At 72.4% G+C, this 228725-nt stretch carries 206 protein-coding genes, 5 pseudogenes and 1 riboswitch (1 of these 212 running past the window's edge); of the genes and pseudogenes, 100 read left to right on the top strand and 111 right to left on the bottom strand.

Features of this window, described 5'->3' with window-relative positions; all coding sequences use genetic code 11:
• Positions 1-231: 231 nt before the first annotated feature.
• Positions 232-882, bottom strand: a complete 651-nt coding sequence (locus tag HCJ93_RS04410; protein ID WP_167991238.1) for a DNA-3-methyladenine glycosylase — start codon at positions 880-882, stop codon at positions 232-234.
• A gap of 141 nt (positions 883-1023) precedes the next feature.
• Here HCJ93_RS04410 and HCJ93_RS04415 point away from each other — a divergent pair, with 141 nt between their 5' ends.
• The 3 genes from HCJ93_RS04415 (at position 1024) to HCJ93_RS04425 (ending at position 3059) form a co-directional block, all read left to right on the top strand.
• The gene (locus HCJ93_RS04415) at positions 1024-1806 is read left to right on the top strand and encodes a sporulation protein (RefSeq protein WP_167991240.1); all 783 of its coding nucleotides are present in this window, start codon (positions 1024-1026) and stop codon (positions 1804-1806) included.
• Between the two features lie 42 nt (positions 1807-1848).
• Complete coding sequence (locus HCJ93_RS04420; RefSeq protein ID WP_167991241.1) at positions 1849-2388, top strand: YbhB/YbcL family Raf kinase inhibitor-like protein; 540 nt, start codon at positions 1849-1851, stop codon at positions 2386-2388.
• Between the two features lie 164 nt (positions 2389-2552).
• Positions 2553-3059, top strand: coding sequence for an HNH endonuclease (locus HCJ93_RS04425; RefSeq protein WP_167991243.1), 507 nt, complete (start codon positions 2553-2555; stop codon positions 3057-3059).
• 90 nt (positions 3060-3149) lie between these two features.
• On the opposite strand, the gene HCJ93_RS04430 is transcribed toward HCJ93_RS04425, so the two are convergent.
• From HCJ93_RS04430 to HCJ93_RS04440, 3 genes are all read right to left on the bottom strand, one after another.
• Positions 3150-4097 carry an SPFH domain-containing protein gene (locus HCJ93_RS04430; RefSeq protein ID WP_167991245.1) on the bottom strand — a complete coding sequence of 316 codons (948 nt, stop codon included), beginning with the start codon at positions 4095-4097 and terminating at the stop codon, positions 3150-3152.
• A gap of 132 nt (positions 4098-4229) precedes the next feature.
• Positions 4230-4661, bottom strand: a complete 432-nt coding sequence (locus HCJ93_RS04435; RefSeq protein WP_167991246.1) for an NfeD family protein — start codon at positions 4659-4661, stop codon at positions 4230-4232.
• Between the two features lie 95 nt (positions 4662-4756).
• A complete protein-coding gene (locus HCJ93_RS04440) occupies positions 4757-5548 on the bottom strand; it encodes an ABC transporter ATP-binding protein (protein ID WP_167991247.1) in 792 nt (263 codons plus the stop codon).
• A gap of 162 nt (positions 5549-5710) precedes the next feature.
• On the opposite strand from HCJ93_RS04440, the gene HCJ93_RS04445 reads away from it, so the two are divergent.
• The gene (locus tag HCJ93_RS04445; RefSeq protein ID WP_167991248.1) at positions 5711-6499 is read left to right on the top strand and encodes an Rv1486c family protein; all 789 of its coding nucleotides are present in this window, start codon (positions 5711-5713) and stop codon (positions 6497-6499) included.
• Positions 6500-6625: 126 nt separating this feature from the next.
• On the opposite strand, the gene HCJ93_RS04450 is transcribed toward HCJ93_RS04445, so the two are convergent.
• The 3 genes from HCJ93_RS04450 to HCJ93_RS04460 form a co-directional block, all read right to left on the bottom strand.
• A complete protein-coding gene (locus HCJ93_RS04450; protein ID WP_167991249.1) occupies positions 6626-6871 on the bottom strand; it encodes a chaplin in 246 nt (81 codons plus the stop codon).
• A 158-nt stretch (positions 6872-7029) separates the two neighbouring features.
• Positions 7030-7671 carry a response regulator gene (locus HCJ93_RS04455; RefSeq protein WP_167991251.1) on the bottom strand — a complete coding sequence of 214 codons (642 nt, stop codon included), beginning with the start codon at positions 7669-7671 and terminating at the stop codon, positions 7030-7032.
• Complete coding sequence (locus HCJ93_RS04460; protein ID WP_167991253.1) at positions 7664-8809, bottom strand: GAF domain-containing sensor histidine kinase; 1146 nt, start codon at positions 8807-8809, stop codon at positions 7664-7666. The genes HCJ93_RS04455 and HCJ93_RS04460 overlap by 8 nt, the downstream gene beginning before the upstream one ends.
• A 254-nt stretch (positions 8810-9063) precedes the next feature.
• Between HCJ93_RS04460 and HCJ93_RS04465 the strand changes: the two genes are divergently transcribed.
• From HCJ93_RS04465 to HCJ93_RS04475, 3 genes are all read left to right on the top strand, one after another.
• Positions 9064-9762 (top strand): SDR family NAD(P)-dependent oxidoreductase, encoded by a 699-nt coding sequence (locus HCJ93_RS04465; protein WP_167991254.1) that lies wholly within the window; start codon positions 9064-9066, stop codon positions 9760-9762.
• Positions 9759-10823: an S-adenosylmethionine:tRNA ribosyltransferase-isomerase gene (locus HCJ93_RS04470; protein WP_167991256.1), complete on the top strand. Its 1065-nt coding sequence runs from the start codon at positions 9759-9761 to the stop codon at positions 10821-10823. Before HCJ93_RS04465 ends, HCJ93_RS04470 begins: the two co-directional genes overlap by 4 nt.
• A 400-nt stretch (positions 10824-11223) precedes the next feature.
• Positions 11224-11946 carry a transglycosylase SLT domain-containing protein gene (locus HCJ93_RS04475; protein WP_167991258.1) on the top strand — a complete coding sequence of 241 codons (723 nt, stop codon included), beginning with the start codon at positions 11224-11226 and terminating at the stop codon, positions 11944-11946.
• A gap of 132 nt (positions 11947-12078) precedes the next feature.
• On the opposite strand, the gene HCJ93_RS04480 is transcribed toward HCJ93_RS04475, so the two are convergent.
• Positions 12079-14640: an ABC transporter ATP-binding protein/permease gene (locus HCJ93_RS04480; RefSeq protein WP_309141304.1), complete on the bottom strand. Its 2562-nt coding sequence runs from the start codon at positions 14638-14640 to the stop codon at positions 12079-12081.
• A gap of 241 nt (positions 14641-14881) precedes the next feature.
• Here HCJ93_RS04480 and HCJ93_RS04485 point away from each other — a divergent pair, with 241 nt between their 5' ends.
• Together HCJ93_RS04485 and serB are read left to right on the top strand one after the other, a co-directional pair.
• A complete protein-coding gene (locus HCJ93_RS04485) occupies positions 14882-16975 on the top strand; it encodes a streptophobe family protein (RefSeq protein ID WP_167991262.1) in 2094 nt (697 codons plus the stop codon).
• A 154-nt stretch (positions 16976-17129) separates the two neighbouring features.
• Complete coding sequence (serB, locus tag HCJ93_RS04490) at positions 17130-18338, top strand: phosphoserine phosphatase SerB (RefSeq protein WP_167991264.1); 1209 nt, start codon at positions 17130-17132, stop codon at positions 18336-18338.
• A 155-nt stretch (positions 18339-18493) separates the two neighbouring features.
• On the opposite strand, the gene HCJ93_RS04495 is transcribed toward serB, so the two are convergent.
• The 4 genes from HCJ93_RS04495 to HCJ93_RS04505 form a co-directional block, all read right to left on the bottom strand.
• Positions 18494-19012 (bottom strand): SixA phosphatase family protein, encoded by a 519-nt coding sequence (locus tag HCJ93_RS04495; protein ID WP_167991266.1) that lies wholly within the window; start codon positions 19010-19012, stop codon positions 18494-18496.
• Between the two features lie 76 nt (positions 19013-19088).
• The gene (locus HCJ93_RS04500) at positions 19089-19295 is read right to left on the bottom strand and encodes a hypothetical protein (protein WP_167991268.1); all 207 of its coding nucleotides are present in this window, start codon (positions 19293-19295) and stop codon (positions 19089-19091) included.
• Between the two features lie 179 nt (positions 19296-19474).
• Positions 19475-19591: an SGM_5486 family transporter-associated protein gene (locus HCJ93_RS29820; protein WP_277350678.1), complete on the bottom strand. Its 117-nt coding sequence runs from the start codon at positions 19589-19591 to the stop codon at positions 19475-19477.
• A 93-nt stretch (positions 19592-19684) separates the two neighbouring features.
• Positions 19685-21034 carry a CynX/NimT family MFS transporter gene (locus HCJ93_RS04505; RefSeq protein WP_167991270.1) on the bottom strand — a complete coding sequence of 450 codons (1350 nt, stop codon included), beginning with the start codon at positions 21032-21034 and terminating at the stop codon, positions 19685-19687.
• 73 nt (positions 21035-21107) lie between these two features.
• On the opposite strand from HCJ93_RS04505, the gene HCJ93_RS04510 reads away from it, so the two are divergent.
• A complete protein-coding gene (locus HCJ93_RS04510) occupies positions 21108-21800 on the top strand; it encodes a FadR/GntR family transcriptional regulator (protein WP_167991272.1) in 693 nt (230 codons plus the stop codon).
• On the opposite strand, the gene HCJ93_RS04515 is transcribed toward HCJ93_RS04510, so the two are convergent.
• From HCJ93_RS04515 to fabG, 3 genes are all read right to left on the bottom strand, one after another.
• Positions 21778-22167 carry a hypothetical protein gene (locus HCJ93_RS04515; protein WP_167991273.1) on the bottom strand — a complete coding sequence of 130 codons (390 nt, stop codon included), beginning with the start codon at positions 22165-22167 and terminating at the stop codon, positions 21778-21780. The genes HCJ93_RS04510 and HCJ93_RS04515 overlap by 23 nt on opposite strands.
• A gap of 204 nt (positions 22168-22371) precedes the next feature.
• Positions 22372-23139 (bottom strand): enoyl-ACP reductase FabI, encoded by a 768-nt coding sequence (gene fabI, locus HCJ93_RS04520; RefSeq protein ID WP_167991275.1) that lies wholly within the window; start codon positions 23137-23139, stop codon positions 22372-22374.
• A 5-nt stretch (positions 23140-23144) separates the two neighbouring features.
• Positions 23145-23864, bottom strand: coding sequence for a 3-oxoacyl-[acyl-carrier-protein] reductase (fabG, locus tag HCJ93_RS04525; protein WP_167991277.1), 720 nt, complete (start codon positions 23862-23864; stop codon positions 23145-23147).
• Between the two features lie 315 nt (positions 23865-24179).
• On the opposite strand from fabG, the gene HCJ93_RS04530 reads away from it, so the two are divergent.
• The 3 genes from HCJ93_RS04530 (at position 24180) to tyrS (ending at position 28425) form a co-directional block, all read left to right on the top strand.
• Complete coding sequence (locus HCJ93_RS04530) at positions 24180-25703, top strand: TldD/PmbA family protein (protein WP_167991278.1); 1524 nt, start codon at positions 24180-24182, stop codon at positions 25701-25703.
• Positions 25700-27091, top strand: coding sequence for a metallopeptidase TldD-related protein (locus HCJ93_RS04535; protein ID WP_167991280.1), 1392 nt, complete (start codon positions 25700-25702; stop codon positions 27089-27091). The genes HCJ93_RS04530 and HCJ93_RS04535 overlap by 4 nt, the downstream gene beginning before the upstream one ends.
• A gap of 65 nt (positions 27092-27156) precedes the next feature.
• Positions 27157-28425 carry a tyrosine--tRNA ligase gene (gene tyrS / locus HCJ93_RS04540; protein ID WP_167991281.1) on the top strand — a complete coding sequence of 423 codons (1269 nt, stop codon included), beginning with the start codon at positions 27157-27159 and terminating at the stop codon, positions 28423-28425.
• Between the two features lie 108 nt (positions 28426-28533).
• On the opposite strand, the gene HCJ93_RS04545 is transcribed toward tyrS, so the two are convergent.
• On the bottom strand, positions 28534-28812 hold the full coding sequence (locus HCJ93_RS04545) for a GlsB/YeaQ/YmgE family stress response membrane protein (protein WP_167991283.1): 279 nt from the start codon (positions 28810-28812) through the stop codon (positions 28534-28536).
• Between the two features lie 188 nt (positions 28813-29000).
• On the opposite strand from HCJ93_RS04545, the gene HCJ93_RS04550 reads away from it, so the two are divergent.
• Together HCJ93_RS04550 and HCJ93_RS04555 are read left to right on the top strand one after the other, a co-directional pair.
• Positions 29001-29393, top strand: a complete 393-nt coding sequence (locus tag HCJ93_RS04550) for a DUF3099 domain-containing protein (protein ID WP_167991285.1) — start codon at positions 29001-29003, stop codon at positions 29391-29393.
• A gap of 274 nt (positions 29394-29667) precedes the next feature.
• Complete coding sequence (locus HCJ93_RS04555; protein ID WP_167991286.1) at positions 29668-29922, top strand: hypothetical protein; 255 nt, start codon at positions 29668-29670, stop codon at positions 29920-29922.
• A 23-nt stretch (positions 29923-29945) separates the two neighbouring features.
• Here the strand turns inward: HCJ93_RS04555 and moaA are convergent, their stop codons facing one another.
• From moaA to HCJ93_RS04570, 3 genes are all read right to left on the bottom strand, one after another.
• Positions 29946-30935, bottom strand: coding sequence for a GTP 3',8-cyclase MoaA (gene moaA / locus HCJ93_RS04560; protein WP_167991288.1), 990 nt, complete (start codon positions 30933-30935; stop codon positions 29946-29948).
• A gap of 226 nt (positions 30936-31161) precedes the next feature.
• Complete coding sequence (locus HCJ93_RS04565; protein ID WP_167991290.1) at positions 31162-32790, bottom strand: monocarboxylic acid transporter; 1629 nt, start codon at positions 32788-32790, stop codon at positions 31162-31164.
• Positions 32787-33143 (bottom strand): DUF485 domain-containing protein, encoded by a 357-nt coding sequence (locus HCJ93_RS04570; protein WP_167991292.1) that lies wholly within the window; start codon positions 33141-33143, stop codon positions 32787-32789. Before HCJ93_RS04570 ends, HCJ93_RS04565 begins: the two co-directional genes overlap by 4 nt.
• A gap of 309 nt (positions 33144-33452) precedes the next feature.
• Between HCJ93_RS04570 and HCJ93_RS04575 the strand changes: the two genes are divergently transcribed.
• The 12 genes from HCJ93_RS04575 (at position 33453) to HCJ93_RS04630 (ending at position 47029) form a co-directional block, all read left to right on the top strand.
• Complete coding sequence (locus HCJ93_RS04575; protein ID WP_167991293.1) at positions 33453-34982, top strand: S8 family serine peptidase; 1530 nt, start codon at positions 33453-33455, stop codon at positions 34980-34982.
• 77 nt (positions 34983-35059) lie between these two features.
• Complete coding sequence (locus HCJ93_RS04580) at positions 35060-36592, top strand: S8 family peptidase (RefSeq protein WP_167991295.1); 1533 nt, start codon at positions 35060-35062, stop codon at positions 36590-36592.
• A 160-nt stretch (positions 36593-36752) separates the two neighbouring features.
• Positions 36753-38129, top strand: a complete 1377-nt coding sequence (locus HCJ93_RS04585; protein ID WP_167991296.1) for a CoA transferase — start codon at positions 36753-36755, stop codon at positions 38127-38129.
• Positions 38130-38304: 175 nt separating this feature from the next.
• The gene (locus HCJ93_RS04590; RefSeq protein ID WP_167991298.1) at positions 38305-39312 is read left to right on the top strand and encodes a CopD family protein; all 1008 of its coding nucleotides are present in this window, start codon (positions 38305-38307) and stop codon (positions 39310-39312) included.
• Between the two features lie 94 nt (positions 39313-39406).
• Positions 39407-40390, top strand: a complete 984-nt coding sequence (locus HCJ93_RS04595; RefSeq protein WP_167991300.1) for a DEDDh family exonuclease — start codon at positions 39407-39409, stop codon at positions 40388-40390.
• A gap of 134 nt (positions 40391-40524) precedes the next feature.
• The gene (locus HCJ93_RS04600; protein WP_167991302.1) at positions 40525-40758 is read left to right on the top strand and encodes a metallothionein; all 234 of its coding nucleotides are present in this window, start codon (positions 40525-40527) and stop codon (positions 40756-40758) included.
• A 75-nt stretch (positions 40759-40833) separates the two neighbouring features.
• On the top strand, positions 40834-41634 hold the full coding sequence (locus HCJ93_RS04605; RefSeq protein ID WP_167991303.1) for an SURF1 family cytochrome oxidase biogenesis protein: 801 nt from the start codon (positions 40834-40836) through the stop codon (positions 41632-41634).
• A 262-nt stretch (positions 41635-41896) separates the two neighbouring features.
• Positions 41897-43459: a sodium:solute symporter family protein gene (locus HCJ93_RS04610; protein ID WP_167991305.1), complete on the top strand. Its 1563-nt coding sequence runs from the start codon at positions 41897-41899 to the stop codon at positions 43457-43459.
• Positions 43456-44100, top strand: a complete 645-nt coding sequence (locus tag HCJ93_RS04615; RefSeq protein WP_167991306.1) for a sigma-70 family RNA polymerase sigma factor — start codon at positions 43456-43458, stop codon at positions 44098-44100. The genes HCJ93_RS04610 and HCJ93_RS04615 overlap by 4 nt, the downstream gene beginning before the upstream one ends.
• A complete protein-coding gene (locus tag HCJ93_RS04620) occupies positions 44097-44453 on the top strand; it encodes a hypothetical protein (RefSeq protein WP_206316886.1) in 357 nt (118 codons plus the stop codon). The genes HCJ93_RS04615 and HCJ93_RS04620 overlap by 4 nt, the downstream gene beginning before the upstream one ends.
• A 33-nt stretch (positions 44454-44486) precedes the next feature.
• A complete protein-coding gene (locus HCJ93_RS04625; RefSeq protein WP_167991308.1) occupies positions 44487-46268 on the top strand; it encodes a glycoside hydrolase family 15 protein in 1782 nt (593 codons plus the stop codon).
• Between the two features lie 5 nt (positions 46269-46273).
• Positions 46274-47029, top strand: a complete 756-nt coding sequence (locus tag HCJ93_RS04630; RefSeq protein ID WP_167991310.1) for an SDR family oxidoreductase — start codon at positions 46274-46276, stop codon at positions 47027-47029.
• A gap of 58 nt (positions 47030-47087) precedes the next feature.
• Here the strand turns inward: HCJ93_RS04630 and amaP are convergent, their stop codons facing one another.
• The 5 genes from amaP to HCJ93_RS04655 are packed head-to-tail and all read right to left on the bottom strand — an operon-like array spanning position 47088 to position 49367.
• The gene (gene amaP / locus HCJ93_RS04635; RefSeq protein ID WP_167991312.1) at positions 47088-47675 is read right to left on the bottom strand and encodes an alkaline shock response membrane anchor protein AmaP; all 588 of its coding nucleotides are present in this window, start codon (positions 47673-47675) and stop codon (positions 47088-47090) included.
• Positions 47672-48286 carry a DUF6286 domain-containing protein gene (locus tag HCJ93_RS04640; RefSeq protein WP_240967444.1) on the bottom strand — a complete coding sequence of 205 codons (615 nt, stop codon included), beginning with the start codon at positions 48284-48286 and terminating at the stop codon, positions 47672-47674. Before HCJ93_RS04640 ends, amaP begins: the two co-directional genes overlap by 4 nt.
• Positions 48283-48666 (bottom strand): Asp23/Gls24 family envelope stress response protein, encoded by a 384-nt coding sequence (locus HCJ93_RS04645; RefSeq protein ID WP_373563551.1) that lies wholly within the window; start codon positions 48664-48666, stop codon positions 48283-48285. Before HCJ93_RS04645 ends, HCJ93_RS04640 begins: the two co-directional genes overlap by 4 nt.
• On the bottom strand, positions 48663-48848 hold the full coding sequence (locus tag HCJ93_RS04650) for a hypothetical protein (RefSeq protein ID WP_167991315.1): 186 nt from the start codon (positions 48846-48848) through the stop codon (positions 48663-48665). Before HCJ93_RS04650 ends, HCJ93_RS04645 begins: the two co-directional genes overlap by 4 nt.
• Positions 48849-48881: 33 nt before the next feature.
• The gene (locus tag HCJ93_RS04655; protein WP_167991317.1) at positions 48882-49367 is read right to left on the bottom strand and encodes an Asp23/Gls24 family envelope stress response protein; all 486 of its coding nucleotides are present in this window, start codon (positions 49365-49367) and stop codon (positions 48882-48884) included.
• Between the two features lie 85 nt (positions 49368-49452).
• Between HCJ93_RS04655 and HCJ93_RS04660 the strand changes: the two genes are divergently transcribed.
• Positions 49453-50319 carry a hypothetical protein gene (locus tag HCJ93_RS04660; protein ID WP_167991319.1) on the top strand — a complete coding sequence of 289 codons (867 nt, stop codon included), beginning with the start codon at positions 49453-49455 and terminating at the stop codon, positions 50317-50319.
• A 12-nt stretch (positions 50320-50331) separates the two neighbouring features.
• Here the strand turns inward: HCJ93_RS04660 and HCJ93_RS04665 are convergent, their stop codons facing one another.
• The 3 genes from HCJ93_RS04665 to HCJ93_RS04675 all read right to left on the bottom strand — a co-directional run bounded on the left by HCJ93_RS04665 (position 50332) and on the right by HCJ93_RS04675 (position 53512).
• A complete protein-coding gene (locus HCJ93_RS04665; RefSeq protein ID WP_167991321.1) occupies positions 50332-51144 on the bottom strand; it encodes an enoyl-CoA hydratase/isomerase family protein in 813 nt (270 codons plus the stop codon).
• A 156-nt stretch (positions 51145-51300) separates the two neighbouring features.
• The gene (locus HCJ93_RS04670) at positions 51301-51519 is read right to left on the bottom strand and encodes a helix-turn-helix domain-containing protein (protein WP_309141305.1); all 219 of its coding nucleotides are present in this window, start codon (positions 51517-51519) and stop codon (positions 51301-51303) included.
• Between the two features lie 394 nt (positions 51520-51913).
• Positions 51914-53512 (bottom strand): ABC-F family ATP-binding cassette domain-containing protein, encoded by a 1599-nt coding sequence (locus HCJ93_RS04675; protein WP_167991324.1) that lies wholly within the window; start codon positions 53510-53512, stop codon positions 51914-51916.
• A gap of 255 nt (positions 53513-53767) precedes the next feature.
• Between HCJ93_RS04675 and HCJ93_RS04680 the strand changes: the two genes are divergently transcribed.
• Complete coding sequence (locus tag HCJ93_RS04680) at positions 53768-54172, top strand: VOC family protein (RefSeq protein WP_167991325.1); 405 nt, start codon at positions 53768-53770, stop codon at positions 54170-54172.
• Positions 54173-54260: 88 nt separating this feature from the next.
• Here the strand turns inward: HCJ93_RS04680 and HCJ93_RS04685 are convergent, their stop codons facing one another.
• From HCJ93_RS04685 to HCJ93_RS04695, 3 genes are all read right to left on the bottom strand, one after another.
• The gene (locus HCJ93_RS04685; protein WP_309141306.1) at positions 54261-55649 is read right to left on the bottom strand and encodes a hypothetical protein; all 1389 of its coding nucleotides are present in this window, start codon (positions 55647-55649) and stop codon (positions 54261-54263) included.
• A gap of 167 nt (positions 55650-55816) precedes the next feature.
• Positions 55817-56929 carry an alpha/beta hydrolase gene (locus HCJ93_RS04690; protein WP_373563552.1) on the bottom strand — a complete coding sequence of 371 codons (1113 nt, stop codon included), beginning with the start codon at positions 56927-56929 and terminating at the stop codon, positions 55817-55819.
• A gap of 159 nt (positions 56930-57088) precedes the next feature.
• Positions 57089-57838, bottom strand: a complete 750-nt coding sequence (locus HCJ93_RS04695; RefSeq protein ID WP_167991330.1) for a class II aldolase/adducin family protein — start codon at positions 57836-57838, stop codon at positions 57089-57091.
• A gap of 346 nt (positions 57839-58184) precedes the next feature.
• Here HCJ93_RS04695 and HCJ93_RS04700 point away from each other — a divergent pair.
• From HCJ93_RS04700 to cobI, 10 genes and pseudogenes are all read left to right on the top strand, one after another.
• A pseudogene (locus HCJ93_RS04700) lies at positions 58185-58936 on the top strand (GH25 family lysozyme).
• Positions 58937-58958: 22 nt separating this feature from the next.
• A complete protein-coding gene (locus HCJ93_RS04705) occupies positions 58959-60248 on the top strand; it encodes an inorganic phosphate transporter (protein WP_167991332.1) in 1290 nt (429 codons plus the stop codon).
• A 45-nt stretch (positions 60249-60293) separates the two neighbouring features.
• Complete coding sequence (locus tag HCJ93_RS04710) at positions 60294-60515, top strand: hypothetical protein (protein WP_167991334.1); 222 nt, start codon at positions 60294-60296, stop codon at positions 60513-60515.
• Between the two features lie 128 nt (positions 60516-60643).
• A riboswitch (cobalamin riboswitch) is annotated at positions 60644-60786 on the top strand.
• A gap of 130 nt (positions 60787-60916) precedes the next feature.
• Positions 60917-61858, top strand: a complete 942-nt coding sequence (locus HCJ93_RS04715; RefSeq protein ID WP_167991335.1) for a cobalamin biosynthesis protein — start codon at positions 60917-60919, stop codon at positions 61856-61858.
• Complete coding sequence (locus HCJ93_RS04720) at positions 61855-63390, top strand: cobyric acid synthase (RefSeq protein WP_167991337.1); 1536 nt, start codon at positions 61855-61857, stop codon at positions 63388-63390. The genes HCJ93_RS04715 and HCJ93_RS04720 overlap by 4 nt, the downstream gene beginning before the upstream one ends.
• Complete coding sequence (gene cobN / locus HCJ93_RS04725; protein WP_167991339.1) at positions 63387-67040, top strand: cobaltochelatase subunit CobN; 3654 nt, start codon at positions 63387-63389, stop codon at positions 67038-67040. Before HCJ93_RS04720 ends, cobN begins: the two co-directional genes overlap by 4 nt.
• Positions 67037-69025, top strand: a complete 1989-nt coding sequence (locus HCJ93_RS04730) for a putative cobaltochelatase (protein WP_167991341.1) — start codon at positions 67037-67039, stop codon at positions 69023-69025. The genes cobN and HCJ93_RS04730 overlap by 4 nt, the downstream gene beginning before the upstream one ends.
• The gene (gene cobO, locus HCJ93_RS04735) at positions 69025-69624 is read left to right on the top strand and encodes a cob(I)yrinic acid a,c-diamide adenosyltransferase (RefSeq protein WP_167991342.1); all 600 of its coding nucleotides are present in this window, start codon (positions 69025-69027) and stop codon (positions 69622-69624) included. Before HCJ93_RS04730 ends, cobO begins: the two co-directional genes overlap by 1 nt.
• Positions 69618-71033, top strand: a complete 1416-nt coding sequence (locus HCJ93_RS04740) for a cobyrinic acid a,c-diamide synthase CobB (RefSeq protein ID WP_167991343.1) — start codon at positions 69618-69620, stop codon at positions 71031-71033. The genes cobO and HCJ93_RS04740 overlap by 7 nt, the downstream gene beginning before the upstream one ends.
• On the top strand, positions 71030-71761 hold the full coding sequence (gene cobI / locus HCJ93_RS04745; RefSeq protein WP_206316890.1) for a precorrin-2 C(20)-methyltransferase: 732 nt from the start codon (positions 71030-71032) through the stop codon (positions 71759-71761). The genes HCJ93_RS04740 and cobI overlap by 4 nt, the downstream gene beginning before the upstream one ends.
• A gap of 17 nt (positions 71762-71778) precedes the next feature.
• Here cobI and HCJ93_RS04750 read toward each other — a convergent pair whose 3' ends face one another.
• Complete coding sequence (locus HCJ93_RS04750; protein ID WP_167991346.1) at positions 71779-72507, bottom strand: ZIP family metal transporter; 729 nt, start codon at positions 72505-72507, stop codon at positions 71779-71781.
• A gap of 110 nt (positions 72508-72617) precedes the next feature.
• Between HCJ93_RS04750 and cobM the strand changes: the two genes are divergently transcribed.
• From cobM to cobC, 6 genes are read left to right on the top strand one after another with little or no spacing between them, the layout of a single operon-like run.
• Positions 72618-73436, top strand: coding sequence for a precorrin-4 C(11)-methyltransferase (gene cobM / locus HCJ93_RS04755; protein ID WP_167991347.1), 819 nt, complete (start codon positions 72618-72620; stop codon positions 73434-73436).
• Positions 73433-74683 (top strand): precorrin-6y C5,15-methyltransferase (decarboxylating) subunit CbiE, encoded by a 1251-nt coding sequence (gene cbiE / locus HCJ93_RS04760; protein ID WP_167991348.1) that lies wholly within the window; start codon positions 73433-73435, stop codon positions 74681-74683. Before cobM ends, cbiE begins: the two co-directional genes overlap by 4 nt.
• Positions 74680-76362, top strand: coding sequence for a precorrin-3B C(17)-methyltransferase (gene cobJ / locus HCJ93_RS04765; RefSeq protein WP_167991350.1), 1683 nt, complete (start codon positions 74680-74682; stop codon positions 76360-76362). The genes cbiE and cobJ overlap by 4 nt, the downstream gene beginning before the upstream one ends.
• On the top strand, positions 76359-76955 hold the full coding sequence (locus tag HCJ93_RS04770) for a precorrin-8X methylmutase (RefSeq protein WP_167991352.1): 597 nt from the start codon (positions 76359-76361) through the stop codon (positions 76953-76955). The genes cobJ and HCJ93_RS04770 overlap by 4 nt, the downstream gene beginning before the upstream one ends.
• The gene (locus HCJ93_RS04775) at positions 76952-77866 is read left to right on the top strand and encodes a sirohydrochlorin chelatase (protein ID WP_167991354.1); all 915 of its coding nucleotides are present in this window, start codon (positions 76952-76954) and stop codon (positions 77864-77866) included. The genes HCJ93_RS04770 and HCJ93_RS04775 overlap by 4 nt, the downstream gene beginning before the upstream one ends.
• The gene (gene cobC, locus HCJ93_RS04780) at positions 77838-78920 is read left to right on the top strand and encodes an Rv2231c family histidinol phosphate aminotransferase CobC (RefSeq protein ID WP_167991356.1); all 1083 of its coding nucleotides are present in this window, start codon (positions 77838-77840) and stop codon (positions 78918-78920) included. The genes HCJ93_RS04775 and cobC overlap by 29 nt, the downstream gene beginning before the upstream one ends.
• Positions 78921-79125: 205 nt before the next feature.
• Here cobC and HCJ93_RS04785 read toward each other — a convergent pair whose 3' ends face one another.
• The 3 genes and pseudogenes from HCJ93_RS04785 to HCJ93_RS04795 form a co-directional block, all read right to left on the bottom strand.
• The gene (locus tag HCJ93_RS04785; protein ID WP_167991358.1) at positions 79126-80073 is read right to left on the bottom strand and encodes an SCO1860 family LAETG-anchored protein; all 948 of its coding nucleotides are present in this window, start codon (positions 80071-80073) and stop codon (positions 79126-79128) included.
• A gap of 257 nt (positions 80074-80330) precedes the next feature.
• Positions 80331-81422, bottom strand: a complete 1092-nt coding sequence (locus tag HCJ93_RS04790) for an amidohydrolase family protein (RefSeq protein ID WP_167991364.1) — start codon at positions 81420-81422, stop codon at positions 80331-80333.
• 110 nt (positions 81423-81532) lie between these two features.
• Positions 81533-81912, bottom strand: a pseudogene (locus HCJ93_RS04795) (ATP-binding cassette domain-containing protein); the annotation flags it as partial.
• 145 nt (positions 81913-82057) lie between these two features.
• On the opposite strand from HCJ93_RS04795, the gene HCJ93_RS04800 reads away from it, so the two are divergent.
• From HCJ93_RS04800 to thpD, 6 genes are all read left to right on the top strand, one after another.
• A complete protein-coding gene (locus HCJ93_RS04800; RefSeq protein WP_167991366.1) occupies positions 82058-83158 on the top strand; it encodes a pyridoxal-phosphate-dependent aminotransferase family protein in 1101 nt (366 codons plus the stop codon).
• 97 nt (positions 83159-83255) lie between these two features.
• Positions 83256-83810 carry a DinB family protein gene (locus tag HCJ93_RS04805; protein WP_206316891.1) on the top strand — a complete coding sequence of 185 codons (555 nt, stop codon included), beginning with the start codon at positions 83256-83258 and terminating at the stop codon, positions 83808-83810.
• A gap of 366 nt (positions 83811-84176) precedes the next feature.
• Positions 84177-84683, top strand: a complete 507-nt coding sequence (ectA, locus tag HCJ93_RS04810; protein ID WP_167991368.1) for a diaminobutyrate acetyltransferase — start codon at positions 84177-84179, stop codon at positions 84681-84683.
• Between the two features lie 255 nt (positions 84684-84938).
• Positions 84939-86210, top strand: coding sequence for a diaminobutyrate--2-oxoglutarate transaminase (gene ectB, locus HCJ93_RS04815; protein ID WP_167991369.1), 1272 nt, complete (start codon positions 84939-84941; stop codon positions 86208-86210).
• Positions 86211-86274: 64 nt separating this feature from the next.
• A complete protein-coding gene (locus HCJ93_RS04820; RefSeq protein WP_167991371.1) occupies positions 86275-86673 on the top strand; it encodes an ectoine synthase in 399 nt (132 codons plus the stop codon).
• 6 nt (positions 86674-86679) lie between these two features.
• Positions 86680-87591 (top strand): ectoine hydroxylase, encoded by a 912-nt coding sequence (gene thpD, locus HCJ93_RS04825; RefSeq protein WP_167991373.1) that lies wholly within the window; start codon positions 86680-86682, stop codon positions 87589-87591.
• Between the two features lie 158 nt (positions 87592-87749).
• On the opposite strand, the gene HCJ93_RS04830 is transcribed toward thpD, so the two are convergent.
• The 4 genes from HCJ93_RS04830 to HCJ93_RS04845 form a co-directional block, all read right to left on the bottom strand.
• Positions 87750-88802 (bottom strand): aminotransferase class V-fold PLP-dependent enzyme, encoded by a 1053-nt coding sequence (locus HCJ93_RS04830; protein ID WP_167991375.1) that lies wholly within the window; start codon positions 88800-88802, stop codon positions 87750-87752.
• 136 nt (positions 88803-88938) lie between these two features.
• Complete coding sequence (locus HCJ93_RS04835; RefSeq protein ID WP_167991376.1) at positions 88939-89667, bottom strand: DsbA family oxidoreductase; 729 nt, start codon at positions 89665-89667, stop codon at positions 88939-88941.
• A gap of 96 nt (positions 89668-89763) precedes the next feature.
• Positions 89764-90168 carry a GNAT family N-acetyltransferase gene (locus HCJ93_RS04840; RefSeq protein ID WP_167991378.1) on the bottom strand — a complete coding sequence of 135 codons (405 nt, stop codon included), beginning with the start codon at positions 90166-90168 and terminating at the stop codon, positions 89764-89766.
• A 75-nt stretch (positions 90169-90243) separates the two neighbouring features.
• The gene (locus tag HCJ93_RS04845) at positions 90244-91773 is read right to left on the bottom strand and encodes an aldehyde dehydrogenase (NADP(+)) (RefSeq protein WP_167991380.1); all 1530 of its coding nucleotides are present in this window, start codon (positions 91771-91773) and stop codon (positions 90244-90246) included.
• 110 nt (positions 91774-91883) lie between these two features.
• On the opposite strand from HCJ93_RS04845, the gene HCJ93_RS04850 reads away from it, so the two are divergent.
• The 6 genes from HCJ93_RS04850 to HCJ93_RS04875 all read left to right on the top strand — a co-directional run bounded on the left by HCJ93_RS04850 (position 91884) and on the right by HCJ93_RS04875 (position 97816).
• A complete protein-coding gene (locus tag HCJ93_RS04850; RefSeq protein WP_167991382.1) occupies positions 91884-92657 on the top strand; it encodes an IclR family transcriptional regulator in 774 nt (257 codons plus the stop codon).
• A gap of 3 nt (positions 92658-92660) precedes the next feature.
• Positions 92661-93134 carry a GNAT family N-acetyltransferase gene (locus HCJ93_RS04855; protein ID WP_167991384.1) on the top strand — a complete coding sequence of 158 codons (474 nt, stop codon included), beginning with the start codon at positions 92661-92663 and terminating at the stop codon, positions 93132-93134.
• 83 nt (positions 93135-93217) lie between these two features.
• Positions 93218-94246: a hypothetical protein gene (locus HCJ93_RS04860; RefSeq protein ID WP_167991386.1), complete on the top strand. Its 1029-nt coding sequence runs from the start codon at positions 93218-93220 to the stop codon at positions 94244-94246.
• Complete coding sequence (locus tag HCJ93_RS04865; protein ID WP_167991387.1) at positions 94243-95622, top strand: sensor histidine kinase; 1380 nt, start codon at positions 94243-94245, stop codon at positions 95620-95622. Before HCJ93_RS04860 ends, HCJ93_RS04865 begins: the two co-directional genes overlap by 4 nt.
• Positions 95619-96293, top strand: coding sequence for a response regulator transcription factor (locus tag HCJ93_RS04870; protein WP_167991389.1), 675 nt, complete (start codon positions 95619-95621; stop codon positions 96291-96293). The genes HCJ93_RS04865 and HCJ93_RS04870 overlap by 4 nt, the downstream gene beginning before the upstream one ends.
• Positions 96294-96358: 65 nt before the next feature.
• Positions 96359-97816 carry a peptidoglycan D,D-transpeptidase FtsI family protein gene (locus tag HCJ93_RS04875; protein WP_167991609.1) on the top strand — a complete coding sequence of 486 codons (1458 nt, stop codon included), beginning with the start codon at positions 96359-96361 and terminating at the stop codon, positions 97814-97816.
• Positions 97817-98006: 190 nt separating this feature from the next.
• On the opposite strand, the gene HCJ93_RS04880 is transcribed toward HCJ93_RS04875, so the two are convergent.
• Positions 98007-99497 carry an NCS2 family permease gene (locus tag HCJ93_RS04880; RefSeq protein WP_167991391.1) on the bottom strand — a complete coding sequence of 497 codons (1491 nt, stop codon included), beginning with the start codon at positions 99495-99497 and terminating at the stop codon, positions 98007-98009.
• 327 nt (positions 99498-99824) lie between these two features.
• On the opposite strand from HCJ93_RS04880, the gene HCJ93_RS04885 reads away from it, so the two are divergent.
• The 7 genes from HCJ93_RS04885 to HCJ93_RS04915 all read left to right on the top strand — a co-directional run bounded on the left by HCJ93_RS04885 (position 99825) and on the right by HCJ93_RS04915 (position 108290).
• On the top strand, positions 99825-101060 hold the full coding sequence (locus HCJ93_RS04885; RefSeq protein ID WP_373563553.1) for an MFS transporter: 1236 nt from the start codon (positions 99825-99827) through the stop codon (positions 101058-101060).
• A gap of 404 nt (positions 101061-101464) precedes the next feature.
• Complete coding sequence (locus HCJ93_RS04890; RefSeq protein WP_167991392.1) at positions 101465-102232, top strand: DeoR/GlpR family DNA-binding transcription regulator; 768 nt, start codon at positions 101465-101467, stop codon at positions 102230-102232.
• Positions 102233-102341: 109 nt separating this feature from the next.
• Complete coding sequence (locus HCJ93_RS04895) at positions 102342-103709, top strand: ABC transporter substrate-binding protein (protein ID WP_167991394.1); 1368 nt, start codon at positions 102342-102344, stop codon at positions 103707-103709.
• Entirely contained in the window at positions 103706-104650 is a 945-nt protein-coding gene (locus tag HCJ93_RS04900) for a carbohydrate ABC transporter permease (protein ID WP_167991396.1), read from the top strand. The genes HCJ93_RS04895 and HCJ93_RS04900 overlap by 4 nt, the downstream gene beginning before the upstream one ends.
• Complete coding sequence (locus HCJ93_RS04905; protein ID WP_167991398.1) at positions 104650-105531, top strand: carbohydrate ABC transporter permease; 882 nt, start codon at positions 104650-104652, stop codon at positions 105529-105531. The genes HCJ93_RS04900 and HCJ93_RS04905 overlap by 1 nt, the downstream gene beginning before the upstream one ends.
• A complete protein-coding gene (locus tag HCJ93_RS04910) occupies positions 105528-106517 on the top strand; it encodes a zinc-dependent alcohol dehydrogenase family protein (protein ID WP_167991400.1) in 990 nt (329 codons plus the stop codon). Before HCJ93_RS04905 ends, HCJ93_RS04910 begins: the two co-directional genes overlap by 4 nt.
• 531 nt (positions 106518-107048) lie before the next feature.
• The gene (locus HCJ93_RS04915) at positions 107049-108290 is read left to right on the top strand and encodes a TerD family protein (RefSeq protein ID WP_167991612.1); all 1242 of its coding nucleotides are present in this window, start codon (positions 107049-107051) and stop codon (positions 108288-108290) included.
• Between the two features lie 88 nt (positions 108291-108378).
• Here HCJ93_RS04915 and HCJ93_RS04920 read toward each other — a convergent pair whose 3' ends face one another.
• The 5 genes from HCJ93_RS04920 to HCJ93_RS04940 form a co-directional block, all read right to left on the bottom strand.
• The gene (locus HCJ93_RS04920) at positions 108379-109047 is read right to left on the bottom strand and encodes a TetR/AcrR family transcriptional regulator (RefSeq protein WP_167991402.1); all 669 of its coding nucleotides are present in this window, start codon (positions 109045-109047) and stop codon (positions 108379-108381) included.
• Positions 109048-109189: 142 nt separating this feature from the next.
• Positions 109190-110206 carry a 1-aminocyclopropane-1-carboxylate deaminase gene (locus HCJ93_RS04925; RefSeq protein WP_167991404.1) on the bottom strand — a complete coding sequence of 339 codons (1017 nt, stop codon included), beginning with the start codon at positions 110204-110206 and terminating at the stop codon, positions 109190-109192.
• A 23-nt stretch (positions 110207-110229) separates the two neighbouring features.
• Positions 110230-110871, bottom strand: a complete 642-nt coding sequence (locus HCJ93_RS04930; protein WP_167991406.1) for a GntR family transcriptional regulator — start codon at positions 110869-110871, stop codon at positions 110230-110232.
• 121 nt (positions 110872-110992) lie between these two features.
• Positions 110993-112576: a TROVE domain-containing protein gene (locus HCJ93_RS04935; RefSeq protein ID WP_167991407.1), complete on the bottom strand. Its 1584-nt coding sequence runs from the start codon at positions 112574-112576 to the stop codon at positions 110993-110995.
• A 555-nt stretch (positions 112577-113131) separates the two neighbouring features.
• Positions 113132-114556, bottom strand: coding sequence for a hypothetical protein (locus tag HCJ93_RS04940; RefSeq protein WP_167991409.1), 1425 nt, complete (start codon positions 114554-114556; stop codon positions 113132-113134).
• A gap of 229 nt (positions 114557-114785) precedes the next feature.
• On the opposite strand from HCJ93_RS04940, the gene HCJ93_RS04945 reads away from it, so the two are divergent.
• Positions 114786-116585, top strand: a complete 1800-nt coding sequence (locus HCJ93_RS04945; protein WP_167991411.1) for a DUF8508 domain-containing protein — start codon at positions 114786-114788, stop codon at positions 116583-116585.
• 159 nt (positions 116586-116744) lie between these two features.
• Here the strand turns inward: HCJ93_RS04945 and HCJ93_RS04950 are convergent, their stop codons facing one another.
• The 13 genes and pseudogenes from HCJ93_RS04950 to HCJ93_RS05010 all read right to left on the bottom strand — a co-directional run bounded on the left by HCJ93_RS04950 (position 116745) and on the right by HCJ93_RS05010 (position 126538).
• Positions 116745-117080 (bottom strand): DUF3618 domain-containing protein, encoded by a 336-nt coding sequence (locus tag HCJ93_RS04950; RefSeq protein WP_167991412.1) that lies wholly within the window; start codon positions 117078-117080, stop codon positions 116745-116747.
• Positions 117077-117493 (bottom strand): phage holin family protein, encoded by a 417-nt coding sequence (locus HCJ93_RS04955; RefSeq protein ID WP_167991414.1) that lies wholly within the window; start codon positions 117491-117493, stop codon positions 117077-117079. The genes HCJ93_RS04950 and HCJ93_RS04955 overlap by 4 nt, the downstream gene beginning before the upstream one ends.
• A 314-nt stretch (positions 117494-117807) precedes the next feature.
• The gene (dapD, locus tag HCJ93_RS04960; protein WP_167991416.1) at positions 117808-118797 is read right to left on the bottom strand and encodes a 2,3,4,5-tetrahydropyridine-2,6-dicarboxylate N-succinyltransferase; all 990 of its coding nucleotides are present in this window, start codon (positions 118795-118797) and stop codon (positions 117808-117810) included.
• A 188-nt stretch (positions 118798-118985) separates the two neighbouring features.
• A pseudogene (locus HCJ93_RS04965) lies at positions 118986-119537 on the bottom strand (TetR/AcrR family transcriptional regulator); the annotation flags it as partial.
• Entirely contained in the window at positions 119537-119857 is a 321-nt protein-coding gene (locus tag HCJ93_RS04970) for a DMT family transporter (protein ID WP_167991419.1), read from the bottom strand. The pseudogene HCJ93_RS04965 and the gene HCJ93_RS04970, both read right to left, overlap by 1 nt.
• A gap of 115 nt (positions 119858-119972) precedes the next feature.
• The gene (locus tag HCJ93_RS04975; RefSeq protein ID WP_167991421.1) at positions 119973-120305 is read right to left on the bottom strand and encodes a metal-sulfur cluster assembly factor; all 333 of its coding nucleotides are present in this window, start codon (positions 120303-120305) and stop codon (positions 119973-119975) included.
• Positions 120302-120766, bottom strand: a complete 465-nt coding sequence (gene sufU, locus HCJ93_RS04980; RefSeq protein ID WP_167991422.1) for a Fe-S cluster assembly sulfur transfer protein SufU — start codon at positions 120764-120766, stop codon at positions 120302-120304. The genes HCJ93_RS04975 and sufU overlap by 4 nt, the downstream gene beginning before the upstream one ends.
• Before the next feature lie 11 nt (positions 120767-120777).
• The gene (locus HCJ93_RS04985; RefSeq protein WP_167991424.1) at positions 120778-122034 is read right to left on the bottom strand and encodes a cysteine desulfurase; all 1257 of its coding nucleotides are present in this window, start codon (positions 122032-122034) and stop codon (positions 120778-120780) included.
• Positions 122031-122795 carry a Fe-S cluster assembly ATPase SufC gene (gene sufC / locus HCJ93_RS04990; protein WP_167991426.1) on the bottom strand — a complete coding sequence of 255 codons (765 nt, stop codon included), beginning with the start codon at positions 122793-122795 and terminating at the stop codon, positions 122031-122033. Before sufC ends, HCJ93_RS04985 begins: the two co-directional genes overlap by 4 nt.
• A 7-nt stretch (positions 122796-122802) precedes the next feature.
• Positions 122803-123120 (bottom strand): non-heme iron oxygenase ferredoxin subunit, encoded by a 318-nt coding sequence (locus tag HCJ93_RS04995; RefSeq protein WP_167991427.1) that lies wholly within the window; start codon positions 123118-123120, stop codon positions 122803-122805.
• The gene (gene sufD, locus HCJ93_RS05000; RefSeq protein ID WP_167991429.1) at positions 123117-124301 is read right to left on the bottom strand and encodes a Fe-S cluster assembly protein SufD; all 1185 of its coding nucleotides are present in this window, start codon (positions 124299-124301) and stop codon (positions 123117-123119) included. The genes HCJ93_RS04995 and sufD overlap by 4 nt, the downstream gene beginning before the upstream one ends.
• 87 nt (positions 124302-124388) lie before the next feature.
• On the bottom strand, positions 124389-125810 hold the full coding sequence (gene sufB / locus HCJ93_RS05005) for a Fe-S cluster assembly protein SufB (protein WP_167991431.1): 1422 nt from the start codon (positions 125808-125810) through the stop codon (positions 124389-124391).
• Positions 125807-126538 carry an ArsR family transcriptional regulator gene (locus tag HCJ93_RS05010; RefSeq protein WP_167991432.1) on the bottom strand — a complete coding sequence of 244 codons (732 nt, stop codon included), beginning with the start codon at positions 126536-126538 and terminating at the stop codon, positions 125807-125809. The genes sufB and HCJ93_RS05010 overlap by 4 nt, the downstream gene beginning before the upstream one ends.
• A 401-nt stretch (positions 126539-126939) precedes the next feature.
• Here HCJ93_RS05010 and HCJ93_RS05015 point away from each other — a divergent pair, with 401 nt between their 5' ends.
• The 3 genes from HCJ93_RS05015 to HCJ93_RS05025 are packed head-to-tail and all read left to right on the top strand — an operon-like array spanning position 126940 to position 129701.
• Positions 126940-127863 carry an ABC transporter ATP-binding protein gene (locus tag HCJ93_RS05015; protein WP_167991434.1) on the top strand — a complete coding sequence of 308 codons (924 nt, stop codon included), beginning with the start codon at positions 126940-126942 and terminating at the stop codon, positions 127861-127863.
• 56 nt (positions 127864-127919) lie between these two features.
• Complete coding sequence (locus HCJ93_RS05020; RefSeq protein WP_167991614.1) at positions 127920-128636, top strand: ABC transporter permease; 717 nt, start codon at positions 127920-127922, stop codon at positions 128634-128636.
• Between the two features lie 54 nt (positions 128637-128690).
• Positions 128691-129701, top strand: coding sequence for a COX15/CtaA family protein (locus HCJ93_RS05025; RefSeq protein WP_167991435.1), 1011 nt, complete (start codon positions 128691-128693; stop codon positions 129699-129701).
• 113 nt (positions 129702-129814) lie between these two features.
• Here the strand turns inward: HCJ93_RS05025 and HCJ93_RS05030 are convergent, their stop codons facing one another.
• The 3 genes from HCJ93_RS05030 to HCJ93_RS05040 all read right to left on the bottom strand — a co-directional run bounded on the left by HCJ93_RS05030 (position 129815) and on the right by HCJ93_RS05040 (position 132452).
• Positions 129815-130930 (bottom strand): amidohydrolase family protein, encoded by a 1116-nt coding sequence (locus HCJ93_RS05030; RefSeq protein ID WP_167991437.1) that lies wholly within the window; start codon positions 130928-130930, stop codon positions 129815-129817.
• 154 nt (positions 130931-131084) lie between these two features.
• A complete protein-coding gene (locus tag HCJ93_RS05035; RefSeq protein WP_167991438.1) occupies positions 131085-131405 on the bottom strand; it encodes a hypothetical protein in 321 nt (106 codons plus the stop codon).
• Positions 131406-131498: 93 nt separating this feature from the next.
• Positions 131499-132452 carry a heme o synthase gene (locus HCJ93_RS05040; protein WP_167991439.1) on the bottom strand — a complete coding sequence of 318 codons (954 nt, stop codon included), beginning with the start codon at positions 132450-132452 and terminating at the stop codon, positions 131499-131501.
• A gap of 339 nt (positions 132453-132791) precedes the next feature.
• Here HCJ93_RS05040 and tkt point away from each other — a divergent pair, with 339 nt between their 5' ends.
• The 5 genes from tkt to pgl are packed head-to-tail and all read left to right on the top strand — an operon-like array spanning position 132792 to position 139454.
• On the top strand, positions 132792-134879 hold the full coding sequence (tkt, locus tag HCJ93_RS05045) for a transketolase (protein ID WP_167991440.1): 2088 nt from the start codon (positions 132792-132794) through the stop codon (positions 134877-134879).
• 34 nt (positions 134880-134913) lie between these two features.
• Complete coding sequence (gene tal, locus HCJ93_RS05050; RefSeq protein ID WP_167991442.1) at positions 134914-136032, top strand: transaldolase; 1119 nt, start codon at positions 134914-134916, stop codon at positions 136030-136032.
• 4 nt (positions 136033-136036) lie between these two features.
• Positions 136037-137575: a glucose-6-phosphate dehydrogenase gene (gene zwf, locus HCJ93_RS05055; protein WP_167991443.1), complete on the top strand. Its 1539-nt coding sequence runs from the start codon at positions 136037-136039 to the stop codon at positions 137573-137575.
• The gene (opcA, locus tag HCJ93_RS05060) at positions 137572-138672 is read left to right on the top strand and encodes a glucose-6-phosphate dehydrogenase assembly protein OpcA (protein ID WP_167991445.1); all 1101 of its coding nucleotides are present in this window, start codon (positions 137572-137574) and stop codon (positions 138670-138672) included. The genes zwf and opcA overlap by 4 nt, the downstream gene beginning before the upstream one ends.
• A complete protein-coding gene (pgl, locus tag HCJ93_RS05065; protein WP_167991447.1) occupies positions 138669-139454 on the top strand; it encodes a 6-phosphogluconolactonase in 786 nt (261 codons plus the stop codon). Before opcA ends, pgl begins: the two co-directional genes overlap by 4 nt.
• A 730-nt stretch (positions 139455-140184) precedes the next feature.
• Here pgl and HCJ93_RS05070 read toward each other — a convergent pair.
• The 5 genes from HCJ93_RS05070 to HCJ93_RS05090 all read right to left on the bottom strand — a co-directional run bounded on the left by HCJ93_RS05070 (position 140185) and on the right by HCJ93_RS05090 (position 146867).
• Entirely contained in the window at positions 140185-141024 is an 840-nt protein-coding gene (locus tag HCJ93_RS05070; protein WP_167991448.1) for a carbohydrate ABC transporter permease, read from the bottom strand.
• Positions 141021-142385, bottom strand: a complete 1365-nt coding sequence (locus tag HCJ93_RS05075; protein WP_167991450.1) for an ABC transporter permease — start codon at positions 142383-142385, stop codon at positions 141021-141023. Before HCJ93_RS05075 ends, HCJ93_RS05070 begins: the two co-directional genes overlap by 4 nt.
• A gap of 2 nt (positions 142386-142387) precedes the next feature.
• On the bottom strand, positions 142388-143719 hold the full coding sequence (locus tag HCJ93_RS05080; protein WP_167991452.1) for an ABC transporter substrate-binding protein: 1332 nt from the start codon (positions 143717-143719) through the stop codon (positions 142388-142390).
• A gap of 40 nt (positions 143720-143759) precedes the next feature.
• Positions 143760-145352, bottom strand: coding sequence for a glycoside hydrolase family 13 protein (locus HCJ93_RS05085; protein ID WP_373563555.1), 1593 nt, complete (start codon positions 145350-145352; stop codon positions 143760-143762).
• 243 nt (positions 145353-145595) lie between these two features.
• Positions 145596-146867 (bottom strand): ABC transporter substrate-binding protein, encoded by a 1272-nt coding sequence (locus HCJ93_RS05090; RefSeq protein ID WP_167991453.1) that lies wholly within the window; start codon positions 146865-146867, stop codon positions 145596-145598.
• Positions 146868-146993: 126 nt separating this feature from the next.
• Between HCJ93_RS05090 and HCJ93_RS05095 the strand changes: the two genes are divergently transcribed.
• From HCJ93_RS05095 to HCJ93_RS05105, 3 genes are all read left to right on the top strand, one after another.
• A complete protein-coding gene (locus HCJ93_RS05095; protein ID WP_167991455.1) occupies positions 146994-147509 on the top strand; it encodes a PadR family transcriptional regulator in 516 nt (171 codons plus the stop codon).
• Positions 147506-148255: an ABC transporter ATP-binding protein gene (locus HCJ93_RS05100; RefSeq protein ID WP_167991457.1), complete on the top strand. Its 750-nt coding sequence runs from the start codon at positions 147506-147508 to the stop codon at positions 148253-148255. Before HCJ93_RS05095 ends, HCJ93_RS05100 begins: the two co-directional genes overlap by 4 nt.
• A gap of 69 nt (positions 148256-148324) precedes the next feature.
• Positions 148325-150607: an ABC transporter permease gene (locus HCJ93_RS05105; protein WP_167991459.1), complete on the top strand. Its 2283-nt coding sequence runs from the start codon at positions 148325-148327 to the stop codon at positions 150605-150607.
• Between the two features lie 392 nt (positions 150608-150999).
• On the opposite strand, the gene HCJ93_RS05110 is transcribed toward HCJ93_RS05105, so the two are convergent.
• From HCJ93_RS05110 to uvrC, 13 genes are all read right to left on the bottom strand, one after another.
• The gene (locus HCJ93_RS05110) at positions 151000-151971 is read right to left on the bottom strand and encodes a hypothetical protein (RefSeq protein WP_167991460.1); all 972 of its coding nucleotides are present in this window, start codon (positions 151969-151971) and stop codon (positions 151000-151002) included.
• A gap of 102 nt (positions 151972-152073) precedes the next feature.
• On the bottom strand, positions 152074-153729 hold the full coding sequence (pgi, locus tag HCJ93_RS05115; protein ID WP_167991462.1) for a glucose-6-phosphate isomerase: 1656 nt from the start codon (positions 153727-153729) through the stop codon (positions 152074-152076).
• A 70-nt stretch (positions 153730-153799) separates the two neighbouring features.
• The gene (locus tag HCJ93_RS05120) at positions 153800-155068 is read right to left on the bottom strand and encodes an MFS transporter (protein WP_167991464.1); all 1269 of its coding nucleotides are present in this window, start codon (positions 155066-155068) and stop codon (positions 153800-153802) included.
• 129 nt (positions 155069-155197) lie between these two features.
• On the bottom strand, positions 155198-155533 hold the full coding sequence (locus HCJ93_RS05125) for an RNA polymerase-binding protein RbpA (RefSeq protein ID WP_119105043.1): 336 nt from the start codon (positions 155531-155533) through the stop codon (positions 155198-155200).
• 236 nt (positions 155534-155769) lie between these two features.
• Positions 155770-156003, bottom strand: coding sequence for a preprotein translocase subunit SecG (secG, locus tag HCJ93_RS05130; RefSeq protein WP_167991465.1), 234 nt, complete (start codon positions 156001-156003; stop codon positions 155770-155772).
• A gap of 95 nt (positions 156004-156098) precedes the next feature.
• Positions 156099-156875, bottom strand: coding sequence for a triose-phosphate isomerase (gene tpiA, locus HCJ93_RS05135; RefSeq protein WP_167991467.1), 777 nt, complete (start codon positions 156873-156875; stop codon positions 156099-156101).
• Between the two features lie 6 nt (positions 156876-156881).
• Complete coding sequence (locus tag HCJ93_RS05140; protein WP_167991469.1) at positions 156882-158093, bottom strand: phosphoglycerate kinase; 1212 nt, start codon at positions 158091-158093, stop codon at positions 156882-156884.
• Positions 158094-158241: 148 nt separating this feature from the next.
• Complete coding sequence (gene gap, locus HCJ93_RS05145) at positions 158242-159249, bottom strand: type I glyceraldehyde-3-phosphate dehydrogenase (RefSeq protein WP_167991477.1); 1008 nt, start codon at positions 159247-159249, stop codon at positions 158242-158244.
• 362 nt (positions 159250-159611) lie between these two features.
• Complete coding sequence (locus HCJ93_RS05150; protein ID WP_167991479.1) at positions 159612-162566, bottom strand: M14 family metallopeptidase; 2955 nt, start codon at positions 162564-162566, stop codon at positions 159612-159614.
• Positions 162567-162803: 237 nt separating this feature from the next.
• Complete coding sequence (gene whiA, locus HCJ93_RS05155) at positions 162804-163793, bottom strand: DNA-binding protein WhiA (protein WP_167991480.1); 990 nt, start codon at positions 163791-163793, stop codon at positions 162804-162806.
• The gene (locus tag HCJ93_RS05160) at positions 163784-164851 is read right to left on the bottom strand and encodes a gluconeogenesis factor YvcK family protein (RefSeq protein WP_167991482.1); all 1068 of its coding nucleotides are present in this window, start codon (positions 164849-164851) and stop codon (positions 163784-163786) included. The genes whiA and HCJ93_RS05160 overlap by 10 nt, the downstream gene beginning before the upstream one ends.
• Positions 164848-165849, bottom strand: a complete 1002-nt coding sequence (gene rapZ, locus HCJ93_RS05165) for an RNase adapter RapZ (RefSeq protein WP_167991484.1) — start codon at positions 165847-165849, stop codon at positions 164848-164850. Before rapZ ends, HCJ93_RS05160 begins: the two co-directional genes overlap by 4 nt.
• Positions 165846-167939: an excinuclease ABC subunit UvrC gene (gene uvrC / locus HCJ93_RS05170; protein WP_167991485.1), complete on the bottom strand. Its 2094-nt coding sequence runs from the start codon at positions 167937-167939 to the stop codon at positions 165846-165848. The genes rapZ and uvrC overlap by 4 nt, the downstream gene beginning before the upstream one ends.
• A 264-nt stretch (positions 167940-168203) precedes the next feature.
• Here uvrC and HCJ93_RS05175 point away from each other — a divergent pair, with 264 nt between their 5' ends.
• Together HCJ93_RS05175 and HCJ93_RS05180 are read left to right on the top strand one after the other, a co-directional pair.
• The gene (locus HCJ93_RS05175; protein ID WP_167991487.1) at positions 168204-168401 is read left to right on the top strand and encodes a hypothetical protein; all 198 of its coding nucleotides are present in this window, start codon (positions 168204-168206) and stop codon (positions 168399-168401) included.
• 240 nt (positions 168402-168641) lie between these two features.
• Positions 168642-169589 carry a hypothetical protein gene (locus tag HCJ93_RS05180; protein ID WP_167991488.1) on the top strand — a complete coding sequence of 316 codons (948 nt, stop codon included), beginning with the start codon at positions 168642-168644 and terminating at the stop codon, positions 169587-169589.
• Positions 169590-169724: 135 nt separating this feature from the next.
• Here HCJ93_RS05180 and HCJ93_RS05185 read toward each other — a convergent pair whose 3' ends face one another.
• Positions 169725-170144: a Rieske (2Fe-2S) protein gene (locus tag HCJ93_RS05185; RefSeq protein ID WP_167991490.1), complete on the bottom strand. Its 420-nt coding sequence runs from the start codon at positions 170142-170144 to the stop codon at positions 169725-169727.
• 134 nt (positions 170145-170278) lie between these two features.
• Here HCJ93_RS05185 and HCJ93_RS05190 point away from each other — a divergent pair, with 134 nt between their 5' ends.
• Positions 170279-171190 (top strand): carbohydrate kinase family protein, encoded by a 912-nt coding sequence (locus HCJ93_RS05190; RefSeq protein ID WP_167991492.1) that lies wholly within the window; start codon positions 170279-170281, stop codon positions 171188-171190.
• 84 nt (positions 171191-171274) lie between these two features.
• Here the strand turns inward: HCJ93_RS05190 and uvrA are convergent, their stop codons facing one another.
• Positions 171275-174313, bottom strand: a complete 3039-nt coding sequence (gene uvrA / locus HCJ93_RS05195) for an excinuclease ABC subunit UvrA (RefSeq protein WP_167991493.1) — start codon at positions 174311-174313, stop codon at positions 171275-171277.
• Between the two features lie 223 nt (positions 174314-174536).
• On the opposite strand from uvrA, the gene HCJ93_RS05200 reads away from it, so the two are divergent.
• Together HCJ93_RS05200 and HCJ93_RS05205 are read left to right on the top strand one after the other, a co-directional pair.
• Positions 174537-175226 carry a maleylpyruvate isomerase family mycothiol-dependent enzyme gene (locus HCJ93_RS05200; RefSeq protein WP_167991495.1) on the top strand — a complete coding sequence of 230 codons (690 nt, stop codon included), beginning with the start codon at positions 174537-174539 and terminating at the stop codon, positions 175224-175226.
• A 122-nt stretch (positions 175227-175348) separates the two neighbouring features.
• A complete protein-coding gene (locus HCJ93_RS05205; RefSeq protein WP_167991497.1) occupies positions 175349-176005 on the top strand; it encodes an MBL fold metallo-hydrolase in 657 nt (218 codons plus the stop codon).
• Positions 176006-176119: 114 nt separating this feature from the next.
• On the opposite strand, the gene aroQ is transcribed toward HCJ93_RS05205, so the two are convergent.
• From aroQ to HCJ93_RS05240, 7 genes and pseudogenes are all read right to left on the bottom strand, one after another.
• Positions 176120-176593, bottom strand: coding sequence for a type II 3-dehydroquinate dehydratase (aroQ, locus tag HCJ93_RS05210; protein WP_167991498.1), 474 nt, complete (start codon positions 176591-176593; stop codon positions 176120-176122).
• A gap of 169 nt (positions 176594-176762) precedes the next feature.
• Positions 176763-177863, bottom strand: a complete 1101-nt coding sequence (locus HCJ93_RS05215) for a calcium:cation antiporter (protein ID WP_167991500.1) — start codon at positions 177861-177863, stop codon at positions 176763-176765.
• A gap of 78 nt (positions 177864-177941) precedes the next feature.
• Positions 177942-178943, bottom strand: coding sequence for a TerC family protein (locus tag HCJ93_RS05220; protein ID WP_167991502.1), 1002 nt, complete (start codon positions 178941-178943; stop codon positions 177942-177944).
• A gap of 317 nt (positions 178944-179260) precedes the next feature.
• A pseudogene (locus HCJ93_RS05225) lies at positions 179261-181286 on the bottom strand (TerD family protein).
• A 231-nt stretch (positions 181287-181517) separates the two neighbouring features.
• Positions 181518-182096 (bottom strand): TerD family protein, encoded by a 579-nt coding sequence (locus HCJ93_RS05230; protein ID WP_167991504.1) that lies wholly within the window; start codon positions 182094-182096, stop codon positions 181518-181520.
• A gap of 164 nt (positions 182097-182260) precedes the next feature.
• Positions 182261-184435, bottom strand: coding sequence for an excinuclease ABC subunit UvrB (gene uvrB, locus HCJ93_RS05235; RefSeq protein WP_167991505.1), 2175 nt, complete (start codon positions 184433-184435; stop codon positions 182261-182263).
• Positions 184436-184551: 116 nt separating this feature from the next.
• On the bottom strand, positions 184552-185427 hold the full coding sequence (locus HCJ93_RS05240; protein ID WP_167991507.1) for an MHYT domain-containing protein: 876 nt from the start codon (positions 185425-185427) through the stop codon (positions 184552-184554).
• A gap of 288 nt (positions 185428-185715) precedes the next feature.
• On the opposite strand from HCJ93_RS05240, the gene HCJ93_RS05245 reads away from it, so the two are divergent.
• Together HCJ93_RS05245 and HCJ93_RS05250 are read left to right on the top strand one after the other, a co-directional pair.
• The gene (locus HCJ93_RS05245; protein ID WP_167991508.1) at positions 185716-186591 is read left to right on the top strand and encodes a glycerophosphodiester phosphodiesterase; all 876 of its coding nucleotides are present in this window, start codon (positions 185716-185718) and stop codon (positions 186589-186591) included.
• A gap of 143 nt (positions 186592-186734) precedes the next feature.
• Positions 186735-187289 carry a methylated-DNA--[protein]-cysteine S-methyltransferase gene (locus tag HCJ93_RS05250; protein WP_167991510.1) on the top strand — a complete coding sequence of 185 codons (555 nt, stop codon included), beginning with the start codon at positions 186735-186737 and terminating at the stop codon, positions 187287-187289.
• Between the two features lie 86 nt (positions 187290-187375).
• On the opposite strand, the gene HCJ93_RS05255 is transcribed toward HCJ93_RS05250, so the two are convergent.
• The gene (locus tag HCJ93_RS05255) at positions 187376-187837 is read right to left on the bottom strand and encodes a VOC family protein (RefSeq protein ID WP_167991512.1); all 462 of its coding nucleotides are present in this window, start codon (positions 187835-187837) and stop codon (positions 187376-187378) included.
• A gap of 100 nt (positions 187838-187937) precedes the next feature.
• Here HCJ93_RS05255 and HCJ93_RS05260 point away from each other — a divergent pair, with 100 nt between their 5' ends.
• Positions 187938-188849, top strand: coding sequence for a pseudouridine-5'-phosphate glycosidase (locus HCJ93_RS05260; protein WP_167991514.1), 912 nt, complete (start codon positions 187938-187940; stop codon positions 188847-188849).
• The gene (locus HCJ93_RS05265; protein WP_373563554.1) at positions 188846-189760 is read left to right on the top strand and encodes a carbohydrate kinase family protein; all 915 of its coding nucleotides are present in this window, start codon (positions 188846-188848) and stop codon (positions 189758-189760) included. The genes HCJ93_RS05260 and HCJ93_RS05265 overlap by 4 nt, the downstream gene beginning before the upstream one ends.
• A 357-nt stretch (positions 189761-190117) precedes the next feature.
• On the opposite strand, the gene HCJ93_RS05270 is transcribed toward HCJ93_RS05265, so the two are convergent.
• Positions 190118-190936, bottom strand: a complete 819-nt coding sequence (locus tag HCJ93_RS05270; RefSeq protein WP_167991516.1) for a methyltransferase domain-containing protein — start codon at positions 190934-190936, stop codon at positions 190118-190120.
• Between the two features lie 202 nt (positions 190937-191138).
• Here HCJ93_RS05270 and HCJ93_RS05275 point away from each other — a divergent pair, with 202 nt between their 5' ends.
• Positions 191139-192266, top strand: coding sequence for a magnesium and cobalt transport protein CorA (locus HCJ93_RS05275; protein ID WP_167991517.1), 1128 nt, complete (start codon positions 191139-191141; stop codon positions 192264-192266).
• A gap of 79 nt (positions 192267-192345) precedes the next feature.
• On the opposite strand, the gene HCJ93_RS05280 is transcribed toward HCJ93_RS05275, so the two are convergent.
• Entirely contained in the window at positions 192346-192771 is a 426-nt protein-coding gene (locus tag HCJ93_RS05280; RefSeq protein WP_167991519.1) for a CBS domain-containing protein, read from the bottom strand.
• Positions 192772-192918: 147 nt separating this feature from the next.
• Complete coding sequence (locus HCJ93_RS05285; protein ID WP_167991521.1) at positions 192919-193551, bottom strand: nucleoside/nucleotide kinase family protein; 633 nt, start codon at positions 193549-193551, stop codon at positions 192919-192921.
• A gap of 121 nt (positions 193552-193672) precedes the next feature.
• On the opposite strand from HCJ93_RS05285, the gene HCJ93_RS05290 reads away from it, so the two are divergent.
• The 3 genes from HCJ93_RS05290 (at position 193673) to HCJ93_RS05300 (ending at position 196714) form a co-directional block, all read left to right on the top strand.
• On the top strand, positions 193673-194371 hold the full coding sequence (locus HCJ93_RS05290; RefSeq protein WP_167991522.1) for a DUF2293 domain-containing protein: 699 nt from the start codon (positions 193673-193675) through the stop codon (positions 194369-194371).
• A gap of 143 nt (positions 194372-194514) precedes the next feature.
• Positions 194515-194994 (top strand): anthrone oxygenase family protein, encoded by a 480-nt coding sequence (locus tag HCJ93_RS05295; RefSeq protein ID WP_167991524.1) that lies wholly within the window; start codon positions 194515-194517, stop codon positions 194992-194994.
• A gap of 229 nt (positions 194995-195223) precedes the next feature.
• Entirely contained in the window at positions 195224-196714 is a 1491-nt protein-coding gene (locus tag HCJ93_RS05300) for a glutamate synthase subunit beta (protein WP_167991526.1), read from the top strand.
• A 556-nt stretch (positions 196715-197270) separates the two neighbouring features.
• Here HCJ93_RS05300 and HCJ93_RS05305 read toward each other — a convergent pair.
• The 3 genes from HCJ93_RS05305 to HCJ93_RS05315 all read right to left on the bottom strand — a co-directional run bounded on the left by HCJ93_RS05305 (position 197271) and on the right by HCJ93_RS05315 (position 199373).
• Complete coding sequence (locus HCJ93_RS05305) at positions 197271-198074, bottom strand: SAM-dependent methyltransferase (protein WP_167991528.1); 804 nt, start codon at positions 198072-198074, stop codon at positions 197271-197273.
• 162 nt (positions 198075-198236) lie between these two features.
• On the bottom strand, positions 198237-198512 hold the full coding sequence (locus tag HCJ93_RS05310) for a DUF397 domain-containing protein (protein ID WP_167991529.1): 276 nt from the start codon (positions 198510-198512) through the stop codon (positions 198237-198239).
• Positions 198513-199373, bottom strand: a complete 861-nt coding sequence (locus HCJ93_RS05315) for a Sco1979 family transcriptional regulator (protein WP_167991531.1) — start codon at positions 199371-199373, stop codon at positions 198513-198515.
• Positions 199374-199593: 220 nt separating this feature from the next.
• Between HCJ93_RS05315 and HCJ93_RS05320 the strand changes: the two genes are divergently transcribed.
• Positions 199594-200253, top strand: a complete 660-nt coding sequence (locus tag HCJ93_RS05320; RefSeq protein ID WP_167991533.1) for an ATP-binding protein — start codon at positions 199594-199596, stop codon at positions 200251-200253.
• Positions 200250-200696, top strand: coding sequence for a hypothetical protein (locus HCJ93_RS05325; RefSeq protein WP_167991535.1), 447 nt, complete (start codon positions 200250-200252; stop codon positions 200694-200696). Before HCJ93_RS05320 ends, HCJ93_RS05325 begins: the two co-directional genes overlap by 4 nt.
• A gap of 76 nt (positions 200697-200772) precedes the next feature.
• Here HCJ93_RS05325 and HCJ93_RS05330 read toward each other — a convergent pair whose 3' ends face one another.
• The 8 genes and pseudogenes from HCJ93_RS05330 to HCJ93_RS05365 form a co-directional block, all read right to left on the bottom strand.
• The gene (locus HCJ93_RS05330) at positions 200773-200961 is read right to left on the bottom strand and encodes a DUF8839 family protein (protein ID WP_167991536.1); all 189 of its coding nucleotides are present in this window, start codon (positions 200959-200961) and stop codon (positions 200773-200775) included.
• Between the two features lie 156 nt (positions 200962-201117).
• Entirely contained in the window at positions 201118-201807 is a 690-nt protein-coding gene (locus HCJ93_RS05335; RefSeq protein ID WP_167991538.1) for a DUF899 domain-containing protein, read from the bottom strand.
• Positions 201808-201894: 87 nt separating this feature from the next.
• Positions 201895-203274 (bottom strand): amidohydrolase, encoded by a 1380-nt coding sequence (locus tag HCJ93_RS05340; RefSeq protein WP_167991540.1) that lies wholly within the window; start codon positions 203272-203274, stop codon positions 201895-201897.
• Entirely contained in the window at positions 203261-203428 is a 168-nt protein-coding gene (locus tag HCJ93_RS30090; protein ID WP_373563556.1) for a hypothetical protein, read from the bottom strand. The genes HCJ93_RS05340 and HCJ93_RS30090 overlap by 14 nt, the downstream gene beginning before the upstream one ends.
• 115 nt (positions 203429-203543) lie before the next feature.
• Positions 203544-204044 (bottom strand): annotated as a pseudogene (locus tag HCJ93_RS29275) (nucleotidyltransferase domain-containing protein); the annotation flags it as partial.
• Between the two features lie 32 nt (positions 204045-204076).
• On the bottom strand, positions 204077-204877 hold the full coding sequence (locus tag HCJ93_RS05355; RefSeq protein ID WP_167991541.1) for a uracil-DNA glycosylase: 801 nt from the start codon (positions 204875-204877) through the stop codon (positions 204077-204079).
• Between the two features lie 39 nt (positions 204878-204916).
• A complete protein-coding gene (locus tag HCJ93_RS05360; RefSeq protein ID WP_309141308.1) occupies positions 204917-205975 on the bottom strand; it encodes an MFS transporter in 1059 nt (352 codons plus the stop codon).
• Between the two features lie 291 nt (positions 205976-206266).
• Positions 206267-206887: an ArsR/SmtB family transcription factor gene (locus HCJ93_RS05365; RefSeq protein WP_167991543.1), complete on the bottom strand. Its 621-nt coding sequence runs from the start codon at positions 206885-206887 to the stop codon at positions 206267-206269.
• A 93-nt stretch (positions 206888-206980) separates the two neighbouring features.
• Here HCJ93_RS05365 and HCJ93_RS05370 point away from each other — a divergent pair, with 93 nt between their 5' ends.
• Entirely contained in the window at positions 206981-207484 is a 504-nt protein-coding gene (locus HCJ93_RS05370) for an RNA-binding S4 domain-containing protein (RefSeq protein ID WP_167991562.1), read from the top strand.
• Between the two features lie 162 nt (positions 207485-207646).
• Here HCJ93_RS05370 and HCJ93_RS05375 read toward each other — a convergent pair whose 3' ends face one another.
• Positions 207647-208096, bottom strand: coding sequence for a DoxX family protein (locus tag HCJ93_RS05375; RefSeq protein ID WP_167991563.1), 450 nt, complete (start codon positions 208094-208096; stop codon positions 207647-207649).
• Positions 208097-208260: 164 nt separating this feature from the next.
• Between HCJ93_RS05375 and HCJ93_RS05380 the strand changes: the two genes are divergently transcribed.
• Positions 208261-208524: a DUF6343 family protein gene (locus HCJ93_RS05380; RefSeq protein WP_167991565.1), complete on the top strand. Its 264-nt coding sequence runs from the start codon at positions 208261-208263 to the stop codon at positions 208522-208524.
• 15 nt (positions 208525-208539) lie between these two features.
• Here HCJ93_RS05380 and HCJ93_RS05385 read toward each other — a convergent pair whose 3' ends face one another.
• The 4 genes from HCJ93_RS05385 to rpsA all read right to left on the bottom strand — a co-directional run bounded on the left by HCJ93_RS05385 (position 208540) and on the right by rpsA (position 212389).
• Complete coding sequence (locus tag HCJ93_RS05385) at positions 208540-208920, bottom strand: tetratricopeptide repeat protein (RefSeq protein WP_167991567.1); 381 nt, start codon at positions 208918-208920, stop codon at positions 208540-208542.
• 49 nt (positions 208921-208969) lie between these two features.
• Positions 208970-209593 (bottom strand): dephospho-CoA kinase, encoded by a 624-nt coding sequence (gene coaE, locus HCJ93_RS05390; RefSeq protein ID WP_167991569.1) that lies wholly within the window; start codon positions 209591-209593, stop codon positions 208970-208972.
• A gap of 139 nt (positions 209594-209732) precedes the next feature.
• Positions 209733-210671, bottom strand: a complete 939-nt coding sequence (locus HCJ93_RS05395; protein ID WP_167991570.1) for a PAC2 family protein — start codon at positions 210669-210671, stop codon at positions 209733-209735.
• Between the two features lie 224 nt (positions 210672-210895).
• Complete coding sequence (gene rpsA, locus HCJ93_RS05400) at positions 210896-212389, bottom strand: 30S ribosomal protein S1 (RefSeq protein ID WP_167991572.1); 1494 nt, start codon at positions 212387-212389, stop codon at positions 210896-210898.
• Positions 212390-212721: 332 nt separating this feature from the next.
• On the opposite strand from rpsA, the gene HCJ93_RS05405 reads away from it, so the two are divergent.
• Complete coding sequence (locus HCJ93_RS05405; RefSeq protein ID WP_309141309.1) at positions 212722-213594, top strand: class I SAM-dependent methyltransferase; 873 nt, start codon at positions 212722-212724, stop codon at positions 213592-213594.
• Between the two features lie 4 nt (positions 213595-213598).
• Positions 213599-216121 carry an ATP-dependent helicase HrpB gene (hrpB, locus tag HCJ93_RS05410; RefSeq protein WP_167991573.1) on the top strand — a complete coding sequence of 841 codons (2523 nt, stop codon included), beginning with the start codon at positions 213599-213601 and terminating at the stop codon, positions 216119-216121.
• A 129-nt stretch (positions 216122-216250) separates the two neighbouring features.
• Here the strand turns inward: hrpB and HCJ93_RS05415 are convergent, their stop codons facing one another.
• The gene (locus tag HCJ93_RS05415) at positions 216251-216382 is read right to left on the bottom strand and encodes an SPW_0924 family protein (protein WP_167991575.1); all 132 of its coding nucleotides are present in this window, start codon (positions 216380-216382) and stop codon (positions 216251-216253) included.
• Between the two features lie 184 nt (positions 216383-216566).
• On the bottom strand, positions 216567-218339 hold the full coding sequence (locus HCJ93_RS05420) for a lytic transglycosylase domain-containing protein (protein WP_167991577.1): 1773 nt from the start codon (positions 218337-218339) through the stop codon (positions 216567-216569).
• A gap of 244 nt (positions 218340-218583) precedes the next feature.
• Between HCJ93_RS05420 and HCJ93_RS05425 the strand changes: the two genes are divergently transcribed.
• Positions 218584-219447, top strand: a complete 864-nt coding sequence (locus HCJ93_RS05425) for a DUF4184 family protein (protein WP_167991579.1) — start codon at positions 218584-218586, stop codon at positions 219445-219447.
• Here HCJ93_RS05425 and HCJ93_RS05430 read toward each other — a convergent pair.
• Positions 219359-219778 carry a hypothetical protein gene (locus tag HCJ93_RS05430; RefSeq protein WP_206316922.1) on the bottom strand — a complete coding sequence of 140 codons (420 nt, stop codon included), beginning with the start codon at positions 219776-219778 and terminating at the stop codon, positions 219359-219361. The genes HCJ93_RS05425 and HCJ93_RS05430 overlap by 89 nt on opposite strands.
• 643 nt (positions 219779-220421) lie before the next feature.
• Positions 220422-223148 (bottom strand): DNA polymerase I, encoded by a 2727-nt coding sequence (gene polA / locus HCJ93_RS05435; RefSeq protein WP_167991580.1) that lies wholly within the window; start codon positions 223146-223148, stop codon positions 220422-220424.
• A 157-nt stretch (positions 223149-223305) separates the two neighbouring features.
• On the opposite strand from polA, the gene HCJ93_RS05440 reads away from it, so the two are divergent.
• The 4 genes from HCJ93_RS05440 to HCJ93_RS05460 all read left to right on the top strand — a co-directional run.
• Entirely contained in the window at positions 223306-225585 is a 2280-nt protein-coding gene (locus HCJ93_RS05440; RefSeq protein WP_167991582.1) for an FdhF/YdeP family oxidoreductase, read from the top strand.
• Between the two features lie 77 nt (positions 225586-225662).
• Positions 225663-226151: a PaaI family thioesterase gene (locus HCJ93_RS05445; RefSeq protein ID WP_167991584.1), complete on the top strand. Its 489-nt coding sequence runs from the start codon at positions 225663-225665 to the stop codon at positions 226149-226151.
• 302 nt (positions 226152-226453) lie between these two features.
• Positions 226454-226879, top strand: a complete 426-nt coding sequence (locus HCJ93_RS05450) for a hypothetical protein (protein ID WP_309141310.1) — start codon at positions 226454-226456, stop codon at positions 226877-226879.
• A gap of 895 nt (positions 226880-227774) precedes the next feature.
• A protein-coding gene (locus HCJ93_RS05460; RefSeq protein WP_167991588.1) for a branched-chain amino acid ABC transporter substrate-binding protein crosses the window boundary here: on the top strand, positions 227775-228725 show its 5' portion. The gene runs 279 nt beyond the window's last position; 951 of the gene's 1230 nt are visible here — the first part of the coding sequence; the start codon lies at positions 227775-227777; the stop codon falls past the right edge of the window.

Here is a 228725-nt window from a genome sequence, read left to right on the forward strand (position 1 = left end):
CTTTCGGACCTGATTCCCTGTCGGCGGGGCCTTTCGGCATTCACTACGTTAACCGATCTCCCCGCCCGATTCATAATCGGGCCCCGCGGTTCTGAATTCAGGCATGCGGGCACGCCGAATTCGTCCCCGCTGAGGGGAAGTCGTAGGTAGTGGGTTGGCCGCTCCGGCTGCAGGCGATCGCCGTACCCGGTTCAGCGGCTCGGGCTACATTACGCGGCTCGCCAAGACGCGTCAACTTCGGCGGCGCCTGGGGACATGCGCCCGATACGGACTCACCGTGGGGTCGTCGGCGATCCAGTACCGCCACGGGTGGATGTCGCCGTCGCCGCCCTCCCCGGCCACACCGGTGCGCGGACCGTTCCGTACCTGGTCGGAGGGGACGGGGACGCCCGTCAGCATCCGCAGCGGGGTGTCGCCGGAGGCGCATGCGTCGGTGCCGTTCAGGGAGCGGTCGACACCCAGGGCGGTGGCGAGGCGGGCCGGGCCTTTGGCCAATTCCTTGTCATTGCGGGCCGAGAGGCGCCGGGTCCGGGCGAGTTCCGCTCCCTCGATGATCTCGCCGGCGCGCAGCAGCACCGCACTGGCCCGTCCCTCCGGTCCGCAGACCAGGTTCATGCAGAACCACATGCCGTAGGTGAAGTAGACGTACACATGGCCGGGCGGACCGAACATCACGCTGTTGCGGGCCGTGCGGCCGCGATAGGCGTGGGAGCCGGGGTCGTTCGGACCGTCGTACGCCTCCACCTCGGTCAGGCGGAGGGCGATCGGACCGTCCGGGGTGGTGCGTACCAGGACGCGGCCCAGCAGGTCGGGGGCGACCTCGAGCACGGGCCGGTCGAAGAAGCTCCTGGGCAGGGGCGTACGGTCGGGGGTCGCGATCATCGGTTCGAGGGTACTGGAGTCGCCTCGCGCCGCGGGGTGGTGCGCGGATGCGGTGCTTGCCGCGGTGTGGGTTGCGCGGAACCGGCCACGGCTGGATCGCGTTTCTAGGGATCGAAACCACAGGGCGACAAAGGGAGAGACATGGCGTTCAAGAAGCTGCTCGCGAGCCTGGGTGCCGGCGGGGCCTCGGTCGAGACGGTGCTGAACGAGGTCAACGTGGTGCCGGGCGGTGTCGTCCAGGGCGAGGTGCGGATCCAGGGCGGCAGCGTCGACCAGCAGATCGAGGGGCTGTCGGTCGGGCTCCAGGCCAAGGTCGAGGTGGAGAGCGGCGACCACGAGTACAAGCAGGACATCGAGTTCATCAAGTCGCGTCTCGGCGGTGCCTTCGAGCTGAAGGCGGGCGCGGTGCACGCGGTGCCGTTCGGTCTCGAGATCCCGTGGGAGACGCCGATCACGATGATCGACGGCCAGGCGCTGCGCGGGATGAACATCGGCGTCGTGACCGAGCTGGCGATCGCTCGTGCCGTGGACTCCGGTGACCTGGACCCGATCTATGTGCACCCGCTGCCGGCGCAGAAGGCGATCCTGGACGCCTTCATCCAGCTGGGCTTCCGCTTCAAGAACGCGGACATGGAGCGCGGCCACATCCGGGGTACGCGGCAGAAGCTGCCGTTCTACCAGGAGATCGAGTTCTACCCGCCGCAGCAGTACCGCGGGCTGAACCAGGTGGAGCTGAGCTTCGTGGCCGACTCGCAGGCCATGGACGTGGTGCTGGAGATGGACAAGAAGCCGGGCCTGTTCAGCGAGGGCAGCGACACCTACCGCTCGTTCCAGGTGGGGCTGAACGACTACCAGGGGACCGACTGGGCGGCGTACCTCAACCACTGGCTGTCGGAGGTCGGCAGCAAGCGCAACTGGTTCTAGGCTCGGGTACGGACCGACGAATCCGATTCAGGAGGTACCGAGGTGACCGAGCTCAAGCGGCGGCCACTCCCGCACGACTTCCATCCGCCCGTGCCGTCGTTCACGGTGAAGAGCGAGGACGTCGAGCACGGTGGCACGCTCAGGGACGCTCAGGTCCACGCGGCCGGCAACACCTCGCCGCACCTGCGGTGGGAGGGGTTCCCGCCCGAGACCAAGAGTTTCGCGGTGACCTGCTACGACCCGGACGCCCCGACGGGCAGCGGGTTCTGGCACTGGGTGCTGTTCGACATCCCGGCCTCGGTGACGGAGCTGCCTGCGGGTGCGGGCAACGCCCCGTTCGAGGGACTGCCCCAGGGCGCGGTGCACGCGCGCAACGACTACGGCACCAAGGACTTCGGCGGTGCCGCTCCGCCGCCCGGGGACGGGCCGCACCGGTATGTGTTCACGGTGTACGCCGTGGACAAGGAGAAGCTCGGCCTCGACTCGGACGCGACGCCCGCCGTGGTGGGCTTCAACCTGCGGTTCCACACGCTGGCGCGGGCTCATGTGATCGCCGAGTACGAGGTGCCGGCAGAGGGCTGAGCCGCGGTCGGTGAAGCCGGGCGTTCACGGAACGTTTGCCCGCCCCTGGTCATGGAATTGACCAGGGGCGGGCATTTTTATTGCGTTGTCCATCCCGGCGCGCCCGGCCAGAGTTGATCCCAGTCCGCCAGGGGGTGGGCCGATGCACATGGGAGGTGGGCTGGATGCGTGACACGCTGGTGCTGAATGCGAGCTTCGAGCCGCTGTCGACGGTGACGTTGAACCGGGCCGTCGTTCTGGTGCTGCAGGACAAGGCGGTCGTCGAGCAGGCCCACCCCGAACTGCGCATGCGCGGAGCCGAGGTGGACATACCGGCGCCCCGGGTGATCAGGCTGTGCAGATATGTACGGGTGCCGTTCCGAAGACGAGCGCCGTGGTCGCGGCGGGGTGTCCTGGTGCGGGACCGGCACCGGTGCGCGTACTGCGGCCGGCGGGCCACCACGGTGGACCATGTGGTGCCGCGGTCGCAGGGTGGCCAGGACACCTGGCTGAACACGGTGGCCTCGTGCGCGGAGGACAACCACCGCAAGGCGAACCGGACGCCGGAGCAGGCGGGGATGCCGCTGCTGCGGCAGCCGTTCGAGCCCACGCCCGCCGACGCGATGCTGCTGGCGCTGGGGGCGGAGGAGTTCGCGGCGCTGCCCGACTGGCTGGTGGGCGAGGCCGCGTAGGGACCCTCGCTTCTCCGGTACGCGGACGGACGCACGGTTTTCCGCGCCCCTCGGGGTGCGGGGAACCGTGCGTCCGTGCCGGGGTGCCGCTCAGTCGACGGTGGGCTTCTCGCGGCGCTCCTGCGGGGGGACGCTGGGGGCCGTGGAGCCGGAGTTGCCGTTGGACGGGCCGAAGTTGCCGATGGCGCCGGAGAGGCCCTTGAGGGCGTCGCCGATCTCGCTGGGGACGATCCAGAGCTTGTTGGCGTCGCCCTCGGCGATCTTCGGGAGCATCTGCAGGTACTGGTAGCTGAGGAGCTTCTGGTCGGGGTCGCCGGCGTGGATGGACTCGAAGACGGTGCGGATGGCCTGGGCCTCGCCCTCGGCGCGCAGCGCGGCGGCCTTGGCCTCGCCCTCGGCGCGCAGGATCTGGGACTGCTTCTCGCCCTCGGCGCGCAGGATCTCGGACTGGCGGACACCCTCGGCCTGGAGGATGGCGGCGCGCTTGTCGCGGTCGGCGCGCATCTGCTTCTCCATCGAGTCCTGGATGGAGGTGGGCGGTTCGATCGCCTTGAGCTCGACGCGGTTGACGCGGATGCCCCACTTGCCGGTGGCCTCGTCGAGGACGCCGCGCAGGGCCGCGTTGATCTCCTCGCGAGAGGTGAGGGTGCGCTCCAGGTCCATGCCGCCGATGATGTTGCGGAGCGTGGTGACGGTGAGCTGCTCGATGGCCTGGATGTAGCTGGCGACCTCGTAGGTGGCGGCGCGGGCGTCGGTGACCTGGTAGTAGATGACGGTGTCGATGTTGACGACCAGGTTGTCCTGGGTGATCACCGGCTGGGGCGGGAACGGGACGACCTGCTCACGCAGGTCGATCCGGTTGCGGATGGTGTCGATGAACGGGACGACGATGTTGAGGCCCGCGTTGAGCGTCCGCGTGTAGCGGCCGAAGCGCTCGACGATGGCCGCGCTGGCCTGCGGGATGACTTGGATCGTCTTGATCAGGGCGATGAAGACCAACACCACCAGGATGATCAGGACGATGATGATCGGTTCCATCGTCGGTTCCCCGTACCCTTCTTCGCCTCGGCGCCTTCGACAGATCTTAGGGGTCGTGAAGATCTTGCTGGTCGAGTCTGACAGACCGTCGTACGACTCGGGGGCAGTTCGGTCCAGTTGCGTCGTGCGAGGTCACATGACGATCGCTGTGGCTCCCTCGATGTCCACGACGTCGACTTCCTCGCCTTCTTCGTAGGTGCGGGCGGCGTCGAGGGCGCGGGCGGACCAGACCTCGCCGGCGAGCTTGATCCGGCCGCCGGAGGCATCGACGCGTTCCAGGACGACGGCCTGTTTGCCCTTCAGGGCATCGACTCCGGTGGCGAGTTGGGGTTGCTGGGCCCGGTGTCTGCTGGCGATGGGCCGGACGACGGCGATCAGGGCGGTCGAGACGACGGCGAAGACCACGACCTGGGCGACGGCACCACCGCCGAAGAAGCCGGAGGTCACCGCCGCGGCGACGGCGCCCACCGCGAGCATGCCCAGTTCGGGCATCGCGGTGATCACCAGAGCGATGCCGAGCGCTGCCGCGCCGATCAGCCACCACAGCCATGCGTCGATGTCCACAAGGGCATGGTAGGTCCGCGCACCCGGTCGCGGACAGTGCGCCGATCGGTTTGAACGGCCTCCGGCCGCAGGGAATTGAGAGATCGTCGGGCGGTTCAGCCCATCGGCAGTCCCTGGGCGGTCCAGCGGTCGCCGACCTGTTCCACGACGAGCGGGAGGCCGAAGCAGAGGGAGAGGTTGCGGGAGGTGAGTTCCAGCTCCAGCGGGCCGGCGGCGAGGACCTTGCCCTGGCGGATCATCAGGACGTGGGTGAAGCCGGGGGCGATCTCCTCGACATGATGCGTGACCATGATCATGGAGGGGGCGATCGGGTCCCGGGCGAGGCGGCCGAGGCGGCGCACCAGGTCCTCGCGGCCGCCGAGGTCGAGGCCGGCGGCGGGCTCGTCGAGGAGCAGCAGCTCGGGGTCGGTCATCAGGGCGCGGGCGATGAGGGTGCGCTTGCGCTCGCCCTCGGAGAGGGTGCCGAACTTGCGGTCGAGGTAGGCGCTCATGCCGAGGCGGTCGAGGAAGGCGCGGGCGCGCTGCTCGTCGATGTCCTCGTAGTCCTCCTGCCAGCCGGCGGTCATGCCGTAGGCGGCGGTGAGCACGGTCTGCAGGACCGTCTGGCTCTTGGGGAGCTTCTCGGCCATGGCGATGCCGGCCATGCCGATGCGGGGGCGGAGCTCGAAGACGTCGACCTTGCCGAGGGTCTCGCCGAGGATGGTGGCGGTGCCCTTGCTGGGGAAGAGGTAGCTGGAGGCGATGTTGAGCAGGGTGGTCTTGCCGGCTCCGTTGGGGCCGAGGATGACCCAGCGCTCGCCCTCCTTGACCGACCAGGAGACCTGGTCCACCAGAGCCCGGCCCTCGCGGACCACGGATACGTCCTGAAGCTCCAGAACATCGCTCATGAGCGCGTTGTCTCCCCTTGCAGTGTGGCCGGTCTCGGCTGTCGCGTTCGCCTGTGGGCTCGGTCCGCCGCGCCGGTGGGCGCAGCCCTCCATGAAATCTACGCCACCGGCCGGCCCGGGCATTCCCTCGGTCCGGTCCTTGGCGCTGTCTAGGGTGGGTGCATGCTGTGGGAACCGCGCTCTGGACGCCTTGCCGCTTGGGGAAATGCCCTTCTTGCCGGACTTGTCTCGCCGGACGACGCCGTGATCGCCATTGTGGGCGAGGACACGGTGCACCGGGTCGAAGAGCTGCCGGGCGAGCAGGCCCCGGTGGGGCTCACCCTGGCGCTGGGGCGGCTGCGGGCGCTGGGGGTGACCGGGCTGCGGGTGGCGCTGCCCGCGCCGGGGCATCCGCTGGGGCTGAGCGGGCCGCCGGAGTTCAATGCGCGGGCGCTTCAGGCCGAGGAGGCGGTGATCTGCCACGGAGCCGCGTTCGGTCTGGTGCCGGAGGTGCACGAGGCCGGGCCGGAGGGCGATGTGCACGCCGAGGTGGTGTGGCACTGCCTGCCGGTGCGGGACGCGCCGCCGGCCGATGTGCCGTCCCTGGGTGAGGCGGAGCGCGAGCTGGCGGAGGCGCTGCGGGAGGCGACGGAGGCGCTGACGCGGCTGGACGTGGCGGCGTCGGGGCCGGTGGCCGAGGCGGCGATCGACGCCTACCGGGCGCGGGCGGAGCAGGGCGGCGAGGTGCTGGCGCCGGGGTATCCGCCGCGGGCGGCGCGGGTGCTGCAGCTGGCGCAGCGGGTGGGGGCGCTGATCTCGCTGGCGGGGGCGAACGGGCACGGGGGTGCGGTGAGCGCCTCCGAGATGGCGGCGCGCCATGCCGCGCTGCGCCCGGTGGAGCGGACGGCGCGGCGGGCGCAGGTCGCGGCGTACAACTCGATGGTGGAGGAGCGGGAGCGGGGGAAGCGGTGAGCGCTCCTCGGCAGTCCTCAGCACTGCTCGGGGAGGCACGCGCTCGCGTTCGAGGGTGCCGGGAACGTGACCGCCCGGCCTCCCGGTGTGGGGCCGGGAGGCCGGGCGAAGGGTCCGGTGCGTGCGTCAGCCGTTGACGGCCACGTTGCCGAAGGCCGGGTTGAGCAGGCCGATGACGTTGACGCTGTTGCCGGAGACGTTGACCGGTACGTCGACCGGGACCTGGATGACGTTGCCCGAGACGACGCCCGGGGAGCCCACGGCCTTGCCGTCGGCGTGGGCGCCTTCGGTCGCCGAGGCCATGCCCGTACCGGCGGCGAGCAGGCCACCGGCCACCATCGTCACGGCCGCTGCCTTCTTCAGGTTCTTCACTTTCCAAGCCCTCCTTGCGGTGACCGCGGCAAGGCGCCGCGGTCTGCACTGGGAACGGCTCGGGGCGCGCGGAGGGTGCGCCGTTCGGGGGACATTCCCACGACGGTATGAATCTCGGACCGGACGGGAACCTTCCGGCCGGTCGCGGACGTCCGGGGTCAGCCCGACAGGCCGTGCCGCACGGCCCACAGCGCGGCCTGGGTGCGGTCCGCCAGGTCGAGCTTCATCAGGATGTTCGACACATGGGTCTTCACGGTCTTCTCGGAGAGCACCAGGGCGCGGGCGATCTCCCGGTTGGAGCGGCCGTCCGCGATCAGGCCCAGCACCTCGCGCTCCCGTTCGGTGAGCGAGCCCGCGCGGCCCTGCCCCGGGGTGCTCTCCTCCTGGGCGAGCAGGGCGCCTGCCACCTCGGGCTGGAGCAGCACATGGCCGGCGTGCACGGAGCGGATGGCGCCGGCCAGCGCATCGGGGTCGACGTCCTTGTAGACGTAGCCCGCGGCGCCCGCGCGCAGGGCGGGCACCACGGTGCGCTGCTCGGTGAAGCTGGTGACGATCAGAACCCGGGCGGGGTGGCCCAGTTCGCGCAGCCGCCGCAGCGCGTCCACGCCGTCCATGACCGGCATCTTCACGTCCATGAGGATGACGTCCGGCCGCAGGCGCTCGGCGAGGTCGACCCCCTCGGCGCCGTCCGCGGCCTCGCCGACGACCTCGATGTCGTCCTGCACCTCGAGGAAGGTGCGCAGTCCCCGCCGCACCACCTGGTGGTCGTCGACCAGCAGCACTTTGATCGGGTCAGCCACCGGGGACCTCCATCTCGATCGCGGTGCCCTTGCCGGGCGCCGACTCCACGGTGAGGGTGCCGCCGACGCCGTTCGCCCGGTCCCGCATGGAGACCAGGCCGAGATGGCGTCCGGCGCGGCGGATGGTCCGCGGCTCGAAGCCGCGGCCGTCGTCGGTGATCCGCAGGACGGCTCCGCCGCCGCGCCGGTCCAGGGTGACCTCGACATGCTCCGCGCCCGAGTGGCGCAGCGCGTTGTGCAGGGCCTCCTGGGCGACGCGGAGCATCGCCTCCTCCTGCGCCGCGGGCAGGGCGCGCACGCCGTGGCAGGCGAAGGTCACGCGTGCGCTGTGCGCCCGGTCGAGGACCTGGACCTGGGTGCGCAGGGTGGCGACCAGGCCGTCCTCGTCGAGGGCGGCGGGGCGCAGTTCGACCACCGCGGCACGCAGTTCGTCGGCGGCCTCGGCGGCGAGGGCGGCCACCTGCCGCAGTTCGCCCTTGGCCCGGGCCGGGTCGCGGTCCACCAGACGGGCGGCGGCCTGGGCGGTCAGGCGCAGGGAGAACAGCTTCTGGCTGACCGCGTCGTGCAGTTCGTGGGCCAGGCGGGAGCGTTCCTCGACGATGGTCAGTTCGCGGCTGCGCTCGTAGAGCCGGGCGTTGGTGAGGGCGATCGCGGCGTGCTGGGCGAGGATGCCGAGGAGTTCCTCGTCGTCCTCGGTGAAGCCGCAGGTGCCCTCCGGCCTGGGGCAGTTCTTGTTGGCGAGGAAGAGCGCACCGATGACCTCGTCGCCGTCGCGGATGGGCAGGCCGAGGAAGTCGACGAGGTCCGGGTGGGCGCTCGGCCAGCCCTCGAAGCGGGGGTCCTTGCGGACGTCGGCGAGGCGCTCGGACCTGGCCTCGTGCAGCATCGAGGCGAGGATGCCGTGCTGGCGCGGCAGCGGGCCGATGGCCTTCCACTGCTCGTCGCTGACGCCGTCGACCACGAACTGGGCGAAGCCGCCGTGGTCGTCGGGGACGCCGAGGGCGGCGTACTGCGCGTCGAGCAGCTCGCGGGCCGAGGCGACGATCGTCTTGAGGACGTCGCGCACCTCGAGGTGCCTGCTCATGGCCAGCAGCGCGGAGCTCACCGCGGCGAGGCCGGACCGGGGGCCGTGGCTCATGTGCTCACCGTACCGGCGGCCGGGGGCGGGCGGATCGGACGGGCGGGGCGCTGAACTGCGACGGAGGTCCTAGGTCCGCGGACCGGGGGCCGGTGGGCGTAGGCCGAAGGGCCCTGGGTGATCACTCCTCCGGCCCGAGGCCGGTGTCAGGGGCCGCTCCTAGGTTGAGGGCACGCCGGTACCCGGTCGCCGATCCGGTGGCACGGTCCGGCGGGGTGCTGGACGACGAGCGTTTCCTCACAAGGGGGCAGGTCATGCCGGTTGCGATCATCACGGGTGCGTCGAAGGGGCTGGGCCTCGCGCTCGCCGAGGCGCTGGCGGTGCGGGGCTGGGACCTGGTGCTGGACGCGCGGGATCCGGTGCCGCTGGCGGAGGCCGCCGGGCTGCTGTCGTCGCACGGCGCGCGGGTGACGGCGCTGCCCGGGGACGTCACGGACGCCGGGCACCGCACCGGCCTCGTGGCGGCGGCCCGGGAGTACGGCGGGGTCGATCTGCTGGTGCACAACGCCAGCGCGCTGGGCGCCGAGCCGCTGGTGCGGCTGGCGGAGCTGGAGCTCGACGGGCTGCGGCGGGCGCTCGAGGTGAACCTGGTGGCGGCGCTCGGGCTGCTGCAGGAGGCGCTGCCGCTGCTGCGGGCCGCCGAGGCGGGCACGGTGATCACCGTGAGCTCCGACGCCGCCTGTGAGGCGTACCCCACCTGGGGCGGCTACGGGGCGTCCAAGGCGGCCCTGGACCAGCTGGCCGCGGTGCTCGCGGCGGAGGAGCCCGGGCTGCGGGTGTGGGCGGTGGACCCCGGGGACATGGCCACGGACCTGTATGCGGCCGCGGTGCCGGACGACGACGATCCGCGGCCGGATCCGGCCACCGTGGCGCCGGCCTTCCTGCGGCTCCTCGACGAGCGTCCGGCGAGCGGGCGCTATGCGGCGCCGGCGCTGCTGCAGGAGCGGGTGTGACCGCGGCGGTGCGGGTGCCGGAGGGGGCGGCGGCCCGGCTGCCGGTGGAGCAGCGGGGGCCTGGCCTGGACCGGGACGCGGTGCGGCTGCTGGTCTCCCGTGGTCCCGCGGTGTCGCATCACGCCTTCCGGGAGCTGCCGGGGCTGCTGCGGGCCGGTGATCTGCTGGTGGTGAACACCTCACCGACGCTGCCCGCGGCCGTGGACGGCCGGCTGGGGCGGGCCGCGGTGGTGGTGCACTTCTCCACGCGGGGCGACGACGGCCGGTGGGCGGTGGAGCTGCGCGAGCCGGACGGGCGGGGCACCACCCGCGCGCGTGCGGGCGCGCGTGCGGAAGAGGAGGTGCGGCTGCCCGGCGGGGCGCGGCTGGTGCTGCAGGAGCCACTGGACGCACGGGCTGAGCGGCTGTGGTGGGCCTCGGTGACGGGGGCGGGGGTCCTCGAGGTGCTGCGCCGGCACGGGCGGCCCGTCCGGTACGCGTACACCGAGCGGGACCAGCCCCTGTCGGCGTACCAGACGGTGTTCGCGGTGCCGTCGCCGGACGGGGCGGGCAGCGCCGAGATGCCGAGCGCGGGGCGTCCCTTCACCGGGCGGCTGGTGGCGGAGCTGGTCAGTCGCGGGGTGCAGTTCGCGCCGGTGACCCTGCACACGGGGGTGGCCTCGGCGGAGGCGCACGAGCCGCCGTATCCGGAGCGCTTCGAGGTGCCGGAGGCCTCCGCGCGGCTGGTCAACGCCGTCCGGGCGGGGCGGCGGGGCTCCGCTCGGGGCGGGGGCCGGGTGATCGCGGTGGGGACGACCGCGGTACGGGCGATCGAGGCGGCGGCGGGTCCCGACGCAGTGGTGCGGGCCCGTGCGGGGTGGACGGATCTGGTGGTGACCCCCGAGCGGGGTGTGCGGGTGGTGGACGGGCTGCTGACCGGTCTGCACGAGCCGGCGGCCTCGCATCTGCTGATGCTGGAGGCGGTCGCCGGCCGGGAGGCGCTGGAGCGGGGATACCGGGCCGCGGTGGACGGCGGCTATCTGTGGCACGAGTTCGGGGACCTGCACCTGCTGCTGCCGTGACCGGGGTCCGCGCCGGGCCGGCGTACAGCCCCCGCACGGCTCGCGCACAGGCCCCGCACAGCCCCTCACACAGCGCATTGCTGCCGCAACCGCCAGTGAGAGCGAGGGGCGGCCGGTGTGAGGCCGCGCATAGGGCGCACATCACGTACGAAGGGGAGTAGGAGACACATATCGCCCATGTGAGCGGCCCGTACTGCCCCGTCTGCCCTGTTTCGTTCCTCCCTGATCCACTACCCGGCTTCGTACGTCACACCTTTGCCTGCCGATTTTGCGGCCGCTAAGAATGGCTGCCGTCGCTCAGCGCCGTGGGTTCCCGCCCACGGCGTTCCTGTGCCGGAAGCACCACTGTCCCCACCGGACGCCGAGCGACCTCCGCGCTATTCGAAGAGGTCCATCTCGTATGTCGAAGCACATCCTCACCCGTGGCCATAGTCGTGCCCTGACCCGTCACCACAAGATCGCCGCCGCCGGTGTCGCCGCCCTGGGCGCCGCCGCCATCGGTTTCTCGGCGGTGCCGAGCACGGCGTCGACGAACACCACGAGCGAGGCCGCCGCGCCCACCGCGAAGGTGGCGTACAGCACCGAGCAGATCAAGGACGTCAAGGGCACCGTCACCGACCAGCTCGCAGCCTCCACCGTGAAGGCCGAGCAGATCGCGGCGAAGAAGCAGGCCGAGGCGAAGGCCAAGGCCGCCGCGAAGAAGGCCGCCGCCGAGAAGGCCGCGAAGGCCCGCGAGGCCAAGGAGGCCGCGAGCCGCGCCGCCAAGCGCGCCGAGGTGAAGAAGGACGCCCCGAAGTCCTACCCGAACAACCTGGACGGCTGGATCCGCGAGTCCCTCGCGATCATGAAGAAGCACGGCATCCCGGGCTCCTACGAGGGCATCAAGCGCAACATCATGCGCGAGTCCTCCGGCAACCCGAAGGCGATCAACCTCTGGGACATCAACGCCCAGAACGGCATCCCGTCCAAGGGCCTGCTGCAGGTGATCCCGCCGACGTTCAAGGCGTACCACGTGCCGGGCACGTCCTGGAACATCTACGACCCGGTCGCCAACATCACCGCCGCCTGCAACTACGCGGCGGACCGCTACGGCACCATGGACAACGTCGACAGCGCGTACTGAGGTCGGCGCGGACCTCTTCTGCACGCTCGGCCTGTCCCCCGATACGCCGAAGGGCGGCACCCTCCTGACGGGTGCCGCCCTTCGGGGCGTTCGCGGCCGTCCGCCGCGCGGCGCCGCTGTGTGCGCATGCCGCTACTTGCGCATGACCTCGGGCTCGTGGCGGCGCAGGAAGCGGGCCACGAAGAAGCCGCAGACCACGCCGATGGCGATCAGCGCGCCCATGTCCATCGCCCAGGCCCCGACCGTGTGCTCCCACAGCGGGTCGGTGTCGCCGGGCGTCTCCGGCGGGCTGATCTTGTTGAAGTCCAGCGTGGCACCGGCAGCGGCCACCGCCCAGCGCGAGGGCATCAGGAACGAGAACTGGTTGACGCCGATCGAGCCGTGCAGGGTGAACAGGCAGCCGGTGAAGACGACCTGGACGATCGCGAACATCACCAGCAGCGGCATCGTCTTCTCGGCGGTCTTCACCAGCGACGAGATGATCAGGCCGAACATCATCGAGGTGAAGCCGAGCGCCATGATCGGCAACGACAGCTCGAGCAGGGTGGCGCCGCCCAGGATCAGGCCCTCCTCCGGGATCTCCCGGCTGGTGAAGCCGATCACACCGACCATCAGGCCCTGCAGCACGGTGATCATGCCGAGCACGAACACCTTGGACATCAGGTACGCCGAGCGGGACAGGCCGGTGGCCCGTTCCCGTTCGTAGATGACCCGTTCCTTGATCAGCTCTCGCACCGAGTTCGCGGCGCCGGCGAAGCAGGCGCCGACCGCGAGGATCAGCAGCACCGTGGTCGCCGTGCCGTTCGGGATGATCCGGCCGGTCTTCGGGTTCGGCGGGTTGGGCAGCAGGCCCTTGTCCGCGTCGATCAGCAGGCTGACCGCGCCGAGCACCGCGGGCAGGATCACCATCAGGGCGAGGAAGCCCTTGTCGGAGGCGATCACCGCCAGATAGCGGCGCACCAGGGTGGCGAACTGCGACATCCAGCCCTGCGGCTTGGGCGGCTTCATCGCCTGCATCGCCGGGACCTGTACGGACTGCGGCGCCACCGCGTCGATGTCCGCGGCGTACATCTGGTAGTGCTGCGAGCCCTTCCAGCGGCCCGCCCAGTCGTAGTCGCGGTAGTTCTCGAAGGCGGAGAAGACGTCGGCCCAGCTGTCGTAGCCGAAGAAGTTCAGCGCCTCCTCGGGCGGGCCGAAGTAGGCCACCGAGCCGCCGGGCGCCATCACCAGGAGCTTGTCGCACAGGGCGAGCTCGGCCACCGAGTGGGTGACCACCAGCACCGTGCGGCCGTCGTCGGCGAGCCCGCGCAGCAGCTGCATCACATCGCGGTCCATGCCCGGGTCGAGGCCGGAGGTCGGCTCGTCCAGGAAGATCAGCGACGGCTTGGTGAGCAGCTCCAGGGCCACCGAGACGCGCTTGCGCTGGCCGCCGGAGAGGGAGGTGACCTTCTTCTCCTTGTGGATGTCCAGCTTCAGCTCGCGCAGCACCTCGTCTATGCGGGCCTCGCGCTCGGCGGCCGTGGTGTCGGCCGGGAAGCGCAGCTTGGCCGCGTACTTGAGGGCCTTCTTGACAGTCAGCTCCTTGTGCAGGATGTCGTCCTGCGGGACCAGACCGATGCGCTGGCGCAGCTCGGCGAACTGCTTGTAGAGGTTGCGGTTGTCGTACAGCACCTCGCCCTGGTTGGCGGGCCGGTAGCCGGTGAGCGCCTTCAGCAGCGTCGACTTGCCGGAGCCGGACGGGCCGATCACCGCGATCAGCGACTTCTCGGGGACGCCGAAGGAGACGTCCTTGAGGATCTGCTTGCCGCCGTCGACGGTGACCGTCAGGTGCCGTGCGGAGAAGGACACCTCACCGGTGTCGACGAACTCCTCGAGCCGGTCGCCGACGATGCGGAACGTCGAGTGGCCGACGCCGACGATGTCGGTCGGGCCGAGCAGCTGGGAGCCGCCCTTGGGGATCGGCTGGCCGTTGACGTAGGTGCCGTTGTGCGAGCCCAGGTCGCGGATCTCCATGCGGCCGTCGGGCGTCGAGTGGAACTCGGCGTGGTGCCGCGAGACCTGGAGGTCGGAGACGACCAGGTCGTTCTCCAGGGCACGACCGATGCGCATCACGCGGCCGAGGGAGAACTGGTGGAACGTCGTCGGGCTGCGGTCGCCGTAGACCGGCGGCGCCCCCGCGCCACCACCGGGCCCCTGCTGCGGAATGTGCGGTGCCGACTGCTGCGGCACCGGCGGCTGCTGAGCCTGCTGCTGCCAGCCGGCGTGCTGGGCCGGCGGCTGCTGCACCGGGGCCTGCTGCGCGGGCGGCTGCTGCTGGGCGGGCGCCTGCTGGGCCCAGCCCGCGCCCTGAGCCGCGTACGGCTGCTGCTGCGGCCGGCCCTGCGGCGCGCCCGCCTGTGCGCCGACCCCGACGAGCTTCACGCGCGGCCCGTCGGTGGCGTTGCCCAGGTTCAGCTCCGTGTCGGAGCTGAGCTCCAGGTGGTGGATCCGCTGGCCCTGCACGAACGTGCCGTTGGTGCTGCCATGGTCCTCGACGACCCAACTGCGGCCGTTGAAGCTGATCGTGGCGTGACGCCAGGAGACCCTGGCGTCGTCCAGCACGACGTCGCCCTGCGGATCGCGTCCGAGGGTGTAGGCCCTGGACGGATCGAGCGTCCAGGTCCGTCCATTCGATTCCAGTACGAGTTCCGGCACTCCATGCCCCACTGAGTTGTCCCCCGAGTTTCCCCCATCGCAGGGAGTCTAGGGATGTCGAACATCGGGGGGAACTATTCCAGGCCCGGCCCCATGACCGAAAGTCGGGCCTTGTGAAGAGCCTGCCCGGGTGCCTCCACCACGTGTCGTTGACGGGGTGGAAACCGGCCCGGAGAGTGGTAAACCACGCGAGGGGGACATGCGCGGCCGCCTCGCCGCGCTGCGGATCGGGGGGTCTGCCATGAGTGGTGTCACGGGCACGTCGAGCCCCGGGCGAGCAGAGGGCGGCACGCGAGTGCCGTGGGGCGACGTGCTGATGACCGCGGTGGCCGGAGTGAGCTGGGCGCTCATCGGCATGGCGGCGACCGCGGCGGCCGGACTGCACCTGCTCCAGGCGGACTCGGCGGGGTCGCTGGGAACGATGACCGCGGCGGTGGTCGCCCTGGCGGTGGGCGGCTCGGTCACCCCGTCCGGGGACGTGTCGGCCTTCGGTCTTTCCGGGGCGGAGGCGGAGACGGCCGTCGAGATCACGCCACTCGGGGTGAGCCTGGTCGGGGCACTGCTGCTGGCGTTCTTCTTCCTGCGCTCGCTGCGGGCCGCGGGCGCCGTGGTGTCCCCGGCCGAACTCCTGGCGCGTGCGGGGGCGACGACCGGTCTGTCCGTGATGATGACGGGCGGTCTCGTGTGGGCCGGGCAGGACGTCGTCACGCTCGACGGGAACGCGCTGGGCCTGGACGGACTGCCGGGCGGCGGCGACGGGGGCGGCATCGGGATCCCGGGCCTCGGGGACCTGGGCGACGGTCTGGAGAGCGTGCTGCCGGACCGGATCGGGGATCTGGTGGAGGCGCAGACGGCGGTCGGGTACACCGTGGACGCGGTGCCGACGCTGCTGGGCGGGCTCGGCTGGTCGGTGCTGGTACTGGCGATCGCGCTCCTGGCGTCCCGCCGTACGCCCCTGCCGCCCGGCTGGGACGTGGTGCACCGGGCGATCCGCCCGGCGGTGTCGGCCCTGGTGACGGCGCTCCTCGTGGCGGTGGCGGCCGGGCTGGCGGCCGCCGCCTACGCGGCGATCGGCGACGACCATCCGCGGCGGATCGCCGGCGCGGCGCTGCTGGGCGCGCCCAACGGGGTGTGGCTGGGCGTGCCGCTCGGCCTGTTCGTGCCGGCCGACGGGCGGGCCTCGGGCGCGCTGCTGGGGGTTCTGCCGGACCCGCTGGACGACCTGCTCCGCGTCGGCTCCGGGCAGCGGATCACAGTGGCACGGCTGGCCGAACTGGACGGCCGGGTGTGGCTGCTGGCGGTGGCGGCGGCGGTGCTGATGCTGCTGGCCGGCGTACTGACGGGGGCGCGCACACCGGTGGGGGGCGCACAGGTGGGCATGGGTGCATTCGTGGGGCGCTGCGCGCTGCGTCTGGGGGTCTGCACGGCACTGGCCCTGCCCCTGCTGGTGTGGCTCACCGAGGTGTCCGCGAACGCCTCGCTGTCCGTGCTGGGCGTCGACGCGTTCGGCGCCGGCCTCGAACTGCACGGACGCCCGGCCGTGGCCCTGCTCCTGGGCGCCGCCTGGGGCACGCTGGCCGGTGCGGCGGGCTCCTGGCTGGCCTGGGTGTGCGGCGCGGCGGGGCGCCGGGCGATGTCGTGGAGTGCGGCAGGCGGCGGCGCCCTGGCGACCGCTCCAGGCGGGGCCGGCGGGGCCCCGGACGTGGCCCGGCTGTCCGGGGCCGGGCAGGCGGAGTGGGGTGCGGGCGGCACGGCGGCCGGCGGTGACCGGCGTGAGGGCGCGGGCGAGCCGCGGTCGGCGGCGCAGGCCGGCGAGGGCGGACCGCGGCGGCCCGCACCGGGTGAGGGCGAGCGCCCGGCTCGGCCGGGCGGGCCGGGCCGTACGGAGCTCGACGCGGGCGGTGCGGGGTCCGGGGCCGCCGGACGGGGCGGTGCGGCGGGCGGTGAGCCTCAGGACCGGGTGCCGTCGGGGCCGTACACGCCCAGGGCGTCGTACCGGCCGCCCGATCCGGACACCAACCCGTACCTGCGGATGCCGGGGGACATGGCGGGACGGGGGCGCCCCGACGAGACGCCGGCGGACGGCGACGGCGAGGAGGTGCCCGGCGACGAGCCGCCCGGCGGCGGCTCCGGTGACGACGACGGGGACGTGTACGGTGCGCCCACGGTGATCGCGCCGGTCGAACCGCCCCGGCGCGGAAGCCGGCCCCCGCGCCGCCCGGGCGGGAAGCGGCGCGGCCCGCTCTGGCCGGACGACGGGCCTCCCCCGCCGCCTCCGCCACCACCGGCCCCTCCCCCGCGGCCCCGCGAACCGAAGTCCGACGGGGACCGGTGAGCGCGGCGTCCGCCAGGGGCGGACGTGGTGAACGCGGCGCCCGCCAGGGCGGGTACACCCCGCGCCGTGCACCCGCCCGACACCGCATGTGCACTGTCCGCCAGGCGGACCGCGGGGGCGGTCGGCACCGGGCGCCGGATACGGTGGGAACACCATGAGCGCATCGCAGACCTCTGACGTCCCCACTCTCCTGGTCAAGATCTTCGGCAAGGACAGGCCGGGCATCACGGCAGGCCTCTTCGACACCCTGGCCGCCTACTCCGTCGACGTGGTCGACATCGAGCAGGTCGTCACCCGTGGCCGCATCGTGCTGTGCGCGCTGGTGACCGAGCCGGCGCGGGGACTGGAAGGGGATCTGCGGGCGACCGTCCACAGCTGGGCGGAGTCGATGAAGATGCAGGCGGAGATCATCTCCGGCATCGGTGACAACCTGCCGCGCGGCGTGGGCCGCTCCCTGGTCACCGTGCTCGGTCACCCGCTCACCTCACAGGCCACCGCGGCGATCGCCGCGCGGATCACGGCCACCGGAGCCAACATCGACCGCATCTTCCGGCTGGCCAAGTACCCGGTGACCGCGGTGGAGTTCGCGGTGTCCGGCGCGGAGACGGAGCCGCTGCGCACCGCTCTGGTGACGGATGCGGCGAAGCTCGGTGTGGACGTGGCGGTGGTCGCCGCGGGACTGTACCGGCGGGCGCAGCGCCTGGTGGTGATGGACGTGGACTCCACACTCATCCAGGACGAGGTCATCGAGCTGTTCGCGGCGCACGCCGGCTGCGAGGACAAGGTCGCCGAGGTGACGGCGGCCGCGATGCGCGGCGAGCTGGACTTCGAGCAGTCGCTGCACGCACGGGTGGCACTGCTCGAGGGGCTGGACGCCTCGGTGGTGGACAAGGTGCGAAGCGAGGTGCGGCTGACGCCGGGCGCCCGCACCCTGATCCGTACGCTCAAGCGCCTCGGCTACCAGGTCGGTGTGGTCTCCGGAGGCTTCACCCAGGTCACGGACGATCTGAAGGAGCGGCTCGGTCTCGACTTCGCCCAGGCCAACACCCTGGAGATCGTCGACGGGAAGCTGACCGGCCGGGTCACCGGCGAGATCGTGGACCGTGCGGGCAAGGCGCGGCTGCTGCGCCGCTTCGCGGCCGAGGCGGGGGTTCCGCTGTCGCAGACGGTGGCGATCGGCGACGGCGCCAACGATCTGGACATGCTCAACGCGGCCGGTCTCGGCGTCGCCTTCAACGCCAAGCCGGTGGTGCGCGAGGCCGCGCACACGGCGGTGAACTTCCCCTTCCTGGACACGGTGCTGTACCTGCTGGGCATCACCCGTGAGGAGGTCGAGGCGGCGGACACCCTCGAGGTGGGCTGACCGCTCCTCGTGTCGTTCGCAGCCGGCCGAGCGCGCCGCCCGGCCTCAGGGGCGGGCGGGGCCTGTGCCGGCCCGTCGTGCCGGGGCCCGGCACCGCGGGTGCGGAGACCGCGTCGCGGTGCCGGGCCCAGGGGTGCCGCATGCGGCACCGTGGGTCACTCGGTGGGCGCCCAGTAGTCGAGCAGGGTGGCGACGCCGGGCTCCAGGGACTTCCAGGAGCCGGTGAAGGACAGCAGGGCGAAGGCGGCGGCCGGGAAGCCGCGGCGGTTCATCCGCTCCCGGGCGTCGCCCTCGGTGGAGCCGGCCAGGACGTCGGCGAGACCCTGGATGCCGGGGTTGTGGCCGATCAGGATGACGTTCTGAACGTCGTCGGGGGTCTCGTTGAGCAGGGCGACGAGCTCGCCGGGCGAGGCCTCGTAGATCCGCTCCTCGTAGACGGTCTTCGGGCGCCGCGGGAACTCCTGGACGGCGAGCTTCCAGGTCTCGCGGGTGCGGGTGGCGGTGGAGCAGAGAGCCAGGTCGAAGGCGATGGCGGTGTCGGCGAGCTTGCGTCCGGCGGCGGCGGCGTCCATCCGGCCGCGCTCGGCGAGCGGGCGCTCGTGGTCGTCAACGGGGGGCCAGTCGGCTTTCGCATGCCGGAAGAGGGCGATCCTGCGGGGTTCTGCGACGCTCATGCGTTCAAGCTTCGCATGAAACAGACCACAGGGCGCAGGGAGTTGACGAGCACTTCCGGGGGCGTTCGGCCACCGCTCAGCGGGCCATGAGCTGGTGTGCTCGCTCCAGGATGAGGCTGAGGGCCGGTTCGCCGGTGGCCGCCTGGGCATCGGCGGGATGCGATATCAGCACCAGCAGCGTGACGAAGGCGAGCGCGGGGAGGGCGAGCGCCCACCACGGCAGCCGGTTGCCGACGCCGCCCCGGGGGGCCGGGTGCGGCCGGGTCCGCGTACGCGCCGACATGGGGCCTCCGCTCTTCGAGTGCCGGGTCCTGCTGTGACTCCGCTGTTCGCGGGTACGACTCGAAGGTACGGAGCGCGGGGACGCGGGCCCATCCGGTGATCCACCCACTTGTCCCTGACCTTGCCCCCCTAGGGGATGCGGGGGCTGTCCCCACCCCTGACGGGGACGGTGTCACGGGTTCACGGCGCGAGCAGCGCCGCGATCACACCGATGACGACGAAGATGGCGAAGAACGCGCCGAAGACCAGCAACAGCTTCTTCTGGCCGTTCTGCGGGTTCGGATCGAGCACGGGCATGCCTCAAGTCTCCCACCCGCGGACCGCCCCCCGCGCCCCGGGGTACGCCGGGGACGCGAGGGATGCGGCGGGACGGGCGCCGGCGAGCCGCGCTCAGCTCACCGTCGCCTCGTCCTCGACCGTGCGGTCGCGGCCCGCGAGGACGCCCATGAGCATCTGGGGGATCATCAGGCCGGCCATGAGGGCGATCGGCAGGCCCCATCCGCCGCTGTGCTGGTAGAGGACGCCGACCAGCAGCGGGCCCGGGATGGAGATCAGGTAGCCGGTGCTCTGGGCGAAGGCCGACAGCTGGGCCACCCCCGCGCCGCTCCTGGCCCGCATGCCGACCATGGTGAGCGCGAGCGGGAAGGCGCAGTTGGAGATGCCGAGCAGGAGAGCCCAGGCCCAGGCGCCGGCCGCCGGGGCGAGGTAGAGGCCGGCGTATCCGGCGAGGCCGCAGGCGCCGAGGGCGACCACGATGGGCCCCTGCCTGGGCAGCCGGGCAGCGAGGCGGGGGATGACGAAGGCGAGCGGGACACCCATCACCATGGTCACGGCGAGCAGCAGTCCGGCGGTGCTCGCGGGCACGCCCGCGTCCCGGAAGATCTGCGCCATCCAGCCCATGGTGATGTAGGCGGCGGTCGCCTGGAGCCCGAAGAAGACGGCGAGCGCCCAAGCGGTGGTGCTGCGGGTGATGCGCAGCCTCGGGGCCCCCTGCCGGTCCCCCGCCCGCTGCCGCGGTGCCTCCTGGCGCGGCAGCCGCGTGCCCGCCCCGGGTGCCCGGCCGGCCGCGGAGCCCGGTTCGCGGTCCCGTACGAACGGGATCCAGGGCAGGACGGCCGCGGCGGCGAGGGCCGCCCAGAGGGCGAGGCCGTACTGCCAGTCGCCGCCCACCGCACCGGTGAGCGGCACGGTCACCGCCGCCGCCAGGGAGGTGCCGAGGGCGAGGGCCATGGAGTACAGGCCGGTCATGGACCCGACCCGGTCGGGGAACCATCGCTTGACGATGACCGGCATCAGGACGTTGCTGACGGCGATGCCCATGAGTGCGAGCGCGGTGGCCGCGAGGAAGCCGGCCGTGCCGCCAGCGAAGGGCCGGATGAGCAGGCCGGAGGCGATGGCGGCCATGCCGGCGCACACCACCGCGCCCGGCCCGAAGCGGCGGGCGAGACGCGGCGCGGTGACGCCGAAGACGGCGAAGCACAGGGAGGGCACCGAGGTGAGCAGTCCGGCGACGCTGCCGCTCATGCCGAGCCCGTCGCGGACCTCCTCGAGCAGCGCCCCGAGGCTGGTGATGGCCGGGCGCAGGTTCAGCGCGGCGAGGACGATGCCGGCGATCAGCAGCGGTTTCGTCCAGGCGGGCGCGGTGGTGCCGCTCGTGCCGGGGACCCCCTTTTCGGCCGGGGTGGCTGCCGTGGTGAACCGAAGTGCTCGCGTTCTGTTTCCAGCCATGCGCCCCATCATAGAATCATGGGATGATTGGTTGTCCACTGGGAGCTTGCCGTCAGGCACCCCCGACCGTGCGAAGGTATGTGCCATGCCCCTGACCCACCCCCGCCGTTCGGCACTGTCCGAGCAGGTCATCGCCGCGCTGCGGAGCCAGATCACCTCGGGCGAGTGGCCCATCGGCTCCCGCATCCCCACCGAGCCGGAGCTGGTCGAGCAGCTCGGGGTGGCCCGCAACACGGTGCGCGAGGCGGTGCGGGCGCTGGCGCACAACGGGCTGCTGGACATCCGCCAGGGCTCGGGGACGTACGTCGTGGCCACCAGCGAGCTGGCGGGCGTGATGCACCGCCGCTTCGCCGACGCCGACCCCCGGCACATCGCCGAGCTGCGCTCCACGCTGGAGTCGGCCGGGGCGCGGCTGGCCGCCGAGCGGCGCACGGAGAAGGACCTCAAGCAGCTCGACACCCTGCTGCAGCGCCGCGAGGCGGCCTGGGAGTCGGGCGACGCGGAGGCGTTCGTGGCGGCCGACGCGACCTTCCACCTCGCCGTAGTGGCCGCCTCCCACAACGACGTGATGACCACGATGTACGCGGACCTGAGCGAGGTGCTGCGGGACTGGCTGCGCGAGGACGTGGGCCAGGAGCTGAACCCGGAGGCCCACATGGACCACGGCCGGCTGGTGGAGGCGATCCGGGCGCAGGACGCGGCGGCCGCCGCCGAGGAGGCCGCCTCCTACGCCTTCGGCTGCCGCCCGGCGCCGCTCAGCTCGCCCGCTGGTGGCTGATCCACGCGGAGCGCACCTTCTGCCAGCAGCGTCCGGTCAGCTTCACGGTCTGCGCCGGTCCGGCGGCGACGGCGCGGGAGTCGCTGTCCAGGTCCCACCAATGGGCGCACTCGACGTGCAGCCGCACCAGGTCGATGTCCGGATAGGGATTGTGGCAGTAGGCGGTCACCCAGGAGTCCTCGACGCGGATGAAGCACGACGCCCCGAACAAGTCGTCGGCGTCCTCGTCGTCCCCGGTGCCCAGGGCCGTCGGGTGGCCGGCCGGGACCCGGTCGGCCTTCACACGCGGGTGGGCCGCCGCCTCGTACGGAAGGGCGAGCGCGACGGCGACGGCGACGGTCGCTGAGGCCAGGCGGAAAAAGCGCACAAGGGACCTCCTCGGCCGTACTGGTGAGGGGGATCACGCGGTGGACGCGCACCTCCACGATGCCCCGGCGCCGTTCCGCCCCGCCCGCCCGGCTGAGCCGAACGGGTGACACGACGGGCACCCCACCGGCACGTACCGGCCGAGGCCGGCAGACCCGGGGCCCGCGTCCGTGCACGGACGCGGGCCCCGGGCGGAGACGTGCGGTCAGGCGCCGATGGCGTGCAGCCCGCCGTCCACGTGGATGATCTCGCCGGTGGTCTTCGGGAACCAGTCGCTCAGCAGCGCGACGATGCCGCGGCCGGCCGGCTCCGGGTCCTTCAGGTCCCACTCCAGCGGGGAGCGGCTGTCCCACACCGAGGCCAGCTCGCTGAAGCCCGGGATGGACTTGGCCGCCATGGAACCGATGGGGCCCGCGGAGATGAGGTTGCAGCGGATGTTCTGCTTGCCCAGGTCACGCGCCATGTAGCGGTTGGTGGCCTCCAGGGCGGCCTTGGCGGGGCCCATCCAGTCGTACTGCGGCCAGGCGTACTGCGCGTCGAAGGTGAGGCCGACGACCGAGCCGCCGTTCTGCATCAGCGGCAGGCAGGCCATGGTCAGCGACTTCAGGGAGAAGGCGGAGACGTGCATGGCCGTGGCGACCGACTCGAACGGCGTGTTGAGGAAGTTGCCGCCGAGCGCGTCCTGCGGGGCGAAGCCGATGGAGTGGACGACGCCGTCGAGGCCGCCCAGCTCCTCTCCGACCAGGTCGGCGAGCCGGCCGAGGTGCTCGTCGTTGGTGACGTCGAGCTCGATCACCTTGGTGGGCTTGGGCAGCTTCTTGGCGATGCGCTCGGTCAGCGTGGGCCGCGGGAACGCGGTCAGGATGATCTCGGCGCCCTGCTCCTGGGCCAGCTTGGCGGCGTGGAAGGCGATGGACGACTCCATCAGCACACCGGTGATGAGGACGCGCTTGCCCTCGAGAATTCCGCTCATGGTGTTCAGTGACCCATTCCCAGTCCGCCGTCAACGGGGATGACGGCTCCAGTGATGTACGAGGCGTCGTCCGAGGCGAGGAACCGCACCGTCGCGGCGACCTCCTCCGGCTGCGCGTAGCGGCCGAGCGGCACCTGCGACAGGATGCTCGAGCGCTGCTCCTCGTTGAGCGCCCTGGTCATGTCGGTCTCGACGAAGCCGGGCGCGACGACGTTGAAGGTGATGTTGCGCGAGCCCAGCTCACGGGCGAGGGAGCGCGCGAAGCCGACCAGGGCGGCCTTGGAGGCGGCGTAGTTCGCCTGGCCCGCGGAGCCGAGCAGCCCGACGACCGAGGAGATCAGCACCACGCGGCCCTTCTTGGCGCGCAGCATGCCGCGGTTGGCGCGCTTGACCACGCGGAAGGTGCCGGTGAGGTTGGTGTCGACGACCGAGGTGAAGTCCTCCTCGGACATGCGCATCAGGAGCTGGTCCTTGGTGATGCCGGCGTTGGCCACCAGGACCTCGACGGGGCCGTGCGCCTCCTCGACCTCCTTGTAGGCCTGCTCCACCTGCTCGGCGTCGGTGATGTCGCACTTGACGGCGAGGCAGCCCGCCTCCTCAAGGGCGGCCGGCGGCTCACCCGAGCGGTAGGTGTACGCGACCTTGTCGCCGGCGTCGGCGAAAGCGCGGGCGATGGCGAGGCCGATGCCCCGGTTGCCTCCGGTGACGAGAACCGAGCGGCTCAACGGATCACCCTTTCGGTAGCGGTCTGTGGACATCCGCCCGGGCACCTGGAGGACAGGCTGCGACGACAGGCGGCTTCACCGAAAACCTATCGGTCGTGGTGTGCCCGGGAACATTCGGGCACCGACAGTGGGCGGTGGATCGCACTGTCGGGTCCCTACAGAAGGCCCCGGCCGCGCGGGGAAACCTGTGGTCCCTCCCCCGGCGACACGACATGATGCGCAGCGACGGCCGTGCCGATGACACCGGCAGCACGAAAACACACCGCAACACCAAGACACTCAGAACGCCGAGAACACCGACAGGAAGAGACGTAGGTGCCTCATAGCATTGACGAAGCCTTCACGGCCCTGCCCCTGCGCGCCCTCGCCGACGCCGCGCTGGCCCGTGCGCGGTCGCTCGGCGCGGAGCACGCGGACTTCCGGCTGGAGCGGGTGCGGGACGCGTCCTGGCGGTTCCGGGACGCCAGGCCCGCGGGATCGTCGGACACCACCGACCTCGGGTACGCGGTGCGGGTGGTGCACGGCGGGACCTGGGGATTCGCCTCAGGTGTCGATCTGACCCCGGACGCCGCCGCCAAGGTGGCCTCCCAGGCGGTGGCCATGGCGAAGCTGTCCGCGCAGGTGATCGAGGCCGCGGGTTCCGATGAGCGCGTGGAGCTGGCCGACGAGCCGGTGCACGCCGACAGGACGTGGGTGTCCTCGTACGAGATCGACCCGTTCACCGTGCCGGACGAGGAGAAGGCCGGGCTGCTGGCCGAGTGGAGCGCCCGGCTGCTCGCGGCGCCCGGCGTGGACCATGTGGACGCCTCGCTGCTCACCGTGCACGAGAACAAGTTCTACGCCGACACGGCCGGCACGGTGACCACCCAGCAGCGGGTGCGGCTGCATCCGGTGTTCACGGCGGTGTCGGTGGACGAGTCGAGCGGCGAGTTCGACTCCATGCGCACCCTGGCGCCGCCGGCCGGCCGCGGCTGGGAGTATCTGCGGGGCACCGGCTGGGACTGGGACGACGAGCTGGCACGGATCCCCGAGCTGCTCGCGGAGAAGATGCGCGCGCCGAGCGTGGAGCCCGGCCTGTACGACCTGGTGATCGACCCGTCCAACCTGTGGCTGACCATCCACGAGTCCATCGGGCACGCCACCGAGCTGGACCGCGCCCTCGGCTACGAGGCCGCCTACGCGGGGACCTCGTTCGCCACCTTCGACCAGCTGGGCAAGCTGCGCTACGGCTCGGAACTGATGAACGTCACCGGCGACCGCACCGCCGAGCACGGCCTGGCCACCATCGGCTACGACGACGAGGGCGTCGAGGCGCAGTCCTGGGACCTGGTCAGGGACGGCGTGCTGGTCGGCTACCAGCTGGACCGGCGGATCGCGCGGCTGACCGGCTTCGAGCGCTCCAACGGGTGCGCCTACGCCGACTCGCCCTCCCATGTGCCGGTGCAGCGGATGGCCAATGTGTCCCTCCGGCCGGACCCGGCCGGGATGTCGACGGAGGACCTGATCGGGTCGGTCGACCGCGGCATCTATGTGGTCGGCGACCGGTCGTGGTCCATCGACATGCAGCGCTACAACTTCCAGTTCACCGGGCAGCGCTTCTACCGCATCGAGAACGGCCGGCTGGCCGGCCAGCTCAAGGACGTCGCCTACCAGGCCACCACCACCGACTTCTGGGGTTCCATGGCTGCCGTCGGCGGGCCGCAGACCTACGTCCTCGGGGGCGCCTTCAACTGCGGGAAGGCGCAGCCGGGGCAGGTGGCGGCGGTCTCGCACGGCTGCCCGTCCGCGCTCTTCACGTCAGTCAACGTTCTGAACACCACGCAGGAGGCAGGCCGATGAGCGCGCGTGTCAGCAAGCCGCACGAGATCGTCGAGCGGGCCCTGGAGCTGTCCAGGGCCGACGGCTGTGTCGTGATCGCCGACGAGCAGTCGACCGCCAATCTGCGCTGGGCGGGCAATGCGCTGACCACCAACGGGGTCACCCGCGGGCGCACCCTCACCGTGATCGCCACGGTGGACGGCGCGGAGGGCACCGCCTCCGGGGTGGTGTCCCGCTCGGCGGTGACCATGGACGAGCTGGAGCCGCTGGTGCGGGCCGCCGAGGCCGCCGCGCGCGGCGCAGGACCCGCCGAGGACGCGCAGCCCCTGGTCACCGGGGTGCCGGAATCCCCCGAGTTCACCGAGGCGCCCGCGGAGACCTCCTCGGCCGTGTTCGCCGACTTCGCGCCGGCCCTGGGCGAGGCCTTCGCCCGGGCGCGGGCGGGCGGCCGTGAACTGTACGGCTTCGCCCACCACGAGGTGGTCTCCACCTACCTGGGCACGTCCACGGGGCTGCGGCTGCGCCACGACCAGCCCAACGGGACGCTCGAGGTCAACGCCAAGTCGCCGGACCGCACCCGCTCCGCGTGGGCGGGCCGCTCGACGCGGGACTTCACGGACGTCGACCCGGCGGCCCTCGACGCCGAGCTGGCGGTGCGTCTCGGCTGGGCCGAGCGGCGGCTCGAGCTGCCCGCGGGCCGTTACGAGACGCTGCTGCCGCCGAGCGCGGTGGCGGATCTGCTGATCTACCAGATGTGGTCGGCCTCCGGGCGGGACGCGGCCGAGGGCCGCACGGTGTTCTCCAAGCCGGGCGGCACCCGGGTGGGCGAGAAGCTGTCCGGGCTGCCGCTGACGCTGCGCAGCGACCCGAACGAGCCGGGCCTGGAGTCGGCGCCGTTCGTGATCGCGCACTCCTCGGGCGGCGACCAGTCGGTGTTCGACAACGGGCTGCCGCTGGCGGCCACGGACTGGATCCGCGGGGGCGAGCTGCACCGGCTGACCACCACCCGGCACAGCGCCCGCCTGACCGGGCTGCCGGTGGCCCCGGCGATCGACAACCTGATCCTGGAGGGCGGCGAGGACCGGTCGCTTCAGGAGATGGTCACGGCCACCGAGCGGGGCCTGCTGCTGACCTGCCTGTGGTACATCCGCGAGGTCGACCCGGCGACGCTGCTGCTGACCGGGCTCACCAGGGACGGGGTGTACCTGGTGGAGAACGGCGAGGTCACCGGCGAGGTGAACAACTTCCGGTTCAACGAGTCCCCGGTGGACCTGCTGGGCCGGGCCACCGAGGCGGGGCGCACCGTGAAGACGCTGCCCAGGGAGTGGAGCGACTGGTTCACCAGGGCGGCGATGCCCCCGCTGCGCGTGCCGGATTTCAATATGAGCTCGGTCAGCCGGGGCGTATAACCTCGTAGGCGTCGCAATCGGCCGTCACCCGGCCGGCCGAAGATCATCAAGGAGACACGAGAGACGTGACGGACATCGTCGACGAGCTGAAGTGGCGTGGCGTGATCGCCCTGTCCACTGACGAGGACGCATTGCGCAAGGCGCTCGCGGACGGTCCCGTCACGTTCTATTGCGGTTTCGACCCGACCGCGGCCAGCCTCCACGTCGGCCACCTGGTGCAGGTCCTGACCATGCGCCGCCTGCAGCAGGCGGGCCTGCGCCCGCTGGCGCTGGTGGGTGGCGCGACCGGCCAGATCGGCGACCCGCGCCCCACCGCGGAGCGCACGCTGAACGACCCGGAGACGGTCGCGGCCTGGGTGGAGCGGCTGCGCGCGCAGATCGAGCCGTTCCTGTCCTTCGAGGGCGAGAACGCCGCGAGGATGGTGAACAACCTGGACTGGACGGCCAACCTGACGGCCATCGAGTTCCTGCGCGACATCGGCAAGCACTTCCGCGTCAACAAGATGCTGACGAAGGACTCGGTCGCGCGGCGGCTGGAGTCCGCCGAGGGCATCAGCTACACGGAGTTCAGCTACCAGCTGCTGCAGGGCATGGACTTCCTGGAGCTGTACCGGCGCTACAACTGCACCCTCCAGCAGGGCGGCAGCGACCAGTGGGGCAACCTCACGGCGGGCCTGGACCTGATCCACAAGCTGGAGCCGCAGGCCGAGGTGCATGCGCTGGCGACGCCGCTGCTGACCAAGGCGGACGGCACCAAGTTCGGCAAGACCGAGGGCGGCGCCGTCTGGCTCGACCCGGAGATGACCACGCCGTACGCCTTCTACCAGTTCTGGCTGAACGCGGACGACCGGGACATCTCCACCTACATGCGGATCCTGTCCTTCAAGTCCCGTGAGGAGCTGGAGGAGCTGGAGCGGCAGACGCAGGAGCGCCCGCAGGCGCGGGCGGCCCAGCGGGCGCTGGCGGAGGAGCTGACCACGCTGGTGCACGGTGCCGAGCAGACGCAGGCCGTGATCGACGCCTCCCGGGCGCTGTTCGGGCAGGGCGAGCTGGCCCGGCTGGACGAGCGGACGCTGGCCGCGGCGCTGTCGGAGGTGCCGCACGTCCAGGTGTCCCAGCTCGGTCCTGTGGTGGACCTGTTCGCCGAGGTGGGCCTGGTGCCGAGCAAGTCGGCCGCGCGGCGCACCGTCCGGGAGGGCGGCGCCTACGTGAACAACGTCAAGGTCGCGAGCGAGGACGCGGTCCCGGCGAAGGAGGATCTGCTGCACGGGCGGTGGCTGGTGCTGCGCCGGGGCAAGAAGAACCTGGCGGCGGTGGAGGTCACCGGCGCCTGAGCCGCCGCGGCGGCCGCGTACTCAGCTGGGGCGGTTCCGGGCTGTGGTCCGGGACCGCCCCTTCGTCGTGCCCGGCGTGCCGACCGGCCCCTGGGCGGCCGGCGCCGGCTAAGCGCGTTGTCTCTTGTTCCCGCGGACCTGCATGTACAGCGCGTCGATCAGACCGACGATGATCACGGCGGCCACCACCTGGAAGATGTGACGGCTCCAGTCGATGCCGGGAGTCTCCTCCACGCCGAAGCCCCGCGCCACCGCGTTGCCCACGATGGCACCGAGGATGCCGCCGATGGTGGTCAGCCACAGGGGGCTGTGCTGCTTGCCGGGAATGATCGCCTTGGCGATCAGACCGAGCACGAATCCCACGATGATGGCCCACAACCAGCCCATGACCGCCTCCTCGTACCGCTGGACATACCACTGGACATGCCGCTTGACGCGAGCAGTACAGCCAGTGTCGGCCCACTCCCCCGGCCCCGCACGTCGGGAGTGCGGGGCCGGGGACCCGGTCTCGTGAGCGCCGCGCACACGGCGTAACGTGGTGATGTTCTCCGAGGCGCGGGCGGATGGTGAGTGTGATGCGGAAACAGCACGGCGACGCCCAGGTCTTCCGGATCACCGGTGCGCGGGCGAGCCTCCAGGAGGACGTACGGGGGCGGCAGCGACGGTACGTGATCTCGATGACCATCCGTACGATCTCGGTCATCCTCGCGGCCTGCCTGTGGAACGTGGAGCGGTATGTCGCGGTCGTCGCGCTGGTCCTCGGACTGGTGCTGCCGTACATCGCGGTGGTGATCGCCAACGCGGGCCGTGAGAACGCGCCGACGACCCCCTCGACCTTCATCACACCGCCGCTGCGGCCCATGATCACGCCGCCCCGGAGGAATGACGGCGCCGCCGGGGAGGGCGCGGAAGAAGTGGCGCCGGAGCCGACTCCGGGCGCAGGAACGCAGCGGCCCGAGGCTTCGTGAGTTCCGGGACCCGGGAGCACGGCGGGCCGGAGCGGAAGCCGATTCCCCGCCAAGCTCAAGAAAAGCTCAGATCAATCATGCTCTTTCGGTGCCAGCGGCGGGGTGACCCGTGACATACTTCGTACGCGCTCCGCATCCCCCGTCGGAGCGACGGACCGACGCCGGGCAGCTCCCCCCGTGGCTGCTCGGCGTCGCCCCTTTCCCGGGCCTTTCGCCGAGCCCTTTCCCGGGCCTTCCCGGGCCTTCCGCGGGCCGAACGGGTTAGGGTCGGACGGTGATCAACCCTGACCCCGAGACGCCGATCTGCTCCGCCAAGGGCTGCCGCGCCCCCGCCGCATGGGTGCTCGCCTGGAACAACCCGAAGATCCACACGCCAGACCGCCGCAAGACCTGGCTGGCCTGCGAGGAGCACCGCGAGCATCTGTCCCGGTTCCTGGGCGTACGGGGGTTCCTCAAGGACGTGGTGCCGTTCGACGAGTGGCAGAACCGGCAGGAGCAGGGGGAAGGACGGGACCGGCCCGAGGGCTGAGCCGGCGACCGGTCGCGGGCGGGTCAGCCGCCGATGGCGGACATCGGGCGGTCCGGCTGGACGAAGGACGGGTCGTCGAGTCCGGCGCCCGCCTTCTTGCCCCACATGGCCCGCTTCCAGATGCGGGCGATCTCCTCGTCGTCAGCCCCGGAGCGCAGGGCACCGCGCAGATCGGTCTCCTCGGTGGCGAAGAGGCAGGTGCGGATCTGGCCGTCGGCGGTCAGGCGGGTGCGGTCGCAGGCGGAGCAGAAGGGGCGGGTGACCGAGGCGATCACGCCGACCACATGGGGACCGCCGTCGACCAGCCAGCGCTCCGCCGGGGCCGAGCCGCGCTTCTCCTCGCCCTCGGGAGTGAGCTCGAAGCGCGTGCGCAGAGAGGCCAGGATGTCCCCGGCGGTGATCATGCCGTCGCGCTTCCAGCCGTGCTGGGCGTCCAGCGGCATCTGCTCGATGAAACGCAGCTCGTAGTCGTGCTCCACGGCCCAGGCGAGCAGGTCGGGAGCCTCGTCGTCGTTGAGCCCCGGCATCAGGACCGAGTTGACCTTGACCGGGGTGAGGCCGGCCTCGCGGGCCGCGTACAGGCCGTCGAGGACGTCCCGGTGGCGATCGCGGCGGGTGAGGGCCTTGAAGACCTCGGGGCGCAGGGTGTCCAGGGAGACGTTGACCCGGTCCAGACCCGCCTCCTTCAGGGCGGGGGCGATGCGCCGGAGACCTATGCCGTTGGTGGTGAGGGACATCTGCGGGCGGGGCTCCAGGGCGGCCACCCGCTCGACGATGCCGGTCAGGCCGGGGCGCAGCAGCGGCTCACCGCCGGTGAAGCGGACCTCCTCGATGCCGAGGGAGGTGACCGCGATGCGGATGAGGCGGACGATCTCGTCGTCGGTGAGCAGGTCGGGCTTGGCCAGCCACTGCAGGCCCTCCTCGGGCATGCAGTAGGTGCAGCGCAGATTGCAGCGGTCGGTCAGGGAGACCCGCAGGTCCGTCGCCACTCGGCCGTAGGTGTCGATGAGCACGGGGCCCCCTCCCTCGACGTGGATCGTGCGCATCCGCCCGGTGCACGTGTCCGCCCGGATCACGTGCCCGCACACCAGCGAGCCTACGTGACGCCACCGACAACCCACGACGACCCGATGTGACGAGATGCGGAACGGCCGCGTCGTAGGGATCTACGGATCCCGGTGACGCGGCCGTCCGTACGGGCGTCGGCGGGCGCCGGCCGTCAGCCGGTGCCGGTGGCCGTCAGTGGGCGCCGGTGCCGGTCAGCGACCGGACCTCCAGCTCCGCGTACTTCTTGGTGTCGGGCTCCTCCTTGGACAGCACGGTGCCGAGCCAGCCCATCAGGAAGCCGAACGGGATGGAGATGATGCCGGGGTTCTTCAGCGGGAACCAGGCGAAGTCCACGTCCGGGAACATCGCCTTGGGGTCGCCGGAGACCACGGGCGAGAACAGCACCAGGCCGACGGCGACGATCAGGCCGCCGTAGATCGACCACAGCGCGCCCTGGGTGGTGAACCGCTTCCAGAACAGGCTGTAGAGGATGGTCGGCAGGTTGGCCGAGGCGGCGACCGCGAAGGCCAGGGCGACCAGTCCCGCCACGTTGAGGTCGCGGGCGAGGGCGCCCAGCGCGATGGAGACCACGCCGATGAGGACGGTCGCCCAGCGGGCCGCCTTCATCTCCTCCTTCTCGGTGGCCTTCCCCCTGCGGATGACGTTGGCGTAGATGTCGTGCGCGAAGGAGGAGGACGAGGCCAGGGTGAGTCCGGCGACCACGGCGAGGATGGTGGCGAAGGCGACCGCCGAGATGGTGGCGAGCAGGATCGCGCCCCAGGCCGAGTCGACGCCGCCGATGTGCAGGGCGAGCAGCGGGGCGGCGGTGTTGCCGGACGGGTTGGAGGCGATGATCTCCTCCTGGGAGATCAGTGCGGCGGCCCCGAAGCCCAGCGCAAGGGTCATCAGGTAGAAGCCGCCGATGATGCCGATGGCCCAGTTCACGGACTTACGGGCGGCCTGGGCGCTGGGCACCGTGTAGAAGCGGATCAGGATGTGCGGCAGGCCGGCGGTGCCGAGCACCAGGGCGACGCCCAGGGAGATGAAGTCCAGCTTGGTGAGGTTGTCGGCGCCGTACTGCAGGCCGGGCTCCAGGAAGGCGTCGCCCTTGCCGCTGTTCTCGGCGGCCTTGCCCAGCAGGTCGGAGATGTTGAAGTTGAACTTCAGCAGCACCAGGAAGGTGATGAGCACCGTGCCGCCGATGAGCAGCACGGCCTTGACCATCTGGACCCAGGTGGTGCCCTTCATGCCGCCGATGGAGACGTACACGATCACCAGGACGCCGACCAGGGCCACGATGAGGATCTTGCCGGCGTCGGAGGTGATGCCCAGCAGCAGCGAGACCAGGACGCCCGCGCCGGCCATCTGGGCGAGCAGGTAGAAGATCGACACCACGATGGTGGAGGTGCCTGCCGCGGTGCGCACGGGGCGCTGGCGCATGCGGTAGGCGAGGACGTCGCCCATGGTGTAGCGGCCGGAGTTGCGCAGCGGCTCGGCGACCAGCAGCAGGGCGACCAGCCAGGCGACCAGGAATCCGATGGAGTAGAGGAAGCCGTCGTAGCCGTAGAGGGCGATGGCGCCCGCGATGCCGAGGAAGGACGCGGCGGACATGTAGTCGCCGGAGACGGCCAGTCCGTTCTGGAAGGCGCTGAACTGGCGTCCGCCGGCGTAGAAGTCCGCGGCGTCCTTGGTCTGCCGGCCGGCCCAGACGGTGATGCCGAGGGTGGCGACCACGAAGAGCGCGAACAGGGTGATGATCAGGCCGCGGTGCTCGCTGGCTTCGTTGGCGGCCAGGGTGACATGGGTGATCGCGGGGCTCATGCGCCGCCCTCCATACGGGTCTTGATGGCCTCGGCCTTGGGGTCGAGCTTGGCTGCCGCGTGCCGTGAGTACCACCAGGCGATGAGGAACGTGGAGGCGAACTGCAGCACGCCGAAGACGAAGGCGACGTTGATGTTGCCGAACAGCTTGGTGCCCATGAAGCCGCCCGCGTAGTTGGACAGCAGCACGTACAGCAGGTACCAGACGATGAAGCCGACGGTCAGCGGGAAGGCGAAGGAGCGGTAGGAGCGGCGCAGTTCACCGAACTCCGCGCTCTCCTGGACCTCGGTGAACTCCTCTGCTCCGGGGAGTCGGTGTTGTTCTGTCGAGGGGGGCGGTGCATCGGCGGCCACGGAGTCTCCTCGCGTTGCGGGTGGGGTTGTCTCTCGGTTCTTTCAAGGGGGAGAGCGAGGGTCCTCGCTCTGCCCGCACAGGGGGGCACGGCGCGACACGAGGACCGGTTCAACGGAATTCGCTTCTTTCCGCAAGACGTAACGCGACACTTCACCGAGAGGTTCGGGCCGCCGGTGTGAAGTCCTGCGGGCAAAACGTTGTGGGACGGCAACATCGCTGGATAGCTTCACCCTGCACCACCCGTCATGTACCTGCCCGAAGCATCACCTGCCTCGGGCCGGTCCCGTTCCGGATGATGTGGAGACCCCATGGCTCATCTGCGTTCCAGACGCCGCCTCGCCCTTGCCGTGCCCGTCGCGCTGTCCCTGACCGCCTCGCTGGGCTTCCTGCCCGCGACGGCGTCGGCGGCGCCGCAGCCGGCCTCGGCGGAGCAGGCGACGGACGCGACCGCCTTGGCGTATGTCGTCAACACCAAGGCGGACCGCCGCACCATCGCGTCGGTGCGGAAGGCGATCGCGGCGGCGGGCGGGACCGTCGTGGTCACCCATGACCGGATCGGCGTGATCGTCGCCCACTCGGCGAACCCGGACTTCGCGAAGAAGATGCGGGGCGTGAAGGGGGTTCAGTCGGCGGGCGCCACCCGGACCGCGCCGCTGAAGGCCGCCGGCACCACGGACCTGGGCGCGGCCGACTTCGTGACCGCCGACGAGGCGGCACGCATCGAGGCCGCCTCCGCCAGGACGCCGGACAGCGAGCCGCTCGAGGCCGACCAGTGGGATCTGCGGGCCATCGGCGCCGACAAGGCCGCCCGCATCAACCCGGGCAGCAGCAAGGTGACGGTCGCCGTCATCGACACCGGCGTGGACGACACCCACCCGGATCTCGCCCCCAACTTCTCCAAGTCGCAGTCGGCCAACTGCGTCGGCGGCAAGGCCGACACCAGCGAGGGCGCCTGGCGGCCGTACACGGACGAGGACTACCACGGCACCCATGTGGCCGGTGAGATCGCCGCGGCGCGCAACGGCATCGGCGTCGCCGGTGTCGCCCCCGGGGTGAAGGTCTCCGGCATCAAGGTCAGCGACCCGGACAACGGGCTGTTCTACCCGGAGAACGTGGTCTGCGCCTTCATGTTCGCCGCCGACCACGGCGTGGAAATCACCAACAACAGCTACTACGTCGACCCGTGGCTGTACAACTGCAAGGACGACCCGGACCAGCGGGCCATCCTCGACGCGGTCAACCGCGCCCAGCTGTACGCTCAGCGCAAGGGCACCCTGCACGTCGCCTCGGCCGGCAACTCCAACCACGACCTCGCCTCGGACGCGATCGTCGACGAGTCCAGCCCCAACGACACCACGCCGGTGACCCGGACCATCGACCCGGGCGAGTGCCTCGACCTGCCCACGCAGCTGCCGGGTGTGGTCACGGTCAGCGCCACGGGCGTGAACAACCTCAAGTCGTACTACTCCACCTACGGCAAGGGCGTGGTCGACGTGGCCGCCCCCGGTGGCGACGGCCGCTACCAGACGCCGGACACCCCGTCGAAGGACGGGCGCATCCTGTCCACCATGCCGAACGGCCAGTACGCCTTCCTGCAGGGCACCTCGATGGCCTCGCCGCACGCGGCCGGTGTGGCGGCGCTGCTGAAGTCCAAGCACCCGTGGGCTCCCCCGGCCGCGCTCCAGGCCCTGCTGAAGGCGCAGGCGAACAACCCGGGCTGCCCCGAGTCGTACGACCTGGACGGTGACGGCACGCAGGACGCGACGTGCGAGGGCGGCAGCCGGGTCAACGGCTTCTACGGCTTCGGCATCGTCGACGCGCTGCGCGCGGTCAGGTGAACGCCCGCGCCTCCCGATCCCGTGCAGCCAGGACGTCCTGGCACCTCAGCTCGTTCCGTGACCGAACTGGAGACTCCATGACAGCGTCTCACCCGCGCCACCGCCGCGCCCTGGTGATCCCGGCCGGGATGGCCATGGCGACCGCGCTGGCGTTCCTGCCGAACACCGCGGCCACCGCCGCCCCCACCGCGGACACGCCCGCCGCGGCGGCCACCGACGGCACTCCGCTCAGCTATGTCGTCAACATCAAGGGCGGGAACGCCACGTCGGCCAAGGTGAAGAAGGCGATCGCGAAGGCCGGCGGCACGGTCGTCGCCTCGTACGACAAGATCGGCGTGATCGTCGCGCACTCCTCGAACGCCGACTTCGCCAGGACCATGCGCACGGTGCACGGGGTCCAGTCGGCGGGTGCCACCCGCAACGCACCGCTGCCGTCGGCCGCCACCACCGACCTGGGCGCCCCGAAGGTGCTCAGCGAGCGGGAGGTCGCCGAGGCCGCGTCCGAGGCCGCCGCCGGCCAGGACCCGCTGCAGGAGCTGCAGTGGGACCTGAAGGCCATCAAGGCGGACAAGGCGCACGAGAAGTCGCTGGGCAGCCCGAAGGTGACCGTCGGCGTCATCGACACCGGCGTCGACGACACCCACCCGGACATCGCGCCCAACTTCGACCGGGCCGCGTCCGTCAACTGCGTGACGGGCAAGCCGGACACCAGCGAGGGCGCCTGGCGTCCCGGCCCGACGGAGAGCCCGCACGGCACCCATGTGGCCGGTGAGATCGCCGCCGCCAAGAACGGCGTCGGCATGACCGGTGTGGCACCGGGCGTGAAGGTCTCGGGCATCAAGGTGTCCAACCCGGACGGCTACTTCTACGCCGAGGCCGTGGTGTGCGGCTTCATGTGGGCCGCCGAGCACGGGGTCGATGTGACCAACAACAGCTATTACACCGACCCCTGGTACTTCAACTGCAAGAACGACCCGGACCAGAAGGCGCTCCTCGAGGCCGTCTCCCGGGCGACGCGGTACGCCGAGCGCAAGGGCGCGGTCAATGTGGCCGCGGCCGGCAACGAGAACTACGACCTCGCGGCCGACGAGATCACCGATCCGGTCTCCCCGAACGACGCCACCCCGGCCGAGCGGGTCATCGACCCGACCGAGTGCCTCGACATACCGACTCAGCTGCCGGGGGTCGTCACCGTCGCGTCGACCGGCGCCAAGGGTCTGAAGTCGTCGTTCTCCAACCACGGTCTGGGCGTCATCGACATCGCCGCGCCCGGCGGCGACTCGACGGCGTACCAGACGCCGGAGCCGCCCGCGACCAGCGGTCTGATCCTGGGTCCGCTGCCCGGCGGCCAGTGGGGCTACATGGCGGGCACGTCGATGGCGGCCCCGCATGTCGCGGGCGTCGCCGCGCTCATCAAGTCGACGCATCCGTACGCCTCGCCCGCGCTGGTGAAGGCCCTGCTGTACGCGCAGGCCGACGCCACGCCGTGCACGGACCCGTACGACATCGACGGCGACGGCAAGGTCGACGCGGTGTGCGAGGGGCCGAAGAACCGCAACGGTTTCTACGGCTGGGGCGTGGCCGACGCGCTGGACGCCGTCAAGCGGTGACGTACTGACGCGCTAGCCGGCTCTCCGGCCGGCGACAGCGGGGGCCGGGCTGACGTCCGGCCCCCGCTTCGTGGGTACCGGGCACCGCGTCGGTACCGGGTGCCGCGTCGGTACCGAGCGCCGCGTTCTCCCGGATCACGTCGTGCTGCATAGTGCGGTCATGACTCTGCTTCCCGATCTCTCCTCCGCCTGGGCGGCGGTGGGCGGCGATCCCGCCCTGGTCGACCGCGTGTCGTCGGTCGAACGGCCCGGCGTCCTGCCGGCGCGGCTCCCGGTGCGGCAGCTGGCGCGCGCCTGCGTGGGCGCGTGTGCGCTGGCCGCCGCCGAGCTGGCGGCCCGCCGGGCCGGGACGGAGGAGGTGCCGGAGGTGCGGGTGGACGACGGCGCCGTGGCGTCCGCGTTCGTCAGCGAGCGGCATCTGCTGGTCGACGGGCGGGCCCCGGAGACGTTCGCGCCGCTGTCGCGCTTCTGGCGGACGGCCGACGGCTGGGTGCGCACCCACGCCAACTACCCGCACCACCGGGCGCGGCTGCTGGACACCCTGGGCACCGGCGAGGATCCGGCACAGGTCGCGGCGGCCCTCGCCGAGCGCCCGGCTCTCGAGGTGGAGGAGGCCGTGTACGCGCACGGTGGTCTGGCCGTGGCGCTGCGCGCGCCCGGGGAGTGGGCGGCGCTCGAGCAGGCGCGGGCGGTGGCGAGGCTCCCTCTGGTGGAGCGTGAGCGCCTGGACGCGGCTCAGGCGCGCACGTTCGCTCCGGTGCGCCGGGATCCGCTGCTGCCCGCCGCGGGGATCCGGGTGCTGGACCTCACCCGGGTCCTCGCCGGGCCGGTCGCGAGCCGCACGCTCGCCCTGCTCGGCGCCGACGTGCTGCGCCTGGACACGCCGCAGCTGCCCGAACTCCCCGACCAGCACGCGGACACGGGCTTCGGCAAGCGGTCGGCCCTGCTGGATCTGCGGGCCGGCAGGGCCGTCTTCGAGGAGCTGCTCGCCTCGGCGGACGTCGTCCTCACCGGGTACCGGCCGGGCGCGCTGGAGCGCTTCGGGCTGACGCCCGAGGAGCTCGCCGGGCGCCGGCCCGGGGTGGTGGTGGCCCAGCTGTCCGCCTGGGGCAGGAGCGGACCGTGGCGGGGGCGGCGGGGCTTCGACAGTCTGGTGCAGGTGGCCACGGGCATCGCGGCCCTGGAGGGCTCGGCGGAGCAGCCGGGCGCGCTTCCGGCGCAGGCCCTGGACCACGGCTCGGGGTATCTGCTGGCGGCGGGGGTGCTGCGGGCGCTGACCGAGCAGGCGGAGGAGGGCGGCAGCCGTCTGGTGCGGGTGGCGCTGGCCCGGACGGCCGGCTGGCTGCTGCAGAGTGCGGGGAGCACGGGCTCACGGACGGCTGAGCCCGCACCGCCCGCCGGCCCCTGGCTGGCCGAGCGGGACAGCGGCCTGGGGCGGCTGCGGTACGCGCTGTCGCCGGTGTCGTTCGTCGGCGGGCCGCGCGACTGGGAGCGGCCGCCGGTCCCCTGGGGCACGGACCCGGCGCGGTGGTGGTGAGCAGACGGGCACCCGGGCCACCCGGACGGCCAGCACCCGGGCCCGGGGAGTCGTGCTCGCGGGCGTCCGGACACACGGGGCCGAAAACGTCCAAAGCATGGCCAACTGTGCCATTCATGTCACCGTTCCGGGCCCGGACTTGCCCGGCTCTTGACGTGCTTGTGAAGATCCTGGGGTGACAGTGACGAGATCCAGATCCGGGGCGACCGGTGCCCACCGGGGCACCGGGCGTTCCGGCACCGGCCGGGCCGTCGCCGTGATCGTGCTGGTGACGCTGGCCGCGCTGATACCGCTGCTCGGCCCTTCGCCCGCACTGCACGGCACCGGCGAGGCCGACGCGCCCGGCACGGGCGGCATCGGGCTGCTGCGCACGGTGCTGTTCGCGGCGCTGGCGATACCCGTGGGCGAGCTGTTCGCCGACCGGCTCGCCCGTTCCGTACCCGGCGCTCCCGCGGCCCGGCCGCGCAGCTGGTCCGCTGCGGCCGGCTGGGTCGGCTTCGTGGCGGCGCTCGGACTCGCCTCCGTGGTCGCCACCGGCAATCTCATCCCGGACAGCCCGGCCGACATCGACATCGGCGGGCTGTACGCCACCCGCGACGGCAAGTTGGCCCTGCTGGAGGTCAACGGCTTCCTCGCGGCCGCTCTGTGCGCCTCCTCCGCCCGCCCGGCCACCCAGGCCCTGCCGCTGGCCGCGGTCATCGTCGCGGAGGCGCTGCGCGCCCACCCCACCACCGAGTACAGCCCGCTGATCGGGTCCGGGCTCACCCTCGTCCATCTCACCGCCTCGTCCCTGTGGGTCGGGGGCCTGCTGCATGTGCTGCGCACCCTGCGTGGGTGGCGTGACGCGCCGCAAGGCAGCGCGCTGCTGGGCCTCTACGCACGGGTGGCGGCGTTCCTGCTGGCCGCCCTCACCGCGACCGGCGTGTGCAGTTCGCTGCGCCGGATGCCGCCCGGCACGATCCTCGAACAGCTGACGGACACCGCGTACGGGCGGGTGCTGCTGGCGAAGGTGATTCTGATGGTGGGGGTGTGCGCGCTGGCGCTGTGGGCGCGGATCCGGCTGGCCCGTGCGAGCGATCCGCTGACCGCCTGCTCCCCCGCCCGCGGCGAGGTGTATCTGCTGGCCCTGGTGGTCGCGGTGTCGGGTCTGCTCACCGCACTGCCGGTGCCGATCCGCTGGTGAGGGCGGACGGGCCGGGCACGCCGGGCGAACGGCCGCCCGGCGCACGGCACCTGACGGACCGGGGTGTCGGTCACGGCCCGTATCCTCATGAACCATGCTCGACGACCTGACCACCGCAGCGTCATCCCCCACCGCGTGGCCGGCCGCGTACCCCCAGGGATACGCGGTCGTCGACGTGGAGACCACGGGACTGGCCCGGGACGACCGCATCATCTCGGCGGCGGTCTACCGGCTGGACGCGCGCGGCGAGGTCGAGGACCACTGGTACACGGTGGTCAATCCGGAGCGCGACCCGGGCCCGGTGTGGATCCACGGACTGACGAGCGAGGTGCTGGAAGGCGCGCCCCTCTTCCGGGACATCGCCGAGGAGTTCGCCTCCCGGCTCGCGGGCCGGGTGCTGGTCGCGCACAACGCCGTCTTCGACTGGCAGATGATCGCCCGCGAGTACGCCCGTGCCCGGATCGAGGCGCCGGTGCGGCAGCGCCTGTGCACCATCGCGCTCGCCAAGGCGCTCGGGCTGCCGCTGCCCAACCACAGACTGGAGTCGCTCGCCGCGCACTTCGGGGTGGTCCAGCGCCGGGCGCACCACGCCCTGGACGATGCGCGGGTGCTGGCGGAGGCGTTCCGTCCGAGTCTGCGGGCCGCGGCGGCGAGCGGGATGCGGCTGCCGCTGCACGAGTGCCGGCCGCTGACGGAGTGGAAGGAGCGTCCGCTGATCGGCCGTCAGCAGGGCACCGGCGGCTACCGTCCCTCCCACTGGCGCCCTTCCCGCAAGCGGCCCGCCTGCCCCTACCCCAACCCCGGGCGGTACGAACCGGGCAAGCGACTCAAACAGGGCATGCGGGTGGCGTTCTCCGGTGACACCGCGGTGGAGCGGGAGCTGCTGGAGGACCGTGCGACGGAAGCCGGGCTGCATGTGGCGACCAGCCTGTCCCGGCTGACCAGCCTGCTGGTCACCAACGACCCGGACTCGGGCACGTCCAAGGTGGTCAAGGCCCGGCAGTACGGCACGCCGATCGTGGACGAGGCGGCGTTCGGCCAGCTGCTCGCCGATGTGGAGCCCGCTTCGGAGAGCTGACGGCTCCCGGCCGGCGGGCGGACCGTACGGGGGCGTGCCGCGGGGACGGTGAGTGCCGGACGGACGGGTGATTGGCGGGCGACTCGCCCGCCGCCCGCTCGCCCGCACCGGGCGGACGGCTCACGCTGTGGCGCATGGCGACATGTGAAGTGTGCGGCAACAGCTACGGAATGACCTTCGAGGTGCACGCCCAGGGCGCGGTCCATGTCTTCGACTGCTTCTCCTGCGCGATCCACCGCATGGCCCCCATCTGCGAGCACTGCAGGGTGCAGATCATCGGCCAGGGCGTGGAGGCCGACGGTCACTGGTACTGCGGGGCGCACTGCGCCCGCGCCGAGGGAAAGGCGGGCATCGTCGACCACGTGTGACGGACCCGGCCGGGCGCCCGCCACGAGGGCGCACCCGGCTGACCGCACCCCACGACCGAGTTGTACCGTCGTGGGGTGTACCGCTTCCTGTTGTCCCGCCAGTGGGTGATCATCACGCTGGTCGCCCTGCTCCTCGTACCCACGATGATCAGGCTGGGCATCTGGCAGATGGACCGCTACCACGAGCGGTCGGCCCGTAACCAGCTGGTGGAGGACGCGCTGGCGGCGAAGCCGGTCCCCGTCGAGGAGCTGGCCGCACCGGGACACGCCGTGACCCGCGCCGAGCGGTACCGCACCGTGACCGCCACCGGGCGCTTCGACACCGAGGCGGAGGTCGTCGTCCGCCGCCGCACCAACGCCGACGACCGGGTCGGCTTCCATGTGCTGACCCCGTTCGTGCTCGAGGACGGCCGGATCGTGCTGGTGAACCGCGGCTGGGTGCCCGGCGCGAGCCAGACCGAGTACCCCGAGGTCCCCGCACCGCCGCGCGGTGAGATCACCATCAAGGGCCGGCTGATGCCCGACGAGACCACCGAGGCCAGCGGCATCAAGAACCTCAAGGGCCTGCCGGAGCGGCAGATCATGCTGATCAACAGCGAGCAGCAGGCCAGGCGCCTGGACGCCCCCGTGCTCGGCGGCTACATCGCCCAGACCGCGCCCGAGCCCGAGGGCGGCAGCCCGGAGCTGCTGGGGGACCCCGGCAAGGAGAACGCGCCGCTGAACTTCGCCTACGCCCTGCAGTGGTGGCTCTTCGCCGCGGCGGTGCCGGTCGGCTGGTTCATGCTGGTCCGCCGGGAGGCCCGGCAGCGGGCGGCGTCGGCGGCCGGGGCGGAGAACGCCGCCGACCGCGGGGACACACGGCCCGCGGCGGTCTAGCCGCGCCCTGCAGCCGCCGTGACCTGCGGCGGCGCAGAGCGGGCCGGCCACGTCCGGTGACCGGCGGCGACCGCACGGTGGTGCCGCCCGCTCCCCCTCTCCCGATGGCCGCGGGTCTGTGCGAGGCTTGCGCCCGGCCGGAGATGGTTGACGCGGCAATCACCGGCGGAGGAGCACCGGTTTCCGGCCGGATCCTGTCCTCCGTACGGGCGCTCCGCGCAACTCTCCTCCGAGGGCACAGGCACACCAAGGACGGAGACCCATGGCCGACGGCGCCATGACCGCGACATTCCTCGCCGTGATCGGCGGGGCGTCGCTGCTCGCGGTCACCGCGCGGCGGCTCCGGCCGAGCGACCGGCTCCCCTCGCTGGACGGCTGGGCGCTCGCCGACCGCAGCCTCGGCCCCGGGTGGACCTGGCTGCTGCTCGGCGGCACGATCTACACCGCCTACACCTTCACCGCCGTCCCCGGTCTTGCCTACGGCAACGGCGCGCCCGCCTTCTTCGCCGTCCCGTACACCGTGATCGTCTGCCCGCTCGCCTTCGTGCTGCTGAGCCGTCTGTGGAGCGTGGCCCGGCGGCACGGCTATGTCACCGCGGCCGATTTCGTGCGCGGCCGGTACGGGTCGCCGCCGCTGGCGCTGGTGGTGGCGCTGACCGGCATCCTCGCCACGATGCCGTACCTGGCGCTGCAGCTGCTCGGGATCCGTGCGGTGCTCGCGGCGGGTGGCCTCTACCCGCACGGGGCGACCGGCGACCTGCTGATGGTGGCCCTGTTCGCCGGGCTGGCCGTGGCCACCTACCGGCACGGGCTGCGGGCACCCGCCGTGATCGCCGCGCTCAAGGCGGTGGCCGTGTTCGTCTCGCTGACCGCCGTGTGCTGGCTGGTGCTGCGCCGCTTCGGCGGGCCGGGCGCGGTCTTCGACGGCGCCGGCCGGGCCCTCGGCGGCACCGACGCCGCCCACTCCCCGCTGCTGCTCACCGCCGGGCAGCAGCCCGCCTATGCGACGCTCGCGCTCGGCTCCGCGCTGGCGCTGCTGATGTACCCGCATGTGCTCACCGCCGGTTTCGCCGCCGACACCTCCCGCACCCTTCGCAAGGTCTCCGTCGGGCTGCCCGCCTGGACGGCGCTGCTCGCGCTGTTCGGCTTCCTCGGCATCGCCGCCCTGGCGGCCGGGGTGCGGGCGCCGGAGGGCGGGGCCGAGGCGGCCGTGCCGATGCTGGTGGAGCGCCTGATGCCGGGGCCGGTGGCAGGACTGGTGTTCGGCGCGATCGTGGTGGGCGCGCTGGTGCCGGCCGCGGTGATGTCGATCGCCGCCGCGACCAGCTTCGTACGGAACGTGTACGTCGAGTACGTCCATCCCACCGCCACCCCGAAGCGGCAGGTGCGCATCGCCAAGGCCGTGTCGCTCACCGCGAAGGTCGGCGCGGTCGCCTTCGTGTTCGGGCTGCGCGACCAGGACGCCATCAACCTCCAGCTGCTCGGCGGGGTGTGGATCCTGCAGATCTTCCCGGCCGTCGCCGTCGGCCTGTACACCCGGTGGCTGCATCCGCGGGCGCTGCTCGCCGGGTGGGCCGTCGGCATGGCGACCGGGACGTATCTGGTGGTGCGGGAGGGCTTCTCCTCGATCGTGCCCCTCGACCTGGGCGCCGGACCGCTCGAGGTCTACGCCGGGGTCGCCGCCCTGCTGCTCAATCTGACCGTGGCCGTCACCGGCACCGGGGTGCTGCGCCTCCTCGGTGTCACCCGCGGCCGCGACGCCACCGACCTGCCGTCCCGCCTGCTGCCCAGGCGACACCCGGAGACGGGAGCCAACACACCGTGAGACGCAGACACGCCCCTCGGACCACCACCCTGCCGCCGGCCGCCTCCCCGGCCGCTCCCCCGCCCGAGCCGGCGGCCCCGCCCGAGAAGACGGCGCCGCCGGAGCCGGTGACGCCGCCGGCCGCACGGGTGCCGGTCACCGACCCGGACGAGCTGGAGCGCGAGGCCGGTGTGGCCCGGCTGTTCGAGCTGCACTACTCCTCGATGCTGCGGCTGGCCGTGCTGCTCGGCGCCGACGACCCGGAGAACGTGGTGGCCGAGGCCTACTACCAGATCTACCGCCGGTGGCGGAAGCTGAAGGACGTGGCCGCGGCCGAGGCCTACCTGCGCTCCACCGTCTGCAATCTGACCCGGATGCGCATACGCCACCTCCAGGTCGCCCGGCGGCTGAGCGAGACCCCGCCGGACGAGACGGTCGCCTCCGCGGAGAACACCGCCCTGCTCCGCGACGACCAGCGGGTGCTCATCGACGCACTCCAGCAGCTGCCGACCCGGCAGCGCGAGGCGCTGGTGCTGCGGCACTGGCTCGGCCTGAAGGAGTCCGAGATCGCCGCCGCCATGGGCATCACCTGCGGCTCGGTCAAGACCCACACCTCCCGCGGCATCGCCGCGCTCACCCAGGCGATGGAGGCCCGGCGATGACGCATCGAGACGCGACCGGGTCGCGAGACACCCCGGACCACACCCCCGGCGGCGCCGAACCCGCCCTGACGGACACCGAACGCACCGAACGGGAGCTCGCCGACGCCCTGGCGGCCCTGGCCGGCGGGGTGCTGCCCGACCCCGACGCCTACCGCACCGCCCGCGGCGAGTGGCTGCGCCGGGAGCGCCGGCGCCGGCTCGTGCTGACCGTGCTGGTGGCCGTGGTGTTCACGCTGGCCACGCTGATCGGCCTGTGGGTGCTCAACCAGGCCCCCTCGGACCCCGGTGTGATCTTCTCCGGCGAGGGCTCCCCCGCCGCCTCGGGACCGTCACTCCCCCGGCCGCAGCCCTGATTGCCCCCGCCGGTCGGCGGGCATCCGCACCACGTGCATCGCATCGAGGACTACGCGCTCATCGGCGACGAACAGACCGCCGCCCTGATCGGCACGGACGGCTCCGTGGACTGGCTGTGCCTGCCACGCTTCGACTCGGGGGCCTGCTTCGCCCGGCTGCTCGGTGACGAGAACAACGGCCACTGGCGCATCGCCCCGGTCGGCGCCGACCGCTGCACCCGCCGCGCCTACCGCCCCGACACCCTCGTCCTGGACACGGTGTGGGAGACGGACGAGGGCACGGTCATGGTCACCGACCTGATGCCGCAGCGCGACCGGGCACCCGACCTGGTCCGCATCGTGCAGGGCCTGAGCGGCGAGGTCACCGTCCACAGCACGCTGCGGCTGCGCTTCGACTACGGCTCGGCGGTGCCCTGGGTGCGCCGGGAGGACGGCCACCGGGTGGCGGTCGCCGGGCCGGACTCGGTGTGGCTGCGCAGCGAGCCGGAGGTGCACACCTGGGGCGAGGAGCTGGGCACCCACTCGCAGTTCACGGTGCGCGAGGGCGAGCAGGTCGCGTTCGTGCTCACCTGGCACCCCTCCCACGAACCCCGCCCGCCGCTGGTCGACCCGTACACCTCGCTGGGGCACAGCGTCACCGACTGGCGCGCCTGGGCTGCGCGCTGCCGCTACCGCGGCCCGCACCGGGACGCCGTGGTCCGCTCGCTGATCACGCTCAAGGCGCTCACCTACGCGCCCACCGGCGGCATCGTCGCCGCGCCCACCACCTCGCTGCCGGAGGAGCCGGGCGGGGTGCGCAACTGGGACTACCGCTTCTGCTGGCTGCGCGACTCCACCCTCACCCTCAACGCGCTGCTGGCCGCCGGGTACAAGGAGGAGGCCGAGGCGTGGCGCAACTGGCTGCTGCGCGCGGTCGCCGGCGACCCCGCGGACCTGCAGATCATGTACGGCGTGGCGGGCGAGCGGCGGCTGCCCGAGCTGGAACTGCCCTGGCTGGCCGGGTTCGACGGGGCCCGGCCGGTGCGGGTCGGCAACGACGCGGTCAACCAGCTCCAGCTGGACGTCTACGGCGAGGTGATGGACTCGCTGGCGCTGGCGAGGCGTTCCGGGCTGCCCCCGAAGCCGGACATATGGGCGCTGCAGACGGTCCTGATGGACTTCCTGCGCACGGCCTGGCGGCAGCCGGACGAGGGGCTGTGGGAGGTGCGCGGCGGCCGGCGTCACTTCGTACACTCCAAGGTGATGGTGTGGGTGGCCGCCGACCGCGCGGTGCGCACCCTCGAGGAGCACCCCGAGCTCGAGGGCGACCTCGAGGGCTGGCGGCAACTGCGCGAGGAGGTGCACCGGGAGGTCTGCGAGAAGGGCTACGACCCCGAGCGGAACACCTTCACCCAGTCCTACGGCTCACGGGAACTGGACGCCGCCCTGCTGCTCATCCCGAGGGTGGGGTTCCTGCCGCCGGACGACCCCCGGGTGACCGGCACCATCGACGCCGTCCGCAAGGAGCTGGGGCAGGGCGGCCTGCTGCGCCGCTACTCCTCCCAGGCGCGCACCGTCGACGGGCTGCCCGGCGAGGAGGGCACCTTCATCGCCTGCACCTTCTGGCTGGCGGACGCCCTGCATCTGACGGGCCGCACCGAGGAGGCCAGGGAGCTGTTCGAGCGGCTGCTGGGGCTCGCCAACGACGTCGGGCTGCTGGCGGAGGAGTACGACCCGGTGCAGGGCCGGCTGCTGGGCAACTTCCCCCAGGCGTTCAGCCACATCGGCCTGGTGAACACGGCCCTCGCCCTGTACGGGGACCAGCAGGCAGGATAGGGCGCATGGATCTTGGACTGAAGGACCGGGTGTACGTCGTCACCGGGGCGACCCGCGGGCTGGGCCACGCCTCGGCACGGGAACTGGTCGCCGACGGGGCGAAGGTGGTCGTCTCGGGGCGGGAGGAGAAGAGCACCGCCGAGGCGGCGGTCGCGTTGGGGCCGAACGCGGTGGGCGTGGCCGCGGACAACGCCGACCCCGAGGCGCCGGCCCGGCTGATCGGGACCGCGCGGGAGCGCTTCGGCCGCTTCGACGGCATCCTCATCAGCGTGGGCGGGCCACCGCCGGGCTTCGTCGCGGACAACACGGACGAGCAGTGGCGGGCGGCGTTCGAGTCGGTGTTCCTGGGCGCGGTGCGGCTGGCCCGGGCCGCGGCCACCGAGCTGAACGAGGGCGGCGTCATCGGCTTCGTGCTCTCCGGTTCGGTGCACGAGCCGATCCCCGGCCTGACCATCTCCAACGGGCTGCGCCCTGGCCTGGCCGGCTTCGCCAAGTCCCTGGCGGACGAGCTGGGTCCGCGCGGCATCCGCGTCGTCGGCCTGCTGCCGGGCCGGATCGACACCGACCGGGTGCGCGAGCTGGACGCCGGCTCCGCCGACCCGGAGGCCACCCGCCGGGCCGCCGAGTCCCGCATTCCGCTCCGCCGCTACGGCACCCCCGAGGAGTTCGGCCGGACCGCGGCCTTCCTCCTCTCCCCTGCGGCGTCCTATGTCTCCGGCGTCATGCTGCCGGTGGACGGCGGCTACCGGCACGGGTTCTGAGAGCGGGACCGGGCGGCCCCCGGCACGGCGTCCGAGCCGCGCCGGCCGGGCCGTCGGGTCAGCTCACCCGTTCGGCCCGGTGGCGGACGCCGCGCAGGCGGACCTCGGCCGGGAGGCCGGCCAGGCCTGCCGAGTCGCGGGCGTGGGCCAGGGTGCGGTGGGTCAGGTCGTCCAGGGCCGTGCCGGGGTCGATGTGGGGGGCCAGAGACATGCGTACCCGGACCGCGGGGGCCTGGCGGCGGCCGGTGAGATGGACCTGGGCCTGTTCGACGCCCGACAGGTGCGCGGCGTCCTCGGTGAGCGCGTGTTCGAGGGCCCGGCCGTGCACCACCGCCTCCTCGCCGTCGCCGGTGTCCACCAGGACGTGGGCGAGGCGGCGCCGGCGCAGCACCGCGACCAGCCACCACAGGGCGAGCAGCAGCAGGGCGGCGAGAACCGCGACGACCACCGGCCACCACCAGCCCTCCTCCCGCCAGCGGGTGCGCTCCGCCTCGCTCAGCAGCACGTCGTCCTTGCCGTCGTGCAGCCACCAGGACGGGGCCGGCGCTCCCAGCCCGATCGCCAGCACCGAGCCGCCGAGGGCGACGAGCACCAGCCCGGCCAGGCCGAGCAGGACACGGTTGACGACCCTGAGCACCGCCCTCACCCCTTCCTGCCGGAGCGCCGCACCCGCACCGACAGGGCGGGCGGCCGGGCGAGACCGAGCCCGCGCACCGCGTCGGTGAGGACGGCGTCCAGGTCGTCGTGCACCTCGTCCAGTTCCCGGAAGTGCGACACCGCGCGGACGTCGGCCCGGCGGCGCCGCACCCGCACCCGCACCGACTGCACACCCGCCACCTCCATGGCCCGGTCCCGCAGCACCAACGCGGCCGCGTCCCGGTGCAGTCCGGCGCGGACGTCGGGGTGGGTGCGGCGCATGGTGAGCAGCGGCCGCAGTCCAGGGGTCAGTGCCAGCAGGAGCAGCCACAGGCCCAGCGCTGCGGCGACGCCGGCGCCGACCAGCACCCAGATGTCGTCCAGGGGCCGTCGGGCCAGCTGCCGCGCCAGCTCGCGGCGCCACTTCATCGCGGGCCGGTCGGCGCGCACGGCGGCGATGTCGTAGAGGAACGCGCCCGCGATCACCAGGGTCACCAGCGCGAGCAGCGCCGCAGGGACGCGGCGGGCCGACCAGAAGCGCCGGCGCTGCTTCCGTCCGGGCCCGGCCGACGCCGGCGGCGGCGGGGTCTTGTCGAGGACCGTGCCGGTGTATTCGCTCATCGGATCCTCCCCTGGGCCGCGCCCGGCGCCGTCGCCAGGTGGAGCCGCTCCACGTGCACGACCACCTCCGGCACATGCATGCCGGCCAGCGTGCCCACCCGTTCGGTGACCTGGCTGCGCACCTGCCCGCACCGGCCGCCGATGTCGCACGGGTAGTCGAGCTCGACGTGGACGCGGACCCGGGCGGTGTCGTCGTGCACCACGACGGTGGCGTGCGGCGGTGCGGCGTCCGGGTGCAGCGCGCCGACGGCCTCTCGGGCGGCCCGGGAGGCGATCTTGGCGACCACCCGGTCGGCGATCTTCGTCGCTCCGCGCTCGCCGGGCGCGACGGCGGCCGGCGCCGGCGCGGACTCACCGGCCTGTGTGCTCACCCGTGTCACCGTCGCCGTTCACCGCGCGGGCGGAAGAAGTCCCCGAGCTCGTAGTCCCCCTCGAGGAACCGCCCGACCCCGAAGCCGACGGCCCCGAGGGCCGCCACCAGCAGGAAGGCCCCGAATCCGCCGAAGTACCCGGCGAAGCCCAGCGCCATCCCGGCGATCATGCCGACCACGGCCATGCTCATGTGCGCTCCTCAGTTCCTCGCGCCGGGGGTGCGTCACTGCAGCCGGGACTCCGGCTCCTCGTCCTCCTCGTCGGGCAGCTTCACATCGCTCACCGCGATGTTGACCTCGACGACCTCCAGGCCGGTCATCCGCTCCACGGCCGCGATGACGTTCTCCCGCACGTCCCTGGCGACATCCGCGATGGGGACGCCGTAGTCGACGACGATCTCCAGGTCGAGCGCGGTCTGCACCTCGCCGACCTCGGCCTTGACACCGCGGGTCACCGACTTCGAGCCGGGCACCCGGTCGCGCACGGCGCCGAAGGTGCGGGACGCTCCGCTGCCCATGGCGTGCACGCCGACCACGTCGCGGGCGGCCAGTGCGGCGATCTTCTCCACGACACCGTCGGCGATGGTGGTACGGCCGCGGGTCGCGGGGTCGCCGCCGCCTCGCCGGGTGCCCTGGCGTGCGGAGCTCTCCGGAAGGGTCTTCTCCGTGTCGGGGCCTCGGGTCGAGGCTCCTTCGGTCATGTCGGTCATCGCCGTTACGTCCCTTCGGTCGTCCTCCTGACCACCGTAAGCGCGCTGGCGTGGTCGCGCGCCAGGTATGCGGCAAGCTGGAGGAATGGCGGCGGAGCGATGGACGCAGGCGGTGCGGCGGCAGCTGGGCCTCGGCAGGCTGCTGCCCCTGGGCGGGGCGCGGGACGGGGCGTGGATCGCGGAGCGTGCCGTCGAACCGGTGCTGCGCGATGCGGTGACGCAGGGGGTGCCCGAGGTGCGCCTCGGCGCGGTACGGATCGGGCTCGCGGGCTCCGGGGAGGCGGCCGAGCCGGCGGTGCCGTCCCCGCCGAGCGCGCTGCCGCCGGCCCCGCTGCGGCTGACGGCGCGGTTCGCGGCGGTCGCGTCGGAGCTGGAGTCGGAGTCGCTGCCGGCCACGGCGGACCGCCTGCGGGCGGCACTGGCGCAGGCCGCGGCGGAGCACATCGGGCTGGCGGTGACGGAGATCGACCTGACGGTGACGGACTTGCTGGAGGGCCCTCCGGAGACGGAGGGGGCGGGCGGGGGCGGGGCGGAGTGCCGGGAGCCTGGGGAGTCCGGGGAGTCCGGGGAGTCCGGGAAGGACAAAGGGTCCGGGGGGTCCGGGGGGTCCGGGGAATCCGGAGGATCCGGGGCCGCTGACGAGGGCGACGGCTCCGGTTCCGGTTCCGAGGAGGATCAGGCGCCCCCACCCGGTTCCGAGGAGAGCCGGGTCGCCGCGGCGGCGCTCGCCGTCCCCGGGGTGAGCAGGCTGACGCGCGTGCTGGGACGCGCGGTGCACGTCACGGAGCCGGGGGCCGCCGCGTCCGCGCTTCCCCGGCGTCATGTGCGCGTGGACCTGGCGGTGCGCGCGGACCACCGCCCCGTGGAGGTGGCCCGCGCGGTCCGCACGGCCGTGTCGCAGACGCTCCCGGACCGGCCGACGGCGGCGGTCCTGGTCACCGCCCTCGACTGAGGGGAGTGCCGGTCATTCGCCGAGTCCGGCGAGGTCGCGCAGGCGGCGGGCCTGGGCGGCGCGTTCGGCGGCGCGCTGCTCCTCGTAGGTGCGGTCCTGGGCGCCGCGCAGCAGCGCCTTGGTCTCGATGACCGCGTCGCGGGGAGCCGCGAGCAGGGCGGAGGCGAGGTCGCCGACCGCCGCGTCGAGGTCGGCCGCGGGCACCGCCACATTGGCCAGGCCGATGCTCACGGACTCCTCGGCCCCGACGAAGCGGCCGGTCGCGCAGATCTCCAGCGCGCGGGCGTAACCGACCAGCCCGACCAGCGGGTGGGTGCCGGTCAGGTCGGGGACCAGGCCCAGGCTGGTCTCGCGCATGGCGAACTGCACGTCGTCGGCGACCACGCGCAGATCACAGGCGAGGGCCAGCTGGAAGCCGGCGCCGATCGCATGGCCCTGCACGGCCGCGATGGACACGATGTCGCTGCGCCGCCACCAGGTGAACGCCTCCTGGTACTCGGCGATGGTCGCGTCCAGCGTCGCGTCGTCGCCGCGCGCGAGATCGGTGAACGACGGCTCGCCGTCGAAGCCCTCCGGCGTGAACGCCTGCCGGTCGAGCCCCGCGGAGAAGGACTTGCCCTCCCCGCGCAGCACCACGACCCGGACGGAGCCCGGCAGCAGCCGGCCGGCCTCGGTCAGCGCGCGCCAGAGAGCGGGGCTCTGCGCATTGCGCTTGGCCGGGTTGGTCAGCGTCACCGTGGCGATCGCGTCGTCGACGGTGAGCCGTACGCCGTCCTTGTCGAGTACGGGACTGGCGGGACCGAGGTCCTGGGCGGACGAAGCCATGGGGCGCCTCCGAAGGGTGCGGTCGTCTTCCGTACCGCACGACAGGCTCGCACCCGTCCCGCGGCACAGCTAAGTGACTGCACAGTAACCACCCAGCCGGTCGGTCGGCCGACCGGGTGGCCACTTATCGGGGCGCTCCGGTTTCGACGCTCCGGGTCAGCTCGCGGACTTCTTGCCGCGGGTTGCCCCGCCACGCCCGCGGAGCGTGACGCCCGACTCGCTCAGCATCCGGTGCACAAAGCCATACGAGCGGCCGGTCTCCTCGGCCAACGCCCGGATGCTCGCACCGGCGTCGTACTTCTTCTTCAGGTCTGCCGCGAGCTTGTCGCGCGCGGCGCCGGTAACCCGGCTGCCCTTCTTCAGAGTCTCGGCCACCCGTGCCTCCTCATGGGAAGTGCGCTCTGGTCTTCTCATGATCACCCCTACCGGGCCCGATGGCCACCCATTCGGCAAGGTCCGTGAGACAAGGTTGTGACGACAGGAGTCCGTCCCCACAAGCGGAATGCGGAATTCCATCCGGTCTCCTTGATACCGCCGAACGGGTTCCTTCGTGAAGTGCCAGGTCAGAAAGGCGGGGCGGCCGGACCCCCGCTTCTCGGGGGTCCGGCCGCGAAATCCGTGTAGGACACACCCCGGTACGAGGAGATCTCACACAGATGACGGATCACCGATGGGCCGAATGATCCATACGCCGTTGATCACGCCGGGGTGGGCAGCCGGAACACGGTCGGTGCCGGGGCCCCGCGCACCCGGATCGGGCGTCTCGGGATCAGGCGAGGGCGACCAGGTCCGCGTAGTCCGCACCCCACAGGTCCTCGACGCCGTCCGGCAGCAGAATGATCCGCTCCGGCTGCAGCGCCTCCACCGCGCCCTCGTCGTGGGTGACCAGGACGACCGCGCCCTTGTAGGTGCGCAGGGCGCCGAGGATCTCCTCGCGGCTGGCCGGGTCGAGGTTGTTGGTCGGCTCGTCGAGCAGCAGCACGTTCGCCGAGGAGACGACCAGGGTGGCGAGGGCGAGGCGCGTCTTCTCGCCGCCGGAGAGCACCCCGGCCGGCTTGTCGACGTCGTCGCCGGAGAACAGGAACGAGCCGAGCACCTTGCGGACCTCGACGAGATCCATGTCGGGTGCGGCGGAGCGCATGTTCTCCAGCACCGTGCGGTCCGGGTCGAGGGTCTCGTGCTCCTGCGCGTAGTAGCCGAGCTTGAGCCCGTGACCGGGGACGACGGCACCGGTGTCGGGCTGCTCGACGCCCGCGAGCAGCCGCAGCAGGGTGGTCTTGCCCGCGCCGTTGAGCCCGAGGATGACGACCCGGGAACCCCGGTCGATGGCCAGGCTGACGTCGGTGAAGATCTCCAGCGAGCCGTACGACTTGGACAGGCCCTCGGCCATCAGCGGGGTCTTGCCGCAGGGCGCCGGCTCCGGGAAGCGCAGCTTGGCGACCTTGTCGGACTGGCGGACCTCCTCGAGACCGGCCAGCAGCCGCTCCGCACGGCGGGCCATGTTCTGCGCGGCGACCGTCTTGGTGGCCTTGGCGCGCATCTTGTCCGCCTGGGCGTTGAGCGCGGCGGCCTTCTTCTCGGCGTTCTGCCGCTCGCGCCTGCGGCGCTTCTCGTCGGCCTCGCGCTGCTGCTGGTAGAGCTTCCAGCCCATGTTGTAGATGTCGATCGTGGCGCGGTTGGCGTCCAGGTAGAACACCTTGTTGACGACGGTCTCGACCAGGTCGACGTCGTGGGAGATCACGATGAAGCCGCCGCGGTACGTCTTGAGGTAGTCGCGCAGCCAGATGATCGAGTCGGCGTCGAGGTGGTTGGTCGGCTCGTCGAGCAGCAGGGTGTCCGCGTCGGAGAACAGGATCCGGGCCAGCTCGATGCGGCGGCGCTGACCGCCGGAGAGGGTGTGCAGGGGCTGGTTGAGCACCCGGTCGGGCAGCTTGAGCGCGGCGGCGATGGTGGCCGCCTCGGCCTCGGCGGCGTAACCGCCCTTGGTGAGGAACTCGGTCTCCTGGCGCTCGTACTGCTTGAGCGCCTTCTCCCGGGTGGCGCCCTTGCCGTTGGCGATGCGCTCCTCGTTCTCGCGCATCTTGCGGATCAGGACGTCCAGGCCGCGCGCGGAGAGGATGCGGTCGCGGGCCAGCATGTCGAGGTCGCCGGTGCGGGGGTCCTGGGGGAGGTAGCCCACCTCACCGGAGCGGGTGACGGTACCGGCGGCCGGGATGCCCTCGCCTGCGAGGACCTTGGTGAGGGTGGTCTTGCCTGCGCCGTTGCGGCCGACGAGGCCGATGCGGTCGCCCTTGGCGACGCGGAAGGTGGCGTTCTCGACGAGGACGCGGGCACCGGCACGCAGCTCGATACCGGAAGCGGAGATCACTGGTCAGACTCCTGAGCGGGTGGGTGGCGGGTGGGCGGCTGAGGTCGTTCCCGCCGTCTAATGCGCAAGGAGAATGGCCATGCGGGCCATTCTAACGGTGCGGTGCAAGCGGATTTCCGGCGCCGGGGGCGCCGAGCTGCCGTGCCGGGTCGTTGTCAGTGGCAGGTGTCACACTGACCGCGAGTGGTGACAAGCGGACGGGCACCACGGGCGGTACGACGAACGGCACAACGGACGACTCGAGGAGTGATCGTCATGGCAGGCGGACGTCCCAGCATCTGTCCCACGCTGCTGTACACCGACGCGAAGGCGGCGGTCCGCCAGCTCACGGAGGCCTTCGGCTTCACGGAGCTGGCCGTGTACGAGGGCGAGGACGGCTCGGTGGAGCACGCGGAGCTGGCGCAGGGCAACGGCGTGGTGATGCTCGGCACGAAGGGGCGGGGCGGCGCCTTCGACACGGCGATGAAGGACGCGGGACCGGCCGGCATCTACGTGGTCGTGGACGACGTGGACGGCCATCACCAGCGCGCCGTGGAGCACGGCGCGGAGATCCTCATGCCCCCGACGGACCAGGACTACGGCTCCCGCGACTACATGGCCCGCGACCTCGAGGGCAACATCTGGAGCTTCGGTACGTACGCACCCGAGATCAAGGCGTGAGGTCTCGATCTCCCCGCGGGTGAGCGGCGGCTGAGCCGGCCGTGCCTGCGGCGCCGCCGCAGATGCCTGCGGCGCCCCAGGGCCGCGGTCAGCCGCCGGTGTGGACCTGGAACGCGGCTCGCCGGACCGCTCGGGCCAGCGCGGGGTCGGGGTGTGCGGCGGCAAGGGCGACCAGCACCTGCACCGTGCGCGGATGCCCGACGGCGCGAACCTCCTTCAGCAGCTCCGGAACGGTGGGCTGAACCGCCGACTCGAGGTGCCGCACCAGCATCGGCGCCTCCCCGTGGTCCGCCACGGCAGCCGCGGTGTCGACCCACAGCCAGGTGGCTTCCTCACGGGTCAGGACCTCGTGCGCGTCCTCGGGATCGGCCCCGTCGTGCTCAGCGAGCCACAGCAGCGCGTAGGGCCGCAGCGCCGGTTCGCCGAGCACGGCCCGCACCTCGGGCTCGGCCGGCGCCCCCACCACCCGCAGCGCCTCGAAGGCAAGCCCCCGCAGCAGCGCATCCTCACCCCGCGCCGCATCGATCAGCTCGGTGACCGCGCTGCCCACAGGACGGGCGGCGAGCCAGGCCCGGTACTCGGCCCGGGCCGCATTCGGCCGCAGCTGCGCGCAGCCGCGCAGCATGTCCTCGGCGCTCTGCTCGATGTTCCCCGCGGGGCTCTGCGCGGCCACACAGATCTGCTCCAGCTTGACCCACACCGCCCAGCTGCCCAGCGGGGTGAGCGTGGCCTGCCCGTCCCCGTAGGTGAGCGCGCCCACGGAGGCGAGCGCGCGCAGCGCCCAGTCGAGGAGCGGCTCGAGCGGTGCGTCGGTGCTCTCCGGTACGACGGGCGCGGGCCGGGGCGCGTAGTCGATCTCGCAGCGCTCGGTGCGCAGTTCGGTGACCCGCTGGCGCAGCAGATCCAGCAGCTGGGACACCGGGACGGGCCCGGCGGAGAGCTGGAGGAAGGACAGCACCTGCGGCATGGCCGAGACGACCTCGGCGACGGCGCCGGGCTCCTGGCCTCCCGGTTCGGGATGCGCCAGCGACCAGGCGTCGAAGAGGGCGACCCAGCCGCGCAGCACCGCGCTGTCGTCGCGGTCCCAGGCACGCAGCCGCCAGCCGGGGCGGGCCCTGTCGCCGTGCACCTCGATCAGACCGGCGAGGCGGGCGGTGTCCCAGTCGGCGCGCACCTGAGCCGGGGTCAGTCCGAGGTCCTCGGCGGCGCGCTCCGCGGTCGCCTCGGAGAGGGTCGCCTTGCCGTCGCCCGCGGTCCGGCCGGGGCCGAGGGCGACGTCCGCCCAGCGGGCCACCCGGACCGCACCGGCCAGTTGGGAACGGGCCATTCCGGCCAGTGCCGCCGGTGCCGGCGTGCCCTCGGGAGGGCGCGGCGCGGGGCGGCGCGGGCGCCGCTGGTTCATCGCTCTGGGTGCGGCGGCCAGGGGTCGCGGGCGGACGAGTCGGAGCCTGGAGTCGCGCGGGATACGGGACGTCACGGGTGCAGTCTTCCGGTTGACGGTCCGAAAACCCAAACGGAATGTCACGGGCGGCTACGGACGAGGCCAATGCACGGCCTGACAAGGCGGTGAGGAGCGTGATCAGGCCACGGCGCGAGCGCGGACCGGAATCTCGGTGGAGATCCGGCGAGAGCTCACGTCACGGGTCACATCAAGGGGGTGAGGAAGCGGCGGAGGGCCTCCTCGTAGTCGTCGGGGCGGGCGTTCCACATGGCGCCGTGCGGGGCGTCCGTGACCGGGTGCAGGGTGACCGTGTTCGGGTGGGCGTCGGCGAGGCGGCGGGAGTGGTGCCAGGGGGCCACGGTGTCGCCGGGGCCGTGGAAGATGTGGGTCGGAACGGCGATGCGGTCCAGGTGGAGCGCGCCGGGGTCGCGGTCGCCGTAGAGACCGGTGCGGCCCTTGGCGGCGCGGACCGCGAGCGGCAGCAGCGGGCCGGGGGTGTGGCGGGCGGCGGCCAGGGCGCGCAGGGTCGCCTCCCAGCTGAGCACCGGCGAGTCCAGTACGAGCCCGGCGATCCGCTCCCGCAGCGGAGAGCGGGCGGCGGCGCGCAGCGCCATGGTCGCGCCGGTGGACCAGCCGAGCAGCACCACCTGCCGGGCGCCCGAGTCCACGGCGTGCCGGATCGCGGCGTCCAGGTCGCGCCACTCGGTCTCACCGAAGTGGTGCAGACCGTCCGGTGAGCGCGGTGCGCCCTGGTCGCCCCGGTAGGCGAGGGCGAGAACGGGGAAGCGGTGGCCGTGCAGGAACTCCAGCAGGTTCAGAGCGTGTTCCCGGGTGGCGGCGAGTCCGTGCACCGCGATCACCCAGGTGCCCCGGGCGCCCGGCACGAACCAGGCGGGCAGCGGGCCGAGTTCGCCGGGGATGCTCAGGTCGGTGTGCTCCAGGCCGAGGGCTGTGCCGGGGTCGCCGACGTGGAGGTTGGGAACCAGCCAGGCGCGGTCGCCGGGCTCCAGCGTGCCGTGCGTGACGCGTTCCAGGCGGCGCACGACGGTGTCGGCGGACTGCGAGGCGCCCTCCAGGACGGGCCCGACCACCGCATGGACTCCGTCGCCGGCCAGCCCGTAGCGGCCGGGGCGCAGCGCTGCGAGGTGCCGGGTGAGAGTGACCTGCCCGGCGGCCGTGCCGTGCACGGTGAGCCGGGGCTCGGTGGGCAGCGGCCTGCCCGGCGGCGCCTTCAGGGCGCTCTCACTGGCGAACCGGCCGGCGGCCACAGCAGCGGCACCGGCCCCTATCACGGCGGAGACGGCAGCAGCACTCACTCTGACAGGACGCACCCCACCAGTCTCCCGGCCCGCCAGGTACCGGGCCAGTGGGCGACGCGAGAGGGGTGACGCCCCGCCCCCGGCCGCGGGGCAGTCCGGTGTCCCCGGCTGCGGACGGTCGTGCCGGGAGCCGCTCCCGGACGCACCCACCGCGGCTCAGCCCCCGCCCCCGTCACCCCCGCGCTGCCCGTACCCCCGCAGGCGCTCAGCCACCTCGTCCAGCTGCGCCAGGGACAGCAGACTCGGCGCACGCCCCGGCACGGAGGACGCCGCCAGCCACACCCGGCACATCCACTCCAGCTGCGCCGTCCGGTCGTACGCCTGGGCCAGTGACGAGCCGTACGTCAGCGTCCCGTGGTTCTGCAACAGGCACCCCGTGCGATCGCTGAGCGCATCCAGCATGTTCTCGGCCAACTCCTCCGTCCCGTACGTCGCATAGCGGGCAACCCGGACCGGCCCGCCCAGCGCCGCGGCCATGTAGTGGATCAGAGGAAGCTCGTGCACGAGCGTGGAGACGGCCGTCGCGTGTACCGCGTGCGTATGGACGACGGCCCGCGCATCGGTCGCCCGGTACACCGCCAGATGCATCGGCAGCTCGCTCGTCGGCACCAGCGTGCCGAGCACCTGCCGCCCGGCGAGATCGACGCCGGTCACATCGTCCGGCGTGAGCCGGTCATAGGGCACGCCGGACGGCGTGACCAGCACCGTTTCCCCGACACGCACCGAGACGTTGCCGGAGGTGCCGACGACGAGCCCCTCGGCGGTGGTCCGCCGCGCGGTGTCCACCAGGCCGGCCCAGGCGCGCGCCTCCTCCTCGCTCACACGCCGCCTTCGTGCTTCCCCCACGCCCCCCGCACCGTTCCCGACGCCACTGGCGCCACGCCGGTCGTCTCGCTGCTCAGCCATGCCGTGATCCTGTCAGGAGTCCTCCAGTGCCCTTGTGAGCCGGGGCGCTTTAGGCCGGAATGCGACCCTCCGTAAGGGTGCATATCCCCCGACACCGGTCGCCGGAATCACCTTGGCCGGAGGCTGTCCTGCATTCAACGATCTTCCGGTGGCGTCGCGGCGTTCCCGCGCACATCGCCGCATCCGGGGAAGCACGGCCCGTGAGCGCACACCGGTGTCCCGTCGCCGCCGCAGGCTCCTCAGCCTCCGTGGCCGCGCTCGCGCTCGGCGGGACCGTCCGGCCGAGGCGCCCGCCGCATCGGCGAGCCGCCCGAAGGGGTACGACGTCTCGTCGCACCAGAAGAGCGTGAACCGGGCGAAGGCCAGGGCCAGGGGCGCCCGGTTCGTCCACGTCAAGGCGACGGAGTCCACCACCTACCGCAATCCGCACATCCGGCAGCAGTACGACGGCTCCCGCAGGGCGGGGCTGATCCGCGGGGCCTCTCGCTTCGCCTGCCCGACCGCTTCCCGGGCCGGGCGCAGGCGGCGTACCTCGTACGCAACGGGGGCGCCTGGAGAGCCGACGGGCGCACACTGCCGCCCGCTCTCGGCATCGCATACGACCCGCACGACCGCAAGAAGAAGTGCCACGGGCCCAGCAAGACCCGGACGGCCGCCTGCATCCGCTCGTTCAGCGACGAGGCCCACCGGTGCGCGGGCCGCCGGCCTGTGATCCACACCACCACCCACTGGCGGCGCGCCTGCACCGGGAACACCGCCGCCTTCGGCCGGGACCACCCGCTGTGGCGCGCCCGTTTCAGCAGGTCGGGGCCGGGCGCACGGCCGGCGGGCCGGTCGTGGACGTTCCGGCGGTACGACGGCGGCGGCACCGGAACTCCTCCGGGAGACCAGAACTGCTTCAACGGTCTCCCGGCCGGTCGCAGGCGCTGGCGCGGGTGCGCCGAGCGGCCGGTCCGCCGCGCCCCCGCGGGGCCGGGCCCACCGCACGGTCCGGCCCCGCCGACCGGCGGAACAGCAGCCGCCTCTTCCGGTCACCACCGTGCCCCTCCCAGTTCATCTTCCGTTCACCCTGGTTACCTACGTTCGACCAGCCAATGACCTCGAACGATTGCCTGGGTAAATGGAAAGCTTCTCGCTGATCCTCGCGATTGTGGTGGTGACCGCACTCGCGTTCGATTTCACGAACGGTTTCCACGACACCGCGAACGCGATGGCAACGACCATTTCGACCGGTGCGATGAGGCCCAAGGCGGCCGTGGCCATGTCCGCCGTCCTCAACCTTGTCGGTGCGTTTCTCTCGGTGGAGGTCGCCAACACGATCTCCAAGGGTCTCGTCGACGAGACCGGCATCCGTCCCGAGGTCATCTTCGCCGCCCTGGTCGGCGCGATCCTCTGGAACCTCCTCACCTGGCTGGTCGGTCTGCCGTCCAGCTCCTCGCACGCCCTGATGGGCGGCCTGATCGGCGCCACCGTCGCCACCGCCGGCATCGGCGCGGTGCACGGTGGCGTTCTGGTGACCAAGGTGCTGATCCCGGCGCTCGCCGCCCCGCTGGTGGCCGGCATCGCCGCGATGCTCGCCGCCCGGCTGACCTACCGCCTCGGCCGGAAGGCCGACGGCAAGGCCGCCGAGAAGGGCTACCGGGCCGGGCAGATCGCCTCCGCCGGCCTGGTCTCGCTGGCCCACGGCACCAACGACGCCCAGAAGACGATGGGCATCATCACCCTCGCCCTGATCGCCGGCGGTGCGCTCGCCCCGGACTCCGATCCGCCGCTGTGGGTCATCCTCTCCGCGGGCGTCGCCATCGCGCTCGGCACCTACCTCGGCGGCTGGCGCATCATCCGCACCATGGGCAAGGGCCTGACCGACCTTCAGCCGCAGCAGGGCTTCGCCGCCCAGACCAGCGCCGCCACGGTCATCCTGGCCTCCTCCCACCTCGGCTTCTCGCTGTCCACCACGCACTCGGTCTCCGGCTCGGTCATGGGCGCGGGTCTCGGCCGCAAGGGCGGTGTGGTCCGCTGGTCGACCGCCACCCGGATGTTCGTCGCCTGGGGCCTGACGCTGCCGGCCGCCGCGGTGGTCGCCGCGCTCGCCGAGTGGGTCTGCGGCTTCGGCGACTGGGGCACCGCCCTGGTGGCCCTCTTCCTGGTCGCCTCCAGCGCCGCGATCTGGAAGATCTCCCGGCGCGAGGTGGTCGACCACACCAACGTCAACGACCCCGGCACCCCGGCCGAGGAGCCGGCCGGCGTGGTGACCCAGGCCATCGCCGCCGTCACCCCGCCTCCCACGAGCACCCTCGAGGAGGAGCTGACGGCCACCGTCCCGGCCCCCTCGGTTCCGGCGCCCACCGCCCCGGCATCCGCCGCTGCGGGTGCCGACCCGGCGAACCCGCCGGCGAAGACCACCGTCTGACCGCCCCGTCACGCATCCGGGCACACGAAGGAAAGCAGCAGAGCAATGAAGATCGACTGGGCGGCCCTCGGTTCCGTCTTCGGTGTCAGCCTCGTGGTCACGGTGGCGCTGGTGGCGCTGTTCACGCTCGGCATCACCGGCCTGTCCCGCCGCGAACGGGCCGCCGAGCAGGGCCGGTCCGCGGCCCTGGCGCTCACCGGTGCGTACGCCTGCTTCGCCGCCTGCGCGGCGGCGGTGGGCTACGGGATCTACCTGATCATGGCCTGATCCCGCGAGCGTTTCCGGAAAGGGTGGTGCGAGGCGATGCCTCGCACCACCCTTTCGCGCTCCCCCACCCGAACCCCTCTGTGGGCCTGAGCACACTTCAGCCCCGCAGGTCAACTGCAAGTTGACGGCCGTTCCGGGAGCGTGGTGGACTGCCGGAGCCAAGTGCGGCGGCACGAGAGGAAGCCGGTGGAAGTCCGGCGCGGTCCCGCCACTGTCACCGGGGTGAGCCACCCCGGGAGCCAGGAACTCTCACCGCCGGTCTCGTCGAACCAGGGCGCGGACACCCTGAGTGAGGACATACATCGCCATGCGCGGCTGCCTGTTGAGGTCGATCAGCGACGCACGGCCCCGAAGCGGGGCACCCCGGAGCATTCCCACCGGATCCGTCACCGGCTGAACCCATGGGTGCCGATCGCGTGTTCGCGTACGGCGCCGCCGCCGGCCTCCTCGGCGACCTGCTGCTCGGCGATCCCCGCCGCGGGCACCCGGTCGCCGCTTTCGGGCGGGCCGCGGCTGCCGTGGAACGTGTGCTGTGGCGTGACCATCGCGGCTGGGGCGCCGTGCACACCGCCGTCTGTGTCGGCGGGGCGGTCGCCCTCGGCGGCCTGGCCGCCCGCTGTGCACGCCGCTCCCCCGCCGCCTCCGTCGCCCTGACCGGCGTCGCCACCTGGGCCGTCGTCGGCGGCACCTCGCTGGCCCGGGAGGCCCGCACCATCGCCCGCGCCCTGCGGGACGGTGATGCGGATGCGGCCCGGGCACGGCTGCCGCATCTGTGCGGGCGGGACCCGCAGGCGCTGGACGCGGACGGCATCGCCCGCGCGGTGGTGGAGTCCGTCGCCGAGAACACCTCCGACGCGGTGGTCGGAGCCCTGGTGTGGGGAGCCGTCGGCGGGGTGCCGGGGCTGCTCGGCTTCCGCGCCGTCAACACCCTGGACGCCATGGTCGGCCACAAGTCGCCGCGCTACCGCCGCTACGGCTGGGCGTCCGCCCGTCTCGACGACCTGGCGGGCTGGCCCGGGGCACGGCTGACCGCCGCCCTGGCCGCGCTCGCCGGACCGGACCCGAAGGGCGCGCTGCGGGCCTGGCGGGCGGACGCCGCCAAGCATCCGAGCCCCAACGCGGGCCCCGTGGAGGCCTCGTTCGCGGGCGCGCTGGGGGTGCGGCTCGGCGGCACGCTGTCCTACGGCGGGCGGGTCGAGCACCGGCCGGTGCTCAACGGGCAGGGGCGCGCGGTGACCGTGCCCGACATCGAACGGGCGGTGCGGCTCTCCCGGAGGGTCGGCTGGCTCGCACTCGGCGCCGGCGCCGTGGCGCGCGGGCTTCTGAAGGGGCGGGGCGCATGAACGGTGGGGGTCTGCTGGTCGCCGGGACCACCTCGGACGCCGGCAAGAGCGTGGTGACCGCCGGGATCTGCCGCTGGCTGGTCCGTCAGGGCGTCAAGGTGGCGCCGTTCAAGGCGCAGAACATGTCGCTGAACTCGTTCGTGACCCGGGAGGGCGCCGAGATCGGCCGGGCGCAGGCCATGCAGGCGCAGGCCTGCCGCCTCGAGCCCACCGCGCTGATGAACCCGGTGCTGCTCAAGCCCGGCGGGGAGCGCAGCAGCCAGGTGGTGCTGCTCGGCAAGCCGGTCGGCGAACTGAGCGCCCGCGGCTACCACGGCGGACGCCGGCAGCGGCTGCTGGGCACGGTCCTGGACTGCCTTGCGCAGCTGCGGGGCACGTATGACGCGGTGATCTGCGAGGGGGCGGGCAGCCCGGCGGAGATCAATCTGCGCCGGACCGACATCGTGAACATGGGGATCGCACGGGGCGCGCGGCTCCCCGTGCTGGTCGTCGGCGACATCGACCGCGGCGGTGTCTTCGCCTCCTTCTTCGGCACCGTCGCCCTGCTCTCCCGCGAGGACCAGGAGCTGGTCGCCGGCTTCCTGGTGAACAAGTTCCGCGGCGACGTGTCGCTGCTCGAGCCCGGCCTGGAGATGCTGCACGGCCTCACCGGGCGGCGCACCTACGGGGTACTGCCGTTCCGGCACGGGCTCGGCATCGACGAGGAGGACGGTCTGCGGGTCTCGCTGCGCGGCGCGGTGCGCGAGTCCCAGGTCGCCGCGCCGGTCGGCGAGGACGTGCTGCGGGTCGCGGTGTGCGCCGTGCCGCTGATGTCCAACTTCACCGACGTGGACGCGCTCGCCGCCGAACCGGGCGTCGTGGTGCGGTTCGTGGACCGGCCCGAGGAGCTGGCGGACGCCGACCTGGTGGTGGTCCCCGGAACCCGCGGCACCGTGCGGGCCCTCGAGTGGCTGCGCGAACGGGGCCTGGCGGAGGCGCTCGTCCGCCGCGCGGCCGAGGGGCGTCCCGTGCTGGGCATCTGCGGCGGCTTCCAGGTCCTCGGCGAGCACATCGAGGACGAGGTGGAGAGCCGCCGAGGCCGGGTGCCCGGGCTCGGGATCCTGCCGGTCCGGGTGCGGTTCGCCCGCGAGAAGACCCTCACCCGGCCGTCCGGCAGGGCCCTCGGCGAGCACGTCGAGGGCTACGAGATCCACCACGGCGTCGCCGAGGTGCTCGGCGGGGAGACGTTCCTCTCCGACGACCGTGGACACAGCCTCGACGGCTGCCGGGTCGGGCAGACCTGGGGCACCCACTGGCACGGCTCACTGGAGTCGGACGGCTTCCGGCGGGCGTTCCTGCGCGAGGTGGCCGCCGCCGCGGGCCGCCGCTTCACCCCCGCCCCCGACACCTCCTTCGCCGGACTGCGCGAACAGCAGCTGGACCGGCTCGGCGACCTGATCGAACAGCACGCGGACACGGACGCGCTGTGGCGGCTCATCGAGTCCGGCGCGCCGCAAGGACTGCCCTTCATCCCACCGGGAGCGCCCGCATGAGCACTGTGTTGTTGTTGTCGACCGCCGACACCGATCTGCTGGCGGCGCGGGCCAGCGACGCCGCGTACCGGATCGGCAACCCGACCCGCGTGGACGTGACCGAGGAGCTGCCCGCGCTGCTGGACGGGGCGGACATCGCCGTGGTGCGGCTGCTCGGCGGCAAGCGGGCCTGGGAGGACGGGCTGGCCGCGGTGCGGGCCTCCGGCGTCCCGGCCGTGCTGCTCGGCGGGGAGGCGGTGCCCGACGCCGAGCTGATGACCGAGTCGACGGTGCCCGCCGGTGTGGTGGCCGAGGCGCTGCGCTATCTGGTCGAGGGCGGGCCGGAGAACCTCACCCAGCTGGCCCGCTTCCTGTCGGACACCGTGCTGCTGACCGGCGAGGGCTTCGACGGGCCGCGGCAGATGCCCGCCTTCGGCGTGCACGGCGAGCGCCCCCTGCTCGACGGCCGCCCCACCGTCGGCGTGCTCTTCTACCGGGCGCACGAGCTCAGCGGCAACACCGCCTTCGTCGACACCCTCTGCGACGCGATCGAGGCCCGCGGCGCCAACGCCCTCCCCGTGTACTGCGGTTCGCTGCGCGGCGCGGACCCGGAGCTGTACACGCTGCTGTCCAAGGCCGACGCGCTGGTCACCACCGTGCTCGCCGCCGGCGGCACCCACGCCTCACAGGCGTCGGCCGGCGGCGACGAGGAGACCTGGGACATCGGCGCCCTCGCCGACCTGAACGTCCCCGTGCTGCAAGGGCTGTGCCTGACCGCCCCGCGGGCCGCCTGGGAGGAGTCGGACGCCGCCCTGTCCCCCATGGACGCCGCGATGCAGGTCGCCATCCCGGAGTTCGACGGGCGGCTGATCACCGTGCCGTTCTCCTTCAAGGAGCAGGGCCCGGACGGGGTACCGGTGTACGTCGCCGACCCGGAGCGGGCCGCGCGGGTCGCCGGGATCGCCGTGCGCCACGCGGCGCTCCGGCACAAGCCGAACGCCGAGAAGAAGCTGGCGCTGGTCTTCACCGCCTACCCGACCAAGCACTCCCGGGTCGGCAACGCGGTCGGCCTGGACACCCCCGCCTCGGCCGTACGCGTCCTGGACGCGCTCCGCGAGGCCGGCTACTCGCTCACCGACTACCCGTCCGGCGGCGACGAGCTGATCCACCGGCTGATCGAGGCCGGCGGGCACGACGTGGAGTGGCTCACCGAGGAGCAGCTGGCCGCCGCGCCCGCACGGGTGCCGCTGGCCGACTACCGGGCCTGGTTCGACAAGCTCGACCCGGAACTGCGGGAGGCGATGACCGAGGCATGGGGCGAACCGCCGGGCTCGCTCTATGTCGACGGCGACGACATCGTGCTGGCGTCCCTGCAGTTCGGGAACGTGGTGGTGATGATCCAGCCGCCGCGCGGCTTCGGGGAGAACCCCGTCGCGATCTACCACGACCCCGACATGCCGCCCTCCCACCACTATCTGGCCGCCTACCGCTGGCTGGAGCACACCTTCGGCGTCGACGCCGTCGTGCACATGGGCAAGCACGGCACCATGGAGTGGCTGCCCGGCAAGGGCCTCGGCCTCGGCGCGGGCTGCGCCCCGGACGCGGTGCTCGGCGACCTGCCGCTGGTCTACCCGTTCATCGTCAACGACCCCGGCGAGGGCACCCAGGCCAAGCGCCGCGGGCACGCCACCGTGGTGGACCACCTGGTCCCGCCGATGGCCCGCGCCGACACCTACGGCGACCTGGCCAAGCTGGAGCAGCTGCTCGACGAGTACGCGCTGGTCTGCGACCTGGACCCGGCGAAGGCACCGGCGGTGCGGGCGCAGATCTGGACCCTGGTCAAGGCCGCCGAGCTCCACCACGACCTGCGGGTGGACGAACAGCCGGACGACGACGCGTTCGACGAGTTCGTCATGCACATCGACGGCTACCTCTGCGAGATCAAGGACGTGCAGATCAGGGACGGCCTGCACGTCCTGGGCGGCGGCCCGGTCGGTGAGCCGCGCGTCAACCTGGTCCTCGCCGTGCTGCGCGCCTCCCAGGTGTGGGGCGGGCGGGCCGGCGCTCTGCCCGGCCTGCGGGCCGCGCTCGCCGAGCACTTCGGGCTCGTGGAGAAGGAGCTGCTGGCCGAGCCGGGCGCCCCGCTGAAGGTGCCGGCGGAGCTGACGGATCTGGTCGAGGGCCCGTCCCGCACGGCCGCCGACGCGATCGACCTGCTGGAGCAGCTGTGTCGCAGGATCGCCGGGGGCATGGAGGAGCGCGGCTGGGCGGCCGAGCGGGCGCCGGGCCTGGTGCGCGAGGTGCTGGGCACGGAACTGCCGGACGCGGTGGCCGTGCTGGAGTTCGCGTGCACGGAGGTCGTACCGAGGCTGGCGCGCACCACGGACGAGATCGGCCACATCCTGCGGGCGCTGGACGGCGGCTACGTCCCGGCGGGACCCTCCGGCTCCCCCACCCGCGGTCTGGTGAACGTCCTTCCGACCGGCCGCAACTTCTACTCCGTCGACCCCAAGGCCATCCCCTCCCGGCTGAGCTGGGAGGTCGGGCAGTCGCTCGCCGACTCGCTGGTCCAGCGCTATCTGCGGGACACCGGTGCGTACCCGAGGTCCGTCGGCCTCACGGTGTGGGGCACCTCCGCGATGCGCACCCAGGGCGACGACATCGCCGAGATCCTGGCGCTCCTCGGCTGCCGCCCGGTGTGGGACGACGCCTCGAGACGGGTCACCGGCTTCGAGATCGTGCCGCTCGAGGAGCTGGGCCGGCCGCGCATCGACGTCACGGTCCGCATCTCCGGCTTCTTCCGGGACGCCTTCCCGCACGTGGTCGGGCTGATCGACGACGCGGTGCGCGCGGTGGCCGAGCTGGACGAGCCCGCCGAGTCCAACTACGTGCGGGCGCACGTGGAGGAGGACACCGCCGCCCACGGCGACCGGCGGCGCGCGACGTCCCGCATCTTCGGCTCCAAGCCGGGCGCCTACGGGGCGGGCCTGCTGCCGCTGATCGACGCCCGCAACTGGCGCAGCGACGCGGACCTCGCCGAGGTGTACGCGGTGTGGGGCGGCTACGCCTACGGCCGCGGGCTCGACGGGCGGGCGGCACGCGGCGACATGGAGACGGCGTTCCGGCGGATCGCGGTGGCCGCGAAGAACGTCGACACGCGTGAGCACGACCTCGTCGACGCGGACGACTACTTCCAGTACCACGGCGGGATGGTCGCCATGGTGCGCCATCTGACCGGGGCCGGCCCGGAGGCGTACGTCGGCGACTCGGCCACGCCGGACCAGGTGAGGACCCGGACGCTGGGCGAGGAGACGCACCGCGTGTTCCGGGCGCGGGTGGTCAACCCGCGCTGGATGGCGGCGATGAGGCGGCACGGCTACAAGGGCGCCTTCGAGATGGCGGCCACCGTGGACTACCTCTTCGGCTACGACGCCACGGCCGGGGTCGTGGACGACTGGATGTACGAGCGGCTCGCGTCCGAGTACGTCTTCGCCCCGGAGAACCGGGACTTCATGAAGAAGTCCAACCCGTGGGCGCTCAGGGGCATCACCGAGCGGCTGCTGGAGGCCGCCGACCGGGGGCTGTGGGCGGAGCCGGACGCGGAGACGCTTCAGCGGCTGCGCGCCACCTATCTGGAGCTGGAAGGCGATCTGGAGGGCGACGACAAGTGACCACTCCCTTTCCGTTCACGGCCGTCGTCGGCCAGGACGATCTGCGGCTCGCACTGCTGCTGAACGCCGTCTCCCCGGCGGTCGGCGGTGTGCTGGTGCGCGGCGAGAAGGGCACCGCCAAGTCGACGGCGGTGCGGGCCCTTTCGGCGCTGCTGCCCGAGGTCGCCGTGGTGCCGGGCTGCCGGTTCTCCTGCGATCCCGCCGCACCCGACCCCGGGTGCCCGGACGGGCCGCACGAGACCGGCGGCGGCACGACGCGGCCCGCGCGCATGGTGGAGCTGCCGGTGGGCGCCTCCGAGGACCGGCTGGTCGGCGCGCTGGACATCGAGCGGGCGCTGGCGGAGGGCGTGAAGGCCTTCGAGCCGGGTCTGCTGGCCGAGGCACATCGCGGGATCCTCTACGTCGACGAGGTCAATCTCCTCCACGACCACCTGGTGGACCTGCTGCTCGACGCCGCCGCGATGGGTGCCTCGTACGTCGAGCGCGAGGGTGTCTCCGTACGGCATGCGGCGCGGTTCCTGCTGGTCGGGACCATGAACCCGGAGGAGGGCGAGCTCAGGCCACAGCTCCTCGACCGTTTCGGGCTGACCGTGGAGGTCGCGGCCTCACGGGAGCCGGAGACCAGGGTGGAGGTCGTGCGGCGGCGCCTCGCCTACGACGCCGACCCGGCGGGCTTCGCCGCGCGATGGGCCGACGAGGAGGCCGCCGTGCGGCAACGCGTCGTCGCCGCACGGCAGTTGCTGCCACGGGTGCGGCTCGGTGACGGGGCGCTGCGGCAGATCGCGGCGACCTGCGCGGCCTTCGAGGTGGACGGCATGCGCGCCGACATCGTGATGGCGCGGACGGCGACCGCGCTGGCGGCGTGGGCCGGGCGGACGGACGTGCTGGCGGAGGACGTGCGGCAGGCGGCGCTGCTGGCGCTGCCGCACCGCCGGCGGCGCAATCCGTTCGACGCGCCGGGCCTGGACGAGGACAAGCTCGACCGGACGCTGGAGGAGTTCTCCGGCGACGACGATCCCGGCCCCGACGGGGACGGGGACGGTCCGGGTGGCGGCGGGCAGCCGGAGCCGGACGAGGGTCCTGCCGCCGGGGGCGGCGGGGCCAGGCCAGAGGAGCCCGGCGAGGACGGGGAGCCGCAGGCCTCGGGTGCCCGGGAGCAGTCCCCGGTACGGGCCGCGGAGCCGTTCCGCACCAAGGTGTTCAGCGTGCCCGGTATCGGTCGGGGTGCCGCGGGGCGGCGTTCCCGGGCGCGGACCGAGCACGGGCGGACCATGGGCGCCCAGCGGCCGCGGGGCGCACTGACCAGGCTGCATCTGGCCGCCACCGTGCAGGCCGCCGCACCGCACCAGCGGGCGCGGGGCCGGTCGGGGCGGGGTCTGGTGGTGCGCCGGGACGATCTGCGGCAGGCGCGGCGCGAGGGGCGCGAATCCAACCTGGTGCTGTTCGTGGTGGACGCCTCCGGGTCGATGGCGGCGCGGCAGCGGATGAGCGCCGTGAAGGGTGCCGTGCTGTCGCTGCTGCTCGACGCCTACCAGCGGCGGGACAAGGTGGGGCTGGTGACCTTCCGGGGGACGGGTGCCGAGGTGGCGCTGCCGCCCACCTCGTCCGTGGACGCGGCGGCGGCCCGCCTCGAGTCGCTGCCCACGGGCGGGCGCACCCCGCTGGCGGCCGGGCTGCTGCGTGCGCACGAGGTGCTGCGGGTGGAGCGGCTGCGGGACCCGGCGCGCCGCCCGCTCCTCGTGGTGGTGACCGACGGGCGCGCCACCGGTGGTCCGGAGCCGGTCGCGCTGGCCGGCCGGGCCGCGCGGCTGTTCGCGGCGGACCAGGTCGCCTCCGTGGTCGTGGACTGCGAGTCGGGCCCGGTGCGGCTGGGGCTCGCCGGGCAGCTGGCCGGTGAGCTGGGCGGCAGCGCGGTGACGCTGGACGAGCTGCGCGCCGACTCGATCGCCGGGCTGGTCGAGGACGTACGAAGGAGGGCCGCGTAGTGCCGCAGGGACAGCCGAGTGTGGTGCCGGACGACGGGCTGACGACCCGTCAGCGGCGGCACCGTCCGCTGGTGATCGTGCACACGGGCATCGGGAAGGGCAAGTCCACCGCCGCCTTCGGGCTGGCGCTGCGCGCCTGGAACCAGGGGTGGCCGATCGGGGTGTTCCAGTTCGTCAAGTCGGCGAAGTGGAAGGTCGGCGAGGAGCGGGCGCTGCGGGTGCTCGGGGACTCCGGCGAGGGCGGGACCGTCGCCTGGCACAAGATGGGCGAGGGCTGGTCCTGGGTGCAGCGCGACGCGCAGCTGGACAACGCGGGGAAGGCCCGCGAGGGCTGGGAGCAGGTCAAGCGGGACCTGGCCGCCGAGACGTACCGGCTGTACGTGCTCGACGAGTTCGCCTACCCGATGCACTGGGGGTGGGTGGACACCGACGAGGTCGTGGAGGTGCTCCGCAGCCGTCCGGGCACGCAGCATGTCGTGATCACGGGGCGGAACGCGCCGGAGAAGCTGGTCGCCTGCGCGGATCTGGTGACGGACATGTCGAAGGTCAAGCACCCCATGGACGCCGGGCAGAAGGGGCAGAGGGGCATCGAGTGGTGACGTCCCCCGCCCGTGTCCCCCGGCTGGTGATCGCCGCGCCGTCGTCCGGCAGCGGCAAGACGACCGTGGCCACCGGGCTGATGGCCGCGCTCACCGCGCGGGGGCTGACCGTGTCCCCGCACAAGGTGGGGCCGGACTACATCGACCCCGGGTACCACGCGCTCGCCACCGGGCGGGCGGGGCGGAATCTCGACGCGTACCTGTGCGGTGCTGAGCTGATCGCGCCGCTGTTCCTGCACGGGGCGCGGGGGTGCGACATCGCGGTGGTCGAGGGCGTGATGGGGCTGTACGACGGTGCGGCCGGGGAGGGTGAGCTGGCGTCCACGGCACAGGTGGCGAAGCTGCTGGGGGCGCCGGTGGTGCTGGTGGTCGACGCGTCGGCGCAGTCGCGGTCGGTGGCGGCGCTGGTGCACGGGTTCGTGAGCTGGGATCCAGAGGTGCGGGTCGGGGGCGTGATCCTGAACAAGGTGGCCTCGGACCGGCACGAGGCGTTGCTGCGGGAGGCGCTGGAGCCGGTGGGGGTACCGGTGCTGGGTGCCGTGCGGCGGGCTGAGCGGGTGAGTGCGCCGTCGAGGCATCTGGGGCTGGTTCCGGTCGCCGAGCGGGGGCGACTGGCGGTCGAGGCGGTGGCGGCGATGGCTTCGCAGGTGGCCGAGGGGTGTGACCTGGCCGCGTTGGAGTCGCTCGCCCGGAGTGCCGGTGCCGTACCGGGGGGCGCCGCCCCCTGGACGCCCGCCGTGTCCGCCCGCCACCCGGATCGGTCGGCTGACGAGGGTGACCCGTCCCGCTCGGAGGCCGCTTCCGGGCGGCCCGTCGTTGCCGTGGCCGGCGGGGCGGCGTTCACGTTCTCGTATGCGGAGCACGCGGAGCTGCTGGCCGCGGCCGGGGCCGAGGTGGTGACGTTCGATCCGCTGCGGGACGAGGAACTGCCCGCCGGGACGCGCGGGCTGGTGATCGGGGGCGGGTTTCCCGAGGTGTACGCCGCCGAGCTGTCGGCGAACGAGCGGCTGCGCGCGGCCGTCGCCGGGCTGGCGGAGAGCGGCGCGCCCGTCGCCGCCGAGTGCGCGGGGCTGCTGTATCTGTGCCGGGAGCTGGACGGGTTGCCGCTGTGCGGGGTGCTGGACGCCTCGGCGCGGATGAGCGAGCGGCTCACCCTGGGCTACCGGGACGCGGTGGCCGTCGCGGACAGTTGTCTCGCCGCCGCCGGGACGCGGATGCGCGGGCACGAGTTCCACCGGACGGTGGTGGAGCCGGGGGCCGGGGGCGTGCCGGCCTGGGGTGTGCGGGCCCCGAAGCCACACGTCGAGGGGTTCGTACGGCGCGGGGTGCACGCGAGCTATCTGCACACGCACTGGGCGTCCGAGCCCGGTGTGGCCCGTCGGTTCGTCGAGAGGTGCCGGACGTCATGAGCAGCCGTCTGATCGGAGTCGGGGTCGGTCCCGGCGACCCGGAACTGGTGACCGTCAAGGGTGTGAACGCCCTGCGGGCCGCCGATGTGGTGGTGGTGCCGGTGATGGACACCGGCGAGCGGGGGCGGGCCGAGGCGACGGTGCTGCACTACGTGCCCGTGGAGAAGGTCGTCCGGGTGGTGTTCGCGCTGAACGAGCGGACCGACCGGGCACGGCGCGAGGCCGCCTGGGACGCGGCCGGTGAGCGGGTCGCCGGTCTGCTGCGCGAGCACCGCCGGGTGGCGTTCGCGACCATCGGGGACCCCAATGTGTACTCGACGTTCACCTATCTCGCGCAGACCGTCGCCGGCCTGGTGCCGGGCACGGTGGTGGAGACGGTGCCGGGGATCACCGCGATGCAGGACCTGGCCGCGCGGTCGGGTGCGGTGCTGACGGAGGGCACCGAGCCGCTGACGCTGGTGCCGGTGACCGCGGGGGCCGCGGTGCTCAAGGAGGCGCTGGCCGGGCCCGGGACGGTCGTGGCGTACAAGTTCGGGCGGCAGGCGGGCGAGGTCGCCGGGGCGCTGCGGGAGGCGGGGCGGCTGGCCGGTGCCGTGTGGGGTTCGGCGCTGGGGCTGCCGGAGGAGTCGGTGCGGCCGGCCGCCGAGCTGGACGGGTCGCCGCTGCCGTATCTGTCGACGCTGATCGCGCCGCCGCGGCGCGACGGCGGGCGGGGCGGGAAACTGTGAGCCGCCGCTGCCGCCGGTCAGTGGACCGTGCCCACCACCAGCCAGATGAACAGCACCCCGGCGACGGTGCACAGCAGCGTGGAACGGGCCGGGTGCGCGTGATGCGCCTCGGGGAGGATCTCGGCCGCCGCGAGGTAGAGCAGTGCGCCGCCGAACAGGCCGAGGTAGCCGCCGAGCAGCGGCTCGGGAATGGTGAAGAGCAGCGTGGAGGCGGCGCCGGCGACCGGTGCCACGGCGTCGGCGCCGAGCATCGCCAGGACCCGGCGGCGGGTGTTCCCGTACACGCTGGTGAGGGTGTACGTGTTGAAGCCGTCGGCGAAGTCGTGGGCGATCACGGCGACGGCGACGGCCGCGCCCATGCCTCCGCCCACCTGGAAGGCGGCGCCGATGGCCACGCCGTCCATGGCGCTGTGGCCCACCATCGCGGCGGCTGCCGTGAGGCCGACCTCGGGGCTGCGGCCGAGGGCCTCCTCGCCCCCGTGCGCGGCCTGACGCGGCACCAGCAGATGTTCCATCAGGTGGGCCAGCAGGAAGCCCGCGACGAAGAGGGCGAGCGCCGCCGGTACGCCGTACACCTCGGTGCCGGCGGCTTCCAGCGACTCGGGCAGGAGTTCCAGGCCCACCACGCCGAGCATCAGGCCGCCGGCCAGGCCCAGCACCAGGTGACGGCGGTCGGTGACACGGTGTGCCGCCCACCCGCCGGCCAGCGTCATCAGGAACGCGCCGAGCGCGACGAAGACCGCCATGTGCTCTTCGTATCCGATCGGCACCGGCTCGCGCACGTGTGACAGCCGCTGCCCCGCCCACTGTGTGAACCGCCTTGTCCCGCTCGTCCCTCAGGAGAGGACCGATATCCATGGCCGATGCCCCCACCGGCAAGGTGACCTTCGTCGGTGCAGGACCGGGTGCCGCCGATCTGCTGACGTTCCGGGCCGCGCGCGCCATCGCCGAGGCCGACGTGGTGATCTGGGCGGCCAGCCTGGTGCAGGCCGAGGTGCTCGAGCACGCGCGTCAGGGCGCGGAGATCCTCGACTCCGCGGCCATGTCGCTGGAGGACGTCGTCGCCGTGTACGAGCGGGCGCACGCCCAGGGGCTGAGGGTGGCCCGGATCCACTCCGGTGATCCCGCGCTGTGGGGCGGCACCCAGGAGCAGCTGGACCAGTGCCGCCGGATCGGCATCGCGACGGAGGTCGTGCCGGGCGTGTCGTCGTTCTCCGCGGTCGCCGCGCTCGCGCAGCGGGAGCTGACGATCCCGGAGATCGCGCAGTCGGTGGTGCTGACCCGGCTGGGCGGCGGCAAGACGCCGATGCCGCCCGGTGAGGAGGTCCGCGAGTTCGCCCGGCACGGCACCACCATGGCGGTCTTCCTGTCGGCGGCGCGCAGCGGCCAGCTGGTGCGGGAGCTGCTGGAGGGCGGCTATCCGACGACCACGCCGGTGGTGGTGGCGTATCAGGCGACCTGGCCGGAGGAGCTGCTCGTCAAGTGCACGATCGGCACGCTGGAGGAGACGGTCAAGCGGCACAGGCTGTGGAAGCACACCCTGTTCCTGGTGGGCCCGGCGCTCGACGCGCACGGCACGCGCTCGCATCTGTACCACCCGGGTCACTTCCACGGGTACCGCAAGGCCGACCCGGAGGCGCGGCGGGCGCTGCGGGCGCGGGGTGCCGGCACATGATCACCGTGGTGGGAATGGGGACGGAGGCGTCGGGATCGCACGTCCCCCAGGAGTTGCTCGCCGGTACCGCACTTGCCGTGGGCGGGCGGCGGCATCTGGAGGCGGTGGCGCTGCCGGAGACCGCCGAGCGGGTCGTGCTGGGCCCGTTGGCGCCGGCGCTGGAGAGGATCGCCGGGTGCGTGGCCGAGGGGCGCCCCGTGGTGGTGCTGGCGTCGGGGGATCCGGGGTTCTTCGGGATCGTGCGGGCGCTGGCCGAGCGGTTCGGGCCTCAGGCGCTGCGGGTGCGGCCCGGGGTGTCGTCGGTGGCCGCGGCGTTCGCGCGGCTCGGGCTGCCCTGGGACGACGCGGTGGTGGTCAGCGCGCACGGGCGGGACGCCCGAACGGCGGTCCAGCTGTGCCGGGCGCACCCGAAGGTGGCCGTGCTGACCGGTCCGGGCGCCGGTCCTGCGGAGCTGGGGGCGGCGCTGGCCGGGCACTGCCCCGGCCGGGTGCTGGTGGTGGCGTCGTCGCTGGGCGATCCGGTGCGCGAGCGGGTGGAGCGGGTCACGCCCGCCGAGGCCGCGGCGCGGGACTGGGGCACGGCGGTGAACGTGGTGCTGTGCCTGGACGAGTCGCGGGCCCTCGGCCCGGTGCGGACGGTGGCGGGCGGGCTCGGGCGGCCCGCCGGGTGGGCGCTGGACGAGGCGGAGTTCACCCACCGGGACTCGATGATCACCAAGTTCGAGGTGCGTGCGCTGGCGCTGGCCCGGCTCGGTCCGCGCCCGGGTGAGCTGGTGTGGGACGTGGGCGCCGGATCGGGTTCGGTGGCCGTGGAGTGCGCGCGGCTGGGCGCCGCCGCCGTCGCGGTGGAGCAGGCCGCGGACGGGGTGGAGCGGATCCGCGCCAACGCGGCCGCGCACGGCGTCGATGTGCGCGTGGTGCACGGCACGGCGCCGGCCGCGCTGGCGGAACTGGACGATCCGGACGCCGTGTTCGTCGGCGGGGGCGGGCGCGACCTGCCCGGCGTCGTCACCGCCTGCGCGCGGCGCGCCCGGCGGGCCGTGGTGGTCGCCCTGGCCGCACTGGACCGGGTGCCGGCCGCCCGCGCGGCGCTCGCCTCGGCCGGACTCGCCTGCGACGGGGTGCTGTTGCAGTCGTCGCGGCTGGCGCCGCTGCCGGGCGGGGTGACCCGGCTGGCGGCGGCCAATCCCGTTTTCCTGCTGTGGGGCGTGCGCCCCGCGGCACACAGCGAAGGAGTTGCCCAGTGATCGGCCTGATCTCCGCCACGGCGGCGGGAGCGGCGGCGCGGGACCGGCTGGCCGCGGCGTGGCCGGACCGGACGCGGGTGTACGGCGGTCCGGTACGGGACGCGGTGCGGGCCGCGTTCGCCGAGTGCGAGCAGCTGGTGTGCTTCCTGGCCACGGGGGCCGTGGTGCGGCTGGTCGCGCCGCTGCTGGAGGACAAGCGCAGCGACCCGGGTGTGGTGTGCGTCGACGAGGGCGGGCGGTTCGCCGTGTCGCTGCTCGGCGGGCACGCCGGCGGGGCGAACGGACTGGCCCGTGAGGTCGGTGAGGTGCTGGGCGCCGAGCCGGTGGTGACGACGGCCACCGATGCCGTGGACCTGGCGGGTCTGGACACCCTGGGCCTGCCGGCGGAGGGTGACGTCGCCGCCGTGTCGCGGGCGCTGCTCGACGGCGAGGAGGTGGCGCTGGACGCCGAGGTGGCCTGGCCGCTGCCGCCGCTTCCGGCCGGCGAACGGGGCGCGTACACCGTCCGCGTCACCGACCGGCTCGTCACGCCCGGCCGGGGTGAGGTCGTGCTGCGTCCGCCGTCCCTGGTCGTCGGCGTGGGCGCCTCGCGGGGCGTCCCGGCCGAGGAGGTGCTGGCGCTGGTCGGGGAGGCGCTGCGGGAGGCCGGAGTGTCGGCCGCGTCGCTCGGGGAGCTGGCCACGGTGGACGCCAAGGCCGGGGAGCCCGGCATCGTGGCGGCAGCCCGGCACTTCGGTGTGCCGCTGGTGACGTATCCGGCCGAGGAGCTGGCCCGCGTGGAGGTGCCCAACCCGTCCGACGCGCCGCTCGCCGCGGTCGGCACCCCGTCGGTGGCGGAGGCCTCGGCGCTCGCGCGCGGCGGTGAACTCCTCGTCCCCAAGCGCAAGTCGGCGATGGCGACCTGCGCGGTGGTACGGCGCCCGGGGCGCGGCCGGCTCGCGGTGGTGGGCCTCGGACCCGGCGCCCGGGACCTGCTGACCCCGCGCGCGAAGGCGGAGCTGCGGCGCGCCGCGGTGCTGGTGGGCCTTGACCAGTACGTCGAGCAGATCCGTGATCTGCTGCGGCCCGGAACCCGGATCATCGAGTCCGGCCTGGGGGCCGAGGAGGAGCGGGCGCGCACCGCGGTGGCCGAGGCCCGGCGCGGGCAGTCGGTGGCGCTGATCGGCAGCGGGGACGCGGGGGTCTACGCCATGGCCTCGCCGGCGCTCGCGGAGGCCTCCGACGACATCGACGTGGTCGGGGTGCCCGGTGTGACGGCGGCGCTGGCGGCCGGGGCGATCCTGGGCGCCCCGCTGGGCCACGACCACGTCTCCATCTCGCTGTCCGATCTGCACACCCCGTGGGAGGTCATCGAACGGCGGGTGCGGGCGGCGGCCGAGGCGGACCTGGTGGTGACCTTCTACAACCCCCGCAGCCGGGGCCGTGACTGGCAGCTGCCGAAGGCGCTGGCCATCCTCGCCGGGCACCGGGCGCCCACCACGCCGGTCGGCGTCGTGCGCAACGCCTCCCGCCCGGACGAGACCAGCCGGATCACCACGCTGGCCGGGATCGACCCGGCCACGGTCGACATGATGACGGTCGTGACGGTGGGCAACACCGCGACCCGGACCGTCGCGGGGCGCATGGTGACGCCGCGCGGCTACCGCTGGCAGACGGATGCGAAGCAGGAGGCCCGGTGAAGCGCGTCGTCCACCCCATCGAGCAGGAGTCCTTCCGCAGGCTGCGCGCCCGCCTGGACACCTCGCACTTCCCGCCGCTGACCCGCGCGGTCGTGGAGCGGGTGATCCACTCCTCCGCCGACCTGGAGTACGCCTCCGATCTCGTGATGGACGAGGACGAGCTGACGAAGGCTCATGCGGCACTGCACGCCGGGGCGCCGGTCGTGGTGGACGTGGAGATGGTCGCGGCCGGCATCACCCGCCGCGAGACCGTGTGCCGGCTGAGGGACGCCGAGGCCGGGCCCGGCCTGACACGGTCGGCGCACGCCGTGCGGCTCGCCTTCGAGGAGGTCGGGCCGGGCGCCCTGTGGGTGATCGGCTGCGCACCGACCGCGCTGGAGGAGCTGCTGGCCCTGGACGCCTCCCCCGCCCTGGTCATCGGCCTGCCCGTCGGCTTCGTCGGCGCGGCCGAGTCCAAGGCGGCGCTGCGCGCCAGCGGGCTGCCCGCCGTGAGCAACGTGTCCGAGAAGGGCGGTTCGGCGGTGGCGGCCGCCGCGCTCAACGCCCTGCTGTACCACCCCGTTTCCCCCGACCCTTCCGAGGAGAACCTGTGACCACCCCGCCCGCTCTGCTCATCGCCGGCCACGGCACCCGCGACGCCGCCGGGGCCGAGGCGTTCCGCGCCTTCGTGCGGGAGCTGGGCCGCCGCCATCCCGGACTGCACGTCGCGGGCGGCTTCATCGAACTGTCCCCGCCGCCGCTGGGCGAGGCCGTCACCGAGCTGGTCGGCCAGGGGGTGCGCCGGTTCGCGGCCGTGCCGCTGATGCTGGTGTCGGCAGGGCACGCCAAGGGCGACATCCCGGCCGCGCTTGCCCGCGAGAAGGAACGGCACCCGGGCATCTCGTACACCTACGGCCGGCCGCTGGGCCCGCACCCCGCGCTGCTGAGCGTGCTGGAGCGCAGGCTGGCGGAGGTGCTCGGCGACTGGGACCCGGCCGAGGTGACGGTGCTGCTGGTGGGGCGCGGCTCCACGGACCCGGACGCCAACGCCGAGGTCTTCAAGGCGGCCCGGCTTCTGTGGGAGGGGCGCGGCTACGCGGCCGTGGAGACGGCCTTCGTCTCACTCGCGGCGCCCGACGTGCCGAGCGGCCTCGACCGCTGCGCCCGCCTCGGCGCCCGCCGCGTCGTCGTCCTCCCGTACTTCCTCTTCACCGGCATCCTCCCCGAGCGCGTGAAGCACCAGGCCGAGGAATGGGCGGCAAGCCGTCCGGACGTCGAGGTGCGCTCCGCGGAGGTCATCGGCCCGGAGCGGGAACTCCTCGACCTGGTCTGGGAACGCTACGAGGAGGCCGTGCGCGGCGATCTGCGCATGAACTGCGACAGCTGCGTCTACCGGATCGCGCTGCCCGGCTTCGAGGACAAGGTCGGCATGCCCCAGCAGCCCCACTTCCACCCCGACGACGACGGCCACCACCATCACGGACACGGACACGGTCATGCCCACTCGCACTCCCACGCCCACTGAGCCGGTGGACGCGCACGATCTGCGGCACCACGGGGACGCCGAGGTGCGCGACGACGGCGCCGCGCTGACCGACCTGGCGGTCAACGTCCGCGCGGACACCCCGCCGGACTGGCTGCGCGACCGCATCGCCGCGTCCCTGTCCGGCCTGGCCGCCTACCCCGACGGCCGTGCCGCCCGCGCGGCGGTGGCGGCCCGGCACCGCCTGCCCGCCGAACGGGTCCTGCTCACCGCGGGCGCGGCCGAGGCATTCGTCCTCCTCGCCCGCGCCCTGAAGGTCCGCCGACCGGTGATCGTGCACCCGCAGTTCACCGAACCCGAGGCGGCCCTGCGCGACGCCGGCCACACGGTGGACCGCGTCCTGCTCCGCGAACCGGACGGCTTCCGCCTCGACCCGGAGCTGGTCCCCGACGACGCCGACCTGGTCGTGATCGGCAACCCGACCAACCCCACCTCCGTCCTGCACCCGGCCGCGGCACTGGCCCGGCTGGCCCGCCCCGGCCGCACCCTGGTGGTCGACGAGGCCTTCATGGACGCGGTCCCCGGCGAACGCGAGTCCCTGGCCGGCCGTACGGACCTGCCCGGCCTGGTGGTCCTGCGCAGCCTCACCAAGACGTGGGGCCTGGCCGGCCTGCGCATCGGCTACGTCCTGGCCTCCCCCGGCACCATCGCCGACCTCGAACGCGCCCAGCCGCTCTGGCCCGTCTCCACCCCGGCCCTCGCGGCGGCGCAGGCCTGCATGGAGCCCCGTGCCCTGGCCGAGGCGGACCGCGCGGCCCACCGCATCGCAGCGGACCGCGCCCATCTCATCGCCGGCCTGCGCCGTTTCACCCCCCACGGTCTCCGCCTGGCGGAACCCCCCGAGGCCCCCTTCGTCCTCATCCGCCTCCCCGGCGCGGCCCGGATCCGGACCCGCCTCCGCGCTCTCGGCTACGCGGCCCGCCGTGCCGACACCTTCCCCGGCCTCGGCACCGACTGGCTCCGCCTGGCGGTGCGGGACACAGCGACGACGGACGGCTTCCTGGCCGCTTTGGACAAGGCCCTGTCGGCCGGCTGACACGAGGGGGCTCCGCCCGGGACCTTCAGCTCACCGGCCCGGGTCTCGGGCCGCCCCCTCGCCCGGCGCCCGGCCCCTCCGGCCCGGCGAGCCGGACGGCGCGGAGGGGCTCACCTCCCGGCCCGCCGAGACGGGCGGTGGGCCGGCACGGGTCCGGCGACCCGGCCCGCGTGCGGAACCCCCGGCCGGGTCGCCGAACCCGGGGTCAGCTCTTCCGGCGACGGGACAGCAGCACCGCCCCCGCACCGACCCCCAGCAGTGCAACGGCCCCGGCCGCGACATACGGCGTCATCGCGTCACCGCCCGTCTCCGCGAGGCTGGCGCCCGCCTCCTTCTCCTCCGGCTTCCCCCGCTCCCCCTGCGGCTCGGCCCCGGCCCCGGAGTCCTGCTCAGGAACGACAGCCTCCTGCTGCTGCTCCCCCTGCCGCTTCTCGATCGCCGGCGCCTCACACCTCGCCTCCACCAGGGTCACCGCCCCCTCCACCTCGGCGACATTCAGCTTGAGCGGGTTCACCGAGACCGACAGCTTCAGCGCCGTGGCCACCGCCGTCCGCGAGGACGTCTCCGTCTTCGACAGATCCAGCCGCACCTCGCCGACCCCCGGCACCTTCACCTCGGTCGGCCCGTTCGACGTCAGCCGCACCCGCTTGCCCAGCACCGTCACCGCTCCCGGCAGCGTCGCCGACGCCAGCGGCGTGCTCCCCGCCTCGCACACCGCCTTGGAGCTGACCTTCTCCACTTCGATCAGTCCCAGCCGCGGCAGCCCGGGCACATGCACCCGCGCCTTCGCCAGCGTGGCCGACGACTCCGCCTTGCCGCCCTCCACGGCGGCCGCCGCATCGGCGGCCTCAGCGCTCAGCACGGTGAACGCACGCCCCCGGTCGACGCCGTCCAGGCTCGCCGTGAGCGCCGTCCTGCGTGCACTCTGCGGCGCACTGACCTCGTTGAGGCTGAGCGACAGCGGAACGTGCACGGACTTGTCGGCCAGAGCCACATCGAGGTCGGTCCGCAGGACGACGGCCCCGGCCGCGCCCTTCTCCCCGTTCTCCCCCGGCCGGCCGGTGGCGTACGCGGAACCCGCCGAGGCCAGCGCAGCTGACCCTGCGGCGAGCACGGTGGCCGTGGCGACGGCGGCCCAACGGCGCGCGGACATACGGAACTTGGTGCTGTTCAAGGTGGTGGAACCCCCCATGAGACGTGTGGGACCCGGCAAGAATGTCCGGGGCGCACACCGCCCGTCAGCGATCCGCCGACACTTCACCCCATCGGGGTGATCCCGCCGAGGTGTTCGATTCGAGAGGCACGCCCGTTCCCCCGTGACACGCCGGCCACCCCCTCCCGGGTGAGCGCACCGGCACGCACCCCACTCCTCGCGCCCCCGGTCCGCACACCTTGGCGACGCCTCGGTGGCTAGGCGACCACCCGTCCGTTCAGCACCACCCGGCGCGGCCCCTTCAGCACCCGCACGTCCGCACGCGGATCGGCCTCGTACACCACCAGATCCGCCGGAGCCCCCTCCTCGAGACCGGGCCGTCCGAGCCACTTCCGGGCCGCCCACGTCCCCGCCGCCAGCGCGTCCAGCGGCGGAATGCCGGCCGTGACCAGCTCACCCACCTCCTCCGCCGCCAGCCCGTGCGGCAGGCTGCCCCCGGCGTCGGTGCCGACGAAGACGGGGATGCCCGCGTCGTGGGCGGAGCGGACGGTCTCGTAGCGGCGGGCGTGCAGCCGGCGCATATGGGCCGACCAGTCGGGGAACTTCTTCTCGCCGCCCGCGGCGAGATCCGGGAACGTGGCGATGTTGACCAGGGTGGGCACGATCGCCACCCCCCGCTCGGCGAACAGCGGAATGGTCTCGTCCGTCAGCCCCGTGGCGTGTTCGATGCAGTCGATGCCGGCCTCGACCAGGTCCCGCAGGGAGTCCTCGGCGAAGCAGTGGGCGGTGACCCGGGCGCCGAGCCGGTGCGCCTCGGCGATCGCCGCCTCGAGCGCCTCGCGCGGCCAGCAGGCGGACAGATCGCCCAGGTCGCGGTCGATCCAGTCGCCGACCAGCTTCACCCAGCCGTCGCCGCGCCGCGCCTCCTGGGCGACATGGGCGACGAGGTCCTCCGGCTCGATCTCCCAGGCGTAGTTGCGGATGTAGCGGCGGGTGCGGGCGATGTGCCGCCCGGCCCGGATGATCTTCGGCAGGTCCTCGCGGTCGTCGATCCAGCGGGTGTCGGAGGGCGAGCCGGCGTCGCGCAGCAGCAGCGCGCCGCCGTCGCGGTCGGTGAGGGCCTGCTTCTCCGCCACGTCCCCGGGGACCGCGCCGTGCCGGTCGAGGCCGACGTGACAGTGGGCGTCGACGAGTCCGGGCAGGACCCAGCCCTCGACGGTCCGGATGTCACGGGCACCGGCGGGGCGCTCGTAGGTGATCCGACCGCCGACCACCCAGAGCTCGTCGCGGACCTCCTCGGGCCCGACGAGCACCCTCCCCTTGACGTGCAGCACCGCGCGTTCGCTCATACCCGGCACCCTAGTCAGGGCTCACCCGGCGCCCCAGCCAGGGGTCGGCCGGCACCCGGCGGGGTCACCGGGCACCCGGCCGGGGAGAGCGTCCGGGGCCCTGCCACGGCTCACGGCGACTTGCTCACCTGGTCCCCGGTCCCTTCCTCCACCTCGGCCATCGCCGGATCCAGCAGGCGGGACAGGAAGTGGCGGGTGCGCTCGTGCCGGGGCGGCCGATCACCTCGTCCGGGGTGCCGTCCTCGACGATCACCCCGCCGTCCATGAAGACGACCCGGTCGGCGACCTCGCGGGCGAAGCTCATCTCGTGGGTGACGACCATCATCGTCATCCCCTCCTCGGCGAGCATCCGCATGACGGCGAGGACGTCGCCGACCAGTTCCGGGTCGAGGGCCGAGGCCGGCTCGTCGAACAGCATCACCTCGGGACCCATCGCCGGCGCGCGGGCGATGGCGGCCCGCTGCTGCTGTCCGCCGGACAATGAGGAGGGTTCCGTTCATAAGACGATGTTTGAGGGCCCGAGACAAACGTAGGGCCTGGCCGCCGGTCGACCTGAGAACCGGGCGCACGGGCGGTGGCCGGCGGGTGGATACCCTCGGTGGCGTCGACCGACCCGCGAGCGAGAGAGAACCCCCGTGACCCACCCCCTCCTCGACCTGGCCCCGCTGAGCGCCGCGCACTTCGCCTCGATCGAGGACCGGGTGGCACGGCTGCTGCGCACCGGGCAGGACGTCGTGATCATGCAGGGCGAGGCGCTGCTGCCGCTGGAAGGCGCGATCCGGGGGTGCGCGGGTCCCGGCACGACCGCGCTGAACGTCGTCACCGGCCCCTACGGGCAGACCTTCGGCGACTGGCTGCGGGACTGCGGGGCCACGGTGATCGATCTCACCGTGCCCTTCCACACGGCGGTGACCGCGGCGCAGATCCGGGAGGCGTTCGCCGAGCACCCGGAGATCGACTTCGTCTCCCTGGTGCACGCCGAGGCGGCCACCGGGAACACCAACCCGGTCGCGGAGATCGGCGAGGTCGTGCGGGCGCACGGCGCGCTGCTCTACCTGGACGCGGTCGCCTCGGTCGGCGCCGAGCCGGTGCTGCCGGACGCCTGGGGCGTCGACCTGTGCGTGATCGGGGCGCAGAAGGCGATGGGCGGCCCGGCCGGGGTGTCGGCGGTGTCGGTGAGCGAGCGGGCCTGGGCCCGGATGGCCGCCAACCCGAGGGCGCCGCGCCGCTCGTATCTGTCGCTCCTGGACTGGAAGGAGCGCTGGATCGACGGCGGCCGCAAGGCCCTGCTGTTCGCACCGGCCCAGCTGGAGATGCTGGCCCTCGAGGCCTGCCTGGACCGCATCGAGTCGGACGGCCTGGACGCGGTCATGGCCCGCCACGCCTTTGCCGCGGCGGCCACCCGCGCCGGCGCTCTCGCCCTGGGCGGCGGCCTCCAGCCGTACGTGCACGACCCCCGCGAGGCCGCCCCCGTCGCCACGACCCTCCGCTCCCCCGACGGCACCGTGGCCGCGGACCTGGTCTCCCGCGCACTCGCCGCGGACCCGTCCCTCCCCCTCTCCGCGGGCGGCGGCCCCCTCTCCCGCGAGATGATCCGCGTCAATCACTACGGCCCGGACGCGACCCGCGCGGCCGTCCGGGCAAGCCTGGTCGCCCTGGGCACCGCCCTCGCCGAACAGGGCCTCGGCGTGGACGTACCGGCCGCCCTGCGCGCCGCGGAGGAAGCCTGGCGCTGACGCGGACCCCGGGCCCCTGAATGGGCCGGAAGCCTTCCCGCCGGCTGCCGTGGCCTGATCGGCACGCCCGGCGTGGGCGGCGCGCCATGCTGCCTCCATGGCTGACGGTGCTTCCGAATCCGCGCAGACCCCGCAGGGCCCGGGGACCTTGCCCGACGGGCGGGCGATTCCGCCGTTGACCGGGGACGAGCGGGCGATGCTCGAGGGGTGGCTGGAGTTTCACCGGGGCACGTTGCTGCTGAAGTGTTCGGGCCTGGACGACGCCCAGGTGCGGCTCGCGGCCGTGGAGCCGTCCGTGCTGACGCTGCTGGGGCTGGTGCAGCATCTCGCCGAGGTGGAGCGGAACTGGTTCCAGCGGGTGGTCGCGGGTCTTGAGGTGCCGCCGGTGTTCGAGGACCCGACGGGCTACGCGCTCGATCCCGCGCGCGGACTCGGCGAGGCGGTCGCCATCTGGCGCCGTGAGGTGGAACGCGGACGCGAGCTGTGCGCCGGGCGGTCGCTGGAGGACACCGGCCGGATGGTGGACGGCCCGGTGGCCGGTGCCGAGGTCAGCCTGCGGTGGGTGTACATCCATCTCATCGAGGAGTACGCGCGGCACAACGGGCACGCCGATCTTCTGCGGGAACGCATCGACGGAGTGACCGGCGCATGAAATCGCGCAGGACAGCGGTATTGTCCGGCACCCACACCCGCGCATATTCTCCGGCGATATTCTCGGCTTATCTCGCCATTACCTCGGAGAGCAGCTTCCCATTCTCTTCTGCCCGCTTCTCGCGGACCTAAACGCCCCAATTTCAAGAACGAAATCCCGCGCATTCCGGACATCGCTCCGTGCTGTTATCCAGTTGTGACCGGTTCCACAGCCTGCCCGGTCCGTCCGGTATTTCCGCAGGAAAACGGGGCATTCCGCTGCGCCTCTCACGCGGGCACGCACGCACGCGCGATAACACATACCAGGCTCTTACGTAACCCCGTCAGGCGATGCAATTTTGAATTTACCTGGGTAAGTTCAAATTCCATGACTGCCGCACAAGCAGACCTGCAAATCGACCGCCCGACCGTGGCGGACGGAGCCGTGCTGTGGCGGATAGCCAGGGACTCGAAGGTCCTCGACCTGAACTCGTCGTACAGCTATCTGCTGTGGTGCCGGGACTTCGCCGCCACATCGGCCGTGGTCCGTGACGAGGACGGTGAACCGATCGGCTTCGTCACCGGCTACGTCCGGCCCGACAGCCCGGGCACCCTGCTGGTCTGGCAGGTGGCGGTGGACGAGACCCACCGCGGCCGCGGTCTGGCCGCCGCTCTGCTGGACGGGCTGGTCGCCCGGACCGCCGCGGAGCACGGGGTGACCACGGTGGAGACCACCATCACCCCCGGCAACACCGCCTCGGAGCGCCTGTTCACCACGTTCGCCGAGCGTCACGGCGCCCGGCTGGAGCGCGAGGTGCTCTTCGAGACCGCTCACTTCCCGGACGGGCCGCACGACCCCGAGGTGCTGTACCGCATCGGACCCCTCACGGCCTGACCGGGCGGCCGTCGCGCGACCACCGGCGGCCGGCCGCCGGGCCGCCGCGTGACCGGCCACCGACCGAACAGCGCGAACGACCGGCACGGACGCACAGCGCGCCGCCCGCCCCGACGCCGACCGACGACCAGCGACCGACCGCCGGCCGACGCCCGCCGACCAGCGGCGCCGACCGGCACCGAGCGCACACCCGCACGACTTCCCGACCGCCCGACTTCCTCTTGACCTCCCACGCCACCTGAGGAGCGATTCGTCGTGACCATCACCCAGCCCGACCTCAGCGTCTTCGAGACCCTCGAGTCCGAGGTGCGCAGCTACTGCCGCGGCTGGCCCACCGTCTTCGACCGTGCGCACGGCAGCCGCATGTACGACGAGGACGGCCACGAGTACCTCGACTTCTTCGCCGGAGCAGGCTCACTCAACTACGGGCACAACAACCCCGTCCTGAAACGGGCCCTGATCGACTACCTGGAGCGTGACGGTGTCACGCACGGGCTCGACATGTCGACCACCGCCAAGCGGGCCTTCCTGGAGTCCTTCCAGAACTGGATCCTGCGCCCGCGCGACCTGCCGTACAAGGTCATGTTCCCGGGCCCGACGGGTACCAACGCCGTGGAGTCCGCGCTGAAGCTGGCCAGGAAGGTGAAGGGGCGCGAGGCGATCGTCTCGTTCACCAACGCCTTCCACGGCATGTCGCTCGGCTCCCTCGCCGTGACCGGCAACGCCTTCAAGCGGGCCGGCGCCGGCGTCCCCCTGGTGCACGGCACGCCGATGCCGTTCGACAACTACTTCGACGGCCAGGTCCCGGACTTCCTGTGGTTCGAGCGCATCCTCGAGGACCAGGGCTCCGGCCTGAACAAGCCGGCCGCCGTGATCGTCGAGACGGTGCAGGGCGAGGGCGGCATCAACGTGGCCCGGCCCGAATGGCTGCGGGCGCTCGCCGACCTGTGCGAGCGGCAGGACATGCTGCTGATCGTCGACGACATCCAGATGGGCTGCGGCCGCACCGGGGCCTTCTTCTCCTTCGAGGAGGCGGGCATCACGCCGGACATCGTCACCGTGTCCAAGTCCATCAGCGGCTACGGCCTGCCCATGGCGCTGACCCTGTTCAAGCCCGAGCTGGACGTCTGGGAGCCGGGCGAGCACAACGGCACCTTCCGGGGGAACAACCCGGCCTTCGTCACGGCGACCGCCACCCTGGAGGCCTACTGGGCCGACGGTGCGGCGATGGAGAAGCAGACCCGCAAGCGCGGTGAGCAGGTCGAGCAGGCGCTCGCCGCCATCGCCGAGGAGAACGCCGACGAGGTCAAGGAGTACCGGGGCCGCGGCCTGGTGTGGGGCATGGAGTTCCACGACAAGTCCCGCGCCGAGCGGGTCGCCCGGCGCGCCTTCGAACTCGGCCTGCTGATCGAGACCTCCGGTCCCGAGAGCGAGGTCGTCAAGCTCCTGCCGGCCCTGACCATCACCCCGGACGAGCTGGACGAGGGCCTGACCACGCTGGCCAGGTCCGTCCGCGAGACCGCCTGACGGCCGGTCGCACATCCGCCGTCACCGACGGCCACCACCACCATCTAGGAGGCATCGCAGCACCGTGATTGTCCGTTCCTTCAAGGAGATCGAAGGCACCGACCGGCATGTGAAGTCCGCGTCCGGCACCTGGGAGAGCAAGCGCATCGTCCTCGCCAAGGAGAAGGTCGGCTTCTCCCTGCACGAGACGATCCTGTACGCGGGTACGGAGACGTCGATGTGGTACGCGAACCACATCGAGGCCGTCGTCTGCATCGAGGGCGAGGCGGAGCTGACCGACAAGGAGACCGGACGGACGTACACGATCACGCCCGGCACCATGTACCTCCTGGACGGGCATGAGCGGCACACGCTGCGCGTCAAGGAGGACTTCCGCTGCATCTGTGTGTTCAACCCGCCCGTCACCGGGCGGGAGGACCACGACGAGAACGGCGTCTACCCGCTGCTCACCGAGGAGGTGTGAGGTTTCATGACCACCGCGACCACCACCACCGGCACCCAGGTCCCCGACCTGTACCCGACGCGCGGCACCACCGAGGTGCTCACCCCGCGCCAGGACCCGGTCGTCTGGGGCGCGCCCGACGCCCCCGGCCCGATCACGCCGGCCGACCTGGGGGCCTACGAGCGTGACGGCTTCCTCGCCATCGACCAGCTGATCGACGAGGACGAGGTCGCCGTCTACCGGAACGAGCTGAACCGGCTCGTCTCCGACCCGGAGATCCGGGCCGACGAGCGCTCCATCGTCGAGCCGAAGTCCAAGGAGATCCGCTCGGTCTTCGAGGTCCACAAGATCAGCGACGTGTTCGCGCGTCTGGTGCGCGACGAGCGCGTCGTGGGCCGCGCCCGGCAGATCCTCGGCTCGGACGTCTACGTCCACCAGTCGCGGATCAACGTCAAGCCGGGCTTCGGGGCCAGCGGCTTCTACTGGCACTCGGACTTCGAGACCTGGCACGCCGAGGACGGTCTGCCCCGGATGCGCACGGTCTCGGTCTCGATCGCGCTGACCGAGAACTACGAGACCAACGGCGGACTGATGATCATGCCGGGGTCGCACAAGACGTTCCTCGGCTGCGCGGGTGCCACGCCGAAGGACAACTACAAGAAGTCGCTGCAGATGCAGGACGCGGGCACGCCCTCGGACGAGGCGCTGACCGCGATGGCCTCCGAGCACGGCATCAAGCTGTTCACCGGCAAGGCCGGCTCGGCGACCTGGTTCGACTGCAACTGCATGCACGGCTCCGGGGACAACATCACCCCGTTCCCGCGCAGCAACGTCTTCATCGTGTTCAACAGCGTCGAGAACGCTGCGGTGGAGCCGTTCGCCGCGCCCGTCCGGCGCCCCGAGTTCATCGGGGCTCGGGACTTCACACCGGTGAAGTGACCGCACAGCCGTACAAGGGCACATCGGCGCCGGTGACATGACGGCGCGTTCGTCGCCGCCGTAGTCGCTGCGGCGCATCAGGACCGCGGGCCGGGCCTCCTCGTGTGGGACAGGGAGGCACCGGCCCGCTGCCGTGCCGCTGGACGGACGCCCGCCGCTCAGCCGGACAGCGCGTCCAGCAGCCGGTCCACGTCGGCGGCCGTGTTGTAGAGGTGGAAGGACGCCCGCAGGTTGCCGGCCCGGTCGGAGACCGCGATGCCCTTCTCGGCCAGCTCCGGCTGGAGACGGCCGAGTCCGGGCACGGACACGATGGGCGACCCCGGTGAGGGCACCGGCTCGTGGCCCAGCTCGGCCAGTCCCGCCCGGAAGCGGTCGGCGAGCGCCAGGTCGTGGGCGCGGACGGTGTCGATGCCGATCTCCTCGACCAGGGTGAGCGAGGCACGCAGCCCCGCGTAGGTGAACAGGGCCGGGCTGGAGTCGAACCGCCGTGCGGAGCGGGCGAGGTCGGCGACCGGACCGTAGCAGCTCTCCCACGGCCGTTCCCCGGCCACCCAGCCGGCCTGCACCGGCATCAGGTCGCCGAAGTCCTTTGGCACCACCAGGAAGGCGGCCCCGTGCGGGCCGAGCAGCCACTTGAACGTGATGGTGACGGAGTAGTCGAAGGCGTCACCGTCCACCGGCAGCCACCCGGCGGCCTGCGAGAAGTCGACATAGGTGCGGGCCCCGTGCTGCCGTGCCGCCTCGCGCAGCGCGTCGAGGTCGGCGATCCTGCCGTCGGCGGACTGCGCGGCGCTGACCGCGACCAGCGCGGTGCCGGGCCGCACGGCCTCCGCGATCTGCTCCAGCGGCACGGCCCGCACCTTGAGGTCGCCGCGGGCGTGGAACGGGTTGAGGACGGAGGTGAAGTCGTCCTCGGCGGTGAGCACTTCGGCGCCGGGCGGCAGCGAGGCCGCGACCAGCGAGGTGAACAGCGCGACCGAGGCCCCGGCCGCCACCCGCTCGACGGGAACACCGGCCAGCCGTGCGTACGCGGCCCGGCACGCCTCCACGTCGGCGTAGAGCGGATCGAGCGCCCCGCCCTCGGCCCGCAGCCGGGCGGCGCGGTCGAGGGCGGCCACGGTACGGGCCGGCAGCAGCGCGTTGCTGGCGGTGTTCAGGAATGTGGTCTTCGGGGTGAACTCGGCACGGACGAGGCTCTCGAAGGTCTCCATGAGACCACTCTGCGGCCCGCCGCACTCCCCGTCCATTGCTCAGATCTGCGCAGTATCCCTAAGCACTGCTTATGCATGGCTTCTGACCTGCGCCTGTGACACCCCTTCAGGGATGCTGCGGCCGCCGGTTCCGGCCCTATGGCTGCGGTACGGCGCACCCGTCCGGACCGCAGGCCTCGGCCTCGGTCCCGGAGCCGCCGCCGTCGTCGATCAGGCGCACCGGGGTCCGCTCGTCCCAGGCCCGGCCCAGTGCCCGGGTGAACACCTCGACGGGCTGGGCGCCGGAGACGCCGTAGGTGCGGTCGATGACGAAGAACGGCACCCCGCGGGCGCCGAGCCGTGCGGCCTCCCGCTCGTCCTCGCGGACCGCGGCGGCGTAGGCGTCCGGGTCGGCGAGCACGGCGCGTGCGGCCCCGGACTCCAGCCCGGCCTCGGCGGCGAGTTCCACGAGCCGTTCGTCGTCGCCGAAGACGGAGCGCTCCTCGGCGAAGTTGGCCCGGTACAGCCGGTCCAGCAGCTCGCCCTGGCGTCCCTGCTCGCGGGCGAAGTGCAGCAGCCGGTGCATGTCGAAGGTGCTGCCGTGGTCGCGTCCGCGGGTCCGGTAGGGCAGCCCCTCGGCGGCGGCCTGCGCCCCGAGGCTGTCCTCGCCGGCCTCGGCCTGCTCCCTGCTCATGCCGTACTTGCGGGTGAGCATGGTGATCACGGGCTCGATGTCGCCCTTGGCCCGCCCCGGGTCCAGCTCGAAGGACCGGTGCACCACCTCGACCTCGTCCCGGTGCGGGAAGTCCCGCAGCGCCTTCTCGAATCTGGCCTTGCCCACGTAGCACCAGGGGCAGGCGATGTCGGACCAGATCTCCACACGCATCGCGGCGGCACTCTCCCACTCGTTCTCGGCACACGGAGACCCACCCTCCGCAACTGCGTGAACATTCAAGCAGTGAGCTCTCATTCCCGGGCGCCCTCACCGCCGGTTGCCGGTGTGCACCTCGAGCACCGCCTCGGCGTGGCCGCTGGTCCGCCACAGCGCCACGCAGGCGGCGTGCAGGGCGGCGCCGATGCCGGTGCGCCGGCGGCCGCTGCCGGCCTGGAACCGGAACCCTGTCACCGTGCGGAGACCTGCGCCGCCGGGCGGGCGGAAGGAGTCGATGCCGGCCCGGCTCGCGCCCCGCGCCGCGCACGGCACCTGCCCGTCCGGCCGCTCGATCGCCTCCCGCCGGCGGGCGGGCCAGTCCAGGCCGTCGTCCGGGAGGCGCTCCGGGTAGTACGTGGCGCGGGCACGCCGGTGCAGGGCCGCCACGCCGGGGGCGTCGGCGGGCGGGGCGGTTCGGGCCTCCGGGGAGCCGGCGGTCCGCCGGCTTCCGATCATGACGTCTCGGGCGCCGCCCGCCGGGCGGCGGCGCCGGGCCGGACCGGATCGGTGCCGCCGGGCCGCGGCTCCCGGCTAGCGCTCCAGCCGCCCGTCGATCCTGCGGGGCAGGCCCAGGGGGTTGTCGTCCCGCAGTTCCGGGGGCAGCAGGGCCTCGGGCGTGTTCTGGTACGCCACCGGGCGCAGCCAGCGCTCGATGGCCGTGCCGCCCACCGAGGTGGAGGTGGAGGTGGTGGCCGGGTAGGGGCCGCCGTGGTGCTGGGCATGGGCGACGGCGACTCCGGTGGGCCAGCCGTTGACCAGGACCCGCCCGGCCAGCGGGGTCAGCTCGGCGAGGAGTTCCGCTCCGCGCCCCTGCCCCTGGGCCTCCTCGGCGGACAGCTGGAGCGTGGCCGTCAGGTTGCCGGGCAGGCGGGAGAGCACCGCCCGCACCTCGGTCTCGTCGGTGTAGCGAGCCACCACGGTGACCGGTCCGAAACACTCCTCGAGCAGCAGGTCGTGCTCGCCCTCGCGGGTCAGCTTCCCGGCCGGCACCGTCAGGATGCCCGCGCTGACCGTGTGCTCGCCGCCGGCGCCCGGGGTCAGCGGGGACTCCACGCCGTCCAGCCGGGTGCGTTCGGCGACTCCGGCGACGAAGTTGTCCCGCATCCGGTGGTCGAGCATCACCCCGGACTCCACATTGCTGACCGCGTCGGTCAGCGACTTGACCAGCCGGTCGCCGCCCGGGCCGGACGGCACCAGCACCAGTCCCGGCTTCACACAGAACTGGCCGACGCCCAGCGTCATCGATCCGGCCAGTCCCGCACCGATCTCCTCGGGCCGTTCGGCGGCCGCGGCCTCGGTGACGACGACCGGGTTGAGGGAGCCGAGTTCACCGTGGAACGGGATCGGCACCGGGCGGGCCGCCGCCGCGTCGAACAGGGCGCGCCCGCCGCGCACCGAGCCGGTGAACCCGGCTGCGGCGACCAGCGGGTGCCGGATCAGCTCGAGACCGGCGTCGAAGCCGTGCACCAGGCCCAGCACGCCGTCCGGCAGCCCGTGCCGGGCGGCGGCCCGGCGCAGCACCTTGGCGGCCAGTTCGGACAGCGCCGGGTGGTCGGGGTGGGCCTTGACCACGACGGGGCAGCCGGCCGCGAGGGCGCTGGCGGTGTCGCCGCCGGGGACGGAGAAGGCGAAGGGGAAGTTGGAGGCCGAGTAGACGGCCACCACGCCGAGCGGCACCTTGAAGCGGCGCAGGTCGGGCACGGGCGGGGTGGCGGAGTCGTCCGGGTGGTCGATGATCACGTCGAGGAAGGCGCCCTCCTCGACGATGCCCGCGAAGGCGCGCAACTGGTAGCAGGTGCGGGCGAGTTCTCCGTTCAGCCGGACCGGGCCCAGCGCGGTCTCGGCGTCCGCGGTCTCGACCAGCCCCTCCCTGGCCGCCTCCAGCTCGTCGGCGCAGGAGCGCAGGAAGGCGGCGCGCACCCCCCGGTCGGCCAGGGCGTCCCGCGCCTCGTGGGCGGCGCGGACGGCAGCGTCCACCTCCTGGGCTGTGGCCTCGACCGCGACCTGTTCGCGCTGCTTCCCGGTTCGGGGGTCGACACTCCAGACTGATGCTGCTGCCACCGCGGTCCCTCCAGACCTGGGGACGTTCGATATGCTGAACGCTGTCTCCATGTGTGAACTCGCCTGGAGACTATATCCATAGTTCCTCGGCGGACGAAGGGGCAGGGGCGATGCCGGCAGGCCAGGCGAGCGGCGGGGGTCAGGTCAAGTCGGCCGTACGGACCGTCGAGCTGCTGGAGTACTTCGCCGGACGCCCCGGGATGCACTCGCTCGCCTCGGTGCAGGAGGCCACCGGCTACCCCAAGTCCAGCCTCTACATGCTGCTGCGCACGCTGGTCGACCTGGGCTGGGTGGAGACCGACGCCACCGGCACGCGCTACGGCATCGGCGTGCGCGCGCTGCTCGTGGGCACCTCCTACATCGACGGCGACGAGGTCGTCGCGGCCGCCCGCCCCACCCTGGACCGGCTCTCCGACGACACCGCCGAGACCATCCACCTGGCCCGTCTCGACGGCACCAACGTGGTCTATCTGGCCATCCGTCAGTCCCGGCACCATCTGCGGCCGTTCACCCGCGTCGGCCGCCGGCTGCCCGCCCACTCGACCTCGCTGGGCAAGGCCATCCTGGCCACCTACGGCGACGAGCAGGTGCGCCGGATGCTCCCCGAGACGCTGCCCGCGCTCACCGAGAACACCATCACCGACCGGGAGAAACTCATCGAGGAGCTGCACCAGGTGCGCCGGACGGGGTACGCGGTGGACCGCGAGGAGAACACCCTCGGGCTGCGCTGCTTCGGCGTGGCGATCCCGTACCGCACCCCCGCGCGGGACGCGATCAGCTGCTCGGTGCCCGTCGCCCGGCTCACCCCCGCACACGAGCAGACCGTGAAGGAAGCCCTGTTCGACGCACGCGACCGGCTCACCCTGGCCACCCGGAGGCTGTGACCCATGAACATCGCCCTGCGCGAGGTGCACGACAGCGATCTGCCGGTCTTCTACCGGCTGCTGAACGATCCCGAGGCCCTGCGCATGGCGGCCTTCACCCCCGAGGACCCGGCCGACCGGGACGCCTTCGACGCCCACTGGGCGAAGATCCTCGCCTCGCCCGGCACCGTCAACCGCACCGTGCTGCTCGACGGGGACGTGGTCGGCCACGCCTCGGTGTACGGGGAGGTGGGCGAGCGCGAGGTGACGTACTGGATCGACCGCGCCCACTGGGGCAGGGGCATCGCCACGGCGGCGTTGCGGGCGCTGCTGGCCGAGGTGCCGGAACGCCCGCTGCTCGCCCGGGTCGCCGCGGACAACGCCCGGTCGCGGCGGGTGCTGGAGAAGTGCGGCTTCGAGGTGTCCGGCAGCGTCATGTCGTACGCGCCGGCCCGGGGCACCGAGATCGAGGAACTCGTGCTCACGCTGGAGGACTGAGCCCGCGCCTCTCCGCCGTGCGGGGGATGCGGATCGTCGTACGGCAGGACGCGCGCGGGACGGCGGTACGGCAGCGTGGACGCATGACCGAAGCCGACGCCGTGCCCGCGCGGACCGGCCGCTCCCCCGCCGGGCGCACCCGGGGCGTCCTGCGGGCGATCGCCGTCGCCGCATGCCTGCCGTACCTGGCCCTGAAGGCGGCCTGGCTGGCCGGCAGCACGGTGGGGGTCCCGGACGGCAGCGTGCTGCTCGAGCACCGCACGGCCCTGACCGTGGCGAACGGCGTCACCTTCCTGATGGACGCCTGTGTGATCGTGCTGGCGCTGGCGTTCACCCGGCCCTGGGGCGCCCGGCTGCCCGCGTGGCTCCTGGCGGTCCCGGCGTGGGTGGCGACCGGGCTGCTGACGCCGATCATGACCGGCTTGCCGGTGCAACTGCTGCTCGGTGCGCTCGGCGGCTCCTCGAACGGGTCCGGCGCGTCGGACGACGGAAGCGAACCCTTCCTGCACGCCTGGGTGTATCTCGTCGTCTACGGCGGCTTCCTCGTGCAGGGCCTCGCCCTCGGGGCACTGTTCGCGCTCTACGCCCGCGACCGCTGGGGCCGGTCGTGGCGGGGCCGGATGCGGGACCTGCCGCGCACACTGCCGGGCAGGACAGGCCGGCGGACGGCCGTGGCCGCCGCCGTGCTCGCCCTGCCGCCGCTGACCCTGCGCCTGCTGTGGGCCTGCGGCGCCACGACCGGCCTGGCCGCCGGCCGGCTCGCGGACCGGACCAGTTCCTTCCGTCTGGTGGAGGCCCAGCACGCCGTCTTCCTGGCCTGCGCCGCCGCGGCCGGCCTGCTGCTGGCCTTCCCCCGGGCGGGCGCGCTGCCGGTGAAGGTGCCCCTGTTCCTGGCCTGGGTCTCCTCCGCGGCGGCGGTCTGCTGGGCGGGCTGGCAGTCGGTCGCCTGGCTCGCCCTCACCGACGCCGCCGACCGGCCCACCACGGCCATGCAGCTCACCTACGCCGCTCAGATGATGACCGGTCTCCTGGTGACGGCCCTGGCCGTGCGCCTGATCGCACGACGCGCGGGCGGCGAGCGGACGGGCTCCTACCTGCGGCCGTCCCCATGAGCGCGGCACTCCGGGCGCTGTTCGGGCGGCGGGCGCGACTGCGCTGGGTCCATCTGGTCCTGGGCGGGGCGCTCGCCATGCCGTATGTGCTGGTCGGAGAGGTGATCGTGGGACCGGCCGTGCGTGAGGAGCTGCTCGGTCCGCTGGCCGGGCAGCTCCTCGCGTTCCTCGTCGGGCTGCCGATCGCCGCCGTCACCTCGCTCTTCCCGCTGACCCGGCCGCTGGAGGCCGCGGCGGTGCGCATGCTGTGCGGGATCGACGCGGACCGGCTCGCCCACGAGCCCGCTCGCAGCTGGGCGGCCCGCCGGCGCACCGCGCTGTGGTTCACGCTGCACGTGGCGGTCGGCGGGATCGTCGCCGGGATGTCGCTGGTGCTGCCGCCGTTCGCGGTGACGCTGATCGTGCTGCCGTTTCTGACGGGGCTGACGGACATGGCGCCCTGGTTCCCCGCGTTCATGGACCGGCCCTGGGCGTTGGCGCTCGCGCCGGCCGTCGGCCTGGTGTCGCTGCCGGCGCTGGCGGCCTGTTCCGCGGGGGCCGGCGCGCTGCTGGCCCGGTGGGCGCCGGCCCTGCTCGGGCCCACGCCCGAGGACCGGCTGGCCACCGCCGAGCGGCGCGCCGCAGATCTGGCCGTGCGCAACCGGCTGGCCCGCGAGCTGCACGACTCCGTGGGGCACGCGCTCAGCGCGGTCACCCTCCAGGCGAGCGCCGCCCGCCGGGTACTGGACACCGACCCGGAGTTCGTCCGGGAGGCCCTGGCGGCGATCGAGGCGACCTCCCGGCGCACGGTGGGCGAACTGGACGCGGTGCTCGGCGTGCTGCGCGACGGCGACGGCCCCGGCACCGCGCCGGCGCCGACCCTCGCCGCCGACCTGGACGGCCTGCTGGAGCGGACCCGGGCGGGCGGGGTGAGGGTGACCGCCACGCTCGCCACCGACCCGCACCGGCTGCCGCAGGTGCTGTCCCGCGAGGCCTACCGGATCGTGCAGGAAGGGCTGACCAATGCGCTCCGGCACGGCGCCGAGCGGGCACCGGTGAGCGTGTCGGTCGGGGTGCGCGACGGCGGCCTGGAGATCACCGTGACGAACCCGCTCCGCGACACCGCCGTCCCCCGCCCGGAGGGCGGCCGCGGTCTGACCGGCATCGAGGAACGCACCCGCCTGCTGGGCGGCACCCTGCACGCCGGCCCCCGGGCCGGCGACTGGCGGCTGCGAGTGCGGCTGCCGATGCGCGAGACCGGTCAGGCTCCGGACGTGATGCGCGAGACCGGTCAGGCTCCGCACGGCGGGCCGGACGGCGAGACGGGCGACCGGACGGGCGACGGGACGCGCCGCGCGGAAAGCGGTGACGAAGACCGTGACGGAAGGACCCCATGACCTCCACGACCAGCAGCAGCCCGCGGCCGATCCGGGTCGTCGTCGCCGACGACGAGCGCATGGTGCGCACCGCCCTGCGGGCCATCCTGTCCGCCGAGCCGGACCTCGAGGTGACCGGCGAGGCGGCCACCGGCGCCGAGGCCGTCTCGGTGGGGCGCGCCCAGCGGCCCGACGTGGTGCTCATGGACGTACGGATGCCGCAGACCGACGGCATCCGGGCCACCGAGCAGATCCTCGCCTTCCTCGACCGGCCGCCCCGGGTCCTGGTCGTCACCACGTTCGAGAACGACGCGTACGTCTACGACGCGCTGCGCGCGGGGGCCGCCGGGTTCCTCCTGAAGCGGGCGGAACCGGACACGCTGGTGCAGGCCGTCCGGCTGGTGGCGCGCAGCGACACCCTGCTGTTCCCGGCGGCGGTGCGCAGGCTCGCCACCGAACACGCGCACCCCACCGCCGCACCTCCCGCCTGGGTGGCGCGGCTCACGGCGCGAGAGGCCGAGGTGCTGCGGCACATGGCGGGCGGGCTGACCAACGCGGAGATCGCCCGGCGGATGGAGGTGGGCCCGGCCACGGTGAAGACCCATGTGGCGTCGGTGCTGGCGAAGACCGGCACCCGGGACCGCACCCAGGCCGTCGTCGCGGCCTACGAGGCGGGCTTGCTGCACACATGAACAATCGATGAGAAACCGGCCGGACAGGAACGATCCGCTCCGTGCCGCTCGTCTGTCTCCACGGCATGAACAAGACGATCAGGCGCGCCTCGGTCTTCGTGCTGCTCCTGGTGCTCGCCCTGCTGTTCCGGGCGACCTGGGTGCAGTTCTACGAAGGCCGGGCCCTCGCGGACGACAAGAACAACCGGCGGAACGTGATCGAGACCTACGCGGCCCCGCTCGGGAACATCATCGTGGCCGGTGAGCCGGTCACCGGCTCGGCGCGCACGAAGGGCGGCGACCTGGCGTACAAGCGCACCTACCGCGACGGCCCCCTGTACGCCGCGGTGACCGGATACGCCTCGCAGGCCTATGCGCCGACGCAGCTCGAGGGCATCTACGAGGACGTGCTGAACGGCACCGACAACCGGCTGAAGACGGTGACGGACACCGTCACCGGCAAGCGGGCCGACCCGGGCAATGTGGTCACCACCATCGACCCGGCGGTGCAGAAGGCGGCGTACGAGGCGCTCGGCGACAAGAAGGGCGGGGCGGTCGCCATCGACCCGAGGACCGGCCGCATCCTCGCGGCGGTCTCGACCCCGTCGTACGACCCGACGTCGCTGACCGACGCCAACACCGCGGGCCAGGCGTGGAAGAAGCTCACCGAGGACCCGGACAAGCCGCTCACCAACCGGGCGCTGCGCCAGCCGCTGCCGCCGGGCTCGACGTTCAAGCTGGTGGTCGCCGCGGCGGCGCTGGAGGAGGGGCTGTACGAGTCGGTGGACGAGAAGACCGACAGCCCCGACCCCTATCCGCTGCCGGGCACCAGCCGGAACCTGACCAACGAGAACCCGGACGCCCCGTGCGAGGACGCCTCGATCCGGGTGGGTCTGCAGTACTCCTGCAACAACGTCTTCGCCAAGATGGCCGTCGACCTCGGTGAGGACACGGTGCGGGCGATGGCCGAGAAGTTCGGCTTCAACGACGAGGAGCAGGACGTGCCGGTGCGCGCCTACCCGAGCGTGTACCCCTCGGACATGTACCCCTCGCAGACCGCGCTGACCGGCATCGGCCAGTTCGACGTGACCGCGACCCCGCTGCAGATGGCGATGGTGTCGGCGGCGCTCGCCAACGGCGGTGAGCTGGTCTCGCCGCACATGGTCTCGCGGGTCACCGACGGCGGCGGCGACGTACTGCGCGACTACGGGGACGAGGCGCGGACCGAGCGGATCGTCAGCTCCGGCACCGCGCAGCAGCTCCAGTCGGCGATGCGGACGGTCGTCGAGGAGGGCACCGGCGGCAACGCGCGGATCCCCGGCGCGACCGTGGGCGGCAAGACCGGCACCGCGCAGCACGGCGAGAACAACAGCAAGACCCCGTACGCCTGGTTCACCTCGTACGCGAAGTCCGACTCGACCGGCAAGGAGGTCGCCGTGGCGGTGATGGTGGAGCAGTCCGACGCGGCCCGCTCGGAGGTCAGCGGCAACGGCCTGGCGGCCCCGGTCGCCAGGGCGGCCATGGAGGCGGCGCTGAGGGACTGAGGACCGGGGGGAGCCGCTGACGGACCGGGCTCGGCCACCCGCTGTCCCGCGGAAGAGAGAAAAGTGCGGGAGGCGAGTGAACCCGACCGCACCGAGCGGCGTCTGAACGGACGGGCCGCCCCCTTCCCCCCGGGGGCGGCCCGTCGCCGTACTCCCTCGCTGTGCGCGCCGCTCGTGGTCCGCCCGGCCGCTACTTGACGCCGAGCAGCTGCTCGATCGGGTCGATCGCGAAGTACACCAGGAACAGCGCCGAGGTGCCCCACAGCAGCCAGTGGACCTCCTTGGCCCGGCCCAGGACCGTCTTGATGACGACGTAGGCGATGAAGCCGGCGCCGATGCCGTTGGTGATGGAGTAGGTGAACGGCATCACGGCGATGGTGAGGAAGGCCGGGACGGCGATCTCGAAGCGGTCCCACTCGATGTGCTTGACCTGGACCATCATCAGGAAGCCGACGGCGACCAGCGCGGGGGCTGCGGCCTGGAGGGGGACGATGGTCAGCAGCGGCGTCAGGAACAGCGCGAGGGCGAACAGACCGCCGGTGACCAGATTGGCGAAGCCGGTGCGGGCGCCCTCGCCGACACCGGCCGCGGACTCGATGTAGGAGGTCGCCGAGGAGGCGGAGGAGGCACCGCCCGCGACGGCCGCGGCGCCGTCGATCAGCAGCACCCGGCCGAGATTGGGCACCCTGCCCTCCTCGTCCAGCAGCCCGGCCTCGGCGCTGACGCCGACCACGGTGCCCATGGTGTCGAAGAAGTCGGACAGGATCAGCGTGAACACCAGCAGGACGACGGTGACCGCACCGGCCTGGCCGAAGGCACCGAACAGGCTGAAGTGTCCGAGCAGTCCGAAGTCGGGGGCGCCGACCACCTTCTCCGGCCACTCGGGCGTGGTCAGGCCCCAGGTCCGCACCTCGGCGAGGGAGTTGACGACCAGGGCGACCACCGTCATCACCACGATGCTGATCAGGATGGCGCCCTTCACCTTGCGGGCGAGCAGCGCGATGGTGAGCAGCACACCGAGGCAGAACACCAGCATGGGCCAGCCGGTGAGGGTGCCGCTCCCGCCGAGCTGCACCGGGACGGTGGTGTTCGCGGCGTCGGGGATGCGGGTGACGAAACCGGCGTCGACGAAACCGATCAGGGTGATGAACAGGCCGATGCCGACGCTGATCGCCTGTTTGAGGGGGCGCGGGATGGCGTGCATGACGGCCTCGCGCAGCCCGGTCACCACCAGGGCACAGATCAGCAGGCCCTCCAGCACGATCAGGCCCATCGCGTCGTCCCAGCTCATCAGCGGGGCCACCTGGAAGGCGACGACGGCGTTCAGGCCGAGCCCGGCGGCCAGCGCGAGGGGCAGATTGCCGGCGACGCCCATGATGACCGTCATCACCGCGGCCACCAGGGCGGTGGCGGTGGTGAGCTGGACGGGGTCGAGCTGCTCGCCGAACTTGTCCTTGGCGCTGCCCAGGATGAGGGGGTTGAGCACCAGGATGTAGGCCATGGTGAAGAACGTGGCGAAACCGCCGCGTATCTCCCGGGCGAAGGTGGATCCCCGGGCGGTGATCCGGAAGAACCGGTCGAGGGCGTTGCCGCCGTCCGGCCGCTTGTCCGGGTCGGGCGAGGCGACGGGGGCTGCGGGTGACGGGGCACCGGGGGTGGCGTCGGACGGCGCATCGGACATGGCGGGCTGCTCCTCGGTCCTGAGTGATCGTGCACGGACAACGCTGGCTGGATTGTGCCCGTGCCGCATCGAGTTCAGGTGTTGCTCGTGTTACGGAATCGCAGTCGTACCGGGGAGCCCGGGAGGGACGCCCCGGGGAGCCCGGGGGTCCCGTGCCGGGGAGCAGCCCGGGGAGCCCGGGGTCCCGTGCCGGGGAGCCGGGAGGAACGTGGCGCGAGACCTGGGAGGAACACCGATCCCGGCACCGGGACCCGCCCTGGTGCACCGCCGCGGCTAAGGCACCTTCCCGATCCGCACGGCGGGTCCTTAGCCGCACGATGACCAGGCATGACGACGATGACGACCTGGACCGCGGTGCGGGTGCTGCGCGACCGCAACGCCGGTCTCTACCTCGCCGGAGTCGTGATCTCCGGCTTCGGCACCTCCGCGCTCTGGCTGGCCTCCGGAGTGTGGGTGAAGGACCTCACCGGCTCGGACGGACTCGCCGCCCTGTGCATGCTCGCGATGTGGGCCCCCACCCTGGCAGGACCGCTGCTCGGCACACTCGCCGACCGGATGCGCCGCAAGCCGCTGCTGATGGGCACGAACCTGCTGCTGACCGTGCTGCTGCTCAGCCTGTTCACGGTGGACTCGCCGGGGGATCTGTGGCTGCTGTTCACGGTGCTGTTCGTGTACGGGGCGGCGGGCGTGGTGCATGACGCCGCCGAGTCGGCGCTGGTGGCGTCCGCCGTGGACCACTCGCTGCTCGGCGACTTCAACGGAATGCGCATGACCGCCACCGAGGGCATGAAGCTGCTGGCCCCGCTGGCCGGCGCGGGCGTCTACGCGGCGTACGGCGGGGCGAGCGTGGCCCTGCTGGACGCGCTCACGTTCGTCCTGGCCACCGCGGTGTACGCCGCTCTGCGGGTGCGCGAGGAGCGTCCGGCGCCGCCGGCCGGGGGCAGGCGGGGGCAGATCACCGAGGGCGTCCGCCATCTGCGGGCACATCCCCTGCTGCGTGCGCTGGCCCTGGGGGGCGGCGTGACCATGCTGTGCGCGGGTTTCAGCGGCGCGCTGGTCTACGCGGTCGTCGAGGACCTCGGCCACTCCCCCGAGTACGCGGGCGTGCTCTACGCGGTGCAGGGCGCCGGTTCGGTGGCGACCGGGCTGTGCTCGGGTCCCGCCCTGCGGCATCTCGGCGCCCGCCGATTCGCGGCGTACGGCATCGCCCTGCTGGCCGTGGCGGTGGCGCTGCGCGCGGTGCCGAGCGACCCGCTGGCGCTGATCTGCAGCGCGGCGATCGGCGCCGGGCTGCCCGCGGTGCTGATCGCCACCCTGACCTCGGTCCAGCGCGAGACGCCGGACGCGCTGCTCGGCAGGGTCACCGCGACGGCCGGCACCGTGGTGTTCACGCCCAACGTAGTGGGACTCGCGGCGGGCGCGGCACTGGTCGAGCTGACCGGCCACCGGTTGCTGCTGATGGCCACCGGAGCGGCCCTGGCGGTCACCGCGGCGGCCCTGGGCGGCGGACACACCGGGAGGACCACGCCGGAGGCGCGCCGGCCGTCGGCGGAACGCGAATGACCCCGGGTGGGCAGGCGCACCGGCCGCATCAGCCGTACCGAGCGCATTGATCGCCCTGACCGAAAGCGCATCCCCCCGCCCGAGCGGGCGGGCACGGAACGGGCCCGTTCACGGCGCATTCGGTCACCTCACCTGACCGCGATCACCCCGCACCGCTCCGGCACGCCGCCCCGTCGGCACCGGCCCCGCGCCCCGCCCCACCAGCGAGAACGCCGCCGCCGCCACGTATCGGGCACGGCCCTCGCGGCCCGTGTCCGAGTCGGGCAGCGGCCGGTCCGAACGGGCACAATCGGGCAGGACCGTACGGGCAACAGGCCTGGTCACCCGCTGGCACCCGCTGTACAAATTCCCACAAGGAAATCCAGGGCCCGAACGGGCAGCGCGACGGAGAGGCAGGTGACGCCATGACCAGGACCGCGGAGGAACGCCAGCGGGAGATCGTCCGCCTGGCCCGCGCCACCGGCTCCGTGGACGTCACCGCGCTGGCCGCCGACCTCGGTGTGGCGAAGGAGACCGTCCGCCGTGATCTGCGTGCCCTGGAGGACCACGGGCTGATCCGCCGCACCCACGGCGGTGCCTACCCGGTGGAGAGCGCCGGCTTCGAGACGACGCTCGCGTTCCGCTCCACCAGCCATGTCCCCGAGAAGCGCCGTATCGCCGCCGCCGCGGCCGATCTGCTCGGCGACGCCGAGACCGTCTTCGTCGACGAGGGCTTCACCCCGCAGCTCATCGCCGAGGCGCTGCCCAGGGACCGCCCGCTGACCGTGGTCACCGCGTCCCTGCCGGTCGCGGGAGCACTGGCGGAGACCGGCACGATCTCCGTCCTGCTGCTCGGCGGCCGGGTCCGCTCCGGGACGCTCGCCACGGTCGACCACTGGACCACCAAGATGCTCGCCGGCTTCGTCATCGACCTGGCCTACATCGGCGCCAACGGCATCTCCCGCGAGCACGGCCTGACCACGCCCGACCCCGCGGTCAGCGAGGTCAAGGCACAGGCCATCCGCTCCGCACGACGGGTCGTCTTCGCGGGCGTCCATACCAAGTTCGGAGCGGTCAGCTTCTGCAAATTCGCCGAGATCGGCACGCTCGAGGCGATCGTCACCAGCACCCTCCTGCCGGCCGCCGAGGCCCACCGCTACTCCCTGCTGGGGCCCCAGATGATCCGCGTCTGACGGTCCCGGCACAACCGGAAGCACCCTTCGAGAACCACCGCCTGTGACCCTCCACGGTCCCGTACGTCCCCGTACATCACATTTGCACTGAAATCCCCTGGAGCATCCCATGCGAACCCAGAGCCGACGCTCGCCACGCACCCTGATCGCCGTGGCGGCGATAGGGACGCTGATCACTCCGCTCGCCGCCTGCTCGGGCGCAGGCGGGTCCGGCTCCTCCGGCGGCGAGTCCATCAACGTCCTGATGGTGAACAACCCGCAGATGGTGGATCTGCAGAAGCTGACCGCCGCCAACTTCACCAAGGAGACCGGCATCAAGGTCAACTTCACGGTGCTGCCGGAGAACGACGTCCGGGACAAGATCAGCCAGGACTTCGCCAACCAGGCCGGGCAGTACGACGTGGCCACCCTCAGCAACTACGAGATCCCGATCTACGCCAAGAACGGGTGGCTGCACTCCCTGGACGAGTACGTCGAGAAGGACACCGCCTTCGACCAGGACGACATTCTCCCGCCCATGACCAAGGCGCTCACCGCCGAGGACGGAAAGCTCTACGGCGAGCCCTTCTACGGCGAGTCCTCCTTCCTGATGTACCGCAAGGACGTCCTGGAGAAGGAAGGCCTGAAGATGCCGGACAAGCCCACCTGGAAGCAGGTGGCCGAGCTGGCCGCGAAGGTGGACGGGGCCGAGCCCGGCATGAAGGGCATCTGCCTGCGCGGCCTGCCCGGCTGGGGCGAGGTGATGGCACCGCTGACCACCGTGGTCAACACCTTCGGCGGCACCTGGTTCGACAAGGACTGGAAGGCCCGGCTCGACTCCGAGGAGTTCAAGGAGGCCACCCGGTTCTACGTCGACCTGGTCCGCGAGCACGGTGAGGCCGGCGCCGCCCAGTCCGGCTACGCCGAGTGCCTGAACAACATGACGCAGGGCAAGACGGCCATGTGGTACGACGCCACCGCCGGCGCCGGCTCCCTGGAGGCCAAGGGCTCCCCGGTCAAGGGCAAGATCGGCTACGTGCCGGCCCCGGTGGAGAAGACCGAGAGCTCCGGCTGGCTCTACACCTGGGCGTGGGGCATCCAGAAGGCGTCCAAGAACCCGGAGAACGCCTGGAAGTTCATCGCCTGGGCCTCCGGCAAGGAGTACGAGAAGCTCGTCGGCGAGAAGGTCGGCTGGTCCAACGTCCCGGCCGGCAAGCGCTCCTCGACCTACGACATCCCCGAGTACCGCAAGGAGGCGGCCGCGTTCGCGGACGTCACCCGCGACGCCATCGCCGCCGCCAAGCCCGAGGACCCGGGCGTGCAGCCCCGGCCCGCGCCCGGCATCCAGTTCGTCGGCATCCCCGAGTTCACCGACCTGGGCACCAAGGTCTCCCAGGAGATCAGCTCCGCCATCGCCGGACGGCAGTCGGTGGACAGCGCCCTGAAGAAGTCGCAGAAGCTCGCCGAGGCCGTCGCCGAGAAGTACGAGGCATCATGACCCTCACGACTGAGGCCCGGGTCGCCGCCGTCCCCGGACGGCCGGCGGCCCGCCGCCCCGACCGACTCCGCGCCTGGGCCACCCGGGCCCCGCTGCTGCCCGCGCTCATCTTCATGATCGTGGTCACGCAGCTGCCCTTCGTGGCCACCCTGGTGATCTCGTTCTTCGACTGGAACGCGCTGTATCCGGAGGACCGCAGCTTCGCCGGATTCGCCAACTACGGCGAGGTGCTCAGCGACCCCGATCTGCGCAAGTCGGTGTGGACGACGATCCTGCTGACCGTCACCGTGGTGCTGGTCAGCCTGCTGCTCGGGCTGCTGCTCGCGCTGCTGCTCGACCGCCGCTTCCGCGGCCGGGCCGCCGTGCGCACCATGCTCATCGCACCGTTCCTGCTGGTGCCGATCGCCGCCGCGCTGCTGTGGAAGCACGTGCTGTTCAACCCCGAGTACGGGCTCTTCAACGGCATCCTCACCGCCATCGGCGGGGAGGGCGCCGCGCAGCCGGACTGGATCTCCGAGATGCCGCTGATGGCGGTGGAGGCCGCGCTGATCTGGCAGTGGACCCCGTTCATGATGCTGATCCTGCTCGCCGGACTGCAGAGCCGCGACCCGCAGCTGGTGGAGGCGGCCCGGATGGACGGCGCCGGCGACTGGCAGGTGTTCGTCCACATCACGCTGCCGCATCTGCGCCGCTACCTGGAACTCGGCGTGCTGCTCGGCTCGATCTACATCGTGCAGAACTTCGACGCCGTGTTCACCATCACCTCCGGCGGCCTGGGCACCGCCAACCTGCCGTACACGATCTACCAGACCTTCTACCAGGCACACGAGAACGGTCTCGCCTCCGCGGCCGGCGTCATCGTCGTGATCGGCTCGATCATCCTGGCGACCTTCGCGCTGCGCGTGGTGTCGTCGCTGTTCCGTGAGGAGGTGTCCCGCTGATGGCCACCGTCACTGCCGCGCGGCCGGCCCCGGCACCCCGGCGGGCCGGCGGCCCCCGCGGCCGCTTCCGCGGCGCCGCCCTGGGCATCGTCGCCTGGCTGGCCGGGATCGTGTTCGTGCTGCCCATCCTCTGGATGGTGCTGACGTCCTTCCACTCCGAGGCGGACGCCGCGACCAACCCGCCGTCCGTGACGGCCGCGCTGACCCTGGACGGCTACCGCGAGTTCTTCGGACTCGCCGGGGGCGCCAGCCCCTGGCCCTCGCTGATCAACTCCATGACGGCATCGGTGATGTCCACGCTGCTCACCCTGGCACTGGCGCTGCCGGCCGCCTACGCGCTGTCCATCCGGCCGGTGAAGAAGTGGACCGACGTCCTGTTCTTCTTCCTCTCCACCAAGATGCTGCCGCTGGTGGCCGGCCTGCTGCCGATCTACCTGTTCGCCAAGAACACCGGTCTGCTGGACAACATCTGGGCCCTGGTCATCCTCTACACCGCGATGAATCTGCCGATCGCGGTCTGGATGATGCAGTCGTTCCTGTCCGAGGTCCCGGTCGCGATCATCGAGGCGGCGCAGATCGACGGGGCCCGGCTGCCGACCGTGCTGACCCGGGTGGTCGCCCCGATCGCCCTGCCCGGCATCGCGGCCACCGCGCTGATCTGCTTCATCTTCAGCTGGAACGAGCTGCTGTTCGCCCGGGTGCTGACCGGCGTGGTCGCCGAGACCGCCCCCGTCTTCCTCACCAGCTTCATCACCAGCCAGGGCCTGTTCCTGGCCAAGGTGTGCGCCGCATCGTTCGTCATCTCCCTGCCGGTGCTCGCCGCGGGGTTCGCCGCCCAGGACAAACTCGTCCAGGGCCTGTCGTTGGGAGCCGTCAAATGAAGGCCGCCGTCATCGAGTCCGTGGGCAAGGCTGTCGTCACCGAGGTCCCGGACCCGACGCCGGGACCGCGGGAAGTCGTCGTCGAGGTCGCCGCGTGCGGCCTGTGCGGCACCGATCTGCACATACTCCAGGGCGAGTTCGCCCCGAAACTGCCGATCGTGCCGGGCCACGAGTTCGCGGGCGAGGTGGTGGGCGTCGGCTCCCAGGTCACCGAGGTCTCGGTGGGCGACCAGGTGGCGGTGGACCCCTCCCTCTACTGCTACGAGTGCCGCTACTGCCGCAACGGCCACAACAACATGTGCGAGCGCTGGGCCGCGATCGGCGTGACCACCGCGGGCGGCGCGGCCCAGTACGCCGTGGCTCCCGTCGCCAACTGCGTCAGGCTCCCCGAGCACATCCGCACCCAGGACGCGGCCCTGATCGAGCCCCTGTCCTGCGCGGTCCGCGGCTACGACGTCCTGCAGTCCCGCATCGGCGCCCATGTGCTGATCTACGGCTCGGGGACGATGGGCCTGATGATGCTGGAGCTCGCCAAGCGCACCGGCGCGGCCAGCGTGGACATGGTGGACATCAACCCCGACCGCCTGCGCACCGCCGTCCAGCTGGGTGTGTCCTCCGCCGCCGCCGGCGCCGACGAACTGGACCGCCCCCAGGGCTGGGACCTGGTCATCGACGCGACGGGCAACGCGGCGGCGATCCAGGACGGCCTGGACCGGGTGGCCAAGGCCGGCACCTTCCTCCAGTTCGGCGTGGCCGACTACGCGACCCGGGTCACCATCGACCCGTACCGCATCTACAACCAGGAGATCACCATCACCGGCTCCATGGCGGTGCTGCACAGCTTCGAACGGGCGGCGGAACTCTTCGCCACCGGCGTCCTCGACCCCGACGTCTTCATCAGCGACCGCCTCCCCCTCACCCAGTACCCCCAGGCCCTCGACCAGTTCGCCTCCGGCGTGGGCCGCAAGATCGTGGTCGTCCCCTGACCAGCCCCTGCTCCCCACCCGAGCCCGGGCCACTCCCCACCCACCCCTCCGGCCCGGGCTCGGCCGCGCCTCCCCCTGGGCCCCCTCCACCGCGGCCAACACCTGCCCACCCACCGCCCCAACCGAGCTGGCCCCCAACCTGCCCGGACAGCCCCCTCCCGATCACCCTCCACCCGACCGAACACCCCCTCGGCCACCGCCGAACCGACCGAGCCGAGCTCCCCCTCCCCGCGGCACCCCCAACACAACCGAACGCCCCTCCTCCACCACCGCCACCGCCCCGACCGAGCCGGACTCCCTCAACGCACCACCAACCCGACCGAACACCCCTCGGCCACCGCCGAACCGACCGAGTCGGTTTGGTGGGCGGGCGAGGACGGGGTCCAGGGGCGGAGCCCCTGGCGGGGTCGCGGGGGCGGAGCCCCTGGGGGGCGGGACGGGCAGGGGCGGCGGGGGCGAGAACACTCCCCGATCGGGTCACAGGTAAGGGAACGGCAAAACCGCCCCGCTCGTTCACCCGGCATGACAGCTATGACCCCCGGCTCGAACATCCCTCTCTCCGCCACCAAAGTGACGGTGGACGTCACCGCCCCCGTGCGGCTGGACGTCTCGGGCCTGCTGCTCACCTCCGCCGGCAAGGTGCGCTCCGACGACGACTTCATCTTCTACAACCAGCCCACCGGCCCCGGCGTGACGTACCGCTCCGGCGGCGGCACGGCCCCCGACGCAGTCACCGTCGACACCACGGCCCTGCCCCCCGGCATCGAGAAGGTCGTCGTCACGGCCAGCCCCGACGCCCCCGGCCAGACCTTCCAGGGCATCGAACCCACCGCCACCATCCGCAACGCCGACGACAACTCCGTCCTCGCCACCTTCACACCCCCGCAACTCGGCTCCGAGACGGCCCTCGTCATCGTCGAGATCTACCTCCGCAACGGCCAGTGGAAGGCCCGGGCCGTCGGCCAGGGCTACGCCAACGGCCTCGCCGGCATCGCCACCGACTTCGGCGTCACCGTCGACGAACCGGCCACCCCCACCCAGCCGGCCACCGCGCCCCCCGCCCAGCCGACGCCGCCGCCCCCGCCGGCGCCCCCGGTCGCGCCGCCCCAGCCCTCCCTGCAGCCCCCGGCCACCCCGCCGGCCCCGCCGGCCCCGCCGGTCCCCGCGCATGCCGCGCCGGCCGCCGCAGGCACCGGCAAGATCAACCTCGACAAGGGCCGCGTCAGCCTCCAGAAGAACCAGACCGTCTCCCTGATGAAGGGTGGCCGCCCGCTGCTCTCCCAGGTCAAGATGGGCCTAGGCTGGGAGCCCGCCTACCGCGGCAAGGACATCGACCTCGACGCCTCCGTCATCGCCTACGGCCCTCAGCGCAACCACATCGACAGCTGCTACTTCGGCAAGCTGCAGATCCTCGGCGGCGCGATCCAGCACTCCGGCGACAACCTCACCGGCGAGGGCGCGGGCGACGACGAGGTCATCACGGTCGACCTGGGCCGTCTCCCCCAGGAGGTCACCGGCCTGGTCTTCACCGTCAACTCCTTCTCCGGCCAGAAGTTCACCGAGATCGCCAAGGCGTACTGCCGCCTCCTGGACGCCACCACCGGCGAGGAACTCGTCCGCTTCAACCTCACCGACGCCGAAGCGCAGACGGGCGTGATGATGGCCAAGCTCATCCGCCAGTTCTCCGGTGAGTGGGAGATGACGGCCATGGGCAACTTCGTGAAGTCACGCACGGTCCGCGGCATGGTCAAGCCCGCCGCCCAGGCCCTCTGACCGCGCAACCGCCCGACCCGCACGCACGACGCACGGGGCGCCCCCTCCCCAGGGGGCGCCACCGCGGCCCGCGCGAGCCCCCAGCGGCTCACCTACTCCCCCGGGGCCCAAGTCCTTCCATCAGCAGACCCACATACCGCCGCAGCCGCTCCCCCGCGTCCTCGGCCCCCTCCGCATCCCCCGCATCCCCCGCGTTCCCGGCGTCCCGCGCGTCCCCCGCGCTCCCCCCACCGACAGCCTCACCGCACGCGATCGCCACCCCGTGCACCAGGCGCAGCACATCCGTCTCCCCGACATCCCGCCGCAACTCCCCGGCCTCCTGCGCGGCCCTCACCAACCGCGCCACCGCACGCCGCAACGGATCACAGCAGTCGGACGAGGAGCCCCCGGCGCCAGGCCCCGCGTCCTCGCCCCCGCGCACCGAGGAACTCAGCAGCGCCCGCAGCCCCCGCGTCTGGATCATCCCCAGGCCCAGTTCGCCCAGCCACGCCACCAGCGCCGCTCCCGCCGGCAACCGCTCCGCCAGCACACCGGCCCGCTCCGCGATCGCCTCGATCCGGTCGGAGTACACCGCCTCCAGCAACGCCCGCCGGGTGGGAAAGTGCCGGTAGAGCGTGCCCGCCCCGACCCCCGCCCGCTTGGCGATGTCGTCGAGCGAGGCCCCCTCGCCCTGCGCCGCGAACGCCTCCACCGCCGCCGCCAGCAACCGCTCACGATTGCGCCGGGCGTCCGCGCGCATGGGCCTGACCTGCGCCATCCGTCACTCCTCGGCCCGGGAACCTTGCCCGTACCCTACCGAGCCGCCCGAGCCCCCGGGCCCCACCGAAGCCCCGGGGACGCGGGACGCACGGACGCGGAAACGCAGCCCTCTCCGCCGCGGAAGACCCGGCTCGCGATCATCAGAACAACGCGCTGTAGGCGTTCAGCGCCGGCTGCCCGCCCAGATGCGCGTACAGCACGGTCGACTCCCGCGAGATCTCCCCGCGCGACACGAGATCGATCAGCCCCGCCATCGACTTCCCCTCGTACACGGGGTCGGTGATCATCCCCTCCGTCCGCGCCGCGACCCGCATCGCCTCCAGTGTCGCCTCGTCCGGTATCCCGTACACACCCGCGTGATAGCGCTCGTCCAGCTCCACGTCCGCCTCGGTCAGCTCCCCCTGGACACCGATCAGCCGCCCGGTGTGCTGCGCGATCCGCGCGATCTGCTCCCGTGTCTCGGCGGGTTTCGCACTCGCGTCGATGCCGATGACCCGCCGCCGGCGTCCGCCGGCCTGCTCCAGCGCACGGAACCCGGCGACCATCCCGGCCTGGGTCGATCCGGTCACCGAGCACACGATCACGGTGTCGAAGAAGACGCCCAGCTCCCGCTCCTGCTCGGCGACCTCCCGCGCCCACCGGGCGAATCCGAGCCCGCCGAGCGGATGGTCGGAGGCACCGGCCGGAATGGCGTACGGCTTGCCGCCGGACTCCTCGACCTCTCTGAGCGCCCGCTCCCAGCTCTCCTTGAAGCCGATCCCGAACCCGGCCCGCACCAGCCGCACATCGGCCCCGGCGAGCCGGCTGATCAGGATGTTGCCGACCTTGTCGTAGACGGAGTCGGGCCAGTCCACCCAGCTCTCCTGCACCAGCACGCACGTGAGCCCGGCCCTGGCCGCCACCGCGGCGACCTGGCGGGTGTGGTTGGACTGCACCCCGCCGATGGACACCAGGGTGTCGCAGCCCTGCGCGAGCGCGTCGGCGACCAGGTACTCCAGCTTGCGGGTCTTGTTCCCGCCGTACGCCACACCGGAGTTGCAGTCCTCCCGTTTGGCCCACAGCGAGGCACCGCCGAGGCGGGCGGTGAGCCGCTCCAGCGGATGCACGGGCGAGGGTCCGAAGAGCAAGGGGTAACGCTCGTAGGAGTCAAGGGACATGACGGTCCTCCCGGTTCGGGTGCTCAGTCGGCGAGCTCCTCGAGTCCGCGCCAGATCTCCGCGGTGACCCGGACTGCCCGGTCCGTGTCTCCGTCCGCGCAGGCCTCGATCAGCCGTTCGTGCAGTCCCGCCGAACGGCAGCTGCCGCCCTCGCCGAAGCGCCGGCGTTCCAGGCGGCGGATCAGGGGGGTGTAGCGGGCGATGGTCGCGGCGGCGGCGCGGTTGCCGCTCACCCGTACCAGCACGTCGTGCAGCTCGTCGTCGGCGTGTACGGCCCCGTCCACGTCACCGGATCCCACGGCCGCGGCGAAGCGTTCGTTGGCGGCCCGCATGGCCGTGACGTCCTCAGCGGCCAGGCGGGGCACGGCGATGCGGGTCACGAGTTCGTGCATCGCGCCGACCACCGCGGCGGCGTCCCGCACATCGGCGGCGACCAGCGGAGTCACCCGGGTGTAGCTCTGCGGTTTGCTCTCCAGCAGCCCCTCGTCCACGAGCCGCGAGAACGCCTCCCGCACCGGCGCCCGTGACAGCCCGAGCCGCTCGGCCAGCTCGGCGTCCCGCACCACCGCACCGGGCTCCAGCTCACCGGCCACGATGGCGTCCCTGATCGCCTCGTGGGCACGGTCCCTGAGCAGGGTGCGGCGCACCGGCCGGATGGTCTCCACGAACTGAAATGTTAGATGTCAGCTACCCGCACGGGAAGACCCGCGCACGCACCCGCCGACCGGAAGGCCCCGGCCCGCACTCACCGTGCGGACCGGGGCCCCCGGGACTGCTCCCGTCTCCTCACGCCACCCACGGCCAGTCGGCGTCACGCCCCGCCTCGAGCAGCGGGACCATGCGGAAGGCCGCGTCCGACAGGCCGCCGAAGGTGTGCCGGTTCGGCGTGCCCGACGGTCCGTGACCCGCCCGGTACCCGGCGAGGTTCCAGGTGTAGACCGGCACATCGGCGGGGACCTGCGAGGTCGGGTCGCCGTGGCGGCTGTGGGCGTACTGCTCGTCGGTGACGATCAGCACCCGGTCGTGCTTCCGGTAGTGCCGGCGGACCGCCTCGGTGGTGTCGGTGCCGCCCAGGTCGCCGAAGCGGTCCAGGATCTTCAGCACCGACTCGCCGTCGCGGAACCGCACCGGCCGGCTGACGGTGCCGAACTCGACCAGGTCCGCCTGCTCCGCCCGCAGCGCGATCGCCGTGCCGAAGACCGCCGCGGCGTCCGCGCGGGTCAGCCCGGAACGGTCGGACATGCGCGAGTAGAACATCGAGCCGGAGCGGTCGACGAGCACCAGCGTGCGTCCCGGCAGCGCGGGCACATTGGACAGCGAGTGGCCGAGCGCCCGCTCCAGCGGGTACGACCAGCGCAGCGAGGGCGCGTGCTGGTACGCGGCCAGGTACCGGAAGGGGAACTGCCGCGAGCGCCGCACCTCGTCCGGGTCGCTGATCCGGGCGGCGACCCGCGCGGCGACCTCGTCCGAGACGCCTGCCTCGTCGAAGTTCCGCAGGTTGCGCACCAGGGCCATGGCGCCCATGGACGGGATGACCGCCTCCCAGGCGGCCCGGTCCATCGGCCCCTGCAGCCAGCCGGCCAGCGCCTCCCAGGTCATGCCCGCCGCCGCGAGCCGCTCGGCACCGCCCGGGGCGGTGACCACCGCACGCCGCTCGGCGACGGGCAGTGCCATCAGCTCACGGTGCGCGCCCAGCACCGGCACGGACGCGGGCGGCTCCGCGGTGTCCGGGTGGAACCGGCGGTCCAGCGCGTACCGGAACAGCTCGCCCTGCCACGGCTTCTCCGGGTCGGGGGCGGCGTGCACCAGGTTGAGGATGTCGCCGAAGCGGTAGCCCTTGGAGGGGGTGTCGTACTTCAGCAGCGCCTTGCCGGTGTAGAGCCGCCGCACGGCGTCGGCGATGCCGCGCTTGACGGGCTTGGGGATGCTGCGGCCGTACCGGGAGGTCCAGTACGCGAGCAGCTCTCCGGGCTCGTCGGGCCGGCGCAGCACCGAGGCGATCACCTGACGGCCCGTCGGACCCTCGGCGGCACCGGCCTCGAGGCGGGCCTTGACGTACTCGGCGGCGCCCACCACGGAGGCGGTGCGCACGTTGCCCTCGCCGCGCAGCCAGTTCAGCAGGCCGGCGGTCCACTCCGGGTCGGTGACGGCGAGCTCGCGGACCAGTCCGGTGAACCGGTCGTCCCGGTGGGCGCCGGTCTCGTAGAAGGTCTGCTCGCTCATGAAGTGGGACACGGCGAGCAGGAACAGCTCGGAGCGAGCGTCCCGCTCGTGGCCCCGGCCGCCCTCGTAGGTGCGCAGGACGTGCCCGGTGGACGTCACTCGCGAGGTGGGACGCGCCTTGGCCGCCCTGGTGTTGAATCGCGCCATGCTGAATTCCCCCGAATCCATGGTTCGTTCCGGGGAGGCACGGCGGGAGGAGGGTGCCCGAGAAAGGGAGTCGGCGACGGGAGATTGCCGGACGCGTCTTCCGCTTTCCGCCACACCGGAACTCGGTCCGGTGACGGGATTCGAACCCGCACCCCTTTCGGGATCCGGTCCTGAAGTACCCGCTGCCTGCGCACCGGGCACCCACCTCGTGCCGCGCCTCCCGAGATCTGTCCGGCGGCGGCCTGGAATCCTTTGACAGAGGAAGGAGCCGCAGCCCTCGCACCGGGAGGTGCGTGACGTTCAGGTGTCCAGAGGCCGAGCCCGGCGGAACCGACGTCGGTGCTCTGCCTCTGAGCTGCACCGGCGAGCATGCCGATGTCGGGACTCGAACCCGCGACCGCCCCATGATGAGTGGAAGTAGGTCCTGCCTTCGCACCTGGACGCGTACCACTGTAGAAGCGGACTCCCGGCAGGGCGAACGAATTTGAATCCCCGTCGCTTCCACCGTTTCCGTACCCGGGTGACGACCCGCACCCGGTTCCGGACCCGGAAGAATCAACCGCCCCGCTGTGAGCGCGCCTTGAACGCGGCCTTGCGGGCCTCCTTCGCCACCTTCTTGTCCGGGTGCAGCCGCCCCATCGCCTCCAGCACGTCCGCCGTGGCCGGGTGGTCCACCCGCCAGGCCGTGGCGAAGAAGCCGCTGTGCTGCCGGGCCAGCCCCTCCACCAGGGCCTGCAACTCCTCGGAGTTGCCCTCGGCGGCGAGCTGGGCGGCCAGGGTGTCGATGGTCAGCCAGAAGATCATCGCCTCGGTGGGCGGGGGCACGTCGCGCGCGCCGTTCTCGGTGAGCCAGACCCGGGCCAGGCCGCCGAGCTCGGCGTCGTCCAGCACCTCCCGCAGTGCGGGCTCCGCGGAGCCGCCGACCAGCGACAGCGCCTGCTGGCAGCGCAGCCGCCTGAGCGGCGCCCCCTCGTCCGAGCCGCGGGCGGCGGCCAGCAGCTCCCGTGCCGCGGCGAGCGGTTCACGGCGGGCCAGCCACTGCTCGGTCTCCGCGTGGGCGGCGGCCGGCGGGAAGGCGGCGGTGCCGTCGAGCAGCACGTCCGCGCCCTTGTCGGCGAGGTCCCCGACGGCCGGGGCGTCGAAGCCGGCCTCCTGCAGCCGGGCGCGCAGCCCGTACAGGCCGAGCGGGGTGAGCCGCACCATGCCGTAGCGGGAGACGTCGGTGTCGTCGACGGGTTCGTCGTCGGCCTCGCCGAGCAGGGACTCGTCGAGGGGCTGGTACTGGACCAGGCCCACCGGCTCGAGCAGCCGGAACTGCTCGTCCAGCCGCATCATGGCGTCGGAGACCTGCTCGAGCACGTCGTTGGTGGGTTCCGTCATGCCGTCCGGGACGATCACGGACGCGGCCAGCGCGGGCAGCGGCACCGGCGCGGGCAAGGGCTCCGGATCGCCGACCGTCATCAGATACAGGTTGCCGAGGATGCCGTCGAGGAACTCCGCCTCGGCCTCGGGATCCCAGTCGAGCGAGTCCAGGTCGAGCGTGGACCCGTCGCTCTCGGCGATGGCGTCGACCAGCCCGCCCAGGTCGGGGGTGCCCGCGTCGGCGATCACCGCCTCCAGGGCGGAGAGCCAGACGCCCAGCACGTCCCGCGGGGATCCTCCGGTGAGCAGCGCCAGGTCGTCGCCGGCCCGGACGGTGCCCTCCTCCTCGTCCACGACCTCGACGAGACCGGCGTCCACCGCGATCCGCCAGGCCTCGCCGGCCTCGGCACCGGCGTCCTCCCCGCTGAGCCCCAGCGCCTCGGCGGCCGCGGGCAGCTGCTCGTCGACCAGCCCGCCGCCGGCGTCGACGCGGGCCTCGGGCCCGGCCCAGCGGGCGAGCCGTGCGGCGCGGGAGAGCAGCGGCGTGGAGAGCGCATCGCGCGCCAGCTCCGCTTCGGGGTGCAGTAGCACCGGCGGCAAGGTGGAGCTGTCTGACATCGGCTGGATCTCCTAGGGCGCCTGCTGTGACTCAGTCGCCAGCCTAGACGGATTTCCACCCATGCCGCCCGCTTCATCTCCTCATCGGTGACGGCACACGGCCGAAACCTTGACAAGTGCCCTGGCCTGGCTGGACATTGACGCGCGTAGAAATCGCCGGACCGCCCGGTTTCCACGCGCGTCACCACCCTCGTCCCGGCGCTCCACACATCCCCCGGAGGGATCCACGTTGCCGAGCAAGTCGTCCTCCCGTCTCGCCGCGCTCACCGTCGCAGCGGTGTGCACCGCGGCGCCCCTCGCCCTGCCGGCCCCGGCGCACGCCGACTCCGTGCGCATCCATGACCTGCAGGGCAGCACCCGCATATCCCCCTACGCGGGACAGCAGGTCACCGACGTGACCGGAATCGTCACCGGTGTGCGCACCTACGGCTCCTCCCGCGGCTTCTGGATCCAGGACCCGTCCCCGGACTCCGACCCGGCCACCAGCGAGGGCATCTTCGTCTTCACCAGCTCCACCCCCACGGGTGTCGCCGTCGGTGACGCCGTGAAGGTCTCCGGCACGGTCACCGAGTACGTGCCGGGCGGCACCGCCTCCGGGAACCAGTCCGTCACCGAGATCACCCGGCCCACCTTCACGGTGACCTCCTCCGGCAACCCGCTCCCGGCGCCCACGGTGATCGACGCCCGCAGCGTCCCCTCCGCCTACACCCCCGACGGCTCGCTCAACACCCTCCCCCTGCGCCCCGGCGCCTACGCCCTGGACTACTACGAGTCCCTGGAGGGCATGAACGTCCAGGTCCGCGACACCCGTGTGGTCGGCGCGACCGACCCGTACACCGAGCTGTGGGTCACGGTGAAGCCCTGGGAGCACCGCAACCGCCGGGGCGGCACGGTCTACGGCTCCTACGACTCCCAGAACACCGGCCGGGTGCAGATCCAGTCCCTGGGCCCCGCAGCCGACTTCCCGGACGCGAACGTCGGCGACCGCCTGACCGGCACCACCACCGGCCCCCTGGACTTCAACCAGTACGGCGGCTACACCCTGGTCGCCCGCGAGCTCGGCACCCTCGAGTCCCGGGGTCTGAAGCGCGAGACCACCCGCAAGCAGTCCGGACACGAACTGGCCGTCGCCACCTACAACGTCGAGAACCTCGACCCGGGCGACACGACCTTCGCCGCCCACGCCGACGCGATCGTGAACAACCTGCGCTCGCCCGACATCGTGTCCCTGGAGGAGATCCAGGACAACAGCGGCTCCACCGACGACGGCACCGTGGCGGCCGACCTGACCCTCACCAAGCTCATCGACGCCATCGAGGCGGCCGGCGGCCCCCGCTACGAGTGGCGTGCGATCGACCCCGCCGACAAGGCCGACGGCGGCGAGCCCGGCGGCAACATCCGCCAGGCCTTCCTCTTCAACCCCGAGCGCGTCTCCTTCACGGACCGCCCCGGCGGCGACGCCACCACGCCCGTCGGCATCACCAAGGTCCGCGGCAAGGCCGCCCTCACCCACTCCCCCGGCCGGGTCGACCCGACCTCCGAGGCGTTCACCGACAGCCGCAAGCCCCTGGCCGGCGAGTTCACCTTCCGCGGCCGCACGGTCATCGTGATCGCCAACCACTTCTCGTCCAAGGGCGGCGACGAGAGCCTCACCGGTGTCAACCAGCCGCCGGCCCGCTCCTCGGAGACCCAGCGCCACCTCCAGGCCAAGGCGGTCCACGACTTCACCGCGAAGATCCTCAAGATCCAGAAGAACGCGAACGTCATCGCCCTGGGCGACATCAACGACTTCGAGTTCTCCGAGACCACGAAGATCCTCGAAGGCCGCGGGACGCTCTGGTCGGCGATCAAGTCCCTGCCCAGGAGCGAGCGTTACTCCTACGTCTACCAGGGCAACAGCCAGGTCCTCGACCAGATCCTGATCAGCCCGTCCATCCGCCGCTTCTCCTACGACAGCGTCCACATCAACGCCGAGTTCCACGACCAGATCAGCGACCACGACCCGCAGATCCTGCGCTTCCGCCCGTAGCCCGCACCCGCCCACGGCGGGCAGGAGCCGGGCGGTGGTGTCCGCCCCGGCCCGGCTCACCCGCCCCCGTGGGCGCTGCGCGCATCCCCACCGGGCCGCACCGGGCGCCCGGATCTCACCGGGAACGGCCACCGTCCCGGTCCGGAACCCCGAAGGCCCTCACCGATGCCGCGCGTACCACCGGTGCGCAGGCGGCTTCTGATGCCCGCCGTGCCGGCGCATCGCCACCCCCGCCGCCACGACCGCGCCCGCCGCGACCCCGGCGATCATCACCGGCCGGGACGCCTGTGACGCACTGCTCCGCAGCTGCACTCCCATCGCCCCCGCCTTGTCCCGCCAGTCCTCCGCCCGTGCCTTGGCCCGCCCCTTGACGTCCAGCTTCCCGGCCAGCTCCTCCACCGTGTCACCGAGGTCGTGCCGCGTCTGCTCGATCTCGCGCCGCAGCTCGTCGGGCCCCTTGGCCCCCCGCCCGGCCCCAGCGTCCCGAGTCGTCATCGGTGTGCCCTTCCCTTGATCTCCTCGACATCGGCCTTCATGCTGTCCACCGCCCGCTGCGGCTTCGGCGGCGTGGCCCGCCGCAACTGCCCGCGCCCGGCCATGGCCAGCACACCCGCGATCACGAAGAGCAGCACGGTGACGATCAGCGCCGCGGCCCACACCGGCACCACCAGGGACAGCGCCGCCGCCCCCGTACCGGCCGCCGCGAGCAGCCCTGCGTAGGCGAACGCACCCGCCGCCCCCAGCATCCCGCCGCCCATACCGGCACGGCGGCCCTTGTCGGCCAGTTCCGCCTTGGCGAGGGCGACTTCCTGCCGCACCAGCTTCGAGAGCTGCTCGGTCGCCTGCGTCACGAGCTCACCCACGTTGTGCTCGTCGCGCACCGGCCGCTGGTCGATGGTCCCGGTCACGGTGGCCTCCTCTCGGTCGGGAGCACCCCGAGTACCCCCACCGGCCGACCACTACTCCGGGCCACCCCCGCCCCACCGGCGGACAGGACCAGCGACCCCCGGCCCGCAACCCGCCGTGCCGCCCCTCCCGCACACGACAAAGGTCCGGGCCGGAAGGCACCCACGCCCTCCGGCCCGGACCTCACCCGGTCCACCCGACGAGTCGGTCCCGGACGCACCCGTCCCCGATCAGCGGCACGTGCTCCAGCACGCCATCGGGTCGCCGGCAGGGCGCTCGAAGCTCACGTCGGGACACCCGGCCCTGTGCGGGAACGTCAGTTGTGGCTGTGCAGGACCTCGTTCAGGCCGCCCCAGACCGCGTTGTTCGGGCGGGCCTCCACCGTGCCGGTGACCGAGTTGCGGCGGAAGAGGATGTTGGAGGCGCCGGAGAGTTCGCGGGCCTTGACGATCTGGCCGTCGGGCAGGGTGACCCGGGTGCCGGCGGTGACGTAGAGGCCCGCCTCGACGACGCACTCGTCGCCCAGGGCGATGCCGACGCCCGCCTCGGCGCCGACCAGGCAGCGCTCACCGATGGAGATGATGACGTTGCCGCCGCCGGAGAGCGTGCCCATGGTGGAGGCGCCGCCGCCGATGTCGGAGCCGTCGCCCACGACGACACCGGCCGAGATGCGGCCCTCGACCATCGACGTGCCGAGCGTGCCGGCGTTGAAGTTGACGAAGCCCTCGTGCATCACGGTGGTGCCCTCGCCGAGGTGCGCGCCCAGGCGCACCCGGTCGGCGTCGGCGATGCGCACGCCCTTCGGCACCACGTAGTCCGTCATGCGCGGGAACTTGTCGATGGAGGTCACCTGGAGGTGGAGGCCCTCGGCACGGGCGTTCAGGCGGACCTTCTCGATGTCGTCCACGGGGACCGGGCCCAGCGAGGTCCACGCGACGTTGGCGAGGTGGGCGAAGATGCCGTCCAGGTTCTGGCCGTGCGGCTTGACCAGGCGGTGGGACAGCAGGTGCAGGCGGAGGTAGACGTCGTGCGCGTCGACCGGCTTCTCGTCGAGCGAGGAGATGACCGTGCGGACCGCCACGACCTCGACGCCGCGCCGGGCGTCCGGGCCGATCGCCGCCGTGGCACCGCCGCCGAGGAGTTCCGCGGCACGCTCGGCGGAGAGCCGCTCGGTGCCGGAGGGGCCGGGCTCGGCGACCAGCTCGGGCGCGGGGAACCAGGTGTCGAGAACGGTGCCGTCTGCGGCGATGGTGGCGAGGCCGGCGGCCACTGCGCCGGTGGTGCTCTGAGCAGTCGTGTCGGTCATGAGGGCAACCTAACGTGACCCCGCCCGCAGGGGCGAACCCGTACGCCTGCGTCTCACGTGCCGGGCGTCTCGTCTCGCCGGACGGATGCGGGTTCGGATGCGGCGGCCTCCGGGGAGGGACCGGCGGCCTTTGGGGAGGGAGCCGCGGCGTTCGGGGAGGCCCCCGGCAGCGGCGCGGTCCTCGCCTGAGCGGGCGGGACGAGCCGCCGGAGCATGTCGCGGGCCCAGGCCTCGTCGTAGGGCGTGCCGGTGAGCAGGACCTGGAGGCAGATGCCGTCCATCAGGGCGACCAGGGCGCGAGCGGTCACCGGGTCGGTGCGGTGGGAGAGCAGGTCGGCGACGCCCTGGCACCACTCGGCGGCGACCGGGCGCAGGGCCGGGCGGCGCAGGGCGGCCAGGTACAGCTCGTACTCGAGCTCGACCCCGGTGCGTTCGCCCGCGAGCCACTCGCCCATCACGGCGGCGAGTCCGGCCGCCAGGTCGGTGCGCGGGTCGCGCAGGCCGGCGTGGGCCGCGACCACCTTGGCGAAGCCCTCGTTGGCCTGGCGGAGCGCGGCGACCAGCAGTTCGTCGAGGGTGGCGAAGTGGTACGTGGTGGAGCCGAGCGGGACGTCGGCCTCGGCGGCGACGCTGCGGTGGCTCAGGCCCGCGATGCCCTTCTTCCCCACGACCCGGATCGCCGCGTCGATGATCCGCTGGCGTCGCTCGGGGTCGTAGCGCCGTGCGCGGGGGGCGGCCATCAGTGCGCACCCCCGAGATTGAGCACCACCACGCCGACGATGATCAGTGCGATGCCGAGCGCCTTGGCCGCGGTGAGCCCCTCGCCCAGGAACACGATGCCGATGGTGGCGATGGCGGCGGTCCCGACGCCGGCCCAGATCGCATAGGCCGTGCCGACGGCGACCGTGCGCAGGGTCTGGGCGAGCAGGGCGAAGGAGACGACATACCCGAGGAGGGTCAGCAGTGAGGGACCGAGCCTGCTGAAACCGTCGCTGTACTTCATGGCGGTGGTCGCACCGACCTCGGCGGCGATGGCTCCGGCCAGGAACAGATATCCCATGTGTACAAGCGTACATAACGGGGCCGGGCGGGGCGGCGGAATCGGCACGGCGACGCAGCAGCGGCGGCACCCGAACGGATCGGGTACCGCCGCTGCTGTGAGAGAGCCGGTCGTCTCAGACGTTGAAGCCGAGCGCCCGCAGCTGCTCACGGCCGTCGTCGGTGATCTTGTCGGGGCCCCACGGCGGCATCCAGACCCAGTTGATGCGCAGTTCCTTGACCAGGCCCTCGGTGGCGGACTTGGCCTGGTCCTCGATGACATCGGTCAGCGGGCAGGCCGCCGAGGTCAGGGTCATGTCGACGGTCGCCACATTGGAGTCGTCGATGTGGATGCCGTAGATGAGGCCGAGGTTGACGACGTCGATGCCCAGCTCGGGGTCGACGACGTCCATCAGGGCCTCGCGGAGTTCCTCCTCCGAGGCCGGCTTCATCTCCACGGTCTCGCTCATGCCGTAGTCCTTTCGGCGTCGGCGCCCAGCGCCTGGGCCGTCGCGTCCTTCCACGCCATCCAGCTCAGGAGGGCGCACTTGACCCGGGCCGGGTACTTGGAGACACCGGCGAACGCCACGGCGTCCTCCAGGATGTCCTCCATCGCGTCGTCGGGTTCGATCTTTCCCTTGGACTGCATCAGCTCCAGGAAGGTCTCCTGGATGCGCTGTGCCTCGGCCAGGTCCTTGCCGACCAGGAGCTCGTTCAGCACGGAGGCCGAGGCCTGGCTGATGGAGCAGCCCTGGCCCTCGTACGAGACGTCGCTGATCGTGGTGCCGTCGTACTTCACCCGCAGCGTGATCTCGTCGCCGCACGTCGGGTTGACGTGGTGCACCTCGGCGTCGCCGTCCCGGAGCCCCCGGCCGTGCGGGTTCTTGTAGTGGTCCAGGATGACGTCCTGGTACATGGAGTCCAGCTTCACGCCTCAGCCCCTCATCCGAAGAAGTTCCGTACGTGCTCCAGGCCGTCGACCAGGGCATCGACCTCGGCCGGCGAGGAGTACAGATAGAACGACGCTCGCGTGGTCGCGGGAATTCCGTAGCGGAGGCAGACCGGGCGGGCGCAGTGGTGGCCGACGCGGACCGCGATGCCCTGCTCGTCGAGGACCTGGCCCACGTCGTGCGGGTGGATGTCGCCCAGCGTGAAGGAGATCGCGGCGCCCCGCTCCTCGGCCGTGGCGGGACCGATGATGCGCAGGTCGGCGACCTCCGCCAGGCGCTTCACCGCGTACTCGGTGAGGGCCTGCTCATGGGCGAGGACCTTGTCCATGCCGATCGACGTCAGGTAGTCGATCGCGGCGCCGAGACCGACCGCCTGGGCGATCGGGGGCGTGCCCGCCTCGAACTTGTGCGGGGCGGGGGCGTAGGTCGAGGACTGCATGGAGACGGTCTCGATCATCTCGCCGCCGCCGAGGAACGGAGGCAGGTCCTCCAGCAGCTCCTGGCGGCCCCAGAGCACGCCGATGCCGGTCGGGCCGCACATCTTGTGGCCGGTGAAGGCCACGAAGTCGGCCTGCAGCGCCTGCACGTCCAGCGGCATGTGCGGGGCGGCCTGGGAGGCGTCGATGCAGACCAGCGCGCCGACCTCCTGGGCGCGGCGCACGATCGCCTCGACCGGGTTGACCGTGCCCAGGATGTTGGAGACCAGCACGAAGGAGACGATCTTCGTCTTCTCGGTGATGATCTCGTCGAGGTTACTCAGGTCGAGGCGGCCGTCGTCGGTGAGGCCGAACCACTTCAGCTTCGCGCCGGTACGCTGCGCGAGCAGCTGCCACGGCACGATGTTGGAGTGGTGCTCCATCTCCGTGATGACGATCTCGGTGTCGGAGTCCACCCGGTAGGGTTCGTCGGCCCAGCCGAGCATGTTGGCCACGAGGTTGAGCGACTCGGAGGCGTTCTTGGTGAAGATCACCTCGTCGCGGCTGGGCGCGTTGATGAACGCGGCCACCTTGTCGCGCGCGCCCTCGTACAGCGCCGTGGCCTCCTCGGCGAGGACGTGCACGCCACGATGGACGTTGGCGTTGTGCTGCTCGTAGTACTCGGAGAGCACGTCGAGCACCTGGCGCGGCGTCTGCGAGGTCGCCGCGTTGTCCAGGTACACGAGCTTCTTGCCGTCGTGGACCCGGCGGTCCAGCACGGGGAAGTCCTTACGGATCGCCTCGGTGTCGAGGAGGCCCGGCAGCTGTGTCACGCGGATGCGCCACCCTTCGTGTATGCCTCGTAGCCCTCGGCCTCCAGCTTGTCGGCGAGCTCCGGGCCACCGGACTCGGCGATGCGGCCGTCGGCGAACACGTGGACGTGGTCGGGCTTGATGTAGCGCAGGATGCGCGTGTAGTGCGTGATCAGCAGGGTGCCGACCTCGCCGGTCTCGCGGACGCGGTTGACGCCCTCGGAGACGACCCTGAGCGCATCGACGTCGAGGCCGGAGTCGGTCTCGTCGAGGATCGCGATCTTCGGCTTGAGCAGCTCCAGCTGGAGGATCTCGTGGCGCTTCTTCTCACCGCCGGAGAAGCCCTCGTTGACGTTGCGCTCGGCGAAGGAGGGGTCCATGTTGAGGCGCTCCATGGCCTCCTTGACCTCCTTCACCCAGGTGCGCAGCTTGGGGGCCTCGCCGCGGATGGCGGTGGCGGAGGTGCGCAGGAAGTTGGAGACGGAGACGCCGGGGACCTCGACCGGGTACTGCATGGCGAGGAACAGGCCGGCGCGGGCGCGCTCGTCGACGGACATCTCCAGGACGTCCTCGCCGTCGAGGGTGACGGTGCCCTGGGTGATCGTGTACTTGGGGTGACCCGCGAGGGAGTAGGCGAGGGTCGACTTGCCCGAGCCGTTGGGGCCCATGATGGCGTGCGTCTCGCCCTGCTTCACGGTGAGGTCGACGCCCTTGAGGATCTCCTTCGTGGCGTTGTCGGCCTCGACGGTGACGTGCAGGTCTCGGATTTCAAGCGTTGCCATGGGTGCCTCAGGACTCCTGGGTGAGGGAGACGAGCACGTCGTCCCCTTCGATCTTTACGGGGTATACGGGGACGGGGCGCGTCGCCGGAAGGGCGTCGGGCTTGCCGGAACGGAGGTCGAATCGCGAGCCGTGCAGCCAGCACTCGATGTGGCAGTCGTCCACCTCGCCCTCCGAGAGGGAGACGTTCGCGTGCGAGCAGATGTCGTAGATCGCGAACACCTCGCCCTCGGTGCGCACGAGGGAGACCGGCGTGCCGTCGAGTTCCACCCGCTTCGGGGTGTCCTCCTCCAGCTCGCTCAGTCCGCAGACTCGTTGGAAGGTCATGCGACCGACGCCTCCAGCTCCTCCTCGATCTTGGCGATCAGACGCTCCTCGATGTCGGGGACGCCGATCTGCTGCACGAGCTCCGCGAAGAAGCCGCGGACCACCAGACGGCGCGCCTCGTGCTCGGGGATGCCGCGCGCCATCAGGTAGAAGAGCTGTTCGTCGTCGAAGCGGCCGGTGGCGCTGGCGTGGCCGGCGCCGACGATCTCGCCGGTCTCGATCTCCAGGTTGGGGACCGAGTCGACCCGCGCGCCGTCGGTGAGGACGAGGTTGCGGTTCATCTCGTAGGTGTCCGTGCCCTCGGCCCTGGCCTCGATGAGGACGTCGCCGATCCACACCGCGTGCGCGTCGTCGCCCTGCAGCGCGCCCTTGTAGGCGACGTTGGAGCGGCAGTGCGGGGTGTTGTGGTCGACCAGCAGGCGGTGCTCCTGGTGCTGGCCGGCGTCGGTGAAGTACAGGCCGAACAGCTCGGCCTCGCCGCCGGTGCCGGCGTAGCGGACCCGCGGGTGGAGGCGCACGAGGTCGCCGCCGAAGGTGACGACCACGGACTTGAAGCTGGCGTCGCGGCCGACCAGGGCGTTGTGCTGGGCGGCGTGCACGGCCTTCTCGTCCCAGTCCTGGACGGAGACGACGGTCAGCTTGGCGCCGTCGCCGAGCAGGAAGTCGACGTTGGCGGCGAGCACCGCGTCACCGGTGTGGTCGATGACGACCACGGCCTCGGCGAAGGCGCCCAGCTCGATGACCTGGTGGCCGAAGGCGACGCCGCCCTCGCCGTGCACCGCGATGCGGATCGGCTCGGTGAGGACGGTCTCCTTGGGCACGGTCACGACCGAGGCCTGCTCGAAGGAGGAGTACGCCTGGGCGGCGACGCGGTCCACGGGCGTGCCGGCCTTGCCGATCCGGGGGTCGTCGCGGCCGACGGTCTCGACGGTGACGCCCTCGGGGGCGTCGACGGCGACCTTGACGCCCTCGCCGGTGGCGGTGGCGGTGCCGTCGTGCAGACCGCGCAGGCGCTCCAGCGGGGTGAACCGCCACTCCTCCTCCCGGCCGTGCGGCACGGGGAAGTCGGCCACGTCGAAGGACGGGGGCGCGCTCATGCGCGTGGCGACGGTCGACTCCGCGGCGACCGCGATCTGGCCCGCCGTGGTGGACCCCACGGGGATGTTCTGAGCCTCAGCCATGGCTGTCGTAGTGCTCGCTTTCCGTTGCGTTGCGATCCTCGGCCCGCCCCGGGAGGCGGGCCGCCTGCTGCTCGGATGACTGACGGGTCAGCCGACCGCGCCTTCCATCTGCAGCTCGATCAGCCGGTTGAGCTCCAGGGCGTACTCCATGGGCAGCTCCTTGGCGATCGGCTCGACGAAGCCGCGCACGATCATCGCCATGGCCTCGTCCTCGCTCAGGCCGCGGCTCATCAGGTAGAAGAGCTGGTCCTCGGAGACCTTGGAGACGGTCGCCTCGTGGCCCATGGACACGTCGTCCTCGCGGACGTCCACGTAGGGGTAGGTGTCCGAGCGGGAGATGGTGTCCACGAGCAGCGCGTCGCACAGCACGTTGGACTTGGAACCCGGGGCGCCCTCGCCGATCTCGATCAGACCGCGGTACGAGGTACGGCCACCGCCGCGCGCCACCGACTTGGAGACGATGTTGGAGGAGGTGTTGGGCGCCATGTGGACCATCTTGGCGCCGGCGTCCTGGTGCTGGCCCTCGCCGGCGAAGGCGATGGACAGCGTCTCGCCCTTGGCGTGCTCGCCCATCAGGTAGACGGCCGGGTACTTCATGGTCACCTTGGAGCCGATGTTGCCGTCGACCCACTCCATGGTGGCGCCCTCGTAGGCGACGGCGCGCTTGGTGACCAGGTTGTAGACGTTGTTCGACCAGTTCTGGATGGTCGTGTACCGGCAGCGGGCGTTCTTCTTGACGATGATCTCGACGACCGCGGAGTGCAGCGAGTCCGACTTGTAGATCGGCGCGGTGCAGCCCTCGACGTAGTGCACATAGGCACCCTCGTCGACGATGATCAGGGTCCGCTCGAACTGGCCCATGTTCTCGGTGTTGATCCGGAAGTAGGCCTGGAGCGGGATCTCCACGTGCACGCCCGGGGGCACGTAGATGAAGGAGCCGCCGGACCACACGGCCGTGTTGAGCGCGGCGAACTTGTTGTCACCGGCCGGGATGACCGTGCCGAAGTACTCCTTGAAGAGCTCCGGGTGCTCCTTCAGCGCGGTGTCGGTGTCCAGGAAGATGACGCCCTGCTCCTCCAGGTCCTCGCGGATCTGGTGGTAGACGACCTCCGACTCGTACTGGGCGGCGACACCGGCGACCAGGCGCTTCTTCTCGGCCTCGGGGATGCCCAGCTTGTCGTAGGTGTTCTTGATGTCCTCGGGCAGGTCCTCCCAGGACTCCGCCTGCTTCTCCGTGGAGCGCACGAAGTACTTGATGTTGTCGAAGTCGATGCCCGACAGGTCCGAGCCCCAGTTCGGCATCGGCTTCTTCTCGAACAGCCGCAGCCCCTTGAGCCGGAGCTTGGTCATCCACTCCGGCTCGTCCTTCTTGGCGGAGATGTCCCGGACGACCTCCTCGTCCAGGCCGCGGCGTGCCGACGCACCGGCGACGTCCCGGTCGGCCCAGCCGTATTCGTACTTGCCCAGGCCCTCCAGCTCAGGGTGGGCAGTCTCCGTGGGGAGAGTCATGCGGGGTTCCTCCCGGCCGTGCTTGCAGATGCGTTCTCAGGGGCGTGTGAAATCTTGGAAGCCTTCGGGACGAACGTCGTGCAGACGCCGTCGCCGTGGGCGATGGTCGCCAGTCGCTGTACGTGCGTACCGAGAAGCTCGGCGAAAAATTCCGTCTCGGCCTCGCACAGTTGCGGGAACTGCTCGGCCACATGGGCGACGGGGCAGTGGTGCTGGCACAGCTGCTCGCCGACCGGTGCGCTGCGCGCGGTGGCAGCGTACCCGTCCGCGCTGAGCGCCTTGGCCAGGGCTTCGGTGCGCTGCTCGGGCGGCACGGACTCGACCGCCTTGCGGTAGCTGTCGCCCTGGGCGGCGATCCGGGCGCGGGCGAAGGCGGAGATCGCCTCGCTGCCGCCCTCCTTCTCGCCGATCCAGCGCAGGGCGTCGACGGCCAGCTTGTCGTACGACTGGTCGAAGGCGTCCCGGCCGCAGTCGGTGAGGGCGAAGACCTTCGCGGGGCGCCCGCGCGAGCGGGTGCCGTACACGCGCCTCTCGCGCGCCTCCACGACGTTGTCGGCGGCCAGCGCGTCCAGGTGCCGGCGGACGGCCGCCTGGGTCAGCCCGAGGCGCCCGGCCAGTTCGGCGACGGTCGACGGCCCGTGGTCCAGGATGGAGCGGGCGACCCGGTTGCGGGTGGACCGCTCTCCGGTCGCCAGTTCCTCGTGGGGAGCCTCGCCGACGTTTTTCACAACGCCATTGTTGCGTAATTCCTCGGAGCCCGGCAAGCGCCGCCCTGAGCACCCGGTGGTGCGCTGCATCACTTAGGCAAACCTAATCCGACCTGCGGAAACGATCTTTGATCGATCACCCGCGGACCGTTCTCCGCGGCGTCCCGCACGCCCTGCCGGGAGGCTCCGGACCCTGCCCCAACCCCCCGTGACCGGCCCTCTCGTCATCCGGGCGGCGATCGCGGCGGCCCTCCGGCGACCGTCCCGCCGACCGGGGCGGGGCGGGGCCGCCGGGGCCCGGGCGAACCCGCGGCGACGCCGCGGACCGTGCCCGGAAGTGGCTGAAAGGGCACCGGTCCCGCGCGGGCGGATCCGAACCCCCCGGTCCTGAGCGGGGCCGCGGCTCCCTAGACTCCTGAGTCATGCGAAACGAGCCCGTGGTCCAGGTCCAGGCCCTGGTGAAGCGGTACGGCCCCAAGACCGCGGTGGACGGCCTCGACCTGGTGGCCGGCAGGGGCGTGACCGCCGTGCTCGGCCCCAACGGGGCCGGCAAGACGACCACGGTCGAGACCTGCGAGGGGTACCGGCGGCCGGACTCCGGCACGGTGCGCGTCCTGGGCCTCGACCCGGTCCGGCAGTCCGCCGAGCTTCGCCCGCGCATCGGCGTGATGCTCCAGTCCGGCGGCGTCTACTCCGGCGCCCGGGCGGACGAGATGCTGCGGCACGTGGCCCGGCTGCACGCGCATCCGCTGGACGTGGACGCGCTGATCGAGCGGCTCGGGCTCGGCTCCTGCGGCCGGACCAGCTACCGCCGCCTGTCCGGCGGGCAGAAGCAGCGGCTCGCGCTGGCGATGGCCGTGGTGGGCCGCCCCGAGCTGGTGTTCCTGGACGAGCCGACCGCCGGTCTCGACCCGCAGGCCCGCCGCGCCGCCTGGGATCTCGTGCGGGACCTGCGCGCCGACGGCGTCAGTGTGATCCTCACCACCCACTACATGGACGAGGCCGAGCAGCTCGCCGACGACGTCGCCATCATCGACGGCGGACGGGTCATAACCCAGGGCTCCCCGGAGGAGCTGTGCAAAGGGGGCGCGGAGAACACCCTGCGCTTCACCGGCCGCCCCGGCCTCGACGTCGGCTCGCTGCTCAAGGCCCTCCCCCCGGACTCCTCGGCCGCCGAGCTGATCCCGGGCTCCTACCGGGTCGTCGGCAAGGTCGACCCGCAGCTGCTGGCCACGGTGACGTCCTGGTGCGCCCAGCACGGGGTGATGCCGGACAGCATCTCGGTGGAGCGGCACACTCTCGAGGACGTCTTTCTGGAGCTCACCGGCAAGGAGCTGCGTTCGTGACCACGACCACCCCCGGCACCTACGCGCCGAAGCCGGGCGCGGCACCCCTCGGCCGCATGATCGCGGCGCAGGCGGCGCTCGAGACGAAGATGCTGCTGCGCAACGGCGAGCAGCTGCTGCTGACCGTGGTCATCCCCACCCTGCTGCTGGTGCTGTTCAGCACCGTCGACATCGTGGACACCGGCGAGGGCGAGACGGTGGACTTCCTCGCCCCCGGTGTGCTGGCGCTCGCCGTGATGTCGACCGCGTTCACCGGGCAGGCCATCGCCACCGGGTTCGAGCGGCGGTACGGCGTGCTGAAGCGGCTCGCCTCCTCGCCGCTGCCGCGCTGGGGTCTGATGACCGCCAAGTCGGCGTCCGTACTGGTCACCGAGGTGCTGCAGATCCTGCTGCTGACGGTGATCGCGCTGCTGCTCGGCTGGTCGCCGCAGGGCAGTCCGCTCGCGGTGGTGATGCTGCTGGTGCTGGGCACCGCCGCCTTCTCCGGGCTCGGGCTGCTGATGGCGGGCACGCTCAGGGCGGAGGCCACGCTGGCCACCGCCAACCTGGTGTTCCTGCTGCTCCTGGTCGGCGGCGGGGTCGTGGTGCCGCTGGACAAGTTCCCGGACGCCGCGGCGGACGTCCTCGGGCTGCTGCCGATCTCGGCACTCTCCGCGGGGCTGCGGGACGTGCTCCAGGACGGGGCCGGGATGCCCTGGGCGAACCTCGGCATCCTCGCCGCCTGGGCGGTCGCCTCCCTCGCCGCGGCCGGCAGGTTCTTCCGCTGGGAGTAGGAGCGTGCGCCGGTGACCGCCCCTCGTGAAAGCGTGCACAAGCCGCGCCCTACGATGGGACGCGTGCCAAACGTGACCCGCGCCGACGCCCTCGAGGCCCTGCGCAACCCGCTCGCCTTCATCGCCGCCCGCTGGACTCCGCAGCCCCGGACCGTCCGGCGGGCCGTGCTCGCCGCGCTCGTCATGTCGGTGGTCATCGTGGTCACCGGCGGCGCCGTGCGGCTCACCGGCTCCGGACTGGGCTGCCCGACCTGGCCCAAGTGCACCGAGGACTCGATCCACAACACGGCCGAGATGGGCATCCACGGCTACATCGAGTTCGGCAACCGGCTGCTGACCTATGTGCTGTGCGCCGCCGTCGGCTGGGCGATCGTCGCCGCGCGCTCCGCCGAGCCGCGCCGGCGGAGCCTGACCCGGCTGGGCTGGGCGCAGTTCTGGATCGTCATGGGCAACGCGGTGCTCGGCGGCATCGTGGTGCTGGTCGGCCTCAACCCGTACACGGTCGCCGCGCACTTCCTGCTCTCCTCGGCGCTGATCGCGGTGGCGACCGTGATGTGGCAGCGCACCCGGGAGGGCGACGAGCCGCCCAGGCCGCTGGTGGGCAAGGCCGTGCAGCAGCTGGTGTGGTGCCTGGTCGCCGCCGCCGTGCTGCTGATCGCGGTCGGCACGGTGGTCACCGGGGCAGGACCGCACGCGGGTGACTCCAGCGAGGTCGAGCGGATGCCGCTGGACTGGGAGACGGTCAGCAAGCTGCACGCCGTGCTGGCGTGGATCGTGGTGACGCTGACCTTCGCGCTGTGGTTCGTGCTGAAGGCGGTGGACGCGCCGAAGGGGCCGTCGGCCAGGACGCGGGAGCTGTTCGTGATCCTGCTCGCGCAGGGCGCCATCGGCTATGTGCAGTACTTCACCGAGCTGCCCGAGGTGCTGGTGGGTGCGCACATGTTCGGCTCGTGCGTCATGTGGATCTGGGTGCTGCGGGTGCTGCTGTCGCTGCGGGAGCGTCCGGTGGCCGGCACTCAGGCGCCCGCCGCCCCGAGTGCGCAGGCGTCGCTCACCAACGCCTGACGCCCCGGCCCTGGCGTCGCTCACCGGCTCCTGCGGCCCCGGCGCCCTCGCCTGCGCCCGAGCCCGCCGTCACCGGCGCCCGAGCCCCGGCGTGATCGGCGCCCGCCGCTCGCTCAGAGGCCGCCCTCCAGCCCGTAGACCCGCCGCGCGTTGTGCTCCGCCAGCATCCGCGCCACCCGCTGGGCGTCGGGCAGGGACCAGGCGCCCTCGGCGACCCAGCCGCCCAGCACGCGGCCGAGCGCCTCGCGGAACAGCCGGGCGCCCACCACGTGCAGCTCGGGCAGCCCTTGCGCGCCGGTGGAGAAGAGGATCTTGCCGAAGGGGGCCAGTTCCAGGGTCTCCGCCAGGACGCTCGCCGCGCGGGCGCCGGTGCGCACCAGGGCGGCGCCGGTGTCGGCGTAGACGTGCGGGAAGACGCCGGCCAGGTGGGCGGCGTGCCGGTGGTACGGGTAGCCGTGCAGCAGCACCAGGTCGGTGCCGAGGCCCGCGGTGGCCCGCACGAAGTCGGTGAGCAGTGCGGGGTCGGTGCGGTCGGTGCGGGCCCCGGGAGCGCCGAGCCCGGCGTGCAGTTGCAGGGGCAGCCCGGTGGCGACGGCGATCCACAGCAGGTGCCGGAGGAGCACCGGGTCGGTCAGCTCGTCGCCGGCGCGGCGCGCGGCCAGCCAGCGTCCCGCCGCGCCGCGCACCTCCCCCGGCCCCGGCGGCTCGGGGGCGAGCGCCAGTCCGTGCCGGGCTCCGGCGGCGGAGGTGAAGGCGACGGCGTGCGTGGCGGCGCCGTGCACCGACTCGGCGAGATTGGCGAGGAAGGACTCGACGGTGCCGGAGGTGTCGGCGACCTGCTCCGCGAGCTGCTCCAGACGGACGATCTCGTGCGCCTCGGCGTCACCGGCGGCGGCCAGTTCGGCCGGGTCGGTGAGGTCGCCGGGCGGTGAGGTGTCGATGAGGTAGGTGGTGATGCCGCTGCCCCGCAGCAGGCGGCGGCCGGCCTCCAGGACGCCCAGCTCGCGCCGGCGGGCCAGGTAGAGGGCGGGCGGGCAGTGCGGCTCCAGCCCCAGCAGGGGCGGGCACCAGCGGCGCACGGCGAAGCCGGTCTGGGTGTCGAAGAGGGTGGTGCCGGGAGCGGGCGGCCCCTCGGTGCGGCCCAGCTGGGCCTCGAAGGTGCCCAGGCCCAGCTCCGTCCTGAGGACGCCGTGACAGTACTGGTCCACCAAGGACGGCGTTTCGATCATCCCGGCTCCCGGCACGGCGCTGCGGTTGCCGTGTTCAACGAGCGGGACCGGGTGTGAGTAGCGCGCACGTTGCGACGGATGCGCGCCGGGCGCGGTGCGCACGTTCCAGCCTGTCGTGCGCCCGCCCGCGCCCGTCGCCGGCATCCGGCGCCGGTCAGCCGCCGATCTGCAGGCCGGCCATGCGCTTCCACTCGTAGCGGCCGGTCTCCACCCGGGCGGCGAACTCGCCGTCGAAGGACTCGTGGACGGTGATGCCGGCCTTCTGCACCGCCTTCTCGGCGACGTCGGTGGACGGGGCCACCAGGTCGCCCCAGCGGCCGTCCTGGCCGACCAGGACGATGCGGGCGCCGCGCTCGCCGATGTAGGCGATCTGGCCCTCGGCGCCGCCGTGGGCCTTGGCGAAGGTGCTGATCTGCTTGGCGAGCCGGGTCGCCTTCTGCTCGGCCCTGCGGTCCGCCTGCTGCGTGTCTGCCATGGTCAGGATGCTACCGATCAGTAGATCAATAGGCGACGGGCGAGGTCCGTGGCCTTGGCCACTCGCCCCGCCCGGGTGCCTCGCGGCGGTGGGTCAGCGCAGGAAGGGGTCCACCGCCACCGCCACGAAGAGCAGCGAGACATAGGTGATCGACCAGTGGAACAGGCGCATCTCCTTGAGCTTGGCGCCGGTCACCTCGGCCTTCGCCCGGTTGAGCAGCGCATGGGCCTCCCACAGCCACCAGCCGCCCGCTGCCAGCGCGACCGCCGTGTAGAACCAGCCGGTGTAGCCGAGCGGGGTCAGCAGCAGGGAGACGGCGACCATGACCCAGCTGTAGAGGACGATCTGCTTGGCGACCGCCTTGTTGGTGGCGATCACCGGCAGCATCGGCACGCCCACCCGGGCGTAGTCGTCCTTCACCTTCATGGACAGCGGCCAGTAGTGCGGCGGCGTCCAGAAGAACATCACCAGGAAGAGGACGACCGGTGCCCAGGACAGGGAGTTGGTGACCGACGACCAGCCGATCAGCACCGGCATGCAGCCGGCGATGCCGCCCCACACGATGTTCTGCGCGGTGCGCCGCTTGAGGATCATCGTGTAGACGACGACGTAGAACAGCAGTGCGCCCAGGGCGAGCCAGGCGGACAGCCAGTTGACGGTGAGTCCGAACAGCAGAGTGGAGACGACCGCCAGGGTGATGCCGAAGGCCAGGCACTCGCGCGGGCTGACCATGCCGGTGACCAGCGGGCGCTGGGAGGTGCGGTCCATCAGCGCGTCGATGTCCCGGTCGATGTACATGTTCAGCGCGTTGGCGCCGCCCGCGGACAGGTAGCCGCCGATGCAGGTCAGCAGCACCAGGTCCAGGTCGGGCACACCCTGCTGCGCCAGGAACATCACCGGGACGGTGGTGATGAGCAGCAGCTCGATGATCCGCGGCTTGGTCAGTGCCACGAAGCCCATGACACGGGCCCCCAACGGCCGCCGTGCAGGGCTCGGGCTCGTCCCCAGCAGTCCCGCTGGACGGGATTCAACGGCCGTCACGCACACCCCTACAGAGACATCCCAGCGAGCCCCGTGTGTGAACAGGCAGTAAAGGCTCGCGCGTACCACGCCACTCTAGACGTTGCCCGGACCCCGGCATTCGCGGGGGTCCGGTCGTGTTGGCGGACACCCTCCGAGGTGCGTATTCGAGCTCGATTGAGCGCGCGGGTGAGCGCGCTCGTATTCATCTGCCGAATGCAGGTCCGGGCAAGTCAGGAGGCGGATGGCGGTGAGGCCCGGCAGTCTGGAATGACCGGAAGAACGCGTGTCCTACGGGGGTAGGCTCGACACCGCCGGTGGGCCGTCATCGGCAGACGAACATGTGGAGAGGAGCCCTGACTCAGGGTGAGCACCAAGCCGACCACCACAGACCTCGAGTGGACCGAGTTGGACCAGCGGGCCGTGGACACCGCCCGCGTCCTGGCCGCCGATGCCGTACAGAAGGTCGGTAACGGCCATCCGGGTACGGCGATGAGCCTGGCGCCTGCCGCGTACACCCTCTTCCAGAAGGTGATGCGGCACGACCCGGCGGACGCCGACTGGGTCGGGCGGGACCGTTTCGTCCTGTCCGCCGGTCACTCGTCCCTGACTCTTTACACCCAGCTGTACCTGGCCGGATTCGGTCTCGAGCTGGACGACCTGAAGTCCTTCCGCACCTGGGGCTCGAAGACTCCGGGCCACCCGGAGTACGGGCACACGGTCGGCGTGGAGACCACGACCGGCCCGCTGGGCCAGGGCGTGGCGAACGCGGTGGGCATGGCGATGGCCGCCCGCTACGAGCGGGGCCTGTTCGACCCGGACGCGCCGGCCGGCGAGTCGCCGTTCGACCACTTCGTGTACTGCATCGCCGGCGACGGCTGCCTGCAGGAGGGCATCAGCGCCGAGGCCTCCTCGCTGGCCGGCCACCAGAAGCTGGGCAACCTGATCCTGCTGTGGGACGACAACCACATCTCGATCGAGGGCGACACCGAGACGGCGGTCTCGGAGGACACCGTCAAGCGGTACGAGGCCTACGGCTGGCACGTGCAGCGCGTGCAGCCGAAGGACAACGGCGACCTGGACCCTGCGGCGATCTTCGCGGCGATCCAGGAGGCGAAGAAGGTCACCGACCGGCCGTCGTTCATCGCGATGCGCTCGATCATCGCCTGGCCTGCCCCGCACGCGCAGAACACCGAGGCCGCGCACGGCTCGGCGCTGGGCGAGGAGGAGGTCGCGGCGACCAAGCGGGTGCTGGGCTTCGACCCGGAACGGACCTTCGAGGTGGCCGACGAGGTCATCGAGCACACCCGCAAGGCGCTGGAGCGCGGCCGTCAGGCCAGGGCCGAGTGGGAGAAGTCGTTCCAGGAGTGGCGTAGCAACAACCCGGAGCGGGCGGCGCTGTTCGACCGGATCGCCGCCGGTGAGCTGCCCAAGGGCTGGGAGGACAGCATCCCGGTGTTCGAGCCGGGCAAGGCCGTCGCCACCCGTGCCGCCTCCGGCAAGGTGCTGCAGGCGCTGGGCGCGGTGATCCCGGAGCTGTGGGGCGGCTCGGCCGACCTGGCGGGCTCCAACAACACCACGATCGACAAGACGTCGTCGTTCCTCCCGGCGGACAACCCGCTGCCGGAGGCCGACCCGTACGGCCGCACCATCCACTTCGGCATCCGCGAGCACGCCATGGCCGCGGAGATGAACGGCATCGCGCTGCACGGCAACACCCGCATCTACGGCGGCACCTTCCTGGTGTTCTCCGACTACATGCGCAACGCGGTGCGGCTGTCGGCACTGATGCACCTGCCGGTGACCTACGTGTGGACCCACGACTCGATCGGTCTGGGCGAGGACGGCCCGACCCACCAGCCGGTGGAGCACCTGGCGTCGCTGCGCGCCATCCCGGGTCTGAACATCGTGCGCCCGGCGGACGCCAACGAGACGGCGATCGCCTGGCGGGAGATCCTCAAGCGCTGGACCAAGGAGTTCGGCAAGGGCACCCCGCACGGTCTGGCGCTGACCCGGCAGGGCGTGCCGGTCTACGAGCCGAACGAGGGCGCGGCGCGCGGCGGCTATGTGATGTTCGAGGCCGAGGGCGGCGAGCCGCAGGTCATCCTGATCGCCACCGGCTCCGAGGTGCATGTGGCGGTCGAGGCGCGCGAGCAGCTCCAGGCGGCCGGTGTGCCCACCCGTGTGGTGTCGATGCCGTCCGTGGAGTGGTTCGAGGAGCAGGACCAGGGGTACCGGGACAGCGTTCTGCCGCCGTCCGTGAAGGCGCGGGTCGCGATCGAGGCCGGTGTCGGACTCACCTGGCACAAGTACGTCGGCGACGCGGGGCGGATCGTCTCCCTGGAGCACTTCGGTGCCTCCGCCGACGGAAAGGTGCTGTTCAAGGAGTACGGCTTCACGGCCGAGAACGTGGCCGCGGTGGCCCGGGAATCGATCGCCGCGGCTCAGCGCTGACGCTCATATACGACACGTAGGAGATGCAATTTCCATGACAGACGCACTCAAGCGCCTCTCCGAGGAAGGCGTCGCGATCTGGCTGGACGACCTGTCGCGCAAGCGGATCACGTCCGGCAATCTGGCCGAGCTGATCGACCAGCAGCACGTAGTGGGCGTCACGACCAACCCGACCATCTTCCAGAAGGCGATCTCCGAGGGCGACGGCTACGACCAGCAGCTGTCCGACCTCGCCGCGCGGAAGGTCAGCGTCGAGGAAGCCGTCCGCATGATCACCACGGCGGACGTCCGCGACGCCGCCGACATCCTGCGCCCGGTGTTCGACGCCACGGGCGGCAAGGACGGCCGGGTCTCCATCGAGGTCGACCCCCGCCTGGCCCACAACACCAAGGCCACGGTCGCCGAGGCCAAGCAGCTGGCCTGGCTGGTGGACCGGCCCAACACCCTCATCAAGATCCCGGCCACCCGCGCCGGCCTGCCCGCCATCACCGAGGTCATCGGCCTGGGCATCAGCGTCAACGTCACGCTGATCTTCTCTCTCGAGCGCTACCGCGAGGTCATGGACGCCTACCTCGCCGGTCTGGAGAAGGCCAGGGCCAAGGGGCTGGACCTGTCGAAGATCCACTCGGTGGCGTCGTTCTTCGTCTCCCGCGTGGACACCGAGATCGACAAGCGCATCGACGCCCTGGGCACCGACGAGGCCAAGGCGCTGCGCGGCAAGGCCGCCGTCGCCAACGCCCGTCTGGCCTACCAGGCGTACGAGGAGGTCTTCTCCTCCGAGCGCTGGCAGGCCCTGGAGCGCGAGGGTGCCAACGTCCAGCGTCCGCTGTGGGCCTCCACCGGGGTGAAGGACAAGGCGTACAAGCCGACCATGTACGTGGACGAGCTGGTCGCGCCCAACACGGTGAACACCATGCCGGAGGCGACCCTGTTCGCCACCGAGGAGCAGGGGAACATCACCGGCAACACCGTCGCCGGAACCTACGAGCAGGCCCGCGCCGACCTCGACGCGATCGAGCGGCTCGGCATCTCCTACGACGAGGTGGTGCAGCTGCTCGAGGACGAGGGTGTCGACAAGTTCGAGGCCTCCTGGAACGACCTGCTGAAGTCGACCGAGGCGGAGCTGGAGCGCCTCGCCCCCGCGGAGGGCTGAGACCTTGTCACCGCTTTCAGGTCCCGGAGCGAACCCGCTGCGTGACCCGGCGGACCGACGGCTCCCGCGCATCGCGGGGCCGTCGGGCCTGGTCATCTTCGGCGTCACGGGCGACCTGTCCCGCAAGAAGCTGATGCCGGCCGTGTACGACCTGGCCAACCGCGGGCTGCTGCCGCCGGGCTTCTCGCTGGTGGGCTTCGCCCGCCGCGAGTGGCAGCACGAGGACTTCGCCCAGGAGGTGCACGACGCGGTCAAGGAGCACGCCCGCACTCCCTTCCGCGAGGAGGTCTGGCAGCAGCTCATCCAGGGCATGCGCTTCGTGCAGGGCACCTTCGACGACGACGACGCCTTCGAGCGGCTGCGCGAGACCATCGAGGAGCTGGACAAGGCCCAGGGCACGGGCGGCAACTTCGCCTTCTACCTGTCGGTGCCGCCGCGGTCCTTCCCCGTCGTCATCCAGCAGCTGAAGAAGCACGGGCTCGCCGACCAGACGAACGGTTCCTGGCGGCGCGCGGTCATCGAGAAGCCCTTCGGCCACGACCTGAAGTCCGCCGAGGAGCTCAACGCGATCGTGCACGAGGTGTTCGCGCCGGAGCAGGTCTTCCGGATCGACCACTACCTGGGCAAGGAGACCGTCCAGAACATCCTGGCGCTGCGCTTCGCCAACCAGATGTTCGAGCCGATCTGGAACCGGTCGTATGTGGACCATGTCCAGATCACCATGGCCGAGGACATCGGCATCGGCGGCCGGGCCGGCTACTACGACGGCATCGGCGCCGCCCGCGACGTCATCCAGAACCACCTGCTCCAGCTGCTCGCCCTCACCGCGATGGAGGAGCCCGCCTCCTTCGACGCCGACGCGCTCGCCGCGGAGAAGACCAAGGTGCTCGGTGCCGTACGACTGCCGAAGGACCTGGGCAGGGACACCGTGCGCGGGCAGTACGCGGCCGGCTGGCAGGGCGGCACCAAGGTGCGCGGCTATCTGGAGGAGGACGGCATCGACCCGGACTCCAGGACCGACACCTACGCCGCGATCAAGCTGGGCATCGACAACCGCCGCTGGGCGGGCGTCCCCTTCTACCTGCGCACCGGCAAGCGGCTGGGCCGCCGGGTCACCGAGATCGCGGTGGTCTTCCAGCGGGCGCCGCACTCCCCCTTCGACACCACGGCCACCGAGGAGCTCGGGCAGAACGCCATCGTGATCCGCGTCCAGCCGGACGAGGGGGTCACCGTGCGGTTCGGTTCGAAGGTACCGGGCACCTCCATGGAGATCCGGGACGTGTCGATGGACTTCGCCTACGGCGAGTCGTTCACCGAGTCGAGCCCGGAGGCGTACGAGCGGCTGATCCTGGACGTCCTGCTCGGCGACTCGAACCTCTTCCCGCGCACCGAGGAGGTCGAGCTGTCCTGGAAGATCCTCGACCCGATCGAGGAGTACTGGGACCGCCATGGCAGGCCCGCCCAGTACCCGGCCGGTACGTGGGGGCCCGCCGAGGCGGACGAAATGCTCGAGCGAGACGGACGGAGCTGGCGCCGGCCATGAAGATAGACCTCACGGACACCACGGCCAGCAAGATCAACAAGGCGCTGGTGCAGGGCCGCCGCGCCATCGGCACCCCGGCCGTCGGCATGGTGCTGACGCTGGTCATCGTGACGGACGAGGAGAACGCCTACGACGCGCTGAAGGCCGCGAGCGACGCCTCGCACGAGCATCCCTCGCGCACCCTGGTGGTGATCAAGCGCGTCTCCCGCTCGCCGCGGGACCGCACCCAGTCCCGGCTGGACGCCGAGGTGCGGGTGGGCGCGGACGCGGGCACCGGCGAGACGGTGGTACTGCGGCTGTACGGCGAGGTGATCGACCACGCCCAGTCGGTGGTGCTGCCACTGCTGCTGCCGGACGCGCCGGTGGTGGTGTGGTGGCCGGTCAACGCGCCGCTGAACCCGGCAGCCGATCCGCTGGGCGCGCTGGCCCAGCGCCGGGTGACCGACACCTACGCCTGCGAGCAGCCGGTACGGGAGCTCGCGGCCCGCGCGGACGCCTACACGCCCGGTGACACGGACCTGTCCTGGACCCGGATCACTCCCTGGCGTTCGATGCTGGCCGCCGCCCTGGACCAGGTGGCGTGCAAGGTGCTGGGCGTCGAGGTGGAGGGCGAGGAGTTCAATCCGAGCTGCGAACTGCTGGCGATGTGGCTGGCGGACCGGCTGGACGTGCCGGTGAGGCGGTCCCTGTCCAGCGGGCCCGGGCTGACCGCGGTCCGCATGGACACCGACTGCGGGCCGATCGTGCTCGACCGGGCCGACGGCGCGCTGGCCACGCTGTCCATCCAGGGCCAGCCCAAGCGGGCGGTGGCGCTCAAGCGCCGGGACACCGCGGAGCTGATCGCGGAGGAGCTGCGGCGGCTGGACCCGGACGACACGTACGCGTCCGCGCTGCGCTACGGCGTGGAGCGTCTGAAGACGGCGGGGGACGACTCCCCCTCCCTCGCGGGTGCCGAGCCGCCCAAAGGAGCAGGGGCGGGAGAACGGGCCGGAGCGGACGGACCCGGCGCGGACGCCGAACCCGCCGAGACGGCTGCGGAAGCTCCCGCGGCCGCGGCGGCGGACGAGGCGCCGGTGAAGAAGGCGGCGGCGAAATGAGTCAGGCACCGCAGCTGGTCGTGCACCGCGACAAGGAACTGATGGCGCAGGCCGCGGCGGCGCGGCTGATCACCCGGATCGTCGACGCGCAGAGCTCACGGGGTTCGGCGTCGGTGGTGCTGACCGGCGGGCGCAACGGCAACGGTCTGCTGGCCGCGCTGGCGGCGGCGCCCGCCCGGGACGCGATCGACTGGGCCCGTCTCGACCTGTGGTGGGGCGACGAGCGCTTCCTGCCCGAGGGCGACCCGGACCGCAACGTCACGCAGGCGCGCCAGGCGCTGCTGGACTCCGTGCCGCTGGATCCGAAGCGCGTGCATGCCATGCCGGCCTCGGACGGCCCGTACGGCAACGACGTGGACGCGGCGGCGGCCGCGTACGCGGAGGAGCTGGCGCGGGCGGCGGGCCCGGAGAACCACGGTCCCGTTCCGGTCTTCGACGTCCTGATGCTGGGCGTCGGACCGGACACGCACGTGGCCTCCCTCTTCCCGGAGCTCCCCGCGGTCCGCGAGACCGAGCGCACGGTGGTCGGCGTCCACGGCGCCCCGAAGCCACCGCCCACGCGCATCTCCCTCACCCTCCCGGCGATCCGCGCCGCTCGTGAGGTCTGGCTCCTGGCCGCCGGCGAGGACAAGGCCAGGGCCGCGGCCATCGCCCTCTCCGGCGCCGGCGAGATCCAGGCTCCCGCGGCAGGCGCCTACGGCACGTCCCGCACTCTGTGGCTCCTGGACGCGGCAGCGGCATCCCAGCTGCCGAGATCCCTGTACCCCCCGGCGACACCGTAGGCCCCAGCCCGTTCCCGTCCCCCGGAAGCTCCGCCCCCCCGGGACGTGGCTTCGGTCGTGCAAGGGGCCTCGTCGCCGAGCGCCGGACAGGCTGTCACAGCCCGTCCGGCGCTTGTGCGTTCGGGCCCGAACGCCCCGGCTCATCCCGGCGCGCTGCATGGCGGGGCCGGGCGGAGTCCGCGCGGTGAAGGGCGTGCGGGGGGCAGCGTCGATCCCACCGGCACGCGGCAGCCCCGAGCACCAGCCCCGGACCCGGCGCAGCCCGGTGCGCGCCAGCCACGTCGGCGCCCGGACCGGCCGGAAGCCGGCGCCCCGGCGCGGGGAGCCCGGAAGTGCGGATGCCGGAAGGAGGGCTGGACGGGCGGAGCCCGGCCCTCCGGCAAGGTGGGGCGGAGGACCGGGCGGGGTGTCCCCCGGGCGACGGAGGGACGACCGGGAAGTCGGTCCCTGCCGCGGTGGTGATGCCCGGGGTGGCCGGAGGGGGGGGCGGGGCGGGATGCAACCCCCTCCGGGGATCGTGGGGAAGCCCGGCCTTCGGGGTGGAGATGCGAAGGCCGGGCGGGCGGCCCCCGGAGTGAACCCTCTCGGGGCTGGGGAAGACGGGGGCCGGGGCCGGAGGGGGCGGGGAGGAAGCAGGCCCTCCGGCGCGTTGCGGGGCGGGGCACCGGGGGCGGGGCCCCGGGAGGGGAACGGGCAGGGGCGGGAGGGGCGAAGGGACCCTGTGCGCGCCCTACTTGACGGAGCCTGCCATCACCCCCTGGACGAAGTGGCGCTGGAAGGCGAAGAAGACGACCACCGGGATGACCAGGGAGAGGAACGCTCCCGGGGCCAGGACGTCGATGTTGCTGCCGAACTGGCGGATCTGGGACTGGAGCGCCACGGTCAGCGGCTGCGACGAGCTGTCGGCGAAGAGCAGGGCCACCAGCATGTCGTTCCAGACCCACAGGAACTGGAAGATGGCGAGGCTGGCGATCGCCGGCCGGCCCACCGGAAGCACCAGGCGGGTGAAGATGCGCCACTCGCTGCCGCCGTCCATCCGCGCGGCCTCCAGCATCTCCTTGGGTATCTCCGCGAAGTAGTTGCGCAGCAGGAACACCGCGAAGGGCAGGCCGTAGGCCACGTGGAAGAGCACCACGCCGGGGATCGTCCCGAACAGGCCGAGCTGCCCGAACAGCTTGGCGACCGGCAGCAGACCGATCTGGACCGGGACCACCAGCAGCGCGACCACCACCAGGAAGACGGAGTCGCGGCCGGGGAAGTCCAGCCAGGCGAAGGCGTATCCGGCGAGCGCCGCGATGACCACCACAAGGACGGTGGCCGGCACCGAGATCAGCACGGTGTTCCAGAACGCCTGGGTCATGCCGGAGTTGTCCAGCAGCGCCGAGTAGTTGTCGAAGGACAGCTGCCCCGGGGCGGTGAACACCGTCCACCAGCCGCCCTTGGCGGTGTCCTCCGCGGAGCGCAGCGAGGAGAGGAACAGCCCGGCCAGCGGGGTCATCCAGACCAGGCCGATCACGACCAGGAACGCCTGCACCATCGCGCTGCTCAGGCCGCGCCGGATCGTCTTCATCGCTGACTCCTTCGGAAACGGCGGACGTTGAAGACCATGGCCGGGATCACCAGGAGCAGCAGCAGCACGCCGAGGGCGCTGCCGAGGCCCTGGTTGTTGCCACCGCCGAACGACACCAGCCACATCTGGGTGGCGAGCACGGTCGCGTCCTCCTGCACGGGGCCGGGGGCGATGATGTAGACGAGGTCGAAGACCTTCATCACATTGATCACCAGGGTGACGAAGACGACCGTGAGCACCGGCGCGAGCAGCGGTACAGTGATCTTGCGGAAGATCTGCCACTCGTTGGCACCGTCCATCCGGGCCGCCTCCAGGGCGTCACGCGGCAGGGTGGACAGGCCCGCGCCGATCAGGACCATCGCGAAGCCGGTCCAGATCCACAGGTAGGCGCCGATGATCGCCGGGGTGACGAGGGTGGGCCCCAGCCAGGAGATGCCGTCGTAGGGCTGCTCGAAGTTCTCCTTGGGCAGCTTGAGGGTGTACGAGCCGTCCTTGAGGCCGGTGAAGCGGAACGAGCCGTCGGCGGCGGTGGTGGTGCTCGCGACGGTCTTGCCGCCCTGGACCGCCTCGACCCTCATGCCGGGCAGTCCGCTCTCACGGGAGTCGACCACGCCGGGCTTGCCTCCGCCGCCGGGCGTGAAGTCGAGGTACACCACGCCGCGCACCTCGTCGGCGCCCGCCTCCTGGGCAGCGGCCTGCTGGGCGGGTCTGGCGTCGGCCGGCAGGTCCTTGGGGGCGACGCCGACCAGGCCGAGCGCGGTGGCGGAGCCGGGCGAGACCGGGGAGCCGGTGACGTAGGAGCCGTCCTTCTGCTGATTCAGGCCCTGCCCGTCACGGGCGCGTGCCGTCGGGTACTCGGAGCCCTCGTCGAAGGCGTCGTGGATCGACACGACCGCCGCGTTGAGGACGCCCTTGTCGGGATCCTCGTCGTAGGCGAGCCGGAAGATGATGCCGGCGGCCAGGAAGGACACCGCCATCGGCATGAACAGCAGCAGCTTGAAGGCGGTGGCCCAGCGGATCTTCTCCACCAGCACGGCCAGGATGAGGCCGAGTCCGGTGAGCAGGGTGGGCGCGACCACGACCCAGATGGCCGTGTTGCGGATGGCCTTCAGGGTGGTCGGGTCGCGGAACATCTCGGCGTAGTTCTCGCCGCCCACGAAGGTGTCGCCGGAGGCGTCGAAGAGGCTGCGGCCGATGGAGAACAGCACCGGATAGACGACCAGCGCGCCCAGCAGGAGCAGCGCCGGCAGCGCGAACAACAGGGCGATCACCCGGCCCCGGCGGCGCGAGCGCCGAGCGCGCGCGCCGTCGGGGCGGGCGGGCGACGAGCGCCTCGCCTCTTTCACCACGGTGGTGGTCATGGTCAGTTCCCGTAGGCCTTCGCCGCGGCGGCCTCGAGCTCGGCCGCGGTCTTCTTCGGGTCGGCCGGGTCGCGCAGGAAGTCCTGGAGGATCTTCCACTCGCCGGCGCCCTTGGTGCCGCCGAAGGCGGCGGGCGCCTGGTCGGACATGTCGAAGCGGACCGTGTCGCCGGCCTCGACCAGGGACTCGGCGGTGGCCCGGGTGACGTCGTCGCCGTAGGAGGAGAGGTCGAGCTTCTTGTTCGGGGAGAGGAAGCCGCCCGCCTCGGCCCACACGGCGGCGGCCTCGGGGCTGGCCAGGTACTCGACGAGCGCCATGCCGGCCTTGGCGTTCTTGCCGTCCTTCAGGACGACGGCCGCGTCGCCGCCGCTGACCACGGGCGCCTGGCCCTTGCCGACCGGCGGGAAGGGGAAGAAGTTGGCGTCGGTGCCGATGGTCTTGCCGAACTGGTCCTTGGCGACACCGGCGACGAAGTCGCCCTCGTAGACCATGGCGGCGTCGGGCTTCGGTCCGAAGACCTTCTCCACGGAGCCGGGGAAGTCGGTGTTCAGCGCCTCCTTCTGCCCGCCCGCGATGAGCTGCTTGTCCTTGAACAGCTTGCCGAGGGTGTCGAGCGCCTCGACCACGGTCGGGTCGGTCCACTTGATCTCGTGGGCGGCGAGCGCGTCGTACTTCTCGGGGCCGGCCTGGGAGAGGTAAATGTTCTCGAACCAGTCGGTGAGCGTCCAGCCGTCCTGGCCGGCGACGGAGAACGCCGCGAGACCGGAGTCGGAGATCGTCCTGCCGTTCTTCAGCATCTCGTCGTAGGTCTTGGGCGCCTCGACGCCGGCCTGCTCGAGAGCCTCGGGGCTGTACCAGACGGTCGACTTGTGGGCGGCCTTGAAGTACAGGCCGTACAGGGTGCCGTCGACGGTGCCGTAGTCCTGCCAGACCTTGGCGAAGTTGGCGTTCACCGCGGACTTGACCTTCTCGTCCAGCGGCTTGAGCCAGCCCTTCTCGGCGAACTGCTTGAGCACGCCGACCTGCGGGACCATCACGACGTCGGGGGCGTTGCCACCCTCGATCTTGCTGCCGACGACGGTGGAGACGTTGTCGCCGGTGGAGACGAACTGCGTCTTGGCGCCGGTCTTCTCGGAGAAGGCGTCCAGCACCTTCTGGAAGTTCTTCTGCTCGCTGCCGGACCAGACACCGGCCACGGTGACGGTCTGGCCGCTGAGGGACTTGTCGCCGCCGCCGGCCGAGACCGGGTCGTCGCCACCGCAGGCGGTGGCGGTCAGGGCGATGACAAGCGCCGTGCATCCGGTGATCAGGGTGGTGCGTCGGGTACGTCGCATCTTCGTTGATGTCCCTTCGGGATACGGGGTGCGGCTCGGCTCAGGAGTCGCTGATCCACCAGGCGGCGGTGGAGCCGGGGAGCACCCCGGCCGGGCACGGTCCGCTGGCGAGCAGCGGGGTGCCGGAGACCGGGGCGGGTACGGGGGCGGTGCCGAAGTTGACGGCGCAGACCAGGTCGCCGCCGCGGACGAAGGCGAGCACGCCGGGCTGGGTGTCCAGCCACTGCAGGGTGCCCTCGCCCAGCTGCGGGAGCGCGGCGCGCAGTTGCAGGCCGTCGCGGTAGAGGTGCCAGAAGGACTGGGTGTCGGCGAGTGCGCGGTCGGTGGCGTACTCGGCGAAGTACTCGGGCTGGGGCAGCCACGGCTTGACGCCTCCGGCACCGGAGGTGAAGCCGAACGGGGAGGCCTGCCCGGACCAGGGCAGCGGCACCCGGCAGCCGTCGCGGATGCGGGCCCTGCTGCCGGTGCGGCGGAAGATCGGGTCGGTGAGCACGTCGTCGGGCAGGTCGACGACCTCGGGCAGGCCCAGTTCCTCGCCCTGGTAGATGTAGGCGGCTCCGGGCAGCGCCAGCATCAGCAGCGCGGCGGCCCGGGCGCGGGCGGCGCCGAGGCCGCTGCCCTGCGGGGTGGGCTCGCCGTAGCGGGTGACGGTGCGGACCTGGTCGTGGTTGTTGAGGACCCAGGTGACGGTGGAGCCGGTGCCGGCGATGTCCTCCATCGCCTCGGATATGACCTTGCGGAAGGCGTCGGCGTCCCAGGGGGCGCCCAGCAGGTCGAAGAAGAACGCCTGGTGCAGCTCGTCCGGGCGGACGTACATGGCGTGCTCGCGGGCGCTGGGCACGGACACCTCGCCGACCAGCAGGCGCTCGCGGCCGTCACGGGCGGTGTACTCCTCGCACACGGCGCGCCAGTGCCGCCACACGTCGTGCACCTCGGGCTGGTTCCAGGCGAGCGGGTTGACCGAGTCGCGGGTGCGGGCGTCGGCCTCCGGGTCCGGGGAGTCGGGCAGGTCCGGGTGCTTGAACAGACCGGCGGCCACGTCGATGCGGAAGCCGTCGACGCCCCGGTCCAGCCAGAACCGCAGGGTGCGGTCGAACTCGGCGGCCACCTCGGGGTTGCGCCAGTTCCAGTCCGGCTGCTCGGGCGTGAACATGTGCAGGTACCACTGGCCGGGGCTGCCGTCCGCCTCGGTGATCCGGCTCCAGGCGGGGCCGCCGAACATGGCGTGCCAGTTGTTGGGCGGTTCGCTGCCGCCGGGGCCGCGGCCGTCGGCGAAGTGGAAGCGAGCGCGCTCGGGGCTGCCGGGCGGGCTGGCGAGGGCCTCGCGGAACCAGGGGTGCTCGCTGGAGCAGTGGTTGGGGACGATGTCCAGCAGCACCTTGATGCCCAGGCGGCGGGCCTGGGTGACCAGCAGGTCGAACTCGGCGAGGTCGCCGAAGACCGGGTCGACGTCGCAGTAGTCGGCCACGTCGTAGCCGTGGTCGTGCTGGGGCGAGGGATAGAAGGGGCTCAGCCAGATCCCGTCCACGCCGAGCTTCTTCAGATAGGGCAGGCCGGCCCTGACTCCGGCGAGATCGCCGATGCCGTCACCGGTGCTGTCCAGGAAGCTGCGGACATACACCTGGTAGATCACTGCGTCGCGCCACCACTGGCGGCTGTCGATGCGCTTGAGACTCACCCCGTCGAACCCGTCTGTGCGTGCTAGCGGTTATACATTCATGTTAAGTAGGCGTGTCGCGAGGGTGTCAATGAAAGTACCGAAGCTACCGGGGAGTTGAGTCGAGTAAACAGGGATAATCCGGGCATCTCACAGGCGATCGAGATGCGCGCGTTACTTAACAAGTAAGTACGGATCGGGAGAGTGGCGCGGAGGGTGTCAGCGCGCGGAGACGGCGGCCAGCTCGCCGGCCAGCCGCCGCACGGCGGCCTCGGTGGTCTGCCGCCCGGTCATGGCGTCGTGCACCACCGCCTGCACCACCAGGCTCACCTGGTCGTAGTGCGGGCTCTTGGGGCGCGGCGCGGCGGCGAGCACGCTCTCGCGCAGGGTCGGCAGATAGGGGAAGCGCCGGATCAGCTCGGGGTCCTCGTAGAGCGCGGCCCGTACCGGCGGCAGCGCGCCGCGGGTGAGGACCTGGCGCTGGACCGGCTCGCTGGTGAGGTATGCGATCAGCCGCGCCGCGGTGTCGGGATGCCGGGCGTGGGTGGCGACGGCCAGATTGGAGCCGCCGAGCACGCTGGTGCCGGGCCCGTCCGGCCCCGGCAGCGGGACGGCGCCGACACTGCCGGCCACCCGGGAGCCGGGCGCGGAGGCGGCGACATAGGCGTAGGGCCAGTTGCGCAGGAAGAGCAGCCGGCCGTCCTGGAAGGCCTGTTTGGACTCCTCCTCCTTGTACGTCAGGGCTTCGCGCGGGATCCAGCCCTCGCGCACCCCGCGCGCCAGGAAGCCGACGCCCTCGCGGGCGGCCCGGGAGTCGACGGTGACCCGCTCGCCCTCGTCGCCGAGAATGCTGCCGCCCGCCGAGTAGACCGCCTCGGCCGCGTTCACGGTCAGCCCCTCGTAGGGCAGGAACTGCCCCGCGTAGCCGTCGAGACCGTACTTCGGCGCGAGCTTCCTGGCGATGCTCTCCAGTTCGCCCCAGGTACGCGGCGGCGCGACGCCCTCCTTGGCGAGGATGTCCGTGCGGTACAGCAGCAGCCCGGCGTTGGTGACGTAGGGGACGGCGTACAGCTTGTCGCCGTAGGTCGCGGTGTCCACGACCGGGCGCAGGAAGGTGTCCAGCGGGAAGCGGTCGCGCGGCAGCGGGCGGATCCACCCGGCGGCGGCGAACTCCGACGTCCAGCTGACGTCGATGTTGAGCACGTCGAAGCGGCCGGCCTCGCCGCGCCGCAGATCGGTGATCATCTGTGCCCGGGTCTCGTCGGCGGAGTCGGGCAGTTCGACGAGGGTGACCCGCTCGCCGGGGTGGGCGCGGTTCCAGCCCTCGAGCAGCGGGCCGAGATAGCCGGTGAGGTCACCCGCGGTGGCCAGGGTGAGCGGCCCGCGGCCGCCCCCGGCGGGCTCCTCGGCGCTCGCTCCGGCGGAGACGTAACCGGTCAGGACCACGACCAGCACAAGAAGGCCCCTACCCGCGGCACGGATCCACCGCATAGGTTCCTCCCTGTACACCGGCCCCCGGGCGCCCTCGTCCGGGAGTCAGAGGCCATGTATACCTGTTAGGTATGCGCGATACTAGGGCCTGCGGCACATTGACCAGATGCGAGGAGGAGAGCTCGAGTGCGGCTGCCCCTCCTGGCGCTGCTCGCCCGCGGTCCGGCGCACGGCTACGAGCTGAAGCAGGACCTTGAGCAACTGCTGGGCTCGGCGTACCCTCAGCCGAACGTCGGCCAGATCTACGTGACCCTCGGCCGCCTCGAGAAGTCGGGACTGATCGAGGGCGAGGACGTCGAGCAGTCCAGCCGGCCCAACAAGAAGGTCTACCACCTCACCGACGCCGGGCGCGAGGCGCTGCGCGCCTGGTACGAGGAGACGGCGGACGAGCCACGGGTGCGGGACGAGTTCTTCATGAAGCTGGCGCTCGCCCCGCAGACCGGACTCGCCGACCAGATCGCCCTGATCAACAAGCAGCGCCGCCAGTACCTCAACACCATGCGGGAGCTGTCCAAGCTCGCAGCCGCCGAAGACCGGGACAACCGCATCGCCCATCTGCTGATCGAGGGCGCGATGCTGCACCTGCAGGCCGACCTCGACTGGCTGGAACGGTGCCAGGAAGAGCTGGAGGACCTTCAGTGAGCGAGAGCACCGCTCCCGTGCTGCGCGCCGAAGGCCTGGTGAAGACCCACTACGGCGAGGGCGCCCCGGCGCACGCGGTGCGCGGCGTGGATCTGAGCGTGGCGCGGGGCGAGTTCGTGGCGATCACCGGCCCGTCCGGCGCCGGAAAGTCGACCCTGCTGCACCTCCTCGGCGGTCTCCAGCGCCCCGACAAGGGCAGCATCTGGCTGGACGGGGAGTGCACCGACGGCTACGACGAGGCCCGCTGGGCGGTCGAGCGCCGCCGGCGCATCGGGATCGTCTTCCAGTTCTTCAACCTGGTCTCCGACCTGTCCGTGGCGGACAACGTGGAGCTGCCCGCCCTGCTCGCCGGGGTGCCGCCGAAGCAGGCCCGCGCCGAGCGGGAGGCGCTGCTGGAGGAGCTGGGCCTGACCGGCAAGGAGCGCAGCGTCCCGGGCGAGCTGTCCGGTGGTGAGCAGCAGCGGGTGGCGCTGGCCCGCGCCCTGGTCAACCACCCCCCGCTGCTGCTGGCCGACGAGCCGGCGGGCAGCCTGGACAGCCGGGGCACCCGCGAGGTGATGCGGCTGCTGTCCCGCTTCCACCAGCGCGGGCAGACCATCGTCCTGGTCACCCACGACGCCCGGCTGGCCAGCGCCGCGGACCGGGTGATCAGCTTTTTCGACGGACGGATCGTGGACGACGCGGCGCTCGACGGCGGGCCGTCGAGCGGCAAGGGCATCTCCGGGGTGCTGGAGCTGAAGGACTGACATGCGGCGGACGTCTTCGACGGTGTACGCGACGGTGCACGCCCTCCGCGCGCCGAGGGGATGAGGCCGGTGCGAGCCACCCTGCGCTGGGCGCACTCCGATCTGCGCACGCACCGCGGCGAGGCGCTGTTCCTGGTCCTCGCCACCGCCGGCATCGTGGTCTCGCTGCTGCTGGCCGCCGCCCTGTTCGGCTACGCCACCAACCCCTGGCAGCGCGTGTTCGCCCAGGCGCACGGCGCGCACGTCACGCTGCACACCACCGGCACCGCCGACGCCGGGAAGCTCGCCCGGCTGGACGGCGTGGACGACGTCGCCGGCCCCTACCCGACCTCCTCGCTGACCGTCGCCTCGCGCGGCAGCCGGGCCTCGGTCGAACTGCGCGGCACCCCCGAGCGGCCCGACGTGGGACGCCCGCTGATCACCTCCGGGAAGTGGCTGGACGCGGCGACGCCCGACGGCGTGGTGCTGGAGAGCCGGCTCGCCCGCGCCCTGCTCGCCGCGCCCGGCGACACCCTGACCGTCCCCGGCACGGCCCGCACGCTCACCGTGATCGGCATCGCCGACAGCGCCGAGCCCCGTTACCGTCCGGGCGAGCAGCCGGGCCTGGTGTGGGCGCTGCCGTCGGCCGTGGCCGAACCGGCCGGGCAGGTGATCGGGCTGCGGCTGACCGACCCGGCCGACACCGAGTACACCGTGCAGCGGGCCGTGACCGTGCTGGGCGCCGGGGCGATCGGCGAGGTCGCCACCTGGCAGCAGGCCCGCGCCGAGGCACAGAACGACAACCGGCTGCTCGGTCAGGTGCTCGGCCTGTTCGGGCTGGGCGCGCTGGTCGCCGCCGGATTCGCCGTGCACGGGGCGATCGGCACCCGCATCCGGGGGCATCTGCGGGACATCGCCATCCTCAAGGCGATCGGCTTCACGCCCGGCCAGGTCGTCCGGGTCTTCCTGATGCAGCACCTCGGCTACGCCCTGCTGGGCGCCGTGGCCGGCGCGGTGCTGATGGAGGCGCTGGGCAGCGGGATACCGGGGCGGCTCGGGGACGCGGTCGCCGTGTGGCAGGGGCTGCCCGGGCAGACCGTGACGCTGTTCGCGGTGCCCGTGGCGGCGGTGCTGTTCATCGGCGCGACCACCGGGCTCGCCGCCTGGCGGGCCGGACGCGTGCCCCCGGTGCCGGTCCCCCGCCCCGCGGCGCCCCCGGCCGGACGGCTGACCGGCGTGGCCCGGCGGGCGCTGGGCATGCGGGTGCCGCCGGCGCTGGTGCTCGGCTGGCGCAAGGCGTTCACCCGCCGCCCGCGCTCCCTCGGGACGGTGGCCCGGCTGGCGCTGCCGCTGCTGCTGATCGTGGTGGCGATGAGCGCCTGGACCACCCTCGACCGCTTCCACAGCGAACCGGACCGCATGGGCCTGCCCACCGCGCTCAGTGTGCGCGCGGACGCGACGCTGGGCGAGAAGGAGACCCGGGCCCTGCTGGAGAACGACCCGCAGGTCGCCGCCGCCTACCCGGGCACGGAGGTCGCCGCCCTGGTCCCCGGCCAGACCGCCACCATCGCCCTGCGCGGTCTGGGCACCGGGCAGGAGCCGTACCCCTTCACGCTGGCCGAGGGGCGCACCGCCCGCGGGCCCGACGAGGCGGTGGCCGGGCAGGGTCTGCTCGACCTGCTGCACGTCCAGGTCGGCGACTGGGTGCGGATGACGGTCGGTGACCGGCCGCAGATCCTGCACATCGTGGGCCGCAGCATCGAGCCGGAGAACGCCGGCCGGGTCATCTCCACCTCGCTCGACACCCTCCGCGCCAACGACCCCACCCTCCGGCCGACCCTCTACCAGGTGCGCCTGGAGCCGGGCGCCGACCCGCAGACCGTCGCCGACCGGCTGACCTCGGAGGGGCTCGGCCACCTCGACGTGCACACCGTGACCAACCCGGCCGACGGGCTCTCCCCCCTGCGCGCGGTCGTCCTCGGCCTCATCGCCGTGCTCGCCCTCATCGGCCTGATCGAGCTGCTCACCGCGATCGGCGGCATGGTGCGGGAGGGCGAGCGCGACCTGCTGGCGCTGAAGGCCATCGGCCTGTCACCGCGCCAGATCACCGCGATGACGGTGACGGCCATGGCGTGCACGGCGATGGCCGCCGTGCTCGCCGCGATGATCCTCGGGCTGCCGCTGGCGCGCTGGCTGATCGACGCCCAGGGCAGATCGAGCGGCATCGGGACGGGGATCGCCCAGGGGCCGCCCGCGCTGTTCCTGCTGGGGCTCACCGTGGCCGCCGTGCTGGGCGCGGCCGCACTGGCCGCCCTCCCGGCCGCCCGGGCGGCCCGCCGCCGTCTCGCGGACACGCTCAGCGCGGTCGCCTGAGCCGGCCCTTGGCCGGCGGGCGCCGCGCGACGCGGCTGTGCGGCAGCTTTCGGTCTGCCGCCGTCCTCCGGGCAGCGGCCTCGGGTCGGCAGTGTCGCGACGCAGCCCTTGCAGCAGCCCTTCGGTCTACCGCCGTCCACCGGTCGACTGCCGTCCTTCAGTCAGCCGCCGTTCCCCGCGCAGCGGCCTCGGGCCGACACTGCCGCGACGCAGCCCTTGCAGCAGCCCTTCGGTCTACCGCCGTCCACCGGTCGACTGCCGTCCTTCGGTCAGCCGCCGTTTTCCGCGCGGCGGCCGCCTTCGGGCAACCGCCGTCCTCCAATCAACCGCCGCCTCCGGTCCACGCCCGTTCTCCGGCCCACCGCCGTCCTCCAGGCAGCGGCCGTCCAGGGTCAGCCGCCGTAAGGGTTCTGCGGCGGGTGCGGCGGCCGCGGGGCGTGCGGCGGGCCGTACGGGTTTCCCTGCGGGGGCGCATAGGGGTTGCCCTGCGGCGGGCCGTAGGGACTGTGGCCCTGGGGCGGGCCGTAGGGATGCCCGTGCGGCGGACCGTACGGATTGCCCTGGGGCGGTACGTGCGGCAGTCCCGTCGGCGGCGCCGGTGGCGGGCCGCCGGGGACCGGCGGCAGGTTCGCGGGGTGGGTGCGCAGGCGGATGCCGTACCGGCGCTTGAGCCGGCGCGTCTCCGCGAGGGCGATCGCCGTGACCGTCACCGGGGCGCCCAGGATGAAGACGATGCCCAGGGTCAGGCCGAGTCCGTGCAGGTCCCCGGTGATCAGGTCGGGCAGCGCGGTCAGCCAGCTCGTCACGGTGGCGAGCAGCGCCGGCAGGCTGCGGTGCACGGCGGCCGTGCCGAAGAAGTTGCCGCAGACCCGGACGGCCCCGATACCGGTGAACCAGAGCCCCCAGATGAAGACCAGGCCCACGCCCAGGACGACCAGCTGACTGTTGCTGCCCGCGATGACCTGGCCCAACACCACGAGCGCGGCGACACAGCCGATGAACAGCAGCAGCAGTTTGAGGGAGTTCAGCAGCGGCACCCGCAGCTGCCCTACGGTGCCGGTGCGCCGCCACACCAGGAGCATCACGCCGACCGTCAGCGGGGTGAGGAGCAGCAGCACCATGGCCGCGGTGAGGGCGTTCTCCAGCAGCTCCATGATGGCGAAGCCGCCCTCGACGTAGGTGTAGACACCGAGCGAGGTGACCGCCCCGGCGACGACCCGGAAACGCTTGAGCCGTTCGATCGTCGGGTCCAGCGAGTCGGGGATCCAGGCGGGGTGGAACACCGCGCGTGCGGCCCGGTGCGCCTTCAGCGCGTTCCGAACGCCGAGCGGACCGCCGATCCAACCACCACGCGTACGTGCCACCGTCAGCTCCCCCGAGCGTCCGCCGTGCCGGCCTGCCGTTGATCGCCGGGGAGTCTACGGGAAAGCGGACGGCGTGCTGCCGCCCGCTTCACCGCAGCGTGCTCAGGAGCGGCCGCGCAGCTCCCGGTAGGTGCCGACGAGCGCCTTGGTGGAGGCGTCCAGGCCGGGCACGTCGGCCCCCTCGGTGAGGGCGGGCTCGATGCGCTTGGCGAGGACCTTGCCCAGCTCCACGCCCCACTGGTCGAAGGAGTCGATGTTCCACACCGCGCCCTGCACGAACACCTTGTGCTCGTAGAGCGCGACCAGCTGCCCCAGTACCGAGGGGGTCAGCTCCCTGGCGAGGATGGTGGTCGTGGGGTGGTTGCCGCGGAAGGTCTTGTGCGCCACCAGCTCCTCGGGCACCCCCTCGGCCCGCACCTCCTCGGGCGTCTTGCCGAAGGCCAGCGCCTGCGTCTGGGCGAAGAAGTTCGCCATCAGCAGATCGTGCTGCGCGGCCAGTTCGTCGCTGAGCTCGGCGACCGGCTGGGCGAAGCCGATGAAGTCCGCCGGGATCAGCTTGGTGCCCTGGTGGATCAACTGGTAGTACGCGTGCTGTCCGTTGGTCCCCGGTGTGCCCCACACCACCGGACCGGTCTGCCAGGCGACGGGCCGGCCGTCGCGGTCCACGGACTTGCCGTTGGACTCCATGTCGAGCTGCTGCAGGTACGCGGTGAACTTCGACAGGTAGTGCGAGTACGGCAGCACGGCGTGGGACTGGGCGTCGAAGAAGTTGTTGTACCAGATGCCCAGCAGCCCCAGCAGCAGCGGTGCGTTGGCCTCCGCGGGCGCGGTGCGGAAGTGCTCGTCGACCAGGTGGAAGCCGTCCAGCATCTCCCGGAACCGCTCCGGCCCGATCGCGATCATCAGGGACAGGCCGATGGCCGAGTCGTAGGAGTAGCGGCCTCCGACCCAGTCCCAGAACTCGAACATGTTCGCCGTGTCGATGCCGAAGGCCGCCACCTTCTCCGCGTTGGTCGACAGGGCGACGAAGTGCTTGGCGACCGCGCTCTCGTCGCCGCCCAGGCCGTTGAGCAGCCAGGAGCGGGCCGAGGTGGCGTTGGTGACCGTCTCGATCGTGGTGAAGGTCTTGGAGGCGATGATGAACAGCGTCTCGGCCGGGTCCAGGTCCCGCAGCGCCTCGTGCAGATCCGCCCCGTCCACGTTGGAGACGAAGCGGAACGTCAGATCCCGGGCGGTGTAGGCGCGCAGCGCCTCGTAGGCCATCGCCGGGCCGAGGTCCGAGCCGCCGATGCCGACGTTGACGACATTGCGGATGCGCTTGCCGGTGTGGCCCGTCCACTCGCCGGAGCGGATGCGCCGGGAGAAGTCGGCCATCTTGTCGAGCACCGCGTGCACACCCGGCACGACGTTCTCGCCGTCGACCTCCACCACCGCGTCCCGCGGCGCCCGCAGCGCGGTGTGCAGCACCGCCCGCCGCTCGGTGGTGTTGATCTTCTCGCCGCGGAACATCGCGTCCCGCAGTCCGAACACATCCGTCGCCGCCGCCAGGTCCCGCAGCAACGCCAGCGTCCGGTCGGTGACCAGGTGCTTCGAGTAGTCGATGTACAGGTCACCCACACGGAGGACGTAGGAGGTGCCGCGGCCGGGGTCGGCGGCGAACAGCTCGCGCAGCTCCACCTCCCCGAGCTCCTCACGGTGCTTGACCAGGGCGCTCCACTCGGGCATCTGATTGAGCCCGGTACGGCCGTCTGCGTTCATCTCGGACTTCAGCCTTCTTCCTCGCTCTGTGCTGCGTACCTTGCCCCGCTGCCGGTCCCAACCTAATTGATCAGCGGTGGACGTGAGCTGTCGTGGCGCCGTCGTCCGGCGCACCAACAGGTACGTCGGGGCGGCGCACAGGTATCAGCGCGGCGGTGGCGAGGGCGAAGAAGCCTGCCGCGAGCAGCGCCGGGGTGCCCGCCCCCCAGGCCGCGGCGAGGGCCCCGCCGAGCAGCGCGCCCAGCGGTGTCCCGGCGATCCCCAGCGTCCGGTGCGCGGAGGAGACCCGGCCGAGCATCCCGGCGGGGCTGCGCTCCTGCAGCAGGGTGGTGGTGTTGACGTTCCAGACCATGCCCATGAAGCCGAAGACGGCCAGGGACACGAGGAGCGCGCCCAGGTGGCGCACGCCGCCCATGGCGAGCAGTGCGGCGGTCTGCACGCTCCCGGCGAGCAGCACCGACCGGGCCCGTCCGAGCCGGGCGACCAGCCGTCCGCTCGCCGCTCCCCCGGCGAGACTGCCGACCGTGTACGCCGTCAGGGCCGCCGCATAGCCGGTCTCCCCCGCGCCCAGCCAGCCGGTCACCAGGATCACCAGCGTGGCGATGAGAGCGCCGATGCCGATATTGCACAGCGCGGTCGCGGTGCACAGCGCGCGCAGCACCCGGTCCCGGACCAGGGTGCGCAGCCCCTCGGCGATCTCCCGGCGCAGGGTGCTGCCGGGCGGTCTCGGGGCGCGCTCGGCGGCGGGCCGCCCCAGCGAGGCGATCAGGGCGGCGGCCAGCAGATACGTGGCGGCGTCGACGGCGTAGGGTGCGGCGGCCCCGGCGGTCAGCAGCAGCGGGACGGCGGGCCCGCCGAGCAGTCCACCTGCCAGGCGCTGGCCGGTCATCAGGCGGGCGTTGGCGCTGCCGAGGGCGCCCGGGGGCACCAAGGAGGGCAGCAGGGCGGTGGCGGCGTTGTCGAAGAGGGTCTGCAGGGTGGTCAGGATGAACGCCAGGGCGATGAGCAGCCCGATGGAGGCGTGGCCGAGCGCCACGGCCACGGCGAAGGCGGCGACCAGCAGTCCGCGCAGCAGGTCCACCGCCCACATGGCCCGCCGCTGGTCCACCCGGTCGGCGACCGCGCCGCCGAGCAGGCCGAACACGATCCAGGGCAGATGGCCGCAGGCGGTGACGGAGGCGATGAGCAGCGGATCGTCGGTGAGGGAGACGGCGAGCAGAGGCAGCGCGGCGGTGCGCAGCGCGTCGCCGAAGCTGGAGAGCACGGCCGCGCTCCACAGCCGCCCGAATCCGCCGCGCCATGCGGGCGCACGGGTGCCCGCGGTGTCGGCTGTCGCCACAACTCCCCCTCACGGTCGGTCGATTCGCAACCGTAGAGGGCACCACTGACAATCGCCGCGCGAACGGCCGGCCGGGGCCGGAAACGACAGCGACCAGGCAGGTGTCGCTGCCCGGTCGGTCGTCAAAAACTAGATCTCGCCCCGCAGTTTGGCGAGGGCCTCGGCGAGGATGGCCTCGCCGTCCGCGTCGCTGCGCCGCTCCCGCACATACGCGAGGTGCGTCTTGTAGGGCTCGGTGCGCGGGGGGTCCGGCGGATTGTCGCGGTCCTGACCGGCCGGAAAGCCACAGCGGGGGCAGTCCCAGGTTTCGGGCACCTGCGCGTCGCTGGCGAAGCTCGGCTGTGTCTCGTGCCCGTTGGAGCACCAGAAGGAGACGCGCAGCCGCGGCGCGGACTCGCCGCGCTCGGCCTCGCCCATCGGCCCCGCCCCGACCCGGCTTCCCCGGATCGCGTTGCCACTTGCCACGGTCGTAACTCCCTGCGTGATGGTGCCGCGAAGCGAGTCGGCGTTCCGCTTCGCTGCGAGCGCCTCAGTCTACGGAAGGCCCAACGCACGTCCAGTGATTGGAGTTACAAGGGCCCCGCTCAAAGACGCAAGCCCCATGATAGGCCGCGCGGTGCTGCGCGTACCGAACATGGGGCATTACGCACGGAATGCGGAGGGGATCCGCCCCGTTGCGGGCGGAATGTACCTCTGCTCGTTCAGTCGAGCTTCATCATGACGCCGAGCGTCACGATGCACGCGAACCACAGCAGACCGACCACGACGGTGATCCGGTCGAGGTTGCGCTCGGCGACCGAGGAGCCGCCGACGGAGGACTGCATGCCACCACCGAACATGTCGGAGAGGCCGCCGCCCTTCCCCTTGTGCATCAGCACCAGCAGCATCAGCAGCAGGCTGAAGACGATCAGGGCGATCGAGAACCCCAAAACCACGGCTGGACCAACTTCCTCGGATTCGGATGGACGACGGGGCCCAGCAGGTTCTGCTGGACCCCGCAAGGGTACGACGGATCCCCGCTACCGCATACTCACTGGTCGCGGAAGCGGACGATCTTGACGAACTCGTCGGCGTCCAGGGAGGCGCCGCCGACCAGGGCGCCGTCGATGTCGGGCTGGGCCATGATCTCGGCGACATTGCCGGCCTTGACGGAGCCGCCGTACTGGATGCGGACCTTGTCGGCCACCTCCTGGCCGTACAGCTCGGCGAGCTTGCCGCGGATGGCGGCGCAGACCTCCTGGGCGTCCTCGGCGCCGCAGACCTTGCCGGTGCCGATGGCCCAGACGGGCTCGTAGGCGATCACCACCGTCTCGGCCTGCTCGGCCGGGACGTCCTTCAGGCCGCCCTCGACCTGGGCGAGGGTGTGGGAGACGTGGTTGCCTGCCTCGCGGACCTGGAGCTCCTCGCCGACGCACAGGATCGGGGCGATGCCGTGCTTGAGGGCGGCCTTGACCTTGGCGTTCACCAGCTCGTCGGTCTCGCCGTGGTACTGCCGGCGCTCGCTGTGGCCGACCGCGACGTAGCTGCACTTCAGCTTGGCCAGCATGGGGCCGGAGATCTCGCCGGTGTAGGCGCCGCCGTCGTGGGCGGAGATGTCCTGGGCGCCGTACTTGATCTTCAGCTTGTCGCCGTCGACGAGGGTCTGGACCGAGCGCAGGTCGGTGAAGGGCGGCAGGACGACGACCTCGACGGCCTCGTAGTCCTTGTCGGCCAGGGCGAAGGCGAGCTTCTGGACGTGCGCGATGGCCTCGAGGTGGTTGAGGTTCATCTTCCAGTTGCCCGCCATCAGCGGCGTGCGCGTGCTCATAAAGGGTCAGTCCTCCAGTGCGGCGAGGCCGGGGAGCGTCTTGCCCTCGAGGTATTCGAGGGAGGCGCCGCCTCCGGTCGAGATGTGGCCGAATGCCTGCTCGTCGAAGCCCAGGGTACGGACCGCCGCGGCGGAGTCGCCGCCGCCGACCACGGTGAAGCCCGGGGAGTCGATGAGGGCCTGGGCGACCGCCTTGGTGCCCTCGGCGTAATCGGGGTGCTCGAAGACGCCCATGGGCCCGTTCCAGAAGACGGTGGCCGCGTCGGCGAGCTTCGAGGCGTAGAGCTTGCGGGTCTCCGGACCGATGTCCAGGCCCTCCTGGTCGGCCGGGATGGCGTCCGCGGCGACGGCCGTGGGGTTGGCGGGCGCCTTGGTCTTCAGGTCCGGGAACTCGGGCCCGACCAGCGCGTCGACCGGCAGGACCAGCTCCACGCCCTGCTTCTCGGCGCGCTCCAGGTACTCGGTGACGGCCGGGATCTGGTCCTCCTGGAGCAGCGACCTGCCGACCTCGTACCCCTTGGCCTTGAGGAAGGTGTACGCCATGCCGCCGCCGATGAGCAGGCGGTCGGCCTTGCCGAGGAGCTGGTCGATGACGGCGAGCTTGTCGGAGACCTTGGCGCCGCCGAGGGCCACCACGTAGGGGCGCTTGACGTCCTCGGTGAGCTTCTTCAGGACGCCCACCTCGGTGGCGATGAGGTAGCCGGCGTAGTGCGGGAGCCGCTTGGGCAGGTCGAAGACCGAGGCGTGCTTGCGGTGCACGGCGCCGAAGCCGTCACCGACGTACACGTCGGCGAGGGCGGCGAGCCGGTCGGCGAAGGCGGCGCGCTCGGCGTCGTCCTTGGAGGTCTCGCCTGCGTTGAAGCGCAGGTTCTCCAGGACCGCGACCTTGCCGTCGGTGAGCCCGGAGACGGTCGAGGCGGCGGAGTCACCCACGGTGTCGGCCGCGAACGCCACCTCGGTGCCGAGGAGTTCACCGAGTCGGGTGGCGGCGGGGGCGAGCGAGAAGGCGGGGTCGGGGGCGCCCTTGGGGCGGCCCAGGTGGGAGGCGACGACCACACGGGCGCCGGCCTCGGCAAGGGCTTTGACGGTGGGCAGCACCGCGCGGATGCGGCCGTCGTCGGTGATGGTGGTGCCGTCCAGCGGCACATTGAGGTCGGCGCGGACGAAGACCCGCTTGCCCGCGACCCCTTCGGAGAGGAGTTCGTCGATCGTCTTCATGCAAGGGCTCCCTGGCTAGAGCTCGTGTTCGCTCGTGATCGCTCGTGATCGAAAGAGGGCGACTGCTCCGATACGTGCGTCAGGGCCCGGACGGCGCCGAGTGCGCCGGCCGAGCCCTGCAACTCATATCAGGCTGCCCGCGACGGGATCAGAGCTGGTTGCCGACGAAGACCGTCAGGTCCACGAGGCGGTTGGAGTAACCCCACTCGTTGTCGTACCAGCCGATGACCTTCACGTTCTTCCCCTCCTGGACCATGGTCAGGGAGGAGTCGAAGGTGCAGGACGCCGGGGCGTTGACGATGTCGGAGGAGACGATCGGGTCCTCGGTGTACTCCAGGTAGCCCTTCAGCTCGCCCTCGGCGGCCTTCTGGAAGGCGGCGTTGACCTCTTCCTTGGTCACCTCGCGGGAGAGCTCGACCACCAGGTCGGTCACCGAGCCGGTCGGGACCGGGACGCGCATGGCGATGCCGTCCAGCTTGCCCTTGAGCTGCGGCAGCACCAGGGCGGTGGCCTTGGCGGCGCCGGTGGTGGTCGGGATGATGTTCTCCGCGGCGGCCCGGGCCCGGCGCAGGTCCTTGTGCGGGAAGTCCAGGATGCGCTGGTCGTTGGTGTAGGCGTGCACCGTGGTCATCAGGCCCTTGACGATGCCGAAGTTCTCGTCGAGGACCTTCGCCATCGGCGCCACACAGTTGGTGGTGCAGGAGGCGTTGGAGATGACGTGGTGGTTCGCCGGGTCGTACTGCTCGTGGTTGACGCCCATGACGAGGGTGATGTCCTCGTTCTTCGCCGGGGCGGAGATGATGACCTTCTTGGCGCCGCCGGCGATGTGCTTCTCGGCGTCTTCCTTCTTGGTGAAGATGCCGGTCGACTCGATGACGACGTCGACACCCAGCTCGCCCCAGGGGATGTCGGCGGGGTTGCGCTCGGAGAGCACCTTGATCGTCTTGCCGCCGACGGTGATCGTGTCGGCGGTGTGGGAGACCTCCTGCTTGAGGCGGCCCAGGATGGTGTCGTACTTCAGCAGGTGTGCGGTGGTCGCGGTGTCACCCAGGTCGTTGACAGCCACGATCTCGATGTCGGCGCCCTGTTCCAGCAGTGCGCGGAAGTAGTTGCGACCGATGCGGCCAAACCCGTTGATGCCTACGCGGATCGTCACGAACCGATCTCCTCGTTGGTACGCCGGCTCAGTGCCGGCGAGCTGTTTTGGGATGTCCCCGACCACCCCCGACCCTACCTCTCCGGGGGCCCGGCCGTGACATCGAGTTGCCCCATACCCGGCAGGCCGATCCTTACCCGCCAGTAGGGTACGGATCGCCCAGGTCCGAGTGGTTCTCGTCACGGCCGGGCACCCGGATTGGCCGGATATGGGGGTTGCCGCTCGCGCTGTTCATCTGTCGTCGGGGGCGCTCATCTGTCCACGCGCGCCGCGCCGGACACGGCGGGGCTCCACTGTCCACGCTCGCCGCGCCGGACACGGCGGGGCTCCACCGGCCCGGCGCGGCTCAGCGGGTCACCGGCTCACCGGTCGAGCGCGGCGAGCGCCTTGCGGATCAGGGCCGCCCGGTCGGCGGCCGAGGCGAGGTGCTCCAGGCCGAAGCCCAGGAGCACGGTGTCCCGGGTGGTGATGGCCGCGTGGGTCCGGAACAGCTCCCCGGTGCGCGTCCAGTCCTTCAGCACCGGCGGGCTGCCCGGGGGCGGGCCGGTGACCTCCCAGGGCCCGAAGGAGGTCTCGAAGCCCTCGGTCTCGCGCACCTCGCCGCCCACGACCAGGGAGGCCTCGTCGGCGAGGACGCCGTGGCCGCCGCTGCCCGGGTCGGTGACATAGCTGACCGACACCTCGACCGTCTTCCCGGCGTAGGCGCTCAGGTCGAAGTTCACCTGCTGCCAGCCGCCGGAGGAGCCGGTCAGGCTGTTCCAGGCGCCGGTGGTGCCCCTCGCCGTGCACTCGCCGTCCGCCACGGTCAGGTAGTGCTCCAGCCAGGGGTGCTCCCCGACGTAGAAGCCGCCCCCGCACTCGGTCGGCACGGTGGTGCTGGTCGCGCCGCCCGCCTCCGGCAGGGTCGTCCAGTCCTCGGCACCGGCGGTGTGCGCCTCGACGATGACATTGTCGTAGCCGGGCTCGGTGTCCCACAGGAGCTGGGTGCGCAGGGTGGGCCGGTCGGCCGCGGAGACACCGGTGAGATCGACGGTCCTGGTCAGGCGCTTGTAGCCGTCGTCGGTGTGCACGGCGGCGGCCATGGCGGAGCCCGCGTAGGGACCGTACGGATTGATCGTGCCCGGGTAGTCGCCCGCGCCCCGGGCGGCGAACTGCGGGTACTGGTCGGGAGGCAGCTCGTCGGAGGTGACGCCGTAGGTGCCGGCCCTGTCCAGCGGGTTCCCGGGCGCGTCGCCGAGCGGGCCGCCGAAGCCGCCGAGCTTCCCGGATCCGGCGAACGAGGTGACGCCGCTGGTGGAGCTGCGGGTGTAGGCGCCCAGGTAGTACTGGCTGAAGTCGTCGGACAGGGTGCCCTCGCCGAGGTCGACGGAGCCGCCGGCCTGCTCGCCGGCCTCGATCAGCCGGCCGCCCTCGTTGAGGAAGGCCCGCAGCTCGAGCTGGGTCCGCACGCCAGGTACGGCGGCGCCGGTGTAGTGGACCACGGTGCGGAAGTGGCTCAGCACGCCGAGCGCGTCGGGCGCGCCCCGCTCGGCGACGTCCCAGAGAGCCGCCTTCCGGCCGCTGGCCCGGAGCGCGTCGAGGTAGCGCCGGGCGTGGGTGGCCTTCGCGCCTTCCTCGGCGACCACCAGGACGTCGGCGCGGGGGCGTTCGGCCACGGTGAAGGTGAAGCGCTCGCTGGCGACGTCCTTGCCGCCCCCGGTCTCGCCGGTGAACCACACCTGCACCCGGTCACCGGGGCGGGCGCCCTTCACCCTGGCGCGGTACTCGTCGAAGTACAGGTTGTCCTCGCCGCCGTACCGTTCGCCGCCCTTCCAGGCCTTCAGACCGGCGTCCCGGGTGCGGCCGCCGTCGATGCGGTACTTCAGCTTCTTGTCGCGCAGGGCCTTGCGGACGACGACGGAGACCTCCTGCTCGCCGTCGCGCGTGTAGGACGTGTCGAAGGCCGCCGGCGTGAAGTCGGCCGCCCGCAGACCGACCGCGGAGACCGGCCGGTCGGGGCGCGCGGCGCTCTCGGCCACCGAGAGGGCGAACGGGAGGTTCTTGGCGAACTCCTGCTGGATCAGCTTCTCGTCGTCCGGGAAGGTGAAGATCGAACGGCAGTCGCCGGGCTCCCAGGCGTCGTCCGGGTCGTACTCGGCGGCCGTCTGACAGGTCGACATCTCGGGGGTGAACATCGCCATCCCGTTGACGTTCGCCGCGTGCCCGTCGGCCTCGCCGTTGGTGGTGTACAGCTCGGAGGAGAGCTGCGGGAGGTAGCCGGGGACGGCGGAGTTGCCCGGCGTCCCGGCGAGCGCCTGGTACATGACGTCGTCGGGGGTGGGGGTGGCGACCTGCCAGCCGACGCCGTAGAGGAGGAGTTCCGCGGCGGAGTGGTAGTTGATGCCGTAGGTGAAGCCGATGCGCTTCTGCAGCCGGTCGATCGCCTTGGTCTCGGGCTCGGAGCCGGGGCTCGCGCCACGGTAGGTCTGGCTGGTGGGGTTGGGTGACGAACCCTCGTCGTCGTAGCCCCACTTGTAGGGGAAGTTGCGGTTGAGGTCGACGCCGTCGCCGGTGCCGATGGCGCCGTCGCCGTTGACGTCGCGGAGGTTCTTGCGCCACAGGCGGTTGGCGTCGTCGGCGAAGGTGTAGTCGTAGCCGTCGGGGTTGGCCGACAGGACGAACCACAGCTCGGTGGAGTCGACGATCTTCTTGATGCGCTTGTCCGTGCGGTACGTGTCCAGGTAGTGGTGCATCAGCCGCCGGGCCATCTCCGGGGTGATCCACTCACGCGCGTGCTGGTTGGCCATGTAGAGGACGGCGGGCTTGGAGCCGTCGCGGGTGGTGCGGGCCCGCTTGGTGAGCTTCAGGGCGAGGATGTCCTGGCCCCTGACCGTCTTGCCGATGGAGACGACCTTGGTGAGGTCGCGGTGGCGCTGTGCGGTGCGGAGGATCTCCTCCTTGAGACCGCCCTTGCCGCTGTACGGGCGGAACACGCCCTCGGCGGCCTTCTCCACGCGGTCGGCCGCGCGGGCCGAGAGCCGGTGCTCGGTGAGCCGCACACCCTGCTTCTCGAGCTTCTCGGCCTGTCCGGTGGTGAGGTAGACCTCGACGGTGGCGGTGCCCCGGTCGGGGACCTGCTCACCGAGTTCGTGGCCGTCCTGGCCCGCGGCCAGGAGCAGCGGCACCTGCTTGCTGGTGACGGCGGCGCGGAAGACCCGGACCTCGTCCTGGTCGCCGGCCGGCGGGCCGGCCGGTCGTGCCTGGGCGGCCGGTGCGAAGCCGGCGCCGCCGATGAGGAGCGCGCCGGCAGCGAGGATCGATCCCGCTCTTCGTCTCATGAACCCCCCTGGGGTGGGTCCGCCACAGCAGCGAACGCTTGCCAGGCTCATGACACTCGAAGATCGAGTCAAGAGCGCCGATTCGACACGCACAGCCGGCGCCGTTCACTCGATCGAGCGATGGCACCGGCTGTTTGACGGAGCGTCAGCAGCAGGGGGCAGGAACGGCCGGCGCCGGCCGGAACACCGCGCGAGCCGGCCGGCGGCAGCCGAAAGCGCTGAGCGCGCCCCCCGGCGTCAGCCGACGAGGTTCTCGGTCAGCTCCTCGGTGAGGTTGGCCTCCGTGCCCGGGATGCCGAGGTCGGCGGCGCGCTTGTCGGCCATGGCGAGCAGCCGGCGGATGCGGCCGGCGACGGCGTCCTTGGTGAGCGGCGGGTCGGCGAGCGCGCCCAGCTCCTCCAGGGAGGCCTGCTTGTGCTCCATGCGCAGCCGGCCGGCCGCCGCGAGGTGCTCGGGGACGTCGTCGCCGAGGATCTCCAGGGCGCGCTGCACCCGGGCCCCGGCGGCGACGGCCGCGCGGGCGGAACGCCGCAGATTGGCGTCGTCGAAGTTGGCGAGGCGGTTGGCCGTGGCCCGCACCTCGCGGCGCATCCGGCGCTCCTCCCAGGCCAGCACCGACTCGTGCGCACCGAGCCGCGTCAGCAGCGCGCCGATCGCATCACCGTCACGGACGACGACGCGGTCCACGCCGCGCACCTCGCGCGCCTTGGCGGCGATCGACAGCCGGCGGGCGGCCCCGACCAGCGCCAGCGCCGCCTCCGGTCCGGGGCAAGTCACCTCCAGGGAGGAGGAACGGCCCGGCTCGGTGAGCGAACCGTGCGCCAGGAAGGCGCCGCGCCAGGCGGCCTCGGCGTCACAGGTGGCTCCCGAGACCACCTGCGGGGGCAGACCCCGGATCGGGCGGCCCCGGCCGTCGACCAGGCCGGTCTGGCGGGCCAGCTGGTCGCCGCCCGCCACCACGCGGACCACGTAGCGCGAGCCGCGGCGCAGCCCGCCGGGAGCCATCACGATCAGCTCGGAGCTGTGGCCGAAGATCTCCAGAACGTCCCGCTTGAGGCGGCGGGCCGCCATGGCGGTGTCCAGCTCCGCCTCGATCACGATGCGCCCGCTCACCAGGTGGAGGCCGCCGGCGAACCGCAGAATGGCGGAGACCTCCGCCTTCCTGCAGCAGGTCCGGGTGACGGGAAGCCGGGAGATCTCGTCCTTCACCGCTGCCGTCATCGCCATGGGCCGATCCTTCCATGCATCCGAAAAATACGGTCGTACGCGGCGGCCAGCAGCTCCGGGTCGTGCCGGGGGCTTCCGTCGGGCCGGGCCACCGGCGCCAGCTCGACCGCGGCGCCGAACCGCTTGGCGGCATCGGTGAGCGATTCGCGGTCGGGCACAGCGGCCTCGTCGGCCAGCACCACGTCCAGGGCGAGTTTAGGGGCGTGTCGTCCCAAAACCTCCAAATGACGCTGCGGGGAGAAGCCCTCGGTTTCTCCGGGCTGCGGGGCGAGGTTCAGGGAGAGTACCCGCCGGGCCTTGGTCTCGATCAGGGCGTCGCGCAGCTCGGGCACCAGGAGGTGCGGGATGACCGAGGAGAACCAGGAGCCCGGTCCGAGGACCACCCAGTCGGCGTCGAGCACCGCCTCGACGGCCTCGGGCACGGCCGGCGGGTCGTTCGGCACCAGGTGCACGGACTGCACCTCGCCGGGGGTGAGGGCTACCGTGGCCTGCCCGCGCACCGTCTCCACCTCGTCCGGGTGCTGCGGGTCGTGCCCCTTGACCAGGGCCTGCAGCTCCAGCGGGACCGCGGACATGGGCAGCACCCGCCCGTGCGCGCCCAGCAGCCGGCCCACCAGGTCCAGGGCCGCCACATGGTCGCCGAGCTGCTCCCACAGGGCCACGATCAGCAGATTGCCCACCGCGTGGTCGTGCAGGTCGCCCTGGGACTGGAAACGGTGCTGGATCACCCGGGCCCAGGTCTGGCCCCACTCGTCGTCGCCGCACAGCGCGGCCAGCGCCTTGCGCAGGTCGCCGGGCGGCAGCACGCCCAGCTCGTCGCGCAGGCGGCCGCTGGAGCCGCCGTCGTCGGCGACGGTGACCACGGCGGTGAGGTCGCCGGTGATCCGGCGCAGCGCGGCGAGCGAGGCGGACAGGCCCATGCCGCCGCCGAGGGCGACCACCTTGGGCTGGGCGCCGCGGCGGCGCGGACGGGCACCGCGGGTCTCGACCGGACGGCCCGCGCGCCCCTCGGGGACCGCCCTGCGCAGCCGGCTCAGCCGGGGAGTACGTCGTGTCATTCGCGTCCCATGTCCCGGTGGACGACCACCGTCTCCACGCCCTCGGCGGCGAGCCGCGCGGCGAGTTTCTCCGACATGGCGACCGAACGGTGCTTGCCGCCGGTGCACCCGACCGCGATGGTCACATAGCGCTTGCCCTCACGGCGGTAGCCGGCGGCGACCAGCCGCAGCAGCTCCGCGTAGCGGTCGAGGAACTCCTTGGCGCCGGGCTGGTTGAAGACGTACGACGCCACCTCCTCGTTGAGGCCGGTGTAGGGGCGCAGCTCCGGCACCCAGTGCGGGTTGGGCAGGAAGCGCATGTCCACGACCAGGTCGGCATCGACCGGCAGGCCGTACTTGAAGCCGAAGGACATCACGGTGGCCCGCAGCTCGGGCTCCTCCTCGCCGGCGAACTGGGCGTCCATCTTGGCGCGCAGCTCGTGCACGTTGAGGCTGGAGGTGTCGATCACCAGGTCGGCGTCGCCGCGCAGCTCGCGCAGCAGCTCCCGCTCGGCGGCGATGCCGTCGACGATGCGGCCGTCGCCCTGCAGGGGGTGCGGGCGGCGCACCGATTCGAAGCGGCGCACCAGGGCCTCGTCGGAGGACTCCAGGAAGACGATCCGCCGGGTGACGCCGCGCGCGTCGAGGTCGGCGAGGGACTCGCGGAGGTTGTCGAAGAAGCGCCGGCCGCGGACGTCGACGACCACGGCGATCCGGGCCACATTGCCCTGGGAGCGGGCGCCGAGCTCGACCATGGTGGGGATCAGCGCGGGCGGCAGGTTGTCGACGACGAACCAGCCGAGGTCCTCCAGACACTTCGCGGCCGTGGAGCGGCCGGCCCCGGACATGCCGGAGATGATCACCAGCTCGGGGATGGCCGCCTCGGCGGCCGGCCCGGCCTTGTCGTTGCCCGTCTTCACCTGTGCTCCGTTGTCGTGGCCTGTGTCCCGGCGGGTGACGCCCGCGCCGGGTGGCTGCTGGACCCGGTCCGCTCCGGGTCCTGTCTCGTGCTCGGTCATCTCTCCTGCCCCCGTCGTTCGTCCGGGGCTCCCGCGGACACGGGTTCCCCGGGAGAACCCGCGGCCTGTCCGGGTTCTTCCCTGTCGTCGTCATCCATGATCTCGCCCGTGGCCGTGTTCACAGCGGGCGCGGAGGGTGTCGCCCTGGCAAGGGCCGCGGCGACCGTCTCGGCGGTCTTGCGGCCTATGCCCGGAACCTCGCAGATCTGGTCGATCGTCGCCGACCGCAACCGCTTCACCGAACCGAAGTGCTTGATCAGCGCCTGCTTGCGGGTCTCGCCGAGTCCGGGCACGTCGTCCAGCGGGCCGGCCCGGAAGCGCTTGGCGCGCTTGGTGCGCTGATAGGTGATGGCGAAGCGGTGGGCCTCGTCCCGCACCCGCTGGAGCAGATACAGGCCCTCGCTGGTGCGGGGCAGCACCACCGGGTCGTCCTCGCCCGGCAGCCAGACCTCCTCGAGGCGCTTGGCGAGGCCGCACACGGCGATGTCGTCGATGCCGAGCTCGTCCAGGGCCCGCTGGGCGGCCGCGACCTGCGGGGCACCGCCGTCGACCACCACGAGCTGGGGCGGGTAGGCGAACCGCCTGGGGCGGCCGTCGTCCTCGGTGAGGGTGCTCACCGGCGGCTCGGGAAGGCCGTCCGGGGCGGTGCCGTCGGCGCCGTTGCCGCCTTCGGTCCACTCCCCCGTGCGCTCCTTCTCGGCGAGGTAGCGCCGGAAGCGGCGGGTGATCACCTCGTGCATGGACCGGACGTCGTCCTGCCCGGCGAAGCCCTTGATCTGGAAGCGGCGGTACTCGCTCTTGCGGGCCAGCCCGTCCTCGAAGACCACCATGGAGGCCACCACGTCGTCGCCCTGGAGGTGGGAGACGTCGTAGCACTCGATGCGCAGCGGGGCGCTGTCCAGGCCGAGCGCCTCGGCGATCTCCTCAAGGGCGCGGGAGCGGGTGGTCAGGTCGGAGGCGCGCTTGGTCTTGTGCAGCGCCAGCGCCTGCTGGGCGTTGCGCTGCACCGTCTCCATCAGCGCCTTCTTGTCGCCGCGCTGCGGCACGCGCAGGGACACGTTCGCGCCGCGCCGGCCGGTGAGCCACTCCTGGACCGGCTCCACCGGGTCGGGCAGGGCCGGGACCAGGACCTCCCGGGGGACGGCGTCGCCGGTCTCCTCGCCGTACAGCTGCTGCAGGGCGTGCTCGACCAGGGCGCCGGTGGTGATCTCCTCCACCTTGTCGGTGACCCAGCCGCGCTGGCCGCGCACCCGTCCGCCGCGCACATGGAAGATCTGGACGGCCGCCTCCAGCTCGTCCTCGGCGACCGCGATCAGGTCGGCGTCGGTCGCGTCGGCGAGCACGACCGCGTTCTTCTCCATGGCCTTCTTCAGCGCCCCGATGTCGTCCCGCAGGCGGGCCGCCCGCTCGTACTCCATCTCCTCGGCCGCCTCGGCCATCTGGCGCTCCAGCCGCCGGATGTAGGTGCCCGTGCGGCCGGCCATGAAGTCGCAGAACTCCTCGGCCAGTTCCCGGTGCTCCTCGGCGGAGATCCGGCCGACGCAGGGCGCCGAGCACTTGCCGATGTAACCGAGCAGGCAGGGACGGCCGGTGCGGGCGGCGTTCTTGAACACCCCGGCGGAGCAGGTGCGCACCGGGAACACCCGCAGCAGCAGGTCCACCGTGTCGCGGATCGCCCAGGCGTGCGCGTAGGGGCCGAAGTACCGCACGCCCTTCTTCTTGTGACCGCGCATCACCTGCACGCGCGGGAACTCCTCGTTCATCGTCACCGCGAGGTACGGATAGCTCTTGTCGTCGCGGTACTTGACGTTGAAGCGGGGGTCGTAGGCCTTGATCCAGGAGTACTCCAGCTGGAGCGCCTCGACCTCCGTGGAGACCACCGTCCATTCCACGGACGCGGCCGTGGTCACCATCGTGCGGGTGCGCGGGTGCAGCCCGGCGAGGTCCTGGAAGTAGTTCGCCAGGCGCTGCCGCAGGCTTTTCGCCTTTCCGACGTAGATCACCCGGCCGTGCTCGTCACGGAACCGGTAGACCCCCGGCGAGTCGGGGATCTCACCCGGCTTGGGGCGGTAGCTGGAGGGGTCGGCCATGCATCACACCCTACTGGCGGGGGCCGACACTCAGGCGGGCCTGTGGACAGCCGGCGCGAGGTGCCGCGACCTGCCGGCCGGGGCTGTGGAGGACCGCCTCACCGGGCACCGTCACGGGCCCCCGCGTATGCCCCCGCCGAGCCGCCCGCACGGCGTACGACGTGCCCGAAAAGCCCTTCGAAGGTTATGAGCGGCGGTGAGCGGGAAGGTGGGGGGTCCGTCCGTCGGTGAGCGCCGGACGGAGACGAGGCGGAGGGCGATCGGATGCGACGCACGCGGATCGAGAAGCCACGACGACGGGCCGGAGCGCGCCGGTACCAGGACGCGACGCCCGCCCGCGGCTCGGCGCAGCAGACCTGTGGACTGCGGGCTTCGCTCGATCCGCGCGACCCCGACGTCGTGCGCGCCAAGCGCCTCGCGCGGCAGAGCGACCGGGAGGACGGGCAGAGCGCCCGGCCCTGACCCGACAGGGGGCAGAAGTCCACGGCGGCGAAGCGCAGGGGTGCACGGCGGCCCGGTGCGCACGGCGGCCCGCGCAGGTGTTGTCGCGGCCAGGTCAACACGCTTCAATGCGTGGAAGCTCGGGGACCTGAACGGCCGCGTACGGATGTGAAGATCCGCCGCGCGCCCACGGGAGGGCCCGGGGTACCCCGCGCGCACGGTCTGACCAGCCGTTTGTGGACTTCACAGAAAGGCCCCTGCATGCCGCACGCCACATCGCACGCGGACATCGCCTCCGTGGAACTGGACTCCGCCCTGCGCGGCGGCCCCTTCCATGTCGCCCTGCGGGCCGCGATCGCCGCACGCGGACTGCCGTTGCAGCGCGTACAGCACCATCTCTCGCGCCACGGCGTGAAGGTGGGCGTCACCAGTCTGAGCTACTGGCAGCAGGGGGCCCGGCGCCCCCAGCGTCCGGAGTCGCTGCGCGCGGTGCGGGCGCTGGAGGAGATACTGCAGCTGCCCGAGGAGTCCCTGATCCGGCTGCTCGACGATTCCGGCGGCACCCCGGCCGGCCGGCGCTCGGCGGGCCGCTCGTACCGGAACCTCGTCGAGGCCGCCGGCGCGGCCGAGGAGCTGCTGGCCGAGCTCGGCGTGCCGCGGGACAGCGGCCTGCACACCCTGAATCACTACGAGCGCGTCCGCATCGGGGCGCGCCGCGAGCTGGCCGAGCGAGAGTCGCACCACATCGTGCGCGCGCACCGCGACGGCGTGGACCGCTTCGTGGCCGTCCACCACGGCGACCCGGGCTGTGCGCCCGAGCGGATGACCGTGCACGCCCTGGAGAACTGCCTGGTCGGCCGGGTGCGGCGGCACCCGGAGAGCGGCGTGCTCGCCGCCGAACTGCTCTTCGGCCTCCGCCTGCGCGCCGGGGACACCTTCCTCTTCCGCTACGTCGTCGAGGACGGCACGGCCGGTGTCTCGCACGAGTACGTGCACCGGTCCGACGCGCACGGCGGCCAGTACGCCCTGCAGGTGTGCTTCGACGCCGGGGCGCTTCCGGTGAGCTGCCACCGGTTCACCCAGCACTCGGCGGCCGCCCCGCGCGCGGGCCGGCAGGAGCTGGCGCTGAACGGACGGCACCACTCGGTGCACCTGGTGGAGCCGCGCGTGCGGTCGGGGTACGTGGGGATCGCCTGGGACTGGGAGTGACCGGCCGTTTCGTCCGGCGGACAAAGCGGCGCGCCGAGGGCCGGCTCCGGGGTGGCGGGACGAGGGGGACGGAGTGACGGGCACGAAACGGGCGCCGGCGGGTGGCATCCGGGCAGGGTCACTGCCCCGGTCCGCTCAGGCTTCCGGCCCGGCGACGATCGTGCCGTTCTCGACCTCGACGGCGAGCCTGGTCAGCGGCGCCACGGCCGGTTCCCGCAGCACCTTGCCGCTGGTGGCGTCGAACTCGCTGCCGTGGCAGGGGCAGATCAGCCTGGTGCCCTCGAGCTTGCTGATGGCGCACCGCGCGTGGGTGCAGATGGTGCTGTACGCCGCGAGTGTGCCGTCCTCGCCCCGGCTGACCACCACGTTGTGGTCCCGGTACAGCTTCGCACCGCCCCGGGCGACCTCCTTCTCGGCGCCCAGCTCGACCGGTCCGGTCGGCACGGCGGGCTTGCTCTCGCCGCCGGCGCAGGCGGTGAGGCCGAGTCCGGCCACGGGGGTGAGGGCGACGCCTCGCAGGACGGTTCGGCGGCTCGCGGCGGGTCGGCCAGGCATGGTCTCTCCAGGGTCGGGGGTCGGACATCGGGACGATACCGGGCGCTGATCAGGGGGTGTGCGGGCAGGTGGCACCTCGGGCGTGCCTGCCTATCCTTGAGCACCCTCTCGTACGTCCGGGAAAGGAACTCCTCGTGATCGTCGTAGCCGGTGAGGCCCTGATCGATCTGGTCCCGCAGGGGACGGGAGCGCTCGCGTCGCTCACTCCGGCGCTCGGCGGCGGGCCCTTCAACACCGCGGTGGCCCTGGGCCGCCTGGGCAGCCGGACCGCCTTCTGCTCCCGGATCTCCCGCGACGCCTTCGGCCAGGCCCTGCTCGACCGGCTGCGCACCACCGGGGTGGACGTCTCCGCGGTGCAGCGCGGCGACGAGCCGACCACCCTGGCCGTGGCCACGGTCGGTGCGGACGGGTCGGCCGCGTACACCTTCTATGTGGAGGGCACCGCGGACCGGCTGTTCAGGGTGCCCGACGCGCTGCTGCCCGGCACCCGGGCGGTGTCGTTCGGGACCTGCTCGCTGGTGCTCGAGCCGGGCGCGACCGCGTACGAGCAGCTGATGCGCCAGGCGTCGGCGCAGGGTGTGTTCACGGCGCTGGACCCGAACATCCGGCCGGGGCTGATCGCCGACCCGGACGCCTACCGGGCGCGGTTCCGCGGGTGGCTGCCGTCGGTGTCGCTGGTGAAGCTGTCCGCGGAGGACGCCGAGTGGCTGGGCGGAGATCCGCGGGAGTGGCTGGCGGCCGGTCCGTCGGCGGTGGTGATCACGCGCGGCGGTGAGGGACTGACCGCGTACACCCGCGACGGGGGCGTGTACGCGGTGCCCGGGGAGCGGGTCACGGTGGTGGACACCATCGGCGCCGGCGACACGGTGAACGCGGCGCTGCTGCACGGGCTGGCGGTGCGGGACGCACTCAGCGCGGAGAAGCTGGCCGCTCTCGGGGAGACCGGCTGGCGGGAGCTGCTCGGCTTCGCGGCCCGCGCGGCGGCGATCACCTGCTCGCGTGCGGGCGCGGAACCGCCGTACGCGCACGAGATGGGCGACGTCTGAGGCGTCCCCGCAGGCGGCCGGGCGTGCGAGCGCGCCCCGCGGATCCTGGATCCGCGGGGCGCGCTCGGTGCGGTGACGGGCAGGTCAGCCCTTGGTCGCGCGCGTGCTCTTCTTCGCGGCGGCCTTGGCGGTCTTCGTCGCCTTGGCCGTCTTGGCCGTCCTGCTCGCCTTGGCCGTGCTGTCGACCTTCTTGGTGGCGGTCTTCCGCGCGCTGGTCCTGGCGGCGACCGTCTTCTTCGCCGCGGCACCGCGCGGGGCACTCACCTGGGCGTCGCTGATCCGGTCGGCGCCGAGAATCTCCCGCAGGAACTTGCCGGTGTGGCTGGCCGGGACCGCGGCGACCTGCTCGGGCGTGCCCTCGGCGACCACGAGGCCGCCGCCGGCGCCGCCCTCAGGGCCCATGTCGACGATCCAGTCGGCCGTCTTGATCACGTCGAGGTTGTGCTCGATGACGATGACCGTGTTGCCCTTGTCGACCAGGCCGGACAGGACCTTGAGCAGTTTGCTGATGTCCTCGAAGTGCAGTCCGGTGGTCGGCTCGTCCAGCACGTAGACCGTGCGGCCGGTGGAGCGCTTCTGCAGCTCGCTGGCGAGCTTGACGCGCTGCGCCTCACCGCCGGACAGGGTGGTCGCGGACTGGCCGAGCCGGACATAGCCCAGGCCGACGTCGTTGAGCGTCTTGAGGTGACGCGAGATCGCCGGGACCGCCTCGAAGAAGTGCATGGCCTCTTCGATCGGCATGTTGAGCACGTCCGCGATGGACTTGCCCTTGTAGTGGACCTCCAGGGTCTCCCGGTTGTAGCGGGCGCCGTGGCAGACCTCGCACGGGACGTAGACGTCCGGGAGGAAATTCATCTCGATCTTGATGGTGCCGTCGCCCGCGCAGTTCTCGCAGCGGCCGCCCTTGACGTTGAAGGAGAAGCGTCCGGGCTGGTAGCCGCGGACCTTCGCCTCGGTGGTCTCGGCGAACAGTCTGCGGACGTGGTCGAAGACGCCGGTGTAGGTGGCCGGGTTGGAGCGCGGGGTGCGGCCGATGGGCGACTGGTCGACGTGGACCACCTTGTCGACGAGGTCGTCGCCCTCCACCCGGGTGTGCCGTCCGGGGACGGAGCGGGCACCGTTCAGCTCGCGGGCCAGGTGCGTGTAGAGGATGTCGTTGACCAGCGTGGACTTGCCGGATCCCGAGACGCCGGTGACGGCGGTGAACACGCCCAGCGGGAACGAGACGTCGATGTCCCTGAGGTTGTTCTCGCGAGCGCCGTGCACCGTGAGCCGCCGCGTCGGGTCGACCGGGCGCCGGATCTCGGGCAGCGGAATGGACTTCTTGCCGGACAGGTACTGCCCGGTCTGCGACTCGGCGTTGGCGAGCAGCTCCTTCAGGGAGCCGCTGTGCACCACCTTGCCGCCGTGCTCACCGGCGCCCGGTCCGATGTCGACGATCCAGTCGGCGGTCTTGATGGTGTCCTCGTCGTGCTCCACGACGATCAGGGTGTTGCCCATGTCGCGGAGCCGGACGAGGGTCTCGATCAGCCGGTGGTTGTCCCGCTGGTGCAGGCCGATGGACGGCTCGTCGAGGACGTAGAGCACGCCGACGAGTCCGGAGCCGATCTGCGTGGCCAGGCGGATGCGCTGGGCCTCGCCGCCGGAGAGGGTGCCTGCGGCTCGGTTGAGCGAGAGGTAGTCCAGGCCGACGTCGACCAGGAAGCGCAGCCGCTCGTTGACCTCTTTCAGCACCCGCTCGGCGATCTTCTTGTCGCGGGCGGACAGCTTGAGCTCGCCCAGGAAATCCGCGCAGTCGCTGATGGACATGGCGGAGACCTCGGCGATCGACTTGCCCATGATCGTGACGGCGAGGACGACCGGCTTCAGGCGCGTGCCCTCACAGGCGGGGCAGGGCACCTCGCGCATATAGCCCTCGAAGCGCTCCCGGCTGGCGTCGCTCTCGGCCTCGCTGTGCCGGCGTTTGACGAAGGGGACGGCCCCCTCGAAGGCCGTGGTGTAGCGGCGCTCGCGGCCGTAGCGGTTGCGGTAGCGGACCTCGATCTGGGTCTTGTGCCCGTACAGCAGGGCCTTCTTGGCGCGCTGCGGCAGCCCGGCGAACGGGATGTCGGTGCGGAAGCCGAGCGCGTCGGCGAGGGCGCCGATGAGACGGCCGAAGTAGTCCTTGGTGTGGCCGTGCGACCAGGGGTGGATGGCGCCCTCGTCGAGGGTCTTCTCCTGGTCCGGGACGATCAGCTCCGGGTCGACCTCCATGCGCGTGCCGATGCCGGTGCACTCGGGGCAGGCGCCGAAGGGCGAGTTGAACGAGAAGGAGCGCGGCTCCAGCTCCTCGAAGGACAGGTCGTCGTACGGGCAGTACAGGTGCTCGGAGTACATCCGCTCGCGCTCGGGGTCGTCCTCGGGGAGGTCGACGAAGTCGAGCACGACCATGCCGCCGGACAGGCCGAGGGCGGTCTCCACGGAGTCGGTGAGGCGGCGCTTGGCGGAGTCCTTCACCGTGAGGCGGTCGACGACCACCTCGATGGTGTGCTTCTCCTGCTTCTTCAGCGCGGGCGGGTTGGCGAGCTGGACCGTCTCGCCGTCCACCCGGGCACGGGAGTAGCCCTTGGCCTGGAGGTCGGCGAACAGGTCGACGAACTCGCCCTTGCGCTCGCGCACCAGCGGCGACAGCACCTGGAAGCGGCTCCCTTCCGGAAGCTCCAGGACCTTGTCGACGATGGCCTGCGGCGACTGGCGCGAGATGGGCCGGCCGCACTCGGGGCAGTGCGGCTTGCCGATGCGCGCGAAGAGCAGGCGGAGATAGTCGTAGACCTCGGTGATGGTGCCCACCGTGGAGCGCGGGTTGCGCGAGGTCGACTTCTGGTCGATGGAGACCGCCGGGGACAGGCCCTCGATGAAGTCGACGTCCGGCTTGTCCATCTGCCCGAGGAACTGCCGGGCGTAGGAGGAGAGCGACTCCACGTAGCGCCGCTGCCCCTCGGCGAAGATCGTGTCGAAGGCCAGCGAGGACTTGCCCGACCCCGACAAACCCGTGAAGACGATGAGCGAGTCGCGCGGGAGGTCGAGCGAGACATTCTTCAGGTTGTGCTCGCGCGCGCCACGGACGATGAGACGGTCGGCCACGCCGGTCCGCACCTTTCTTGAGAGAAGTGACAGGGGCGGGGCCCCCGTGCTTTCTCAGACTAGGGGGAGCCACTGACAACGCCGGTCGGATTCACCGGTTGACAACAAACCCCGGCCATCCAGCATGCCCGACGCCACCCACGACCATATAGCACGTGCATTCGATTTATGGTGCGGCTTCACCGCCTTCCCCCGAAGGTGTGGCGCGACTAGGGTCAGCAGCATGATTGATCACGCTCATGACCTGGAGCTTGTACAAGCCGCGACCGACCGGCTGCTCACCGCCGTCGGCGCCCTGGACGACGCGGCTGTGACCCAGTCGTCACGACTTCCCGGCTGGACCCGCGGCCACGTCCTGGCCCATCTGTCCCGGAACGCCGACGCCCTGGTGAACGTCCTCGAGGGCCGGCCCATGTACATCTCCGGTCAGGCGCGCGAGGCCGACATCGAAGCCGGCGCCCCGCGCCCGCTCGACGAGCAGCTCGCCGATCTGCGCGGGAGCGCGGAGCGCTTCCGGCGGGCCGCCGCCGCTCCGCAGGACTGGTCGCGGACCGTGGAGCTGCGCAACGGGGTCACGGACCAGGCGGCCCGGGTGCCGTTCCGGCGCTGGATCGAGGTGGAGCTGCACCACGTGGACCTCGGCATCGGCTACGAGCTCGAGGACCTGCCCGCCGAGTTCGTGGAGCGGGAGATCGACTTCCTGGCCCGGCGGTTCGCCGGGCACGAGAACGTGCCGGGGACGACGGTCACCGCCGAGGACGGACGGTCCTGGACCACCGGGGGCGGCGCGGAGGGCGGCCCGGTGCTGGTGGAGGGTCCGGCCACCGAGCTGCTCGGCTGGCTCGCCGGACGGCGGGACGGCTCGGCGCTGCGGGTGAAGGGCGGCGCCCTGCCCGCTCTGCCGCCACTCTAGACAGGTCCCGACGGGTCCGGACGGTTCCGACGGGTCCGGACGGGCGCAGTCCGGCACAGCCCAGCACCGCGGTGCCGGCGGCAATCGCACGGCGGCGCGGTTGCCGCTATAGGCTGACGACCATGACGTACAGCGGTCGGGTGACGGTCGGCGGCCCCGCCGACGTGCACGAACTCAAGGATCTGATGATCACCAAGATCGCGGTCGGCCCCATGGACAACAACGCCTATCTGCTGCGTTGCCGGGCCACCGACGAGCAGTTGCTGATCGACGCGGCCAATGACGCGGACACGCTGCTGGGCACCATCGGAGACGACGGTCTCGCGTCCGTCGTCACCACCCACCGGCACCCCGACCACTGGCAGGCGCTCGCCGCGGTGGTGGAGGCCACCGGGGCCCGCACCTACGCGGGCCGCGAGGACGCCGAGGGCATCCCGGTGCCCACCGACGTGCTCGTGGACGACGGCGATGTGATCCGCGTGGGCCAGGTCGAACTCACCGCCCGCCATCTGGTGGGGCACACTCCGGGGTCGATCGCCCTGATCTACGACGACCCGCACGGACATCCTCATGTGTTCACCGGGGACTGCCTCTTCCCTGGTGGCGTGGGCAACACCCACAAGGACCCCAAGGCCTTCGCCAGCCTGATGCACGACGTGGAGACCAAGATCTTCGACGTGCTGCCCGACGAGACCTGGGTCTACCCCGGGCACGGCGACGACACCACGCTGGGCGCGGAGCGCCCCCACCTGCCGGAGTGGCGCGCCCGCGGCTGGTGACCGGCCGGGTGCGGGCCCGGTGACCGCACCGCACCGGTGGCGCGGTCCGGGGCGGCCGCCCAGTGGCGCGCCCGCGGCGGGCTGCCGGCTCGGGCGGCGGGGCCGCGCGGCGTTCTACGCCTCCGCCAGCCCCGCGCCGGCCAGCTTCGCGATCCGCTCCACCGCGAACACATAGCCCTGGACGCCGCACCCCGCGATCACGCCGTCGGCGCGCAGCGAGACGTACGAGTGGTGCCGGAACTCCTCACGCCGGTGGATGTTGGAGATGTGCACCTCGATCACGGGCAGATCGTCGCAGGCGTTGAGCGCGTCCAGGATGGCGACCGAGGTGTGCGAGTAGGCGCCCGGGTTGATCACCACTCCGCAGTGGTCGAGCCGCGCTTCCTGGATCCAGTCGACCAGCTGCCCCTCGTGGTTGGACTGCCGGAAGTCCACCGTGCCGCCGTGGGCCGCCGCGGCCTTGACGCACATCGCCTCGACGTCGGCGAGCGTGTCGGACCCGTAGATCTCCGGCTGCCGCTGCCCGAGGAGGTTCAGATTGGGTCCGTTGAGGATCATGATCGGGGCGCTGGCCAGGCTGCGGGGCACGGTGAGGCTCCTCCGGTCCGTACGGGGCGGGGTGCGGTGACGGCACGCCACCGCTGCACACGGTTTATCACGATGCGCCGGCCGCACGACCCCTCCGGCCTGCCGGGATGACGCGGGCAGCCCTCCTTCCCCGGGCGAGCGATGGCCCGTGGCGCAGCGCCGCGGTGCGTCACGGGTTGATCGCCAGTTCCAGGTAGGCCGCGAGCAGGACCAGGTGGACTCCGCCCTGGAGCGGGGTGGCGCGGCCGGGGACGATGGTGAGGGCGCCCACCACCACGGTCAGGGCGAGCAGCACCATGTGGGTGTTGCCGAGGCCGAGGACGAGGGGGCCGGAGAGCCAGAGCGAGGCGAGGGCGACCGCGGGGATGGTCAGGCCGATGCTGGCCATCGCCGAGCCGAGCGCCAGGTTGAGGCTGGTCTGCACGCGGTCGCGGCGTGCGGCGCGCACCGCGGCGATCGTCTCCGGGAGCAGCACCATCAGCGCGATGATCACACCGACGACGGCGTGCGGCAGACCTGCGGCGTCCACGCCGGACTCGATGGTGGGCGAGACACCCTTGGCGAGGCCGACCACGCCGACCAGGGCCAGGGTCAGCAGTCCCAGGCTCATCAGGGCCGTGCGGGTGGAGGGGGGATCGGCGTGCACCTCGGCGGTGATGGGATCGCCCTGCCTGGTGATCGGCAGGAAGTAGTCGCGGTGCCGCACGGTCTGGGTCGCCACGAACAGGCCGTAGAGAATCAGCGAGGAGACCGCGGCGAAGGTGAGCTGGACCGAGGTGAACTCCGGGCCGGGCTTGGTCGTCGTGAAAGTGGGCAGCACCAGGCTGAGCGTGGCCAGGGTGGCGACGGTGGAGAGCGCGGCGCCGGTGCCCTCCGAGTTGAAGATGGCGGTTCCGTGCCGCAGGGAGGCGACCAGCAGGCTCAGTCCGACCACGCCGTTGCAGGTGATCATCACCGCGGCGAACACGGTGTCCCGGGCGAGGGTGGCGCTCTTGCCGCCGCCGTCGGCCATCAGCGTGACGATCAGCGCCACCTCGATGACCGTGACGGCGACGGCGAGGACCAGTGAGCCGAAGGGTTCGCCGACCCGGAGGGCCACGACCTCGGCATGGTGCACCGCCGCCAGCACGGCGCAGGCGAGGATCAGCGTCGCCAGTGCCACGACCACGCCGGGCAGATCGCGGCCCCAGGTGAGGATCAGCAGGACTGCGGCGAGCACCGGTGCCAGAAGAGTCCACTGTGCCAGGAGTGGCCTGAGCCGCTCGATCATGAGGCGATCGTCCCAGAGGTCCAAGGGCCCCGCACCTGGTCGTACGGGGTCCGTGCGGTCTGCTCAGGCGGCATGCGGTCAGGCATCGACACTCTTCTTCCCGGGGCTCTCGGCACCGCCGCCCGCCGCCTCGGCCGCCGACTGCTTCCGCGAGGCGCGCAGGCTGGTGAGGGTGGTGACGATCAGGACGGAACAGATCACGCCGAGCGAGACGGGGATGCCGATCTCGGGAACGTGGACCCCCGACTCGTGCAGCGCGTGCAGCACCAGCTTCACTCCGATGAAGCCCAGGATGACGGACAGCCCGTAGGAGAGGTGGACCAGCCTTTTCAGCAGTCCGCCGATCAGGAAGTACAGCTGCCTGAGCCCCATCAGGGCGAACGCGTTGGCCGTGAACACGATGTACGGATCCTGGGTGAGGCCGAAGATCGCGGGGATGGAGTCCAGCGCGAACAGCACGTCGGTGGTGCCGATGGCGAGCATCACGACCAGCATCGGGGTCATGACCCGCTTGCCGTTCTCGCGGATCCACAGCTTGGTGCCGTGGTAGCGGTCGGCCACGCCGAAGCGGCGTTCGGCGGCCTGGAGCAGCTTGTTCTCCTCATACTGCTCGTCCTGCTCCTCGGCCCGCGCCTCCTGGATGAGCTTCCAGGCGGTCCAGATGAGGAAGGCGCCGAAGATGTAGAACACCCAGGCGAAGCTGGCGATGATCGCCGCGCCCGCGGCGATGAAGACGGCCCGCAGCACCAGGGCTATGAGCACACCGACCAGCAGCACCCGCTGCTGGTACTGCGACGGCACCGCGAACTTCGCCATGATCAGGACGAAGACGAAGAGGTTGTCGACGCTCAGCGATTTCTCGGTGATGAAGCCGGCGAAGAACTCGCCGGCGGGTGCGCCTCCGGCGAAGACCAGCAGGCCGATCCCGAAGAGCGCGGCCAGGGCGATCCAGACGACGGTCCAGATCCCGGCTTCCCTGACGGAGACGTCATGCGGCGTGCGGCCGATGAAGAAGTCGACGGCGATCAGCAGGCAGAGCCCCGCGATCGTCAGGCCCCACAGGGTCGGGGAAACATCCACTGCGCCTCCGGCAGATTCGTCACTGGGCAATAGTCGGCGTCTTCGCTGCCGGAGGTCTCTTCCGCCCGGATTCGCGCGATGACAGCGCGGTACTGAACCTCGGGCCGACGCCCCGGGATCTGGTCCGATCCGTATTGACGGGGTCGCCGCACAGACAGGGAGTACTCCCCTCCGTGCCACGAACCATACCCGCTTCACCAAGGACTGGTAAAGGGATGGGTAAAAGAAGGGACAAGTGCGCAGGTCAGCCTGGCTTTACCAATCCTTGATCGCGGAGCCGGGGGAGCCCGGCTGCATCCGGCCGCCGCCCGGGGCCGTCAGCGGTTCCAGGCGCGGCGGGCCTCGGCGACCTTGGTGAGCACCTGGTGGAGCACCTGGCTGCCCGCCGGCACGAGCGTGGGCTCGTACGTCCAGGCGTGCCCGACCCAGGGGTCGGCCAGGTGGTTGTCGGCGACCGGCGTGAGCCGGAGCAGCGACCGCCACAGCGGATCGAGCAGCGGGCCGAACCCGGCGGACTCCTGGCGGTCCGCGACCATCATCAGGTGCACCCCGACCGCGGGGCCCTCGTCGGCGAGGTAGCGCAGCTGGTTGACGGCCCGGTCGTCGAAGCCGTGCGGGAAGTCGTTGACGATCAGCAGCTGCTGGGACATGTCGAAACCGGGCGGCAGGGCGTCCGGGGCGCCGCCGCGCAGCGCCATCTGTACCAGGTCGACCCGCTGGGTGAGCCGGCCGAGCGTCTCCGACACGCCCGCCGCGCCCTGGGCGGGCGGGAACGTGAGCACCCCGGTCTGGGTCAGCGGCGCCAGCGCCTGGGCGCCCGACCCGGCCGGGTCGATGACGTGCACGGTGAACTCGCCGGCCGGGTAGACGGCGAGCAGCCGGGCCGCGTGCGCCACCGCGGTGTCCATGGCGAGGCGGCGCATCTCGTGCGCGTCGTGGAAGGAGCCGTCGAGGGACTCGGCCCGCCCGCTGTCGATCCACAGGCCCCGCTCCAGCGGCAGCCGGAGCAGCATCGGGATGCGCAGCCGCTCGGCCTCCGGCAGACGCAGATCGCCCAGGCGCAGCGCCATGGGTATCTCCATCGGCACCTTGTAGGCGTGCCAGACGGGGTTGTCCCAGCGGGCGAAGGCCGGCGGCAGCGCCGGCTCGACCACCTCGGACTCGGCGACCAGCTGGGCGATGTCCCGGTCGAGCGCCTCGCGGGCCCGGTCGACGAGCTGGGCGTGCCGGGCGCGGGCGGCCTCACGCGCGGCGTCGGCCTGACCGCCGATCCGGCTGCGCGGGTCGGACAGGACCTGCTCCAGCTCCTTGTCCATGCGGGACTCGGCGAAGTCGACCGCACTGCGGTAGGCGGCGGTGGTGCGGGCCAGGTCCTCGAACATGCCCCAGACCTGGTTGTAGAGCCGCTCCTCCATGGACCAGCCGGTGGCGTCCCCCGCGACGGGCTGGGCCGGGCGGCCGGGTTCGGCCGGGGGCGCGGCGGCCGGGTTCGGCCGGGGGCGCGGTGGGCGGGGGCGGCGGCGGGGCGGCGGTCTGCCGGCCGGGGTGGCGGTAGTTGACGGGGCTGCCGGTGGGCGCCGGGTTCGGCTCGGGTGTGCCGGAACCGGGGTGGGGCGGCTGGCCGCCGCCCTGGCCGGGCACGCCGGCCAGCTGCCCGCCGTACGTCGGTGCCGGTGCGCCCTGGGGTGCGGTGGCGCCCTGGTCCGGGCCGACCGCCGGGGCGGCGGCGTGACGGGAGCGGTCGCCCTCGGGGGTGCGTGGCGGGGGTGCCTGCACGGAGCGGGCGAGCCCCTGGGCCACGGCCTCGTGGATGCTGCCGGCGAGCTGCTGCGCCTGGTCCAGGCCCTGGTCGCTGAAGAGGGCGGCCAGGCCGCCGGCGTATCCCTGGCCGACGGCGCGCACCTTCCAGGCGCCCTGGCGCCGGTAGAGCTCCAGCGCGATGACGGCCGACTCGGCCTCCAGGCCGGTGATGGTGTAGCTGGCGACCTCGGTGCCGTCCAGGCCGGTGACGGCGACGAAGGGGGCCGCGACGGAGCCGAAGCGGGCGGGGCCTGTGCCGCCGCCGGAGGCGGGCAGGGCGAGCAGCACGCTGACCCGGTGCACCGCCTCGGTCATGGCGTCCAGGTCCACCGCGAGGCGGTGCTGGGCGGCTGCCTGCCGTGAGACCTCCAGGCCGTGCTGGGTGGGCGCTCCCGGATGGGCCACCCATTCCACCCCGTTGATCCGCCCGGCCTCGTCCCCGAGTGCTGCCGCGGCCACGATCGGAGTGCCGGCCGAGATCCGGATCTCCAGACGGGACTGGGAGAGCGGGTGGTTCTGTCCCCGCACCAGCTCGGCCGTCATCGCCTTGTCCCCCTGTGTCGCGTGGTCGCGTGTGCAGTGTCGTGTGCCGCCGCCGGGCGGTCCGCCCCGTCCGTCGGACGACCCGCCGTGTGCGGCCGGGGCGGCCGGTGCGGCTGCCGGGTCCGCGAGGACGGACCGGGCCGCCGCGGGGCCCGGGCGGCGCCTTCGCGACCTGTTCGGCGCCGCCCGGCCCGCTCGGTACCCGGGGCTGCGGGCCCGTGATGTGCGTGATTACAGAAGCGGCAGGATCGCCGGCATCAGGTCCTGGAAGGTGCGGCCGTTGGCCGGGGTGCCGAGGGCCGTCATGGTCCAGCCGGTGCCCGCGCGGTGCACCTTGGCCATGATCTGGGCGGTGTAGGCGCCGCCGCCGGCCAGGGTGTAGCGGGCCAGCTCCTGGCCGTTGGTCTCGTCGACCAGGCGGCAGAAGGCGTTCTGCACCTCCTGGAAGGTCTGGCCCGTGAACGAGTTCACGGTGAAGACGATCTGGTCGATGTGGACCGGGACGCGGGACAGGTCGACCAGGATGGCCTCGTCGTCGCCGCCCTGGCCGGCACCGCCGACCAGGTTGTCGCCGGTGTGGCGGACCGAGCCGTCGTCGCTCACCAGGTGGCGGAAGAAGACGACGTCGACCGGCTGCTTGTCGGCGAAGAGGACGGCCGAGGCGTCCAGGTCGATCTCCCGGGTACGCGAGCCGAACAGGCCGCGGCGAGGGGCCGCCTGCCAGCCGAGACCCATACGGACCGCGGTCAGGCTGCCGCCGTCGTTCTTCTGCAGACTGATGGCCTGACCCTTGGTCATGTTGACGGTCACGCGCTGATTCCCCTCTCGAGCTTTCCCCTGTTGCCGCACAACCGCGGTTGCCGAGAACCCTACGCAGGGGCACTGACAGTGATGTACCCAGGTCCGCACTTTGTGTCGGTCTTGCAACACAGTCCGTGCGGACCGGGGTTGCTGTGCGCTTCTGAGGCGCCCGGTCAGGACAGACCGGCCTCCTGCATCTGGCGCAGCTCCTTCTTCATCTCGGCGACCTCGTCGCGCAGCCGGGCCGCGATCTCGAACTGCAGATCCGCGGCGGCGGCCCGCATGCGTGCGGTGAGTTCCTCGATCTGTTCGGCGAGCTCGGCCGCGGGGCGGTCGGTCGGCACCGTCTCGGCCGCCTTGCCCTTGGCGCCCCTGGCTTGCTTGGCGGCCTTCGCGTTCCTGGCCGGCTCGGCGGTGCTGGCCCCCCTCCCCAGGGAGGGCACGGGGGTCTTGGTACCGCCGCCGTCCTTGCGCGCCTTGCGGTAGCCCGAGCCGAGCAGCTGCTCGGTGTCGATGTCCTCGCGGGCGATCTGCGCCACGATGTCGTTGATCTTCTTGCGCAGCGGCTGCGGGTCGATGCCGTTCGCCCGGTTGTACGCGATCTGCTTCTCCCGGCGGCGGTTGGTCTCCTCGATCGCCTTCGCCATCGCCGGGGTGATCTTGTCGGCGTACATGTGGACCTGGCCGGAGACATTGCGCGCCGCCCGGCCGATGGTCTGGATCAGCGACGTGCCGGAGCGCAGGAAGCCCTCCTTGTCGGCGTCCAGGATGGCCACCAGGGACACCTCGGGCAGGTCCAGGCCCTCGCGCAGCAGGTTGATGCCGACCAGTACGTCGTACTCGCCGCTGCGCAGCTCGCGCAGCAGCTCCACCCGGCGCAGGGTGTCGACGTCGCTGTGCAGGTAGCGCACCTGGATGCCGAGTTCCAGGAAGTAGTCGGTCAGGTCCTCGGCCATCTTCTTGGTGAGCGTGGTGACCAGGACCCGTTCGTCGTTCTCGACCCGCTTGCGGATCTCGTGCACCAGGTCGTCGATCTGGCCCTCGGTCGGTTTGACGACCACCTCGGGGTCGACCAGACCGGTCGGGCGGATGATCTGCTCCACGACGCCCTTGGAGCGGGAGATCTCGTAATTGCCGGGTGTGGCGGACAGGTAGACGGTCTGCCCGATGCGCTCCTGGAACTCCTCCCACTTCAGCGGGCGGTTGTCGAGCGCGGAGGGGAGCCGGAAGCCGTGCTCGACGAGGGTGCGCTTGCGGGAGGCGTCGCCCTCGTACATGGCGCCGATCTGCGGGACCGTGACATGCGACTCGTCGATGACGAGCAGGAAGTCCTCCGGGAAGTAGTCCAGCAGGGTGTTCGGCGGTGAGCCGGGCTCGCGGCCGTCGAAGTGCATCGAGTAGTTCTCCACGCCGGAGCAGGTGCCGATCTGGCGGAGCATCTCGATGTCGTAGGTGGTGCGCATGCGCAGCCGCTGCGCCTCCAGGAGCTTGCCCTGCTTCTCCAGCTCGGCGAGGCGTTCGGCCAGCTCCTTCTCGATGTCGTTGATCGCCCGCTCCATGCGCTCGGGGCCGGCGACGTAGTGGGAGGCGGGGAAGACGTACAGCTGCTGCTCGTCGCTGACGATCTCGCCGGTCACCGGGTGGAGCGTGGTGAGCGCCTCGATCTCGTCGCCGAACATCTCGATGCGGACGGCGAGCTCCTCGTAGACCGGGAAGATCTCGATGGTGTCGCCGCGGACCCGGAAGGTGCCGCGGGTGAAGGCCATGTCGTTGCGCGTGTACTGGATGTCGACGAAGCGGCGCAGCAGCTCGTCCCGGTCGATCTCCTGGCCGACGCGCAGCGGCACCATGCGGTCCACGTACTCCTGCGGCGTGCCCAGGCCGTAGATGCAGGAGACGGAGGCGACGACCACCACGTCGCGCCGGGTGAGCAGCGAGTTGGTGGCGGAGTGGCGCAGCCGCTCGACCTCCTCGTTGATCGAGGAGTCCTTCTCGATGTAGGTGTCCGACTGCGGGACGTACGCCTCGGGCTGGTAGTAGTCGTAGTAGGAGACGAAGTACTCGACCGCGTTGTTCGGCAGCAGCTCCCGGAACTCGTTGGCCAGCTGGGCGGCCAGGGTCTTGTTCGGAGCCATCACGAGCGTGGGGCGCTGGACCTTCTCGATCATCCACGCGGTGGTGGCGGATTTGCCGGTACCGGTGGCGCCGAGCAGGACGATGTCCTTCTCGCCGGCTTCGATGCGCCGGGCGAGTTCCTCGATGGCCGCCGGCTGGTCGCCGCTCGGCTGGTAGGGGCTGACGACCTCGAAGGGCGCCACCGTGCGTTCGATCTGGGAAACGGGCCGCATGCGTTCCACGGTACGACCCGCCACTGACAACGGGCCGGGATCGCCGGGCAGCGGGCCCGGCTCACCGGGCTGCGGGCCACGGGCGGGGCGCCTGCCTGCGGTACCGGAGCGCCCGGTCAGTGCTTCTGCGGGGTGCGGGTGCGGCGCTCCACCGGCCCCCGGTGGCGCAGGCGGCGCCTGGTCGGCGTGGGGTGGGGCGCGGAGTGAGCCGTGGTGCGGGCGGGGACGCCGGGCCGTCGGCCGGCCGGGGTGACGGTCGTGCGTCCCGAGATCATCATCGGGTCGAGGATCACCACGACGCCGGCCAGGACCAGCAGGGCCAGCGGGCCGATCAGCATCGGCGCGAGCAGGGCGGCGGCGGACTCGCCGGTGGCGGGGGCGGCCGTGCCGTGGACGTGGACGGTGAGGGCGGCCATGCCCGTGTAGTGCATGCCGGTGACCGCGAGCCCCATGACGAGGCTCGCTCCGACGCTCCACAGGAAGCCCTTGACCTGTCCGGCCGCCCACAGCGCCGCGGTCGCGGCGGCCATGGCGATGACGACGGAGACGGCGACGGTGAGGGTGTTGTACTCCAGCTCCCCGTCGAGGCTGATGCTGGCCATGCCCAGGTAGTGCATCGAGGCGATGCCGAGACCGGTGAGGGTGCCGCCGGTGAACAGGGCGGCGCCGGAGGCACCCCGGTAGCCGACGATGAAGATCCCGACGCCCGCCATGGCGATGGCGATGGCCAGGCTCGCGAAGGTCATCGCCCGGTCGTAGTGGAGCGTCGTGCCCTCCACGGTGAAGCCCGTCATCGCGATGAAGTGCATGGTCCATATGCCCGAGCCGATGGCGGCCGAGCCCAGCGCGAGCAGACCGGGGCGCCAGGCGCCGGTGACGGCCATGGACCGGGTGGTGCAGCGCAGGCCGAGGGCGCCGCCGAGGCAGGCCATGAGGTACGCCACCAGCGGTGTGACCAGACCGTAGCTGAATCCGTCGACCGTGCCTTGCATGCGCGGCTGCCCTTCCGCCCTTTGCGTCCCGGAAATTCCCGATGGAAGCACCCTCCCAGGACCGCGCGGGCGGTCGGGGTTGACGCAGAGAGTATGGCCCCCACCGGAAGAGTCGAACGACTTTCCGGCAAAGAAACACGCCCTTGCCTCACATGTGCGCCACCAGTGTGCGGAGTGCGGCGACAGCCGTTCAATGTCTGGCCATCCTGCGCCTGCTTGTCGTTGACCCTCTGCTGTCACTGTTGGTCCGTCCGTGACATCGGATCGTCCGACACGCGAGGAGTACGCATGCACCTGCGCGCTGTAACCGCCTCGGCCACCGCGCTCCTGAGCATCACCGCCCTGCTGCTGTCCGCCTCCCCCGCCGGCGCCACGGGCGAGGGACGGTGGCGTCCCGAGGTCGTCGCGCACCGCGGTGCCTCCGCCTACGCACCCGAGAACACCCTTCAGGCCGTGGACAAGGCGGCCGAGCTGGGGATCGACTGGGTGGAGAACGACGTCCAGCGCACCAAGGACGGGGAACTGGTGGTGATGCACGACGACAATCTGCAGCGCACCACCAATGCCGAGGAGGTCTTCCCCGACCGGGCTCCGTGGAGGGTGAAGGACTTCACCGCCGCGGAGATCGCCCGGCTGGACGCGGGCAGCTGGTTCGGCCCCGAGTACGCGGGCGCCCGGGTGCCGACGCTCGAGCAGTACCTGCACCGGGTGGAGCGGCACCATCAGAAGCTGCTGCTGGAGATCAAGAATCCTGAGCTGTACCCCGGCATCGAGCGCGACACCCTCAAGGTCCTCAGCAACGAGGGCTGGCTCGACCGCTGGCACACCCGGGGGCGGCTGATCGTGCAGAGCTTCAGCGCGGACAGCGTGCGTACCGTGCACGAGCTGAAGCCGGCCGTCAAGACGGGCTTCCTGGGCACGCCGCCGGTCGCCGACCTGCCCGCGTACGCGCGCTTCACCGACCAGATCAATCCCCCGCACGGCTCGCTCACCGCGAGCTATGTCACGGCCGTCCAGGCCTTCCGGGGCGCGCACGGCAGGCGGATGGAGGTCTTCACCTGGACCGTGGACGACCCGGCCGCGGCCCGCCGGGTGGCCGGCCTCGGCGTGGACGGCATCATCAGCAACGCGCCGGACGTGGTGCGGGACGCGGTGGGCGGCTGAGCGCCGCGTCGTGATGCCGGTGGCCGTCGGCCGCGTCCGGCCGGGCGGGCGGCTGGTGGACGCCGGCCGCCGCGCCCGCGCGGGGCCGCGGCTCCGGGCCGCTGACCGACGCGTTGTCAGTGGCGGGCCGTACGGTGGGCCGCATGGACAGCCATGGGCAGGACGAGCAGCGGGTCGTGTGGGCCGTCGTGGACACCGGCATCGGCCCGCTGCTGCTGGCGGCGACCGGCAAGGGCCTGGTCAACGTCGTCTTCCACGCGACCGGGACGGTGCGCGACGCGGCCCTGCGGCGGCTCGCGTCGCGGTTCGGCGGTGAGCCGGTCGAGGATCCCGGCTCGCCGCTGCTGGCCGAGGCGATACGCCAGGTCCGGGCCTACTTCGCCGGTGAACGCACCGAGTTCGAACTGCCGCTGGACTGGTCGCTGATCTCCGGCTTCAACCGTGAGGTGCTGCAGCAACTGGCCTCCGGCGTCCCGTACGGCACGGTGGTCGGCTACGGCGACCTGGCCGGGCGGGTGGGCCAGCCCGGTGCCGCGCAGGCGGTGGGCATGGCGATGGGAGCCAATCCGCTGCCGGTGGTGGTGCCCTGCCACCGGGTGGTGGAGAGCGACGGCGGCATCGGTGGGTTCGGGGGCGGTCTGGAGACCAAGCGGCGGCTGCTGGCGCTCGAAGGGGTGCTGCCCGAGCCGCTGTTCTGAGGGCCGGGCAGAGCGTCAGGGCGCGTCGGACGCATCCGGCGTGTCAGCCGCCGGCCGCCGGTCAGGCGCGTCCGTTCGCCGGTCGGCTAGTCGTAATGGCGTGCCTCGAAGACGTTTCCGTCGGGGTCGCGGAAGTAGAAGCTGCGCCGGGCCAGGCCGCGGGCGCCGAAGGAGTCGTGGCCGATGTCCGTCATCGGTACGTCCTGTTCCGCCAGGCGGGTGCGCAGTGTGTCGAAGGCGGCGGCCGTCAGGGACAGGCAGACGTGGTTGACGGGGTGGCCGGCGCTCTCGGCCGCGCCGGGCAGCATCGTCATCCGCTCCGCCTTGGCCACCGGCATCAGGTCGAGGATGGTCTCCTCGTTGACCCGTACCGACGGGAAGGGCGCCTCACCCACGGAGTAGTCGGAGAGCCGGACGGGCTCCAGGCCGACCGCCTTCTCGTAGAAGCCGGCCGCGGCGACGGGGTCGCGCACCCAGAGCACGATGTGGTCGAGGCGTGCCGGGTGCGCTGCGTCCGTCGTGTGATCGTCCGTGGTGTTTTCGCTCATACGTCCAGAATCCGTGATCTTCGTGACGCCGCGCAAGGGGTTTGATCACGGTCCCGGCCCGCCAGAGATGAGGGAAGGGCGACAGACGGGAGGCAGACCAGTGGTGCTCACGGTGTCCGAAGAGGTGCGGGAGGCGCTCGCGTCCGGCCGGCCGGTGGTGGCCCTGGAGTCGACGATCATCGCGCACGGGCTGCCCCGGCCGCGCAATCTGCAGGTGGCGTCGGAGCTGGAGGACACAGTCCGCCAGGAGGGTGCCGTGCCGGCGACGATCGCCGTGCTGGACGGTTCGCCGCACATCGGCCTGGACAAGGACCAGCTGGAGCGGATCGCGAACGAGGACGGGATACGCAAGCTGGGCCACCGGGACCTGCCGCTCGCGATGGCCTCGGGGGCCAGCGGGGCCACCACCGTGTCGGCGACCGCACTGCTCGCCGCCCGGGCGGGCGTGCGGGTGTTCGCGACCGGCGGCCTGGGCGGGGTGCACCGGGAGTGGACGGTGACACAGGACGAGTCGGCCGATCTGTCGCTGCTGGCGCACACGCGGATCACGGTGGTGTGCGCGGGCGTGAAGTCGATTCTGGACGTGCCGGCGACGCTGCAGCGGCTGGAGACCCTCGGCGTCGCGGTCGCCGGATACGGCACGGACCGCTTCCCCGGCTTCTATCTGTCGGACTCCGGGCATCCGGTGGACTGGCGGCTGGACACCCCCGGGCAGGTGGCCGGGGTCATGCGGGCACAGGACGCGCTCGGCGCACCCGAGTCGGCGCTGATCGTGGCGCATCCCGTGCCGGAGGACGAGCAGCTGGACCCGGCGCTGCACGACCGGGTGCTCGCGGAGGCGCTGCACGCCTGCGAGCGGGAAGGCGTCACAGGCCAGGCGGTCACGCCCTTCCTGCTGGACTACCTGGTGCGGCACACCGACGGTGCCTCCCTCGCCGCGAATCTCGCGGCGGTGCGGGGCAATGTGCGCCTGGCGGCACGGATCGCGGCGGCCTGGAACGCCGGGGAGTGACGGTGGGCCGCGCGGGAGCACTGCTGGTCGCCGGCGACGTGATCACGGATGTCGTCGCACGGCACCGGGGCCCGCTGGCCCCCGGCACGGACACCACGGCCTCCGTCCGGCGGGTACCGGGCGGGGCGGGCGCCAATGTGGCCTGCTGGGCGGCACGTTGGGGTGGTGCGGAGGTACGGCTGCTGGGGCGGGTCGGCGCGGACGAGGCGGAGTGGCACGAGCGGGAGCTGACGGCGTGCGGGGTGCGCCCCGTTCTCGTCGTCGATGAGGAGACGCCCACCGGCACGGTGATCTGCCTGGTCGACGAGGACGCCCGGGCCGAGCGGACGTTCCTCACCGACAGCGGTGCCTCGCTGCGTCTCGAACCGGCCGACTGGTCCGACGCGTTGCTGGACGGAGTGGCCCGGCTGCATCTGTCGGGCTACCTGCTGTTCAGCGAGAGCGGCCGGGAGTTCGTGACGGTGGCCATGAAGGCCGCACGCGAACGGGACGTGCCGGTGAGCCTGGATCCGGCCTCGGCCGGGTTCATCAGGCGGCTGGGCGCCGAGCGGTGCCTCGCGCGAGTCGGCGGTGTGGACGTGCTGCTGCCCAGCCGCGACGAGGCATGCCTGCTCACCGGGCTGTCCGACGTTGCGGAGGCGACGGCCCGGCTCAGCCGGAGCGTCCCGCTGGTGGTGACCAAACAGGGAGCGCGCGGCGCGCTGCTGGCACGTTCGGGAGCGGTGTACGCCCGTGTCCCCGCCGGGCCGGCGGTGCCGCGGGACACCACGGGTGCGGGCGACGCCTTCACCGGTGCCTTCCTCGCGGCCCTGCTGGAGGGCGCGGAGCCCCAGGAGGCGGCGGCACGGGGCTGCGCGGCGGGCGCACGGGCGGTGGCACACGTGGGTGGCCGGCCTCCGGCACGGGTCTGAGGGCCTGCTGCAGCACGGTTCCGGTGTCGGCCGCGGGCGGCTGGCTGTCGTCCGCGAGACCCCCGGCGCGGTCTCGGGAGGTCGCGGCCGTGAACCGGGCGGGATGCCGGGCTCACCCCGGCGCCGGATCCGGCCTCAGCCCGGCTCGAGTCGCCTCCACACCCGCCGGACCCTGCTCGGCCCGGCTTCCTCGGCCTGACCAGGCCCGGTCCCGGCCCGGCTTCCTCGGCCTGACCAGACCCGGCCTCAGCCCGGCCCGGCCCGCCTCGGAACCCGCCGGACCGGGCCTTCGGGCCGGCTTGATCTCAGGCGCGGGCCGGCGGGGCCGTCTCGGCACACCTGGAGTCCGAGCGCTCGTCACCGAACCTTGGACGCCTGCGACTTGCGTCCCCGTGCCGAGATCAGCGGCGCGGCCGACAGGGCCAGCTCGCCGGTGGCCAGGTTGCCGAGATGTTCCTCGATGTCCCCCGCGGTGGCCAGCCCCGCCACGAGGAGCCGGTCGCCGAGCAGCCGGACGGTGGCGGACTCCAGCCTGGCGCAGGCCGGATCGGCGTACGGGATGTACGCGTCGGCCGTCACCTCGGTGAGGCCGGCCTGCCGCAGCAGGCGGGGCAGGACGCGGCCCTGGGCATGGCTCTGGGCGTGGCTCTGGCCGCGTGCGGTGCGGAGCTCGTGGATGCCGCGCCGCAGCCGGTTGGCGAGCCGCTCCCCGGGGCCGTGCTCGTCGGGGCAGGCGAGCGGCTGGAGTTCGGGGTCGGTGTCCTCGATCAGCAGATGACCGCCGGGGCGCAGGGCGGCGGCCATGGCGCGGACCGCCCGTTCACGGTCGGCCGCCTCGACGAACGGGAGCCGGGCGTGCACCAGGTCGAAGCCCCCGGCGGGCGGTTCGCCGGACGCGATGTCGTGGTTCAGGATCTCCACCGGCGGTCGGGCGGCGGGGGCGGACCAGGTGGTGTCAACCGGCGTGGCCAGCACCCGGCCCGTCGGACCGACCCGTTTGGCCAGCCAGGACACCAGGGAAGTGCTGCCGATCCCCCAGCAGCGCCAGCCGGGGCGGACCCCGACGGCCTCGAGATGCCGGATCGTCGTGGGGTCGTACAGGGCGGCGAAGGCGTCATGGCCCTCCGCCGCCTCGGCCTGCCGGTGGTGGAGCACGTTCCCGTCGGTTCGCATCATGATGCGATCATCCCATTTGCCCGGCTTGTCCCCGGTGGGCGACGCGGCGGGAACGCGGCCCGGCGTGGTTCGTCCACAGCCGGGAACAAAGCGGAACGAGCCCTTTCCACAGGCCCGCACGCGGATCTGGCCGTGCTGGCAGACTGATCGCCAAGGCGCGGAGCGCGGAAGCTGCGCGGGGGAACCACGCGAGGAGAGCCTGATGTCGAGGGCAGCACAACTGCGGAGGGTCACCGGTCTCGGCAGGGTCGCCGGACTGCGCAGAGTCGCCCGGCTGACCCGGCGCCGGGCCCGTGTGGACCTGAGCCACCCGGCCCGCTCGCCGCTCGGCTCCTCGGTGGTCAACTGCGTGACCTACCGGGACGGTGTGCGCACGGCGGCCAGCGGCGATCCGGTGGAGGCCGTGCGGCAGGTGCGCAGGAGCGGCGAGGGTTTCGTCTGGCTGGGGCTGCACGAGCCGGCGGACGAGGAGTTCACGGGCGTCGCCGAGCTGTTCGACCTGCATCCGCTGGCGGTCGAGGACGCGGTCGAGGCCCACCAGCGCCCCAAGCTGGAGCGGTACGGGGAGACGCTGTTCGCGGTGTTCAAGACAGTCTGCTATGCCGAGCACGAGGAGCTCACCGCCACCAGCGAGGTGGTGGACACCGGCGAGATCATGGTGTTCCTCGGCCCGGACTTCGTGGTCACGGTGCGGCACGGCCGGCACGGCTCGCTCGGTCCGGTGCGTGAGGACCTGGAGTCCGACCGGCAGCAGCTCGCCCTGGGGCCGTCCGCGGTGCTGCACGCGATCGCGGACCACGTGGTGGACGACTATCTGCGGGTCATCGACGCGGTGCAGCTGGACATCGACCATGTCGAGAGCGACGTCTTCGCCGAGCACGGCGCCCGGGTCGATCCGGGCCGCATCTACCAGCTCAAGCGTGAACTCCTCGAGCTGAAGCGGGCCGTGGTGCCGCTCGACCGCCCGCTGGAGGAGCTCGCCACCCGTCCGGCCCGGGTGATCGCCCCGGACATACAGGCCTACTTCCGCGACGTGGCCGACCATCTGCAGCGGGCGAAGGAGCAGATAGCCTCCTTCGACGAGCTGATCAACTCGATCCTGCAGGCGCACCTGGCGCAGGTCACGGTCGCGCAGAACGAGGACATGCGGAAGATCACCGCCTGGGCCGCGATCGTGGCGGTGCCGACGATGGTCTGCGGCGTCTACGGGATGAACTTCGACCACATGCCGGAGCTGCGCTGGCGGTACGGCTACGGCTTGGTCCTGGGCGTCATATCGGTGGCGTGCCTGCTGCTGTACCGGGCGTTCCGCCGCAGCCGCTGGCTCTGAGCGGCCCGCGGTCCGGGCCCGCCGGGGCCGGACCCGGACCGCGGCACGGGGCCGGACCGCGGCACGGGGCCGGTGTCCGTCAGGCGGTCGTCCTGGCGTACACGCTCTCTGCCCAGGAGGCCATCTGGTCGTCGGCCAGGTGCTGGGCCAGGTCGGATTCGCTGATCATGCCGACCAGCCGCTTGTCCTCGACCACGGGGAGCCGGCGGATGCGATGGGTCTGCATCTCGCTGAGCACCTCGCTGACGTCGGCGCCGGCGTCGATCCAGCGGGGTGTGCCCTTGGCCAGGTCGCCCGCGGTGACCCGGGAGGGGTCCTGCCCCCTGGCGACACAGTCGACGACGATGTCGCGGTCGGTGAGGATGCCGCACAGCCGCTCGTTCTCGTCGCTGATGGGCAGAGCACCGACGTTCAGTTCACGCATCAGCTGAGCGGCGCGGTCGAGCGTTTCGTGGGCGGGGATCCACTGGGCGCCACGGTGCATGATGTCTCCGGCGGTGGTCATCAAATACCTCCCGATGCCGGACGGCCGGCGCAGCGCGGGACACGCCGCGAGTCCCGGCGCCTCTCATTGTCCCGGCTCCCTCCGCACGCGGCACCCGGAGAGCGGGGCCGCACGCGCCACCTGCGGGCGCGTCCCGTACGGGTCCGCTCAGCCGCGCCAGGCCGGGCGGCGCGGATCGTCGGCACGGATCAGCACGTCGGCGGTCTCCGCCGGATCGGTCTCCCGCTCGTAGCGCTCGAAGGCCGGCAGGGTCCACTGCTCCTGCTCCGGTGTCCGGCGGCGCAGCGCGCCCGGGGAGAGCAGGAGGTGGACGCTCAGATCGAAGGGGAACCAGTGACGCAGCAGGAAAGGTCCGTGCAGCAACAGCACGCCGCCCGGCGGGAGTTCGACATAGCCGCTGCGGGTGGAACGGTCCGTCACCGGGTCACGCAGGTCGGGCAGGACGCGGCCGCTGCCACCGGGTTCGAGGGGGCCGAACACCTCCCGCCACAGCGCACCGGTGTCGTACCAGCCCTCGTAGTAGGAGTCCACGTCCCGGTGGCCGTGCTCGAGGCGGAGCGAGGCGGGCCGCCAGAATCCGTCCGTGCCGACGACCAGCGAGGGGCGGCCGCGCACCCGCAGCGCCTCGGCGACGCGTTCCGCGAGATCGCCGGGCCGGGCGGCCGGTGCCCCGTCGAAGGCGACCCGCAGCCAGGGGCCGCCGTCGGCCGCCCGCAGCTCGAGCAGGCGCTCGGAGAGAAGGTCGCCGAGCCGGTCCCAGGTGATCGCTTCGAGTCGCACACGCCCCATGATGCTCCGCCCCCGGCGCGCGCTGCGCGGTGTACCGGGCGCGGCTCATGGGACGGACCGCACAGCCGGTGGAACGTGGGACCACCCCCCTGCCGAAGGGAAGGAGAAGAGCATGGCCTCCCGCACAACTCACCCTCCCCCTCCCGGACTTGTGGTGCATCAGCCGCTCGGCCGGCGGCACTGTTCGGCCTGCCGTCGCGGCCCGCTGCCGCTGCTCGTCATGGAGAACGGGGTGCCGCGCTGCCTGGACTGCTCCGACCTGGGCCATCTGGTCTTCCTGCCGCGCGGGGACACGGCGCTCACCCGCAGGGCGCGGGAGGAGAGCACACTGTCGGCGGTGGTCGTGCGGTTCAACCGGCGCAAGGGCCGGTACGAGCGGCAGGGGGTCCTGGTCGAGGAGGATGCACTGGCCCGGGCCGAGCAGCGGTGTCTGGCGGACGCCGAGGCCCGCCGCAGACGGCGGGCGCGGGACGCGCGGCGGCGGGCGGCCGAGGACGCGCGCTTCACCGCGGCCTTCGCGGCGCAGATCCGGCGGCTGTATCCCGGCTGTCCCGAGGAGCGGGCCCGGGCCATCGCCGAGCACGCCTCGGTGCGGGGCAGCGGCCGGGTGGGCCGGAGCGCGGCAGGACGGGCCCTGTCGGAGAGAGCGGTGATCTCGGCGGTCGTGGCGTCCGTGCGCCATGCGGACACCCCGTACGACCGGCTGCTGATGAGCGGCGTACCCCGCCACGAGGCGCGCCGCAGGATCGCCGCGGCCGTGGACACGGTGCTGCGCGGCTGGCAGGGGGCGGGCCTCGGCTCCACCGGGTGAGGAGGGAGGCGAGCAAGCACGCGTGGACGCACGCGTATGCGCCCGCGACGGCCGGCCATGGTCCGGCGGGGCTGCGAGGACTTGACTGGCGGCGACGGGGATGTCCGGGATGCGGGCGCGGCTGACGACGGGGAGATGACGACGTGATCGACGGACCCTACTTCGTGCTGACGGTGCTCGGCGTGCTGGGCACCGGACTGGTGGCGGGTGTCTTCTACGCCTTCTCGGGCTTCGTGATGAAGGGGCTCGCCGCGCTGCCCCCGGCGCAGGGAGTGTCGGCGATGCAGGCGATCAACGTGGCGGCGGTGACGGCGGCCTTCATGGCGTTGTTCACCGGCTCGGCGGTGCTGTGCGCGGTGATAGCCGTGGTGACGTTCGTGCTGTGGCCGGACGGCGGCACGGTCGAGCTGCTGGTCGGCAGCGCGCTGTACCTGTTCGGTTCGTTCGGGGTCACCGTCGCCGCGAACGTGCCGCGCAACGACGCACTGGCCAGGCTGGAGCCGGGCACCCGGGAGGCGGCATCCTTCTGGCCGGGCTATGTGCGCGGGTGGACGGCGTGGAACCACGTCCGTACGGTCGCCTCGGCCGGTGCGGCGCTGTCCTATCTCCTGGCCCTGACCTGATCGAGGCGAGCCCCGGCCGCACCGGACGACCGCCCCGGCCCCGCAGCCGCCGGGCCCGGCGCGCGAGGCGGCCGGGCGCTGCACCGCCCGGCTCCCCGGTACCGGGCGCATCGCCGCACGAAAGCGCTGTCGCGCGCGCTGCGGGCGCGCGGGAGGCGACGTATCGTGTCGGGAGGAGAGCCGCCCGACGACGCACGGCCCGTCACCCTCGCACGCAAGGAAGACGGCCATGGCCGATCCCAAGGGTTTCCTCACCACTCCCCGCCAGGACTGGCCGCGCCGGCCCGTCGAGGAGCGGGTCCGGGACTGGGACGAGGTCTACGTCCCGGGAGCGCTGCTGCCGATCATCAGCAAGCAGGCCGACCGCTGCATGGACTGCGGGATCCCGTTCTGTCACGACGCCTGTCCGCTGGGCAATCTGATCCCGGAGTGGAACGATCTGGTCTCGCGCGAGGACTGGCGGGCGGCGGCGGAACGCCTGCACGCCACGAACAACTTCCCGGAGTTCACCGGACGGCTCTGCCCGGCGCCCTGCGAGGCGGGGTGCGTGCTCGCCATCAACCAGCCCGCGGTCACCATCAAGAACGTCGAGTGCGCCATCGCCGACCGTGCCTGGGAGGAGGGCTTCGCGCAACCCGCTCCCCCGGACCGGCTGTCGGGGCGCACGGTCGCGGTGATCGGCTCGGGTCCGACCGGTCTGGCCGCGGCCCAGCAGCTGACCCGGGCGGGGCACACGGTCGCCGTCTACGAGCGGGACGACCGCATCGGCGGGCTGATGCGGTACGGCATCCCCGCGTTCAAGATGGAGAAGCGGCATCTGGAGCGCCGGATCGAGCAGATGACGGCCGAGGGGACGAAGTTCCGTACGGCCACGGCGGTCGGGCGGGATGTGGACGCGGCCGAGCTGCGGACGCGCTACGACGCGGTGATCATCGCCACGGGCGCCACGGCGTGGCGTGAACTTCCCGTGCCCGGACGGGAGCTGACCGGCATTCACCAGGCGATGGAGTATCTGCCGCTGGCCAACCGGGTGTGCGAGGGCGATCTGGAGACCTCGCCGCTGTCGGCGGCCGGCAAGCACGTGGTCATCGTCGGCGGCGGCGACACCGGCGCGGACTGCCTGGGCACGGCGGTGCGGGAGGGCGCCGCGTCCGTCACGCAGCTCGACATCTACCCCCAGCCCGGCACCGAGCGCGACGAGGAGCGCGACCCCTGGCCGACCTACCCGAAGGTCTACCGGGTGTCCCCCGCGCACGAGGAGGCCCGCGACCTGCGGACCGCTCCGCTGGCGGACGCGGACGCACGGCTGTTCGCGGCGTCGACGCTGCGGTTCTCCGGCGACGAGGACGGCCGTGTGCGGTGGCTGCACCTGGTGGAGGTGGACGAGCAGCGCCGTCCCGTGCCCGGCACCGAACGGGCCCTGCCGGCCGACCTCGTCCTGCTGGCCCTCGGCTTCTCCGGCCCCGACCGGAGCGACGGCCTGATCGACCAGCTGGGCCTGGCCATGACCCCGGCCGGCACGATCGCCCGCGACCGGGACTTCGCCACCAACGTGCCGGGCGTGTTCGCGGCCGGCGACGCGGCTCGCGGACAGTCTCTGATCGTCTGGGCCATCGCCGAGGGCCGCGCGGTCGCGGCGGCAGTCGACCGTCACCTCACCGGCGGCGACACCCGCCTTCCGGCCCCCATCGGCCCGTTCGACCGCCCCATGCGGGTCTGAGCCGGCGAGCCGCGGCGGCATCGCACAACGCGCCGCGCGGACGAAACGGAGGGAATCCCTGTGCACCGCGCGACCGGACGGCAGGACTCCCCGCGCACCGCGCGGACCGGCGACGCCGGCGCGGACGCCGTGCCGGGCGGATGTGCGCCCAGGCGCCGCGTCGGACCGTGTGCGTTCCCGCCGGGAGCGGGAGGCCGGGTCCCGGCCTTCGCGCGGGGAACGCCACGCGCGGCCGCCCGCAGAGGCCCAGGCCCACACCCCGGGGAGACGCGCCGCAGGCACCGCGCCGGGAGAACCAGGTGTCTGCCCGCGCACGAGGGTCCGATCACGCAGGACCCCGCACGCGCCGGACTCCCGCACACGGCATGCTCCGCAGTCCCCCGGCGACCGCGCCGCCGGGCAGCCGGACACCAGTGGCCCGAACCGGGACCACCGGGCGAAGCCCCGGAACACCCGCGGCGGCCCGCCCCACGCGGGGGCGGGCCGCCGGCAGGGGCGGGCGGTGCCGGAACTCAGGGCTGGGCCCCACCGCCCGGTCCGGTGAGGGCGGCAGGGATCACGGCTTGCGGCCCACCGCCCCGTAGCCGGGGATCACCCCGTCGTCCTGGCCGGGGACCGGGTCGCCCAGCTCGGGGTGCCAGCGGTGGGGCACCTCGATGCCGGGGTCGACCAGCTCGAGCCCCGTGAAGAAACGGGCGAACTCCTCGCGGGAGCGCAGCGCCAGGGTGACTCCGGCGGACTTCATCTTGTCGGTGGCCTCCCGGGACTCCTCCGGCGTGAAGTCGGCGGTCGCGTGGCTGACCACCAGGTAGCTGCCGGAAGGCAGTGCGGAGACCAGCCGGGCGACCAGCTCGTGCGCGCCGTCCTCGTCGGGGACAAAGTGCAGCAGCGCGATGAGCGACAGGGCGATCGGCCGCTCGAAGTCGAGGATCTTGCGTGCCCCGGCCAGGATGGTGTCCGGATCGCGCACGTCGGCCTGCAGATATTCGGTCGCGCCCTCGTCCGTGCCGCGCAGCAGTGCCGCCGCGTGGGCGAGGACGATGGGGTCGTTGTCGCAGTAGACGACACGCGACTCGGGGGCGATCCGCTGGGCGACCTGGTGGAGGTTGGGCTCGGTCGGGATGCCGGTGCCGATGTCGAGGAACTGGCGTATCCCCTCGCGGGCCAGCCAGGTGGTGGCCCGGTGCATGAACGCCCGGTTCACCCGCGCCATCACTGGAACCCGCGGTTCCAGCTCCAGCATCTGCCGGCCCATGGCCTCGTCGACCGGATAATTGTCCTTGCCGCCGAGATACCAGTCGTACATCCGCGCAGGGTGCGGTTTGCTCGTGTCGATCTCGACGGGGTTCTGCCCGGTCATGAAGGACTCCGTAACTCTCTGCAACTGTTAATGATCAATTCCGTGGTGCTCTGTGGCGCCCTGTGGGGCTCTGCGAAGGAGAAGAGGAAGAGGAAGAACACAAGGAAGGCAAGACAAAGACAGCAGAAGTGAAGGAAGGCAGAGCAGTCGGACACTCCACCCTCAGGAGATCAGAAAGTCCGCCTCCCCCGCCTTGGCTCCTTCGATGAAGGCGTTCATCTCGTCCGCGGTGTAGATCAGCGCCGGCCCGTCCGGGTCGGTGGACTGCCGCACGGCGACCCGGCCGTCGGCCAGCTTCATCGCCTCCAGGCAGTTGCCGCCGTTGCCGCCGCTCCACGGCTTGTGCCAGCCCTCGCTGCCCAGCTCACGCGCGGGCATGCCGTTGTAGATCCGCTGGGGACGGATCCGTGGCTGGGGGCGGGGTTTGGTGCGTTTCATTCACAGCTCCTTGCGGAGATCGCGGAGGATCTCCTTCGTGCGATGTGCCGTGGCGGCCTGTGCCGCCATGCGGTCCATGACTTCGAGGTAGGTCGCCACCTCGGCGCGCGCGTCCAGGTAGACGGCGCCCGTCAGGTACTCGCTGTAGACCATGTCCGGCAGCTCGGGCACGGCGAACCGGAACAGCACGAACGGCCCGTACGTCCCCGGATGCGGGCCGCTCGCGAACGGGGCGACCTGCAGCGTGACGTTGGGCAGTTTCGTGGCCTCGAGCAGTTTGTCGATCTGCGCACGCATCACCTCCGGGCCGCCCACCGGGCGGCGCAGGACGGTCTCGTCCATCACGACCCACAGCCGGGGCGCGTCCTCGCGGGTGAGCAGTTCCTGCCGCTGCATGCGCAGCGCCACATGCCGCTCGATGTCCTCGGGCTGCGTCTGGCCGATGGCCCCCGAGCGCAGCACTCCGCGGGCGTACTCCTCGGTCTGCAGCAGGCCGGGCACGAAGTGCGGCTCGTAGCTGCGGATCAGGGAGGCCGCCCCCTCCAGGCTGACGTACATCGAGAACCAGCCGGGCAGGATGTCGTGGAAGCGCTGCCACCAGCCGGGTTTGTTGGCCTCCTCGGCCAGCTGCACGAAGGCGTCGGCCTCCTCGTCGGAGACGCCGTAGGCCTTCAGCAGAAGCTGAAGGTACGGGATCTTGAGGGCGACCTCGGCCATCTCCATGCGGCGCACGGTGGCCGGGGCGACCCGCAGGATACGAGCCGCCTCCTCACGTTTGAGCCCGGCGCGTTCCCGCAGGTCCAGCAGGCGCCGACCGAGGACGACCTGCCCGACCGTCGGCGCGGACCGCGGTTCGCTCACGCTCCACCTCCACGAAAGATCCTTACAGCCCGGCGGCGCCATGCGAGACCGCCGAACCGAACACCCGCCCCCGGAAACCCCAGGAAACAGGCGTTCGACGGTCTCAACAGGCGCCGCGCGAGATGCTGTTGCGAGCAGTGTGCCACGCCCGTCCGGACCGTCACAGAGCACTCTGCAATTTTCAGAGTGACACTTGCCAAGTGTTCTCGCCGGGGCGATAGTGGCAAGCGTGATTCCGTCCGTGCCCTTAGGAACAGAAGCCGCCGCGGGCCGCTCCGCCCTCGGCGCCTCCTCGGCAGTCGGCCCCGCCGGGGCGGCCGCCGAGCGACGGTTCCGTTTCGAGCTGGCCGCCCATCCGGGTTCTCCCGCGCAGGCCAGACGTCTGACCAGGGCCCGGCTGAGCGGCTGGTCGGTGTGCGAGGACACCTGCGACACCGCCGCTCTGGTCATCTCCGAACTGGTCACCAACGCCATCGTGCACACGGCGAGCAGCCACATAGTGTGCGAGCTGCTCGACGGCGACGAGCGCGTGCGCATAGCCGTGCGGGACGAGGGCTGCGCGCCGGGGCTGCCGCAGGCGAACGACCACTCGGACCCGGACGACGAGAACGGGCGCGGGCTGCTGCTCGTCGACGCACTGTGTCACGCCTGGGGCACGCACGAGCACGGCCCCGGACTGCTGGTCTGGGCCGAGCTGCCGCGCCGGGGCGACGCCCCGCGCGAGACCGGCGAGCCGCGCGACGACCTCGGCTGGGGCGCCCGCCCGAAGCCCGGTCCGGCGGGCGGCTCGGAGGGGGAGGACGAGACCGAGGGACGCCGCCGGGAGAACGGGACGAGGCCCGCATCTCCGCAGCAGCGCCGGGAAGGGGGGCACGTGTGACGGGCGCCCGGGTACTGAGCCTGGACACGCTGGTCCGCCTGCAGCGCGACCTCTGCGCCGCCGGCCCGCAGCCGGCCGGAACGCCCCGCCGTCTGCCCGTCCCCGACGGGATGACGACCCCGATGGGCTGCGACGCGGTGGCGGTGCCCGCCCGCTTCGGTCCGCTGGTCCTGCCCCGCCTGCCCCGCGTGGGGTGCGTCTACGCCGATGAGGCGCACTGGTGGTGGCTGGTCCCGTCGGACTCGGACTACGCGATGGAGTGGCCGGCCCCGGCCCGCTACACCACCGGCGCGGTCCTCCCGGACACCCCCGGCGTCCCCGGCCTCATCCACCGCCCCGACGGCACACTCCCCTACACGCCGCCGATCCCTCTCTATCTGGCCCTGTGCCGCCTGACGGACACGGAGCCGGCGTGGTCCCGGCCGATACCCGCCCAGCCCTGACGGACGCCGCCCGGCCCTCCCCCCGGGGACGGCGCCCGGCGCACCGCGCCGCCACCCCACGGCTCTGCGAAGGGCCTCACGCAGCGGCATCACCCTTGCCGTCGTCGCCGCTGCGGACGATCACCAGGAACATGTCGGATGCGAGGTCCATGACAACCTCGGCGGGCAGGCCCTCCAGGCGCCTCGCATGCGCGAACTCCTCCGCCGGCCAGGACCCACGCGGCCCACCTGCGGGAAAGCGTTCGAGCACCGTTCGCCCGTTCACCCTGCCACCTCCATGTAGCGCTGTACTCGTAGAGTTAAACGCCAACCATGGGGCGGATGCCTCGTCCGGTGACGGTACTGAGACGTAGTTGACACCCGTTCACCGCTACGTGTGATCCACGTCTCAGCCTTTCGGGTTAAACGCTCACCTTCCGCATCAGTCGTCGTACTCGTCGTGATAGCGGATCCGCGAGCTTCCGGCCGGAGCGCCGAGCGCCGATGCGCGCCCCCTGGGCTCCTCCCACTCCTCCTGGCGGCCCAGCGCGGTGAGGTCCAGCAGGCTCGTGGTGGAGCCCAGCCCGTCCAGGCCGCGCTCGTGGGTCGAGTAGGTGTGGAAGACGCGGCTGCCGTCGCGCAGGAAGCAGCTCAGCCCCGGCCGCTCGACCAGCTCGCCCTCGTGCTCCAGGGTGACCTCGAAGTCCTCGTTGAAGTCGCCGGGGTACGACGAGTACCAGGGGATCGCCCAGCCCATCCGCGCCTTGAACGGCAGGATCTTCACGAACGGCGCCCGGGAGACCACCGCGAAGGTGGTGCCGCGGGCGTGCAGATGAGCGAGATGCCCGATCTGGTCGAGAAAGGCCGAGCAGCTGCGGCATCCGGCGTCCCACTCCGGGGCGAACATGAAGTGGTAGACGACGAGCTGCTGCCGCCCCTCGAACAGGTCGAGCAGGCCGGCCTTGCCCTCACCGCCCTCGAACACGTACTCCCGGTCGACCTCGACCATGGGCAGCCGGCGGCGCTCTGCGTTGAGCGCGTCCCGGGCGCGGGTGACGGCCTTCTCCTTGACCAGCAGACGCTCGCGCGCCGCGCGCCACTCGGCACGCGAGACGATCTCCGGAAGCGGCATGGTTCCTCCTGGGCAACGGTCCCGTTGCAGAAGGTGACCGGGGTGCGTGCCGGAACTCATCGCTCGCCCGGAGAGAATTTCCGGCTCTCAGGTGTCGTAGTCCTGGATGCGCCGCCCGTGACCGCGCTCGACGAGCGCCGGCAGCCGTTCCCCCAGCTCCCGCACCACCGCCGGGACGTCGATGGTGAGCAGCTCCCGGTCCCGCATCAGCACCCGCCCGTCCACGATCGTGGTGCGCACGTCCGAGGCCCGGGCGCTGTGCACCAGGGTCGCGGCGAGGTCGTGGACGGGCTGGGTGTGCGGCCCGGTGAGATCGACCAGGACGATGTCGGCGCGCCGCCCGGGCGCGATGCTGCCGATGCTGTCGCCGAGCCCGACCGCCTCGGCGCTCTGCAGGGTGGCGTGGTGCAGCGCCTGCCGGGAGGTGAGCCACCGGGGGTCGCCCTCGGCGGACTTCTGCACGAGCGAGGTGAGCGCCATCGACTCCCAGACGTCGAGGGAGTTGTTCGAGGCGGCCCCGTCCGTGGCCAGCCCGACGGGGATGCCCAGCTCCCGCAGGGCACGGACGGGTGTGGTGCCGGGCCAGGCGAACTTCATGTAGCCGCGGGGCGCGCTCGCCACGGCGACCCGGCCGCCCGCCCGCTCGAGTACCGGCAGGTCGCGCTCGACGATGCCGGTGCCGTGGGCGATCAGCACCTCGGTGTCCAGGATGCCGGTGCGCTCCAGGACCTCGACGGGCGTGACGCCGTGCCGGGCGAGGCTGGTCTCCGTCTGGTCGCGGTTCTCGGCGGCGTGCAGATGCACCGGCAGACCGTGCTCGCGGGCCAGACCCGCGGTGGCGGCGAGGTCGCCGTCGTCCACGGTGTACGGCGCGTGCGGGGCGAGGCAGGTGGTGATCCGCCCGCCCGCACCCCCGTGATGCCGCAGCGCGAACTCCAGCGAGCGCTCCCGCCCCTGGGGTCCCTGCGAGGAGAAGAACGCCTCGCCCAGCAACGCCCGCATCCCGCACTCGGCGACCACCCGGGCCACCGCGTCCATGGCGAAGTAGTGGTCGGCGAAGCAGGTGACCCCGCCCCGGATCATCTCCGCACACGCCAGCCGCGCCCCCAGCTCGACGTCCTTCTCGCTCAGGTTGGACTCGACCGGCCAGACGACGTCGTTGAACCACTCCTCGATCGGCAGGTCCTCGGCGAGCCCGCGCAGGGCGACCATCGGGGCGTGGGTGTGACAGTTGATCAGCCCGGGCAGCGCCACCTGCCCCCGCCCGTCGATCCACTCCCCCGCCACCCGCCCCGCGACCGCCTCGGCCCGCGTCACCTCGGCCACCGTCCCGTCCCGCACGACGACAGCCGCGTCCTCCTCGAACCCGACCGCTCCCTGATCGTCGTGCACCAGCACCGTGCACCCGCTGATGACCAGCTCCCCCGGCCTCTGCACACCGGCCCCGTCCACGTCAGTAGGCGTCATTCCGCCACCGTACGGTCAACGGCCCGCACCAGTTGCCCAGCAGGTCGCTCTGGCTGAGCCCGGCCCCGGTGTTGTTGATCGACTCGAAGATGCGGCAGACGTTGTCGCCCTTCTCGGCCGTGGTGGCCACGATGGAGAGCAGGTTGTTCAGCACCGTCTCGACCGCACCACCGGCTGGTCGCTCCCGGGGGTCGCCTCCTCGCCTTCGGCGAGCACGCCCGGGAAGAAGCGGTAGGCCGCTCCCAGGTTGCCCGGGCCGCCCGCCCTGGGCGAGCTGTCGAGCGGGGCGGGGCGTTGCGGCGCAGCGCGGGGGGATAGCCGTCCGGGCGGGGAAGTTCGCCGCGCCGCACGCGGTTGGCGGCCAGTCCGGCCACCAGCGGGTACGTGGGGATGCCCGCGAGGTGGAAGAGGAGGGGTTCGACGCGGAAGCGTCCCCGCTCGGCCTCGGCGAGTCGGTGCTCGACGACGTCGAGGTCCCGGTAGTGGACGTCGACCCGGCGTCCGTCGACGGTGAGCCAGGCGCCGCCGTTGAAGACGCCGCAGCCCCAGTCGCCGATCCCGGAGACCTCGCCTTCCCAGCCCACGGCGCCCAGGGCGTCGGGGTCGAAGGAGCCCCGGTGGTAGACGGCCAGGCCCCAGTCGCCGTCGGGGCGTTCGGTGCCCTGGGCCCGTGAGCCGCCGAGGGTCACGGCGCGGACGCCGGGGAGGTCGGCGAGGCGGTCGGCGGTGGCGTCGAGGAAGACGTCGCGGTGTGTTGCGTGACGGGTCATCGGTGCACCTTGGTCGCGGTGCCGGGGCTCGTTCACGCGGTCGTGCCGGTGGCCGGCAGGCCGGCCGCCTCCGCCGCCGAGCGCAGCATCCGCCGGAGCATGGGCGGGGTCAGGCGGCCGGTGAAGGTGTTGCGCTGGCTGACGTGGAAGCAGCCGAAGAGGTGCAGGTCCGGGCCGTGGGGGGCGGGCAGGACGGTGTGGGCGGCGTGGGCGAAGGCGGGGCGGGGGCGGGGGATGGTCCAGCCGGCCTCGGCCAGCGCCGGGAGGGTCGCCTGCCAGCCGAAGGCGCCGAGCACCAGCGCGGCGCGCAGGGTGGGGCGCAGCAGGCGGAGTTCCTGGACGAGCCAGGGGCGGCAGGTGTCGCGCTCCTGCGGGGTGGGCCGGTTCGCGGGCGGCGCGCAGTGGACGGGGGCGGTCACGCGTACCCCGTACAGCTCCAGCCCGTCGTCCGCGTGCACGGACGTCGGCTGGGAGGCCAGCCCGACGTCGTGCAGCGCCTGGTAGAGCACGTCCCCGGAGCGGTCGCCGGTGAACATCCGGCCGGTGCGGTTGCCGCCGTGGGCGGCGGGGGCCAGGCCGATGATCACGAGCCGGGCGTCGGGCGGGCCGAAGCCGGGGACGGGGCGGCCCCAGTAGGTCCAGTCGGCGAAGGCGGCCCGCTTGGTGCGGGCGACCTCCTCCCGCCAGGCGACGAGCCGGGGGCAGGCCCGGCAACCGGTGATGCGGCGGTCCAGGTGGTGCAGGCCGCGGGCGCGGGCCGCGGCGGCCGCGGGGTTCAGGGTGGTGTTCCTGTTCCTGAGGCCTTCCGGTGCCGGCTCGCCGCTGGTGGTCATGAGTCCACGGTAGGGCGGTGGGCTCGTCGGCGTGCCGGGTCATGAGTCCACCGTGGGCCGGTCGGCCGGGCAGGCGGACCGGGGCGCCGCCTCGGGGACGGGGGTGCCCGGTGTCCCGCCGCGGCGCAGCCACAGCAGGGTGCCGGTCAGAAGGATGCCCGCGGTGAGCAGCCAGGGCCACGGGCCGGGGGCCATCGCTCCCACGATCACGCCGGTCAGCGCGCCGGCCGACTGCTGGGCGAGGGACTGGACGGAGAGTGCGGTGGCCCGGCCGCCGCCGGTGACGCGGTGGTGCAGCAGGGTGTTCTCGTTCGGGCCGGCCGCGCCGAGGCCGAGGTAGACCAGGCCGAAGCCGGCGGCGACACCGGTCAGGCCGAGCGCGGCCGGCCGGGGGAAGGCGGCGGTGGCACCGAGCAGCACAAGGCCTGCGGTGGAGACGCCGAGGGCGGCGAGCACCGCCCGTTCACCGCTGCCGGCGCGCCGGGCCAGGAGCGGGGCCAGCTGGCTGCCCAGGCCCGAGCAGACGAAGCCGCCGCAGGCGAGCCCGGCGAAGAGCATCGCGCCCGGCCCCGAGGCGCCGGTCAGGCTGACCGCCCGGCCCGGCATGAGCAGTTCGATCGCGGCCAGGGCGCTGCCCGCCGCGGCCGTGCTGAGCAGGACGCGGCGGATCAGCGCGTCCCGGACGGCCGGCCGCGCCCCGTTCAGGACGGCGCGGGGGATGCCGCGCAGCACCGAGCGCACGGTCACGGGCGGCCGGGGCGGTTCGCGGAGGACGGCGAGCACGTAGGCGACGAAGACGGTCTCCACCACCGCGCCGAGCAGGACCGGGACGGACAGGGGCAGGACGAGCCCGGAGGTCGACTCGGCGAGCCGGGCGCCGAGGCCGGGACCCAGGCCGAGCAGCCAGGGCAGTGCGCCGCCCAGCAGGATCCCGGCCGCGAGCGCGGCGGAGGTGGCGCTGCTGCCGCGGGCCAGGCCGGTGCGCAGTTCGGCGCCGGGCCCGGCGGCGGCCTGGACGCTGTCCACGTACCAGGCCTCGGCCGGTCCGCTGGCCAGCGCGCGGCCCGCGCCCATCAGCACCATGCCGAGGGTGAGCACGGCGGCGGTGGTGCCCAGGGCGTGCAGCAGCAGGGCCCCGGCGTTGAGGAGGCCGGCGACGGGCGAGGACCGGGCGGCGGCCGATCGCGTCGGAGAGGCCTCCGGTGGGGAGTTCCAGCGCCGCGACGGTGAGGGAGTGGGCGACGTAGAAGCCGGCGATGGCGGCGAGAGCCATGCCGCGCTCGGTGAACAGCAGCACCAGCGGGGCCATGGCCAGGCCGGGCGGCAGCCAGGAGAGGGCGCAGAGGGTGACGTAGCGGCGGCGGGCCGTCCGGACCGCAGGCAGTTCGGTCACGGCGTCTCCCCGGCCGGGGAGGACGGTGGGGCGAGGGGCAGTCCGGCGGTGAACAGGACCACCTGGCGGGCGCGGGGGTCGTCCGCGTCCCGGGCGGTGAGCTGTTCGAGGGTGCGGGAGACGACCTCCCACAGCTCGGTGAGCGACTCCGGGGTCAGGCGGGGCATCAGGTCGCTGATGCCGGACGGCTCGACCCACTCCTTGTCGAGCCGCCCCTCGGCGAGGTCCGCCTCGTGCCGGTCCAGGGACGCCACCAGGTGCTCGATCTGCCGCCGCCGCGCCATGCCGATGTACGCCCGGCCCGCCGCCGAGGCCTCCATCGCCTCGTTGCTCCAGGAGGTCACCGAGTGCACGGCCCGCCAGCGGCGCTCGCGTCCGTCGCGGTGCTCGGCCTCGGTGATGAAGGCGTACTTGGCCAGCACCCGGAGGTGGTAGCTGGTGGACGCGGACGACTCCCCCGTCCGCTCGGCCAGTTCGCTGGCGGTGGCCGGGCCGTCCTGCCGCAGCAGTCCGAGCAGCCGGATGCGCAGCGGGTGGGTGAGTGCTTTCAGGGCGTCGGTGTCCCGCTCGGGGTCCAGGACGCGCCGGCGGTCGGTCTCGGGTTCGTCACTGGGCATACGGCGAGGCTAGGGCCGACGGGACCGATCACAAAAGAGTTTTTGCAAAAAATATTTGGGGAAAGTCCTGGCGCCGGCCGCTAAGGTCGGGGCATGGCTTCCGAGGGAGTGCAGCAGGACGGGACGGATCCCAAGATCGCCGCTGCCGTGGCGGCCGCCGAGGCCGCCGGGCCGAAACCGGGCGAGAACGTCCGCATCGACAGCTGGATCTGGGCCGTACGTCTGATCAAGACGCGATCACTGGGTGCCGCAGCCTGCCGGGGCGGGCATGTGCGGGTGAACGGCGAGCGGGTCAAGCCCGCCCACAGCGTCCGCGTCGGCGACGAGGTGCGGCTGCGGCACGAGGGCCGCGAGCGGGTGGTGGTCGTCAAGCGGCTGATCCGCAAGCGGGTGGGCGCGCCGGTGGCCGCCCAGTGCTACATCGACAACTCCCCGCCGCCCCCGCCCCGCGAGGCCGTCGCCCCGGCCGGCATCCGCGACCGCGGCGCGGGCCGTCCGACCAAGCGGGACCGCCGCGAGCTGGAACGCCTGCGGGGTCTCGGCGCGCCGGGCGGCCTCGGGGCGGCAGGCGGGCGGGGCCGCAGGCCCCGGCCCTGAGCATGCCGAACGGCGCCCAGGAGGCCGAGGCCTCCTGGGCGCCGTTCGTTCAGCGGCTCGGATGCCGTCCGTCCACCAGCCGCCGCCGTCCACCGGGCCGGGCGGCATCCGCCAGAGGGCAGCGCGCCGGCGGGCGGCCCGCGGCGGTACCGCTCTTCACCCTCACGCCCGGCCGCGCCCCAGCAGCCGCAGCAGCCGCGCGTTGCTGTCGCGCCGCACCCAGGCGATCAGGACGAGCGGCACCAGGAGGATCAGCGGAGTCGCCGCGTTCTCCCCGTCGAACACCGTCAGCTGCACCACGAAGGCGCCCACCATCAGCGCGCTCAGGCCGGCCGCGGCCGCCGACTGCAGCACCGGCACCAGCAGCCCGACCGCTCCGGCCAGTTCGAGCAGCCCCACGGCGTACATCCCCGCCTGCCCCCAGCCCATCTCCGCGAACGGCTCGGAGGCGGAGGTGTGCGCGATCAGCTTGGGCAGTGCGCCGGCGACGGCGAAGAAGAGGGCGAGCAGCACCTGCAGACCGCGCAGTGCGATCCGGCCGCGCCGCCGGGACGCGGTGGCGGCGGGGGCGCCTGAGGCGGTGGTCGCGGTGGTCGCGGTGGTCTCGGACATGGCGGTCTCCTGAAGGCATCGGTGTCGCTGCCGGGATCCACCGCCGTTGTCGTGGCCGACGGCGCGCAGCGTTGTCGCAGTGGTGGACCGGGGCGGAGCCGGGAACTCATCGCTGGTGCGCGTCCGCGCCGGGGAGTACGTTGCGAACAGGAGTGGTGACCGTGATGCGTACCGGCAGTGAGCCGAGGACCGCGCGCAGTCCGCTGCGGATGCGGTTCTGGCTGAGCCTCTGGGGCATTCTGTGGACCGGCTTCGGCACCGTGGCCTTCGTGATCACGGACCGTCCGGGCTGGGCGACCGCCTGCGGAGCCCTCCTGCTGATCACCCTGATCGACATGGTGGTGATCATCCGCCACATCCGTCAGGGCCCGCACTGGCAGCCGGGCAAGGACGTGCCGCCCTACCAGCCGCCGGACGACCGGCCCTGACACCGGCGGCGGCTCTCACCGGTCGAAGCGTGCCGCTTCCAGATACTCCGGCTTCGGGTCCAGGGCGGCCGCAAGCCGGAAGTGGCGCTGCGCCGGATGGGCCCGGCCCTGCCGCTGATAGGTGCGGGCGAGGGCGAAGTGGGCGTAGGCGTTGTCCGGCTCGCGCTCCAGGACGAGGGAGAACTCCAGCTCGGCGGAGCGCAGCCGGGCGGCCGCGAAGAAGGCACGGGCGCGCAGCAGTCGCGCCGCGGTGTTCTCCGGGTGCGCCTCGATGACGCGGTCGAGCAGCTTCACCGCACCCTGCGGGTCCCGCGCCGCGAGCAGCTGCTCGGCGGCACGGAAGTCGATGACATGGGTCTCCGGCGTCCGTCCGTGGGAACCGCTGGTCTCGGGCACGAGCCATCCCTCCCTCGCTCCGGGGGTTCAACGCCCGGGCGGCACGGCCCTATTCCTTCGCCCCCTGCTCCTTGGCCTCGCGTGCCCGGCGCACCAGATCCGCCCAGACCTCCTTGACCCGCCGCTCCAGCTCGGGCAGCGGCACGTCGTTGTCGATGACGATGTCCGCGATCTCCCGCCGCTGCTCACGCGTCGCCTGGGCGGCCATGCGGGCGCGGGCGTCCGCCTCGCTCATGCCGCGCAGCCGGACCAGCCGGTCGAGCTGGGTCTCGGGGCTCGCGTCGACGACGATCACCACGTCGTACAGGGGGGCGAGCCCGTTCTCGGTGAGGAGGGGCACGTCGTGCACCACCACGGCGTCGTCGTCGGCGGCCTCCTCCAGCTCGCGGGAGCGCTCACCGACCAGGGGGTGCACGATCGAGTTGAGGACGGCCAGCTTCTCCGGGTCGGAGAAGACGATCGAGCCGAGCTTGGGCCGGTCCAGGGAGCCGTCGGGAGCGAGCACCTCCTCGCCGAAGGCCTCCACGACCGCCGCGAGGCCCGGTGTGCCGGGGGCGACCACCTCGCGCGCGATGCGGTCCGCGTCGATGAGCACGGCCCCGCACTCCACGAGCAGCCGCGACACCTCGCTCTTGCCGGCGCCGATCCCGCCGGTCAGGCCCACCTTCAGCATGAGCGGCAGCTTAGGCCCTGCCTCCGGCGGCCGCCCCGGCGGGTCTCGGCGGGAGGCGGCACCCGACGGCTCCTCGACGACTCCTCGACGGCCCCTGACACTCTCCCACCCCCCCCCGAGGCGACGGGCCCGGCCGGCCTCAGTTGTCCCCTTCGCGCTCCGCCAGGAAGCGCTCGAACTCCCGGCCGATCTCGTCCGCCGAGGGGATCTCCACCGGCTCGGCGAGCATGTTGCCGCGGGTCTCGGCGCCCGCCGCCGCGTCGTACTGGTGCTCGAGGCCCTGGACGAGGGCGGTGAGCTCCTCGTCGCCCTCCTGGATCTGGCGGTCGATCTCGGTCTGGGTGCGCCGGGCGTCCGTGCGCAGTGAGTGCGCCACGCCGGGCAGGACCAGGCCGGTCGCCGCGGTGATGGCCTCCAGGACGGTGAGCGCGGCGTCCGGGTACGGGGAGCGGGCGATGTAGTGCGGCACGTGCGCGGCGACCCCGAGGACGTCGTGCCCGGCCTGCATCAGCCGGTATTCGACGAGCGCTTCGGCGCTGCCCGGTACCTGGGCCTCCTGGAAGGGGCTGCTGTGCCCGGGGACCAGGTCGGTGCGATTGCCGTGCGGGGTGATGCCGACCGGCCGGGTGTGCGGGACGCCCATGGGGATGCCGTGGAAGTTGACGGCCAGGCGGACGCCGAGCCGCTCCACGATCTGCCGGACGGCCGCGGCGAAGCGCTCCCACTCCACGTCCGGTTCGGGGCCGGACAGCAGCAGGAAGGGCGCACCGGTGGCGTCCTGGACGATCTTGACCTCCAGGGCGGGCACGTCGTAGTCGGTCCACCGGTCGCGGGTGAAGGTGAGCAAGGGGCGCCGGGCGCGGTAGTCCACGAGCCGGTCGTGGTCGAAGCGGGCGACGACCTGGTGGGGCAGCAGGTCGAGCAGCCGGTCGACGATCAGGTCGCCGGTCTCCCCCGCGTCGATGTATCCGTCGAAGTGGTAGAGCATGACAAGGCCGGCCGATTCCTGGGCGAGCGCCATGTCGACGACGGCCAGGCCCTTCGGCTCCCACGCGTACAAACCCTGCGGATCAAGCACGGACCGCTCCTCCTCGTGTTCATACACCACAACGTGTGACGGGGCAGTGTCATTCCCGATGCCTGCGCCGGGACATGCGGAGCCGCACGGCCGGCCGTGGAGCGGCCGCCGCGGTGGGTCGGGACGGGTGCCCCCGCAAACTCCGAGGACCCGCACCTGTGAAAGGTGCGGGCCCTCGGATCAGAGAGAGCTACTGCTCAGGAAGAGCCTTGCTCAGTGGGCGTTCAGCTCTGACCACCGGCGAGCTTCTCGCGGAGCGCGGCCAGGGCCTCGTCCGAAGCCAGCGCACCGGACTGGTCGCCGCCCTCGGAGGAGTACGAACCGCCACCGGAGGCGGCCGGAGCGGCGGCCTCGCCACCCTCGGCGGCAGCCGCGGCGTCCGCCTCGCGGGACTTGATGACCTGCGCCTGGTGCTGCTCGAAGCGGGCCTGCGCCTCGGCGTACTGGCGCTCCCACTCCTCGCGCTGCTTCTCGTAGCCCGGCAGCCAGTCGTTGGTCTCCGGGTCGAAGCCCTCGGGGTAGATGTAGTTGCCCTGGTCGTCGTAGGACGCGGCCATGCCGTACAGGGTCGGGTCGAACTCGACCGCCGTCGGGTCGGCACCGAAGGCCTCGTTGGCCTGCTTCAGCGACAGGCTGATGCGACGGCGCTCGAGGTCGATGTCGATGACCTTGACGAAGATCTCGTCGTTGACCTGGACGACCTGCTCCGGGATCTCCACGTGGCGCTCGGCCAGCTCGGAGATGTGGACCAGGCCCTCGATGCCCTCGTCGACGCGGACGAACGCACCGAACGGAACCAGCTTCGTGACCTTGCCGGGCACGACCTGGCCGATCTGGTGGGTGCGGGCGAACTGCTGCCACGGGTCTTCCTGGGTCGCCTTCAGCGACAGCGAGACACGCTCGCGGTCCATGTCGACGTCCAGGACCTCGACCGTGACCTCCTGGCCGACCTCGACGACCTCGGACGGGTGGTCGATGTGCTTCCAGGAGAGCTCCGAGACGTGGACCAGACCGTCGACGCCGCCCAGGTCCACGAAGGCACCGAAGTTGACGATCGAGGAGACGACGCCGGAACGGACCTGACCCTTCTGCAGCGTGGTGAGGAACGTCTGGCGGACCTCGGACTGGGTCTGCTCCAGCCAGGCACGGCGGGAGAGGACCACGTTGTTGCGGTTCTTGTCCAGCTCGATGATCTTGGCCTCGAGCTCCTTGCCCACGTAGGGCTGGAGGTCGCGGACGCGGCGCATCTCGACCAGCGAGGCGGGAAGGAAGCCGCGGAGGCCGATGTCGAGGATGAGACCACCCTTGACGACCTCGATGACGGTACCGGTGACGATGCCGTCCTCTTCCTTGATCTTCTCGATGGTGCCCCAGGCACGCTCGTACTGGGCGCGCTTCTTCGAGAGGATCAGGCGGCCTTCCTTGTCCTCCTTCTGGAGAACCAGGGCCTCGATCTCGTCGCCGACCGCGACGACCTCGTTGGGGTCGACGTCGTGCTTGATCGAGAGCTCGCGGCTCGGGATGACACCTTCGGTCTTGTAGCCGATGTCGAGCAGGACCTCGTCCCGGTCGACCTTCACGATGACGCCGTCGACGATGTCGCCGTCGTTGAAGTACTTGATCGTCTCGTCGATCGCTGCGAGGAAGGCTTCCTCGTTACCGATGTCGTTGACCGCTACCTGCGGAGTGGTGGCGGTGGTCTCGGTGCTGCTCGTCATGTGGGAAAGGGCTCCGGTACGGACATTGAAGTCGTAGGTACTGCTACGCCGGAGCCCTTTTCGCTCTGCAGAAGCCGGACAGCCAAGGAAGCGCCCCACCAGAGACTGGTGATGGCGCCTCGACAACCGAGGGGACATACAACAGATGCGAGCGCAGCCTGCTCTGTCTGAGGTGCGCAGGCCCGCAGCGCAACTTGTAGCATACGGGGGCCGCCGGACATGGTCAATGCGCGAAGCCGCCCACCCGGGGAGCATCGCCGCATAACCGGCACAATTCTCGTCACCCGAGGCCACGCGGGGGCCGGTTCCTGCCCCCTCGCGACACGCCGCGGGTGCGGGTTGGACGGAAGAGTACGACGAGGGAGCCGATCATCCAAGAGGCCGACGCACCCCAGGTTCACGAGGCCGAGGCGGCCGAGCCGGAGGCGACCCGGCGGGAGGCCGGGGTCACGGAGAGCTCCCGCGCCAACCGGGGCTGGTGGGACCGCAACGCCGACGAGTACCAGTCGGAGCACGGCACCTTTCTCGGCGACGACCGCTTCGTCTGGGGCCCGGAGGGGCTGGACGAGGTGGAGGCGGAGCTGCTCGGCCCCGCGGAGGAGCTGAAGGGCAAGGACGTCCTGGAGCTCGGCGCCGGCGCGGCCCAGTGCTCGCGCTGGCTGGCCGGGCAGGGGGCGCGGCCGGTCGCCCTGGACATCTCGCACCGCCAGCTGCAGCACGCGCTGCGGATCGGCGCCTCCTTCCCGCTGGTGTGCGCCGACGCGGTGGCGCTGCCCTTCGCGGACGCCTCCTTCGACCTGGCCTGCTCGGCGTACGGGGCACTCCCCTTCGTCGCCGACCCGCGGCTCGTGCTGCGCGAGGTGCACCGGGTGCTGCGGCCCGGCGGGCGGCTGGTGTTCTCGGTGACCCATCCGATCCGGTGGGCGTTCCCCGACGAGCCGGGCCCCGAGGGGCTCAGCGTCTCCGCCTCCTATTTCGACCGCACCCCATATGTGGAGCAGGACGAGCAGGGCCGCGCCGTCTATGTGGAACATCACCGCACGCTGGGTGACCGGGTGCGCGACGTGGTCGCCTCGGGTTTCCGGCTGGTGGACCTGGTGGAACCGGAATGGCCGTCCTGGAACACGGGCGAGTGGGGCGGCTGGTCCCCGCTGCGCGGGAGCCTGATCCCGGGCACGGCGATCTTCGTGTGCGTACGAGACTGAGGGTGTGATCCGTTACGACGCCCTTCAGTCCCTGCCCGTACGCGAGGCGCTGCCCGGCCTGACCGGCGCCCTGGACGAGCGCGGCACCGCCGTGCTGGTCGCGCCGCCCGGCACCGGCAAGACGACGCTGGTGCCGCTGGCGCTGGCCGGGCTGCTCGGCGAGGGGCCCCGGCGGCGGGTGGTGGTGGCCGAGCCGCGGCGGATCGCGGCCCGCGCGGCGGCCCGGCGGATGGCCTGGCTGCTGGGCGAGAAGCCGGGCGGCTCGGTCGGTTTCACGGTGCGCGGGGAGCGGGTCGCGGGGCCGCACACGCGGGTGGAGGTCGTCACCACCGGTGTGCTGCTGCAGCGGGTGCAGCGCGACCAGGAGCTGTCCGGGGTGGACGTGGTGGTGCTCGACGAGTGCCACGAGCGGCATCTGGACGCGGACACCACGGCGGCGTTCCTGTGGGACGTGCGCGAGACGCTCCGCCCCGACCTGCGGCTCGTGGCCGCGTCGGCGACCACGGACGCGGACGGCTGGGCCCGGCTGCTGGGCGGCGCGCCGGTGGTGGAGGCGCGCGGCGCCGCGCATCCGGTGGAGGTGGTGTGGGCGCCGCCGCCGCGCGCGGTCCGGCCGCCGCACGGGATGCGGGTGGATCCGGCGCTGCTGGCCCATGTGGCCTCGGTGGTGCGGCGGGCGCTGGCCGAGCGGGACGGGGACGTGCTGGTGTTCCTGCCGGGTGTGGGCGAGATCGCGCGGGTGGCCGGCCTGCTGGGCGATCTCGGCGGGGCCGAGGTGCTGCGGGTGCACGGCAGGGCCCCGGCCGCCGTGCAGGACGCGGTGCTGTCGCCCGGTGAGCGGCGGCGTGTGGTGCTGGCCACCTCGGTCGCCGAGTCGTCGCTGACCGTGCCCGGGGTGCGGGTGGTGGTGGACTCGGGGCTGGCGCGGGAGCCGCGGGTGGACCACGCCCGGGGGCTGAGCGCGCTGACGACGGTACGGGCCTCGCAGGCGGCGGCCCGGCAGCGGGCCGGGCGGGCCGGGCGCGAGGCTCCGGGGGCGGTCTACCGGTGCTGGGCGGAGGCGGAGGACGGGCGGCTGCCGCGCTTCCCCTCGCCGGAGATCAAGGTGGCCGATCTGACCGGGTTCGCCTTGCAGACGGCGTGCTGGGGCGACCCGGACGCGTCCGGGCTCGCGCTGCTGGACGCGCCGCCGGCGGGGGCGATGGCGGCGGCCCGGGAGGCGCTGGTGGCGGTCGGGGCGGTGGATCCGTCCGGGCAGGCCACGGAGCGCGGGCGGTCGCTGGTGCGGCTGGGGGTCCATCCCCGGCTGGGGCGGGCGCTGATGGACACCGGGGGTGCCGGGGCCGAGGTGGTGGCCCTGCTGTCGGAGGAGGTGCCGCGGGAGTACGGGGACGACCTCGCCGGGGCGCTGCGCGCGGCGAGGCGCGGGGGCGACGGCTACGGCTCGCGATGGCGTACGGAGGTCCGGCGGCTGCGGGCCCTGGCGGCCGAGGAGGGGGCCGGCCCGCGGGCCGGTGTGTCCGGGCCGGCCGGCGGTGTCCGGGCCGGCGACGGCGACGACCGGGTGGCCGGGTTCGTGGCCGCGCTGGCCTTTCCCGAGCGGGTGGCCAGGTGGGACGGCGGGTCGTACCTGATGGCGTCCGGGACCCGGGCCGAGGTGGGCGACGGCTCCGCCCTGCGCGGGGCGCCCTGGATCGTGGTGGCCGCCGCCGACCGGCCCGTGGGGAGCCGGCACGCCCGGGTGCGGCTCGGCGCGGTGATCGACGAGGACGTGGCACGGACGGCCGCCGGGGCCCTGCTCGAGCAGGGCGAGGAGGTGCGCTGGGCCGACGGGGACGTGGTGGCGCGGCGGGTCGAGCGGCTCGGTTCGATCGAGCTGGCCGTGCGGCCGTACGACGACGCCGGTCCGGCGCTGGTGCGCGAGGCGCTGCTCGACGGGCTGCGCCGGGAGGGGTTCGGCCTGCTGCGGTGGTCACGCGAGGCGGAGGTGCTGCGGCAGCGGCTGGCGTTCCTGCACCGCCGGGTGGGCGCTCCCTGGCCCGACGTCTCCGACGAGGCGCTGCACGCCCGGGTGGCCGAGTGGCTGGAGCCGGAGCTGAGCCGGGCGCGGCGGCGGGCCGATCTGGAGCGGATCGACGCCGGGCAGGCGCTGGCGCGGCTGCTGCCCTGGGCGACCGGGGAGGCGGCCCGGCTGGACGAGCTGGCGCCCGAGCGGATCACCGTGCCCAGCGGTTCGTCGGTGCGGATCGACTACTCGGACCCGGAGCAGCCGGTGCTGGCGGTGAAGCTCCAGGAGATGTTCGGGCTGCACGAGTCGCCGCGGGTGGCCGGTGTGCCGCTCCTGGTGCATCTGCTCTCCCCGGCGGGGCGGCCGGCCGCGGTGACCGCCGATCTGGCCTCGTTCTGGCGGGACGGGTACAAGGGCGTACGGGCCGAGCTGCGCGGCCGCTACCCGAAGCACCCGTGGCCCGAGGACCCGGCCGGCGCCGAGCCCACGCGGCACACCAACGCGCGGCTCAGGCGCTGATCTGCTGCGGTGCCGGATCCCGGTCCCCGGGACCGGAGGGCGAGGCGCGGCGGGCGCGGGCCGCCATGGACAGGGAGAGGGCCGGCAGCGCGGCGGCCGGGGCGAGCAGACCCCGGGGCGGGCAGGAGGTCAGCAGCAGGATCGGGGTGCGGTGGGCGGCTTCGGGGAGGTCTCCCCGGCCGGGGAGCCGAGCGCGGTCAGCGCCGGCACCTGCGCGAGGGCGGCGGCGAGACCGACGGCGGCGGCTGCGAGGGCGCGCATGGGTGCCTCCTCCCGGCGGGCGGCTGCTCCCGCGCGCAGGTGAACTGACGGCGCGTCAGGTCAACTGGCCGGGCACCGTAGCAACGGGGGCGTGAGAGGAGAACAGGTCGCGCACGGGCCGAGGGCGTGCTCCCGGTGCTGGGAACGCGCCCTCGGATCAGGCGTGCGGTGTGCGGTGATGTGCTCAGGCGCTGGGCGAGGGGCTCGGCGAGGACGACTCGGCCGCCGCCACGGTCAGTTCGACGGTGAGGGTGGCGCCGCCCGCGGTGGTGATGCGGAGCAGGAAGGTGCCGGTGGTGTCGTCCGCGTACAGCTGAGGCAGCTTCAGCAGGCCGTCCTCGTCGGTCTTCAGGCCGTCGAGGGTGCGCACCGCCTTGCCGTCGGCGTCCTTGAAGTACGGGCCCTTCTCCGCGGGCGCCGGTTCGTCGCCGGAGGTGAGGACGGCAGCCGTGGCCGCGACCTTGCCGGCGGCGGAGCCCTGGTAGGTGGCCTTCACGACGACCGGCTCGGCGAACTCTCCGCCGGGGACGCAGGTCAGCTCGGTGTCATCGGTGCGCTCCAGCTCGTCGGCGGCGCGTTCGGTGACGGTGGCCTTGAAGTCGAGGCCGGGCACCGGCCGGCCGACGACGGTGGCGCGGACGGTGACGGTGCCCGTCCTCTCACCCGCGACCAGCGCGGGCGCGACCGCCACGCCGGAGCTGTCGGTGGCCACGGTGGCCACGCTCTCCCCGCCGGCGAAGGTGGTGTCGGTGTCGCCGAGCACGGTGAAGCGGATGCGCACCTTGGCCACGGACGTGCCGGCCTCGGTCTCCGCACGGGCGCTGATCCGCTCGCCGAAGGTGCGGCCGGCCATAGCGGTGAGCTTTCCGGTGCCCGCGTTCTCCAGGTGGTCCACCGTGTCGGTGGGGGTCTGCGGGGCCTCCGGCGGGGTCGAGGGCGAGGTGGGCGGCTTGCTCGGGGTGCCGCCGGGCGAGGTGGGCGGCTTGCTCGGGGTGCCGCCGGGCGAGGTGGGCGGCTCGGTGCCGGGGGCGCTGCCGGAGGGCTTGTCCGGCTCGGGCTTCTTGCCGCCGGGCTCGGTGCCGGGCGTGGACGGGCTCGAGGTCGCGCCGGGGCGCGCCTTGCCGCCGTCGCTGCGGTCCGAGGGGAGCGGGCCGGTGCCGTCGGGGATCTCGTGGGTGCCCTTGCGGTAGAACTCCAGCCACCTGAGAACGGTGTTGAGGTAGTCCCTGGAGTTGTTGTAGCTGAGGATGGCCCGCTCCAGGTCGCCCTGGTCGGAGAGGTCCCAGCCGTTGCGGCACAGGTAGTGGCCGGCGGCGAGCGCGGCGTCGTAGACGTTGTCGGGGTCCTTGCGGCCGTCGCCGTTGCCGTCGCGGCCCGCCCAGGCCCAGGTGGAGGGGATGAACTGCATGGGGCCGACGGCGTTGTCGTAGCGGCTGTTGCCGTCGTAGACGCCGTTGTCGGTGTCCTTGATGAGCGCGAAGCCGTTGCCGTCGAGCTGGGGGCCGATGATCGGGCTCAGCGTGGTGCCGTCGGCGTCGACGCGTCCGCCGCGGGCATGGCCGGACTCCACCCGGCCGATGGCGGCGAGGAGTTGCCAGGGCAGATTGCAGGCGGGCTTCTTCTCCCGCAGCGCCGCCTCGGCCTTCTTGTAGGCGTCGAGCACGGTCGCCGGTATGCCGGCCTCGGTGGCGCCGGGCGGGGTGCCCGGGCCGGCGCTCGCGGACGGCGAGGGGCTCGGGCTGTTGAGCGGCGGCAGGTCGGTGTAGTACGGCGAGTTGCCGGTGGCGCTGTCGGCCGCCGCGTCGGGTGAGGGGGTGGCGTCCGCGCTGGTCTGTCTGCCGTGCTCGTCGACGGTCACGCCCGGAGCCTGGGACGCGGACAGGGCCGCCACCGCCGCCGCGGCCACCGCGGTGGTTGCCGCTCCCCTGCGCAGCCTCCTGCCGAAATGCGCCGCCATAGAGTGAACCCCTCCCGTGGACGCCGGAGCGTCCGTCAACGTCTGTTGTGTTCGCCCTGTTCTGACGATCGACCCGTCCCGCCGGTTGCCCCTTCATGGCGCAGACCCTCGCGACCCTACGACAACTTCCTTTGCGCGAACACCGGTTCCTGACCGTTATTCACCGGTTGGTCATGTTCGGAGTTGAGCGGTCCTGCGCCGTGGCGTCGCGCATACTGGGTGCCTCACACAGCGGGAGACCACATTGCCCTTCACCCTCAGCCACGCGGCGGCGGTGCTGCCCGCCGTCCGCGGCGACGGCAGCGGACGGGGCGCCCTGGTGCCGGCCGTGCTGGTGGCCGGGAGCTTCGCTCCCGACATGACCTACTACGCGGCGAGTCTCCTCTCCGGCGCGATGGAGTTCGGGGACGTCACGCACGCGTTCTGGGGCGTGTTCACCGTGGACGTGGTCATCGCCTGGGCACTGGTGGGGCTGTGGCTGCTGATCCGCGAGCCGCTGGTGGCCCTGCTGCCGGCGGGCCGGCAGGCCCGGACGGCGGCGCTGCTGCGCTGCGGAGAGCCGCGGGACCGGCCGCGGCCGTCGCTGGTGGCGCGCTGGTACGCGTCGGCCGTGCTGGGGGCGCTGACGCATGTGGTGTGGGACGCGTTCACCCATCTCGACCAGTGGGGGGTACGGGTCTTCCCGGTCCTGGGCCGGGAGATCGCGGGCTCACCGCTCTACTGGTACCTGCAGTACGGGGGCTCGGCGGTGGCGGCGCTGGTGATCGCCCTGTTCCTGGCCCGCGCCCTGCGGCGGACGGATGCACGACAGGCGCCGGGCGTCCCCCTGCTCTCCGCCGCGGACCGCTGGGCGGCGCTGGCCCTGCTCATGGGCTGCGCGCTGGTGGCGGCGGTGCACCGGGCCACGCGCTGGTGGGCCCACTGGGGACCGGTCGCCAAGCCCTGGGAGCTGATCCCGGCGGTGTGCTTCGGGGCGGGCGCCGGCCTGGCCCTGGCGCTGCCGCTGTACGCGGCGGCCGTCAGGATGCGGCGTCCGGCCGCCCCGGCCACGACGAGCCGCCCGGCAGACGGGGGTACCCGGCCGCCGAGCCGTACGGCCGCACGCTGAGCGTCTCCCCGGCCGCCACGAACACGGTGACGGTACGCACGGGGCGGGGCCGGGGCAGCAGCGTGAGCGCGAGAGCGACATAGCTGCGGGCCAGCTCGGCCCACAGCCGCCAGGGAAGGGCGGGAAGGCCCGCCCGTGCGCCGTCCGCCCGGCCGGGCAGCCACTGCCGGCCGGTGACGGCACTGCGCAGCACGGTGGTGAAGGGGGTGGGGAACCGGGCGGTGCTTGCGGCGGCCGCGAAGACCGGAACGGAACAGGACGCCTCGGGCCGCGGCCCGTCGGCGCCACTCCGCGGGGGTGCCGCTCTGCGGTGAAGCATGCGTATACCCATGCCCCGCATCCTGACCGCGCCCGCGGACGGGGGCGTTTCTACGGGGGCCAGCCGGGTGAGGTCCGCACACCCCCTCGAGGCGGCCCTGTTGACCGCTTCGCCCAGGCAGGGTCCGGGCCGGACACGTCCTCAGCGAGCTGCCGCCCGGCCGGCCCGGGTCGCGGGCCGGCTCCGGTCCGAGTTCCGCGACATCGCCCGGACCCCTGCCCCCTGGCGGGCAGGGCCCGCGGGAGAACCGGCCCGCCGACGGCGACGTGCGCCGACCGCACGAGCCGCGGGGCAAGTCCGTGCGCACACCGGGCGGACGGCGCCCGGCGGTGCGACCGGCGCCCCGAGGCAGGCACCGGCGCCACGCGCCCGAGCATCGGCCGCGCGTTCCGGCCCCACGCCGGCCGCGGGATCCGGACGGCACGCCCCGGCAGCACGTCCGGACCGGACCCGGCCGGCCGGCGTCGCGGCGGCCGGCCGCACCGGTCCGGTCCGCTCGCCCGAACGAGCACATCGCGGCATGTGCATCACGCCCGAAGGTGTGGCGTCCCTCGGTGCGATCGCCCCGTCCGGGCGGCAGGCAGCAACCGTCCGCCGGGGCGGACCCTCCGGTCCCGCCCCGGCAGGAGGACGGTGTGAAGCCGCCCCGGGAGGGTCAGTGGGCCGCTGACTCCCAGTCCGGGCCCCACCCGATGGAGACGCCGAGCGGGACGCGGAGCTCGACCGCGCTGGACATCTGGTCGCGGACCAGCGTCTCGACGGCGGGACGTTCGCCGGGGGCGATCTCGAGGACGATCTCGTCGTGGACCTGGAGGAGCATGCGGGACTTCAGGTTCGCCTCGCGCAGGGCGCGGTCCACCCGGAGCATGGCGATCTTGACGATGTCGGCTGCCGTGCCCTGGATCGGTGCGTTCAGCGCCATCCGTTCCGCTGCCTCGCGGCGCTGGCGGTTGTCGCTGTTGAGGTCGGGCAGATAGCGGCGGCGGCCGAACAGCGTCGCCGTGTAGCCGGTGGCCCGGGCCTCGGCGACGACCCGCTGCAGATAGTCCCGCACGCCGCCGAAGCGCTCGAAGTAGGCGTCCATCAGGGCGCGGGCCTCCGCCGCCTCGATGTTCAGCTGCTGGGAGAGGCCGAAGGCCGAGAGGCCGTAGGCCAGGCCGTACGACATCGCCTTGATCTTGCGGCGCATCTCCGCGTCCACCGCGGACGGTTCGACGGAGAACACTTGCGCGGCGGCCGTGGTGTGCAGGTCCTCGCCGGAGGTGAACGCCTCGATCAGGCCCGCGTCCTCGGAGAGGTGGGCCATCACGCGCAGCTCGATCTGGCTGTAGTCGGCGGTCAGCAGGGACTCGTAGCCCTCGCCGACCACGAAGCCGCGGCGGATGGCGCGGCCCTCGTCCGTGCGGACGGGGATGTTCTGCAGATTGGGGTCGGTCGAGGAGAGGCGGCCGGTGGCGGCGACCGTCTGGTTGAAGGTCGTGTGGATCCGGCCGTCCGCGGCGATCGTCTTGATCAGGCCCTCGACGGTGACCCGGAGCTTGGCCTGCTCCCGGTGCCGGAGCATGATCACCGGCAGTTCGTTGTCGGTCTGGGTCGCCAGCCAGGCCAGCGCGTCCGCGTCCGTGGTGTAACCGGTCTTGGTCTTCTTGGTCTTCGGCAGGCCCAGCTCGCCGAAGAGGACCTCCTGCAGCTGCTTGGGCGAGCCCAGGTTGAACTCGTGGCCCGCCGCCGCGTGCGCCTCCTTCACCGCCTGCTGCACGGCACCGGCGAACATCTGCTCCATGGCCTGCAGATGCTCCCGGTCCGCCGCGATGCCGTGCCGTTCCATCCGGGCCAGCAGCTCGGACACCGGCAGCTCCACGTCCCGCAGCAGATCTGCCGCGCCCACCTGCTCGAGCCGGCCCTCGAAGGCCTCGCCCAGGTCGAGGATGGTGCGGGCCTGCAGCATCAGCGCCTCCGCCTCGGCCCCGTCGTCGGCGCCGAACGCCAGCTGGCCGTCCGCCGCCGCCGGGGGCGCCAGCTCACGGTGCAGATACTCCAGGGACAGCGCGTCCAGGTCGAAGGAGCGGCGGCCCGGCTTGACCAGGTAGGCGGCGAGCGCGGTGTCCATGCGCACGCCCTCGATGCGCCAGCCGTGCTCGGCGAAGACCCGCATCGCGCCCTTGACGTCGTGGAACACCTTGGGCGCGTCCGGGTCGGCGAGCCAGGCGGCGAAGGCCTGCTCGTCGGCCTCGTCCAGCTCGGCCGGTTCGAACCAGGCGGCCGGCCCCTCGGCGGTGGCCAGCGCGATCTCGGCCACCGAACCGGTGCCCAGCGCCCAGGTGCCGACGGTGGCGACCCCGAGCGGGCCGGTGGCGTGCTCGCGGAGCCAGCCGGCCAGCTCACCGGTACGCAGCACGGTGCCGTCGAGCTCCAGGCCGTCCGCGACGACCGGGGTGGCCTCGGCCGCCTGGGCGCCGGGGTCGACGGCGAACAGCCGCTCGCGCAGCGAGGGGTTCCTGATCTCCAGGGTGTCCAGGATCATGGCCACGGCCTTGCGGTCGTAGGCGGTGCGCTCCAGGTCGGCGACGCTCTTGGGCAGCGGCACCTGGCGGTCCAGCTCGGTGAGCCGGCGGTTGAGCTTGACCGCCTCCAGGTGCTCGCGGAGGTTCTGACCGGCCTTGCCCTTGACCTCGTCGACGCGCTCGACCAGCTCCGCGAAGGAACCGAACTGGTTGATCCACTTCGCGGCGGTCTTCTCGCCGACGCCGGGGATGCCGGGCAGATTGTCGGAGGGGTCGCCGCGCAGGGCCGCGAAGTCCGGGTACTGGGCGGGGGTCAGGCCGTACTTCTCGTAGACCTTCTCCGGGGTGAACCGGGTCAGCTCGGAGACGCCCCTCGTCGGGTAGAGCACGGTGACGTGGTCGGAGACCAGCTGGAAGGAGTCGCGGTCGCCGGTGACGATCAGCACGTCGAAGCCCTCGGCCTCGGCCTGGGTGGCGAGGGTGGCGATGATGTCGTCCGCCTCGTACCCCTCGACGGCGAAGCGCTCGGCGTGCATCGCGTCGAGCAGCTCGCCGATCAGCTCGACCTGCCCGCGGAACTCGTCGGGGGTCTTGGAGCGGTTCGCCTTGTACTCGGTGAACTCCTCGGCCCGCCAGGTCTTGCGGGACACGTCGAAGGCGACCGCGAAGTGCGTGGGCGCCTCGTCGCGCAGCGTGTTGGCCAGCATCGACGCGAAGCCGTAGATCGCGTTCGTCGGCTGGCCCGTCGCGGTGGTGAAGTTCTCGGCGGGCAGCGCGAAGAACGCGCGGTAGGCCAGCGAGTGCCCGTCCATGAGCATCAGGCGCGGGCGGCCGCCGTCGGGGGTGTTCTCGGTCTTCTTCGATGCTGTCTCTGCCACGCCCCCGATCCTGCCACGGACCACTGACAGCGGACCGCCATCGGGGGTGCGGGACCGCCCCCGCCGCCCCGTCCGCCACCGGGGGGCTGAGCCGTGCCGGTGGTGCGTGCGAGGATCGGAGACGTACCTCACACGTGTACCCGAAGGAGAGTGCGCGATGGCCGCCAAGCCGCCGAAGGCCGATCCGGTGCAGGACGCGCCGCAGGTCGCCGAGCCGAAGCACGCGGCCGCGGGGCTGACGGCGATCAGCCACACCCTGCGCGCCGCCCAGCGGCAGATGGGCGTGAAGCGCACGGCGCTGACGCTGCTCAGCGTGAACCAGCACAGCGGCTTCGACTGCCCCGGCTGCGCCTGGCCGGAGCCGGACCGGCCGCACCGGGCGGAGTTCTGCGAGAACGGCGCCAAGGCGGTGGCCGAGGAGGCCACCCTGCGCCGGGTGACGCCCGAGTTCTTCGCCGAGCACCCGGTCGCCGAGCTGGCCGGGCGCAGCGGCTACTGGCTGGGGCAGCAGGGCAGGCTCACCCACCCCATGTATCTGCCGGAGGGCGGCACCCACTACGAGCCGGTCACCTGGGAGCGCGCCTTCGACATCGTCGCCGAGGAGATCGCCGGGCTCGGCTCCCCCGACGAGGCCGTCTTCTACACCTCGGGCCGCACCAGCAACGAGGCGGCGTTCCTCTACCAGCTCTTCGCCCGGGAGCTGGGCACCAACAATCTGCCCGACTGCTCCAACCTGTGCCACGAGTCCTCCGGCTCGGCGCTGACCGAGACGCTCGGCGTCGGCAAGGGCAGCGTGCTGCTGGACGACCTCTACAAGGCGGATCTGATCATCGTGGCCGGGCAGAACCCGGGCACGAACCATCCGCGGATGCTCTCCGCGCTGGAGAAGGCCAAGGCGAACGGCGCCCGGATCATCAGCGTCAACCCGCTGCCGGAGGCGGGCCTGGAGCGCTTCAAGAACCCGCAGACCCCGAAGGGCCTGACCGCCGGCGCCGCGCTGACCGACCTGTTCCTGCAGATCCGCATCGGCGGCGACCAGGCGCTGTTCCGCCTCCTCAACAAGCTGATCCTGGAGACGGAGGGCGCCGTCGACGAGGAGTTCGTGCGGGAGCACACGCACGGCTTCGAGGAGTTCGCCGAGGCGGCCCGGGCCGCGGACTGGGACGAGACGCTCGCCGCGACCGGGCTCACCCGCGAGGCGATCGAGCGCTGCCTGCGGATGGTCCTCGGCTCGGAGCGCACCATCGTCTGCTGGGCGATGGGCCTCACCCAGCACAAGCACGCGGTGCCGACCATCAAGGAGATCGTCAACTTCCTGCTGCTGCGCGGCGACATCGGCCGCCCCGGCGCGGGTGTGTGCCCGGTGCGCGGCCACTCCAATGTGCAGGGCGACCGGACCATGGGCATCTTCGAGCGGCCCTCGGCGGCCTTCCTGGACGCGCTGGAGAGGGAGTTCGGCTTCGCTCCGCCCCGCGAACACGGCTACGACGTGGTCCGGGCGATCCGGGCGCTGCGCGACGGCGAGGCCAAGGTCTTCTTCGCCATGGGCGGCAACTTCGTCTCCGCCTCCCCCGACACGGAGGTCACCGAGGCGGCGATGCGGCGGGCCCGGCTCACGGTGCATGTGTCGACCAAGCTGAACCGCTCGCACACGGTCACCGGTGCGCGGGCGCTGATCCTGCCGACGCTGGGGCGCACCGAGCGCGATGTGCAGGCGGGCGGGGAGCAGTTCGTCACGGTCGAGGACTCCATGGGCATGGTGCACGCCTCCCGCGGGCGGCTGGAGCCGGCCAGCCCCTGGCTGCTGTCGGAGCCGGCGATCGTGTGCCGTCTTGCCCGGCGGGTGCTCGGCGCGGACAGCAAGGTGCCGTGGGAGGAGTTCGAGCGGGACTACGGGGCGATCCGGGACCGCATCGCGCGGGTGGTGCCCGGCTTCGAGGACTTCAACGCCAAGGTGGCCCGCCCCGGAGGGTTCGCGCTCCCGCACGCCCCGCGCGACGAGCGCCGCTTCCCGACCGCCACCGGGAAGGCCAACTTCACGGCGGCGCCCGTGGAGTACCCGAGGGTGCCCGAGGGCCGGCTGCTGCTGCAGACGCTGCGCTCGCACGACCAGTACAACACCACGATCTACGGCCTGGACGACCGCTACCGGGGCATCAGCAACGGGCGCCGGGTGGTGCTGGTCAACCCCGAGGACGCGCGGGAGCTGCGGGTCGCGGACGGCTCGTACGTGGATCTGGTGAGCGAGTGGAAGGACGGGGTGGAGCGCCGGGCGCCGGGCTTCCGGGTGGTGCACTACCCGACGGCCCGCGGCTGCGCCGCGGCGTACTACCCGGAGACCAATGTGCTGGTGCCGCTGGATGCCACGGCGGACGTCAGCAACACCCCGGCCAGCAAGTCCGTGGTGGTCCGTCTGGAACAATCGGCGACCGACTGAGCGTTTGCTCAGCCGAGCAGCTGCGGCGGAGCGCCGCACAGCGCCGCAAGTGATCACGACGAAACGGAGCCGGACCCATGGGCGAGCAGCAGCAGGTGAAGTTCCCGCAGGAGGTCATCGACGAGTACGCCGCGCTCGGCGTCGACCTCCAGGCGCTGTTCTCGGCGGGCCATCTGGGCACGCGCATGGGCGTGCAGATCCTGGAGGCCTCGGCGGAGCGGGTCGTCGGGACGATGCCGGTGGAGGGCAACACCCAGCCGTACGGGCTGCTGCACGGCGGAGCCTCGGCGGTGCTGGCGGAGACGCTCGGCTCGGTGGGCTCGATGCTGCACGGCGGCAGCTCCAAGATCGCTGTCGGTGTCGACCTGAACTGCACCCACCACCGGGGCGTCCGCTCCGGCCTGGTCACCGGCGTGGCCACGCCCGTGCACCGGGGGCGCTCCACGGCGACGTACGAGATCGTCATCACCGACGAGGAGGACAAGCGGGTCTGCACCGCCCGTCTGACCTGCCTCCTGCGCGACGTCACCCCGAAGGACGCGGAGCGGGTGAACGCCCGCGGATGACCACGAGCGGCCGGATCACCGCCGCGGACGGGGCGGCCCGCCGCCTCCGCACCGGCGACCGGCCCGCACCCGCCCGCGGCTCGGCCACCTCCTGACACGGAACCGCCCGCGCCCCGGCCCTCACCGGGCCCCGGACGCGGGCGGTACCCGTCGCCGTGGCGGGTGCCCCCGCTGTGCCGGGCCCTCGCACACCCGCACCGCGGCACGGGGCGGCCCTCCGCAGGTGCCGCCACCCGGGCGAGATGATCCGCAGTCCCGGCACACGTCTTGAACTCCCCCGCGAAGCTCGCGAGACTCGGCGCGTGAGACCGCCCCACGGCATATGCGTCCTCGCCGCGCTGATCCTCTCCTGCGCCCTGGCGGCCGGCTGCGGTACGTCCGGGCCCGGCACGGCCTCCGCATCCACCCCGTCCGGCCCCCGGGCCGCCTCCGCCTCCGCCTCCTCCCCCTCGCCGTCACCGAGCGCCACCTCCCCCGAGGCGGTCTGCGTCAAGCTGGTGACGCACTGGGCGCACGAGGTGCTCGCCGGCACCGCGTACGGCGACTACCAGTCGATGGGGCTGTCCAACGGGCAGTACGAGATCCTGCGCGACGCCGTGGCGACCGCCCGGCCGGTGAGGGACAGTCAGGGGCCCGAGGCTGCACGAAGAGTGATCATCCGTCAGGTGCGGGAGGGGTGCGCCGAGCGCTATGAGGACGGCGGGCCGAGCGAAGGTCCGTGGCAGTGAGCGGTGTCGGCCCGGTGGAGCCGGGACCGGGCACCCGGGCCTGGGACCGCACCCGGCCGTCGGCCCGTCAGCACCCTCAACTCGAGCCGCTGACCAGGGCGTTCACCCGCCACCGGAGGGCGGCTCTCGCCTCGCTCACCGCCGCGGGCGTCCTGGCCGGCGCCGGCTACCTGCACGCCACCCGGCCCGAGCGGCCCGCGTCCGCGCCGCCGCCGTACCCGTCCCGGGTCACCGCCCTCATCTATCTGAATCCGCAGGTCAGAACCCCTCAGACAGAGAAACGGAGCTTCCGTTTCGATGCTCTGATCAGCGTAGAATCGGGGCCTCCGGTCACCGTGATCCGGATTTCCCAGCCGTACGCGGGCCTTTCCGTGATCTCCACCCCACCCACGCCTTTCCGGACAAAGGCAGGTTCCCCCCGCAAGATCACGATCACCCTCCGGGTGACCGAATGCGGGAAAGTCCCCCAGAGTGCCGGACTGCCTTTCCTGGATGTAACTCTACGTAATGCGCGCGCAATACAGACACACAGCTTCATCCTCGGCGCCCGCTACGCACAGGACCTCTCCGGGGTCCTGCAGGTAGCCTGCAGCAACGAATCCCGGTAATCACCAAAAGCGCCGAGACGCCTGATGGACCTCCGCGAGTCCTGCAGTTTCTCAGCATGCGGACAGGGCAAATCGGCGAGAATTCCTCCGTTCCCCCCACTCAGTACCGCTCTGCAATACGTCGTGTCATAACAAGAGCGTCACAGCATTGGCCAGACTCTCCTCCACGTTCCCCACACACGCTTAGAGTCACGGCCAGTCACCGCGGAGCCCGATTGTCACTTCGGCCCGGCGCTCGACTCGGCCGTTTCCACCGGGAAGCGGCTGTCAGGGGAAAGGACTGGATCGTGCGTCAACGTTCGCTCATCGCCATCACCGCCGCGCTGGCGGCGGGAGCTCTCACCCTTACCGCCTGCGGTTCGCGCGACGACGACGGCGGCTCGGACAAGGGCAACGGTGGCACCACCGTGGTCATCGGCGTGGACGCGCCGCTGACCGGCGACCTGTCCGCGCTGGGCCTCGGGATCAAGAACTCCGCGGACCTCGCAACCAAGATCGCCAACAAGGAGAAGTTCGTCGAGGGCGTCACCTTCAAGATCGACGCCCGTGACGACCAGGCCCAGCCCTCCTCCGGACAGGCCAACGCCACCACCTTCGTGGCCAACAAGGACGTCCTGGGTGTCGTCGGCCCGCTGAACTCCTCCGTCGCCGAGTCCATGCAGAAGGTCTTCGACGACGCCAAGCTCGTCCAGGTGTCGCCGGCCAACACCAACCCGGCGCTCACCCAGGGCACCGACTGGCAGAAGTCCAAGAAGCGCCCGTACAAGGCGTACTTCCGCACCGCGACCACGGACGCCGTCCAGGGTCCGTTCGCCGCGCAGTACCTCTACAACGAGTCCAAGAAGCGCAAGGTCTTCGTCATCGACGACAAGAAGACCTACGGCGCCGGTCTCGCCGCCACGTTCACCGAGGAGTTCAAGAAGCTCGGCGGCAAGGTCGTGGGCACCGACCACATCGACCCGGACACCAAGGACTTCTCCGCGGTCGCCACCAAGGTCAAGAACTCGGGCGCCGACGTCGTCTACTACGGCGGCGAGTACCCGCAGGCCGGCCCGCTCAGCAAGCAGATCAAGGCCGCCGGCGCCAAGATCCCGCTGGTCGGCGGTGACGGCATCTACAGCGCCGACTTCATCAAGCTGGCCGGCCCGAGCGGCTCCGGCGACCTGGCCACCTCGGTCGGCGCCCCGGTGGAGGAGCTGCCCTCCGCCAAGGAGTTCATCGCCAACTACAAGGACGCC

The sequence above is a fragment of the Streptomyces composti genome (genome assembly GCF_012034205.1).
In the GTDB taxonomy this organism is placed as follows: Bacteria; Actinomycetota; Actinomycetes; order Streptomycetales; family Streptomycetaceae; genus Streptomyces; species Streptomyces composti.

Coding starts and splice junctions, on each gene's coding strand:
- HCJ93_RS04410 (WP_167991238.1), bottom strand. CDS start 882: ATGATCGCGACCCCCGACCGTACGCCCCTGCCCAGGAGCTTCTTCGAC.
- HCJ93_RS04415 (WP_167991240.1), top strand. CDS start 1,024: ATGGCGTTCAAGAAGCTGCTCGCGAGCCTGGGTGCCGGCGGGGCCTCG.
- HCJ93_RS04425 (WP_167991243.1), top strand. CDS start 2,553: ATGCGTGACACGCTGGTGCTGAATGCGAGCTTCGAGCCGCTGTCGACG.
- HCJ93_RS04430 (WP_167991245.1), bottom strand. CDS start 4,097: ATGGAACCGATCATCATCGTCCTGATCATCCTGGTGGTGTTGGTCTTC.
- HCJ93_RS04440 (WP_167991247.1), bottom strand. CDS start 5,548: ATGAGCGATGTTCTGGAGCTTCAGGACGTATCCGTGGTCCGCGAGGGC.
- HCJ93_RS04445 (WP_167991248.1), top strand. CDS start 5,711: ATGCTGTGGGAACCGCGCTCTGGACGCCTTGCCGCTTGGGGAAATGCC.
- HCJ93_RS04460 (WP_167991253.1), bottom strand. CDS start 8,809: ATGAGCCACGGCCCCCGGTCCGGCCTCGCCGCGGTGAGCTCCGCGCTG.
- HCJ93_RS04465 (WP_167991254.1), top strand. CDS start 9,064: ATGCCGGTTGCGATCATCACGGGTGCGTCGAAGGGGCTGGGCCTCGCG.
- HCJ93_RS04475 (WP_167991258.1), top strand. CDS start 11,224: ATGTCGAAGCACATCCTCACCCGTGGCCATAGTCGTGCCCTGACCCGT.
- HCJ93_RS04485 (WP_167991262.1), top strand. CDS start 14,882: ATGAGTGGTGTCACGGGCACGTCGAGCCCCGGGCGAGCAGAGGGCGGC.
- serB (WP_167991264.1), top strand. CDS start 17,130: ATGAGCGCATCGCAGACCTCTGACGTCCCCACTCTCCTGGTCAAGATC.
- HCJ93_RS04495 (WP_167991266.1), bottom strand. CDS start 19,012: ATGAGCGTCGCAGAACCCCGCAGGATCGCCCTCTTCCGGCATGCGAAA.
- HCJ93_RS04500 (WP_167991268.1), bottom strand. CDS start 19,295: ATGTCGGCGCGTACGCGGACCCGGCCGCACCCGGCCCCCCGGGGCGGC.
- HCJ93_RS29820 (WP_277350678.1), bottom strand. CDS start 19,591: ATGCCCGTGCTCGATCCGAACCCGCAGAACGGCCAGAAGAAGCTGTTG.
- HCJ93_RS04505 (WP_167991270.1), bottom strand. CDS start 21,034: ATGATGGGGCGCATGGCTGGAAACAGAACGCGAGCACTTCGGTTCACC.
- HCJ93_RS04510 (WP_167991272.1), top strand. CDS start 21,108: ATGCCCCTGACCCACCCCCGCCGTTCGGCACTGTCCGAGCAGGTCATC.
- fabI (WP_167991275.1), bottom strand. CDS start 23,139: ATGAGCGGAATTCTCGAGGGCAAGCGCGTCCTCATCACCGGTGTGCTG.
- HCJ93_RS04535 (WP_167991280.1), top strand. CDS start 25,700: ATGAGCGCGCGTGTCAGCAAGCCGCACGAGATCGTCGAGCGGGCCCTG.
- HCJ93_RS04545 (WP_167991283.1), bottom strand. CDS start 28,812: ATGGGCTGGTTGTGGGCCATCATCGTGGGATTCGTGCTCGGTCTGATC.
- HCJ93_RS04550 (WP_167991285.1), top strand. CDS start 29,001: ATGCGGAAACAGCACGGCGACGCCCAGGTCTTCCGGATCACCGGTGCG.
- HCJ93_RS04565 (WP_167991290.1), bottom strand. CDS start 32,790: ATGAGCCCCGCGATCACCCATGTCACCCTGGCCGCCAACGAAGCCAGC.
- HCJ93_RS04575 (WP_167991293.1), top strand. CDS start 33,453: ATGGCTCATCTGCGTTCCAGACGCCGCCTCGCCCTTGCCGTGCCCGTC.
- HCJ93_RS04580 (WP_167991295.1), top strand. CDS start 35,060: ATGACAGCGTCTCACCCGCGCCACCGCCGCGCCCTGGTGATCCCGGCC.
- HCJ93_RS04585 (WP_167991296.1), top strand. CDS start 36,753: ATGACTCTGCTTCCCGATCTCTCCTCCGCCTGGGCGGCGGTGGGCGGC.
- HCJ93_RS04595 (WP_167991300.1), top strand. CDS start 39,407: ATGCTCGACGACCTGACCACCGCAGCGTCATCCCCCACCGCGTGGCCG.
- HCJ93_RS04600 (WP_167991302.1), top strand. CDS start 40,525: ATGGCGACATGTGAAGTGTGCGGCAACAGCTACGGAATGACCTTCGAG.
- HCJ93_RS04610 (WP_167991305.1), top strand. CDS start 41,897: ATGGCCGACGGCGCCATGACCGCGACATTCCTCGCCGTGATCGGCGGG.
- HCJ93_RS04620 (WP_206316886.1), top strand. CDS start 44,097: ATGACGCATCGAGACGCGACCGGGTCGCGAGACACCCCGGACCACACC.
- HCJ93_RS04630 (WP_167991310.1), top strand. CDS start 46,274: ATGGATCTTGGACTGAAGGACCGGGTGTACGTCGTCACCGGGGCGACC.
- HCJ93_RS04640 (WP_240967444.1), bottom strand. CDS start 48,286: ATGAGCGAATACACCGGCACGGTCCTCGACAAGACCCCGCCGCCGCCG.
- HCJ93_RS04650 (WP_167991315.1), bottom strand. CDS start 48,848: ATGAGCATGGCCGTGGTCGGCATGATCGCCGGGATGGCGCTGGGCTTC.
- HCJ93_RS04655 (WP_167991317.1), bottom strand. CDS start 49,367: ATGACCGACATGACCGAAGGAGCCTCGACCCGAGGCCCCGACACGGAG.
- HCJ93_RS04660 (WP_167991319.1), top strand. CDS start 49,453: ATGGCGGCGGAGCGATGGACGCAGGCGGTGCGGCGGCAGCTGGGCCTC.
- HCJ93_RS04665 (WP_167991321.1), bottom strand. CDS start 51,144: ATGGCTTCGTCCGCCCAGGACCTCGGTCCCGCCAGTCCCGTACTCGAC.
- HCJ93_RS04680 (WP_167991325.1), top strand. CDS start 53,768: ATGGCAGGCGGACGTCCCAGCATCTGTCCCACGCTGCTGTACACCGAC.
- HCJ93_RS04695 (WP_167991330.1), bottom strand. CDS start 57,838: ATGGCTGAGCAGCGAGACGACCGGCGTGGCGCCAGTGGCGTCGGGAAC.
- HCJ93_RS04705 (WP_167991332.1), top strand. CDS start 58,959: ATGGAAAGCTTCTCGCTGATCCTCGCGATTGTGGTGGTGACCGCACTC.
- HCJ93_RS04710 (WP_167991334.1), top strand. CDS start 60,294: ATGAAGATCGACTGGGCGGCCCTCGGTTCCGTCTTCGGTGTCAGCCTC.
- HCJ93_RS04715 (WP_167991335.1), top strand. CDS start 60,917: ATGGGTGCCGATCGCGTGTTCGCGTACGGCGCCGCCGCCGGCCTCCTC.
- HCJ93_RS04720 (WP_167991337.1), top strand. CDS start 61,855: ATGAACGGTGGGGGTCTGCTGGTCGCCGGGACCACCTCGGACGCCGGC.
- cobN (WP_167991339.1), top strand. CDS start 63,387: ATGAGCACTGTGTTGTTGTTGTCGACCGCCGACACCGATCTGCTGGCG.
- cobI (WP_206316890.1), top strand. CDS start 71,030: ATGAGCAGCCGTCTGATCGGAGTCGGGGTCGGTCCCGGCGACCCGGAA.
- HCJ93_RS04750 (WP_167991346.1), bottom strand. CDS start 72,507: ATGGCGGTCTTCGTCGCGCTCGGCGCGTTCCTGATGACGCTGGCCGGC.
- cobM (WP_167991347.1), top strand. CDS start 72,618: ATGGCCGATGCCCCCACCGGCAAGGTGACCTTCGTCGGTGCAGGACCG.
- cbiE (WP_167991348.1), top strand. CDS start 73,433: ATGATCACCGTGGTGGGAATGGGGACGGAGGCGTCGGGATCGCACGTC.
- cobC (WP_167991356.1), top strand. CDS start 77,838: ATGCCCACTCGCACTCCCACGCCCACTGAGCCGGTGGACGCGCACGAT.
- HCJ93_RS04785 (WP_167991358.1), bottom strand. CDS start 80,073: ATGTCCGCGCGCCGTTGGGCCGCCGTCGCCACGGCCACCGTGCTCGCC.
- HCJ93_RS04790 (WP_167991364.1), bottom strand. CDS start 81,422: ATGAGCGAACGCGCGGTGCTGCACGTCAAGGGGAGGGTGCTCGTCGGG.
- HCJ93_RS04805 (WP_206316891.1), top strand. CDS start 83,256: ATGGCTGACGGTGCTTCCGAATCCGCGCAGACCCCGCAGGGCCCGGGG.
- ectA (WP_167991368.1), top strand. CDS start 84,177: ATGACTGCCGCACAAGCAGACCTGCAAATCGACCGCCCGACCGTGGCG.
- thpD (WP_167991373.1), top strand. CDS start 86,680: ATGACCACCGCGACCACCACCACCGGCACCCAGGTCCCCGACCTGTAC.
- HCJ93_RS04830 (WP_167991375.1), bottom strand. CDS start 88,802: ATGGAGACCTTCGAGAGCCTCGTCCGTGCCGAGTTCACCCCGAAGACC.
- HCJ93_RS04835 (WP_167991376.1), bottom strand. CDS start 89,667: ATGCGTGTGGAGATCTGGTCCGACATCGCCTGCCCCTGGTGCTACGTG.
- HCJ93_RS04840 (WP_167991378.1), bottom strand. CDS start 90,168: ATGATCGGAAGCCGGCGGACCGCCGGCTCCCCGGAGGCCCGAACCGCC.
- HCJ93_RS04850 (WP_167991382.1), top strand. CDS start 91,884: ATGCCGGCAGGCCAGGCGAGCGGCGGGGGTCAGGTCAAGTCGGCCGTA.
- HCJ93_RS04855 (WP_167991384.1), top strand. CDS start 92,661: ATGAACATCGCCCTGCGCGAGGTGCACGACAGCGATCTGCCGGTCTTC.
- HCJ93_RS04860 (WP_167991386.1), top strand. CDS start 93,218: ATGACCGAAGCCGACGCCGTGCCCGCGCGGACCGGCCGCTCCCCCGCC.
- HCJ93_RS04865 (WP_167991387.1), top strand. CDS start 94,243: ATGAGCGCGGCACTCCGGGCGCTGTTCGGGCGGCGGGCGCGACTGCGC.
- HCJ93_RS04870 (WP_167991389.1), top strand. CDS start 95,619: ATGACCTCCACGACCAGCAGCAGCCCGCGGCCGATCCGGGTCGTCGTC.
- HCJ93_RS04875 (WP_167991609.1), top strand. CDS start 96,359: ATGAACAAGACGATCAGGCGCGCCTCGGTCTTCGTGCTGCTCCTGGTG.
- HCJ93_RS04880 (WP_167991391.1), bottom strand. CDS start 99,497: ATGTCCGATGCGCCGTCCGACGCCACCCCCGGTGCCCCGTCACCCGCA.
- HCJ93_RS04885 (WP_373563553.1), top strand. CDS start 99,825: ATGACGACGATGACGACCTGGACCGCGGTGCGGGTGCTGCGCGACCGC.
- HCJ93_RS04890 (WP_167991392.1), top strand. CDS start 101,465: ATGACCAGGACCGCGGAGGAACGCCAGCGGGAGATCGTCCGCCTGGCC.
- HCJ93_RS04895 (WP_167991394.1), top strand. CDS start 102,342: ATGCGAACCCAGAGCCGACGCTCGCCACGCACCCTGATCGCCGTGGCG.
- HCJ93_RS04900 (WP_167991396.1), top strand. CDS start 103,706: ATGACCCTCACGACTGAGGCCCGGGTCGCCGCCGTCCCCGGACGGCCG.
- HCJ93_RS04905 (WP_167991398.1), top strand. CDS start 104,650: ATGGCCACCGTCACTGCCGCGCGGCCGGCCCCGGCACCCCGGCGGGCC.
- HCJ93_RS04910 (WP_167991400.1), top strand. CDS start 105,528: ATGAAGGCCGCCGTCATCGAGTCCGTGGGCAAGGCTGTCGTCACCGAG.
- HCJ93_RS04915 (WP_167991612.1), top strand. CDS start 107,049: ATGACCCCCGGCTCGAACATCCCTCTCTCCGCCACCAAAGTGACGGTG.
- HCJ93_RS04920 (WP_167991402.1), bottom strand. CDS start 109,047: ATGGCGCAGGTCAGGCCCATGCGCGCGGACGCCCGGCGCAATCGTGAG.
- HCJ93_RS04925 (WP_167991404.1), bottom strand. CDS start 110,206: ATGTCCCTTGACTCCTACGAGCGTTACCCCTTGCTCTTCGGACCCTCG.
- HCJ93_RS04935 (WP_167991407.1), bottom strand. CDS start 112,576: ATGGCGCGATTCAACACCAGGGCGGCCAAGGCGCGTCCCACCTCGCGA.
- HCJ93_RS04940 (WP_167991409.1), bottom strand. CDS start 114,556: ATGTCAGACAGCTCCACCTTGCCGCCGGTGCTACTGCACCCCGAAGCG.
- HCJ93_RS04950 (WP_167991412.1), bottom strand. CDS start 117,080: ATGACGACTCGGGACGCTGGGGCCGGGCGGGGGGCCAAGGGGCCCGAC.
- dapD (WP_167991416.1), bottom strand. CDS start 118,797: ATGACCGACACGACTGCTCAGAGCACCACCGGCGCAGTGGCCGCCGGC.
- HCJ93_RS04970 (WP_167991419.1), bottom strand. CDS start 119,857: ATGGGATATCTGTTCCTGGCCGGAGCCATCGCCGCCGAGGTCGGTGCG.
- HCJ93_RS04975 (WP_167991421.1), bottom strand. CDS start 120,305: ATGAGCGAGACCGTGGAGATGAAGCCGGCCTCGGAGGAGGAACTCCGC.
- sufC (WP_167991426.1), bottom strand. CDS start 122,795: ATGGCAACGCTTGAAATCCGAGACCTGCACGTCACCGTCGAGGCCGAC.
- HCJ93_RS04995 (WP_167991427.1), bottom strand. CDS start 123,120: ATGACCTTCCAACGAGTCTGCGGACTGAGCGAGCTGGAGGAGGACACC.
- sufD (WP_167991429.1), bottom strand. CDS start 124,301: ATGGCTGAGGCTCAGAACATCCCCGTGGGGTCCACCACGGCGGGCCAG.
- sufB (WP_167991431.1), bottom strand. CDS start 125,810: ATGACTCTCCCCACGGAGACTGCCCACCCTGAGCTGGAGGGCCTGGGC.
- HCJ93_RS05015 (WP_167991434.1), top strand. CDS start 126,940: ATGCGAAACGAGCCCGTGGTCCAGGTCCAGGCCCTGGTGAAGCGGTAC.
- HCJ93_RS05020 (WP_167991614.1), top strand. CDS start 127,920: ATGATCGCGGCGCAGGCGGCGCTCGAGACGAAGATGCTGCTGCGCAAC.
- HCJ93_RS05025 (WP_167991435.1), top strand. CDS start 128,691: ATGGGACGCGTGCCAAACGTGACCCGCGCCGACGCCCTCGAGGCCCTG.
- HCJ93_RS05030 (WP_167991437.1), bottom strand. CDS start 130,930: ATGATCGAAACGCCGTCCTTGGTGGACCAGTACTGTCACGGCGTCCTC.
- HCJ93_RS05035 (WP_167991438.1), bottom strand. CDS start 131,405: ATGGCAGACACGCAGCAGGCGGACCGCAGGGCCGAGCAGAAGGCGACC.
- tal (WP_167991442.1), top strand. CDS start 134,914: ATGACAGACGCACTCAAGCGCCTCTCCGAGGAAGGCGTCGCGATCTGG.
- opcA (WP_167991445.1), top strand. CDS start 137,572: ATGAAGATAGACCTCACGGACACCACGGCCAGCAAGATCAACAAGGCG.
- pgl (WP_167991447.1), top strand. CDS start 138,669: ATGAGTCAGGCACCGCAGCTGGTCGTGCACCGCGACAAGGAACTGATG.
- HCJ93_RS05070 (WP_167991448.1), bottom strand. CDS start 141,024: ATGAAGACGATCCGGCGCGGCCTGAGCAGCGCGATGGTGCAGGCGTTC.
- HCJ93_RS05075 (WP_167991450.1), bottom strand. CDS start 142,385: ATGACCACCACCGTGGTGAAAGAGGCGAGGCGCTCGTCGCCCGCCCGC.
- HCJ93_RS05080 (WP_167991452.1), bottom strand. CDS start 143,719: ATGCGACGTACCCGACGCACCACCCTGATCACCGGATGCACGGCGCTT.
- HCJ93_RS05090 (WP_167991453.1), bottom strand. CDS start 146,867: ATGCGGTGGATCCGTGCCGCGGGTAGGGGCCTTCTTGTGCTGGTCGTG.
- pgi (WP_167991462.1), bottom strand. CDS start 153,729: ATGAACGCAGACGGCCGTACCGGGCTCAATCAGATGCCCGAGTGGAGC.
- tpiA (WP_167991467.1), bottom strand. CDS start 156,875: ATGAGCACGCGCACGCCGCTGATGGCGGGCAACTGGAAGATGAACCTC.
- HCJ93_RS05140 (WP_167991469.1), bottom strand. CDS start 158,093: ATGAAGACGATCGACGAACTCCTCTCCGAAGGGGTCGCGGGCAAGCGG.
- HCJ93_RS05150 (WP_167991479.1), bottom strand. CDS start 162,566: ATGAGACGAAGAGCGGGATCGATCCTCGCTGCCGGCGCGCTCCTCATC.
- whiA (WP_167991480.1), bottom strand. CDS start 163,793: ATGGCGATGACGGCAGCGGTGAAGGACGAGATCTCCCGGCTTCCCGTC.
- HCJ93_RS05160 (WP_167991482.1), bottom strand. CDS start 164,851: ATGACACGACGTACTCCCCGGCTGAGCCGGCTGCGCAGGGCGGTCCCC.
- rapZ (WP_167991484.1), bottom strand. CDS start 165,849: ATGACCGAGCACGAGACAGGACCCGGAGCGGACCGGGTCCAGCAGCCA.
- uvrC (WP_167991485.1), bottom strand. CDS start 167,939: ATGGCCGACCCCTCCAGCTACCGCCCCAAGCCGGGTGAGATCCCCGAC.
- HCJ93_RS05175 (WP_167991487.1), top strand. CDS start 168,204: ATGCGACGCACGCGGATCGAGAAGCCACGACGACGGGCCGGAGCGCGC.
- HCJ93_RS05180 (WP_167991488.1), top strand. CDS start 168,642: ATGCCGCACGCCACATCGCACGCGGACATCGCCTCCGTGGAACTGGAC.
- HCJ93_RS05185 (WP_167991490.1), bottom strand. CDS start 170,144: ATGCCTGGCCGACCCGCCGCGAGCCGCCGAACCGTCCTGCGAGGCGTC.
- HCJ93_RS05200 (WP_167991495.1), top strand. CDS start 174,537: ATGATTGATCACGCTCATGACCTGGAGCTTGTACAAGCCGCGACCGAC.
- HCJ93_RS05205 (WP_167991497.1), top strand. CDS start 175,349: ATGACGTACAGCGGTCGGGTGACGGTCGGCGGCCCCGCCGACGTGCAC.
- HCJ93_RS05215 (WP_167991500.1), bottom strand. CDS start 177,863: ATGATCGAGCGGCTCAGGCCACTCCTGGCACAGTGGACTCTTCTGGCA.
- uvrB (WP_167991505.1), bottom strand. CDS start 184,435: ATGCGGCCCGTTTCCCAGATCGAACGCACGGTGGCGCCCTTCGAGGTC.
- HCJ93_RS05240 (WP_167991507.1), bottom strand. CDS start 185,427: ATGCAAGGCACGGTCGACGGATTCAGCTACGGTCTGGTCACACCGCTG.
- HCJ93_RS05245 (WP_167991508.1), top strand. CDS start 185,716: ATGCACCTGCGCGCTGTAACCGCCTCGGCCACCGCGCTCCTGAGCATC.
- HCJ93_RS05250 (WP_167991510.1), top strand. CDS start 186,735: ATGGACAGCCATGGGCAGGACGAGCAGCGGGTCGTGTGGGCCGTCGTG.
- HCJ93_RS05255 (WP_167991512.1), bottom strand. CDS start 187,837: ATGAGCGAAAACACCACGGACGATCACACGACGGACGCAGCGCACCCG.
- HCJ93_RS05270 (WP_167991516.1), bottom strand. CDS start 190,936: ATGATGCGAACCGACGGGAACGTGCTCCACCACCGGCAGGCCGAGGCG.
- HCJ93_RS05275 (WP_167991517.1), top strand. CDS start 191,139: ATGTCGAGGGCAGCACAACTGCGGAGGGTCACCGGTCTCGGCAGGGTC.
- HCJ93_RS05280 (WP_167991519.1), bottom strand. CDS start 192,771: ATGACCACCGCCGGAGACATCATGCACCGTGGCGCCCAGTGGATCCCC.
- HCJ93_RS05290 (WP_167991522.1), top strand. CDS start 193,673: ATGGCCTCCCGCACAACTCACCCTCCCCCTCCCGGACTTGTGGTGCAT.
- HCJ93_RS05300 (WP_167991526.1), top strand. CDS start 195,224: ATGGCCGATCCCAAGGGTTTCCTCACCACTCCCCGCCAGGACTGGCCG.
- HCJ93_RS05305 (WP_167991528.1), bottom strand. CDS start 198,074: ATGACCGGGCAGAACCCCGTCGAGATCGACACGAGCAAACCGCACCCT.
- HCJ93_RS05310 (WP_167991529.1), bottom strand. CDS start 198,512: ATGAAACGCACCAAACCCCGCCCCCAGCCACGGATCCGTCCCCAGCGG.
- HCJ93_RS05335 (WP_167991538.1), bottom strand. CDS start 201,807: ATGCCGCTTCCGGAGATCGTCTCGCGTGCCGAGTGGCGCGCGGCGCGC.
- HCJ93_RS05340 (WP_167991540.1), bottom strand. CDS start 203,274: ATGACGCCTACTGACGTGGACGGGGCCGGTGTGCAGAGGCCGGGGGAG.
- HCJ93_RS05355 (WP_167991541.1), bottom strand. CDS start 204,877: ATGACCACCAGCGGCGAGCCGGCACCGGAAGGCCTCAGGAACAGGAAC.
- HCJ93_RS05365 (WP_167991543.1), bottom strand. CDS start 206,887: ATGCCCAGTGACGAACCCGAGACCGACCGCCGGCGCGTCCTGGACCCC.
- HCJ93_RS05370 (WP_167991562.1), top strand. CDS start 206,981: ATGGCTTCCGAGGGAGTGCAGCAGGACGGGACGGATCCCAAGATCGCC.
- HCJ93_RS05375 (WP_167991563.1), bottom strand. CDS start 208,096: ATGTCCGAGACCACCGCGACCACCGCGACCACCGCCTCAGGCGCCCCC.
- HCJ93_RS05380 (WP_167991565.1), top strand. CDS start 208,261: ATGCGTACCGGCAGTGAGCCGAGGACCGCGCGCAGTCCGCTGCGGATG.
- coaE (WP_167991569.1), bottom strand. CDS start 209,593: ATGCTGAAGGTGGGCCTGACCGGCGGGATCGGCGCCGGCAAGAGCGAG.
- rpsA (WP_167991572.1), bottom strand. CDS start 212,389: ATGACGAGCAGCACCGAGACCACCGCCACCACTCCGCAGGTAGCGGTC.
- HCJ93_RS05415 (WP_167991575.1), bottom strand. CDS start 216,382: ATGCGCGCCCTCGCAGCCGCCGCCGTCGGTCTCGCCGCCGCCCTCGCG.
- HCJ93_RS05420 (WP_167991577.1), bottom strand. CDS start 218,339: ATGGCGGCGCATTTCGGCAGGAGGCTGCGCAGGGGAGCGGCAACCACC.
- HCJ93_RS05430 (WP_206316922.1), bottom strand. CDS start 219,778: ATGGGTATACGCATGCTTCACCGCAGAGCGGCACCCCCGCGGAGTGGC.
- HCJ93_RS05440 (WP_167991582.1), top strand. CDS start 223,306: ATGGCCGCCAAGCCGCCGAAGGCCGATCCGGTGCAGGACGCGCCGCAG.
- HCJ93_RS05445 (WP_167991584.1), top strand. CDS start 225,663: ATGGGCGAGCAGCAGCAGGTGAAGTTCCCGCAGGAGGTCATCGACGAG.